204 protein-coding genes, 3 tRNA genes, 1 other RNA gene and 2 riboswitches (2 of these 210 only partly in view) are annotated in these 230,686 nt (G+C 65.8%); of the genes, 123 read left to right on the top strand and 85 right to left on the bottom strand.

All coding sequences use genetic code 11. From position 1 onward, the window contains the following. From NVV90_RS14585 to NVV90_RS14565, 5 genes are all read left to right on the top strand, one after another. On the top strand, positions 1–311 hold the 3' portion of the coding sequence (locus NVV90_RS14585; RefSeq protein WP_258437990.1) for an ABC transporter permease. Its footprint begins 400 nt before the window's first position; 311 of the gene's 711 nt are visible here — the last part of the coding sequence; the start codon falls outside the window, past its left edge; the stop codon is at positions 309–311. Continuing rightward, entirely contained in the window at positions 311–1,057 is a 747-nt protein-coding gene (locus NVV90_RS14580) for an ABC transporter permease (RefSeq protein ID WP_258437989.1), read from the top strand. Before NVV90_RS14585 ends, NVV90_RS14580 begins: the two co-directional genes overlap by 1 nt. Beyond that, a complete protein-coding gene (locus NVV90_RS14575) occupies positions 1,054–2,004 on the top strand; it encodes an ABC transporter substrate-binding protein (RefSeq protein ID WP_258437988.1) in 951 nt (316 codons plus the stop codon). The genes NVV90_RS14580 and NVV90_RS14575 overlap by 4 nt, the downstream gene beginning before the upstream one ends. A 137-nt stretch (positions 2,005–2,141) precedes the next feature. Then, positions 2,142–3,362 (top strand): pyridoxal phosphate-dependent aminotransferase, encoded by a 1,221-nt coding sequence (locus NVV90_RS14570; protein ID WP_258437987.1) that lies wholly within the window; start codon positions 2,142–2,144, stop codon positions 3,360–3,362. Between the two features lie 53 nt (positions 3,363–3,415). Next, a complete protein-coding gene (locus NVV90_RS14565) occupies positions 3,416–4,270 on the top strand; it encodes a PPK2 family polyphosphate kinase (protein ID WP_258437986.1) in 855 nt (284 codons plus the stop codon). Between the two features lies 1 nt (position 4,271). Here NVV90_RS14565 and NVV90_RS14560 read toward each other — a convergent pair whose 3' ends face one another. Together NVV90_RS14560 and xseA are read right to left on the bottom strand one after the other, a co-directional pair. Next, a complete protein-coding gene (locus tag NVV90_RS14560; protein WP_258437985.1) occupies positions 4,272–4,562 on the bottom strand; it encodes an exodeoxyribonuclease VII small subunit in 291 nt (96 codons plus the stop codon). 18 nt (positions 4,563–4,580) lie between these two features. Continuing rightward, entirely contained in the window at positions 4,581–5,849 is a 1,269-nt protein-coding gene (gene xseA / locus NVV90_RS14555) for an exodeoxyribonuclease VII large subunit (protein WP_258437984.1), read from the bottom strand. A 220-nt stretch (positions 5,850–6,069) separates the two neighbouring features. Between xseA and NVV90_RS14550 the strand changes: the two genes are divergently transcribed. The 3 genes from NVV90_RS14550 (at position 6,070) to ychF (ending at position 9,200) form a co-directional block, all read left to right on the top strand. Next, a complete protein-coding gene (locus tag NVV90_RS14550) occupies positions 6,070–6,921 on the top strand; it encodes a hypothetical protein (protein ID WP_258437983.1) in 852 nt (283 codons plus the stop codon). A 74-nt stretch (positions 6,922–6,995) separates the two neighbouring features. Then, a complete protein-coding gene (locus NVV90_RS14545; RefSeq protein ID WP_258437982.1) occupies positions 6,996–8,081 on the top strand; it encodes a 4-hydroxy-3-methylbut-2-enyl diphosphate reductase in 1,086 nt (361 codons plus the stop codon). A 33-nt stretch (positions 8,082–8,114) separates the two neighbouring features. Further along, the gene (gene ychF / locus NVV90_RS14540) at positions 8,115–9,200 is read left to right on the top strand and encodes a redox-regulated ATPase YchF (RefSeq protein ID WP_258437981.1); all 1,086 of its coding nucleotides are present in this window, start codon (positions 8,115–8,117) and stop codon (positions 9,198–9,200) included. Between the two features lie 45 nt (positions 9,201–9,245). Here the strand turns inward: ychF and NVV90_RS14535 are convergent, their stop codons facing one another. Further along, positions 9,246–10,025, bottom strand: coding sequence for an alpha/beta fold hydrolase (locus NVV90_RS14535; protein ID WP_258437980.1), 780 nt, complete (start codon positions 10,023–10,025; stop codon positions 9,246–9,248). 84 nt (positions 10,026–10,109) lie between these two features. Between NVV90_RS14535 and NVV90_RS14530 the strand changes: the two genes are divergently transcribed. After that, positions 10,110–11,876, top strand: coding sequence for a GNAT family N-acetyltransferase (locus NVV90_RS14530; RefSeq protein WP_258437979.1), 1,767 nt, complete (start codon positions 10,110–10,112; stop codon positions 11,874–11,876). A gap of 301 nt (positions 11,877–12,177) precedes the next feature. Further along, complete coding sequence (locus NVV90_RS14525; RefSeq protein ID WP_258437978.1) at positions 12,178–12,528, top strand: YfbM family protein; 351 nt, start codon at positions 12,178–12,180, stop codon at positions 12,526–12,528. Positions 12,529–12,661: 133 nt separating this feature from the next. Here NVV90_RS14525 and NVV90_RS14520 read toward each other — a convergent pair whose 3' ends face one another. Continuing rightward, positions 12,662–13,702, bottom strand: a complete 1,041-nt coding sequence (locus NVV90_RS14520; protein ID WP_258437977.1) for an LLM class flavin-dependent oxidoreductase — start codon at positions 13,700–13,702, stop codon at positions 12,662–12,664. Between the two features lie 383 nt (positions 13,703–14,085). Here NVV90_RS14520 and NVV90_RS14515 point away from each other — a divergent pair, with 383 nt between their 5' ends. From NVV90_RS14515 to NVV90_RS14500, 4 genes are all read left to right on the top strand, one after another. Then, the gene (locus tag NVV90_RS14515) at positions 14,086–15,768 is read left to right on the top strand and encodes an ABC transporter substrate-binding protein (RefSeq protein WP_258437976.1); all 1,683 of its coding nucleotides are present in this window, start codon (positions 14,086–14,088) and stop codon (positions 15,766–15,768) included. A gap of 135 nt (positions 15,769–15,903) precedes the next feature. Further along, the gene (locus NVV90_RS14510) at positions 15,904–16,833 is read left to right on the top strand and encodes an ABC transporter permease (RefSeq protein ID WP_258437975.1); all 930 of its coding nucleotides are present in this window, start codon (positions 15,904–15,906) and stop codon (positions 16,831–16,833) included. After that, positions 16,823–17,773 carry an ABC transporter permease gene (locus NVV90_RS14505; RefSeq protein ID WP_258437974.1) on the top strand — a complete coding sequence of 317 codons (951 nt, stop codon included), beginning with the start codon at positions 16,823–16,825 and terminating at the stop codon, positions 17,771–17,773. Before NVV90_RS14510 ends, NVV90_RS14505 begins: the two co-directional genes overlap by 11 nt. Positions 17,774–17,784: 11 nt before the next feature. Beyond that, entirely contained in the window at positions 17,785–19,500 is a 1,716-nt protein-coding gene (locus NVV90_RS14500; RefSeq protein ID WP_258437973.1) for an ABC transporter ATP-binding protein, read from the top strand. An 84-nt stretch (positions 19,501–19,584) separates the two neighbouring features. Here the strand turns inward: NVV90_RS14500 and NVV90_RS14495 are convergent, their stop codons facing one another. Next, the gene (locus NVV90_RS14495) at positions 19,585–20,436 is read right to left on the bottom strand and encodes an SGNH/GDSL hydrolase family protein (RefSeq protein ID WP_258437972.1); all 852 of its coding nucleotides are present in this window, start codon (positions 20,434–20,436) and stop codon (positions 19,585–19,587) included. Positions 20,437–20,708: 272 nt separating this feature from the next. On the opposite strand from NVV90_RS14495, the gene typA reads away from it, so the two are divergent. Genes typA through NVV90_RS14480 form a run of 3 tightly spaced genes read left to right on the top strand, consistent with a single transcriptional unit; the run spans position 20,709 to position 24,391 of the window. Then, positions 20,709–22,637, top strand: coding sequence for a translational GTPase TypA (gene typA / locus NVV90_RS14490; protein WP_258437971.1), 1,929 nt, complete (start codon positions 20,709–20,711; stop codon positions 22,635–22,637). 17 nt (positions 22,638–22,654) lie between these two features. Next, entirely contained in the window at positions 22,655–23,044 is a 390-nt protein-coding gene (locus tag NVV90_RS14485; RefSeq protein WP_258437970.1) for a hypothetical protein, read from the top strand. A gap of 39 nt (positions 23,045–23,083) precedes the next feature. Further along, on the top strand, positions 23,084–24,391 hold the full coding sequence (locus NVV90_RS14480) for an MFS transporter (RefSeq protein ID WP_258437969.1): 1,308 nt from the start codon (positions 23,084–23,086) through the stop codon (positions 24,389–24,391). An 18-nt stretch (positions 24,392–24,409) separates the two neighbouring features. On the opposite strand, the gene NVV90_RS14475 is transcribed toward NVV90_RS14480, so the two are convergent. Beyond that, complete coding sequence (locus NVV90_RS14475; RefSeq protein WP_258437968.1) at positions 24,410–24,652, bottom strand: hypothetical protein; 243 nt, start codon at positions 24,650–24,652, stop codon at positions 24,410–24,412. 133 nt (positions 24,653–24,785) lie between these two features. Here NVV90_RS14475 and fdxA point away from each other — a divergent pair, with 133 nt between their 5' ends. From fdxA to NVV90_RS14460, 3 genes are all read left to right on the top strand, one after another. Beyond that, entirely contained in the window at positions 24,786–25,112 is a 327-nt protein-coding gene (fdxA, locus tag NVV90_RS14470; protein WP_018776555.1) for a ferredoxin, read from the top strand. A gap of 15 nt (positions 25,113–25,127) precedes the next feature. Continuing rightward, the gene (gene dapC / locus NVV90_RS14465; RefSeq protein ID WP_309304062.1) at positions 25,128–26,276 is read left to right on the top strand and encodes a succinyldiaminopimelate transaminase; all 1,149 of its coding nucleotides are present in this window, start codon (positions 25,128–25,130) and stop codon (positions 26,274–26,276) included. A 233-nt stretch (positions 26,277–26,509) separates the two neighbouring features. After that, the gene (locus NVV90_RS14460; RefSeq protein WP_258437967.1) at positions 26,510–27,793 is read left to right on the top strand and encodes a citrate synthase; all 1,284 of its coding nucleotides are present in this window, start codon (positions 26,510–26,512) and stop codon (positions 27,791–27,793) included. Between the two features lie 192 nt (positions 27,794–27,985). On the opposite strand, the gene galE is transcribed toward NVV90_RS14460, so the two are convergent. Further along, a complete protein-coding gene (gene galE / locus NVV90_RS14455; protein WP_258437966.1) occupies positions 27,986–29,002 on the bottom strand; it encodes a UDP-glucose 4-epimerase GalE in 1,017 nt (338 codons plus the stop codon). 71 nt (positions 29,003–29,073) lie between these two features. On the opposite strand from galE, the gene NVV90_RS14450 reads away from it, so the two are divergent. Beyond that, positions 29,074–29,700 carry a TetR/AcrR family transcriptional regulator gene (locus NVV90_RS14450; RefSeq protein ID WP_258437965.1) on the top strand — a complete coding sequence of 209 codons (627 nt, stop codon included), beginning with the start codon at positions 29,074–29,076 and terminating at the stop codon, positions 29,698–29,700. A gap of 60 nt (positions 29,701–29,760) precedes the next feature. Further along, entirely contained in the window at positions 29,761–30,372 is a 612-nt protein-coding gene (locus NVV90_RS14445; RefSeq protein WP_258437964.1) for a hypothetical protein, read from the top strand. 93 nt (positions 30,373–30,465) lie between these two features. Here NVV90_RS14445 and NVV90_RS14440 read toward each other — a convergent pair whose 3' ends face one another. Then, the gene (locus tag NVV90_RS14440; RefSeq protein ID WP_258437963.1) at positions 30,466–31,308 is read right to left on the bottom strand and encodes a hypothetical protein; all 843 of its coding nucleotides are present in this window, start codon (positions 31,306–31,308) and stop codon (positions 30,466–30,468) included. Between the two features lie 13 nt (positions 31,309–31,321). Next, positions 31,322–32,335: a 2,3,4,5-tetrahydropyridine-2,6-dicarboxylate N-succinyltransferase gene (gene dapD / locus NVV90_RS14435; protein WP_258437962.1), complete on the bottom strand. Its 1,014-nt coding sequence runs from the start codon at positions 32,333–32,335 to the stop codon at positions 31,322–31,324. Between the two features lie 84 nt (positions 32,336–32,419). On the opposite strand from dapD, the gene dapE reads away from it, so the two are divergent. Then, a complete protein-coding gene (dapE, locus tag NVV90_RS14430; RefSeq protein ID WP_258437961.1) occupies positions 32,420–33,544 on the top strand; it encodes a succinyl-diaminopimelate desuccinylase in 1,125 nt (374 codons plus the stop codon). Positions 33,545–33,631: 87 nt separating this feature from the next. On the opposite strand, the gene NVV90_RS14425 is transcribed toward dapE, so the two are convergent. From NVV90_RS14425 to NVV90_RS14410, 4 genes are all read right to left on the bottom strand, one after another. Then, the gene (locus NVV90_RS14425) at positions 33,632–34,489 is read right to left on the bottom strand and encodes an amino acid ABC transporter permease (RefSeq protein WP_258437960.1); all 858 of its coding nucleotides are present in this window, start codon (positions 34,487–34,489) and stop codon (positions 33,632–33,634) included. After that, positions 34,486–35,136: an amino acid ABC transporter permease gene (locus NVV90_RS14420; protein WP_258437958.1), complete on the bottom strand. Its 651-nt coding sequence runs from the start codon at positions 35,134–35,136 to the stop codon at positions 34,486–34,488. Before NVV90_RS14420 ends, NVV90_RS14425 begins: the two co-directional genes overlap by 4 nt. A 94-nt stretch (positions 35,137–35,230) precedes the next feature. Next, positions 35,231–36,106, bottom strand: coding sequence for a glutamate ABC transporter substrate-binding protein (locus tag NVV90_RS14415; RefSeq protein ID WP_258437957.1), 876 nt, complete (start codon positions 36,104–36,106; stop codon positions 35,231–35,233). Positions 36,107–36,162: 56 nt separating this feature from the next. Next, on the bottom strand, positions 36,163–36,918 hold the full coding sequence (locus tag NVV90_RS14410) for an amino acid ABC transporter ATP-binding protein (RefSeq protein ID WP_258437956.1): 756 nt from the start codon (positions 36,916–36,918) through the stop codon (positions 36,163–36,165). 164 nt (positions 36,919–37,082) lie between these two features. On the opposite strand from NVV90_RS14410, the gene NVV90_RS14405 reads away from it, so the two are divergent. From NVV90_RS14405 to NVV90_RS14390, 4 genes are all read left to right on the top strand, one after another. After that, a complete protein-coding gene (locus NVV90_RS14405) occupies positions 37,083–37,916 on the top strand; it encodes a TIGR00730 family Rossman fold protein (RefSeq protein ID WP_258437955.1) in 834 nt (277 codons plus the stop codon). Positions 37,917–37,946: 30 nt separating this feature from the next. Further along, positions 37,947–38,321, top strand: coding sequence for a DivIVA domain-containing protein (locus tag NVV90_RS14400; RefSeq protein WP_396125315.1), 375 nt, complete (start codon positions 37,947–37,949; stop codon positions 38,319–38,321). 80 nt (positions 38,322–38,401) lie between these two features. Continuing rightward, a complete protein-coding gene (locus tag NVV90_RS14395) occupies positions 38,402–39,577 on the top strand; it encodes a hypothetical protein (RefSeq protein ID WP_258441189.1) in 1,176 nt (391 codons plus the stop codon). A gap of 230 nt (positions 39,578–39,807) precedes the next feature. Beyond that, entirely contained in the window at positions 39,808–39,975 is a 168-nt protein-coding gene (locus NVV90_RS14390; RefSeq protein ID WP_009357720.1) for a DUF3117 domain-containing protein, read from the top strand. A gap of 63 nt (positions 39,976–40,038) precedes the next feature. Here NVV90_RS14390 and NVV90_RS14385 read toward each other — a convergent pair whose 3' ends face one another. Beyond that, positions 40,039–40,671 carry an O-methyltransferase gene (locus NVV90_RS14385; protein ID WP_207614579.1) on the bottom strand — a complete coding sequence of 211 codons (633 nt, stop codon included), beginning with the start codon at positions 40,669–40,671 and terminating at the stop codon, positions 40,039–40,041. A 234-nt stretch (positions 40,672–40,905) separates the two neighbouring features. Between NVV90_RS14385 and sigE the strand changes: the two genes are divergently transcribed. The 3 genes from sigE to NVV90_RS14370 are packed head-to-tail and all read left to right on the top strand — an operon-like array spanning position 40,906 to position 42,874. Next, complete coding sequence (gene sigE, locus NVV90_RS14380; protein WP_258437954.1) at positions 40,906–41,532, top strand: RNA polymerase sigma factor SigE; 627 nt, start codon at positions 40,906–40,908, stop codon at positions 41,530–41,532. 6 nt (positions 41,533–41,538) lie between these two features. Continuing rightward, positions 41,539–42,438: a hypothetical protein gene (locus tag NVV90_RS14375; RefSeq protein WP_258437953.1), complete on the top strand. Its 900-nt coding sequence runs from the start codon at positions 41,539–41,541 to the stop codon at positions 42,436–42,438. A 31-nt stretch (positions 42,439–42,469) separates the two neighbouring features. Further along, a complete protein-coding gene (locus NVV90_RS14370; protein ID WP_258437952.1) occupies positions 42,470–42,874 on the top strand; it encodes a Sec-independent protein translocase TatB in 405 nt (134 codons plus the stop codon). 17 nt (positions 42,875–42,891) lie between these two features. Here NVV90_RS14370 and NVV90_RS14365 read toward each other — a convergent pair whose 3' ends face one another. From NVV90_RS14365 to NVV90_RS14355, 3 genes are read right to left on the bottom strand one after another with little or no spacing between them, the layout of a single operon-like run. Next, on the bottom strand, positions 42,892–44,019 hold the full coding sequence (locus tag NVV90_RS14365) for an Mrp/NBP35 family ATP-binding protein (RefSeq protein WP_258437951.1): 1,128 nt from the start codon (positions 44,017–44,019) through the stop codon (positions 42,892–42,894). A 4-nt stretch (positions 44,020–44,023) separates the two neighbouring features. Next, positions 44,024–44,749 (bottom strand): DUF1003 domain-containing protein, encoded by a 726-nt coding sequence (locus NVV90_RS14360; RefSeq protein ID WP_396125314.1) that lies wholly within the window; start codon positions 44,747–44,749, stop codon positions 44,024–44,026. Next, on the bottom strand, positions 44,730–46,013 hold the full coding sequence (locus NVV90_RS14355) for a magnesium transporter MgtE N-terminal domain-containing protein (protein ID WP_258437950.1): 1,284 nt from the start codon (positions 46,011–46,013) through the stop codon (positions 44,730–44,732). Before NVV90_RS14355 ends, NVV90_RS14360 begins: the two co-directional genes overlap by 20 nt. Positions 46,014–46,089: 76 nt before the next feature. Here NVV90_RS14355 and NVV90_RS14350 point away from each other — a divergent pair, with 76 nt between their 5' ends. Beyond that, a complete protein-coding gene (locus tag NVV90_RS14350; RefSeq protein ID WP_258437949.1) occupies positions 46,090–46,968 on the top strand; it encodes a general stress protein in 879 nt (292 codons plus the stop codon). 99 nt (positions 46,969–47,067) lie between these two features. On the opposite strand, the gene NVV90_RS14345 is transcribed toward NVV90_RS14350, so the two are convergent. Then, complete coding sequence (locus NVV90_RS14345; protein WP_258437948.1) at positions 47,068–48,642, bottom strand: aminopeptidase P family protein; 1,575 nt, start codon at positions 48,640–48,642, stop codon at positions 47,068–47,070. A 139-nt stretch (positions 48,643–48,781) separates the two neighbouring features. Between NVV90_RS14345 and NVV90_RS14340 the strand changes: the two genes are divergently transcribed. The 3 genes from NVV90_RS14340 to NVV90_RS14330 all read left to right on the top strand — a co-directional run bounded on the left by NVV90_RS14340 (position 48,782) and on the right by NVV90_RS14330 (position 50,818). After that, complete coding sequence (locus NVV90_RS14340) at positions 48,782–49,630, top strand: PHP domain-containing protein (protein WP_258437947.1); 849 nt, start codon at positions 48,782–48,784, stop codon at positions 49,628–49,630. Positions 49,631–49,768: 138 nt separating this feature from the next. Then, positions 49,769–50,146, top strand: coding sequence for a hypothetical protein (locus NVV90_RS14335; RefSeq protein WP_258437946.1), 378 nt, complete (start codon positions 49,769–49,771; stop codon positions 50,144–50,146). A 63-nt stretch (positions 50,147–50,209) separates the two neighbouring features. Next, positions 50,210–50,818, top strand: a complete 609-nt coding sequence (locus NVV90_RS14330) for a MarC family protein (protein WP_258441187.1) — start codon at positions 50,210–50,212, stop codon at positions 50,816–50,818. A 146-nt stretch (positions 50,819–50,964) separates the two neighbouring features. On the opposite strand, the gene NVV90_RS14325 is transcribed toward NVV90_RS14330, so the two are convergent. From NVV90_RS14325 to NVV90_RS14310, 4 genes are all read right to left on the bottom strand, one after another. Further along, positions 50,965–52,233, bottom strand: coding sequence for an IS110 family transposase (locus tag NVV90_RS14325; protein WP_258437945.1), 1,269 nt, complete (start codon positions 52,231–52,233; stop codon positions 50,965–50,967). 242 nt (positions 52,234–52,475) lie between these two features. Next, positions 52,476–53,366 carry a site-specific DNA-methyltransferase gene (locus NVV90_RS14320; RefSeq protein ID WP_258437944.1) on the bottom strand — a complete coding sequence of 297 codons (891 nt, stop codon included), beginning with the start codon at positions 53,364–53,366 and terminating at the stop codon, positions 52,476–52,478. 8 nt (positions 53,367–53,374) lie between these two features. Continuing rightward, entirely contained in the window at positions 53,375–55,078 is a 1,704-nt protein-coding gene (locus tag NVV90_RS14315) for a DEAD/DEAH box helicase (protein ID WP_258437943.1), read from the bottom strand. 281 nt (positions 55,079–55,359) lie between these two features. Continuing rightward, positions 55,360–56,817, bottom strand: a complete 1,458-nt coding sequence (locus NVV90_RS14310) for an RNB domain-containing ribonuclease (protein ID WP_258437942.1) — start codon at positions 56,815–56,817, stop codon at positions 55,360–55,362. Between the two features lie 41 nt (positions 56,818–56,858). On the opposite strand from NVV90_RS14310, the gene NVV90_RS14305 reads away from it, so the two are divergent. Next, entirely contained in the window at positions 56,859–57,527 is a 669-nt protein-coding gene (locus NVV90_RS14305; RefSeq protein ID WP_258437941.1) for a ferritin-like domain-containing protein, read from the top strand. 43 nt (positions 57,528–57,570) lie between these two features. Here the strand turns inward: NVV90_RS14305 and thiE are convergent, their stop codons facing one another. Then, the gene (thiE, locus tag NVV90_RS14300) at positions 57,571–58,254 is read right to left on the bottom strand and encodes a thiamine phosphate synthase (protein WP_258437940.1); all 684 of its coding nucleotides are present in this window, start codon (positions 58,252–58,254) and stop codon (positions 57,571–57,573) included. A gap of 26 nt (positions 58,255–58,280) precedes the next feature. Beyond that, positions 58,281–58,400, top strand: a riboswitch (TPP riboswitch). Here thiE and NVV90_RS14295 point away from each other — a divergent pair. The 4 genes from NVV90_RS14295 to NVV90_RS14280 all read left to right on the top strand — a co-directional run bounded on the left by NVV90_RS14295 (position 58,393) and on the right by NVV90_RS14280 (position 61,485). Continuing rightward, entirely contained in the window at positions 58,393–59,739 is a 1,347-nt protein-coding gene (locus NVV90_RS14295; RefSeq protein ID WP_258437939.1) for an FAD-dependent oxidoreductase, read from the top strand. (Overlaps the previous riboswitch by 8 nt.) Beyond that, positions 59,736–59,972, top strand: a complete 237-nt coding sequence (gene thiS / locus NVV90_RS14290; RefSeq protein ID WP_258437937.1) for a sulfur carrier protein ThiS — start codon at positions 59,736–59,738, stop codon at positions 59,970–59,972. The genes NVV90_RS14295 and thiS overlap by 4 nt, the downstream gene beginning before the upstream one ends. A 3-nt stretch (positions 59,973–59,975) precedes the next feature. After that, on the top strand, positions 59,976–60,773 hold the full coding sequence (locus tag NVV90_RS14285; protein WP_258437936.1) for a thiazole synthase: 798 nt from the start codon (positions 59,976–59,978) through the stop codon (positions 60,771–60,773). Positions 60,774–60,813: 40 nt separating this feature from the next. Further along, positions 60,814–61,485, top strand: coding sequence for a 4a-hydroxytetrahydrobiopterin dehydratase (locus tag NVV90_RS14280; RefSeq protein ID WP_258437935.1), 672 nt, complete (start codon positions 60,814–60,816; stop codon positions 61,483–61,485). Positions 61,486–61,487: 2 nt separating this feature from the next. Here the strand turns inward: NVV90_RS14280 and NVV90_RS14275 are convergent, their stop codons facing one another. The 3 genes from NVV90_RS14275 to NVV90_RS14265 are packed head-to-tail and all read right to left on the bottom strand — an operon-like array spanning position 61,488 to position 62,748. Beyond that, entirely contained in the window at positions 61,488–61,790 is a 303-nt protein-coding gene (locus NVV90_RS14275; protein WP_258437933.1) for a hypothetical protein, read from the bottom strand. Between the two features lie 26 nt (positions 61,791–61,816). Further along, the gene (locus NVV90_RS14270; RefSeq protein WP_258437932.1) at positions 61,817–62,041 is read right to left on the bottom strand and encodes a DUF3107 domain-containing protein; all 225 of its coding nucleotides are present in this window, start codon (positions 62,039–62,041) and stop codon (positions 61,817–61,819) included. Between the two features lie 50 nt (positions 62,042–62,091). Further along, the gene (locus tag NVV90_RS14265; RefSeq protein WP_396125313.1) at positions 62,092–62,748 is read right to left on the bottom strand and encodes a TetR/AcrR family transcriptional regulator; all 657 of its coding nucleotides are present in this window, start codon (positions 62,746–62,748) and stop codon (positions 62,092–62,094) included. Between the two features lie 86 nt (positions 62,749–62,834). Between NVV90_RS14265 and moeB the strand changes: the two genes are divergently transcribed. Together moeB and NVV90_RS14255 are read left to right on the top strand one after the other, a co-directional pair. Next, complete coding sequence (moeB, locus tag NVV90_RS14260; protein WP_258437931.1) at positions 62,835–64,034, top strand: molybdopterin-synthase adenylyltransferase MoeB; 1,200 nt, start codon at positions 62,835–62,837, stop codon at positions 64,032–64,034. Between the two features lie 54 nt (positions 64,035–64,088). Further along, positions 64,089–65,108: an SDR family NAD(P)-dependent oxidoreductase gene (locus tag NVV90_RS14255; RefSeq protein ID WP_258437930.1), complete on the top strand. Its 1,020-nt coding sequence runs from the start codon at positions 64,089–64,091 to the stop codon at positions 65,106–65,108. A 30-nt stretch (positions 65,109–65,138) separates the two neighbouring features. Here the strand turns inward: NVV90_RS14255 and NVV90_RS14250 are convergent, their stop codons facing one another. Further along, a complete protein-coding gene (locus NVV90_RS14250; RefSeq protein ID WP_258437929.1) occupies positions 65,139–66,461 on the bottom strand; it encodes a glutamyl-tRNA reductase in 1,323 nt (440 codons plus the stop codon). Positions 66,462–66,620: 159 nt separating this feature from the next. On the opposite strand from NVV90_RS14250, the gene hemE reads away from it, so the two are divergent. From hemE to hemL, 9 genes are all read left to right on the top strand, one after another. After that, positions 66,621–67,736 carry a uroporphyrinogen decarboxylase gene (gene hemE / locus NVV90_RS14245; RefSeq protein ID WP_258437928.1) on the top strand — a complete coding sequence of 372 codons (1,116 nt, stop codon included), beginning with the start codon at positions 66,621–66,623 and terminating at the stop codon, positions 67,734–67,736. 5 nt (positions 67,737–67,741) lie between these two features. Then, positions 67,742–69,268, top strand: coding sequence for a protoporphyrinogen oxidase (gene hemG / locus NVV90_RS14240; RefSeq protein ID WP_396125312.1), 1,527 nt, complete (start codon positions 67,742–67,744; stop codon positions 69,266–69,268). A gap of 698 nt (positions 69,269–69,966) precedes the next feature. Further along, positions 69,967–70,668, top strand: a complete 702-nt coding sequence (gene hemQ / locus NVV90_RS14235; RefSeq protein WP_258437927.1) for a hydrogen peroxide-dependent heme synthase — start codon at positions 69,967–69,969, stop codon at positions 70,666–70,668. Then, a complete protein-coding gene (locus NVV90_RS14230) occupies positions 70,665–71,882 on the top strand; it encodes a ferrochelatase (protein WP_258437926.1) in 1,218 nt (405 codons plus the stop codon). Before hemQ ends, NVV90_RS14230 begins: the two co-directional genes overlap by 4 nt. Beyond that, positions 71,879–72,862 (top strand): hydroxymethylbilane synthase, encoded by a 984-nt coding sequence (hemC, locus tag NVV90_RS14225; RefSeq protein ID WP_258437925.1) that lies wholly within the window; start codon positions 71,879–71,881, stop codon positions 72,860–72,862. Before NVV90_RS14230 ends, hemC begins: the two co-directional genes overlap by 4 nt. Then, positions 72,849–73,724 (top strand): uroporphyrinogen-III synthase, encoded by an 876-nt coding sequence (locus NVV90_RS14220; RefSeq protein WP_258437924.1) that lies wholly within the window; start codon positions 72,849–72,851, stop codon positions 73,722–73,724. Before hemC ends, NVV90_RS14220 begins: the two co-directional genes overlap by 14 nt. Next, positions 73,721–74,701: a porphobilinogen synthase gene (hemB, locus tag NVV90_RS14215; RefSeq protein ID WP_258437923.1), complete on the top strand. Its 981-nt coding sequence runs from the start codon at positions 73,721–73,723 to the stop codon at positions 74,699–74,701. Before NVV90_RS14220 ends, hemB begins: the two co-directional genes overlap by 4 nt. A gap of 43 nt (positions 74,702–74,744) precedes the next feature. Then, a complete protein-coding gene (locus NVV90_RS14210) occupies positions 74,745–75,851 on the top strand; it encodes an LLM class flavin-dependent oxidoreductase (protein ID WP_396125311.1) in 1,107 nt (368 codons plus the stop codon). 83 nt (positions 75,852–75,934) lie between these two features. Next, positions 75,935–77,242, top strand: a complete 1,308-nt coding sequence (gene hemL, locus NVV90_RS14205) for a glutamate-1-semialdehyde 2,1-aminomutase (protein WP_258437921.1) — start codon at positions 75,935–75,937, stop codon at positions 77,240–77,242. An 88-nt stretch (positions 77,243–77,330) separates the two neighbouring features. Here hemL and NVV90_RS14200 read toward each other — a convergent pair whose 3' ends face one another. The 4 genes from NVV90_RS14200 to NVV90_RS14185 form a co-directional block, all read right to left on the bottom strand. Beyond that, positions 77,331–78,068 carry an amino acid ABC transporter ATP-binding protein gene (locus NVV90_RS14200; protein WP_258437920.1) on the bottom strand — a complete coding sequence of 246 codons (738 nt, stop codon included), beginning with the start codon at positions 78,066–78,068 and terminating at the stop codon, positions 77,331–77,333. After that, the gene (locus NVV90_RS14195; RefSeq protein WP_258437919.1) at positions 78,065–78,829 is read right to left on the bottom strand and encodes an amino acid ABC transporter permease; all 765 of its coding nucleotides are present in this window, start codon (positions 78,827–78,829) and stop codon (positions 78,065–78,067) included. The genes NVV90_RS14200 and NVV90_RS14195 overlap by 4 nt, the downstream gene beginning before the upstream one ends. Before the next feature lie 18 nt (positions 78,830–78,847). Beyond that, positions 78,848–79,798, bottom strand: coding sequence for an ABC transporter substrate-binding protein (locus NVV90_RS14190; RefSeq protein WP_258441184.1), 951 nt, complete (start codon positions 79,796–79,798; stop codon positions 78,848–78,850). 311 nt (positions 79,799–80,109) lie between these two features. Next, positions 80,110–80,820: a 3'-5' exonuclease gene (locus tag NVV90_RS14185; RefSeq protein ID WP_258437918.1), complete on the bottom strand. Its 711-nt coding sequence runs from the start codon at positions 80,818–80,820 to the stop codon at positions 80,110–80,112. A gap of 116 nt (positions 80,821–80,936) precedes the next feature. On the opposite strand from NVV90_RS14185, the gene NVV90_RS14180 reads away from it, so the two are divergent. Genes NVV90_RS14180 through NVV90_RS14170 form a run of 3 tightly spaced genes read left to right on the top strand, consistent with a single transcriptional unit; the run spans position 80,937 to position 88,347 of the window. Further along, positions 80,937–81,353, top strand: a complete 417-nt coding sequence (locus tag NVV90_RS14180; protein WP_258437917.1) for an MGMT family protein — start codon at positions 80,937–80,939, stop codon at positions 81,351–81,353. Further along, complete coding sequence (locus tag NVV90_RS14175) at positions 81,350–84,766, top strand: ATP-dependent DNA helicase (RefSeq protein WP_258437916.1); 3,417 nt, start codon at positions 81,350–81,352, stop codon at positions 84,764–84,766. The genes NVV90_RS14180 and NVV90_RS14175 overlap by 4 nt, the downstream gene beginning before the upstream one ends. Further along, positions 84,763–88,347: an ATP-dependent DNA helicase gene (locus tag NVV90_RS14170; protein ID WP_258437915.1), complete on the top strand. Its 3,585-nt coding sequence runs from the start codon at positions 84,763–84,765 to the stop codon at positions 88,345–88,347. The genes NVV90_RS14175 and NVV90_RS14170 overlap by 4 nt, the downstream gene beginning before the upstream one ends. Here the strand turns inward: NVV90_RS14170 and NVV90_RS14165 are convergent. Then, positions 88,344–89,675 (bottom strand): macrolide 2'-phosphotransferase, encoded by a 1,332-nt coding sequence (locus NVV90_RS14165; RefSeq protein ID WP_258437914.1) that lies wholly within the window; start codon positions 89,673–89,675, stop codon positions 88,344–88,346. The genes NVV90_RS14170 and NVV90_RS14165 overlap by 4 nt on opposite strands. Positions 89,676–89,851: 176 nt before the next feature. Here NVV90_RS14165 and nudC point away from each other — a divergent pair, with 176 nt between their 5' ends. From nudC to NVV90_RS14150, 3 genes are read left to right on the top strand one after another with little or no spacing between them, the layout of a single operon-like run. Next, positions 89,852–90,841 (top strand): NAD(+) diphosphatase, encoded by a 990-nt coding sequence (gene nudC / locus NVV90_RS14160; RefSeq protein ID WP_258437913.1) that lies wholly within the window; start codon positions 89,852–89,854, stop codon positions 90,839–90,841. Then, positions 90,838–92,970, top strand: a complete 2,133-nt coding sequence (locus NVV90_RS14155; protein ID WP_258437912.1) for an ATP-dependent DNA helicase UvrD2 — start codon at positions 90,838–90,840, stop codon at positions 92,968–92,970. Before nudC ends, NVV90_RS14155 begins: the two co-directional genes overlap by 4 nt. After that, complete coding sequence (locus NVV90_RS14150; protein WP_258437911.1) at positions 92,970–93,563, top strand: M48 family metallopeptidase; 594 nt, start codon at positions 92,970–92,972, stop codon at positions 93,561–93,563. The genes NVV90_RS14155 and NVV90_RS14150 overlap by 1 nt, the downstream gene beginning before the upstream one ends. On the opposite strand, the gene NVV90_RS14145 is transcribed toward NVV90_RS14150, so the two are convergent. Next, positions 93,560–94,990: a zinc-dependent metalloprotease gene (locus NVV90_RS14145; protein WP_258437910.1), complete on the bottom strand. Its 1,431-nt coding sequence runs from the start codon at positions 94,988–94,990 to the stop codon at positions 93,560–93,562. The two genes, NVV90_RS14150 and NVV90_RS14145, sit on opposite strands and share 4 nt — an antisense overlap. A 214-nt stretch (positions 94,991–95,204) precedes the next feature. Here NVV90_RS14145 and NVV90_RS14140 point away from each other — a divergent pair, with 214 nt between their 5' ends. The 9 genes from NVV90_RS14140 (at position 95,205) to NVV90_RS14100 (ending at position 104,119) form a co-directional block, all read left to right on the top strand. After that, positions 95,205–96,341, top strand: coding sequence for a PDZ domain-containing protein (locus tag NVV90_RS14140; RefSeq protein WP_396125310.1), 1,137 nt, complete (start codon positions 95,205–95,207; stop codon positions 96,339–96,341). A 133-nt stretch (positions 96,342–96,474) separates the two neighbouring features. Next, positions 96,475–99,471: a UPF0182 family protein gene (locus NVV90_RS14135; protein ID WP_258437909.1), complete on the top strand. Its 2,997-nt coding sequence runs from the start codon at positions 96,475–96,477 to the stop codon at positions 99,469–99,471. 215 nt (positions 99,472–99,686) lie between these two features. Next, positions 99,687–99,760 (top strand) — tRNA-Met (locus NVV90_RS14130). A 137-nt stretch (positions 99,761–99,897) separates the two neighbouring features. Then, positions 99,898–99,974: transfer RNA gene (locus NVV90_RS14125), tRNA-Met, on the top strand. Positions 99,975–100,201: 227 nt separating this feature from the next. Continuing rightward, on the top strand, positions 100,202–100,978 hold the full coding sequence (locus tag NVV90_RS14120; RefSeq protein ID WP_258437908.1) for an electron transfer flavoprotein subunit beta/FixA family protein: 777 nt from the start codon (positions 100,202–100,204) through the stop codon (positions 100,976–100,978). 11 nt (positions 100,979–100,989) lie between these two features. Then, positions 100,990–101,985: an electron transfer flavoprotein subunit alpha/FixB family protein gene (locus tag NVV90_RS14115; RefSeq protein WP_258437907.1), complete on the top strand. Its 996-nt coding sequence runs from the start codon at positions 100,990–100,992 to the stop codon at positions 101,983–101,985. Continuing rightward, a complete protein-coding gene (locus tag NVV90_RS14110; RefSeq protein WP_258437906.1) occupies positions 101,978–103,114 on the top strand; it encodes an acyl-CoA dehydrogenase family protein in 1,137 nt (378 codons plus the stop codon). The genes NVV90_RS14115 and NVV90_RS14110 overlap by 8 nt, the downstream gene beginning before the upstream one ends. 59 nt (positions 103,115–103,173) lie before the next feature. Then, positions 103,174–103,247: transfer RNA gene (locus NVV90_RS14105), tRNA-Met, on the top strand. Positions 103,248–103,339: 92 nt separating this feature from the next. Next, on the top strand, positions 103,340–104,119 hold the full coding sequence (locus NVV90_RS14100) for a GntR family transcriptional regulator (protein ID WP_258437905.1): 780 nt from the start codon (positions 103,340–103,342) through the stop codon (positions 104,117–104,119). 126 nt (positions 104,120–104,245) lie between these two features. Here NVV90_RS14100 and NVV90_RS14095 read toward each other — a convergent pair whose 3' ends face one another. Both NVV90_RS14095 and NVV90_RS14090 read right to left on the bottom strand, forming a co-directional pair. Beyond that, positions 104,246–105,034 carry a PspA/IM30 family protein gene (locus tag NVV90_RS14095; RefSeq protein ID WP_258437904.1) on the bottom strand — a complete coding sequence of 263 codons (789 nt, stop codon included), beginning with the start codon at positions 105,032–105,034 and terminating at the stop codon, positions 104,246–104,248. A gap of 101 nt (positions 105,035–105,135) precedes the next feature. Then, positions 105,136–107,190 carry a TPM domain-containing protein gene (locus NVV90_RS14090; RefSeq protein ID WP_258437902.1) on the bottom strand — a complete coding sequence of 685 codons (2,055 nt, stop codon included), beginning with the start codon at positions 107,188–107,190 and terminating at the stop codon, positions 105,136–105,138. Between the two features lie 346 nt (positions 107,191–107,536). On the opposite strand from NVV90_RS14090, the gene NVV90_RS14085 reads away from it, so the two are divergent. From NVV90_RS14085 to NVV90_RS14060, 6 genes are all read left to right on the top strand, one after another. Next, positions 107,537–109,168, top strand: coding sequence for a S1C family serine protease (locus NVV90_RS14085; protein WP_258437901.1), 1,632 nt, complete (start codon positions 107,537–107,539; stop codon positions 109,166–109,168). A gap of 233 nt (positions 109,169–109,401) precedes the next feature. After that, entirely contained in the window at positions 109,402–110,202 is an 801-nt protein-coding gene (locus NVV90_RS14080; RefSeq protein WP_258437900.1) for an electron transfer flavoprotein subunit beta/FixA family protein, read from the top strand. Positions 110,203–110,215: 13 nt separating this feature from the next. After that, positions 110,216–111,169, top strand: a complete 954-nt coding sequence (locus tag NVV90_RS14075) for an electron transfer flavoprotein subunit alpha/FixB family protein (RefSeq protein WP_258437898.1) — start codon at positions 110,216–110,218, stop codon at positions 111,167–111,169. 5 nt (positions 111,170–111,174) lie between these two features. Then, complete coding sequence (locus NVV90_RS14070; protein ID WP_258437897.1) at positions 111,175–111,954, top strand: PIG-L deacetylase family protein; 780 nt, start codon at positions 111,175–111,177, stop codon at positions 111,952–111,954. A 74-nt stretch (positions 111,955–112,028) separates the two neighbouring features. After that, the gene (locus NVV90_RS14065) at positions 112,029–112,571 is read left to right on the top strand and encodes a gluconokinase (RefSeq protein ID WP_258437896.1); all 543 of its coding nucleotides are present in this window, start codon (positions 112,029–112,031) and stop codon (positions 112,569–112,571) included. Next, entirely contained in the window at positions 112,571–113,986 is a 1,416-nt protein-coding gene (locus tag NVV90_RS14060; protein WP_258437895.1) for a GntP family permease, read from the top strand. Before NVV90_RS14065 ends, NVV90_RS14060 begins: the two co-directional genes overlap by 1 nt. 98 nt (positions 113,987–114,084) lie before the next feature. Here NVV90_RS14060 and NVV90_RS14055 read toward each other — a convergent pair whose 3' ends face one another. The 5 genes from NVV90_RS14055 to NVV90_RS14035 all read right to left on the bottom strand — a co-directional run bounded on the left by NVV90_RS14055 (position 114,085) and on the right by NVV90_RS14035 (position 118,176). Further along, positions 114,085–114,846, bottom strand: a complete 762-nt coding sequence (locus NVV90_RS14055; RefSeq protein ID WP_258437894.1) for a MerR family transcriptional regulator — start codon at positions 114,844–114,846, stop codon at positions 114,085–114,087. Positions 114,847–114,923: 77 nt separating this feature from the next. Further along, positions 114,924–115,799 (bottom strand): anti-sigma factor, encoded by an 876-nt coding sequence (locus tag NVV90_RS14050; protein ID WP_258437892.1) that lies wholly within the window; start codon positions 115,797–115,799, stop codon positions 114,924–114,926. After that, positions 115,800–116,405 (bottom strand): ECF RNA polymerase sigma factor SigK, encoded by a 606-nt coding sequence (gene sigK, locus NVV90_RS14045; protein ID WP_258437891.1) that lies wholly within the window; start codon positions 116,403–116,405, stop codon positions 115,800–115,802. A gap of 259 nt (positions 116,406–116,664) precedes the next feature. Then, entirely contained in the window at positions 116,665–117,132 is a 468-nt protein-coding gene (locus NVV90_RS14040) for a tRNA (cytidine(34)-2'-O)-methyltransferase (protein ID WP_258437890.1), read from the bottom strand. Between the two features lie 99 nt (positions 117,133–117,231). Continuing rightward, entirely contained in the window at positions 117,232–118,176 is a 945-nt protein-coding gene (locus tag NVV90_RS14035; protein ID WP_258437889.1) for a J domain-containing protein, read from the bottom strand. A gap of 245 nt (positions 118,177–118,421) precedes the next feature. Between NVV90_RS14035 and NVV90_RS14030 the strand changes: the two genes are divergently transcribed. After that, complete coding sequence (locus tag NVV90_RS14030) at positions 118,422–119,129, top strand: hypothetical protein (protein ID WP_258437887.1); 708 nt, start codon at positions 118,422–118,424, stop codon at positions 119,127–119,129. A gap of 80 nt (positions 119,130–119,209) precedes the next feature. Here NVV90_RS14030 and NVV90_RS14025 read toward each other — a convergent pair whose 3' ends face one another. Next, entirely contained in the window at positions 119,210–119,629 is a 420-nt protein-coding gene (locus NVV90_RS14025) for a hypothetical protein (RefSeq protein WP_258437886.1), read from the bottom strand. A gap of 90 nt (positions 119,630–119,719) precedes the next feature. Here NVV90_RS14025 and NVV90_RS14020 point away from each other — a divergent pair, with 90 nt between their 5' ends. Further along, on the top strand, positions 119,720–120,382 hold the full coding sequence (locus tag NVV90_RS14020; protein ID WP_258437885.1) for a metalloregulator ArsR/SmtB family transcription factor: 663 nt from the start codon (positions 119,720–119,722) through the stop codon (positions 120,380–120,382). Between the two features lie 30 nt (positions 120,383–120,412). Continuing rightward, positions 120,413–121,645: a cysteine desulfurase family protein gene (locus NVV90_RS14015; RefSeq protein WP_258437884.1), complete on the top strand. Its 1,233-nt coding sequence runs from the start codon at positions 120,413–120,415 to the stop codon at positions 121,643–121,645. Between the two features lie 37 nt (positions 121,646–121,682). Here NVV90_RS14015 and NVV90_RS14010 read toward each other — a convergent pair whose 3' ends face one another. Further along, positions 121,683–122,921 (bottom strand): NAD(P)/FAD-dependent oxidoreductase, encoded by a 1,239-nt coding sequence (locus NVV90_RS14010; RefSeq protein ID WP_258437882.1) that lies wholly within the window; start codon positions 122,919–122,921, stop codon positions 121,683–121,685. A gap of 212 nt (positions 122,922–123,133) precedes the next feature. Between NVV90_RS14010 and mnmA the strand changes: the two genes are divergently transcribed. Further along, entirely contained in the window at positions 123,134–124,255 is a 1,122-nt protein-coding gene (gene mnmA / locus NVV90_RS14005) for a tRNA 2-thiouridine(34) synthase MnmA (RefSeq protein ID WP_258441182.1), read from the top strand. 137 nt (positions 124,256–124,392) lie between these two features. Continuing rightward, complete coding sequence (locus tag NVV90_RS14000; protein ID WP_258437880.1) at positions 124,393–126,021, top strand: hypothetical protein; 1,629 nt, start codon at positions 124,393–124,395, stop codon at positions 126,019–126,021. 55 nt (positions 126,022–126,076) lie between these two features. On the opposite strand, the gene NVV90_RS13995 is transcribed toward NVV90_RS14000, so the two are convergent. Beyond that, complete coding sequence (locus NVV90_RS13995) at positions 126,077–126,904, bottom strand: caspase family protein (protein ID WP_258437878.1); 828 nt, start codon at positions 126,902–126,904, stop codon at positions 126,077–126,079. A 380-nt stretch (positions 126,905–127,284) separates the two neighbouring features. Here NVV90_RS13995 and NVV90_RS13990 point away from each other — a divergent pair, with 380 nt between their 5' ends. From NVV90_RS13990 to NVV90_RS13975, 4 genes are all read left to right on the top strand, one after another. After that, positions 127,285–128,907: an ABC transporter substrate-binding protein gene (locus NVV90_RS13990; RefSeq protein WP_258437877.1), complete on the top strand. Its 1,623-nt coding sequence runs from the start codon at positions 127,285–127,287 to the stop codon at positions 128,905–128,907. Positions 128,908–129,023: 116 nt separating this feature from the next. Then, entirely contained in the window at positions 129,024–130,115 is a 1,092-nt protein-coding gene (locus NVV90_RS13985) for an ABC transporter permease (RefSeq protein ID WP_258437876.1), read from the top strand. A 2-nt stretch (positions 130,116–130,117) separates the two neighbouring features. Next, complete coding sequence (locus NVV90_RS13980) at positions 130,118–131,110, top strand: ABC transporter permease (RefSeq protein WP_258437875.1); 993 nt, start codon at positions 130,118–130,120, stop codon at positions 131,108–131,110. Further along, positions 131,107–132,813, top strand: a complete 1,707-nt coding sequence (locus tag NVV90_RS13975; protein WP_258437874.1) for an ABC transporter ATP-binding protein — start codon at positions 131,107–131,109, stop codon at positions 132,811–132,813. The genes NVV90_RS13980 and NVV90_RS13975 overlap by 4 nt, the downstream gene beginning before the upstream one ends. Before the next feature lie 92 nt (positions 132,814–132,905). On the opposite strand, the gene NVV90_RS13970 is transcribed toward NVV90_RS13975, so the two are convergent. Beyond that, a complete protein-coding gene (locus tag NVV90_RS13970) occupies positions 132,906–133,562 on the bottom strand; it encodes an NADPH-dependent F420 reductase (RefSeq protein ID WP_258437873.1) in 657 nt (218 codons plus the stop codon). Positions 133,563–133,782: 220 nt separating this feature from the next. On the opposite strand from NVV90_RS13970, the gene NVV90_RS13965 reads away from it, so the two are divergent. After that, entirely contained in the window at positions 133,783–134,172 is a 390-nt protein-coding gene (locus tag NVV90_RS13965) for a chorismate mutase (protein ID WP_258437872.1), read from the top strand. A 3-nt stretch (positions 134,173–134,175) separates the two neighbouring features. Next, positions 134,176–135,210 (top strand): hypothetical protein, encoded by a 1,035-nt coding sequence (locus NVV90_RS13960; protein WP_258437871.1) that lies wholly within the window; start codon positions 134,176–134,178, stop codon positions 135,208–135,210. 37 nt (positions 135,211–135,247) lie between these two features. Here NVV90_RS13960 and NVV90_RS13955 read toward each other — a convergent pair whose 3' ends face one another. The 6 genes from NVV90_RS13955 to NVV90_RS13930 are packed head-to-tail and all read right to left on the bottom strand — an operon-like array spanning position 135,248 to position 141,520. Next, complete coding sequence (locus NVV90_RS13955; protein WP_258437870.1) at positions 135,248–136,006, bottom strand: DUF4166 domain-containing protein; 759 nt, start codon at positions 136,004–136,006, stop codon at positions 135,248–135,250. 22 nt (positions 136,007–136,028) lie between these two features. Then, complete coding sequence (locus NVV90_RS13950; RefSeq protein ID WP_258437869.1) at positions 136,029–137,321, bottom strand: DUF58 domain-containing protein; 1,293 nt, start codon at positions 137,319–137,321, stop codon at positions 136,029–136,031. 41 nt (positions 137,322–137,362) lie between these two features. Further along, on the bottom strand, positions 137,363–138,427 hold the full coding sequence (locus NVV90_RS13945) for a MoxR family ATPase (protein ID WP_258437868.1): 1,065 nt from the start codon (positions 138,425–138,427) through the stop codon (positions 137,363–137,365). Next, entirely contained in the window at positions 138,424–139,617 is a 1,194-nt protein-coding gene (locus tag NVV90_RS13940; RefSeq protein WP_258437867.1) for a DUF4350 domain-containing protein, read from the bottom strand. Before NVV90_RS13940 ends, NVV90_RS13945 begins: the two co-directional genes overlap by 4 nt. Next, entirely contained in the window at positions 139,614–140,285 is a 672-nt protein-coding gene (locus NVV90_RS13935) for a DUF4129 domain-containing protein (RefSeq protein ID WP_258437866.1), read from the bottom strand. Before NVV90_RS13935 ends, NVV90_RS13940 begins: the two co-directional genes overlap by 4 nt. Then, a complete protein-coding gene (locus NVV90_RS13930; protein ID WP_258437865.1) occupies positions 140,282–141,520 on the bottom strand; it encodes a glycerophosphoryl diester phosphodiesterase membrane domain-containing protein in 1,239 nt (412 codons plus the stop codon). Before NVV90_RS13930 ends, NVV90_RS13935 begins: the two co-directional genes overlap by 4 nt. Positions 141,521–141,756: 236 nt before the next feature. Between NVV90_RS13930 and mtrA the strand changes: the two genes are divergently transcribed. The 7 genes from mtrA (at position 141,757) to secA (ending at position 152,258) form a co-directional block, all read left to right on the top strand. Then, complete coding sequence (gene mtrA / locus NVV90_RS13925; protein WP_090818324.1) at positions 141,757–142,431, top strand: MtrAB system response regulator MtrA; 675 nt, start codon at positions 141,757–141,759, stop codon at positions 142,429–142,431. Continuing rightward, positions 142,406–144,352, top strand: coding sequence for an MtrAB system histidine kinase MtrB (mtrB, locus tag NVV90_RS13920; RefSeq protein ID WP_396125309.1), 1,947 nt, complete (start codon positions 142,406–142,408; stop codon positions 144,350–144,352). Before mtrA ends, mtrB begins: the two co-directional genes overlap by 26 nt. Then, complete coding sequence (locus NVV90_RS13915; protein ID WP_258437863.1) at positions 144,349–146,082, top strand: LpqB family beta-propeller domain-containing protein; 1,734 nt, start codon at positions 144,349–144,351, stop codon at positions 146,080–146,082. The genes mtrB and NVV90_RS13915 overlap by 4 nt, the downstream gene beginning before the upstream one ends. A 73-nt stretch (positions 146,083–146,155) precedes the next feature. Further along, complete coding sequence (locus NVV90_RS13910; protein WP_258437862.1) at positions 146,156–147,235, top strand: ComF family protein; 1,080 nt, start codon at positions 146,156–146,158, stop codon at positions 147,233–147,235. Positions 147,236–147,398: 163 nt separating this feature from the next. Beyond that, positions 147,399–148,124, top strand: a complete 726-nt coding sequence (gene hpf, locus NVV90_RS13905) for a ribosome hibernation-promoting factor, HPF/YfiA family (protein WP_207614654.1) — start codon at positions 147,399–147,401, stop codon at positions 148,122–148,124. A 32-nt stretch (positions 148,125–148,156) separates the two neighbouring features. After that, positions 148,157–149,383, top strand: a complete 1,227-nt coding sequence (locus NVV90_RS13900; RefSeq protein WP_258437861.1) for a winged helix-turn-helix domain-containing protein — start codon at positions 148,157–148,159, stop codon at positions 149,381–149,383. A 133-nt stretch (positions 149,384–149,516) separates the two neighbouring features. Then, the gene (gene secA, locus NVV90_RS13895; RefSeq protein WP_258437860.1) at positions 149,517–152,258 is read left to right on the top strand and encodes a preprotein translocase subunit SecA; all 2,742 of its coding nucleotides are present in this window, start codon (positions 149,517–149,519) and stop codon (positions 152,256–152,258) included. A gap of 137 nt (positions 152,259–152,395) precedes the next feature. Here secA and NVV90_RS13890 read toward each other — a convergent pair whose 3' ends face one another. Together NVV90_RS13890 and NVV90_RS13885 are read right to left on the bottom strand one after the other, a co-directional pair. Next, a complete protein-coding gene (locus tag NVV90_RS13890) occupies positions 152,396–152,797 on the bottom strand; it encodes an Rv3235 family protein (protein ID WP_258437859.1) in 402 nt (133 codons plus the stop codon). 31 nt (positions 152,798–152,828) lie between these two features. Continuing rightward, the gene (locus NVV90_RS13885) at positions 152,829–153,593 is read right to left on the bottom strand and encodes a LysM peptidoglycan-binding domain-containing protein (protein ID WP_258437858.1); all 765 of its coding nucleotides are present in this window, start codon (positions 153,591–153,593) and stop codon (positions 152,829–152,831) included. 149 nt (positions 153,594–153,742) lie between these two features. On the opposite strand from NVV90_RS13885, the gene NVV90_RS13880 reads away from it, so the two are divergent. Next, a complete protein-coding gene (locus NVV90_RS13880) occupies positions 153,743–154,315 on the top strand; it encodes a hypothetical protein (protein ID WP_258437857.1) in 573 nt (190 codons plus the stop codon). Between the two features lie 33 nt (positions 154,316–154,348). Here the strand turns inward: NVV90_RS13880 and NVV90_RS13875 are convergent, their stop codons facing one another. Then, positions 154,349–154,564: a helix-turn-helix domain-containing protein gene (locus tag NVV90_RS13875; protein ID WP_207614659.1), complete on the bottom strand. Its 216-nt coding sequence runs from the start codon at positions 154,562–154,564 to the stop codon at positions 154,349–154,351. 155 nt (positions 154,565–154,719) lie between these two features. Here NVV90_RS13875 and NVV90_RS13870 point away from each other — a divergent pair, with 155 nt between their 5' ends. The 4 genes from NVV90_RS13870 to NVV90_RS13855 are packed head-to-tail and all read left to right on the top strand — an operon-like array spanning position 154,720 to position 163,081. Further along, positions 154,720–155,358: an SAF domain-containing protein gene (locus NVV90_RS13870; RefSeq protein ID WP_258437856.1), complete on the top strand. Its 639-nt coding sequence runs from the start codon at positions 154,720–154,722 to the stop codon at positions 155,356–155,358. Continuing rightward, positions 155,355–156,668: a P-loop NTPase gene (locus NVV90_RS13865; protein WP_258437855.1), complete on the top strand. Its 1,314-nt coding sequence runs from the start codon at positions 155,355–155,357 to the stop codon at positions 156,666–156,668. The genes NVV90_RS13870 and NVV90_RS13865 overlap by 4 nt, the downstream gene beginning before the upstream one ends. A gap of 56 nt (positions 156,669–156,724) precedes the next feature. Continuing rightward, on the top strand, positions 156,725–161,578 hold the full coding sequence (locus NVV90_RS13860) for an NAD-glutamate dehydrogenase (protein WP_258437854.1): 4,854 nt from the start codon (positions 156,725–156,727) through the stop codon (positions 161,576–161,578). Positions 161,579–161,611: 33 nt separating this feature from the next. Further along, on the top strand, positions 161,612–163,081 hold the full coding sequence (locus NVV90_RS13855; protein WP_258437853.1) for a sensor histidine kinase: 1,470 nt from the start codon (positions 161,612–161,614) through the stop codon (positions 163,079–163,081). A gap of 148 nt (positions 163,082–163,229) precedes the next feature. On the opposite strand, the gene NVV90_RS13850 is transcribed toward NVV90_RS13855, so the two are convergent. Next, on the bottom strand, positions 163,230–163,478 hold the full coding sequence (locus tag NVV90_RS13850; protein ID WP_003804966.1) for a WhiB family transcriptional regulator: 249 nt from the start codon (positions 163,476–163,478) through the stop codon (positions 163,230–163,232). A gap of 238 nt (positions 163,479–163,716) precedes the next feature. On the opposite strand from NVV90_RS13850, the gene NVV90_RS13845 reads away from it, so the two are divergent. Further along, complete coding sequence (locus NVV90_RS13845) at positions 163,717–164,235, top strand: hypothetical protein (protein ID WP_309304061.1); 519 nt, start codon at positions 163,717–163,719, stop codon at positions 164,233–164,235. On the opposite strand, the gene NVV90_RS13840 is transcribed toward NVV90_RS13845, so the two are convergent. After that, complete coding sequence (locus NVV90_RS13840; RefSeq protein WP_258437852.1) at positions 164,189–168,385, bottom strand: FtsK/SpoIIIE domain-containing protein; 4,197 nt, start codon at positions 168,383–168,385, stop codon at positions 164,189–164,191. The two genes, NVV90_RS13845 and NVV90_RS13840, sit on opposite strands and share 47 nt — an antisense overlap. A 208-nt stretch (positions 168,386–168,593) precedes the next feature. Here NVV90_RS13840 and glf point away from each other — a divergent pair, with 208 nt between their 5' ends. Genes glf through NVV90_RS13820 form a run of 4 tightly spaced genes read left to right on the top strand, consistent with a single transcriptional unit; the run spans position 168,594 to position 173,399 of the window. Further along, complete coding sequence (gene glf / locus NVV90_RS13835; protein WP_258437851.1) at positions 168,594–169,781, top strand: UDP-galactopyranose mutase; 1,188 nt, start codon at positions 168,594–168,596, stop codon at positions 169,779–169,781. A 23-nt stretch (positions 169,782–169,804) separates the two neighbouring features. Then, entirely contained in the window at positions 169,805–171,766 is a 1,962-nt protein-coding gene (locus NVV90_RS13830; RefSeq protein WP_258441179.1) for a glycosyltransferase, read from the top strand. Next, the gene (locus NVV90_RS13825) at positions 171,767–172,636 is read left to right on the top strand and encodes an ABC transporter permease (RefSeq protein WP_258437850.1); all 870 of its coding nucleotides are present in this window, start codon (positions 171,767–171,769) and stop codon (positions 172,634–172,636) included. It begins immediately after the preceding gene. Position 172,637: 1 nt separating this feature from the next. Then, a complete protein-coding gene (locus tag NVV90_RS13820) occupies positions 172,638–173,399 on the top strand; it encodes an ABC transporter ATP-binding protein (RefSeq protein ID WP_258437849.1) in 762 nt (253 codons plus the stop codon). A gap of 18 nt (positions 173,400–173,417) precedes the next feature. Here the strand turns inward: NVV90_RS13820 and NVV90_RS13815 are convergent, their stop codons facing one another. Together NVV90_RS13815 and rfbA are read right to left on the bottom strand one after the other, a co-directional pair. Beyond that, entirely contained in the window at positions 173,418–175,382 is a 1,965-nt protein-coding gene (locus tag NVV90_RS13815; RefSeq protein ID WP_309304060.1) for a DUF6541 family protein, read from the bottom strand. Position 175,383: 1 nt separating this feature from the next. Next, the gene (gene rfbA / locus NVV90_RS13810) at positions 175,384–176,253 is read right to left on the bottom strand and encodes a glucose-1-phosphate thymidylyltransferase RfbA (RefSeq protein ID WP_258437846.1); all 870 of its coding nucleotides are present in this window, start codon (positions 176,251–176,253) and stop codon (positions 175,384–175,386) included. 144 nt (positions 176,254–176,397) lie between these two features. On the opposite strand from rfbA, the gene NVV90_RS13805 reads away from it, so the two are divergent. Further along, on the top strand, positions 176,398–177,480 hold the full coding sequence (locus NVV90_RS13805) for an acyltransferase (protein ID WP_258437845.1): 1,083 nt from the start codon (positions 176,398–176,400) through the stop codon (positions 177,478–177,480). A gap of 289 nt (positions 177,481–177,769) precedes the next feature. Here NVV90_RS13805 and NVV90_RS21105 read toward each other — a convergent pair whose 3' ends face one another. The 9 genes from NVV90_RS21105 to NVV90_RS13765 all read right to left on the bottom strand — a co-directional run bounded on the left by NVV90_RS21105 (position 177,770) and on the right by NVV90_RS13765 (position 187,087). After that, positions 177,770–178,078: a transposase gene (locus NVV90_RS21105; protein ID WP_396125308.1), complete on the bottom strand. Its 309-nt coding sequence runs from the start codon at positions 178,076–178,078 to the stop codon at positions 177,770–177,772. Positions 178,079–178,583: 505 nt separating this feature from the next. Beyond that, on the bottom strand, positions 178,584–180,701 hold the full coding sequence (locus NVV90_RS13800) for a hypothetical protein (RefSeq protein WP_258437844.1): 2,118 nt from the start codon (positions 180,699–180,701) through the stop codon (positions 178,584–178,586). A gap of 68 nt (positions 180,702–180,769) precedes the next feature. Further along, complete coding sequence (locus tag NVV90_RS13795) at positions 180,770–181,612, bottom strand: glycosyltransferase (protein ID WP_258437843.1); 843 nt, start codon at positions 181,610–181,612, stop codon at positions 180,770–180,772. Positions 181,613–181,679: 67 nt separating this feature from the next. Then, on the bottom strand, positions 181,680–182,774 hold the full coding sequence (locus tag NVV90_RS13790; protein ID WP_258437842.1) for an NAD(P)-dependent oxidoreductase: 1,095 nt from the start codon (positions 182,772–182,774) through the stop codon (positions 181,680–181,682). 25 nt (positions 182,775–182,799) lie between these two features. Then, complete coding sequence (locus tag NVV90_RS13785) at positions 182,800–183,687, bottom strand: glycosyltransferase (protein WP_258437841.1); 888 nt, start codon at positions 183,685–183,687, stop codon at positions 182,800–182,802. Beyond that, positions 183,688–184,122, bottom strand: coding sequence for a DUF2304 domain-containing protein (locus tag NVV90_RS13780; protein WP_258437840.1), 435 nt, complete (start codon positions 184,120–184,122; stop codon positions 183,688–183,690). A 2-nt stretch (positions 184,123–184,124) separates the two neighbouring features. After that, positions 184,125–184,874, bottom strand: a complete 750-nt coding sequence (locus tag NVV90_RS13775; protein WP_258437839.1) for a glycosyltransferase family 2 protein — start codon at positions 184,872–184,874, stop codon at positions 184,125–184,127. 76 nt (positions 184,875–184,950) lie between these two features. Beyond that, complete coding sequence (locus NVV90_RS13770; protein ID WP_258437838.1) at positions 184,951–185,877, bottom strand: glycosyltransferase; 927 nt, start codon at positions 185,875–185,877, stop codon at positions 184,951–184,953. Continuing rightward, the gene (locus NVV90_RS13765) at positions 185,864–187,087 is read right to left on the bottom strand and encodes a polysaccharide biosynthesis protein (RefSeq protein WP_258437837.1); all 1,224 of its coding nucleotides are present in this window, start codon (positions 187,085–187,087) and stop codon (positions 185,864–185,866) included. Before NVV90_RS13765 ends, NVV90_RS13770 begins: the two co-directional genes overlap by 14 nt. Before the next feature lie 189 nt (positions 187,088–187,276). Between NVV90_RS13765 and NVV90_RS13760 the strand changes: the two genes are divergently transcribed. The 3 genes from NVV90_RS13760 to NVV90_RS13750 are packed head-to-tail and all read left to right on the top strand — an operon-like array spanning position 187,277 to position 190,483. Further along, entirely contained in the window at positions 187,277–188,038 is a 762-nt protein-coding gene (locus NVV90_RS13760) for a glycosyltransferase (protein ID WP_258437836.1), read from the top strand. Positions 188,039–188,065: 27 nt separating this feature from the next. Then, the gene (rfbB, locus tag NVV90_RS13755; protein ID WP_258437835.1) at positions 188,066–189,064 is read left to right on the top strand and encodes a dTDP-glucose 4,6-dehydratase; all 999 of its coding nucleotides are present in this window, start codon (positions 188,066–188,068) and stop codon (positions 189,062–189,064) included. A gap of 3 nt (positions 189,065–189,067) precedes the next feature. Beyond that, the gene (locus NVV90_RS13750) at positions 189,068–190,483 is read left to right on the top strand and encodes a bifunctional dTDP-4-dehydrorhamnose 3,5-epimerase family protein/NAD(P)-dependent oxidoreductase (protein ID WP_258437834.1); all 1,416 of its coding nucleotides are present in this window, start codon (positions 189,068–189,070) and stop codon (positions 190,481–190,483) included. A gap of 149 nt (positions 190,484–190,632) precedes the next feature. Here NVV90_RS13750 and NVV90_RS13745 read toward each other — a convergent pair whose 3' ends face one another. Beyond that, positions 190,633–192,075, bottom strand: coding sequence for a DUF2142 domain-containing protein (locus NVV90_RS13745; protein WP_258441178.1), 1,443 nt, complete (start codon positions 192,073–192,075; stop codon positions 190,633–190,635). Between the two features lie 237 nt (positions 192,076–192,312). On the opposite strand from NVV90_RS13745, the gene NVV90_RS13740 reads away from it, so the two are divergent. Further along, positions 192,313–192,855 (top strand): GtrA family protein, encoded by a 543-nt coding sequence (locus NVV90_RS13740; protein ID WP_258437833.1) that lies wholly within the window; start codon positions 192,313–192,315, stop codon positions 192,853–192,855. A 120-nt stretch (positions 192,856–192,975) separates the two neighbouring features. Here NVV90_RS13740 and NVV90_RS13735 read toward each other — a convergent pair whose 3' ends face one another. The 4 genes from NVV90_RS13735 to NVV90_RS13720 all read right to left on the bottom strand — a co-directional run bounded on the left by NVV90_RS13735 (position 192,976) and on the right by NVV90_RS13720 (position 199,997). Then, on the bottom strand, positions 192,976–194,496 hold the full coding sequence (locus NVV90_RS13735; RefSeq protein WP_258437832.1) for a DUF2142 domain-containing protein: 1,521 nt from the start codon (positions 194,494–194,496) through the stop codon (positions 192,976–192,978). 160 nt (positions 194,497–194,656) lie between these two features. Beyond that, positions 194,657–195,739 carry a substrate-binding domain-containing protein gene (locus NVV90_RS13730; RefSeq protein WP_258437831.1) on the bottom strand — a complete coding sequence of 361 codons (1,083 nt, stop codon included), beginning with the start codon at positions 195,737–195,739 and terminating at the stop codon, positions 194,657–194,659. 229 nt (positions 195,740–195,968) lie between these two features. After that, positions 195,969–197,435: a transposase gene (locus NVV90_RS13725; RefSeq protein WP_258437830.1), complete on the bottom strand. Its 1,467-nt coding sequence runs from the start codon at positions 197,433–197,435 to the stop codon at positions 195,969–195,971. Between the two features lie 261 nt (positions 197,436–197,696). Then, positions 197,697–199,997 carry a GH25 family lysozyme gene (locus NVV90_RS13720; RefSeq protein WP_258437829.1) on the bottom strand — a complete coding sequence of 767 codons (2,301 nt, stop codon included), beginning with the start codon at positions 199,995–199,997 and terminating at the stop codon, positions 197,697–197,699. A 761-nt stretch (positions 199,998–200,758) separates the two neighbouring features. Between NVV90_RS13720 and NVV90_RS13715 the strand changes: the two genes are divergently transcribed. The 14 genes from NVV90_RS13715 (at position 200,759) to NVV90_RS13650 (ending at position 212,099) form a co-directional block, all read left to right on the top strand. Then, the gene (locus tag NVV90_RS13715; protein WP_258437828.1) at positions 200,759–201,982 is read left to right on the top strand and encodes a CpaF family protein; all 1,224 of its coding nucleotides are present in this window, start codon (positions 200,759–200,761) and stop codon (positions 201,980–201,982) included. Beyond that, positions 201,982–202,836 carry a type II secretion system F family protein gene (locus tag NVV90_RS13710; protein ID WP_258437826.1) on the top strand — a complete coding sequence of 285 codons (855 nt, stop codon included), beginning with the start codon at positions 201,982–201,984 and terminating at the stop codon, positions 202,834–202,836. The genes NVV90_RS13715 and NVV90_RS13710 overlap by 1 nt, the downstream gene beginning before the upstream one ends. Further along, positions 202,833–203,774, top strand: coding sequence for a type II secretion system F family protein (locus NVV90_RS13705; protein WP_258437825.1), 942 nt, complete (start codon positions 202,833–202,835; stop codon positions 203,772–203,774). Before NVV90_RS13710 ends, NVV90_RS13705 begins: the two co-directional genes overlap by 4 nt. Before the next feature lie 33 nt (positions 203,775–203,807). Beyond that, positions 203,808–204,053 (top strand): hypothetical protein, encoded by a 246-nt coding sequence (locus tag NVV90_RS13700; protein WP_258437824.1) that lies wholly within the window; start codon positions 203,808–203,810, stop codon positions 204,051–204,053. Positions 204,054–204,152: 99 nt separating this feature from the next. After that, entirely contained in the window at positions 204,153–204,485 is a 333-nt protein-coding gene (locus tag NVV90_RS13695) for a TadE family protein (RefSeq protein WP_258441177.1), read from the top strand. 97 nt (positions 204,486–204,582) lie between these two features. Next, positions 204,583–204,972, top strand: a complete 390-nt coding sequence (locus NVV90_RS13690) for a hypothetical protein (protein WP_309304059.1) — start codon at positions 204,583–204,585, stop codon at positions 204,970–204,972. Between the two features lie 71 nt (positions 204,973–205,043). Then, complete coding sequence (locus NVV90_RS13685; protein ID WP_258437822.1) at positions 205,044–205,457, top strand: pilus assembly protein TadG-related protein; 414 nt, start codon at positions 205,044–205,046, stop codon at positions 205,455–205,457. Between the two features lie 70 nt (positions 205,458–205,527). Then, positions 205,528–206,643, top strand: a complete 1,116-nt coding sequence (gene prfB, locus NVV90_RS13680; protein WP_258437821.1) for a peptide chain release factor 2 — start codon at positions 205,528–205,530, stop codon at positions 206,641–206,643. Positions 206,644–206,797: 154 nt separating this feature from the next. Continuing rightward, positions 206,798–207,562 carry a cell division ATP-binding protein FtsE gene (gene ftsE, locus NVV90_RS13675; RefSeq protein WP_258437820.1) on the top strand — a complete coding sequence of 255 codons (765 nt, stop codon included), beginning with the start codon at positions 206,798–206,800 and terminating at the stop codon, positions 207,560–207,562. Next, the gene (gene ftsX, locus NVV90_RS13670) at positions 207,559–208,473 is read left to right on the top strand and encodes a permease-like cell division protein FtsX (protein WP_258437819.1); all 915 of its coding nucleotides are present in this window, start codon (positions 207,559–207,561) and stop codon (positions 208,471–208,473) included. The genes ftsE and ftsX overlap by 4 nt, the downstream gene beginning before the upstream one ends. A 37-nt stretch (positions 208,474–208,510) precedes the next feature. Beyond that, the gene (locus NVV90_RS13665) at positions 208,511–209,917 is read left to right on the top strand and encodes a peptidoglycan DD-metalloendopeptidase family protein (RefSeq protein WP_258437818.1); all 1,407 of its coding nucleotides are present in this window, start codon (positions 208,511–208,513) and stop codon (positions 209,915–209,917) included. A 67-nt stretch (positions 209,918–209,984) separates the two neighbouring features. Then, complete coding sequence (gene smpB, locus NVV90_RS13660; RefSeq protein WP_108600694.1) at positions 209,985–210,455, top strand: SsrA-binding protein SmpB; 471 nt, start codon at positions 209,985–209,987, stop codon at positions 210,453–210,455. A 141-nt stretch (positions 210,456–210,596) separates the two neighbouring features. Next, positions 210,597–210,965: a transfer-messenger RNA gene (gene ssrA / locus NVV90_RS13655) on the top strand. A 153-nt stretch (positions 210,966–211,118) separates the two neighbouring features. Next, positions 211,119–212,099, top strand: coding sequence for a S1C family serine protease (locus NVV90_RS13650; RefSeq protein ID WP_258437816.1), 981 nt, complete (start codon positions 211,119–211,121; stop codon positions 212,097–212,099). A gap of 76 nt (positions 212,100–212,175) precedes the next feature. On the opposite strand, the gene NVV90_RS13645 is transcribed toward NVV90_RS13650, so the two are convergent. The 5 genes from NVV90_RS13645 to NVV90_RS13625 all read right to left on the bottom strand — a co-directional run bounded on the left by NVV90_RS13645 (position 212,176) and on the right by NVV90_RS13625 (position 215,897). Then, positions 212,176–212,310 carry a hypothetical protein gene (locus NVV90_RS13645; RefSeq protein ID WP_258437815.1) on the bottom strand — a complete coding sequence of 45 codons (135 nt, stop codon included), beginning with the start codon at positions 212,308–212,310 and terminating at the stop codon, positions 212,176–212,178. Positions 212,311–212,357: 47 nt separating this feature from the next. Then, a complete protein-coding gene (locus NVV90_RS13640) occupies positions 212,358–212,732 on the bottom strand; it encodes a hypothetical protein (protein WP_258437814.1) in 375 nt (124 codons plus the stop codon). Between the two features lie 106 nt (positions 212,733–212,838). Next, positions 212,839–213,552 carry a metal-dependent transcriptional regulator gene (locus NVV90_RS13635; protein WP_258437813.1) on the bottom strand — a complete coding sequence of 238 codons (714 nt, stop codon included), beginning with the start codon at positions 213,550–213,552 and terminating at the stop codon, positions 212,839–212,841. A 30-nt stretch (positions 213,553–213,582) separates the two neighbouring features. Then, positions 213,583–214,368, bottom strand: a complete 786-nt coding sequence (locus NVV90_RS13630; protein WP_396125403.1) for a class I SAM-dependent methyltransferase — start codon at positions 214,366–214,368, stop codon at positions 213,583–213,585. Positions 214,369–214,490: 122 nt separating this feature from the next. Continuing rightward, positions 214,491–215,897 (bottom strand): aminotransferase class V-fold PLP-dependent enzyme, encoded by a 1,407-nt coding sequence (locus NVV90_RS13625; RefSeq protein ID WP_258437811.1) that lies wholly within the window; start codon positions 215,895–215,897, stop codon positions 214,491–214,493. Between the two features lie 34 nt (positions 215,898–215,931). Beyond that, positions 215,932–216,046, bottom strand: a riboswitch (SAM riboswitch). 344 nt (positions 216,047–216,390) lie between these two features. On the opposite strand from NVV90_RS13625, the gene NVV90_RS13620 reads away from it, so the two are divergent. Continuing rightward, complete coding sequence (locus tag NVV90_RS13620) at positions 216,391–216,717, top strand: helix-turn-helix domain-containing protein (RefSeq protein WP_258437810.1); 327 nt, start codon at positions 216,391–216,393, stop codon at positions 216,715–216,717. A gap of 37 nt (positions 216,718–216,754) precedes the next feature. Continuing rightward, positions 216,755–217,567, top strand: a complete 813-nt coding sequence (locus NVV90_RS13615) for an IS3 family transposase (RefSeq protein ID WP_309304117.1) — start codon at positions 216,755–216,757, stop codon at positions 217,565–217,567. 101 nt (positions 217,568–217,668) lie between these two features. Here NVV90_RS13615 and hisN read toward each other — a convergent pair whose 3' ends face one another. From hisN to NVV90_RS13595, 4 genes are read right to left on the bottom strand one after another with little or no spacing between them, the layout of a single operon-like run. Further along, positions 217,669–218,481 carry a histidinol-phosphatase gene (gene hisN, locus NVV90_RS13610; protein ID WP_258437809.1) on the bottom strand — a complete coding sequence of 271 codons (813 nt, stop codon included), beginning with the start codon at positions 218,479–218,481 and terminating at the stop codon, positions 217,669–217,671. A gap of 55 nt (positions 218,482–218,536) precedes the next feature. Further along, positions 218,537–219,652, bottom strand: coding sequence for a ribosome small subunit-dependent GTPase A (locus NVV90_RS13605; RefSeq protein WP_258437807.1), 1,116 nt, complete (start codon positions 219,650–219,652; stop codon positions 218,537–218,539). Between the two features lie 2 nt (positions 219,653–219,654). Continuing rightward, positions 219,655–221,034 (bottom strand): 3-phosphoshikimate 1-carboxyvinyltransferase, encoded by a 1,380-nt coding sequence (gene aroA / locus NVV90_RS13600; RefSeq protein WP_258437806.1) that lies wholly within the window; start codon positions 221,032–221,034, stop codon positions 219,655–219,657. Between the two features lie 6 nt (positions 221,035–221,040). Next, a complete protein-coding gene (locus tag NVV90_RS13595; RefSeq protein WP_258437805.1) occupies positions 221,041–221,556 on the bottom strand; it encodes a DoxX family protein in 516 nt (171 codons plus the stop codon). Positions 221,557–221,720: 164 nt separating this feature from the next. Here NVV90_RS13595 and NVV90_RS13590 point away from each other — a divergent pair, with 164 nt between their 5' ends. Together NVV90_RS13590 and rsrA are read left to right on the top strand one after the other, a co-directional pair. Further along, a complete protein-coding gene (locus tag NVV90_RS13590; RefSeq protein ID WP_396125307.1) occupies positions 221,721–222,551 on the top strand; it encodes a sigma-70 family RNA polymerase sigma factor in 831 nt (276 codons plus the stop codon). After that, a complete protein-coding gene (gene rsrA, locus NVV90_RS13585; protein ID WP_207614707.1) occupies positions 222,548–222,808 on the top strand; it encodes a mycothiol system anti-sigma-R factor in 261 nt (86 codons plus the stop codon). Before NVV90_RS13590 ends, rsrA begins: the two co-directional genes overlap by 4 nt. Before the next feature lie 128 nt (positions 222,809–222,936). Here the strand turns inward: rsrA and NVV90_RS21100 are convergent, their stop codons facing one another. The 5 genes from NVV90_RS21100 to NVV90_RS13565 form a co-directional block, all read right to left on the bottom strand. Further along, entirely contained in the window at positions 222,937–223,011 is a 75-nt protein-coding gene (locus NVV90_RS21100; RefSeq protein WP_369299106.1) for a 50S ribosomal protein bL37, read from the bottom strand. A 115-nt stretch (positions 223,012–223,126) separates the two neighbouring features. Continuing rightward, positions 223,127–223,744 carry a PadR family transcriptional regulator gene (locus NVV90_RS13580; RefSeq protein WP_258437803.1) on the bottom strand — a complete coding sequence of 206 codons (618 nt, stop codon included), beginning with the start codon at positions 223,742–223,744 and terminating at the stop codon, positions 223,127–223,129. Next, positions 223,744–224,589 carry a DUF4097 domain-containing protein gene (locus NVV90_RS13575; RefSeq protein WP_258437802.1) on the bottom strand — a complete coding sequence of 282 codons (846 nt, stop codon included), beginning with the start codon at positions 224,587–224,589 and terminating at the stop codon, positions 223,744–223,746. Before NVV90_RS13575 ends, NVV90_RS13580 begins: the two co-directional genes overlap by 1 nt. A 112-nt stretch (positions 224,590–224,701) precedes the next feature. Beyond that, positions 224,702–225,301, bottom strand: coding sequence for a GDSL-type esterase/lipase family protein (locus NVV90_RS13570; protein WP_258437801.1), 600 nt, complete (start codon positions 225,299–225,301; stop codon positions 224,702–224,704). A 159-nt stretch (positions 225,302–225,460) separates the two neighbouring features. After that, complete coding sequence (locus tag NVV90_RS13565; RefSeq protein ID WP_258437799.1) at positions 225,461–229,261, bottom strand: multifunctional oxoglutarate decarboxylase/oxoglutarate dehydrogenase thiamine pyrophosphate-binding subunit/dihydrolipoyllysine-residue succinyltransferase subunit; 3,801 nt, start codon at positions 229,259–229,261, stop codon at positions 225,461–225,463. Positions 229,262–229,767: 506 nt separating this feature from the next. Here NVV90_RS13565 and NVV90_RS13560 point away from each other — a divergent pair. After that, positions 229,768–230,686, top strand: the 5' portion of a protein-coding gene (locus NVV90_RS13560) for a hemolysin family protein (protein WP_258437798.1). 434 nt of this gene lie beyond the right edge of the window; 919 of the gene's 1,353 nt are visible here — the first part of the coding sequence; the start codon lies at positions 229,768–229,770; its stop codon lies beyond the right edge, outside the window.

Raw genomic sequence — 230,686 nt, 5'->3', positions numbered from 1 at the left:
TTCCGGTCCTCTTCGCGGGGCTGCGCGTGGTGTCGGTCAGCAACATCTCGCTCGTCAGCGTGGCGGCCCTCCTTGGCGTCGGAAACCTCGGGGTCCTCTTCACCGACGGGCTGCAGAGGACCTTCATTACGGAAGTGGTGGTGGGCATCGTCGCCATCCTGCTGCTGGCCCTGGTCATGGATGCTGTCCTGGTCCTGCTGGAAAAGCTCCTGACACCGTGGACCAGAGCCGCGGGCGGCCCGGCCAAGGCCGGCAAGGGGTCCGGGGCAGGGTTCACGGCCGACTACCAGGTCCATGCCGGGGCCGGCTGATGAGCAACGTTTTCACCGACACGCTCGCCTGGCTGGCCGACCCCGCGCACTGGGCCGGCAGCTCAGGCATCCCCACCCGGCTGGCCGAGCACCTGCTGTACAGCGGACTCGTGCTGCTCATCGCGGCCGCCATCGCCGTTCCGGTGGGGCTCCTCATCGGCCACACCGGCCGCGGCCGCGTGGTGGCCGTCGCCGTCGCCGGGGCACTGCGCGCCCTGCCCACCCTGGGACTGCTGGTCTTGTTCGCCCTGCTTGCCGGCAGCGGACTCATGCCGCCGGTCTGGGCCCTGGTCATCCTGACGGTTCCGCCACTGCTGGCCGGGACCTACGCCGGCATTTCCAGCGTGGACCGTGCCGTGGTGGACGGGGCGCGGGCCATGGGCATGACCGAGCTGCAGATCCTGTTCCGGGTGGAGCTGCCCAACGGGCTCCAGGTCATGTTCGGCGGCATCCGGACTGCCGTGCTGCAGGTGATTGCCACGGTCTCGGTGATGGCGTACCTGCCGCTGGGCGGCCTGGGCCGCTACCTGTTCGACGGATTCGTGCTCCGGGACTTTCCGCGCATGCTGGGCGGGTCACTGCTCATCGCGGCGCTGGCTATTGCCGTCGATCTTCTCCTGGCCGGTGCACAGCGCTTGCTCCTTCCGGCGGGACTTTCCCCCGATTCCAGCGGCGGCCAGCAGGCTGCCGGACGTTCCACAGCCGACGCACCTGCCGGGGCTGTTCTTCAAGGAGGTACAGCATGAAAACCCTTGTCCCCTCGACTGTCACCCGCCGGGGCCTTGGCGGCCTGGCAGCGGGCGTTGGCATCGCGCTCGCCCTGAGCGCCTGCGGCGGGAGCCCGCTCGCCACCCCGTCCAGCAGCGCCGCCACCGGCGGCGGAGGCCCCCTGGTGGTTGGTTCGGCCGACTTCCCGGAGAGCCAGGTCATCGCGGAAATCTATGCCGGAGCACTCAACGCCGCCGGAAGCACCGCCACTACCAAGCCCAACATCGGCTCGCGCGAAATCTATGTCAAGGCCGTGCAGGACGGTTCCATTGACCTGGTCCCGGACTACTCCGGCAACCTGCTCTCCTACGTGGACACGGCGGCCACCGAGGTTTCCGCCGAGGACGTCTACAAGGCACTCCCGGGTAAGCTGCCCGCGGATCTGGCCGTCCTTGAGCCGGCCAAGGCTGAATCCAAGGACGCCATGGTGGTCACCAAGGCCACGGCCGAGAAACACCAGCTGAAGTCCATCGAAGACCTCGCCAAGGTCTGCAAGGACTTCACCATGGCGGCCCCGGCCACCTTCGAAACGCGCGCCTATGGCTTCCCCGGGCTCAAGGCCAACTACAACTGCGTGCTCAAGGGCCTGAAGCCGTTCAACGACGGCGGCGGCAATCTGACCCTGCAGGCGCTGCTCTCCGATGAGGTGCAGGTGGCCGATATCTACACCACCACGCCCTCCATCGCCGATAACGACCTGGTGGTCCTGGCGGACCCCAAGAACAACTTCAAGGCCCAGCAGGTCCTCCCGCTGTACAAGAAGGCCAAGATGACGGACAAGGCCCGCGACGCGCTCAACAACGTGTCCAGGATCCTCACCACCGAGGACCTCATCAACCTCAACCGTGCTGTCAGCGGCGACCAGAAGCAGAACCCCAAGGACGCAGCAGCCGCCTGGCTGAAGGACAAGGGGATCGTGAAGTAGATCCCCGCCGCCTCCCTGGCGGAGGCCCCTGCCAAAGACGACGGCGGTGACCGTCCTTGCGGGTCTCTCGCCGCCGTCGTCGGGCCTGTGAGTGATGTCTCAGCTGAAGTGCATCCGCTATATGGCATATTTGATGGATGGCGAATTTCAAGCAGTCCACCAAGCTTCATAATGTCCTTTACGACATCCGTGGACCGATCCTTCAGGCCGCCCAGCAGATGGAGGCGGAGGGTCACCGGATCCTCAAACTGAACATCGGCAACCCTGCCCCCTTCGGCTTTGAAGCGCCGGACGCCATCCTGGTGGACATGATCCGCCACCTGCCCAACGCTCAGGGCTACAGCGACTCGCGCGGCATCTTCTCGGCCCGCACCGCGGTCTCGCAGTACTACCAGACCCGCGGCATCCAGAACATCCATGTGGACGACATCTACCTCGGCAACGGCGTCAGCGAGCTCATCACGATGTCGCTCATGGCGCTGCTCGATGACGGGGACGAGGTCCTCATTCCCACCCCGGACTACCCCCTGTGGACAGCCTCCGTGGCGCTGGCCGGCGGCAGGCCGGTGCACTACCTGTGCGACGAGGAGTCCGGCTGGCAGCCTGACCTTGAGGACATGGAAGCCAAGATCACGCCCCGGACCAAGGGCATCGTGGTCATTAACCCGAACAACCCCACGGGCGCCGTCTACCCGGAGGAGACGCTCAAGAAGGTCGTGGCCCTCGCCGAGAAACACGGCCTGGTGCTCTTCGCCGACGAGATCTACGAGAAGATCCTGTACGAAGACGCCGTCCACGTGAACCTCGCCAGCCTCACGGGCGACGACGTGCTGTGCCTGACGTTCAGCGGCCTGTCCAAGGCATACCGCGTGTGCGGCTACCGCGCCGGCTGGATGGCCATCTCCGGGCCGAAGAAGGACGCCGCAGACTATCTCGAGGGCATCAACCTGCTGGCCAACATGCGCCTGTGTGCCAACGTGCCCGCGCAGCACGCCATCCAGACGGCGCTCGGCGGCTACCAGAGCATCAACGACTTCATCCTGCCCGGCGGCAGGCTCCTGGAGCAGCGCAACAAGGCGTATGACCTCCTCAACGCCATTCCCGGTGTCAGCACGCAGCAGGCCAGGGGCGCCCTGTATCTGTTCCCCAAGCTGGACCCCGAGGTTTACCACATCCGCGACGACGAGAAGTTTGTCCTGGACCTGCTCAAGGAACAGAAGATCCTGGTTTCCCACGGCCGGGCCTTCAACTGGGTGCGCCCGGACCATTTCCGCATGGTCACGCTTCCCAACGTCAAGGACATCGAAGAAGCCATCGGCCGCATGGCGGACTTCCTGTCGCGGTACCCCGGCAACTAACCTGAGTGCAATGCCGCCCCGCCCAGGGCCGCGGCAACGTGCGGAAGGCAGCCATGGCCGGAGTAGTGGAGTTCAAGCAGCATCCCTCGGAGACGCTCAAGATCGGCGCCGGCTTTGAGCTGTCCGGCATCGACCCCGATTCGACGCCGGGCTACACCGGCAATAAGGCCGATGGCCAGGCCCTGCTCGATGCCCAGGACACACGGCTGGCAGAGCTGCAGGAGAAGCTTTTCGCCGACGGGAAATTCGGCGGAACCAAGCGGATCCTGCTCATCCTGCAGGCCATGGACACCGCCGGAAAGGGCGGGATCGTCAGCCACGTGGTGGGCGCGATGGACCCGCAGGGCGTGCAGCTGACAGCCTTCAAAGCCCCCACTGAGGAGGAGAAGGCGCACGACTTCCTGTGGCGCATCGAGAAGGAAGTGCCCCGGGCGGGCATGGTGGGGGTCTTCGACCGCTCGCACTACGAGGATGTGCTGATCCACAGGGTCCATGCGTGGGCCGACGCTGCTGAACTGGAACGGCGCTGCGCCGCCATCAACGACTTCGAAGCCAGGCTGGCCGAAGAAGGCACCGTGGTGGTCAAGGTCATGCTGCACATCAGCAAGGAGGAGCAGAAGGCCCGGCTCCTGGACCGCCTCGATGATCCCGGCAAGCACTGGAAGTACAGCACCGGCGACCTGGCAGAGCGCGCCCACTGGGACGCCTACCAGGAGGCCTACACCGTGGCGTTCGACAAAACGTCAACGGCCTTGGCGCCCTGGCACGTGGTGCCTGCGAACAAGAAATGGTACGCCCGCATCGCGGTCCAGCAGCTGCTGCTGGCGGCACTGGACGGACTGGACCTCGCCTGGCCGAAGGCGGAGTTCGATGTCTCGGCCGAGCGGGCCCTGGTCCTGAAGAGCTGAGTTACCCGGCTGCGGAGCCGGTTTCCGTGTCGCTTCCGGTGCTGGCTGTGTTGGCGCCGGCGCCTGATCCCGAACCGGCCGTGTCCCGGGCCGAGGCAAGCCTGCGCCGGGCGCCCTCGAGCCACTCTTCACAGCGCTGAGCCAGGGCCTCGCCGCGCTCCCACAGAGCCAGGGATTCCTCCAGGCTGGCCCCGCCGGCTTCCAGGCGGCCCACCACGGCCACCAGCTGCTCGCGGGCTTCTTCGTAGCTCAGCCCGTCCAGTGCTTCGTGGGTTTCGTTGCTTGCGGTCATGGAGAGTTCCTCTTCGTTCTACTTCGATGCTGGCTGGGACGAGACCGCGGTGAACCTGCCCTCGGCCACGCGGATGGCCAGTGCCGTGCCGGCGGGCGCCTGCTCCGGGCTGGTGACCACGGTGTGGCCTCCGCCGTCTGCGCCCACCAGCTGGACCACCGAGTAGCCGCGGTCCAGCGTGTTCTGCGGAGACAGCGCGCGGACCTGTGCACGGAGGTGCTGCACCTGGTCCAGTGCACGGACCACGGCGGTGCTAACCGAGGCATGGGCGCGTTGACGCAGCCGGTGGACGTCCTCGGCTCGCGCCGCGACCATGCTCTCCGGTGCGGCCAGGGCCGGGCGGGAGCGCAGCGAATGCAGCCGCTCCGCCTCGCGTTCCACCAGCCGGCCGACGCTGCGCCGCAGGTACTCCCGGGCCTGGCCCACCATGGCGAGTTCCTCGGCGACGTCCGGGACGATCCGTTTGGCGGCGTCGGTCGGAGTGGAAGCGCGAAGGTCCGCGACGTCGTCGAGGATGGGCCGGTCTGCCTCGTGGCCGATGGCGCTGACCACCGGGGTGGAGGCGGCGGACACGGCGCGGACCAGCTCTTCGTTGCTGAAGGGCAGCAGGTCTTCCAGGGCACCGCCGCCGCGGGCCATGACAATGACGTCAATGTGCGGATCGGCATCGAGATCCCGCAGGGCACCGATGATCTGGGCAACTGCCGTGTTGCCCTGGACCGCCACCTCGCGGACATCGAACTCGACGGCGGGCCAGCGGAGCGCGGCGTTGCGCAGGACGTCCTTCTTGGCATCGGAATCGCGGCCGGTGATGAGGCCGATCCGGTGGGGGAGCAGGGGGAGGCGCTTCTTCCGGGAGTCGGCGAACAGTCCCTCCGCCGCAAGTGCCTGGCGGAGCCGTTCGATGCGGGCCAGCAGGTCACCGAGGCCCACCGGTCGGATGTCCTTGACGGACATGTTGAGGCGCCCGGTCTTGAGCCAGAATTCGGGTTTCACCAGGGCAACAACCCGGGAACCGCGTTCCAACGGCGTCGACTGGCGGTCCAGGACGTTGGACCAGACGGAGGCGGGCAGGGAGATCTCGGCGTCCACATCGCGCAGGGTCAGGAACGCGTTGCTGCCGCGCCTGTTCAACTCAATGACCTGGCCTTCGATCCAGGCCGCGGGGGCACGTTCCACGTGGGCCTTGAGCTTGCTGGAGAGCAGCTGAAGTGGCCAGGGGTTCTCCGGGCTGGTTTCCGCGGCTGTGCCAGGCAGCGTTGATTCGGGCAGGGCGTCAGCGCTCATCGCGGCCGGTCCCGTCTGCCTGTTGCTGCTGCATTTCTCTTGTCCTCGCTGCCACGGCACCGGAACCCGGCACCCAGCCTGCACTGTCTGCCCCGATGGGGGAGGATCCGGCCGGCCTTCCAACTCTATCCATAGCTTTAGCACCCAGCTCCGACATTTTTCCCATCCCCGCAGCCCGCCATAGGATGGCAGATACGCCCTCCCGATCCTGAGGACCCCCTTGCGCACGTTTGTATCTGCCGCGGCAGTGATCCTGTCCCTGTTGCTCACCGCCGTGGCTGTGCCCACGGCCTGGGTTGACTCCAACATCGTCCGCGAGGACGGGTTCGTCCGCCTGACCGCGGCGCTGGGCAAGGACCAGGCCTTCCAGCACAGCCTGGCCACGGCCGCTGTCGGAAGCCTTGAGTCCTCCATCGAGCTCCCCGCGGCCGCAGAACAGCTGGCCGCAGGCATTCTCGAGGACGCGGCCGCCAGCATGCAGTCCTGGCCGGAGTTCCCGGGCGCCTGGGATGACACCATCCGGAAAAGCCACCAGCTGAACTTCACGGATCCTTCCAGCGTCACGGAAGAAACTCCGGCACCCACGTCCCTGATCCTCGACGTCGGCCCCTTGGTCGGACTCATGGCGGCGCGTCTGACCGCGGCCATCGGACTGCCCCTGGACGTGGCGGATGCTGCCTTGATCAACATCGGCGCACCCTCGCAGCGCCAGTTGGTGGAACGGGCGGCCGCTTTCGCGCCGCTCTGGTGGGTGCCGGCCCTGGGCGCGCTCGTCTCGCTGTGCCTCGCCTTCGTTGCTGCCCGACGCCGGTCCCGCTTGGCCGTCTTCGCTGGTTTCGGCTTCGCTGTGGTTGCCGCCGTCTGGACGGTTTCCGCGGGGATTGCCACCGCAGTGGTGGGCGGCATGTCCAGCGGAAACCCTGTTGCCGAGGTGTTCAAGCGTGAGTTCATGGCCGCGTGCCAGGCCGGTTTTGGGCAGTGGGTTGTCCTGGCCCTCGCGGGGGCCGCCGGAATCGCTGCCCTGGGCGCCGTGGCGTGGGCTGTATCGTTCGGCCGCCGCAGGGCTGTGTGACCCCAGGACCTTGCGACTGCCGCACAGCCTGAGCCGGTGTCCGGGGCGTGAAACGCTGACGGTAGCATTGAGGGATGAGCAGCTCAGCAGTTTCCATCCCGATGCCCACCGTCCCCCGCAGACGGCGATCACCGGAAGAGGTGTTGGCTGCGGCCCCGGTCAGCGGCCCCAAGAAGGTCCTGCTGGCGGCCCCGCGCGGCTACTGCGCCGGCGTGGACAGGGCGGTCATCGCCGTCGAGAAGGCCCTGGAACACTACGGTCCGCCTGTCTATGTCCGCAAGCAGATCGTGCACAACGTGCACGTCGTCAGCTCCCTTGAGGAGCAGGGCGCCATCTTCGTGGATGAGACCGACGAGGTGCCCGAGGGTGCCCTGGTGATCTTCTCCGCACATGGCGTGTCACCCGCCGTCGTCCAGTCTGCCGAGGACCGCGGGCTGCGCACCATCGACGCCACGTGCCCGCTGGTCACCAAGGTCCACCGGGAAGCAGTCCGCTTCGCCAAGGAAGACTATGACATCCTGCTGATCGGCCACGAAGGGCACGAGGAAGTCGAAGGAACCGCCGGCGAGGCCCCGGACCACATCCAGATCATCAACGGACCGCACGAGGTGGACAAGGTCACCGTGCGGAACCCGGAGAAGACCATCTGGCTGTCGCAGACAACCCTGAGCGTGGACGAGACCATGGAGACGGTCCGCCTGCTCAAGGACCGCTTCCCCACGCTGCAGGATCCGCCCAGCGATGACATCTGCTATGCCACCACCAACCGGCAGGTGGCCATCAAGAAGATCGCCCCGCAGGCCGATCTGGTGATCGTGGTCGGTTCGGCCAATTCCTCCAACTCCGTCCGTCTGGTGGAAGTTGCCCTGGAGTACGGTGCCAGGGCCTCCTACCGTGTCGACTTCGCCAACGAAGTGGACGAACGGTGGTTCGAAGGCGTGGCCAGCGTGGGGGTCACCTCTGGCGCCTCCGTTCCAGAGGTCCTCGTCCAGGATGTGCTGCGCCTGCTGGCCGACTACGGCTACGGCTCGGTGGAGGAAGTCGTCACAGCGGAGGAAGACCTGCTCTTCTCCCTTCCCAAGGAACTCCGCGCCACGCTTAAGGCAGCTGGCGACGTCACACGTGCCCTCGGCGGGCGCGGGGGCCGCGAAAACTGCTAGGGCGGCCAGCTCCAGCGGGTAGAATCAATCCTCGTGGCTCTTACTATTGGCATCGTCGGACTGCCCAACGTCGGCAAATCAACTCTTTTCAACGCACTGACCCGCAACCAGGTGCTCGCTGCGAACTACCCGTTCGCAACGATCGAACCCAATGTCGGCGTCGTGAACCTGCCGGACCCGCGGCTCCAGAAGCTTGCGGACATCTTCGGCTCCCAGCGCCTGCTGCCGGCCCCGGTGTCCTTCGTGGACATCGCCGGGATCGTCAAGGGCGCATCGGAGGGTGAAGGCCTGGGCAACAAGTTCCTCGCCAACATCCGTGAGGCCGAGGCCATCGCCCAGGTGGTCCGCGTGTTCGATGACCCCGACGTCATCCACGTGGACGGCAAGGTGGATCCCCGTTCGGACATGGAAACCATCAACACCGAGCTGATCCTGGCTGATCTGCAGACCATCGAAAATGCGATTCCGCGGATCGAAAAAGAAGTCAAGATCAAGAAGCGGGAAGCCGCCGAACTCGCTGCCATCAAGGCCGCCCAGGCCGTGCTGGAACGCGGCGACACCATTTTCGCCTCGATCAAGAGCGACAAGCTTGAGATGGGGCACCTCAAGGAGCTCAGCCTCCTGACGGCCAAGCCCTTCATCTACGTCTTCAACGCGGACGAAGGCATCCTGGGCAGCCAGGAGAAGCAGGACGAGCTGCGGGCCCTGGTTGCCCCGGCAGACGCCATCTTCCTTGACGCCAAGCTTGAGTCCGACCTCGTTGAACTGGACGAGGAAGAGGCTCGCGAAATGCTCGAGATGAACGGCCAGAGCGAATCGGGCCTGGACCAACTGGCCCGCGTCGGCTTCCACACCCTTGGCCTGCAGACCTACCTCACCGCCGGCCCCAAGGAAGCACGCGCCTGGACCATCCGCCAAGGCGACACCGCCCCGCAGGCCGCCGGCGTCATCCACAGCGACTTCCAGCGCGGCTTCATCAAGGCCGAGGTGGTCTCCTTCGAGGACCTCATCGAGGCCGGATCCATGGCCGAGGCGAAGTCCCGCGGCAAGGTCCGCATCGAAGGCAAGGAATACGTGATGGTCGACGGCGACGTGGTGGAGTTCCGCTTCAACGTGTAATCGGGTTCCGCTTGAATGTGAGCAAGTAGCCGAGCGAATCGTCGCTTAGCCTCGACGGGCGACATCCTGGCTCAGAATTTTCGGCCAGGTTTCGACATCTCCTGGGGTGCGGGCGACCGTCAGCGTTGCTTGAGGGAGCAATGCGGCAAGGGATTCCGCGGTTGACAGCGGGTGGCCCGGATCACCGACCCACGCCAGGATTGTCGTCGGTACGTCGATTCGTGCGACGGCCTCAGGAGCAGGCAGATCGCTCAGTGCCGCGCCTCGAAACAGCGACGGCAAGAGGGCATCGGCGACGTCGGGCACCGTCTCCGGCGCACCAATTGTGGCCGGCGGCGGTGTTGCTCCGCGCGTGGTGGCGAGGAATGCCTCGACACCGTCAGCTTCGATAAGCGCCGCGGCAACCCGGTAGTTTGCAGCCTGTGCAGATCGGGTTTCCCACGCGGTGGGTGGCACCATAAGGGTGAGCCCGGTAAAGCGGTCTGGTTCGCGGGAAGCGGCGTGCAGGAGCGTGCCGGTACCCATGGAAGGACCAACTCCGTGGACACGCTCGCCTGGGAACCAGTGATCGAGCAGTCGGAGGAGATCGTCGGCGAGGCTTTGCCATTGATAGTCCTCGGGGACCTTCCGCCCCGTCGACCGGCCATGGCCGCGTGCGTCGTACCGCAGAAGCCGGGTTCCACTAAGCCCTCGACCGAGGTCGAGGTTGAGCACCCGATCGCGCGCGCGGCTTGAGGTAAGGCCATGCAGCTGGACAATGGGGTGTCCACCTTCGTCGCTCAAAACAACCGCAAGCTCGGCTCCGGGAACCTCGAAAGTGGGCATCAGGCTCCTCGTTTCGTGACTGACCGCGTCACCTTAAGCGGCCGCGTTGAGCATTCAGGTTATCTGGGGCGATAGGATGCTGCCATGCGGCTGACCAACGTCTCGCACCTGCGCCTACCGTTCGGACGACTTTGGGGCTACGACGTCAGTGCGTCTGCGCTCAGCCGGCGCCTTCCAGTGTCTTTTGACCAGCGGCTCCATGTGGGGGCAGGCGAGCGCCCCGGCTCTTGGATGGCATTGTCTTTTCGGCTGCCTGCTCCAACTCGTCGTGAGTCACTGGCCGATGCCTGGCTGGCTGTCATCGCCCGTCATGGCACACTGCGAACGGCATTCGTGCCCGGTGCGGATGGTGATCCGGAGCTTCACGAAATGGATATTGCTCCGGGAACCTGGGTCGAGCATCAGATATCTCCGGGTCAGGCTGTCAATGACGCGGTGCGGGACATTCTCGATGCCGCATGTTCGCCATACGCACGGCCCTCACACCGGCTGTGCGTATTGGAGACTGCTGCTGGATTCACCGTCGTGATTGCCGCCGACCACGCCCACGTCGATATGTGGTCGATGCTGGTGATCGCGCGCGACCTGCTGTCGGCGCTCGACGCTGGGACGCCGGGCCGTGAACCATGGCCCGGGCCAGCGCCGGCATTTGTTGAACACACGCAAGCACTGCTGGATCGGAATGCGGCGCCGGACCACGTTCGTCGCCGATGGGAAGACATCATCGGGGACAGCGGCGGCGTAATGCCGCAATTCCCCCTGCCCCTGGGTGCGCCCGATCCGCAGCGCGAGCGTGTAGAAGTGCGCGATGTATTCGATCTCGACGACGGTGCCGCCTTTGCTGCGCAGGCCCGCAATGACGGTGTCTCGACGCTAGCACTCGCTGTGGTTGCGATGACTGCGGTGACCCGCGAGTTGGCGGGAACCCCGCTGCGAGCCGTTTTTCCGGTGCATAGCCGCTTCGACGACAAATGGCATGACTCGGTCGGCTGGTTCATTACTAATTCGGTACTTGAGTCGGCGGTCGCCGAGCCGCGCGCTGCGGCGGCAGCGGTAAAAGAGGCTGTGCAGCTCGGCTCGTGGCCGCTCGCGGACGTGCTGGCTCCATGGGGCGGCATGCCTGTGGCTCCTGGTATGTTCGCGATCTCCTGGCTGGACCTGCGCAGACTGCCGGTGCGTATCGACTCCGTCGGACTCGACGCCCATTATGTGAGCGCGACAATCGACACCGACAGCGTCATGCTTTGGTTCATCCTGGACGAGTCCGGTTTGCATTTGAGATGCCGTTATCCCGACACCGTTGAGGCTCGAGCCAACGTCGGCGGATGGCTTGATCTGCTGGTCGCTCGTTTGCAGGCAGATGCTCGATCCTCGGTTCGAGGACTGCTGCGGGTGGGGGGCCGGACCTTCAGGCTGGAACGGGCGGGGCGCGATGATGTTGAGGCCATCGCCGCGCTGCTGTCTGATGATCAGTTCGGTCCCGATCGTGAGTGCGTCGGGCTCGAACGATACGAGGCGGCCTACAACGTGGTTGTTCGCGACAGTTCCAACTATCTTGGGGTTGTCCGCAATGGTGCCGATCGCATCGTTGCCACGATGCAATTGACGGTCATTCCGGGTCTTTCCCGGGGTGGTTCTTCCCGACTACAGATCGAGGGACTGCGAGTTGCGGCCGCGGAACGTTCACATGGCTTGGGCACCGCGATGCTTGAGTGGGCACACAATTTTGGGCGTGCGCGTGGGGCGCAACTGGCACAAGTAACCACAGACGAAGCACGGGAACGGGCTCGAGCCTTCTACACCCGACTCGGATATCGGACTGCCCACGTCGGGCTGAAACGGAGCATTTAGGTGCTCGGGCAGTAAGGGACGGAGTCCCTGGCACTGGGAGGAGCTGGCCCTCGCTGCCAAGGAACCACAAGGGTTTATCCACATACCCGAAGGCGGCGGTTACGTGCAGCCCGCAGTCCGGCGATGCTTGGCGAATGGGAATCAGATACTACGCGTACGCATTCGACGGCAACCTGACCGATCAAGCCCTTGCCATCCTCTCAGCTTTCTCTCCGATGATCCGCTCGCCGATGCATGGGGATTCGAACACGGTGCCACGATCAGCACCCCGACGTTTGAGCAAGCGGTGCCTTATCGGAACATGCTGTACCTCGACAAAGCATGGCGGCATTTGCAGTGCCCCACTGCACCAGCGGAACCAGACCCGATCGCCCGTCCTGCCTATCGGATGTTCGAGGGCGCAGTGGTCATGAACGACATGGGTTGGGAGCCTTGGGTGCGGACATTGACCCCACCGGAGGTTTTGGGTGTCGCGAGGGACCTGGAAGATGTCTCTGACGAGGACGTGGAGTCGCGGCTGCGGGAATCGCATTGCTTCAGTCGGGACTTTGATGGTGAGGTCGACTATGTCGTGAGCTACCTTCGGCAGGCGCGGACCTTTACGGCGAACCTCGCTGCTGAGGGACGCGGCATGGTCTACATGGTCGGATGATGCCCGCCATGACCACGCCAGGTCCGCAAGACAAGCAGACAGCCCCGGCAATGATCCGTTGGTCCCCGGTGGATTCTCGGTCTCAGCGTGCGCTTCAAGGGGCTTGCAGTGGCCGCGGGCAGTCGGGCAACGCCTACCCGGCCGGGGACCAACCCAGGGCGGGGCCCAAGGTGGTGGCGATGTCGGTGAGGATCTGGACGTAGTCCTCATGGTCGAAGCTGAAGGGCAGCGCGAACGCCACTTCGTCGACCTCCTGGAATCCCGCGTGTGCGTAGAGCTGTTCCGCGATCTGTTCGCTGGTGCCGATGAGGTCGGGGGCGAACAGCATCCCTCGTGGCCCCTGCGGCGCCCGGGTCCGGGGCGTGCGTTCATCGACGTATCGCTGGTACTTTTCGCGCTGGTTCGCTGACGCCGAATCGGTCGGGATCACCACCAGGCCTTGCGATACGCGGGCGGCTCCGTGCGGTTGGGCTGCTGCCGCGGCAGCTTCACGGTAGGCGCGGATCTGTGATTGCTGGATCTGGGCAAACACCGGTTCCTGGTTCGTTTCGGGGAAGATCACGCTGCTGGAGAGCAGGTTGAATCCGTTTGCCCCGGCCCAGATGGCCGATTTGTTGCTTGCCGCCCCATACCAAAGTCGGTCACGCAGCCCTGAGGAGTGCGGCTCGACGCGGTTGGAGAACTCCTCGACGACGCCCTGCTTGCCGGAAAATTCCCGGACCGGTTCCCCGGCAATCAAACGCGCAAGCCGCTCCACCCGGGCGTAGCTGAAGTCCTCCAGGCCGGCGGAATCCGGGTGCAACTCCTGCTTCACCGTGTCGTAGTGCATTGGTTCGCCGACGCTCAGGCCCGGATTGATTCGCCCCCCGGCGAGCAGATCTACGGTGGCCAGGTCCTCGGCCAGGCGCAACGGGTTTTCCCAGCCCATCGGGGTCACAGCGGTTCCAAGTTCGATCCGGGAGGTGCGTTGGCTGGCCGCGGCCATGACCGCAATGGGGGAGGAGATTCCGAATTGAAGATGGCGGTGGCGCAGCCAGGCGCTGTCGAACCCAAGCCGCTCGCCCAGTTCGATGACCTGCAACGTCGATTCGTGGCCCGCGGCCGGATCCACCGGATCGAACAGGCCGATAGTGAGGAATCCAAGCTTGCGCAACGGTCGGGAGGAGTTGGGCATGGGCTTCCTTTAGTGATCGGTGTACGGCTGATCTTCATGGTGGGCGGGGGCCAAAAGGCGCGCCTGGGAAACGGTGCGAGGTTACCCTTCGAGTCATCTGTTCCCCTGGAACCGGGGTTTTTGCTTGCCGGATATCATGCCTGTCCTGCTGTCAGACAGGCGAATACTACCATCGGGTAACTTGTGACTTGAAATTTCGGAGACTTTACGCAAACTGTCAGGTTGCGGAACGGTTACAGTTTGGCAATTGTGTTCCACATTCCGGACTCAATGTGGTTAGGCTTACACATACATGTAGGCAACGTCACAGTAGGAATCTGTGCTTGCCTCGGGGGGAAATCACGAATTTTCCTTGACCAACTCCACGACTAATAGGAGGCGGAATGCGTTTCTCGCGCACTTCCAAAGCTCTCGGCATTGCGGCAATCGCCGCTCTGGCCATCACCGGATGCGGCGGTGGCTCCGGCACCACCGGCTCCACCCAGGCAGCAGGCGACCCGAACAAGATCATCACCGCCTACAGCAACGAACCGCAGCACCCGCTGCTGCCGGCCAACACCAACGAGGTGTACGGCGGGCGCGTGGTTGAGCTCCTGTTCGAAGGCCTGACCAGCTACGACCCCAGTGGCAAGTCAGTCAACGCTATTGCTGAGTCCATCGAGTCTCCTGATGGACAGAACTACACCATCAAGGTCAAGAAGGGCACCAAGTTCACCAACGGCGAGGAAGTCACCGCCAAGAGCTTTGTGGACGCCTGGAACTATGCAGCTCTGAGCACCAACGTCCAGGCCAACAGCAGCTTCTTCGAATCAGTCGAGGGCTACGCTGACGTGAGCGCCACCAAGAAGGAAACCGGGGCCGACGGCAAGGAAGTCGAAACGCCTGCCCCCACCGCGCAGACCATGTCCGGCCTGGTGCTCAAGGATGATTCCACCATCACGGTGAAGCTGTCCCAGCCGGAAGCCGACTGGCCGCTCCGCCTCGGCTACAGTGCCTTCATGCCGCTGCCCTCCGCCGCACTCAAGGATCCGAAGGCCTTCGGCGAGAACCCGATCGGCAACGGCCCGTACAAGATGGCCGCCACCGGCGCCTGGCAGCATGACAGCCAGATCGCCCTCGTCAAGAACGCCGACTACAGCGGCCCCCGTGCTGCCAAGAACGGCGGCGTGACCTTCAAGTTCTACACTGACCCGGCTCCCGCCTACACGGACATCCAGGCCAACAACCTTGACGTCACCGACGTCCTGCCGACGAACGCCCTCAAGACGTTCACCACGGACTTCCCGGACCACAACCTCAACAAGGCCTATGCAGGCAACTCCACCCTGAACATCCCCGGCTACCTGCCGGAGTTCCAGGGCGAAGCCGGCAAGCTGCGCCGCCAGGCCATCTCCATGGCCATCAACCGCGAGGAAATCACCAAGGTTGTCTTCAGCGGCACCCGTATCCCGGCCAAGGACTTCACCTCTCCGTCGGTTGACGGCTACAACGACAACGTTGCCGGTTCCGATGTCCTGAAGTACGACGCCGCCAAGGCGAAGGAACTGTGGACCAAGGCTGAAGCCATCAACAAGTGGCCTGCAGACAAGACCCTGCAGCTCGCCTACAACACCGATGGCGGCAACAAGGAATGGATCGACGCCGTTGCCAACAACCTGAAGAACAACCTCGGGATCAAGGCCGAGGGCCAGCCCTTCGCCAAGTTCGCTGAAATCCTGAACCTGCGCAAGGCCAAGACCCTTCCCGGTTTCACCCGCGCAGGCTGGCAGGCCGACTACCCCTCGCTGTACAACTTCCTGGGCCCGCTCCTGAAGACCGGTGCAAGTGCCAACTACGAGGGCTACAGCAGCGCTGAATTCGACAAGCTCCTCAATGAGGGCCTGGGCGCCAAGTCCACTGCGGATGCCAACGCGAAGTTCACGAAGGCCCAGGAAGTCCTGTTCAAGGACCTCCCCAACCTGCCGCTCTGGTACTCGGCCCGCCAGGCCGTGTGGAGCCAGAACGTTACCAACGTTGACTCCGGCTGGAACGGTGTTCTGCAGTACTACAACATCACCGCCAAGTAGTCCTTCAGGAACCAGTCCAAACTCAATAAACCATTGGGGGTCCGGCCACGGCCGGGCCCCCATGGCCTTGAATCCGGCAGGAAAGCTGTCCCATATGAATCCCCTTAGTTCCACCAGTGCCTCGGAGGTGCAGCTGTGATCCAGTACATCCTCCGGCGCTTGCTCCAGGTCATCCCGGTCTTCCTGGGAACCACCCTGCTCGTTTATTTCATGGTGTTTGCCCTCCCGGGTGACCCAATCGCCGCGTTGTTCGGCGACCGGCCCCCGAGTGAGGCCGTCATTGCGGCTTTGCGCCAGCAGTACAACCTTGACCAGCCCTTCTGGGTCCAGTACGGGCTGTTCCTCAAGAACCTCTTCACCCTCAACCTCGGCGTCGACTTCACGGGCCAGCCCATCGCGGCCACCCTGGGCCGGATCTTCCCGGTCACCGCGATGCTTGCCGTTGAAGCACTGATCATCCAGGCCGTCTTTGGTGTGGCCTTCGGCCTGGTGGCCGGTCTGCGCCGCGGCAAGATCTTCGACTCCACCGTCCTGGTGGCCTCGCTCGTCGTCATCGCCGTGCCCACGTTCGTCCTGGGCTTCGTCCTGCAGTTCGTCGTGGGCGTGCAGCTGGGCTGGGCCAAGCCCACGGTCGGTTCCAACGCTGACTGGGGCAGCCTGCTCCTTCCCGCCACGGTGCTCGGTCTGGTGTCCTTTGCCTACGTGCTGCGCCTCACCCGCGCTTCGGTCATTGAAAACATGAACGCGGACTACGTGCGCACAGCTACCGCCAAGGGCTTGTCGCGGCCGCGCGTGGTCCTCGCCCACATCCTGCGCAATTCCATGATTCCCGTGGTCACCTATCTCGGCGCCAACCTGGGCGGACTCATGGGCGGCGCCATCGTCACGGAGGGCATCTTCAACGTCCCGGGCGTCGGACAGAAGCTGTACCAAGCCGTTCTCCGCAGCGAAGGCCCCACTGTGGTCGCCATCGTCAGCATCCTGGTGCTGGTCTTCGTGTTTGCCAACCTGTTGGTCGACCTTCTGTACGCCTGGCTTGACCCGAGGATCCGCTATGAAAAGTAACCGCCAAATCGAGCACTACGTTGCTCCGATCGACGAAACCCCGCTGCTGGCCACCGACACCCTGAAAGTGGACGCCGCCCCGCTGAGCCTGTGGGCAGATGCCTGGAAGAAACTCCGCCGCCGGCCCCTCTTCATCATTTCGGCGCTGATGATCGCGCTGCTGGTAGTTGTGGCCCTGTTCCCCGGGTTGTTCACGCAGACGCCGCCGAACAACAATTGCCAGCTCGCCGACTCTCTGGCAGGGCCCACTGGAGGCCACCCCTTGGGCTTCACCTTCCAGGGCTGTGACATCTACTCGCGCATCATCCACGGAACGCAGGCTTCCCTGACCGTCGGCGTGTTCTCTGTTATCTGCGTTCTCATCATCGGCGTTACCTTCGGTGCGCTGGCCGGCTTCTACGGCGGCTGGATCGACGCCGTGATCGCGCGTCTTGGCGACATCTTCTTCGCCTTGCCGCTGGTCCTCGGCGCCCTGGTCATCACCCAGCTGCCGTTTTTCCGCGAAAACAAGAGCGTATGGACCGTTGTCATGGTGATCGTGATGCTCGGCTGGCCCCAGATGGCCCGTATTACCCGAGGCGCCGTCATCGAGGTCCGCAATGCCGACTTCGTCACTGCAGCGCGCTCCCTTGGTGTTTCGCGTATCGGCTCCCTGATCCGCCACGTGCTGCCCAATGCCCTGGCGCCCATCATCGTGCTGGCCACCATGGAGCTTGGCGTGTTCATCGTGACCGAAGCAACGCTGTCCTTCCTGGGCATCGGCATGCCCGGGCACGTCATGTCCTGGGGCAATGACATCTCGGCTGCACAGTCAACCCTGCGGACCAACCCCGAGGTCCTGCTCTACCCCTCCCTGGCCCTGTCCGTCACGGTTCTGAGCTTCATCATGCTGGGCGATGCCCTGCGTGACGCCCTGGACCCCAAGAGCCGCCAGCGATGAAGGATTCACACATGACGACGTCCAACGTCACCATCAACGAGGCCGGCACTCCCGATGAGCGGCCGCTGCTCGAAATCAAGGACCTGGAAATCACCTTCCAGACTGCCAACGGTGATTTCCAGGCGGTCAAGAACGCCCACCTGACCATCATGCCCGGCGAGACCGTCGCCATTGTGGGGGAGTCGGGCTCGGGGAAGTCGACCACGGCCCTTGCCGCCATCGGCCTCCTGCCGGCCAATGGCCGGGTGTCCGGCGGCCAGATCCTGCTCGACGGCGAGGACATCGCCCATGTCTCGGAAAGCCGCATGATTGAACTCCGCGGCAACACCATCGGCATGGTGCCCCAGGACCCGATGTCCAACCTGAACCCGGTTTGGAAGATCGGTGCCCAGGTTCGCGAAACCCTGCGCGCCAACGGCAAGGAGAGCAATCCTGCCGACGTCGCCAAGGTCCTTGCGGAGGCGGGACTGCCGGACTCGGCCCGCCGGGCAAAGCAGTACCCGCACGAGTTTTCGGGCGGCATGCGCCAACGTGCCCTGATCGCGATCGGCCTGTCATGCCAGCCCCGGCTGCTGATTGCCGATGAACCGACGTCGGCCTTGGACGTGACCGTACAACGGCAGATCCTGGACCACCTCGAGACCATGACAACGGACCTTGGGACCGCTGTCCTGCTCATCACCCACGATCTTGGCCTCGCTGCCGAGCGTGCCGACAAGGTGGTGGTCATGTACCGCGGCCAGGTGGTCGAGGCAGGTCCTTCGCTGGAACTGCTCCGCAACCCGCAGCACCCCTACACGCAGCGCCTGGTCGCTTCGGCGCCGTCGCTGGCTTCCCGCCGCATCCAGGCGGCCAAGGAGCAGGGCATTGAGTCGCAGGAACTGCTGGCCCCCTCGGAAGCATTCGTTGAGAAGGCGCTCCCCGAGGACGTGCTGACGGTTGAGAACCTGAGCAAGGTCTTCAAGCTGCGCTCCGGATTCGCGAAGTCTACGGACTTCACCGCGGTGGACAACGTTTCCTTCAGCGTCAAGCGCGGAACAACGACGGCGATCGTGGGGGAGTCGGGTTCCGGCAAGTCCACGGTGGCCCAGATGGTGCTGAGCCTCCTGCAGCCGACGTCCGGAAAGATCATCTTCGACGGCGTGGATACCTCCACGCTGAACAGCCGTGAGGTCTTCAAGTTCAGGCGCCGGGTCCAGCCGATCTTCCAGGACCCGTACGGCTCCTTGGATCCGATGTACAACATCTTCAGGACCATCGAGGAGCCGCTGCGGACCCACAAGATCGGAGACAAGGCGAGCCGCGAGAAGAAGGTCCGGGAACTGCTGGACCAGGTGGCGCTGCCACAGTCCAGCATGCAGCGGTACCCGAACGAGCTCTCCGGCGGCCAGCGCCAGCGCGTGGCAATCGCCCGGGCCCTGGCACTGGATCCTGAAGTGATCATCTGCGACGAAGCGGTTTCGGCCCTGGACGTCCTTGTCCAGGCCCAGGTCCTGAACCTGCTCGCCGAACTGCAGTCCAACCTTGGCCTGACGTACCTCTTCATCACCCACGACCTCGCCGTGGTCCGGCAGATCGCCGACCATGTCTGTGTGATGCAGAAGGGCAAGCTCGTCGAGACGGGCACCACGGACCATGTGTTCGATGCCCCGCAGCAGGAGTACACCAAGGCACTCCTCAACGCGATTCCCGGCGCCAGCCTCATGCTGCCGCCAGAGGTGGCCTGAGCGGTCCCTGACGCCAGCAGCATGAAAGAGCCGGTGGTTCCTCCCAGGGAGGAGCCACCGGCTCTTTGCGCTTGCTGACAGGAGCTATTGCACGGGCAAGGGCTTGACGCCGCCGGGCGGCAGGCCGATGCCGAGGCCGAAAGCGGCAAGCCTGCGGGCAAGGATGGGGCCAAGCTTCGCGTGGCCGGAGGCCTTCAGGTGGACGCCGTCCAAAAGGTCACCGGCGGCGTCGTACCGGGTCAGCCAATCGCCGACGCTGACGAAGGCGACGCCTTCCTTGGCCGCAACCCGTCCGAGGAGGGCATCCACTTGTGTGCGCCGTCCGCCGCCGTTGGCGGCGCCCCTGGCCAGGGTCCCGACGAGGACCAGCCGGGCCTCCGGGTAGCGCTTCCTGAGAGCCGCGATGAGTTTGACGGCGTTGGCCTGGATCTGGGCGTCGGGAATCCCTCGTGACGCGTCGTTTCCGCCGCCTTGGATGACCACCAAGGGGGGATCGCCGTAAGGAAGCGCCCAGTCGCCCTCTTGCAGGGCATCGACGTAGTTGCCGATGGCCGCAGTACCGGCCACGAAACCGGTCCCGCCGCCGCCCACGAGGTGCACCTTGTAGCCGAGTGCGGCGATGGCACGCTGTGGCCATGAGTTGTCCGGCTCGGACTGGGAGTCCCCGATCAGCACGGCGGTGTGTTCAACATCGGCCACGATCCGCTCGTTGCGCTGGCTGGCGGGATTCTTGTAGAGGGAACCGACGGGCAGTTGGGGGACGGCCCCTTGTTCGCGTGCCGTCTGCGGGGCTGAGGCTTGGCCTGCGGCAGCAGAAGGGGTGGATGCCGCACCGGAGGGCATCGGATCCGCCGTGGGTGCCCCACAGGCTGCCAGGAGCATGGCGGCGACAATCAACGGCGCGGCTCTGCGCATCAAGGCCGTGGTGGTTCGCATCGATGTTCTCCGGGATGGGTCCTGCTGTCCTTGCAATACTCGGCCATCCGGGACCGAATGACCAGCCGGAAAGAGGAGCCTTGCCCACGGCAGTTAATGTGTGATGAAGGCCACAAATTTGTGGTGCCCAGGGTCATTTTTAGGCCAATAAATACCATATCGTCTAGACTCTTGGAAGGTGCCCTGTGTTAACGGGTCTAATCCGTCGTGCGTTCCAGTTGGAAATGTCGCGATACAACAGCTGACTTCACCACTGAATCGAGCCATTACGCATGTCTGAAACCACCACCAACACCGCCGCAAACACTGCATCGCGCAGTGACCTGCGCAACGTCGCGATTGTGGCCCACGTTGACCACGGAAAGACCACCTTGGTCGACGCCATGCTCAAGCAGACCAACTCCTTTGCCGAGCACAACCACCTCGAAGACCGTGTGATGGACTCCGGTGACCTGGAGCGCGAAAAGGGCATCACCATCCTCGCCAAGAACACGACGGTTGCCTACAACGGCCCGTCGTCCAACGGCGAGACCATCACCATCAACGTGATCGACACCCCCGGCCACGCCGACTTCGGTGGCGAGGTGGAGCGCGGCCTGTCCATGGTCGACGGCGTGGTCCTGCTCGTCGACTCCTCCGAGGGCCCGCTGCCGCAGACCCGCTTTGTGCTGCGCAAGGCCCTGGCTGCGCACCTGCCGGTCATCCTCCTGGTCAACAAGACTGACCGTCCCGACGCCCGCATCGATGAAGTTGTCCACGAGTCCATGGACCTGCTGCTGGGCCTGGCTTCGGACCTCGCCGACGAAGTTCCGGACCTGGACCTGGACAAGGTCCTCGAAGTCCCCGTCGTTTACGCCGCCGCCAAGGTTGGCCGCGCATCCCTCGACCAGCCGGCAAACGGTTCCGCACCGGACAACGAAGACCTTGAGCCGCTGTTCAAGACGATCATCGAGCACATCCCGGCCCCGACGTACAACCCGGACGGCGTGCTGCAGGCACACGTGACCAACCTGGACGCCTCGCCGTTCCTGGGCCGTCTCGCCCTGCTCCGCATCTACAACGGCACCCTGCGCAAGGGCCAGCAGGTTGCCTGGGCACGTGCCAACGGCGAGCTCAAGACCGTCAAGATCACCGAACTGCTGGCCACCAAGGCACTGGACCGCGTCCCGGCCGAGTCCGCTGGCCCGGGCGAGATCGTCGCCGTCGCCGGCATCGAGGAGATCACCATCGGTGAAACCCTCACCGACGTCGAGAACCCGCAGCCGCTGCCCCTGATCACCGTGGACGATCCCGCGATCTCCATGACCATCGGTATCAACACCTCGCCGCTGGCCGGCAAGGTCAAGGGCGCCAAGGTCACTGCCCGCCAGGTGAAGGACCGCCTGGACAAGGAACTGATCGGTAACGTCTCCATCAAGGTTCTCCCGACCGAGCGTCCCGACGCCTGGGAAGTCCAGGGCCGTGGCGAGCTCGCGCTGGCCATCCTCGTTGAGCAGATGCGCCGCGAAGGCTTCGAGCTGACCGTGGGCAAGCCGCAGGTTGTCACCAAGACCATCGACGGCAAGATCCACGAGCCGATGGAACACATGACCATCGACGTACCGGAAGAGTACCTCGGCGCCGTGACGCAGCTCATGGCTGCCCGCAAGGGCCGCATGACCAACATGGCCAACCACGGCACCGGCTGGTGCCGCATGGAATTCATCGTTCCGGCCCGTGGCCTGATCGGCTTCCGCACCAAGTTCCTGACCGACACGCGCGGCGCCGGCATCGCGGCCTCCATCTCCGAGGGCTACGAGCCGTGGGCCGGCCCGATCGAATACCGTACCAACGGTTCGATGGTCGCCGACCGCGCCGGTGTGGTCACGCCGTTCGCCATGATCAACCTCCAGGAGCGCGGTTCCTTCTTCGTGAAGCCCACCTCCGAGGTTTACGAGGGCATGATCGTCGGCGAGAACTCCCGTGCAGACGACATGGACGTCAACATCACCAAGGAAAAGAAGCTCACCAACATGCGTGCTGCTTCTTCCGACACCTTCGAGAACCTGACGCCGCCGCGCGATCTGACCCTTGAGGAGTCCCTTGAGTTCGCCCGCGAGGACGAGTGCGTCGAGGTTACGCCTGAGTCCATCCGCATCCGCAAGGTCATCCTGGACTCCAACGAGCGCGCCAAGGCCACCCGCGCCCGCGCCAAGGCATAGTCCGGCCGGTTAGGGTAGTGAACAAGAGAGTCGCCGGTGCGGCGCGCGGTTTTGCCGCGGCCGTGCCGGCGGCTCTTTTTGCTGCCCTGGCAGGCACGGCGCTGCACCGACAGTCTGCGGTGATTGCCGGCGTCGACGTTTCCTGGGGAGCGGCCGCCGCGCTTGTCCTGCTGGCTGCAGTCCAGTTGTGGCTGGCTGCCTGGTCGCGGTCACTGCTCCCGACGGCGGTTGCCGGGATCGTCTGCTACGCAGCCGTGGGCGCGCTGGCGGCAGCCGGGCCAGGCAAGCAGCTCATCCTCGCCGATCCGGCCGGGAACACCTGGGTCTACGGGATCGCGGGCGTCACCATAGTGATGTTGGTCGTCGCCGCGCGGTTGAGGCGGCAAAGCCGGCGACACCTTGGCTAGGTGTTTGACCCGGGCCGCCAGCTGAACCAGACTGTGCCAGTGGGCAAAGACGTCTCGCCGGTTTCCGGCACGCCGATCCGGCTATCCGGACTCGAGCGCGCCACCTCGCTGTGGCGGGACAGCAACTTTCTCCGGTTCTGGAGCGGACAGGCGGCCAGCCAGTTCGGAACCCAGCTGGGGCAGTTGGTGTTCGCGGTCCTGGCCGTGGATCTGCTCAGCGCCACGGAGTTTGAAGTCGGGGCCCTCGGCGCCTCGGCACTTGCCGCCTTCCTGGTCATCGGCCTGCCCGCCGGGGCCTGGGTGGACCGCTGGCTCAAGCGCCGCACCATGATCGCGGCGGACCTCATCAGGATGGCGGCCATCGCGTCCCTGCCGTTGCTGTGGTGGTCCGGGACCCTGCAGATCTGGCACTTGTTCGTGGTTTCCGCCGTCCTGGGCGCGGCAACGGTGTTCTTTGACGTCGCTTACCAAAGCTACATCCCCGTGCTGGTTCCGGCGGCGAACGTGCCGCAGGCCAACTCGAAGCTTGAGGCCACCGCACAGATTGCCCGGATCGGCGGCCCGGCAGCAGGTGGTGGGCTGCTGCTGTTGGTCTCCGCGCCGCTGATCCTGGCCGGCGAAGCCCTGGGCTATCTCTTCTCTGCACTGTTCCTCCTCGCCACCAAGGACGGCGAGCGCCGGGCCCCGGTGCAGGAACGCCGCCCCCTCGCGCACGAGGTCCGCGAGGGACTCTCCTTCGTTTTCCGCCATCCCCTGATCAGCCGGATCGTGGTCTGCACGGCGGGCGTCAATTTCTTCACCACCCTTGCCCTGACGCTCTTCCCTGTCCTGGTCCTGCGCACGCTCGACTTGGGGGCCCACAACATGGGCGTCATCATGGCGGTCGGGGCGGCCGGGGGACTTGTGGGTGCCGTTTCCGCACCGAAGGTCGCCGCCTGGCTGGGGGAAGGTACGGTGATCCCGCTCGGTTCGCTGCTGAGCGCCGTCTTCCTGGCCTTGGTGCCGTTGTCGGTCTTCGCACCGAGCCAGCTGGCCGCCGCCGTGATGCTGGTCATCGCGGAGTTCGGCTTCGGATTCGGCGTGCTGATCTACAACATCATGCAGCTCTCCATGCGGCAGCGCGTCTGCCCGCCACGGCTGCTGGGGCGGATGAACGCCTCGATCCGCTTTGTTGTCTGGGGAGTCATGCCGCTGGCGGCACTGGCGTCCGGGGTGTTGGGCAGCTGGCTGGGCGTCACCACCACGATGTGGATCGGAGTCGCAGGAAGCCTGGCGTGCTGCGCGCCGGTGTGGTTCTCGCCGCTGCGGCGGATGAAGAAGCTTCCCGACGCCCCGGAGGCAGACTGACCGGACCCGGCGTGTGATTCAGTCCCGTGCGGCCTGTCGCCGGGCCGGCGCGGGCGGGACTTCCTTCGCGGCGACCACCCGGTCCAGCGGAATCTCGACGTCGGAGGTACGGGTGCGGACGGTGCAGGAGTCCCTGCCGACGGCCAGAAGCTGGCCCAGTGCATCGGTCAGGCCGCCGTCGATCCGGTACCGGACCACCACACGGATGCCGGCGGCGGCACGCAGCAGAAACTCCTGCGGGTACTGGAATGGCTGATTCACCGTTTCATACTAAGACGCCCGGGTAGGTTCGAGTTATCGCACTGGTGGATAATAGGGTCAGAATTCTAATGTCCGGCCCAAGTGCCGGGAGTCTCACCCGGAGCAGTCCGGGACAACGTGGAGAGGTCGGGACGTGACGTACGTAATCGCGCAGCCGTGTGTGGATGTCAAGGACAAGGCATGTATCGAGGAATGCCCTGTTGACTGCATTTACGAAGGTGAGCGTTCCCTCTACATCCACCCCGACGAATGCGTCGACTGTGGAGCCTGCGAGCCCGTGTGCCCCGTGGAGGCCATCTACTACGAGGATGACACCCCCGAGGAATGGGCCGACTACTACAAGGCCAATGTCGAGTTCTTTGACGACCTCGGTTCCCCGGGTGGCGCTGCCAAGATCGGCAACACTGGCAAGGACCACCCCTTCATCGCAGCCCTTCCGCCGCAGAACCAAGACCACTAAGGGCGGCTGCTTCCTGTGATTTCCGCGGCACCCGCATTCGGCCTGAACCTGCCTGACTACCCGTGGGAGGCCATGGCGCCCTATGTCGCCACGGCCGGCAAGCATCCCGGGGGAGCCGTCAACCTCTCCATCGGGACGCCCGTGGACCCCACGCCGGGGCTGGTCCGTGAGGCGCTGGCCGCCGCATCGGACGCCCACGGCTACCCCACCGTCCACGGCACCGAAGCCTTGCGGCAGGCAGTGGTGGACTGGTTCGCCGCACGGCGCGGCGTGCCGGGCCTGGATCCCCAGGACGTCATGCCCACGGTCGGCTCCAAGGAACTGGTGGCCTGGCTGCCGTTCCTGCTGGGACTGGGCTCAGGCGATGTGGTGGTACGGCCCACCGTGGCCTACCCCACCTACGACATCGGGGCCATGCTGGCCGGTGCCACGGCCGTGGCCGCGGACGATCTGGACGAACTGGACGCGGCAACGCGGGCCAGGGTCCGGCTCATCTGGATCAACTCCCCGGGCAATCCCACCGGCAGCGTCCGGGACATCGAATCGCTGCACCGGATCGTCGCCCAGGCCCGCGAAATCGGTGCCGTTGTGGCCTCCGACGAATGCTACGCGGAGCTTGGCTGGGACGCATGGGATGCCCAGCGCGGCGGGGAAGCGGTTCCGAGCATCCTGGATCCCCGGGTAACCGGCGGATCCACGGACGGGCTGCTGTGCGTCTACTCCCTGAGCAAGCAGTCCAACCTGGCAGGCTACCGGGCGGCCTTTGTCGCCGGCGATTCGGCGATCATGGCGAACCTGGTCAACAGCCGCAAGCACGCCGGCATGATCGTTCCCTTCCCCGTCCAGGAAGCCATGCGGGTCGCCCTGGGCGACTCCAGCCACGTGCTGGCGCAGAAGGACCTCTACCGCGGCCGCCGTGAACGCATCGTGCCGGCCCTTGAGGCATTCGGCCTGACAATCCATGAGTCCAATGCCGGCCTCTACCTGTGGTCCACGGCCGGCGAGGCCACCTGGGACACGGTGGCCCGCTTTGCGGAACTCGGGATCGTGGTCGGCCCCGGCGTCTTCTACGGCGACGCCGGGAACGGATTCATCCGCGTCGCCCTCACGGGCAGCGACGAACGGATCGACGCCGCCGTCGAGCGGCTGAACACGGGCCGGTAACAATGCTGTGACTTGTGACACAAGGCGCGGAAATCCGCCAGTAACCGTCCGGAGCGGATTAGTTCCGGGGGGTTACTGGCGGTAGCTTTTTAACTGACTATCAATGGTGGCTTTCAACAAGAAAGCCGATTGGCCGTTGGAACCCTGCGCCAGCAGGGCCGCAGGCGGCGAGACCAGATGTTGGTTGGATCAAGCTTTCTACAGAGGCCCAGAGGCCTCATGAAGGGGACTCCATGACTGAGACCACCAGCGCGACACTGCGCCATGCCGGCGGCGAACTTGAGCTGCCGCGCATCAAGGTTGTAGAAGGAAACGAAGGATACGACGTTTCCAAGCTGCTGAAGCAGACGGGCGCCGTGGCCTATGACCCCGGCTTCATGAACACCGCAGCAACCACGTCGGCCATCACCTACATTGACGGTGACGCCGGCATCCTGCGCTACCGCGGATACCCCATTGAGCAGCTCGCCCAGCACTCGAGCTTCCTGGAAGTTTCCTACCTCCTGATCTACGGCAACCTGCCGAGCCCCACGGAACTGGAAGCGTTCGACCAGAAGATCCGCCGCCACACCCTGCTGCACGAGGAGCTCAAGGGCTTCTTCGGCGGCTTCCCGCGCGATGCCCACCCGATGCCCGTGCTCTCCTCGGCCGTCTCGGCGCTGTCCACCTTCTACCAGGACTCCCTGGACCCGTTCAACCCGGAGCACGTGGAAGTTTCCACCATCCGCCTCATGGCGAAGCTCCCGGTCATCGCGGCCTACGCGCACAAGAAGTCCATCGGCCAGCCCATGCTGTACCCGGACAACTCCATGAACCTTGTGGAGAACTTCATGCGCCTGAGCTTCGGCCTGCCGGCCGAGCAGTACGAGATGGATCCGGTGGTCACCAAGGCCCTGGACCTCCTCCTCATCCTGCACGCGGACCACGAGCAGAACTGCTCCACGTCCACCGTCCGCCTGGTCGGCTCCTCAAACGCGAACCTGTTCGCCTCCGTCTCCGCCGGCATCAACGCCCTCTTCGGCCCTGCCCACGGCGGCGCCAACGAGGCCGTGCTGAAGATGCTGCGCCAGATCCAGGCCGATGGCATCAAGCCGGAGGACTACATGGAGAAGGTCAAGAACAAGGAAGACGGCGTCCGCCTCATGGGCTTCGGACACCGCGTCTACAAGAACTACGATCCCCGCGCCAAGATCATCAAGGCAACGGCACACGAGATCCTGGGCAAGCTCGGCGGCAACGACGAACTCCTGGACATCGCCATGCGCCTCGAAGAGAAGGCCCTGGCTGACGACTACTTCATCCAGCGCAAGCTCTACCCGAACGTGGACTTCTACACCGGCCTGATTTACAAGGCCATGGGCTTCCCGGAGAAGATGTTCACCGTGCTGTTCGCGATCGGCCGCCTGCCGGGCTGGATTGCCCAGTGGCGCGAAATGATCAACGATCCCCAGACCAAGATCGGCCGCCCGCGGCAGCTCTACACAGGGGAACCCGAGCGGAACTACCCGGCCAACTGACGCAAGGACGCCTCACTCCCGAAGGACTGAACGTCTGAAGGACTGAACGTCTGAAGGACTGAACGACGGCGGCCGCCCACCTCTTGAGGTGGGCGGCCGCTTTGTCGTTCCACGCTCCTGCAAGACGCAACGCGGGGTCACGTACGGCCCATGCCAGGGGGCATGACGGGCCGTAAGTGACCCCGCGTTGGGTCAGGAGGCGTTGTAGCCGAAGGGGTTGTTCTTCTGCCAGCGCCAGTGGTCCTCGCACATCTGGTCCACGGTCTTGGTGGTGGACCAGCCCAGGTCCGCCAGGGCGGAGGAGGCATCGGCCCAGAAGGCGGGCAGGTCCCCGGCGCGGCGGCCGGTGATCTCGTAGGGCAGCGCGTGTCCGACGGCCTTCTCGAAGGAGCGCAGGACCTCCAGCACGGAGGAGCCCTTGCCGGAGCCGAGGTTCCAGCGGCGGACGCCCGGACGGTCAGCGATGTGGTTGAGGGCTGCCACGTGGCCATCGGCGAGGTCGACGACGTGGATGTAGTCGCGCTGGCAGGTGCCGTCCGGGGTGTCGTAGTCGCCGCCGAACACCATGAGCTTCTCGCGGCGGCCCACGGCCACCTGGGCGATGAACGGGACGAGGTTGTTCGGGATGCCCTGCGGGTCCTCGCCGATGCGGCCGGACGGGTGGGCGCCCACCGGGTTGAAGTAGCGCAGCAGGGCGATGTGCCAGCGCTCGTCAGCGTTGCCGAGGTCGGTCAGGATGTCCTCGATCTGTTCCTTGGTGCGGCCGTAGGGGTTGTTGGCTCCGATTTCCATCTTCTCGATGTAGGGCGTGGGGTTGTGCTCGCCGTACACCGTTGCGGAGGAGCTGAAGACGATGGAGCGCACGCCGTACTTGTCCATGGCTCGGAGCAGGTTCAGGGTGCCCACGATGTTGTTGTAGTAGTACGCCAGGGGTTCCTGCACGGATTCACCCACGGCCTTGAGCCCGGCGAAGTGGATCACGGCGTCGATGGCGTGCTGCTCAAAGACCTGCTCGACGGCGGGCTCGTCCACGAGATCCACGTGGTGGAAGGCCGCCGTCTTGCCGGTCAGTTCGGCAACCCGGCGCAGGGACTCCTCGCTGGAGTTCACGAGGTTGTCGATGACAACCACGTCGTGGCCGGCTTCCTGGAGGGACAGAACGGTGTGCGAACCGATATAGCCGGTGCCACCCGTGACAAGAATTCTCATGGTGACTACGCTAGCCGAAAACGGCGGCGTGCCGCTCCTGCATTAAGGCACGAGCGTGCTAAAAACTAGTGGTGCCCAAGATTGTTGATGCCGAAGCCCGGCGCCAGGAAGTTGTCGAAGCGGTCTTCCGGATCATCGCCGTCGATGGCCTCGAACGCGCGTCATTGCGCGAGGTTGCCGAGGAGGCCGGACTGGTGGTTGGCTCCGTCCGGCACTACTTCGCCAGCAGCGACGAGCTCCTCGTATACTCGTTCGCCACGGTGGTCGACCGGATTCTCGACCGGCTGGAGGCGTGCCTGGATGACGTCACGGGACAGGAGCCCGGGACCGCCGCCCACCATGAGGCCGTGTTAACCCTGCTGGGCCAGTTCCTGCCCCTTGACGAGGAACTGGCCGTGGACGCCTGCGTCTGGATGGCGTTCCGGAACGCCGCCAGGGTCAAGCGTGCGCTGGTGGACGAAGCGGCCCGCAGCCACCGCGCAGTGGCGGCCGTCGTCGGGCGTCTCATCATGCACCTGATGCCGTCCGGCGGTGCCGGCCAGCGGGACCTGGTCACAGAGGCGGAGAGGTTGCTGGCAACCTTGGACGGGCTCTGCATGCACGCCCTGCTCCAGCCCGAATGGATGACCGCCGAGGTCTGCCGTGACGTTCTCGCCTCCCATCTGAGCGCCTTCCAGGCCGTGCCGCCTTCCAGTTAACCTCCGGGTCCAACGGGAATAGACTGGAAACCGTCGGACACATGCCAAGGAGGCGTTCGGATGCACGATACAGGCGGCCAGGGCTGGCGGATCACCATGGATACTTCCAGGCCAATGCTCATCGCTTTCTACCTGAAGGAAGTGGCTGGCCTGGACGGTGCCGGAACACCGTCCCTGTCACACGCCGCCCCCAAGGTCCGGCAGGCCGACCATACGCACCTCACTGCCGAGGTGGGCGGGGTGCATGCCCTCAAGACCGAGTGGGAAGCCTGGTGGGAGCAGCTGATCAGGGCGCACCCGAAGCAGGCACCTGAACTGGTTCCGCCGGACTTCAAAGCCTTTGGCAATTCTCCGGCGCTGCAGCGTGTCCTGCAGGCACACTTCGGCGCTGCCCTGGGATGGGCCAGAGACCGCCTTGACGAGTACAGCGAGCTTGAGGCGGTGCGGGAGGCCAGCGGCGCCGCCTCGGTGCTGGGGGACATGGTGGAGGACCGGCTGCTGGAGGTTGGACGGAGTTCGCGGGACTTCAGCCTGACCATCATTGAACTTCCGCTCAAGGAGCCGCGGGCCTGGTACCTGGAACCCGACAAGATGATCATGAGCCACAAGCTGCTCTCGCAGCCCGAGGTGTTCCGCAGCTACGTCCAGCCGGTGGTGGACATCCTCGCCTGAGAGGTGCCGGGACGAACGCGCCGGGACGCACGCGCCCGGGACGCACGCGCCCGGACGCACGCGCCCGGGACGCACGCGCCCGGACAGCACGCTCTAGGTGGTCGGCGCGGAGACGGTGATCGTCACGGTCCCGGCTGCCGCTGCGGAGGCTTGCCAGCCTTTGCGGTCCTGCCGGTTCCAAGTGTGGCCCTCCACGTCCACCTGGGTCACTGCCAACGACTTGGCGTTCGCCACGGCCCACTGGGCAATGGCCCAGGCCTGGGGGCCCGTGGCACTGACCTGGACGGTGCGGCCCTGGGCGTCGGCCGCCACGGCACCGAACACCGTCGACATGCTGCTCTCAACATCGCTGGGGTCGCCGGCGGTCTCAGGCATCCGCAGGGTGCAGTCCAGCGATCCATCGGAGTGGCCGGTCAGGGCCGAGGCGTAGGCCCGGCCCATCCCTTCATGCTGCGCATAGGCGTGCGGGAACGCAGAGCGCTGCACCAGCTGGGCGGCGTCGGTCACTTCCATGGCCTCGTAGCCGGGAACCTTGACCAGGCCGTCGTAGAAGGCGTTCGTTGCGTACACCGGGTCCATGACCTGGGCCTCGGTGCCCCAGCCCTGGGACGGCCGCTGCTGGAACAGCCCGCGGGAGTCGGGCCCGGCCTGGTCGCCGTGGTTGATGTTGCGCAGCTTGGACTCCTGCATGGCCGTGGCCAGTGCGATGCTTGCGGCGCGCGGCGGCAGCCCGCGCTGCACGGAAATCGCCGAGATCAGCGAGGCGTTGGCCGCCTGGTCCGTGGCCAGTTCGAAGGACTCCGAACCGACGACGGCGACGCAGCGCTCCGAGACGAGGGTCTCGGAGCGCTGCAGTACAGCTACCACGGTGTAGATCGCGCCGGCCACGAGGGCCAGCGCCAGCACCAGGATGATTGTGCGGCGGAGCCGGCGCATCACGGATTTCTTGCTAGTTGGCGTGCAGTGCTTCGTTCAGCTCCACCGTCTGGCCTTTGCGCGGCAGGACTTCCACGCCGCCCGTGGTGGAGTTGCGGCGGAACAGCAGGTTGGGAACGCCGGAGAGTTCCACGGCCTTGACGATCTTGCTGGTGTCCTCGCCGTCGGCATCCTTCGGGCCGGGAACGCGAACCCGGGTGCCGGCGGTGACGTAGAGGCCGGCTTCCACCACCGAGTCGTCGCCGATGCTGATGCCCACGCCGGAGTTGGCGCCGAGGAGCACGCGTTCGCCCAGGGAGATCCGTTCCTTGCCGCCGCCGGACAGGGTGCCCATGATCGAGGCGCCGCCGCCGACGTCGGTGCCGTCACCGGCCACCACGCCCGCGGAGATGCGGCCTTCCACCATGGAGGTACCCAGCGTTCCTGCGTTGAAGTTCACGAAGCCTTCGTGCATGACGGTGGTGCCTTCGGCAAGGTGGGCGCCGAGGCGGACGCGGTCGGCGTCGGCGATCCGGACGCCGGTGGGGACAACGTAGTCAACCATGCGCGGGAACTTGTCCACGCCGTAGACCACCACGGCACCGCGCTTGCGCAGGCGGGCGCGGGTCAGTTCGAAGCCCTCGACGGCGGCGGGGCCGAAGTTGGTCCACACCACGTTGGGGAGCTTGCCGAAGATGCCGTCCAGGTTGATGCTGTTGGGCTGGACCAGGCGGTGCGAGAGCAGGTGCAGGCGCAGGTAGGCGTCGGCGGTGTCGGCCGGGGCGGCGTCGAGGTCGATCTGGGCGAAGACAACCTTCTGCTCGGTGCCGCGATCGGCGTCGATGCCGTCGGCGGCCAGCGTGGCCAGGCTTTCGTCGGCGTTCTCGACATCGCGCAGGGCCTCTGCGGCGGTGCCCAGGGCCGGTGCCGGGAACCAGACGTCCAGCACGGTTGCTTCCCCGGTGGCCGAGGTGGCGATGGTGGCCAGGCCGAAGCCGTAGGCGGAACGGTCGTTTGCGGGCACAGCGGAAGAAGCGGTTTCAGTCATGGCCCCAGTGTATCGAGCGCCCGCGGCTGGGTTGAAACGCGGGCTACCGGAGCCGGTCGCAATAACGCGGGATAAAGTGGACGGGTGACTGCTCAATCCGCTCCCGCCCTCCTCGACCTGCGCCAGGACGTCGCCCTGCTGACCGCCGCGCTGATCGACATCAACAGCGTTTCCGGCAACGAGACCGTGCTAGCCGACGCCATCGAGTCCGCACTGCGCGCGATCCCGGTCTACGAAGTGGTCCGTGACGGAGACTCCATCATCGCCCGCACCAATCTGGGGCACGCCGAACGGGTCATCCTGGCCGGGCACCTGGACACCGTCCCGCTGCCCACCGTTGACGGTTCGCGCGGCACGGTTCCGGCCGAGTGGGAGTCCGGCGTCCCCGGCTCCGGCATCCTCTATGGCCGCGGCACCACCGACATGAAGGGCGGCGTGGCGGTGCAGCTTTCGCTTGCCGCCACACTCTTCGACGCCGGCGCGCAGCCCGGCAAAGACGTCACCTTCGTCTTCTACGACCACGAGGAAGTGGAAGCCGTGAAGAGCGGCCTGGGCCGGCTCGTCCGCAACCACGGCCACCTGCTGGGCGGCGACTTCGCCATCCTCCTGGAGCCCACCCATGGCACCGTTGAGGGAGGGTGCAACGGCACCAGCCGCTTCGAAGTCACTACCCTTGGCGAGGCAGCGCACTCGGCCCGGGCGTGGATGGGCAGCAACGCCATCCATGCCGCCGCCCCCATCCTGGCCCGGCTGGATGCCTACGAGCCGCGCACCATCAACGTTGACGGCCTGGACTACCGCGAAAGCCTGAACGCCGTGAGGATCAACGGCGGCACGGCCGGCAACGTCATCCCTGACCGCTGCGTGGTGGAGATCAACTACCGCTTCGCCCCGGACAAGACCCCGGACCAGGCCGAGGCCCACGTCCGTGAGCTCCTGGACGGCTTCGATGTGGTCCGCACCGACGCCGCGGCCGGCGCCCGCCCGGGACTCAACCACCCCGCCGCCGCGTCCTTCGTGGCCGCCGTGGGCGCCGAGCCCAAGCCCAAGTATGGCTGGACCGACGTCGCGCGCTTCAGTGAGCTGGGCATCCCGGCGGTGAACTTCGGGCCCGGCGACCCGCTGCTGGCACACAAGGACAATGAACACGTCGACGCCGACGCCATCCGCGAGTGCCTGCGCGCACTGCGGACGTGGCTGGGCCAGTAGCCCGCGACGAACCCTATGGCAAAGAAGGTCCGCAGCCTGGTGGCTGCGGACCTTCTTTGCCAAGGCCTGCTGTGGACGGAAGGTTCTTTACTTCGGTCCGGGCTGGTCGAGCTGCAGGTCAACCGTCTTGATGGCGGATGCGACTCCGCCTGCGGCCTTATTGGAGCCGCGGCGTTCGATCCAGATCGCCAGCCGGGAAACCGACAGGTTGATCAGGATGTAGATGGCCGCGCCCACGAAGAACGCGGAGAACAACAGGCTGGGCTCAAGGTCCGAGATCAGCTTGACCTTCCTCAGCAGTTCCTCGTAGGCCACGATGTAGCCGAGCGAGGTGTCCTTGAGCAGTACCACCAGCTGCGCAATGAGCGAGGGGAGCATCCGCCGGATGGCCTGCGGGAACTCGATGCTCATCCGCGACTGGAAGCTGCGCAGCCCGATGGCCAGGCCGGCCTCGCGCTGCCCCTTGGGGAGGGACTGGATGCCCGCCCGCAGGATCTCCGCGAAGATTGCGGCGTTGTAGAGGACCAGGCCGCTGACGACTGCCACGAACGGGCTGGTCGCGAAGACCAGCAGCACGAAGAGGATCATCAGGACCACGGGCATGCCCCGTAGGAATTCCAGCACCACTTGGGTAGGGACCCGGATCCACGAGATCAGGGAGATGCGCAGCAGGCACAGGGCCACGCCCAGCGGGAAGGCGATGACTGCGGCCACGCCTGCCGCCTGCAAGGTGGCGAGGACACCCAGGCCGAGCTGGGTCCACACATCCTTGGCAGATTCGTTGACGAAGACTTCCCAACGCGCAGCGTTGAAGATGCCCTGCGAAGACAAGATGACGATGGCTCCCACCACGCCGCCGGCAATGATGATCGAACCGAGCACGGAGCCAATAAGCGAAATGCGGCGGGCCTTGGGGCCCGGTACGTCGTAGAGAACCGAAGTCATCGGGCAATCGCCACCTTTCGCTCGACAAAGTGAGCCAGGAGGCCCAGGGGCACCGTGATCAGCAGGTAGAAGAACGCCACACCGATCAGGATCCACATGACGGCATCGCCACGGCTGTTGGACAGCTGGAGGCCATAACCGAAGAGTTCGAGGACGAAGAAGGCACCCGCAACGGATGAGTTCTTGACCAAGGCGATCATGATGTTGATGAGTGGCGGGACCACGGTGCGCAGGGCCTGCGGCAGGACGATGAATCCCAAGACCTGGGTGAAGGTCATGCCCACACTGCGTGCGGCCTCGGCCTGGCCCACCGGAACGCTGTTGACGCCGGACCGAACGGCTTCGGCCACGAACGCGGCGGTGTAGCTGCTGAGGGCAATGATGGCGGCGACTTCGAACTGCTCGAACTTGACGCCAAGCCGGGGGAGGACGATGGCGGAGAAAAAGAAAATGATGGTGAGGGGGGTGTTTCTGGCGACTTCAACGTAGAACGTGCTGAAGCCCCGCAAGGCAGCGACTGGGGAGACGCGCATTGCGGCCAGGAGGGTGCCGAGAAGGAGTGCGATGACACCCGATACGACGGCGAGAAACAAGGTTCTGAGAAATCCGTCCCAGTATTGCGGGAGGCTTTCGAAGATGGCGTCCATGGCTTCCTTCGGCTGCGGCGGAACAGGGATTGGATCCTGGGTCGGAAGCTGCCGCCGTCACGGTCATTCAACGGCGGCAGCTGCCGGGTTCCGGCTAGTAGCGGACGATCGTGGGGAGCGCGGGGACGGTCTTGATGACCTTGCCTGCCGTTGCTTCCCAGGCCTTCTTGTAGGTGTCGTCCTTCGCGAAGGCCTCAAGCTGGTCGTTGATCCAGTTGCGGAAGACGGTGTCTTCCTTCTTCAGGCCGATGCCGTAGGGCTCCTTGGTGAAGGTCTGGTCGGAAGCCAGCTTGAAGGCGTCCGGCTCCTTGTCCACATAGCCGGCCAGGATCACGTTGTCCGTGGTCACGGCAACAACCTGCTTGTTGCGCAGCGGCTCAAGGCAGGCGGTGTAGTTCGCGGCAGGTACCAGTTCGGCTTGGTACTTCTCGACGATCGTCTTGGCCGGCGTCGAACCGGTCACGGAGCAGACCTTCTTGCCCTTGACGTCTTCCGGCTTGGTGATGGAGGAATCGTCCTTGTTCACCAGCAGGGCCTGGCCGGCCTCGTAGTACGGGCCTGCGAAGGAGACCTTCTGCTTGCGGGCGTCGTTGATCGTGTAGGTGGCCACCACAATGTCCACGCGGCCCTGCTCAATGAAGGGCTCGCGGTTCGCCGACACGGTTTCGACCCATTCGATCTTGTCAGCCGAGAGGCCGAGCTTGGCCGCGATGGCCTTGCCGATTTCGACGTCGAAGCCGACGGGCTTGCCGTCGAGGCCCTTCTGGCCGAAGAGCGGCTGGTCGAACTTGGTGCCGATGGTGATCTTCCCGGCCTTGCTCAGCTTCTCCATGGTGGTGCCGGACGCAAAGGTGGGTGTGTTCACCGGGGGCGTGGTGGTGGTGCCGCCCCCACAGGCGCTCAGCGACAGCGCAAGCGCCGCGCCGGCCGCCACCAGGAGCGACTTCCTCCGGGTAATAAAAGCCTTCATGACATTCCTTTCATAGGTGGCCGCCCTTACGGCCTGGGTGCGATCTTGGGAACGTGCTAGTGGGACAGGAGCTTGGAGAGGAAATCCTTGGCACGGTTGCTCTGCGGATTGGTGAAGAAGTCCTCGGGCTTGGCGTCCTCCACGATCTGGCCGTCGGCCATGAACACCACGCGATCGGCGGCCTTGCGGGCAAAGCCCATCTCGTGGGTCACCACGATCATGGTCATGCCCTCCTTTGCGAGCTGGACCATGACGTCCAGGACCTCGTTGATCATCTCGGGGTCAAGCGCCGAGGTGGGCTCGTCGAACAGCATCACCTTGGGCTTCATGGCCAGCGCACGGGCAATTGCCACGCGCTGCTGCTGGCCGCCGGACAGCTGGGCCGGCAGCTTGGGAGCCTGGTGCCCGACGCCGACGCGCTCCAGGAGTGCCATGGCCTCCTTCTCCGCGGTTCCCTTGTCCGTGCCCTTGACCTTCATGGGCCCCAGGGTGACGTTCTGCAGGATCGTCTTGTGAGCAAAGAGGTTGAAGGACTGGAAGACCATCCCCACGTCGGCCCGAAGGTGGGCGAGGTCCTTGCCTTCTTCCGGAAGTCTCTTGCCGTCGATCGAGATCTCGCCGACGTCGATGGTTTCCAGCCGGTTGATGGCACGGCACAGCGTGGACTTGCCCGAACCGGAAGGGCCGATGACCACTACCACTTCGCCCTTGTTCACCTGCAGGTTGATGTCTTTGAGTACGTGGAGCTGACCGTAGTGCTTGTTGACGCCATTCAGGGAGACGAGTGCTTCGCCGGACACTTGTGTAGTCATAGGAAGAATCTAGCGAAGAATCCGGCGATTATGACCCCGGTCACGCCACAATCCTCCAGATCGTGACTGAACAGAAACCTCCCGCGCAGCCGTATATCAGCTTGCAATGCAGATTGGCGCCGTGCCGGAACCAAGCATGCTTTCATACGCGCTAGCCTTGGGCGATGAGCATCAGCCAGCACCCAGTTCCTTCTCCAGATGCCAATGGCCGCGCGGCCGCCACCCCGGTTCCCGCCGCAGAGGCCCCGGCCCGGCACAAGGGACCCTTGGAACTGCGGCGCAAACAGGCGACGGGCGGAATGTCCGATCAGCATTTGTTGGACTCGCGGGGTCCTGGACAGTTCGTCCACTCCGACCCGTGGCGGGTGCTGCGCATCCAGAGCGAATTCGTGGAGGGCTTCGGCGCCCTGGCCGACCTCGGCGCGGCAGTCAGCGTCTTCGGCTCGGCCCGGACCAAGCCCGGCACCGAGTACTACGAGATGGGCGTGGACGTCGGACGCAAGCTGGCCGAAGCCGGAGTCGCGGTGATCACCGGTGGTGGCCCTGGTTCCATGGAAGCCGCGAACAAGGGCGCCGTGGAAGGCGGTGGAGTTTCCGTGGGGCTCGGCATCGAACTGCCCTTCGAGCAGGGCCTGAACCGCTGGGTGGACCTCGGAATCAACTTCCGCTACTTCTTTGCCCGCAAGACCATGTTCGTCAAGTACGCGCAGGGTTTCGTGGTGTTGCCCGGCGGCCTGGGGACCCTGGATGAGCTGTTCGAGGCCATGGTCCTCGTCCAGACCCGCAAGGTGACGTCGTTCCCCATCGTGCTGCTCGGCGTCAAGTTCTGGGGACCCATGATCGATTGGATCCGCGAAACCCTGGTGGGCGAGGGCATGGTGTCCGAGAAGGACCTCGACCTCATTCAGTTGGTGGACGATCCCGCAGAGGCCGTGCACCGCGTCCTGCACGGCGTTCCGCGGCCGGCCGGAACCAACGGAGACCAGCGCCCGGAATAGCAGGCCGTGGTTTCTGGCACGATGGGTGCTGTGAGCTTCTTCCTGGTTTTCCTTGCGATCGTCCTCCTCGGCGCCGCCCTGGCCTTCGGTGTCGGGATCGCCCGGACCGGCCGGTCCTTCGGCGCGGGGCTTGACGAGCCGGTACCGAACTTGCCGCCGGTCCTGCTGCCTGCCCAGGCGACAGCGCCCGACGTCGACCGCGTGCGTTTCGCCCTCGGCCTGCGGGGGTACCGGATGGACCAGGTGGACCAGGTCCTCGATGACCTGCGTGAGCAGCTTGCCGCGAAGGACCGGGAAATCGAGCGGCTGGGCCTTCTCCGGGAAAGCGGGCTTCGGGAAAGCGGGCCCCGGGGGCTGCGCGATCTTCCGGAGGGGGAAGCGGAGACGGGCGGGAGCACCCAGTGAGCCCTTCCGCGCCCCTGCAGCACGTGCCTGTGGGTCCCACCGAGGGTTTGTGGCGGAGCATTTCGGGTGCGGCGGCCCGCATGGCCCACTGGCCCTGGTGGCTCCAGACCACGCTTGTGTACGTGGCCGCAAGGCTGCTGAGCGCCTGCATCTTCATGGCCGCGGCCATCCACCAGGGCGTCAACCCGTGGTTTCCTGCGGCGCCGGACTATTGGAGTTTCATCACCATCTGGGACGGCCGCTGGTACGCCGAAGCCGCGGACAACGGCTATCCGCCCACGCTCCCCGTCAACGGGCAGGGTGACGTCCAGGAAAACGCCTGGGCCTTCTACGCGCTGTTCCCGTTCCTGGCCAGGGGGCTGGGCACTGTCACGGGGCTGGGCACGCTGCAGTCGCTGACCGCCGTCGCGATGGTCTCGGGGCTCGGTGCGGCACTTGTGGTGTTCCGGCTCTTCCGCGAATTCGCGGGACGGCGCACGGCGCTGTGGGGCGTGGCCTTCTTCGCCACGTTTCCCGTCTCCGCGATCCTCCAGGTGCCGTACGCGGAACCGCTCAACATCCTTCTTCTTGCCGCTGCGCTGCTGCTGGTGGTGCGCCGCCGGTACCTGGCGGCCATGCCCGTGGTGCTGCTGATGTGCCTCTCCAGGCCCACCGGCGTGCCCTTTGCGGCCATGATGGGCTTCCTGCTGCTGCACCGGCTCTGGCTGAGGTTCGGCCCCCGCCGGCCGGAGGACGCACCCCCGGCGCGGGAACTGGCCTCGCTCGCGGCCCTGGTGCTGGTGAGCGGGCTGGGGGCCCTGGCCTGGCCGGCCATCGCCTGGGCCACGACGGGGGATCCCGCCGCCTATACGCGTACCGAAACCGTGTGGCGCGGACACGACCTGGTGCCCTTCAAGCCCTGGTTCGACACGGGCCGGATGCTATTCGGGCCGGTCCTGGGAATCATGGCCCCGTTTGTCTTCGCCGGGCTCTTCGCCCTGCTGATGGTTTCCCGCCCCGTCCGGGCGCTGGGCTTGGAACTGCGGCTGTGGTGCACCTGCTACATGGGCTACTTGCTGGTGTTCCTGCACCCGCAGACCAGCACCTTCCGCATGTTGCTGCCGCTGTTTCCCCTGGCGCTCGGCGCGGCGCTTCTCTCGCGCTCAAAGGCGTACCGGGGAACCGTCGTCGTGATGTTTTCGCTGCTCCAGATCGTCTGGATTGTCTGGCTGTGGGCCTGGGCGCAGCTCCCCGGAGGCGGCGACTATCCGCCTTGATGCGGCCCTCATAGCAGTGATCCAAGCCACGAACAAAGCCCGGACAAAAAGTCCAGCGATTAGCTACGGACGGGTAAGTACGGGATAATGGAGTGTAAGCGGGGACAAAGGCACCTACAGGTGCTCAGTCACGGCGGCTGCCAAGACAGCGCCATCGGGGCTGCAGTTGTGACGCGGACCCAGCCCGGCCGGGCTGGAGTGATCTGGGACAAATGGAGGGGATTTTCCTAATGGCGGCTATGAAACCACGTACTGGCGACGGCCCTATGGAAGTAACCAAAGAGGGCCGCAGCCTGATCATGCGTGTGCCGCTCGAGGGCGGAGGACGGCTCGTGGTCGAACTCAACGCAGCAGAAGCGGCGAACCTCAAGGAATGCCTCGTAGGCGTTACCGAATAGATTCACTGAGGCAGGGCCCGGCCAACGCCGGCGCCCTGCCTTCATGTTTAACGGCCGGACCGGCTATTTCTTGACGGCCACCAGCAGGCCGTTGCCGGTGGGGAGCATGGCGGACGCGAGGCGGTCGTCGTCGCGGATGGCCCTGCCCACCTGGCGCAGCACCACGGTGGTGGAATCCCGGGCGGCAGGGTTGGATACGCGGTCCTTGTCCAGGGCGTCGTTGATGACCAGGGTGCCGCCGGACTTGAGCAGCCGGATGGCCTGCTCAACGTAGCCGGGGAAGTTGGGCTTGTCCGCATCGATGAACACGAGGTCATACGCCGCGTCTGTCAGCCTGGGCAGCACGTCCGCGGCACGGCCGGAAATCGTCCGGGTGCGGTTCGCCGGGCTGCCGGACTCCAGGAAGGCTTCGCGTGCCGCCTTGAGGTGTTCTACGTCGACGTCGATGGTGGTCAGTACGGCCTGCGGGCTGAGGCCGCGCAGCAGGCAGACACCGGACACGCCCGCGCCCGAGCCGACCTCCACCACGGTCTGGGCCTTGGAGGCGGCGGCCAGCACGGTCAGCACCGCTCCGACCCCTGCGCTGATGGGGGTCACGCCGAGCTCGAAGGAGCGTTCCCGGGCACGCAGCAACACGTCATCCTCGGCAGGCAGATCTTCCGCATAGGACCAGCTGGTTGACTTGTCGGCGCTCATGTAGGGGTTCGCTCTCCGCGGCTCGGGGGTGTTTCTAACAGACTACTGTGTCCGGCCCGGCCGCCCGGCGTTCCGGGGCCCCGGACCGGATGTGTTGCGTGCCCGTTCGCCCTGCGGGGAATGGAGCCCTCGGTCAGGAAATTCCCAGACAAACTTGGGATGATGTATGTCCGGCCATTCAGGTGGTGGGCGGCACCGAACCACTGGTGACACACAGTTTGAGGGGAGCGGACGATGCCGGCATCACATGCTGCGCCAGTCCAGACAACAGAAGCCGCCGACGCGGCCGCCAGCGAATGGGTCATGCCCAGCTGGGAAGACGTGGTTGCCAACCACTCCGCCAAGGTCTACCGCCTGGCCTACCGCCTGACCGGCAACAAGTTCGACGCCGAAGACCTTACCCAGGAAGTGTTCGTGCGCGTGTTCCGCTCGCTGGAAAACTTCAAGCCCGGCACGCTGGACGGCTGGCTGCACCGCATCACCACCAACCTCTTCCTGGACCAGGCCCGGCGCAAGAGCCGGATCCGCTTTGACGCCCTGGCCGAGGACGCCGAGTCGCGGCTGCCCGGCCGGGAGCCGGGCCCGGAACAGAGCTTCGAGCACAACAACCTGGACCTCGACGTGCAGCGCGCCCTGGAGGAACTGCCGCCGGACTTCCGTGCCGCAGTCGTGCTCTGCGACCTTGAGGGACTCTCCTACGACGAGGTCGCCGAGGCGCTGGGCGTGAAGCTGGGGACCGTCAGGTCCCGGATCCACCGCGGCCGCACCATGCTGCGCGACAAACTCGCGCACCGTGATCCCCGCCCGCTGGCGGCCCGGAAGCCACGCCTGAAGATGCCGCGCATCGCCGGCATCCTGTAAGCCCCGATGGGTCAGCGCAAACGACTTGCCGGTGGCTGGACCCGGAAACTGACTGCCCTGCGGCACAGCCGGAAACCCGGGCACCTGCAGGGCTGCGCCCAGTGCATGTCCGCCGTGCGCCGGGAACGCCAGTACCTGGAACGCCTGCGCGGCGCCGCCGTGCCCTTGGCCAGCCAGGACCTGGCAGCCCGCCTGATCCAGCACACCCAACGACTTGCCCAGGAACCGGTCCAGCCGCCGCGCCGCGGTGCCTGGCACGCTATCCGCGTCGCGGCCGTGGCCGCAGGAGGCCTCGCCGCCAGTGCGGGCGTCCTGGCCCTGGCTGCCTACGCCGTGGCGGGAGATCCCTCGCCGGAGGTGGCGCTGGCAGGACAGCGCGAAGCCCGGAGCATGGTGGGTGCCACGGTGGATGGCGGCACCGCCCGGCAGGCCGCCGCGGCGATCCTGCCGACGTTCAGCCCCGGGACAACCGTGAACCTGGGTCCGGAACAGCTGGAGAGCCTGCGCGGGGAGGGTTGGGTCTGCCCGGAGCTTGCCGGACTGGGCTTCCAGCTGGTCTCCGCGCACGCCTCCCTGCACGAAGGACACCCGTACGTCGAGCTGCGGCTCCGGAGCGGCCAGTACCACGCCACCGTGATCGAGGAGCACCTCGGGGATCCGGCGGGCAGCGGCAACGCTGAACTGTCCGTCACCCAGGGAACGCCGTGGGGAGCCGTCTACAAGACCTCCGCTGCCGTGCTCAGCTACACGTCCGATTTGCCCGCGGAGCATGCCGATGACGCCGTCCCGGAGCTGGTCCGGGCAGGCGACTCACTGCACTCGGAGGTCCGGGTGTCCGATCCCGAGAGCTGGCTGGAACGCCTGGTCCGGGGGCTCCGGACACTTGCCCGGCCCACCGGTTTATGAGCCGCACCATAGACAAGGTAATCTTCGTAGCGTGTTTGGAATCAACGGCCCGGAGTTCATCCTCCTCCTGATCATCGGCGTACTCGTGATCGGCCCCAGCCGCTTGCCCGAATACACCCAGAAGCTGGCGAATCTGGTGAAGGAAGTCCGGCGCATGGCGTCGGGTGCCCGGGAGCAGATCAAGGAAGAAGTCGGCATCGACATCGATGAAGTCGACTGGAAGAAATACGATCCGCGCCAGTACGATCCGCGCCGGATCATCAAGGACGCGCTCCTCGATGACGACTCAAAGCCGCTCAGTGCCGGTGCCCCCGTTGCAGCGGCAGCCGCCGCCGTTTCCTCCGGCGAGACGGTGAGCGAAGCCAAGACTCCTGCCCGGACCATTGAGCGCCTGCCCGACGGCGAAAGCGCACCGTTCGACTCAGAAGCCACCTAAGGCTCCGGCAAGCGGGGCTATCGCGGCTGGATCCCCAGCGGCATGCCCGACAATCCGCGGGGCCTTGTGGCCAGCTGCCCAGCGATGCCCGCGAGAGCCCGCGCTGCGGCCGTCCCAGAGGCGTCCAGGACCACCGGCCGGCCGGCGTCGCCGCCTTCACGCAGCCGGATGTCCAGGGGGATCTGGCCCAGCAGCGGAACGTCGCTGCCCACGGCGGCGCTCAGCCGTTCGGCGAGGACGGCGCCGCCGCCGCTTCCGAACAGTTCCATCCTGCCGCCGTCGGGCATTTCCAGGAACGACATGTTCTCGATGACTCCCGCCACTTTCTGGCCGGTCTGCGTGGCGATGGTGCCCGCCCGCTCGGCCACATCCGCGGCCGCGGCCTGCGGCGTGGTGACCACCAGGATCTCGGCGTTGGGCAGCAATTGCGCCACCGAGATGGCGATGTCGCCCGTGCCCGGCGGCAGGTCAAGGAACAGGGCGTCCAGGTCGCCGAAGTAGACGTCCGTGAGGAACTGCTCCAGGGCACGGTGCAGCATGGGGCCGCGCCAGGCAACCGGCTGGTTGCCGGTGACGAACATACCGATCGAAATGACCTTCACGCCATAGGCAACCGGCGGCAGGATCATGTCGTCCACCTGCGTGGGCGCCTGGGTGATGCCCATCAGTGCCGGCACGGAGAAGCCGTGGACGTCGGCGTCCACGATGCCCACGCGCAGCCCCTGTGCGGCCAGCGCGCACGCCAGGTTGACGGTCACGGAGGACTTGCCCACCCCGCCCTTGCCGCTCGCGACGGCGTACACCTTGGTCAGTGAACCGGGCTGGGCGAAGGGGACGCCCCGCTGGCCGCCCGGGCCGCGCAGCCGCTCCTTGAGCGCGTTGCGCTGCTCCGGGCTCATGACCTTCAGTTCGACCTCGACGCCGGACACTCCCGGAACCTTGGACAGCGCCGCAGTGGCGTCTGCCGTGATGGTGTCGCGCAACGGGCAGCCCGCAATGGTCAGCAGTACAGCCAGGCGGACCATGCCGTCCGCGGAGGCGGCCACGGAATCCACCATGCCCAGTTCGGTGATGGGGCGGCGGAGTTCCGGGTCGATGACGGTTTCCAGGGCAGCATTCAGTGCCTCGGAGGAGGGGGTGCTCATGCGGTCAGGACCGGCTTTCTGGCTGTTCTGCGGGTGCAGCCGGTGCGGCGTGCTGCGGGTGGACCTTGGGGATCTGCTGGGTGCGCGGGCCGCGCTGTTTGTCCCGCTTTTCCTTGAGCTTGTCCTTGACCTTCTCGCGCGGGCTCTCGCCGGCCTTGGCGTCGCCGGTTCCATGGGCGCGCAACTCCTCCTGGGCCTCCAGCATGTCCTCCAGGAGCGTGCGGAGCTCGGCACGGACGTAGTCACGGGTGGCCACTTCGCGCAGGGCGATGCGCAGCGAGGCCAGTTCGCGGGTGAGGTACTCGGTGTCCGCGAGGTTCCGGGCGGCCTGCTGGCGGTCCTGCTGAAGGGAGACGCGGTCGCGATCGTCCTGGCGGTTCTGGGCCAGCAGCAGCAGGGGAGCGGCGTACGAGGCCTGCAGGGACAGCATCAGCGTCAGCAGGGTGTAGCCCAGGGCCTGTGAGTCGAACTGCCACTCTTTGGGCGCAAAGGTGTTCCAGACGATCCAGAAGACGCAGAAGATCGTCATGTACACCAAGAAGGTGGGCGTGCCCATGAAGCGGGCGAAGCCTTCCGTCGCGTGGCCGAAGGCGTCCGGGTTGGGCGAGAACTTCGGCAGGATGCGCTGGCGTCCGCTCAGCGGCGTATCAAGGCTTCCTTTGCCGGCGGCCTTGCCGGCACCGCGGACGGAGCTCTTTGCCGTGGTGATATCAGCCAATGCGGCCTCCAAGCTTCTTTACAGGGGCGGCATCCTCGTGGGCGCGCCAGTCATCCGGCAACAGGTGATCCAGCACGTCATCAACAGTCACCGCCCCCACAAGGCGTCCGTCGTCGTTGACGACGGGGAGGCAATTCAGGTTGTACGTGGCCAGGGTACGGGCCACCTCGCTGATGTGGGCCTGGTCCGAGACCGGCTCCAGGTTCTTGTCCACCAGGTTACCCAGGGGTTCCGGCGGCGGGTAGCGGAGCAGCTGCTGGATATGCACCACTCCGAGGAACCTTCCGGTGGGGGTCTCCAGCGGTGGCCGCGCGATGAAGATCGAGGACGCCAGCGCGGGGGACAGTTCCTCGCGCCGGACGTGCGCCAGGGCCTCGGCCACGGTGGCCTCCGGGGGCAGGATGACCGGGACGGGCGTCATGAGGCCGCCGGCCGTGTCCTCGTCGTATTCGAGCAGGCGGCGGACGTCCTCGGCCTCCTCCGGCTCCATGAGGCGGAGCAGTTCCTCAGCCTGTGCGGTGGGGAGTTCGGCAAGGAGATCGGCGGCGTCGTCGGGGTCCATCTCCTCCAGGACATCCGCGGCACGTTCCACGTCCAGGGCGGAGAGGATCTCCACCTGGTCGTCCTCGGGCATTTCCTGGAGCACGTCGGCCAGGCGTTCGTCCTGGAGCTCGCTGGCAACCTCGAAGCGGCGCTTGTCGCTCATCTCCTGCAACGCTTCGGCGAAGTCGGCCGGCTTGAGGTCCTCGTGGGTGGCCACGAACTGGGTGGCGGCCTGCGGCTCCGTCTTGGCGCCCTGGTGGGCGTCGGCCCAGTCGATGATCAGGGTCTCGTTGCGGCGCAGCCTGCTAAGCGGGGAAAGCGAGTGGCCGCGGCGCACGAACAGCTTGCTGACGAACCAGTCGCGGGAGCGCTGCTGGTCCATGGCAATGTCTTCTATGGTGGCGTCGCCGCTGCCGTCAGCCAGCGTTACCCGGCGGTCAAACATCTCGGCCACCACCAGGGTTTCGGCGCCGCGCTGTTCGAAGCGGCGCAGGTTCACCAGCCCTGTGCAGATGATCTGGGTCTGGTCGATGGACGTAATCCGCGTCATGGGAACGAACACGCGCTTCTTGCCCGGAACCTCGACGACGATGCCCACCACGTGCGGAGCGCCGCGGGTCCCGCGGGAGAGCACCACGACGTCGCGCAAGCGGCCAAGACGGTCGCCCAAAGGGTCGAAGACGTCCAGTCCGAGAAGGCGCGCGACAAAGACGCGTGAGGGATGTGAACTCATTCTTACAGGCTACCGAGTCTGCTCTCTTTTAGCTGAATTTCAGCCCACGCACATGTCCATGGGACAGAATGGGGATATGTCGAACATATTTGGTGCACCCAAGGCCACGGAGGAATCCCGCAGTGTCCCGCAAGGAGACACCGTGGGCTCCTACACTTCCTATTTGGACGCCCAGAAGGCGGTGGACTACCTCGCGGACCAGCAGTTCCCGGTCCAGCTCGTCTCGATCGTGGGCAATGACCTGAAGATGGTGGAGCGCGTCACGGGCCGCCTGAGCTACCCCCGGGTGGCGTTGTCCGGTGCCCTCAGCGGCATGTGGTTCGGCCTGTTCGTCGGTGTCATGCTGTCCTTCTTTGCTCCCGCCGGCGGCGCGTTCTCGATCGTGACCTCCGTCCTTATGGGTGCCGCCTTCTTCATGCTGTTCGGCATCGTCACCTACGCCATGCAGCGCGGCAAGCGCGACTTCACCTCCACCAGCCAGGTGGTGGCCACCAACTATGACGTCATTGTGGCCTTCGAAGCATCGCAGGAGGCCCGCCGGCTCCTCCACCAGCTGCCCATGAGCCCGTCCGAGGCCGCCGCAGGGCATGCTCAAAACTACAACCCGCAGAACTACAACCCGCAGAACCAGCCGTTCCAGCAGCCCGGCCAGGCCCCGGAGCGTCCGGCCGGCTGGAGCGATCCCTACGGCCAGCGCGGCTCCCAGCAAGGCGCGGAAGCAGGCGCCGCACAGGCAGCCGGAGCGGCCGCAACTGAAACCGGTGCCCAGCCGGCACCGGAACGGGCACCCGCCCCCGCTGCCGTACGCTATCCGGACCTGCCAGACGGCCGGCCGCAGTACGGCGTGCGTGTTGACCCCCACGGCCAGCAGCCCGGCGAGCAGCACGATCAGGCCGAAACCGCCCCAGACGCGGGCGCCGGCGTGAGCCCGGAAAACGGGCAGGGCAAGCACTAGCACCACAGCAGTCGAAAACCAAAGGGAAGGCCGCCGGAGAATTCCGGCGGCCTTCCTTTTGCTGTCTGCGGGTAGTGCGCGGTTTGCTGGGCGCCGAGCCTAGCCCTGCGCGTCCTGGTAGATGCCCGCCATCCAGGCCTCGACGTCGTCCGCCTTGCGGGGCAGTGCGGCGCTGAGGTTGACCGGGCCGTCCGCAGTCATCAGGATGTCGTCCTCGATGCGGACGCCGATGCCGCGGTACTCGGCCGGAATGGCGAGGTCCTCGTTCTTGAAGTACAGGCCGGGCTCGATGGTGAAGACCATGCCCTCGGTGAGGACGCCGTCCAGGTACAGTTCACGCTTGGCCTGGGCACAGTCGTGCACGTCCAGGCCGAGGTGGTGGCTGGTGCCGTGCGGCATCCAGCGGCGGTGCTGCTGGCCCTCGGGGCTGATGGCCTCCTCGACCGACACGGGCAGGAAGCCCCATTCGGCCAGGCGCTCGGCCAGCACGGTGGTTGCCGCGGTGTGGATGTCGCGGAACTTGACGCCCGGGCGGGCGGCCGCAAAACCGGCGTCGGCGGCGTCCAGCACGGCCTCGTAGACCTTGCGCTGGATGTCCGAGAACGTGCCGTTGGCCGGCAGGGTGCGGGTGACGTCGGCGGTGTAGAGCGAATCGGCCTCCACACCGGCGTCGAGCAGCAGCAGTTCCCCGGCGTTGACTGTACCGGTGTTGCGGTTCCAGTGCAGCACGGTGGCGTTGTTGCCGGCCGCGGCGATGGTGTCGTAGCCGAGCTCGTTGCCTTCTTCGCGGGCCCGGGCGAAGAACGCGCCTTCCACCACGCGTTCGCCGCGCTTGTGGGTCAGAGCGCGGGGGAGGGCGCGGACGACGTCGGCGAAGCCTTCCACCGTGGCAGCCACGGCGATCTTCATCTGCTCGATTTCCCAGGCGTCCTTGATCAGGCGCAGCTCGGACAGGGCCTCGCTGAGCTTCTCGTCCAGGGCATCGAGCTCGCCCATGTCCAGGTTTTCCGGGTCCTTGGCGGTGTTGTACCGTGCGGTGTCCACCAGGGCGTCGATGTTCTCGTCGACCTTGCGGACCAGGCGGATGGAGATGCCGCCGATTTCCGGGGCGCCCACGTTCTTGGTGATGGCCACTTCGAGTTCGGAGATGTGCGCGGTGGGCAGGCCCAGGCGCGCCTCGAACTCGGCGAGGGTGGGGCGGGCGCCGATCCAGAATTCGCCGGCGCGGGAGTCGGCGTAGAACTGCTCGGTATCGCGGCCGGCCAGCGGGCGGAAGTAGAGCGTGGCGCGGTGGTTGCCGCCGTCGTCGCCCTTTCCTTCGGCGACTGGCTCCAGGATCAGCACGGCGTCGGGCTCGTGGTCCAGGCCCAGTCCGGTCAGGTGCGCGAAGCCGGAGTGCGGGCGGAAGCGGTAGTCGCAGTCGTTGGAGCGGACCTTCAGCGGTCCGGCCGGGATAACGAGCCGTTCGCCCTTGAACTGTTCGGAAATCGCACGGCGCCGGGTGGCGGCGTGGTCTGCAACGGCGTCGCGCGCAGGGGTTTCCTGCGGGGCCGGGGCCCAGTTGCTCGCCATGAATGCCTTGAAGGCATCGGATGTGGGCCGCTGGGAGCGGTTGTTCACGCGCTCTTGCAGGGGCTGGGAAGCGGAGGATTGGGTGTTTTCAGCATCGTTCACCGTTACATCGTCGCATCAGTTGAGTGAGGAGGCCAACGGTGGAACGGTCCAAGCCGGTCCGCATCCAATAGCGCCCAACTTGCTCCCCAACCTCGCAAGTCCCCGCCGGCTGGGTCCCCTCGCAAGTTAAGCTTAGAACGTGAGGATAGACCTGCATGCGCACTCGAATGTTTCCGACGGAACAGAGACCCCTGCCGGGGTGATGGTTTCGGCCGCCGCAGCGGGTCTCGATGCCCTCGCACTGACCGACCATGACTCCACCGACGGCTGGGAGGCGGCCGCGGCGGCCGCCCTGGAACACGGCGTGGCGTTCGTCCCGGGCATGGAGATTTCCTGCCGCACACACGAGGGCATCAGCGTCCACCTGCTCAGCTACCTCCACGACCCCCAACATCCGGGCCTGCTCGAGGAGATCACCAAGGCCAAGGACGCCCGGCTGAGCCGGGCTGAACGCATGGTCACGCTGCTCGCCGAGGACTATCCGCTGAGCTGGGACGACGTCATCCACCACGTGGCGCCCGGGGCCACCCTCGGACGGCCGCACATCGCCGATGCCCTCGTGGCTGCGGGGGTGGTGGCCGACCGCAGCGAGGCCTTCACCTCGATCCTGACGTCCCACTCGCGCTACTTCGTGCAGCACTACGCACCGGACCCGGCGCTCGCCGTCGAACTCGTCCGCGCCGCGGGCGGCGTGCCCGTCTTCGCCCATCCCGTGGCGTCCGCGCGGGGCCGCGTGGTGGGGGAACGCACCTACCGGGAAATGATCGACGCCGGGCTGCTCGGCCTGGAGGTGGAGCACCGCGACAACCCCGAAGAGGGGCGCGAATTCCTGCGCGGCCTCGCCGCCAAGCACGGGCTGCTCATGACGGGCTCCTCCGACTACCACGGCGCGGGCAAACCCAATCTGCTCGGGGAGAACCTGACCACCCCTGAGGTGCTGGCACGGATCGAGGAGCTGGGCACCGGAACTCCGGTGGTGCGCGGCTGACGCGTCGACCCGGGTTACGCCAGTGTATTGACTTGCCCGCAGCGGGGAGTAGTCTTTCGTCTGCTGGGAAGCGGCGGTCTGCCGCTCCAACCAAGGTCTCGTCGCCGTGCTCTACCACTTCTGTCGACGGAGAAAGCAATGTTCAGAAAGACGCTTGCTGCGGCTGGCCTTGCCGCAGCCTTCATGTTTGTTCCCGTAGCCGCCAATGCGCTCGACTGCGCCAATGTCAGCAGGCCGCCGGCCGCATGCGGCGCCAACTGTACCGAGGGTCCTGTTATCAGCGGAAACTGGGTGTGGCTCCCGAGTGTCTTCCCCGGCGCTGCTGAAGTCTGGGCATTTGTCCCCCCGGGAACGCTCAAGGAGTTTGCCCCCGACTTCCCCATCGGCCAGAAGGGCAACTACCAGAGCGGCGAAGGCTTCGCCCTGTTGTTCAACGCCATCTGCGATTCCCAGGGTTCCGTGTTGGTGAATCGGCAAACCGAGCACGGCATTCAGTTGGGCGAGGGCTGCCCCTGATCCCCACGCGCCATGCCAAGCCTACCCGGTGCCCGCACCGGGTAGGCTTGCGCCGTGGATTGGATTGACCTGCAGCTGTTTGCCTCGGTGATTGTCACGCTCTTCGTGATCATGGATCCGCCCGGGACCGTGCCCATCTTCATGTCCCTCACGGCGCAGATGGACGCCCGGGACCGCAATCGATCGGCCCTGCAGGCATTGTTGGTGGCCACCGGCGTGATCGTGGTGTTCGCGATCTTCGGCCAGTCGATCCTGAACTACATGCACATCTCGCTGGCGGCGCTCCAGGGTGCGGGCGGCCTGCTGCTTGTACTGATCGCCCTGCAGCTGCTGACGGGTTCCACCAGCGGCGAAGACAAGGCCGATAAGTACAAGAACGTGGCGTTTGTACCGCTCGGCACGCCGCTCATGGCCGGTCCGGGCGCGATTGTGGCCGTCATGGTGTTCGTCCAGCAATCCGATTCGGCGGCCCAATACCTGGCCGTGGGGCTCGGCATCGCAGTCACGCTGGCATCGCTGTACCTGGCCATGCGCTTTGCCGGCGTGGTGCAGCGTGTGCTGGGCGAAAATGGGGTGGAGCTGGTCACGAGGATTGCCGGGCTGCTGCTCTCGGCGATCGCGGTGCAGATGATCGCCGACTCGGTCCGGGCGTTCGCCGGGACCTGGGGCTAAGCAACTGGGTAGCAGCAAGTGTCGTTTTGAGCCTCCAAAACGACACCTACTGCTAGTCCGAAAATGAGGTGATGTGCGTTCGTTGGCGCGCGTGTTTGGGCATCCGGGGGCGAAAGGCAGCCCTCGGTGGACGGGGAATGTTGGAGTCAGGCGGCAGGGGTCAGGGTGACGGTGTAGCCGAGGGCCTCGAGTTGCCGGATGTGGCTGTGCTTCCTGGTTTCGGGGTTGGTGTGGCGGGTGAAGTGGTCGGCGCCGAGATCCTGGAACCGTGTGTCCGGGCCCTGCAGGAGGTGCCAGACGATGACGAGGATGGAACGTCCGATGGCGACAATGGCGCGTTTCTTGCCCCGCCGCCGGACGAGCCTTCGGTAGCGTTCGCCCAGGAAGGTATTGGTCTTGCCGGCTCCGAAGGCGGCCTCGCCAAGGGCCCGGGCGAGATAGCGGTTGCCGTGCCCGGTCGAGCCGTTTCCTTTGGTCTTGCCTGCGGAGGAGTTGATGCCCGGGGAGAACTTTGCCCAGGAACACAGGTGCCCCGCGGTCGGGAACCGGGACATGTCGACCCCGATTTCGGCCAGAACTACGGCGGCGGCGATGGGGCCGATGCCCGGGATCTCATCCAGGCGTTTGGCCGCCGCGGCGAAAGGGGCCAGCTGGACCTCGATCTGTTCATCGAGCGCGGCGATATCGGTGTCGATGCCGTCAATCCTTGCCAGCATCCGGGCGAGCAGGAAGCCGTGGTGGTCATCGAAGCGGCCGGTGAACGCCTCCTCCAGTTCGCTGATCTTCCTGCGCATGCTGGAGCGTGCCAGCTGCGCGAGCACGCCCGGGTTGCGTTCTCCGGCGATGAGCGCTGCCATCATTTCCCGGCCGGACACCCCGAAGGTGTCCGAGGCCACCGAGGAGAGTTTGATGCAGGCGTCCTCGAGGAGTTTCTCGACCCGGTTCTTCTCCGCGGTCCGGGTCCCGACCAGGTCAATCCGGTACCGGGTCAGGTCCCGGAGCCTGCGGATCGGGGCGGGCGGGACGAAGCTGGGCCGGAGCATCTGCCGTTCGGCGACCTTGCACAGCCACACCGCATCCAGCACATCGGTTTTGGGACGTCCCGGCAGATGCTTCACGTCGCGGGCGTTGACCAGCCACGGTTCGAGCCCGTGCGCCTCGAGGAGGTAGAACACCGGCTTCCAGTAGTCGCTGGTCGCCTCCATCACCACCCGCTCGATGCGCAGGTCCACGAGATGGTTGGCCAGGTCCGCCAACGAACGGGTCATGGTCGAATGCGTGGACACCTCCTGCAACCGTTTCTTTCGGTTCCCCTCCGCGGGGACCCGCACGCAACACACGAGTTCGGCCTTGCCAATGTCGATCCCGGCGACCCTGGCAATGATCTGTTCCTCATCCTGGGTTTCAGCCAGCATGATCCTGCTCATCTCCTCACGGCGCGGCCCTTCTGAATATCGAAGTGGCCGCCCGTGGGGATCACCAGGGACAACGGGAATCTAGTCCTCGTTCTCGATGAAAGGAACAATGAAGGGCCCACAACGTGACCCCCAACGCCCGGCTACTTAGCGGCCTCAACGAACCATGGAAGCACGGCGTTGGCAGGCGGCCACAAGCACATTTTCAGCCCGGAACGGGCGTCCCGCAAGGGACACAAAGGCTACTTAGTTGGGTGGGGGAGCGGGGGAGGGCCGGCCACGAACTCCGCCTTGCCGTCCAGCCGCTTGCGCATGACCTCGATGGCCGGGGCGTTCTGGTCCACGCACACGAACCTGCGGCCCAGCTTGGCCGCGACCGAGCCGAGCGTGCCGGAGCCGGCAAAGAAATCCAGGCACCAGTCGTCCTTGCGGCTCGACGCCGAGACGATCCGGCGGACGAGTCCTTCGGGTTTCTGGGTGGGGTAGCCGGTCTTTTCGCGTCCGGTGGGCGAGACGATGGTGTGCCACCACACGTCCGTGGGCAGCTTGCCCTTTTCGCGTTTGGCGGGTGTGACCAGGCCCGGGGCCATGTACGGCTCACGGTCCACTTCGGCGTTGTCGAAGTGGTACTTGGCCGGGTCTTTCACGTACACGAGGATGTTGTCGTGCTTGGTGGGCCAGCGGTTCTTGGCGCGTGCACCGTAGTCATAGGCCCAGATGATCTCATTCAGGAACGATTCCCTGCCGAAGATGGCATCCAGCATGACCTTGGCGTAGTGCACCTCGCGGTAGTCGAGGTGCAAGTACAGGGTGCCGTCATCGGCCAGCAACCGCCACGCCTCCACGAGCCGGGGCTCCAGGAAGGACCAGTAGTCGCTGAAGGCGTCGTCGTAGCTGTGCAGGGCGCCCTTGATGGTGTCGTAGGAGCGGCCCTTGAAACCCACGCGGTCGCCGTCGCCGTCGGCGTTGCGGACCATGCGTGTTTCCTGGCGGCGCTGGACCCGGCCGGTGTTGAACGGCGGGTCCACGTAGATGAGTGTGAAGGCGCCGTCCGGCAGCGTGGGGAGGAAGTCCGCGTTGTCCGCGTGCACCACCAGGTTGCTGCCGTCCGGCGCCCAAACAGTTTCATTCATTGAGGGTTTTAGGCCTCGGCGCTGCCGGATGCCGCGGCGGCGTCGCCGGCGGGCACCACCTCGCCGTTGCGGCGGCGCGTGCGGGTGCGCCGCGTGCGGGCAGGCTTGTCGCCGGCTTCCGCGTTGTTCGGCTGGGTGGTGCCCGACTGGGTGCCGTTCGAGGCTGCACCTTCCGCCGGAGCTGCTTCGCCCGTGGAAGTACGACGGCGGCGGGTGCGGTCGCCGCCGCCCTTGCCTTCGCTTTCCTTTGCGTCGCCGGACCTGGCGTCGCGGCCGGAGCGGCCACGGCCGCCGTCGCGTCCGCCATCACGGCCGCCGCGGGAGTTCTTCTTGCCGGTCTCGCCCAGGTCCTCCAGGACCTCGGCGTCGACGCCGGCGAGCGTGCGCTTGTTGCGGGGCAGCCGGCCCTTGGTGCCTTCCGGGATGTCCAGCTCTTCGTAGAGGTGCGGCGAGGAGGAGTAGGTCTCCACGGGCTCCGGCACACTCAGGCCGAGGGCCTTGTTGACCAGGCCCCAGCGCGGCATGTCGTCCCAGTCGACGAACGTGACGGCGGTGCCCTTGTTGCCGGCGCGGCCGGTGCGGCCCACGCGGTGCAGGTAGATCTTCTCGTCTTCAACGCACTGGTAGTTGATGACGTGCGTGACGTCGTCCACGTCGATGCCGCGGGCGGCGACGTCGGTGGCGACCAGGACGTCAACCTTGTTGTTGCGGAAGGCGCGCAGTGCCTGCTCGCGGGCGCCCTGGCCGAGGTCGCCGTGGATGGCGGCGGCAGCGAAGCCGCGGTCCACGAGTTCCTCGGAGACCTTGGCTGCGGTGCGCTTGGTCTTGGTGAAGATGATGGTGCGGCCGCGGCCGCGGGCCTGCAGGATGCGGGCCACCACCTCGATCTTGTCCATGCTGTGGGCACGGTAGATCAGCTGGCGGATGTCGCGCTTGGTGAGGCCTTCGTCATTGGGGTCTGCGGCGCGGATGTGGGTGGGCTGGGTCATGTAGCGGCGGGCCATGGCGATGACCGGGCCGGGCATGGTGGCCGAGAACAGCAGGGTCTGCCGGACCGCCGGGGTGCCTGCGATGAGGGTCTCCACGTCCGGCAGGAAGCCGAGGTCCAGCATTTCGTCGGCCTCGTCAAGGATGACCATCTTGACGTTCTTGAGGTTCAGGTGCTTCTGCTTGTAGAGGTCGATCAGGCGGCCCGGCGTACCGACAACCACCTCGACGCCCTTCTGCAGTGCCTCGATCTGGGGCTCGTAGGCCCGGCCGCCATAGATCGTGGCGATGCGGGCGTTGCGCTTGCGGGACGCGGTCTGCAGGTCGTTGGCGACCTGGACGGCGAGTTCGCGGGTGGGGACGATGACCAGGGCCTGGGGTGCGCCCGGGACGGCCAGTTTGTCGTAGCCGGCGTCGTCCTGTCCCACCACGCGCTGCAGTGCGGGGATGCCGAATCCGAGGGTCTTGCCGGTACCGGTCTTCGCCTGGCCGATGATGTCGTGGCCGCCGAGGGCCACGGGAAGGGTCATCGCCTGGATGGGGAAGGGGTGCGTGATGCCGGCATCGGCCAGGGATTCAACGATGTCTGCGCGGACGTTGAAATCGGCGAAGGACTTTTCCTCGATCTCGTGGGGCGTCTCGTCCGAGGTGATGGTCTCCTCGGGCTCGATCGATTCCGTGCCGCTGGGGTCAGTCAGGACTTCATGGGTGTGCAATTCACTCACAGGGAGTTTCCTTATTCATTTGGGCATTGGCGCTGCGTGCTCAACGGCGGCGGCTGAGCCGATCCGGAGCACGAACGGGCGCGCAAGCAAATCCAGTGGAAGCCGATCGCGGGCTATCTAAGTACTGGCACTGGTGACCAGCGGGCAATTCTCAAGATCGCGTAGGGGCGGGCTTGTTGACTTCAAAAATTAACTGAATCAACGACCGGGCATCCATTACTACACAGCCAGTCTAGCCTCTGGGCGGCCCAAAGCTTGGATCGGTGCCAGCGCCATGCCGGTCACAGGAGCGCGAAGCGGATCTCCCGTGCGGCGATGTCAGCCTTGAGAAGCTTCACCCGGACCTTGGTGCCGGACTCCATTTCGCCGTCGCAGCGGGCCGTGACGGCAGGCTCCGCGATCTGCACGACGCCGAACGGGCCGTTGCCGTTGCCGTTTCCGTTCGGCGGCTTGGAACCGGAGATCACGACGGCGTCGAACTCCTCGCCAATGTGGTTGACCACCAGGGCCGCCTCCACGGTGTCCAGGGCCATGCGCTCCATCTTCCCGGCGAGCTGGTCCGAGGCGGCCATGATCGCGGGCAAGGACGGGAGGGCGTCGCGGACCCATGACGGGATGGAGCCGCCGTTGCTCAGGGCCTCGCAGATCACCAGGACAAAGCGGTCGATCAGCCGGCGCAGAGGAGCCGTGGTGTGGGCATAGGGGGCGCCGATGGCAGACTGCACCACATTGTCGGGCACCGTTCCGTCGAACGGCGTGTAGCCTGCGCCGCGGAACAGCATCCCGGCGGCGTGCAGGATGGCCAATTGCTTGGGGTCCGTGGCATCCAGGGTGCGCAGGTATTCGCCGTAGCTCATCTCGCCGTCCCAGGGCCTGCCGAGGGCCGCCGTCTGGCGTTTGAAGTGCCGCAGGGATCGTTCGTCCGGTTCCGGCATGGTGCGCAGGATCCCCACCTTGCCGTCCAGCATCAGTTGGGCCGCGGCCATCCCCGTCATCAGGGATATCTGGGCGTTCCAGTCCTCCACCGGCAGGCTGGGCGCTGCCACAATCCGGAACCCCCCGCCGTCGGGCACGGGGACGATTTCCTGCTCCGGCATGTTCAGGCTGGCACCGCCGCGGCGGCGCTCCAGCTCCACACGCTTGAGGCCCACTTCCTTGAGGAGCTGCAGCACGGGCGAGGCCGTGCCGGCGTCGATCTCGGCCTGCACGCCCTTGTAGCTCAGCTTGGCGCGGCTCCGGACCGTGGCCCGGCGGACGGACACGGCCGTGACCTCCGCGGCCGCATCAAGGTCGAAGTCCCACACGAACGCCGCACAGTCCTGCTCGGCCAGCAGGCTGCCAGCGTTCTCGCTGATGACCTCGGGGTGGAGCGGGATCCTGCCGTCCGGGGCGTAGAACGTCTGCCCACGGTGGCGCGTCTCGGAGTCGAGTGCCCCGCCCGGGGCCACGAAGGAGGGCACATCGGAGATGGCATACAGCACCTTGTAGCCCTCGCCTGCGCGCTCGATGAACAGGGCTTGGTCGAGGTCCGTGGAGGTGGCCGGGTCGATGGTGATGAACGGGACATCCCGGAGGTCGCGATCCGGAAGGGCGTGGGCGGAAACCGCAGCTTCGGCCTCCTTCAGGGCTTCCTGCGGGTAGGCGCCGGGCAGCTCCAGCTCGGTCCGCAAGGCCGCAAATGCCTCCGCGAGCTGGTACGACTGTTCGCTGACGTTCGGCGCTATCCCATGATGTGGCACGAAAGTCAGGTTAGCCCGAAATCGGCGGTTAGTCTTGGAGCATGGGCACATCTTCGGCCGGCAATGCTCCGTACCAGCGCCTCGTGACGGACCTCCTGGGCGTCATGGCCTATGGCGAACTGTCAGCCTTCGGGCGTCTCTCCTCCGATGCGCGCTACGCGCCTACCCTGCACGACCGTGCCTTGCTGGGCCGGATCGCGGTGATCGAATTCCAGCACTTCGAACTGGTCAGCGCCCGGCTCGAAGAGCTGGGCGTAGATGCCGAGGAAACCATGCTGCCGTTCCAGCGTTCCGTGGACCACTTCCACGAGCGCACCAAGCCGGGCGACTGGTACGAGTCCCTGATGAAGGCCTACGTCATTGACACCGTGTCCTCGGACTTCTACAAGTCAGTGTCCGAGTTCCTCGACGCGGACACCCGTGAGGTGGTTGAGCGGATCCTGGTCTCGGAGGAGTCCACGGCCGTGCTGCGTGATCTGCTGCAGCGCGCCCTGGCAGAGGACCCGCGCCTTGCCTCCCGGCTGGCACTGTGGGGCCGCCGTCTGGTGGGCGAGGCCCTCACCCAGGCCCAGCGCGTCAGCATGGAACACGCCCTGCTGGGGCCGCTGCTCAGCAGTACCGGCGACGCCCGGGAAACCCTCGGGAAGCTGACGGCGGACCTCGCCGAGCGGCACGCCCGCCGGATGACCGGGCTCGGCCTGACGGCCTGAGCGGCCTCGCGCCCAAGCGCATGAGCGGTGAGGGACTGACTGGCTACCCGGCGTCGAGCGCGGCGAGCAGTTCCCGGGCGGCCGCCGTCGGGTCCGCCGCTTCGGTGATGGCACGCACCACCACGATCCTGTCGGCACCCGCTGCCACGACCTGCCCAACGTTTGTGAGGTCGATGCCGCCGATCGCGAACCAGGGCAGCAGCACGCCGCCCACGGTCTCCTCATCGGCCCTGCGCACGGCTTCTTTTGCATATGTGACCAGCTCCAGGCCGACGGCGTCCCGACCCGGCTTGGTGGGCGTTGCCCAGACCGGGCCCACGCAGAAATAGTCCAGGCCGCTGCGGCCCGGGGCGGCTGCGATCGCGGCATCGATCTGCTCCGTGGTGTGCGTGGACAGGCCGATCACCGTGGGGTCGTGGAGGATGTGCCGGGCCGAGCGCAACGGCAGGTCCTTCTGGCCGATATGGAACACCGGAGCCCCGGAAAGCAGGGCAATATCGGCCCTGTCGTTGACGGCCCACAAGCGTCCGTGACGGTGGGCCACCTTGTGCAGGACCTCGAGAAGTTCGAGTTCCTCGGCCGCTTCCAGGGACTTGTCGCGGAGCTGGATGATGTCCACGCCGCCTTCGAAAGCGGCATCGACGAAGTCTTCGAAATCGCCCTGCGTCTTGCGGGCATCGGTGCAGAGATAGAGGCGGGCCGTGGTGTGGACATCGTGCTGGGTCATGGAGACAGCGTAGTTCCTTTACACTGGGCTGGTACTGCGGGAGCCGCAGTGGCGGTCACAAACGCCACGCGGCTGAGAGGGCTTCAGCGCCGACCGCTTGACCTGATCCGGCTAGTACCGGCGTAGGGAAGGAGCCCCATGGCTGACACAATGCAGAACCGTCCCGGCACCCTGCACGCGGACGTCGCCGTGATCGGCGGAGGCATCATCGGGCTGGGCATCGCCCTGGAGGCCCGCAAAGCAGGACGCTCCGTAGTCCTCATCGATCCCGCACCGGCCACGGGCGCCACGTACGCCGCGGCCGGCATGCTGGCCCCCGTCAGCGAACTGCACTACCAGGAGGAAGACCTCCTGGACCTCATGCTGGAGTCCTCGGCGCTCTGGCCGGAGTTCGAACGGACGCTGCCGGCGGCGTCGGATCCCGGGGACGCGGCCCTTGGGACCGGATACCGCACGACGGCGACCCTCGCCGTGGGTGCCGACGCCGCGGACCGGCGGGCGCTCGCCGACCTCCGGGACGTCCAGCTGGCACACGGACTGGCGGTGGAACCGCTGGCGCTCCGCGAAGCCCGGAGCCGCGAACCCTTGCTGAGCCCACAGATCTCCTGCGCCTTCGTCATCCCCGCCGACCACCAGGTGGACCCCCGCAAGCTCGCCCGCCGGATCCTGGCGTCCCTCGCCAACCACGGCCTGGGAGATCCCAGCTGGGTGGCCGGGGCAGAGGATGGCTTTGCGCTCCGCGCCCGGGCCGCGTCACTCCTGTGGGAGGACGGCCGCGTGGCCGGGGCAGTACTGGAGACCGAGACGGGTCTTGGGGGCGGAACCGTGACCCAGCACGGAACCGTGGTGCGGGCTGCGGAAACTGTGGTGGCCAACGGCCTCGGCGCCGCCGCCCTGGCCGGACTCCCGGAGGGCCTCGCGCTGCCCTTGCGTCCCGTCTACGGGGACATCCTGCGGCTGCGCGTTCCCGAACACCTCCGCCCGCTGCTGACCTGCACGGTCCGTGGCATGGTGCGCGGCGTGCCTGTCTACATCGTTCCCCGGGACGACGGAACCGTGGTGATCGGGGCGACGCAGCGTGAAGACGGGCTGTCCGCCTCCTCCAATGCCGTCTCCGCCGGCGGCGTTTACCAGCTGCTCCGCGACGCCCAGGTCCTGGTCCCCGCGGTGGCCGAACTAGAACTGCTCGAAGCCACGGCGCGGGCACGGCCGGGCACCCCGGACAACGCGCCCCTGCTCGGCCGCGTCCAGGGCGGCCGCGGCGACATCGAAGGCCTGGTGGTAGCCACCGGCTTCTTCCGCCACGGCGTCCTGCTCACCCCCGTGGCCGCACGGATCGTCGGCCAGCTCCTCTCCGGAGTGGAGGACCCCCGGTGGTCCAGGTTCCGCCCGGACCGCTTCTCCGGAAGCCACGGCTCATCCGTCCCAACATCAGCAGTCCACACTGCAGCAACCCCTTCCGCAGCAAGCAAGGATCCGGCATGAACATCACCCTCAACGGCTCAGCCCACGAGCTCTCCGACGGCGCTTCCGTCACCACCCTCGTCAGCCAAGTGACCGGCCGCGTGCTGGACCACCGCGGCCAGGCGTCCGACGGCGGCAAGCTGGGCGTCGCCGTCGCACGCAATTCCGAAGTGGTGCCGCGCAGCCAGTGGGCTGCCACGGCGCTCGCAGAAGGCGACGAACTCGAACTCGTAACCGCAGTACAGGGAGGCTGAACCATGACCGCAGCAGGCACCGAGGTGCGCACTGATTCACTGGTGATCGACGGCGTGGAGTTCGGCTCCCGCCTCATCATGGGCACCGGCGGGGCGCCCAGCCTGGACGGCCTGGGGGCCGCACTGCTGGCCTCCGGCACGGAACTGACCACCGTGGCCATGCGCCGTTACTCGCCGGCCGAAACCGGGTCCCTGTTCCAGCTCCTGCTGGACCACAACATCCGGGTCCTGCCCAACACGGCGGGTTGTTTCACTGCCAAGGACGCCGTGATGACGGCCGAACTGGCCCGCGAAGCCCTGGAAACCGACTGGGTCAAGCTCGAAGTCATTGCCGACGAGCACACCCTGCTTCCGGACGCCGTGGAACTGGTGGACGCCACGGAACAGCTGGTGAACCGCGGCTTCAAAGTGTTCGCCTACACGAACGACGATCCCGTCCTGGCCCTGCGCCTGGAAAACCTCGGCGCCGCCGCCGTCATGCCCCTGGGCGCGCCCATCGGCACCGGGCTTGGCATCCTGAACCCGCACAACATCGAACTGATCGTGTCCCGGGCCTCGGTTCCCGTGGTGCTCGACGCCGGAATCGGCACGGCCTCCGACGCCGCACTGGCCATGGAACTGGGCTGCGACGCCGTCCTGCTGGCCACCGCAGTGACGCGCGCCCAGAACCCCGTCCTGATGGGTGAGGCCTTCAAACACGCCGTCATCGCCGGTAGGCTGGCGAAGCAGGCGGGCCGGATTCCGCGCCGGGAGCACGCATTGGCGTCCTCGGCCATGGAAGGCCGGGCCGAGTTCCTGTAAGCGCGTCCCCCAGCGGGGAGTCCCAAGCCGAGGAGCAGCCATGGCAGGCAAGGAAAATGTCCTCACCAGGCCGGCGATCGACGCCGCCTTGGCGGAACTGCCGGACTGGCGGTACCGGCTCGGCGGGCTCGTCACCGTGTACAAAACGCCGACGGCAGCCGGCGCGCTGGCGCTGATTGCCGCCGTCGGGCAGATCGCGGAAGAACAGAACCACCACCCCGATCTGGACTGGCGCTACAACCGGGTCTTCCTCCGGTACACCTCGCACGACGCCGGCTCCGAGGTGAGCAGCCGGGACGTCGCCGCCGCCACCGCGGCCAGCGCTGCCGCCTCGGACGCCGGAGCCGTGGCCGAGCCCGGGCTGTACAGGACCATGGAACTGGCGATCGACACCGACAATCCGGAAGCGATCTCCGAGGTCTGGCGGGTGGCCCTGGGCTACCGCAAGGGACGATACGGGGACCTCGTGGACCCCCATGGCAGGGGACCGGCCCTGTGGTTCCAGGAATCGCCGACGCCCAACGCCAACCGCATCCACGTGGACGTGCACCGGAGCCTGGCCGAATCGGGCCCGGCCATCGAGAAAACGGCGGCGACCGGGGCCTTAATGAACCATGACCACGCACCCGGGTGGGTGGTGGTCACGGATTCACAAGGCAACCGGCTCTGCCTGTGCACCGAAGCGGGGCACGAGCCGGATCTCGAGGACTGAAACTACAGCTTGAGCGCGGCGGTCAGCGCCTGGATGTCGTGCTTGGCGCGCGCCCGGCCCAGGAACGCCACTGCTGCGACGGACGCCGCTGCACCCAGGGCGATCGGCAGGACCCACGGCATCCAGGTCAGGCCGGGCCGGTAGCCCAGGCCGATCTGGAGGCAGACGATCCAGCTCAGCATGCCCACAGCCACTGCCACCCCGGCGGGCAGGATGATGCCGTACGTTGCGTGGTGCTTGTCATTTGCCCAGACAATGAAGCCCGCGGCGGCGGTGGCAAGGACCACGATGACGAGTGAAAGCATGGGGGCTCCTGGTTTCCGGGGAGTGCCTAGAGGACGCCGAAACCGACGCGGCGGGCTTCCTCGGCGCCGATCTCCACGTAGCCAAGGACGTTGCCGGGGACGATGATCTGGCGGCCCTTTTCGTCGGTCAGGCGCAGCTCGGTGCCCTTGGACACGGCCTCGGCGACGATCTTGGCGACGGCCTCCGCATCCATGGCGGTTTCCAGCACGATTTCGCGGCCCACGTTCTGAATGCCGATCTTTACTTCCACAGCAAGGCCTCCAAGCCAATCAAGAATTAAGTCAGTCCTCTATTTGTAGCCTAGGACTCTTTGGGGAATCGACTGATTCCGCGCCAAGCTAAACGATAGATGAGATCGCTGGCCACATCGAGGTCCAGGTTTCCGTCCGTTTCGAGCCAATACCGGGCACTGACCTGCGCCATCCCGGCCAGTCCGCGGCCCAGGAGCTGCGCCTCGAGCGGGGGCAGCTTGGTGTCCTCCGCGATGACGTGCGCGACGGCGTCGGCGAAGGTCTTGTTGAATGTCTCCAGCCGCGAACTGACATCGGGATCGTTGATGAGGTCCGATTCGAAGACCAGCCGGTGGGCCTGGTCGTCGCTCGCGATGAAACGGTAGTACGCGCGCATGACGGCCTGGACGCGTTCCTTGTTGTCGGACGTGGAGTTCAGCGCCGAGAGCATTTGCTCCGTCAGCGTGGCCAGGTGGCTGTCCAGCAGCGCCATGTAGAGCTCGCGCTTGGACGGGAAGTGCTGGTACAGGACCGGCTTGCTCACGTGCGCGGTCTCGGCGATCTCGTCCATCGCGGCGCCGTGGAAGCCGTTGGCAACAAACACTTCCAATGCGGCATTGAGCAGCTGGGCGCGGCGTTCATCGCGCGGCAACCTCGCTGAGCGCGGCGATCCGGTTCGTTCCTGCTTCTCCGGTGTCTCCTGTTTTGCCCGTGCGCCCTCGGCCACAGTTCTGCCCGCCTTTCCTTTGCAGTTATGACCACTCTACTTCCCAGTAATATGACCGGGCGGCATCGGCAGGCATACATTGAAGTATGGCCACCACTTTTGCTGCCCAAACCACGCCCGTTTCGCTGCCGCCGCTGGTAGAACCAGCCGCGGAACTGAGCCCGGCAGAGGTGGAACGGTACTCCCGCCACCTGATCATCCCCGAGATCGGCGCGGCCGGGCAACGCCGGCTCAAGAACGCCAAGGTCCTGGTGATCGGGGCCGGTGGACTTGGCTCGCCCGCTCTGCTCTACCTGGCCGCCGCGGGTGTGGGCACGCTCGGCATCGTGGACGACGATGACGTGGACCTCAGCAACCTCCAGCGCCAGGTCATCCACGGGGTCAAGGACGTCGGCCGGCCCAAGATCGAGTCCGCGCGCGATGCCATCGCCGAGCTGAACCCGCTCGTCACGGTCAATCTCCACAATGTCCGTCTGGATTCCTCCAACGCCTTGGACATCTTCGCCGGCTACGACCTGATCCTGGACGGCGCGGACAACTTCGCCACGCGCTATCTCGTCAACGACGCCGCCGCGATCCTCGGCAAGCCCTATGTGTGGGGGTCGATCTTCCGCTTCGACGGCCAGGTCAGCGTCTTCTGGGAAAAGCACGGCCCCAGCTACCGCGACCTCTACCCCGAAGCCCCGCCCGCAGGCTCCGTGCCGTCCTGCGGGGAAGGCGGCGTGTTCGGCATGCTGTGCGCCGCCGTCGGCTCCCTCATGGTGACGGAGGCAGTCAAGCTCATCACCGGCGTCGGGCGCTCACTGCTGGGACGCGTGGCACTGTTCGACGCCCTGGGCGGCAGCTGGCGCGAGATCAAGGTCTCCAAGGACCCTGAAGCGGAACCCATCACTGAGCTCACCGACTACGAGGCGTTCTGCGGCGTCACGCCGCCGCCGGCCACTGATGCCGGGCATACTGTCACGGCTACGCAACTGGCCGTAATGCTTGCCGAACGGGCTGCGGGGGAGCGCGACTTCGAACTGGTGGACGTCCGCGAAAGCGGCGAGCACAGCATTGTAAGCATCGACGGCTCGGTGCTCATCCCGCAGGGCCGCATCCTGGCCGGGGAGGCCTGGGTCGAGCTGCCGCAGGACAAGGACATCGTGTTCCACTGCAAGGTGGGCGGGCGCTCGGCCGCGGTCCTTGCAGCGGCACAACGGGCCGGCTACACCCGCGTCAGCCACCTCGACGGCGGGATCCTGGCCTGGGTGCGCGACGTCGAGCCGGAGAAGCCCGTCTACTGACGCCCTGCAGGGCAACAGCGGTTCCTACACGAAAGCAGCCAGAAAGGTCCGGTCATGAGCGAGGAATCCATGGTTACGCCGCAGCATCCCCTTGCTTCGGGATTCGGGCACTACTCCACCGCCGCCGAGGTCATCGCCGGCCTCGATCTCGCCGGGAAGACCGCGATCGTCACGGGAGGCTATTCCGGGCTGGGGCTGGAGACGGTCAAGGCGCTGGCCTCGGCCGGCGTCCACGTGACGGTTCCGGCCCGCCGGCCCGGACACGCGCGTACGGTGCTGGCCGACGCCGGGCTGGCGGATACCGGAGGTGCGGAAGGCGGCCTGCAGGGTTCGGTGGACGTACAGGAGCTGGATCTCGCGGACCAGGCCAGCGTCAAGGATTTTGCCGCGCGCTTCCTGGCCGCCCACGACAAGCTGGACATCCTGATCAACAACGCCGCCATCATGGCGTGCCCGGAGCAGCGCGTGGGGCCGGGCTGGGAGTCGCAGTTCGCCACCAACCACCTTGGCCACTACACGCTGGTGAACGAGCTGTGGCCGGCCCTCGTGGCGGCGGGCTCCGCCCGCGTGATCTCCCTTTCCTCCACTGGCCACAAGATCTCGCCGATCCGCTTCGATGACATCAACTTCGACGCAGGCTATGAAAAGTGGCACGCCTACGGACAGGCGAAGACAGCCAATGCGCTCCTGGCGGTGGAGCTGGACCGCCTGGGCCGGCCGTTCGGCGTGAGGGCCTTTGCCGTCCACCCGGGCGGGATCATGACGGAACTGCAGCGCCACCTGCCCAGGGAAGAAATGGTGGCTGCCGGTTGGATGGACGCCGAAGGAAACCTCAGGGAAGGCTTCAAGACGCCGGCCCAGGGCGCCGCCACCTCGGTTTGGGCCGCCACGTCACCGGCGCTCGCAGGGATGGGCGGGGTGTACTGCGAAGACTGCGATATCGCCAAGCCCACGGACCACGGTTCGCCGCTGGCCCGCTACGTGGGAGTGGACGCCCACGCGATTGATCCGGAGGCGGCCGCGCGATTGTGGAGCCTGTCCGCGGAACTGACCGGGGTCAACGCTTTCGCCTGACGGTTCAGGCCGGCGTGTCCGCCTGAGCGCTCAGGCGGTTTCGGAACGCAGGTCCTGGTGGTCCACGGGGCACTCGGCGGCCGGAGCCGGAGCGGCGGGCTGTTCCACCTGGATGCCGTACAGGGCCTCGAGGGCTGCGACGTAGTCGTCCTGCTGGCCCTTCGAAGCCAGCTCACGGGCGCGCACGGTCGGCACATGCAGGAGCTGCTTGACCATGCGGCGGAGCGCGAATTCCACTTCCTCGGCGGCAGCCGTGCAGCCGTGGCGGGCCCGGACCTTCTCCATCTCGGCGTCCAGCACGTTCATGGTGTGGCGGCGCAGGGCCACGATGGCTGAATCCACGGAGCGGATTTCGCGTTCCTGCTCGAAGGCCTTGGCCGCGCCGCTGACGATGCTGCTCGCCTGGGTGAGGGATTCCGCCTGCTCCTGCGGTGCCGCGAGGCGCACGGACTCAAGCGTGAGCAGCTCGACGCCGTCGAGCTCGCCGACTGCGGGATCGAAGTCGTGCGTGAGGGCGAGGTCGATGGCGATCAGCGTCTGCGGGGAAGCTGCGCGGACCTTGGCGAGGTCCTCGGCCTCCACCCGCGTGTCCGAACCGCTGCAGCCGATCATGACGTCGGCCGCGGCGACGGCGGCGGGGAGGGTGTCGGCGTCGAGCGCTGTGCCGCCGCGCGTGGCGACGAAACCTTCGGCGCGGCCGGAGGACGAGTAGACAGAGATGTCCGTGCAGCCGCGCTCACGCAGGAGCGACATGGTGGCGCCGGCGTAGGCGCCGGTGCCGAAGACGACCACCTTTTTGCTGGACCAGTCGGCGCTGTCCGAGAGATCGGTGGCGAGGTCCAGGGCGACGGAAACGATCGAGAGGCCGCGCGAGCCGAGGGCGGTCTGCGCGCCGACGTCCTTTGCCGTCTTGGAGGCAGCCTGGAAGAGCCTCACCAGGCCGGAGCTGGCGGTGCCCTCGTGCTGGGCAGTGATGAGGGCCCGGCGGACCTGGCCGGCGATCTCGCGTTCACCCACGACGGCGGAATCCAGGCCTGCGCTGACGGCAAACAGGTGCTGGGAGACCTCGGGGCCGGTCCGGGTACTGAAGGCCTGGGAGACGAGCCGCTCGTTGACGCCGCTCAGTTCGCTGATCTGCGAAACCAGGGCGGCGCGGGCGGCCTCAAGGTCGCCGGTGCTGGAGGTTTCGCCGTAGACCTCGTAGCGGTTGCAGGTGGCCAGGACCACGGTGCCCGTGACGAGCGGCGACCCTGCCAGGGCGGCGGAGGCAAGCTCAGAAGAACCGTTGCTCAGCTGAGCAACGGTTTCGAGATCGATGTCGGCGTGTGTAGCCACCAATGAGAAAAGAACCACAGCACCCCAATCATAGCTTTTTCGTGGCCCCGTAGAACAATGCCCGGCCGTGGCAATTCACACCCCGCCCGGTGATCCCGGTCACCCCGGCCGCGCGTGCCACCCGCTGTGACAGGCTGTCGTTATCTTTTGCGCGCGATTTTCGGCACAATCGAAGGCATGACTTCCAGCTCTGCAGCATCCAACAGCACGGCCACCACCGTCCCCGCCGGGACCCTTGACGCAAGCCACCCGCTGACGGATGGCCGCACCTCGGACTCGGCCCTGATCACGGCCTACCGCGGGGGCAAGCCGTCCCGCCGTCCCGTCTGGTTCATGCGCCAGGCAGGCCGTTCGCTGCCCGAATACCTGAAGGTGCGCGAAGGCGTGGCCATGCTGGATTCCTGCCTCCGCCCGGAGCTGGCATCCGAGATCACCCTGCAGCCGGTCCGCCGCCACGATGTTGATGCCGCGATCTTCTTCTCCGATATCGTCATCCCGCTCAAGCTTGCCGGCGTCGGCGTGGACATCGTCCCCGGCGTCGGACCTGTGCTGGACAAGCCGGTCCGCACCGCCGCGGACGTCGCCGCACTGCCGCAGCTGACGTGGGAGGCCCTCGAACCGATCCGCGAGGCCGTCCGCCTCACCGTCGCGGAACTCGGCAAGACCCCGCTCATCGGCTTCGCCGGCGCCCCGTTCACCCTGGCCGCCTACATGGTTGAAGGCAAGCCCTCCCGCGACCACCTCGGCCCGCGCACCATGATGCACGCCGACCCCGAAACGTGGACCGCCCTGGCCAACTGGGCCGCCGACGCCTCCGGCATGTTCCTGCGCGCCCAGCTCGAAGCCGGCGCCTCCGCAGGCCAGCTCTTCGACTCCTGGGCCGGTTCCCTGGGCCTGGCCGACTACAGCAAGTACGTCGCCCCGGCCTCCGCCCGCGCCCTGGACCACGTCCGCCACCTGGGCGCCCCGCTGGTCCACTTCGGCACGGGAACCTCCGAGCTGCTCGTGGCCATGCGCGACGTCGGCGTGGACGTGATGGGTGTCGATTACCGCCTGCCCCTGGATGAGGCCAACCGCCGCCTGGGCGGCACCGTTCCGCTGCAGGGCAACATCGACCCCGCGCTGCTCTCCGCGCCCTGGGAAGTCCTGGAAGCACACGTCCGCGGTGTCATCGCCGCCGGCGCCGGCGCCCCGGGCCATGTCCTCAACCTTGGCCACGGCGTGCCCCCGGAAACGGACCCCACCGTGCTGACCCGCATCGTGGAACTCATCCACTCGATCCCCGCGGAGTAGGCGCCATGCGCGGCGGACACGCACGGCCGGAACACCCAACGCCGGCGAATTCAGCGCCGGAGCACGCAGCGGCGGGGCACGCCGCCGGCGGGCCGTCCGCCGTCGTAGTGGGCGGAGGCATCTCCGGCCTGGTGGCGGCGCGCGAACTGGCCATGGCCGGATCCTCTGTTACCGTGCTCGAAGCCAGCGATGCCTGGGGAGGCTGTGTGGGCAGCCACACCGTCGCCGGACTGACGCTGGACAGCGGAGCCGAATCATTCGCCACGCGCTCCACCGCGGTGGCCGAGCTGGCCCGCGAACTGGGGCTGGGGGAGCGCATCGTTGCCCCGCACGCGGGAGGCGCCTGGGTGCAGCTGCCCGACGGCCCGCAGGAACTGCCCAAGACGGGTGTCCTGGGCATCCCGGCCAACCCCTGGGATCCTGAAGTCCGGCGTTCCCTCGGCCTTGCCGGAGCCCTGCGCGCCTCCTTGGACCGCTGGCTCCCCGCAGCCCTGGGCACCTCGGCCGATGTGACCAGCGTTGCGGCGCTGGTCCGTGCCCGCATGGGCAAGCGTGTCCTGGAGCGGCTGGTGGCGCCCGTGGTGGGCGGCGTGCATTCGGCCGACCCCGCACTGCTCGACGTCGACATGGTGGCCCCAGGCCTCCGCGCCGGCCTCCGTGAGCATGGCTCGCTTGCCGCCGCTGTCGCGGCACAGCGCAAGGCCGTCCGTAGTTCTGCTGCCCCGCAATCCACGGCGGGCCAGGCCGAGGTGCGCCAGCCGGCCAAGGCAGGATCCGCGGTCGGCGGACTCCACGGCGGAATGCACACCCTGGTGGCCGCCCTTGTGGCCGATCTGCGCTCCCGCGGCGCCGTGCTGCTGAGCGGGACGCGGGCCGAGTCCATCGCCCGGTCCGGGCAGGGCTGGCACGTGACTGCCGGCGAAAAAACGCACGACGCCAAACGCCTGGTGGTCGCGCTCGACGGCCCGTCCGCCGTCGGGCTCCTTGAAAGCTCCCTGCCGGAACTGTCCGCGCTCCGCCCCTCAGCGGGGCCGCTCGTCAGCCTGGTGACCGTGGTTGTGGACCTGCCCGAGCTGGACGGGCGCCCGCGCGGCACCGGCATCCTCGTGGCCCCGCAGACCCCCGGGATCACGGCCAAGGCGCTTACGCACGCCACGGCCAAATGGGACTGGCTGGCCGAGGAAGCCGGGCCGGGAACGCATGTGCTGCGCCTGTCCTATGGCCGCCGCGAGGACGGCCCCGCGAAGATCCTGGATGTCCTGGACGACGAGGCACTGTTCGAGGCCGCGCTCCACGATGCCTCGACCCTGCTGACGGTGCCCGTCACGCGGGACGACGTGGTGGATTGGGATGTGGTCCGCTGGGCCGGAGCCCTGCCGTTTGCCGCCGTCGGGCACAAACAGCGCGTGGCCGAGGTCCGCCGGATCTGCGCCGGCACCGACGGCCTTGCCGTGGTGGGCGGCTGGCTGGCCGGCAACGGGCTCGCAGCCGTGGTGGCGGACACCCGCGCCCAGCTCGCCGCGAAGGGCTAAACGGGCACCGGATCCCGACGCAACCGCGGTCCGGCTTTGTGCATGTGCCCGCCAGTGGCTAGTGTCGATGACTATGGTCAATCAGAAGCCAGGCGGATATCTCCGGCAGGCTGGTTCCCATGGGGGTCTTCAACGGGCGGCGGCTTCCGCTGTCCTTGGAGCGGTGCTGGTCTTGTCTGCGGGAATCCCTGCCTCCCTTGCTGCCTCACAGGCAATGGTCCTGCCCTCCGATCCTGCGGACAGGGGTGAAGGAGCCGAGAACTCCCGCAAACCCAAGCCCAAATCGTCCGACCCTGCCGAGCCCGGCGCTTCTGCCGTGTCGCCGGCCAGTCCGCCCGAGACGGCCGTGCCGGTCCCTTCTGCCGGCGGCACTGCTGGAACCGGCCCTGCTGGGGCCGAAGCCACGAATGGTGCGTCGTCTTCCGCACCACAAGGCATCCGCACCGGGCCGGCGGTCCCTCCGGCCGCGGCTCCCGCTCCAATGCTCCGACAACCCGTGCCGGCCGCGCAGTGGATGGACCTGCCGAATTTCATGCAGCTCTGGGGCGGGATGGGCCTGACCGTCCTTGGTGCCGCAGGAATCTGGCAATTTCTCCGGATGCGGCGCAACAGCAGCTGAGCCGTGAATTGCGTCACTTCTACACGTTGTAGAACTTGTTCGTTTCGACTTAGCGCCGCGCACGGGGCAAACTTGAACCATGAGCCACACTTCTGCCGAATCTGTCACTAAAACTGCTGAAACCGAAGAGCAGTTCTTTACGCTGTGGACCGTTTTCAAGCGCTCCTCCGATGTCCTGCGCAGCGGCGATGCTGTCGTGGAATTCGAGGCGCTGGCCAGCAAGCTCGCCGAAGGCGGCGTAGTCCTGCGCGGCTCCTACGACGTTTCGGCAATGCGCTCGGACGCCGACATCATGGTGTGGCTCCACGGCGCCAAGCCCGAGGCACTCCAGTCCGCCGTCCGCGACATCCGCCGCAGCAGCCTCTTCGCCGGCACCGAGATCGTCTGGTCCGCCATGGGCGTCCACCGCGAAGCCGAGTTTGCCAAAAGCCACGTTCCGGCCTACGCCCGCGGCGTGGAGCCCAGCACCTGGCTGTGCGTCTACCCCTTCGTCCGCTCCTACGAGTGGTACCTCCTGCCCGCCGAGGAGCGCGGCAAGATGCTGCGCGACCACGGCATGCTGGGCCGCGAATTCCCGCAGGTCATCTCCAACACGGTGTCCTCCTTCGCCCTGGGCGACTGGGAATGGATCCTTGGCCTGGAAGCCCCCGAGCTGGTTGACCTCGTGGACCTCATGCGCCACCTGCGCGCCACCGATGCCCGCAACCACGTCCGCGAGGAGATCCCGTTCTACACCGGCCGCCGCATCACGGCCGCCGAAATCGCCGAGGTCCTTGCATGAGCGGGCTCTCCGTCTCCACTGAACTGAACGCCGTCACCGAACGCTTCCGCCAGGCTCCCAAGCAGTACGACGCCGTGCTGCTCGCCTCCTTCGGCGGCCCCGAAGGCCAGGACGACGTCATTCCGTTCCTGCGCAATGTGACGCGCGGCCGGGGCATCCCGGATGAGCGCCTGGAAGAGGTCTCGCACCACTACCGCGCCTTCGGCGGCATCAGCCCCATCAACCAGCAGAACCGCGATCTCAAGGCCGCCCTTGAAGCTGAGCTCGCGGCCCGCGGCATCGAGCTCCCCGTGCTGTGGGGCAACCGCAACTGGGACCCGTACATGGCCCCGGTGCTGCAGGACGCCTACGACGCCGGCCATCGCAGCCTGCTGATGCTCACCACCTCCGCCTACACCTGCTACTCCAGCTGCCGCCAGTACCGCGAGGACATCGGCATCGCCCTGACGGAGAGCGGCCTGGACGGGAAGCTCGAGGTGGACAAGGTCCGCGCCTACTTCGACCACCCCGGCTTCATTGAGCCCTTCGTGGAAGGAACCGCGGCCGGGCTGGCCAAGGTCCGTGCCGAGCTGGCCGCCGCGGGCACCCCGGACGCGCCCGTGCGCGTGCTCTTCGCCACGCACTCCATCCCGACCCGCGACGCCGAAGCTGCCGGAGCCTCGGTTGACGAGCCGCGTGAATTCGAGGGCAACTCCGCCTACGTTGCCCAGCACTTGGCCAACGCCCGGGCCATCATGGCCGCAGTCGCCCCCGACGTCGAATGGGACCTCGTGTACCAGTCGCGCTCCGGAGCCCCGCACATCCCCTGGCTGGAACCGGACATCAACGACCACCTCGAGGTCCTTGCCGGGCAGGGCCTCAAGGGTGCCGTCATTGTGCCGCTCGGCTTCGTGAGCGACCACATGGAAGTCGCCTGGGACCTGGACACCGAAGCCTTGGAAACGTGCAGGAACCTGGGCATTGCCGCCACCCGCGTGCCGACGCCGGGAACCCACGCCACCTTTGTTTCCGGGCTCGTGGACCTGATCTGCGAACGCACCGTGGAGCAGCACGTTGCTGACCGCCCGCATGCCACCGAACTGGGCCCCTGGTACGACGTCCTCCCGGCAGGCTGCTCCGAGAACTTCCGGGGCGCCAAGCCCGTCATCGCCGAGAACGGCTCCACCATTGGAACCGGGCACGCGGCCTACCCCGTTGCGGAGGACGCGAAATGACCGTCCGCATCGGCACGCGCGCCAGCAAGCTCGCGCTGACCCAGACCCAGCAGACCGCGGACCAGCTCTCCGCGATCGGCGGCTTCCCCGTGGAACTGGTGCGCATCACCACCGAGGGCGACGTCAAGACCGGTTCGCTGTCCCAGATGGGCGGCACCGGAGTGTTCGTTGCCGCCCTGCGCGATGCCCTGCTGCAGGAGAGCTGCGACGTCGCCGTGCACTCGCTCAAGGACCTGCCCACGGGCGCGGCGGTCGGCCTCACCATCGCGGCGACGCCCAAGCGCGTTGATGTCCGCGATGTACTGTGTGCCCGTGACGGGCTGAAGCTGGCGGATCTGCCGCAGGGCGCCAAGGTGGGCACCGGCTCGCCGCGGCGCGCCGCGCAGCTGCGTGCCGCCCGCCCGGACCTGGACGTGCAGGACATCCGCGGCAACGTGGACACCCGGCTGGGCCGCGTGCCCGGCCTGCCCGGCAACGCGGAAGACGCCCCCGGCGACCTCGACGCCGTCGTGCTGGCCGCTGCCGGCCTGGAACGCATGGGCCGCCTGGACACCGTCAGCGAATTCTTCGAGACGGACGTCATGCTGCCCGCCCCCGGGCAGGGTGCGCTGGCCATCGAATGCCGCACGGCCGACGCCCCGCGGCAGTCCGGTTCCACCGAGGGCTCGCACGGCGTGCTGGCGCAGGCCCTGGCCGCCCTCAACGACCAGGACACCCGCCTGGCCGTGACCGCCGAGCGTGCCGTGCTGGCGCGCCTGGAGGCCGGCTGTGCCGCCCCCGTGGGGGCCTTCGCCTACCGCAAGGGCAGCATGCTGTACCTTGAGGCCGCAGTCTGCGCCGTGGACGGCACCAGGACGGTGCGCGAGAAGAAGGCCACCGACGGTCTCACGGAGGTCGGGGCCACGCTGCTCGGCATCGAGGTGGCCGAGCTCCTGCTCGCTGCCGGTGCCGCGGAGATCGCGGACCTTGCAGCATCCTGACGCACCGGACGGCGTTCTGGGTGGCAGGCGCGTCCTGATCACCCGGAGCGGCGACCGCGCCCGGCCGCTGGCATCACTGCTCAGCAGCCTCGGGGCCGAACCGCTGCTCCTGCCGCTCATCGACTTCGAGCGTGCCGCGGACCAGCCGGCCCTGGACGCGGCCCTGGACGGGCTGGCGGCCGGAAGCTTCGACTGGCTCGTGGTCAGCAGCATCACCACGGTGCGCATGCTCGTGGAGAAGGCCGCCGAACGCGGGACCACACCGGCCCGGCTGGTTCCGGCCGGAACGCGTGTGGCCACCATCGGGCCGTCGTCGCGGCGGATCCTCGAGTCCGTGGGCATCCCCGTGGCCCTGGCCCCGGTGGACATCCAGTCCGCCGAAGGACTCGTGGAGCTTTGGACTGCCGCCCCGGAGCGGGTGCTCCTGCCGCAGGCCGACATCGCAGCCCCGTCCCTCCGCGACGGCCTGGCCGCCAAGGGCGCCGCCGTCACGGCCATCGTGGCCTACCACACCGTCGATTTCCCGGCCCGGGACGGACTCCGCCTGGACGCGGAACTCCCGTCCGCCGTCGGGATCTCCGATCAGGCCGCCCCGCGCCAGCTGAGTCCCTCGCAGACGCGCGGCGAGCTCGACGCCGGGACGATCGACGCCGTCGTGGCCGCCTCGCCAAGCGCTGCACGGCGCATCGCCGCGACGCTCCTGCCGCTGGGAACGTGCCGCTTCATCGCCATCGGGCGCCCGACGGCGGCAGAAGCTGCCGCACTCGGCATCCCGGTGGCCGCCACCGCCCAAGTCCCCACGCCGGACGGCATCGTTGCCGCCCTGGGCACCGTATTCGCCAACGAAGGGAACACCCGATGAGCTTTCCGAACCACCGCCCGCGCCGCCTCCGCACCACGCCCGCCATGCGCCGGCTCACCGCGGAATACCGCCTGGCGCCTGCGGACCTGATCCTGCCCGCGTTCATCCGCGAAGGACTCAGCGAGCCCTCGCCCATCACCTCCATGCCCGGCGTCGTCCAGCACACCACCGATTCGCTCAAGCGCGCCGCAGCGGAAGCCGTGGAACTCGGCGTGGGCGGCATCATGCTCTTTGGCGTCCCGGCGGTCCGGGATGCCCGCGGCACCGCCTCCTTGGACCCGGACGGCGTCCTCAACAAGGCCATCCGCGACGTCCGCGCCGAGGTGGGTGACGAGCTGGTCATCATGGGCGACGTCTGCCTGGACGAGTTCACCGACCATGGCCACTGCGGCGTCCTGGACGCCGATGGTTACGTGGACAACGACGCCACGCTGGAAATTTACGGCCAGATGGCAGTGGCCCAGGCCGACGCCGGCGCCCACGTGCTGGGGCCCTCCGGCATGATGGACGGCCAGATCGCCGTGATCCGCCAGGCCCTCGAGGAATCCGGCCACAAGAACACCGCCATCCTGGCCTACGCGGCCAAATACGCCTCCGCCTTCTACGGCCCCTTCCGCGAAGCCGTGGATTCCCAGCTCAAGGGAGACCGCCGCACCTACCAGATGGACGCCGCGAACCGCCGCGAAGCCATCCTCGAGGTGGAACTGGACCTCGAGGAAGGCGCGGACATGGTCATGGTCAAGCCGGCCATGAGCTACCTGGACATCCTGGCCGACGTCGCCGCCATGAGCCCCGTGCCGGTGTCGGCGTACCAGATCTCCGGCGAATACGCGATGATCGAAGCGGCCGCGGCCAACGGCTGGATCGACCGCAAGGGTGCCATCATGGAGTCGGTCCTGGGCATCAAGCGGGCCGGCGCCAACAGCGTGCTGACGTACTGGGCCTCGGAGCTGGCGGGCTGGCTGAAGGAGTCGTAAGCCGGCCGGGAATGTTTCCGGACACCCCGTGGTTTGTATGCGTATGCATGAAAACAGCGATCCTACCGTGACCAGTCCCTCTACCGCGGGCAGCCCCACAGCCCCCGTCCCCGCGGACACCATCCGCCTTGGCGTCAGCACCTTCGGCGACGTCGACCTGGCTGCCGACGGCACCCCCAAGCATCACGCCCAGGTGCTGCGCGAGGTGGTGGAACAGGCCAAGGTGGCCGACGCCGTCGGGCTCCACTCCTTCGGTGTGGGGGAGCACCACCGCAAGGACTTCGCCGTCAGTGCACCGGAAGTGGTGCTGGCGGCCATCGCCTCGGCCACCGAGGACATCCGGCTCGGCAGCGCCGTCACGGTCCTGAGCTCGGACGACCCCGTCCGCGTCTTCCAGCGCTTTGCCACGCTCGACGCCGTCTCCAACGGCCGCGCCGAAGTGATCCTGGGCCGGGGCTCCTTCACCGAGTCCTTCCCGCTCTTCGGCTACGACCTGGGCGACTACGATGTCCTGTTCGAGGAGAAGCTGGACATCTACGACCGCGTGCGCTCCCAGAACCCGGTGAACTGGGACGGCCGCACGCGCGCGTCGCTTCGGGGCCAGATGGTGTACCCGCACGTGGAAGGCCGCCTGCTTCCGACCTGGATCGGCGTGGGCGGTTCGCCCCAGTCAGTGGTCCGCACCGCTTCGTATGGTTACCCGATGGTGCTGGCGATCATCGGCGGCGAACCCGAGCGCTTCCGCCCCTACGCCGATCTGTACCGGCGCACCCTGGCCGAGAAGGGGCACCAGCCCCAGGCGCTGTCCGTGCACTCTCCCGGCTACGTGGCCGAAACCGATGAGCAGGCCCTGGAGGAGTACTACCCGCACTGGCTCGCCACCCGCAACAGGATCGGCGCGGAACGCGGCTGGGGCCCGGCCGGTCGCGGCGAGTTCGAGGCCGCCGCGGACGAGGACGGCGCCCTGTTCGTAGGCTCGCCGGAAACCGTGGCGGCGAAGATCGTCCGGCTCAAGGGCACGCTCGGTGCGGACCGCTTCGAAATGAAGTACAGCAGCGGCACCTTGCCGCACGAAAAGATGCTGCGCTCCATCGAGCTGTTCGGCGCCAAAGTGGCACCGCGCGTCGGCGAGCTGCTGGCCGAGAACTGACTTCTGCGTTTCGAACGAATCGGCGCCCGTGCTGCCTGGCGCGGGCGCCGATTTGCATGCTGGCGGGATGGGAGAATAGGGGCATGACTCGTTCCGATGCCCTCTTCGCCCATGCCCAGACCCTGATGCCCGGTGGCGTCAACTCGCCCGTCCGTGCCTTCGGTTCCGTTGGCGGGACGCCGAGATTCATGGTCTCCGCCAAGGGCCCGTACCTGACGGACGCCGATGGCCAGGAATACGTCGACCTGGTCTGCTCCTGGGGCCCCGCGCTCCTGGGCCACGCCCACCCGGCAGTGCTCGAGGCCGTGCATGCCGCCGTGGACCGCGGCCTGTCCTTCGGTGCCTCGACGCCGGATGAGGCGAATCTTGCCGCCCTGGTTCTGGAACGCGTCTCCGCCGTCGAGCGCCTGCGCATGGTGTCCACGGGCACCGAGGCCACCATGACCGCCGTGCGCCTCGCCCGCGGCTTCACCGGCCGCAACCTGATCGTCAAGTTCGCCGGCTGCTACCACGGCCACCTGGACGGCCTGCTCGCAGCCGCCGGCTCCGGGCTCGCGACCCTCGCCCTGCCGGGTTCCGCGGGCGTCACCGAGGCGACCGCCGCGGAAACCCTCGTGCTTCCCTACAACGATCTCGCCGCCGTCGAGGCCGCCTTCGCCGCGCACGGCAGCAAGATCGCCGCCGTCATCACCGAAGCCGCCCCCGCCAACATGGGCGTGGTCACTCCGGGCGAAGGCTTCAACGCCGGTCTGTCCCGCATCACCAAGGAACACGGCGCGCTGCTCATCCTGGACGAGGTCCTTACCGGCTTCCGCACCGGCTACGCCGGCTACTGGGGGCTCACCGGCCGGCAGGAAGGCTGGGCACCGGACCTGCTCACCTTCGGCAAGGTCATCGGCGGCGGAATGCCGACGGCGGCCCTCGGCGGCCGTGCGGACGTCATGGACTACCTCGCCCCGCTCGGCCCGGTCTACCAGGCCGGCACCCTGTCCGGGAACCCGGTAGCCATGGCCGCCGGCGTCGCAACCCTGACGCACGCGACGCCCGAGGTCTACTCCTTCGTGGACGCCCGCTCCCTGGAACTGTCCGCAGCCCTTTCCTCGGCCCTGGACGCCGCGGGCGTGGACCACTCCATCCAGCGCGCCGGCAACCTGTTCTCCGTGGCGTTCGGCACCTCGGCCAACGGGGTGCACAACTACGACGACGCCCAAGCCCAAGAATCCTTCCGCTACGCGCCGTTCTTCCACTCCATGCTGGACTCCGGCGTCTACCTGCCCCCATCGGTCTTCGAAGCCTGGTTCCTGTCCGCCGCGCACGACGACGCCGCCATGAACCGGATCTTCGAGGCCCTGCCGGCAGCCGCCCAGGCAGCGGCCGCAGCAAAGGCGTAGTCCCGCCGTCGGGCGCTATCCCGACACAAACGAAAATCCCCGTCTCCCTGACAAGTGTCTGGGAGACGGGGATTTTTTGTCGCTCTGCCTAGAGGACGTCCGAAAGGAAGCCCTTCAGGCGGTCGGTCCGGGGATCCGTGAACAGCTGTTCCGGAGCGCCTGTCTCGACCACCACACCGGCATCCATGAAGGTGACGGTGTCCGAGACGTTCCGGGAGAAGCCCATCTCATGGGTCACCACCACCATGGTCATGCCGCCCTTGGCCAGATCGGCCATGAGCGCCAGGACGCCCTTCACGAGCTCGGGGTCGAGCGCGGAGGTGGCCTCGTCGAAGAACATGACCTCCGGCTTCATGGCCAGTGCGCGGGCGATCGCCACACGCTGCTGCTGTCCGCCGGAGAGGTTGCTGGGCCTGGCATCCGCCTTGTGCTTGAGGCCGACGAGGTCCAGCTGTGCCAGGGCCTCGGTGTAGGCCTGTTCCCTCGACAGGCCGCGCAGTTTGCGCAGCGCCAGGGAGACATTCTCGGCCACCGTCTTGTGCGGGAACAAGTTGAACTGCTGGAACACCATGCCGATCCGCCGGCGCAACTCGTCCGGGTTGTCCTTGAGAACCGAGCGGCCGTCCAGGAGGATGTCCCCCTGCTGGGGTTCGATCAGGCGGTTCATCACGCGCAGGAGTGTCGACTTGCCCGAACCGGACGGACCGATCACGGATGCCGTGGTGCCCTTCTCAACGTGCAGGTCGATGCCGCGCAGGACATGGTTGTGCCCAAACGAGAGGTGGATGTTCTTGGCTGTCAGCGTCCCTGAAGCAAACTCACTCATGCCTGGGCTCCCTTTCCGACGACGGCGGCAGCCTCGTCCGGTTCCTTCTTTTCAGGGCGGCCGCTGCGCAGGCGGGCATCAATCCAGTTCACGAAGTGGGTGAGCGGTACCGTCAGCACGAGGTAGAAGATCGCTGCGGCTACGTATGCCGACAGGTTGCCGCTGTTTGCGGCGGCATCCTTGCCGATCTGGAAGATTTCGCGCTCCACGGCGGTCAGGCCCAGGACGAACACCAACGACGATTCCTTGATGAGCGCAATGAACTGGTTCACCAGGGCAGGCAGTACACGGCGGATACCCTGTGGGACCACAACAAGCCGCATGGACGGACCGTAGCCGAAGCCCAGGGCCCGTGAGGCCTCAAGCTGCCCCTTGTCCACGCTCTGGATGCCGGCGCGGAAGATTTCTCCAATGTAAGCGCCTGCCATGAGGGACAGCGCGGCAATGCCCATGGGGTACGGGCTCGTGCTGCCCGTCAGCTCCCGGATGATCGGGCCGAAGCCCAGACCGATGACGAGGATGGTCAGGACCGCCGGGAGTCCACGGAAGATATCCGTGTACACCCGGGCAGCCCAGCGCGCCACAGGATTTCGCGAAATGCCCATCAGGGCCAGCACGATCCCAAGGAATGAACCGATCACGCCGGATGCGACCGCAAGCACCAGGGTGTTGCGCAGGCCGACCGAGAACATGGCCGGCAGTACCGCGACGATCGACTTCCAGTCGAGGAATGTGTCGCTGAGTTGTGTCAGGAGATCCATATGGCGTCCGTCAGCAGCTTACTGCGCGACCTTGACGGCCTTGCTGCCCGGCTTCCAGCCACCGGGAAGCTGCAGGTCCGCCGTCGGGCGGTCAAGCCACTTGACGGTGAGCTTGGTCCAGGTACCGTCAGCGATCACGGCGTCGAGACCGGCGTTGAGGGCATCAACAAGCGGCTGGTTGCTCTTGTTCACGGCCCAGGCAGCGAAGTTCTGCGAGGCAACGATCTTGTCGGTGATGGCGGTGCCGTCGCCCTCCTTGACCTGGCCTGTGGCCTGCTGGGTCGGAGCAACCCAGGCGTCGATCTGGCCATTCTTCACGTTCGCGTAGACGGTGTTGTAATCCGGGAACCGCACGGGCTCGAGCTTGAGGGTGTTGGTGACGTAGTCGTCCTGGACGGTGCCCTGGACTACGCCGATCCGCACGCCCTCCTTGAGGTCGGCGAAGGTCTTGGCCTTGCCATCGGTCTTGGCCACGACGGCAAGGTAGCCGAAGTCGTAGCCGTTGGTGAAGGCTACGTTCTCCCGCCGCGCGTCGGTCGTGGAGATGTTGGAGGATCCGACGTCGAACTGCTTGGTCTTGACCTGGGCGAGCAGTGCGGAGAACTCGGTGGAAACGAACTCGACCTTGAGGCCCAGCTTTGCAGCGACTGCCTTCAGGAGCTCGTTGTCGTAACCGGTAAATTCACCGGTGGCGCTGTCAAGGTAGATGTTGGGCTTGGCGTCCGAGAGGGTGCCGACCCGGATGGTTCCGTCGGTGATCAGGCCAAGCTTGGACTTGTCGATCTTGTCCAGTGCAGTGACATCCGCGGTGGTGTACTTGTCCAGCGTCTGCTGGTCGCTGCCCTCAAGCGCGTTCGTCGGCGAGGAACTGCCGGTGCTGGCGGCGCCGCCGCCGCAGGCGGCCAGGGAAACAACCAGGGCCGCGGCCACGGGAACGGCAGAGAGCCACTTCAGGGCTTTGATTTTCATCAAGCAATCACTTTCATAGAGGGTCACGAAGACGTATCGCAGTGGCGGGGAACATTGGCAGTGAGTCGTGCTGGCTGCCCTATCAGACTTCAACCCGCGAACTTAATTATGTCACCAGGCCGGAATTGCCCGGTGAGTCGAAGGAATGAGTGGCATTCCTCGGACCGACCGAACAATGCGCGCAAAATTCGTGGTAACCGGGCTGTGAGTGTCGGCGGGCGGTACGTGGCCGAAATCCTCGCCTGAGCGGCGCGTCACCTGCGCTTTTCACGCGGGGTGTGAGATACGTCGCAGAAAAGGCGTGTTCTGGACTAGAAGTCGTTGCGTCCCGCATCTTCCGGCGGAAGAACCGGCCATTCGCCCTCGACGATGGCCGCCGGCTTGCTCCGGCGCAAGTACTGCTGGAAGTCGGCAGCCTGCGAAGCCGCCCAGTCAACCTGCAGCTGGTGGAGTTTGGCCGCCGGCATCTGCAGCTTGGGGAACTTGCCTGCCATGGCGTCCAGGACGCGCAGTGTGGCCAGGGCATCGGCGCCGGAGGTGTGGGCGTTGTCCAGGTCCACGCCGTATTCCTCGCACAGCGCGGTCAGTGTGCGCTTTCCCTTGCGGTAGCGGTCCACCTGCTTGTTCATGATGTAGGGATCCAGCACGGGGAAGCGGCTCAGCTGCGGCACTCCGTAACGGGCGGATTCTGCCGCCAGGACGGTGAAGTCGTAGCTGGCGTTGAAGGCGATCACCGGGACCTGGGTGTCGAACAGCCTCTGCAGGACAGCCGCGAGCTCTCGCGTGACCTCGGCCGCGGGACGGCCCTCGGCACGTGCCTTCTCGGTGGTCACGCCGTGGACATCGCTGGCGTCCACGGGGATCTCGACGCCGGGATCGGCCAGCCATTCGTGGGCTTCGATGACATCGCCGTGGGCGTCCACCACCGTGACGGAGGCGGTGACGATCCGTGCCGAGCGGGAGTTGCGTCCGGTGGTTTCGAGGTCGAACGCTGCGCGGGGGAGGGTGTTCCAGGAACTCATGCCACAACGCTACCGGCTGCCTCCGACAGTATTGGCCGCCACGCCATCGGCTGTGACGCACGCGGCACCGGGACGTCCGGCGGCGGGGCTGCGGTGCCAGCCGATACGCTGGTTCCATGCGGATGGAGTATGTGACGGCGGTGCTTGCGCTGGTGGACCTCATCCCGCCAGGCGCTGCGGTGTCCTACGGGGACGTCGCCGAATTGCTCGGTGCCGGAGGACCCCGCCAGGTGGGCTCGGTCATGAGCCACTACGGAAGTTCCGTGCCCTGGTGGCGCGTCCTGCGGGCCAGCGGTGAGGCGCCTCCCGGGCACGAGGCGGAGGCACTGCGGCACTACCTCGCGGAATCCACGCCCCTGCATGGCGCCTACGAGGCGTTTTCGCGCACGGGCGAGGGCCGCTGGCGCGTTGACCTGACGCTGGCCCGCTGGGCCCCTGAAGACGCCGATTTCGACAGTATTGATGTGATCTCGGACCAGTTGGACCGTCAGCTTCATAAATTGTCGGTGCCCGATGATGAAATGACTGTGTGACCGCTCCAGCCTCGAAAACACGCCAAGCCCCGGGTGGGCTTCGTCTGCTCCCTCCGCGTGGAAACCACCATGCGGCGCCGGTCCTTTCGCCTGACCAGCTCGCCGTCGTCGAACTCCGGCAGGGATCGGGTCCTGTGCTGGTGCCTGGCGCGCCGGGTACCGGCAAGTCCACGGTGCTCGTGGAAGCCGCGGTCCGGCGCGTTCAGCAGGACTCCGTGGATCCCGAACGGATCCTGATCCTGGCCCCGGGCCGGCACGCCGCGGACGCCCTGCGGGACGCGTTCACGGGCCGGCTGGACCGGAGCCTGAGCACCACACCGGCACGGACGTGGGCCTCGTATGCCTTCGATCTGATCCGGCGGGCCAAGGCGGAGGGCGTCTTGCCGCTGCAGCGCCAGCCCAAGCTGCTGTCCGGCCCGGAACAGGACCTCATCATCAAGGAGCTGCTGGACGGGCATTCCGTCCCCGGCTCTAAACTTCCCTGGCCGGAGGAACTCTCGGCAGCACTCCCTACGCGCGGCTTCAGGGATGAGGTCCGCCAGCTCTTTGACCGCATCATCGAATCCGGACGCACCTCCGATGACCTCGTAGGCCTGGCCTATGAATGCGGCCGCCCCGACTGGATGGCCGCGGCCGAGCTCTACGCCGAGTACCGCGATGTCCTGGACTTACGCATGCCGGAAGCCTTCGACCCCGCCGGCATCATCACGGCGGCACGCCAGATCTTCCAGGACTCCCCGGGCTTCCTGGCTGCGGAACGGGAACGACTGCAGCTGATCCTGGTGGATGACATCCAGGAGGCCAACCCGGCCGTCTTCGAGCTCCTTGCGGACATCGCCGAGGGCAAGGACGTCCTGGTGGCATCCTCGCCGGACACCGTGGTGCAGGGCTTCCGCGGTGCCCGCCCCGATCTGGTCGCCGAACTCCCGGGCCTGCTCCGCGCTGGCGGGCCCGCGGTACGCGAACTGCCGCTCTGGCAGACACACCGGCACCGGCCCTTGGTGGCCGAAGCCTGGACGCGCGTGGCCGCCCGTATCTCCCAACGCTCCGGCGGCCAGCTGGCCCGCCGCCTGGAACAGCCGGAGGAAGGCACACAGGCTCCTCGCGCGGGAGCGCCGCAGCCGGACAACGGTCCGTCCACGCCGGAAGGGCGCGTGGAAGGCCACGTCCTGCCCTCCCCGGTCCATGAACTCCGCTACGTCGCCCAGCGCATCCTCGAAGCCCAGCTCCACGAGGACCGGGAATTCGGCGACATCGCCGTGATCGTGCGCAACGGCGGCCAGATCGCCCAGCTGCAGAGGTACCTCGTGGGCCAGGGCATCCCGGTCCGCGTTCCCGTGGCCGACACCGCCGTCCGCGACGAAGTCGCCGTGCGCCCCCTCCTGGAGATCTTCGGCGTCGTGCTGGACCAGGAGCTGCTCACGCCTGAAGCTGCGGTGTCGCTGCTGACGTCCCGCATCGGCGGGGCCACCGCCATCGAGCTGCGCAGGCTGCGGCAATCCCTGCGCCGCGAGGAGCTCCTCGGCGGCGGCGGACGCTCAAGCGACGCCCTCCTGGTCGAGGCACTGCTTGAACCCGGGGCGCTCGCCACGCTGGGCGTGGAGGGCAGCTCGGCGCGCAGGCTCGCCCGCATGATCCAGGCCGGCCAGGCCGCGGCCGCCGCGGCCGGAGCCAATGCCGAAACCGTGCTCTGGGCCCTGTGGCAGGCCACCGGCCTGTCCTCCCGTTGGGCAGAAGCAGCCCTCGACGGCGGGGCTGCCGGCTCCCGTGCGGACCGTGACCTGGACGCCATGATGGCCTTGTTCTACACGGCAGAGCGCTTCGTGGACCAGCTCCCCGGCGCCGGTCCCGAGCAGTTCCTCGAGTATCTGCTGAGCCAGGAACTGCCCATGGACACGCTTGCTGCCCGGGCCCAGCTGGAAGAGTCCGTGGAACTCATGACCCCGGCCAGCGCGGCCGGGCGTGAATGGCCCATGGTGGTTGTCGCCGGACTTCAGGAAGGCGTATGGCCCAACACCCGGCTCCGTGGCGAGCTGCTGGGCAGCACACTGTTCGCCGACGCCGTTGAACATGGCGTGGAGCATGCCCTGCAACGTGGCCCCCAGAGCCGGCTCCGGGACATCCGCTACGACGAGCTCCGGAGTTTCTCCACGGCCGTCTCGCGGGCACGCGACGTGCTGATCTGCACCGCTGTTTCCTCCGAGGACGAGCAGCCCTCAGCCTTCCTCGACTACGCGGCACCCCTGCCCCCGGACACGTACCTGCGTGACTTCACCCCGGTGGACCGCCCCCTGACGCTGCGCGCACTTGTGGCCGAGCTCCGGCAAAGCGTCCAGCTGGGTATCTCCGGCGCATCCGCCGGGGACGCTGATGGTGCAGGGAGCGCCGGGGCGTCACCGGAAGCCAAGGAAGCCGCCCGGGTGCTGGCCCGGTTGGCCACCGAAGCCCACCCGGTGCCGGGCGCCCACCCTGACTCCTGGTGGGGACTGGCTCCGCTCAGCAGCAGCGAACCCGTTGTGCCTGCCGGTGGGACGGTCTTCGTTTCACCGTCGAAGGTGGAGTCTGTGCACAAGTCTCCGCTGGACTGGTTCGTGCAGGCCGCCGGCGGCGAAGCCGCCACGGATTTTGCCCGGAGCCTGGGCACGCTGGTGCACGGGATCGCCCAGGAGCTGCCCGATGCTTCCGGTTCCGAGTACGTGGCCGAGCTGGTGCGCCGCTGGCCCTCATTGGGCATGAAGGACAACTGGGAAGGCAAACTGGACTTCCGTCGGGCCGAACTGATGGTCCGCAAACTGGCCCAGTACGTCCTGCTGATGCGCAGCGAGGGCAGGAGCCTGCTCGGCGTTGAACACGACTTCGAGGTAGCACTGCCGGATGTCCGGCTGGGCGGGCCGCTGGACGGACAGGAACGCGGCCCGGAAGACTCTGCTGAGGTGGACGCCACGCGCCATGCCGTGCTCCGCGGCCAGGTGGACCGCCTGGAGATCGACGCCGCGGGCAGGCTGGTGATCGTGGACCTCAAGACAGGCAAGCACCAGCCCGGCAAAGCCGAAGTGGCCCGCCACCCACAGTTGGGCGCTTACCAGGCTGCGGTGCTCCAGGGCGCCTTCAAGGACGCCGACGCAGGCGAAAACGGCCCCGAGCACTCCCCGGCACCGGAGGACCACCGCCCGGGAGGCGCTGTGCTTGCGCAGCTTGGCACTTCGACCAAGAGCCCCGCAATACAACAGCAGGAAGCGCTGGATCCCCAGGACAACTGGGCGCAGGACCTTGTCAACGAGGCCGCCGTGCTGATGGCGGCCGGAACCTTCGAAGCCCGCCATGACCCGGCCAAGGGCAGCCATGGCGGCCACGGCTGCAGGCTCCCGGACGTCTGCCCGCTGTGCGCCAGGGGAAAGCAGGTCACCGAATGACCACCGAAATTCTGGCAGGCATCGCTAGCGGTGCCATCGGCGGGCCCGCTCCGCTTCCGGAGCCACGGTTCTCGCCGACCGAGCTTGCCGCCATCCTGGGCGAATCGAACCGGCCCACCGAGGAACAAGCCGCCATCATCGCATCGCCCCTGACACCGCGGCTCGTGATCGCCGGTGCGGGCTCCGGGAAGACGGCCACCATGGCGGACCGCGTTGTGTGGCTCGTCGCCAACGGCTGGGTGCGTCCCGAGGAAGTCCTGGGAGTCACCTTCACCCGCAAAGCCGCTGGCGAACTCGCAAGCCGCATCCGGGCCAAGCTCGCCACTCTGCAGCGCGTCGCGGCCGCCGACGACGGAGGGCTCGGCTTTCCCGAGGGACTGCTGAACGCCGACGACCTTGAACCCAAGGTCTCCACCTACCACTCCTATGCGAGCGGCATCGTTTCCGACTACGGCCTGCGGCTGGGCATCGAGCGCGACGTTGTGCTGCTCGGCGGAGCGCAAGCGTGGCAGTTGGCCAGCGAGGTCGTGGAGTCCTACGACGGCGAGTACGAGCACTTCACCGCCGCGAAATCCACGCTGGTGAATGCCGTCATGCAGCTGGCCGGCGAATGCGCCGAACACCTGCAGGATCCGGCCGATGTCCGCGAATGGGTGCTGGAAAGGGTCCAGACCTTTGAAGAGCTGCCTTATGTCGCCGGCGCCAAGAAGAATCCCACGCAGGCTGCCCTCACGATGTCGGCGATGCTGCGGACCCGGGCCAGCGTGGCCGACATGGTGACGCGGTACCAGGACGCCAAACGGACCCGCGGCGTGCTCGATTTCGGCGACCTGGTGGCTCTGGCCGCGCGCATCGCCAGTGACATCCCCTTGGCAGCGGAAAACGAACGCGCCAGGTACAAGGTGGTGCTCCTGGACGAGTTCCAGGACACCTCGCACGCCCAGCTGGTGCTCTTTTCCCGGCTCTTCGGCGGCGGGCATGCCGTCACTGCCGTGGGCGACCCCAACCAGTCGATCTACGGCTTCCGTGGCGCCTCCGCCGGACAGCTGTTCCATTTTGTGCAGGAATTCCCCGTCCTCGATGAATCGGCGGGCCGCGGGGCGGAGTCCTATTCCGTGGCGCCGACGTCTTATCTGACCACCGCCTGGCGCAACGGCCGCAACATCCTGGCCGCCGCCAACCTCATCTCGGCCCCGCTCAACATGGCAGCCGCCGGGCAGGGCCCGGCAGGGGAGAGGGGCAAGGCCAAGAACGTGTCCGTGCCTGCCTTGCAGCCGAGTCCCGCCGCACTGGATGGCGGCGTCGTCCTGGGGCGATTCGGCACTGACGTGGATGAGGCCGCGGCGCTGGCAAGGGACGTCCGCCGATACCGGCGCACGGTTTTCGAAACGGACAAGGACGGCACAGCAGTACGGCCCACCATGGCCGTCTTGTGCCGCCGGCGCGCCCAGATGGACTGCCTCCGGCGCGAGTTCGAGGTCCAGGGAATTCCCTATGAGATCGTCGGGCTCGGTGGACTGCTGGACACCCCCGAGATCGTTGACCTCGTGGCCACCCTGCGCGTCCTCGCCGACCCCGGCCGCTCGGACGCCCTGATGAGGCTCCTTGCCGGGGCCAGATGGCGCCTCGGTCCCGCAGACCTGATGGCCTTCAGCGACTGGTCCAGGTTCCTGGCCCGCCGCCGCGCCAGGCCCGAGGCCGGCCAGGCCGGGATCGACGCCGACGAATCCCTCACCGAGACCGTCGTCCAGAGCGACATCACGGACGCAGCAAGCCTCGTTGAGGCGCTGGACTTCCTGCCGCGGCCGGGCTGGGTATCGGGCCATGGCCGCTCGCTGAGCGAGCCGGCGCTCGAACGCCTTGCCCTGCTGTCGGAGGAGCTGCGGGCGCTGCGCAGTTTCATCGGTGACGACCTCACCACACTCCTGGGAGAAGTGGAGCGCGCCATGCTCCTGGACATCGAGGTCGCCGCGAAGCCCGGCACCAGCATCCACCAGGCACGCCGCAACCTCGACGCCTTCCACGATGCAGCGGCCGGATTCCTGCAGACCTCGCAGCGGATCGACCTGCTGGCGTTCCTCGGCTGGCTGGAAGCTGCCGCAGTCGAAGAACGCGGCCTCGACGTGGCCGCCGCGGAAGCAAACCGGGAAGCGGTCCAGCTGCTGACAGTCCACGCCTCCAAGGGTCTGGAATGGGACGTTGTCTTTGTGCCCGGGCTCAATGCCGGCTCCTTCCCCAGCAGCCGGGATTCCCGGTGGAGCAGCGGCGCGGCAGCCCTGCCATGGCCGTTGCGCGGGGACAAGGCCGATCTCCCGCAGTGGGACCTGGACCAGGTGGACCAGAAGGGCTGGCTCGACGCCGAGAAGGACTTCAAGGCCGACGTCCAGCACCACGGCGAAGCGGAAGAACGCCGGCTGGCCTACGTGGCCTACACCCGCGCGAAGTTCGTGCTGTGGACGTCCAGCGCGGCATGGAATGGTTCGCGCGCAGGCATCTCGGAGATGTCGCCCTTCCTGGCAGAGTTGGCGCCGCTGGCCGGAATCGACCACCGCGGACCCGAAGGAGCGCAAGGGCCGGCCGCCCCGCAGCCTTCGGCAGCACACGCCGCCGTGGTCCATGGGGACTCAGTGGCCGAGGAGTCCCTTCCGGAGGAGAGCCCCCTGACCAGCACCCTGGAAGTGGCGCTGTTCCCCTATGACCCGCTCGAGGGCCCCAGCGATCCACGGACCGGCGAAAGGCTCCGTCTGGTGCCGGGGCGGCGCGCCGCCATGGACGCCTCCGCAGCCCTCGTGCGCGCTGCCATTCATGACCGCGCAGCCATCCAGGACCCTGAAGCCGAGGCACCGGAGCACCCGGACGCCGAGTCCCTGCAGGGCGCAGCCGCAGGATGGGCCGCAGAGGCAGAGCTCCTCCTGGAGCGCCGCCGGCGCCGATCAACCACCCAGGACGTGCACCTTCCCGGCCACATCTCGGCGTCGATGTTTGTGGACCTCGGCGACGACCCCGCCGCAGTGCTTTCCCAGCTCCGCCGCCCCGTACCGCGGGAGCCGGGCATTTCGGCCCGCAAAGGCACGGCCTTCCATGCCTGGGTGGAGGAGTACTTCGGAACCACCGGCATGCTGGACCTGGGCGAAGCCCCAGGCTCGGATTCCCACATCGACGAGGCCTATGGCCTCGATGACATGGTCGCCACGTTCAAGGAATCCGAGTGGGCCCACCGTGCCCCCGCGTTCGTCGAGGTGGCGGTGGAAACAAGGATCGGCGACGTGGTTGTCCGCGGGCGCATCGATGCCGTTTTCCGCAGCGCCGACGGGCGGTGGGAGCTTGTTGACTGGAAGACGGGGCGGCGTCCCTCGGGGAAGCAGCTCGGCATCCGTGCCGTGCAGCTGGCCGTCTACCGGCTGGCCTGGGCCCGCCTCAAGGGAGTTCCCCTGGAGGACGTCAGCGCCGCGTTCTACTACGTCGCTGACGATGCCGTGGTCCGCCCCCATGACCTCGGCACGGCAGAGGAACTGGAGAACATCATCAGCCGGGCCCTGGAGGGCCAGGGCCTCCCGGAGAAAGTTCGGGCCGGCGCTTAGGGGCGGTTCGTTCCCTGGGAAGCAGGAGGGTCCACCACGGTGATGGCCGCCGTCGCGGTGTCCTCCACGGGAGTCCCGGAAGCGGAGCTCCCGGAAGACCCGCCGTCGGGCGTTTCCGTTTCGGCGTCCTGCGCCGGCTGCGCCGGCTGTGCCGGCGCGTCAACGGTGGGCTCTGGTGCCGATGCTTCGGATGCAGGCGTGGCCTCGAAGCTTGCGGCCTTCTCCGCGGCAGCAGCTCCTCCCGCGCCTTCGGCTGCGCGATCCGTGTCCTCTTCAGGCACGGACGTGACAGTCACGGCGCCGTGCTCCTGGGCGGCAGCGACCGTTACGGGTGCCGGGCTGTCTTTCGGAATGTCCGTCACGGTGACGTTTGCGCCGGTCTCCGGGGCCTCCTCCTCGGTAAGCGGCATTCCACCGTGTTCCACGATGTCCTCGGCGAGCGAGCGAAGCATGCCTTCGGCTTCGGCCGTCATGTCCTGGTGGCCGGCGGCGATCGCCTTGACCAGGTACTGGGCCAGGGCGAACTCGGCCAGGAGCGCGGCACGCCTGAGGAGGTGGGTGTCCGGGGTGTCCCGGCGGGCCTGCGTGTAATGGTGCAGAACGGCCTGGACGAAGGTGTTCTCGTTGGATGCCACCAGCCAGGCAAAGTCGTCCGCTGGGTCGCCGATCCGCAGCTCCGTCCACCCCGTGAGGGCGCTGACCTTCCCGTCGTGAACCATGAGGTTGTCCTCGTGCAGGTCGCCGTGGACCACGCAGGGGTTGAAACGCCAGAGCGCCACTTCCTCGAGGGCGTGCTCCCAGCGGCGCAGCAGGGCGGGCGGGATCTTCCCGGTGGTGGCGGCCTGGTCCAGTTCATTGAGCTTGCGCTGCCGGAATTCATTGGCCGAGTAGCTCGGAAGGTCGGCGTTGTTCACGAGGGACAACGGCAGGTCATGCACGGCCGCGAGAGCACCGCCGATTTCCCCGGCCAGGGAGTCGCCGCCTGCCGAGAGATCCTCGATGCTTTGCACGCTGCCGTCAAGGTGCGCGTATACGAAGGTGGTCAGCGGGCCCAGCCGGACCGTACCGGCGATGGTGGGCATGAGGAAGGGAAGTTCTGCCCGGACGGCAGGGGCGAAAGCGCGAAGGACCATGAACTCGGTCTCAAGGCGGGTACTGGCCTCCGGATGGCGCGGCGAACGGACCCGCCAACGTTTTCCCTCCGAATCGAGCAACAGCGCCGAATCGAAATCGGCGTCGTCATCGGGGGAAAAAGCGGTGGCCGTCAGGGTCAGGCCGGGCACCGCCGCAGTTGCAACAGCGGCCAGTTCGAGCGGGGTTCTTCTCACATCCTCCACGGTAGATTGACTGGCGCCTATGGCCATGATGCAGTGCGGCGAGTCTTGAGATCCGCACAAAATAGGGCCCCAGGGCGTCCCATCGGCGGAAAGCGCAGGCGTTTTGGGCCGTTCCGGAGGCTCCCCTCCAAATGTCAATTGTCAGTGCGAGTCAGTACGGTAGGTACATGAGCTACACCGAGTCGCCGGCGCCGGCAAACCACCTGACTGACACTGTTCTTCCCGTGCCGCCGGCAAGGGTTGACCGTGGCTCGGGGGAGCGCATGAAGCCGGGCATGGTGGAGGAGCTCATCGCTTCGGGCTCCGCGAAGGCCATGGTGCTCTCGCAGAAGAACGCCCTCGTGACGCGGGACGGGCTTTGGTTCGGGGACGCCGCACCGTTGCTGGAGGAGCTCCAGGCCACCGGTGCCGGAAACGTGACTGCCATCTATCTTGGGCGCACGCTCGGGCCGTCATCCCTGGCCGAGGGCACCCAGGTGCTGCTCTACGTCGCGGACCAGCTTCCGGCGGCTGGAGCGGCCGGCATTCCGTCCGGCGTCCACGCTGCGGGCTTCCGCGACGTCGCCGCGCAGCTGGCTGCCACGGACACGGCCCTCTTCGTCGAGGCCAGCGCCATCGCCAACTGGCACGCCACGCACACCCACTGCCCCAAGTGCGGCACGCCCACCATGATCGAAGCCGGCGGCTGGGTGCGGCGCTGCCCGCAGGACAACTCGGAGCACTACCCGCGGACCGACCCCGCCATCATCGTCACTGTCGTCGGCCCGGACGGACGACTCCTGCTCGGCGGCGGAGGTCCGGTGGACGCCAAGAACTACTCCACCTTGGCCGGCTTCGTGGAGCCGGGGGAGTCCCTGGAACAGGCCGTCGCCCGCGAAATCGCAGAGGAAGTCGGCGTCCGCGTCACTGCGTGCCAGTACCTCGGCTCGCAGTCCTGGCCGTTCCCTGCCTCCCTCATGCTCGGGTTCACCGCCACCACGGACGACGCCGTTGCCCGGCCCGACGGCGTCGAGGTCACCCGTGCGCGCTGGTTCAGCCGTGAGGAACTCCAGGCAGCCGTGCTCAGCGGCGAGATCACCATCTCCACGCGCCTCTCGATCGCCCGTTCGCTCATCGAGCACTGGTACGGCGGCGTCATCGAGGACCTCCAGCCGTGACAGAAGGCATTTTCGACGCCGGTACTTCCCTGGAGGAGCGCATCCTGGGCGGCCTTGATTCCGAGCAGCGCGAAGTCGCCACAACGCTCACGGGCCCCCTGTGCGTCCTCGCGGGTGCCGGCACCGGCAAGACCCGGGCCATCACGCACCGCATCGCCTACGGCGTGCATTCCGGGGTCTACAGTCCGCAGCGGCTCCTCGCTGTCACGTTCACCGCCCGCGCCGCGGCGGAAATGCGCAGCCGCCTCCGCGATCTGGGCGTCGGCAATGTACAAGCCCGGACCTTCCACGCCGCGGCGCTGAGGCAGCTGCAGTTCTTCTGGCCCCAGGCCATCGGCGGCACGCTGCCCAACCTCCTGGACCACAAGGCCAACATGATTGCCGAGGCCGCACGGCGTCTGCGTCTCAGCACGGACCGGGCCTCCATCCGCGACCTCGCAGCGGAGATTGAATGGGCCAAGGTGTCCATGTTGACTCCGGCGAACTACCTGGAGAACGCCCAGGGCCGCGGCACTCCCGGCGGTTTCGACCTCACGGCGGTCTCCCGGGTGTTCCAGTCCTACGAAGACATCAAGACGGACCGCAACGTGATCGACTTCGAGGACGTGCTCCTGATCACGGTCGGCATCCTCCAGGAAGATCCCAAGGTGGCGGCCACGGTCCGGGAGCAGTACCGGCACTTCGTGGTGGACGAATACCAGGACGTTTCCCCGCTGCAGCAGCGGCTCCTCGAACTGTGGCTGGGCGGCCGGGATGAACTCTGCGTGGTGGGCGATTCCAGCCAGACCATCTACTCCTTCACGGGAGCATCGCCCAAGCATCTGCTCGGCTTCAAGGCGCAGTACCCGGGCGCCAATGTGGTCAAGCTGGTCCGCGACTACCGTTCCACCCCGCAGGTGGTGAAGCTCGCGAACGATCTCCTGGGCTCGCGCCGCAGCGGCGGCCCCATGGCCGACGCCGCGTGGGCAGCCCCGCTCAAGCTCGTTGCCCAGCGGCCGGCCGGCCCCGAGCCGCGCTTCATGGAATGCCCGGACGACGAGGCAGAGGCCGCCGTCGTGGCCGGCAGGATCCGTGAACTGCTCGACGCCGGCGTGAAGGCCAGCGAGGTGGCCATCCTGTTCCGCACCAACGGGCAGTCGGAAGCCTATGAACAGGCACTGGCCTCGGCCGGCATCGGCTACCAGCTCCGCGGCGGCGAAAGGTTCTTCGCCCGCAAGGAGGTCCGCGACGCCATCCTGCAGCTGCGTGCGGCCACGCGGGCCGTGGCAGAAGGCCCCCGGGAGCCGCTCGGCCAGGTCGTCCGGGACATTGTCGCCTCATTGGGCTACACCGATGCCGCCCCGCACAACGGCGGTGCATTGCGCGAACGCTGGGAATCGCTGGCCGCCCTCGTGGCCCTGGCCGATGAGCTGGCCGTCAGCAGGGGCGGGGAGTTCACCCTGGCGGAGTTCGTCAATGAGCTCCAGGAACGCTCCGTGGCCCAGCACGCACCCACCGTCCAGGGCGTCACGCTGGCCTCGCTGCACGCCGCCAAGGGCCTGGAATGGGACGCCGTGTTCCTGGTGGGCCTCAGCGAGGGGCTCATGCCCATTTCCTTCGCCGACACCCCGGAAAGCGTGGACGAGGAACGGCGCCTGCTCTATGTGGGCATCACCCGTGCGCGCGAGCACCTCACGCTGTCGTGGTCCACGGCCCGCACTCCCGGCGGCCGCGCCAACCGCAAGCCCTCCCGTTTCCTTGATGGGCTGCGTCCGGATTCCGTGGTCGGTGCCAGCGCCCGCAGCCGTAGCGGGCCGAGCAAGCGCAAGGCCGCGGCGCCGGCGTCGTGCAGGGTCTGCGGCAGCATGCTGGCCACCGGTGCCGAGCGCAAGGTGGGGCGCTGCAGCCAGTGCCCGCCCACGTACGAGGAACAGACCTTCGAGGCCTTGCGGCAGTGGCGCAAGGACGAGGCCCAGTCCAACGAGGTGCCCGCTTACGTGGTCTTCACGGACGCCACGCTCACGGCCATTGCCGAGGCCAAGCCCGCCAGCCTTGAAGAGCTGTCCACGCTGGCCGGCGTCGGACCGTCCAAGCTTGAGAAGTACGGCGAAGCGGTGCTCGCTGTCCTGGCTGAGAACACGGGCGAGTAATGCCGCCCATTGCCGGCGACTTGACCACCGGCGACTTGACCACCGATGACGGCGCCCCCGTGATCGTCCGACGTTCGGTCAGGCGCAGCCGCACCGTGGCGGCGTTCTGGGAGGACGGCAAAGCCGTGGTTGCCATTCCCGCCCACTTCACGAAGGCGCAGGAGAGCGAGTGGGTCCGGCGGATGCTGGACAAGCTGCGCAAGCAGGGGGAGCGCCGCACCCGGGGCGGCGGGAGGCGCCGCCCCGCCAGCGATGCCGCACTCGCCGAACATGCCGCCGTGCTCTCCCGGACGTACCTGGGCGGCCGGGCGGTCCCGACGTCGGTCCGCTGGGTGGGCAACCAGAACTCACGTTGGGGATCGGCCACGCCGGCGGACGGGAGCATCAGGCTCTCTGACAAGCTGCGGCCCATGCCGCAGTGGGTGATCGACTACGTGCTGCTGCACGAGCTCGCGCACCTGCTCATCGCCGGGCACAACGCCGCCTTCTGGCGGCTGCTGGAGGCCTACCCGGAGACCGAACGTGCCAAGGCCTTCCTGGAAGGCGTCACCTTCGCCACTTCGCGCGGGCTGGGCCAGGACGAAGGCGCTTAGGCCTTGGCTTCGCCGGAATCCGTTCCGTCCGGAGCATCGCCGTCTTCCGGCCCTGCAGCATCGGAAGGGCCTTCGGCCGGGGTGTCGTAGCCGCCGCTGAGCAGCTTCTGCAGGGCGTCGTCCACCTCGCTGTCGCTGGCTTCGGCCAGGCGCCGCCGCTCGGAGAAGCCCAGGGGATCGTCCAGGTCTTCGCCGGTCGGCAGGAGATCGGGGTGGTGCCAGATGGCGTCGCGGCCTGCGATGCCCCGTTCCTTGGTGAGTGTCGCCCACAGCGTGGCCGCCTCCCGAAGCCGGCGCGGGCGCAGTTCAAGGCCCACGAGGGAGGAGAAGGCGTGTTCGGCGGGGCCGCCCGTGGCGCGGCGGCGGCGGACCGTTTCGCGCAGGGCCGTGGCCGAAGGCAGGAGCTTTTCCGTGGCGGCGGCCGTGAGTTCGTCCACCCAGCCCTCCACCAGCGCCAGCGCGGTTTCCAGCTTCTCCAGGGCCGCCGTCTGCTCCGGGGTGCGTTCCGGGGTGAAGACACCCTGCGACAGGGCTTCCTGGATGCCTTCCGGGTTGCTGGGATCCAGATCGCGGGCGAGGTCCTCGATGCGGGACATGTCGATGTGGATGCCGCGGGCGTAGGCCTCGATCGCTCCGAGAAGGTGGCCACGGAGCCACGGAACCTGTACGAACAGGCGCGCATGCGCGGCCTCGCGGACGGCCAGGAACAGGCGGACGTCGTTCTCCGGCAGGCTGAGCCCTTCACCGAACTTCGCCACGTTGGCGGGCAGCAGGGCCATTTCCAGGTCCGCGAGCGGCACGCCGATATCAGTGGAGCTGACGACCTCTGCTGAAAGGGCGCCGATGGCCTGGCCCAGCTGCATGCCGAAGATGGCGCCGCCCATGTTCTGCAGCACGTTGGACGCGCCGCCCATCATGGACTTCATCTCTTCGGGCATCTGCTGGGACAAAGCGTCCGAAAGCGCGTTGGCGATGCTGTTGGCCACCGGTTCGGTGAGGCGCTTCCAGGTGCCCAGGGTTGCTTCGACCCACTCGGCACGGGACCAGGCCCTTCCGATGAGGCCCGTGGCGGAAAGGTCGGTGACGGGGTCCAGCCACAGCTCGGCCAGGCGCAGGGCCTCGTCGATCTCGCGGGCCTGCGCGGAATTCACGGATGGGTCGCTGCCGGCGGCCGCAACACGGCGCGCGTTCTCATGCGCCAGCTGCCAGTTGACGGGCCCCTCGGAGGTGGAGCTCATCATGGCCTGCACCTGGGCGAACATCTGCTGGAGGAGCTGGGGATCGTTGGGCAGGCCGGCTGCCTTGGCCAGTTCAGCGGGATCGATGTTCCCCAGTCCCTGCCCGCCCATCAGGTTCTGCAGCATCTCTGCCAGCGGATCCTTGGGCGTGTCGTCGTCGTTGGACGGGTTGTTGGGGTTGGAGGTCATGGTGCCGCCGATCGTCGAACTGGCTGGTGATCTCTTTCACCGTACCGCGCAGCCCCGGGGCTGTCTGCCTGAATCTGGCACCGTTCGCTGTAGGCAAAGCACTCCCGGGGCGCCCGACAGCGTAGGGTGGATATTTGGTACGTGCCCGTCGCCGCAATTGGGTGGCCGGAGCCATAGCGTCGCGCAGAAGCATGCAGACGCGGAGAGGCCCTCATTGACTACTTTGCCGCCCCCCGCTGAACCAGCGGATCCGGCGTCCACGTTCGACGCCGGCTGGCAGCCCGTGCCGCCGGAACCGCCGCGGGATAAGCGCTACAGGATCATGATGGTCTCCGGCCTTCTGGCGCTGGGCCTGGGCATCGGCGCAGCCGCCCTTCCCGTGCCGTACGTCATCGAGTCGCCCGGTCCCGTCTTCAACACCCTGGGCACCAGCGGCGACCATCCCGTCATCTCCGTCCGCGGACATGAGAGCTATCCGGCCAAGGGCCGCCTGGATCTCACGACCGTCTACATCAGCGGCGGCCCGAAGGGCCCGGTGACCATTTTCGACGCCTTCAGGGCATGGGTGGACAGCACGCAGGCGGTCTATCCGGAGGAACTGGTGTTCCCCAAGGGTGTCACCGAAGAGCAGTCGGCGCAGGAAAGCACCGTGGCGATGGCCACCTCCCAGGAGAACGCTGTGGCGGCTGCGCTCCGGGAACTGAAGATCCCCTTCGGGCAGAAGCTGCAGATCGCGGGGCTCAGCGATTCCTCGGCCTCGGCCGGGAAACTGCAGGAAGGCGACGTTTTCACTTCCATCAACGGCAAGCCCGCAAGCACCCTCAGCACCATCCAGGCCGAGCTGGCCGCCGGCGCCGGGGCACCCGCCGTCGTGGTGGTTGACCGCAACGGCACCCCGATAACGGAAACCATCACGCCCGGCAAGGGCACTTCCGGCCGCTACGTGCTCGGGGTGCTGCTCGGGTACGACTTCACGTTCCCGTTCGATGTCAGCATTTCCCTCGACAACGTCGGCGGCCCCAGCGCCGGAATGATGTTCGCCCTGGGGATCATGGACACCGTGACGCCGGGCGATCTGACGGGCGGAAAGCACATCGCCGGAACCGGTACCATTTCGCCGGAAGGCGAGGTAGGGCCCATTGGCGGGATCGCCCAGAAGATGCACAGTGCCCGGGAGGGCGGCGCCACCATGTTCCTGGCTCCCGCGGAGAACTGTGACGACGTGGTGGGCCACGTTCCGGAGGGGCTCCAGGTGGTCAAGGTGGCCACACTGTCGGAGGCGACAGCCGCCGTGGAGCGGCTCGCCGCCGGACAGGACACGGCGCGCCTTCCCGCATGCTCCAACAACTAGACTGACCGTGGAACTTAGCTCTACCGCCACTCGTGGCACATATGACGGCCCTTTCGCCATCAGCTTCCGGTTAGGGGCCGTCAGACACACGCACACCGACTGTTAACTGACGACCAGCTATGAGGTACCGAGTTTGTCCCGTCCCGCCAGCTCCAACCCGCCCGGAAGACCGCCGCTGAGACGGGGTGCCCTGACGCCGACTTTGATCGTCGTCGCGGTGGCCGTCGTGGGCTTCATCTTCTTCGCCAACGTCTGGACTGATGTCCTCTGGTACCAGCAGCTGGGCTTCTTCGAAGTCTACGTCCGGGAAAACCTGGCCCGGATCATCACCTTCCTGGTCGGCTTCATCCTGATGTTCGCGGCCGTGTTCTACGCCATCCGCATCGCCTACCACGCCCGGCCCGTGTATGCCCCGGACGCCGAATCCCGCGACAACCTCAACCGCTACCAGGCGCAGCTTGAACCTGTGCGCCGCGTGGTCATGGTGGGCCTGCCGGTGCTGTTCGGTCTCTTTGCCGGCAGCGCGGCCGCCAGCCAGTGGCAGAAGGTGCTGCTGTTCTTCAACCAGGAGCAGTTCGGCCAGACGGACCCGCAGTTCGGCCTGGACATCAGTTTCTACCTGATGACACTGCCGTTCCTGGGCTTCCTCACCGGCTTCCTCATCAGCATCGCGGTGGTGGCGGGCATCGCCGGCATCCTGACCCACTACCTCTACGGCAGCATCCGGCTCATGGAACGCGGCATTTTCACCAGCCGCGCAGCCCAGATCCACCTCGCTGTCACCGGTGCGTTCTTCCTCCTGCTGCTGGGCGCCAACTTCTGGCTGGACAGCTACGCCACACTGCAGAGCTCCAACCCGGGGCGCTGGGCCGGTGCGCTGTACACGGACGTGAACGCGGTCATCCCCACGAAGGCGATCCTCGCCGTCGCCGCGGGATTGGTAGCCATCCTGTTCATCGTGGCCGCCGTGATCGGCCGCTGGCGCCTCCCGGTGATCGGCACTGCAATGCTGATCATCACGGCCATCCTGGCCGGCGGCGTCTACCCGTGGGTCATCCAGCAGTTCCAGGTCCGCCCTTCCGAGCAGACCCTGGAAAACAAGTTCATTGAGCGCAATATCTCCATGACGCGCTCCGCTTACGGCCTGGACAAGGTCCAGGCATCCGCGTATGAGGCCACCACCACTGCCACCACGGGCGCCCTGGCCAAGGACGCATCGACGGCGGCCAACATCCGCCTCCTGGACCCGAACCTGGTGTCCTCCGCCTTCGGCCAGCTGGAACAGTACCGCCCGTACTACCAGTTCCCTAAGAGCCTGAATGTGGACCGGTACACCGTGGACGGCAAGGTCCAGGACACCGTCATCGCGGTCCGTGAACTGAATGTGGACAATGTCAGCCAAGGCCAGCAGACATGGGTCAACCGGCACACGGTCTACACCCACGGCTACGGCGTGGTAGCGGCGAAGGGCAACAAGTTCACCGCCGACGGCAAGCCCGAGTTCCTGCTCTCCGGCATCCCCTCCACCGGCGTGCTCGGCAACGACACCAACTACCAGCCGCGCATCTACTTCGGTGAAAACACCCTGGACTACTCCATTGTGGGGGCCCCGGAAGGTGCCGCCCACCGTGAACAGGACCGTCCCGCCGGTAAGGACGCCACCGCCGACACCCAGTACACCTTCACGGGCAACGGCGGCCCGAACGTCGGCAACTGGCTGAACAAGATCCTGTACTCCATCAAGTTCCAGTCCTCGGACCTGTTGCTCTCCGATGGCGTCAACGAGAAGTCCCAGATCCTCTACGACCGCACGCCCCGCGAGCGCGTCGAAAAGGTGGCCCCCTATCTGACGGTGGACGGCAACGCCTACCCGGCCGTGGTGGACGGCCGCGTGAAGTGGATCGTGGACGGCTACACCACCAGCCAGTACTTCCCGTACTCCCAGCAGCAGCAGCTGCAGAGCGCCACCTCCGATTCGCAGACCACCGCAGGGCGCACCGCCGTCCTCCCGAACACCGCCGTGAACTACATCCGGAACTCGGTCAAGGCCACCGTGGACGCCTATGACGGCTCGGTGACCCTGTACGCCTGGGACGACCAGGACCCCATCCTGAAATCGTGGCAGAAGATCTTCCCGAGCACCATCAAGCCGTTCACGGAGATGTCCGGCCAGCTCATGAGCCACGTCCGTTACCCGGAGGACCTGTTCAAGGTCCAGCGTGAACTGCTGGGACGCTACCACGTCACCGACGCGGACCGGTTCTACAACAACGTTGACGCCTGGAGCGTTCCGAACGACCCCACGGTCACGGATCCTGTCAAGCAGCCGCCGTTCTACATGTCGCTGCAGATGCCGGACCAGGACAAGCCGGCCTTCCAGCTGACCTCGTCCTTCATCCCGCAGGTGGTCAACGGCAACGCCCGCAACATCCTCTACGGCTTCCTGGCCGCGGACTCCGATGCGGGCAGCGTCCAGGGCGTCAAGTCCGAGAACTACGGGCAGTTGCGCCTCCTGCAGCTGCCTACGGACACGCAGGTGCCCGGACCCGGCCAGGCCCAGAACAAGTTCAACTCCGATCCGGAAGTATCGCGGGAGCTGAACCTGCTGCGCCAGGGCGCCTCCGATGTGCTGAACGGCAACTTGTTGACCCTTCCCGTGGGTGGCGGTCTGCTGTACGTGCAGCCGGTCTACCTGAAGTCCACCGGTGAGACGTCCTACCCCACGCTGCAGCGCGTCCTGGTGGCTTTCGGCGACAAGGTGGGCTTCGCGCCCACCCTCGACGAAGCCTTGGATGAGCTCTTCGGCGGCGATTCCGGCGCCACGGCAGGCGACTCGGCGAACAACGGGCAGACGCCCGGCACGCCGGGGACCACTCCGACCACACCCGGCACCGCCGATGCCAAGGCAGACCTGAAGGCGGCCCTGGACGAGGCCAACAAGGCCATCGCGGACGGCCAGGCCGCCCTCGCCAAGGGCGACTTCGCCGGCTACGGCGCCCAGCAGACCAAGCTGTCGGAGGCCCTGAAGAAGGCCATCGACGCCGAGACCCGCCTGGGTGTGGTCCCGGAACCGGTCACGACGCCGAGCCCGTCACCGAGCGCCAGCCCGTCGCCGTCGGCCAGCAAATAAAGGTGACTGTCCAGCGGGCCGCCCGGCACACAGCCTGACGGAACGGCAGCGATGAAGCCGGCGCCAGCCCTGAACGGGGCGGGCGCCGGTTTTTTCGTGCCCCGGGTTTCGGGCCCTTGGCCGGGGCAGGGCGGCGTCTTCGGGGCCGGGGAGATGCACATCACGCCGCCAGGATTTGGTCTGCCATTCACCGGACGGTAATGTTGTTCTTGCGACGCGGGGTGGAGCAGTTCGGTAGCTCGCTGGGCTCATAACCCAGAGGTCACAGGTTCAAATCCTGTCCCCGCAACTGGAGAAAAGGTCCGGATCAGTGGAAAGACTGATCCGGACCTTTTTGTTGTGCCTGGGGTGCTGGGCCTCCGTGCCGCATCCCACAGGGCCCGTGGTCGGCGGTGCCCGCCGGGCGGGGTAGAGTTGGTATTACGCCGCGGGGTGGAGCAGTTCGGTAGCTCGCTGGGCTCATAACCCAGAGGTCACAGGTTCAAATCCTGTCCCCGCAACCACGTCGAGAAGGTCCCGATCAGCCATGCTGATTGGGACCTTCTGCATTTCCCCCGGTCCCGGTCTTCCCCTCGGCCGGTTCCCCCGCCGCAACCGGATTTCCCGCACCGCAGCTGGCCGCCTGCCGCGCCGCCGTGGAAAGAAAGTCGCCGGACCTATGGAAACTACTTGGACTTCCTAGTATTCTCGATCCAGAGCGTCACCAAGTTCACACCGAGGGAGTTGTTGAATGAAGATCGTCGTGCTGATCAAGCAGGTGCCGGACACGGCCGAGGAACGGACACTGGACCTGGCCACCAGGCAAGTGGACCGCGGCTCGGCCGAGCGCGTGATGGATGAGATCAACGAGCGCGCCCTCGAGGTGGCCCTGCAGCTCAAGGATGCCGACAAGCGCACCGAGGTGGTGGCCCTGACCATGGGCCCGGATGAGGCCACCCAGGCACTTCGCAAGGCGCTGTCCATGGGGGCCGACGCGGGCGTGCACGTCCTTGACGGCTCCCTGGCCGGCGCCGACGCCGCCCGCACGGCGGTGACCCTGGCGGCGGCGCTGAAGACCACCGGCTTCGACCTGGTTCTGGCAGGCAACGAGTCAACCGACGGCCGCGGCGGCGTGGTCCCCGCCATGGTGGCCGAGCACCTGGGCCTGCCGCTGCTGGGCTCGCTGGCCTCGGCCGACATCTCCGAGGGCATGGTCCGCGGCGTCCGCCAGGGTGAGAACGGCACGCTCAACGTCCACGCGGTCCTGCCTGCAGTGGTCAGCGTGACCGAGCGCAGCGCCGAGGCCCGGTTCCCCAACTTCAAGGGCATCCTTACGGCCAAGCGCAAACCTGTAACCACCCTGTCCGCCGCCGGACTTGGCTTGCCAGCGGCAGCTGAGGGCATTGCCCGGACCGTGGTGGTATCCACGGCCGAACGCCCTGCCCGTGCGGTCGGCAAGAAGATCACCGATGAAGGAAACGCCGCTGCCGAGCTGGCCGGGTTCCTTGTCACGAACCGTTTGGTCTGAGGAGGAAAGCTATGTCGAACATCCTGGCGCTTGTTGAAATTTCCCACCGCGGCGAGATCGCCGCTTCTGCCCGGGGGCTGCTGGCCGCCGCCGCAAGGCTCGGCACTCCGGTTGCAGTGGTTGCCTCGGCCCGTCCCTTGACGGACGACGACGTCGCGCGGCTTGGCCAGCTGGGTGCGGTCCGGATCCATTCCGCCGTGACTGCTGCCGCGGACACGGTCCTGGTAACGCCCGCACTGGAGGCGCTGAGCGGCGCCGTCGAGCTCTTCCAGCCCGCCGCCGTCGTTGTCCCGAATTCCGTGGACGGGCGCGAAGTCGCCGCCCGGCTGGCGGTCCGGACCGGGGGAGGCCTCCTGCTCGATGCCGTGGAGCTGCGCGGCGGGCAAGGCACGGTGGCTGTCCAGCACTCGGTGTTTGGCGGCGCGTACAGGGTCGAATCCATGGTGGAGGGCGGTCTGCCGATCATCACCGTCCGGCAGGGGGCCATCGAGGACCAAGCGCCCCCCGCGGTTCCGGAGCTCACGGTGATCTCCTTGGACGGGACCGCCTGGGATGCCTCCTCCGCGAAGGCGGCCGTGATCGACGCCTTCAACGACGACGCCACCGGCTCTGCCCGCCCTGAACTGCGCAGCGCAGCCACCGTGGTTTCAGGCGGCCGCGGCCTGGGGTCCGCCGAGAACTTCGTCCTCGTGGAGCAGCTGGCCGATGCGCTGGGCGCTGCGGTCGGGGCCTCACGCGCCGCCGTCGACGCCGGCTATGTTGGCCACGCCGCCCAGGTGGGCCAGACCGGCGTCAGTGTTTCCCCGCAGCTGTACATCGCCCTGGGCATCTCCGGGGCCATCCAGCACCGGGCAGGGATGCAGACGGCCAAAACCATTGTGGCCATCAACAAGGACGGTGACGCGCCCATCTTCGATGTGGCCGACTTCGGCATCGTGGGCGACGTCTTCACCGTTGTTCCCGAACTCATCGAGGCCCTCAACGCGAACAGGAATGTCCATGTTTGAACTGACCGAAGACCAGCAGGCCGTGGTGGAGACCGTGCGCGATTTCGCCACAACAGCCATCGCGCCGCACGCGGCCAAATGGGACGAGACCAAGCATTTCCCGGTGGACGTGCTCCTCGAAGCCGGCACTCTGGGCATGGGCGGCATTTACGTTTCGGAGGACTTCGGCGGCTCCGGGATGAGCCGCACCGATGCGGTGCTGATCTTCGAGGAACTGTCCAAGGCCTGCCCCACCATCGCGGCGTACATTTCCATCCACAACATGGTGGCCTGGATGATCGACGCCTTCGGCAACCCGGAGCAGCGCGCCGCATGGGTGCCGCAGCTGGCATCCATGGAGTGCCTGGGCAGTTATTGCCTGACGGAACCGGGCGCAGGGTCCGACGCGGCGGCACTGACCACCAGGGCAGTGCGCGACGGCGATGATTACGTCCTCAACGGAACCAAACAGTTCATCTCGGGGGCCGGATCCGCAGGCCTGTACGTGGTCATGGCGCGCACCGCTGACACCGGCAGCCGCGGCATCACGGCGATCGTGGTGCCGGCCGGGGCCCAGGGGATGTCCTTTGGCCCCAATGAGAAGAAGATGGGCTGGAATGCCCAGCCCACCCGGCAAGTCATCTTCGAGGACGTCCGGGTTCCCGTTGCCAACCGGCTGGGGGAGGAGGGCAGCGGATTCGGCATCGCCATGAAGGGGCTCAACGGCGGCCGCGTCAACATGGGGGCGTGCTCCCTGGGTGGGGGACAGGCTGCGCTGGAGAAGTCCATCGCCTACCTGAAGTCCCGTACGGCATTCGGCGGGCCGCTCATCAACCAGCAGGCCCTGCTGTTCGAGATCGCGGACATGGACACGGAACTGGAGACCGCCCGCACGCTGCTGCTGCGCGCCGCCGATGCCCTGGAGAGGGGCGCCCCGGATACTGTGCGGCTCTGCGCCATGGCCAAGCGCGTGGCCACCGACGCCGGCTTCAGCGTGGCCAACAAGGCCCTCCAGCTCCACGGCGGCTACGGCTATTTGGCCGAATACGGTATCGAGAAGATTGTCCGGGACCTGCGCGTGCACCAGATCCTGGAGGGCAGCAACGAGATCATGCGCCTGATCATCGGCCGCCTGGCTGTGGAGGACTAGGGTCCGTCCAGCCGCCGAGTTGGTTCCAGCCGCGTTCACCTGTACAGTTGGTCGAGCGACGCGGGGTGGAGCAGTTCGGTAGCTCGCTGGGCTCATAACCCAGAGGTCACAGGTTCAAATCCTGTCCCCGCAACTGGAGAAAAGGTCCGGATCAGTGGAAACACGGATCCGGACCTTTTTGTTTGCGGTCAAGTCTGTTTCAAGGTCCGGCAGGGAGGGACGCGGATGACGAGCCACGCCGGTGCGGGCGCGAGCCATGCAAGCACCACCTTGCAGCGGGACAGCCCCATTTCTGTCTACCAGCAGCTTGCAGATGCCCTGACGGAGCGGATCGGCGAGCTGGGCCCGGGGGCCAGGCTGCCCACAGAGGAAGAGCTGATGGAGAAGTATGCCATCAGCCGCACCACGGTGCGCAAGGCCATCCAGACCCTCGTGGACAAGGGCCTGCTGGTCCGGCGGCAGGGCAAGGGCACCTTCGTCATGTCGCAGCGGACCGTTCCGACACTCAACCGGCTGGCACCTTTCATGGAGTCGTTCACGGCCGCCGGCATCAAGACCGTCAAATCGCTGCTTGAATACAAGTGGATGGAGAAGGACTCGACGGTGCCGCCGAAACTCCGTTCGGACGACAACCAGGTCCTGATGGTCCGCCGTGCCTACCTGAGTGAAGGGTGGCCGTACGCGCTGGCGGAGATCTTCATCCCGTCCCAGATCGGCAGGCACATCAGCCTGGCCGACGTGGAGCGAAATTCCATCTACCAGGTCATCCAGGACCGTGCACACATTCCTGTGGTTCGCGCCGAGATCACCGTGACCATGCAGCGGCCGCCGGACCACGTGGCAGGCATTCTCGATGTCCACGAATTTCCGGTGGTCCCGCGGCTCGAACGGACCACCCTTGGGGCAAACGGTGAAGTTCTTGAGTGCACAGTGACCTATTTCCATCCGAAGGGCTTCGAGATCCGCGCTGATGTGGCCACGGATGCGTCGTCAAGCCACGCGTAACCCCGCCCAATCCGGATCCGAACGACAAAAGCAGCTGGCCGGGCCCCGTACGGGACCCGGCCAGCTGCTTTGGCAGGCATTGAGGCGGGCAGGCATTGAGGCGGGCAGGCTGCCCGGCCGCTGGCTCTAGAGCTTGTCGAAGTCTGCTTCGTCAACCGTGCTGCCGGCCGCAGCCGTGCTTCCGGCGCCGATGGCCGGCTTGGCGCCGCCGGACTTCAGGGCCGCCAGGCGTGCGTCGATCTCGGTCTGCTCGCCCAGGTCCTCGAGCTGGTTGAACTGCGCGTCCAGGCTGGAGGCTGCGAGTTCCTGCTGGCCGAGGACCTTGGCCTCCTCGCGGCGGATCTTCTCTTCGAAGCGGCCCACCTCGCTGGTGGGGTCCATGATGTCGATGCTCTTGAGGGCATCGTGCACCTGGGACTGTGCCGCCGCGGTCTTGGAACGGGCCACCAGTTCGTTCCGCTTGCTGGTGAGCTGGTTGAGCTTGTTCTTCATCTGGTCAAGCCCGCTCTTGAGCTTGTCCACCACCTCGGTCTGCGAGGCGATGTTCGGCTCCGCAGCCTTGGCCTCGGCTTCCGCCGACATCTGGCGCTGGATGGCCACCTTGGCGAGGTTGTCGAACTTTACGGCATCCACGGTGTCGCCGGCCGTGCGGTACTCGTCGGCCTTCCTGGACGCTGCGAGTGCCTTGTTGCCCCAGTCCTGGGCGTTCTTGACGTCCTCGTTGTAGTCCGCCTGGAGCATCCGAAGGTTTCCGATGGTCTGGGCCACCGCGGACTCTGCCTCGGCGATATTGTTCGTGTAGTCGCGGACCATCTGGTCCAGCATCTTCTGCGGGTCCTCAGCCTGGTCCAGCAAAGCGTTGATGTTTGCCTTGGCGAGCTGCGCGATCCGACCGAAAATGGACTGCTTAACCATGGTGTTTGCCTTTCGTCCTGCTCAGTGGTGGCCACCGAAATCAGTGATCAGTTGTTGTACCGCTTCTACGTGAGGCATGGACCCCACCTAGTCTGTGTGGGTTAGAAGTCGCCGCCTCCGCCGGAGTCGCCGCCCCAGCCGCCTCCGCCGCCTCCGCCGGAGTCACCGCCGCCGCCGAAGAATCCGCCGGAGTCGCCGCCGCCGTCGCTGTGGCCGCCGCCCCAGCCACCTCCGCCACCGTTCAGGATGGAGTTGATGAGGATGCCGCCCAGGATGGCGCCGCCGAGGCCGCCACCGCCTCCTCCGCCGCCGAACATGCCGCCCCGGCCGTAGCCTTGCTGGGCATAGCCGCCGAACTGGTCCACGTCGGCCTGGGCCAGCTGGGCAGCCTGCGCGGCCAGCGAGTGGGCCTGCTGGGCGTAGGTGAGCGCAGTGACAGGATCGTTGCGGGAGATGGAGAGGGCGTAGTCGAGGTTCCGCTGGGCCTCGGCCAAGCGCGTGCGGGCCTCGGTGCCGACGCCGCCGCGGCGCGCGGTGATGTAGTCCGAGGTGGCACTGATCTGCGACTGTGCCGCCATGATGGTTTGCTGCAGGGATGCCTGCGCACGGCGGGCCTGCTCCTGCTGGTCGCGGATGCCCGTCAGGGACTGGTCCAGGGCCTGGTGTGCCGCCTCGACACGGTCGAGCGTGGCAATCGGGTCAATCTTGCCGCCCTGGATTTCCACCTTCACCTGGGCCAGCGCGGATTCCACGCCCGCCACCGGTCCGGCGAGTTCGGGGTGTTCGCCGGACTGGATCATGGCCCTGGCCTGGGCCAGGTCCTGGCTGGTGTCCACTACGGCGTTCTCCAGCGACTTCCGGGCCTCGTCCAGGCTGCCTGCCACCTTCGAGATGGCGTCGATGAGGACGTTGGTCTGGTGGAGGCTTTCCTCGGCCGCGCGCACGGCGACTGCCGCAAGGCTGTTCTCGCCGGCTGCGAGCTTTTCTTGTGCCGTGGAGGTGGCGTTCTGCACGAAGGCCAGCCGTTCCTTAGCCTGGGTGATGTTGTCCGCTACTTGCGTCAGGGCGCTGTCCGCGTACTTGGCGCGCAGCTCACCGAGAGACTGTTCGGCCCGGACGATCTTCGCGTCCGCTTCCTTGGCTCCCGCGCCAACGGCAGCCAGCGCCTGCGGAGCGTTCTTTTCCAGCTCGCGCAGGGAATCGAAATCGGCTTTCTGTTCCTGCAGGGAGGCCAACGCGGCCTCGGAGCGGCGGATGATCTCGCCCAGCCAGCTGCGCTGCTGCTCCTCGGTGTCCGGAATGTGGTCGTCGAGCTGCTGCTGCAGCTTGAAGGACTCGGTCATGTGCCCCTTGGCTTCCTGCAAAGCCTTGGTGAAGTTCCCGACGGCGGAATCGCCGTATTGCGCCTGGGCGAAGCCGAGTTCCTGCTCGCTGGACTTGATGGCGTCGTCCGCCTCGATGAGGAGGGATCCGCTCTTGTGCCGGAGTTCCGTGACGCTCAGGGATGCAAGGGGATCAAGCTGCTGGCCCTGCGGGCCGTAGCTGGCGCTTGAGGCCTGGCTCCTTTTGCGGCGGTTGCGCAGGTACAGGTAGGTGCCCACGCCGCCGGCCGCGACAACGCCCGCACCGATCAGGACGCCGGCGCCTGAATCGCCACTCGGGACCGTACCGCTTCCGCCGCCTGCGGCGTCGCCGATGGCGGCCGCGGCGTTGATTGCCGCCTGGGCATAGTTATCGTTCGCAAGTTGAGGGCCTATGGCGCTGCTCTTGATCTTTTCGATTTGGGCGGCCGTGATCTTGCTGCCGCTCGGCTTGTTCAGGATGTACTGCCTGGTGTCCGTGGCTACAGCGAAAATGAGGGCATTGGGTCCAAGGCTGGCCTTCTTAGCCACCTCGTCGGTCCACGCTTCCCGATCAGTCGGGTTTTCGAACTTCTTGACGGTGACGACATGCAGCACAGTCGAATGCTCGGTCCCGAGCTTCTTGATGGCTTCCTGGACTTCGGCCTTCTTGCCCCCAAGAACCCCAGCCGAATCCACGATCTTCGTGACCGGGTCCAGGGTCACCGGACTCTCGGCCCAGGCTGCGGTGGCCGGAAGGGCCAACACTCCAGCCACGCCGATCACGGCGAGTACTCGTTTCAACATTGACCGCATGTGCAACCCTTCAGCACGTCTGCGACTGGAACAAGGCGAACCAATCGTCACAGAATGCAGCAGCGCCCCCACGCATGGTTTGTAAAGCCGCAGGTCGCTGTGGCAATTCCACTTGATTCTATGGTGCACCTTCCAGCGCGTCCACGGCGGTAAATAAGCCGCCAGCGAAACGGGGAGAAGGCAGCATTCCTCCTGCGTTGAGCCTCAGAATCCGCAGCCGCCGGACGTGGATCCAGTACCCGAAACCTCGCAGTCCGGAGGCGTTCAGCAAGCTCCCAGCGAACGTCCGACTTTGTTCCAGCAAGACGGGCCATAGTTGTATCAGACGAGGATGAAAGGAAGACCCATGACGGAGAACCCAGCGCAGGGCGCCGCACCTGAGAACCGCGGCCAGTCCGGACCCGCCCCGGAGACGGCAGGCGTGTCGCCCGAACAGGCCAGCCTCCCTGAGGACGCACGCCTCGAGGATGCGCCCACGCAGCAGACTGCCGTGCAGCCCGCCGTTGGTGAAGCTGCAGGCACCAAGGCTGCTTCTCCATTTCAGCCGGTCCAGCACGCTGACGTCCAGCACGCTGACGTCCACCACCCTGACACCCAGTACCAGGGCCCCCGGTTCTCCGGCCCGGACTACGGCGCATCGCAGCGGCCGAACTACCCGCACCACCAGCCCTTCTACGGAGGGCCGCAGGGCACTCCCCAGACTCAGGGCGGCCAGACGCCGGGCATGCCCCAGCAACAGTTCCCGCACGCCCCGCACCACGCTGCCGCGGTGACCACCAAGCGCAAGCCGGTGTTCGGCGTCGGGACCCTCGTGGCGAGCATCCTGGCGGCCGGGCTGATCGGCGGCGGCGTGGCTGCCACCAGCGGCCTGCTTCTGGGCGACCGGACCCCGGCGGCGGTCAACGGCAGCCAACCCGGCACGGTCATCGTCAACAACAAGGACGACGTCAACGTCATCACGGCCGCGGCTGCCAAGGCTTCGCCCAGCGTGGTGACCATCAAGGCCACCAGCGGCAACGAGGGCGGCACGGGCTCGGGCATCATCATCGATGACAAGGGCCATATCCTCACCAACACGCACGTGGTCACGTTGGACGGCAAGACCGCCAATGCCTCCATCGAGGTCCGCACCAACGATGGCCGTATCCTGAAGGCCACCGTGGTGGGCACCGATCCGCTCTCCGACCTTGCCGTCATCAAGGTGGACAACGCCTCCGGACTCGTCCCGGCAACGCTGGGCGATTCGGACAAGATCAACGTGGGGGACACCGCCGTCGCCATCGGTTCGCCGCTTGGGCTGACCGGAACAGTGACGGACGGGATCGTGTCCACGCTTAACCGCACCATCAGCGTGGCTTCCTCGGCGGCGCCCAAGGACGGAACCGACAACAGCCAGGGCGGTGACCAGGGCTTCCAGTTCGCCCCTCCCGGCGGCGGACAGAGCCAGGCCACCGCCAACGAGGGGTCGATCTCCATCAACGTGATCCAGACCGACGCGGCCATCAACCCCGGCAACTCCGGCGGCGCCCTCGTCAACAGCAAGGGCGAGATCATCGGTGTCAATGTCGCCATCGCCTCCGCGGGCAGCGGCAGCTCCGATTCCTCCAGCGGCAACATCGGCGTGGGCTTCAGCATCCCCATCAACCACGCCAAGCGCGTGGCCCAGGAGATCATCGATTCCGGCAAGGCCAGCCACGGCCAGTTCGGCGTGAGCGTGCGCTCCAAGTCCGCCACCGGCAGCACCTCGGGCTTCTCCATCGGCGCCGAGGTGGCCTCGGTGACCAGCGGTTCGGCCGCGGCCAAGGCAGGCATCAAGGTGGGCGACGTGGTCACGAAGTTCGGCGACCACGCCATCAGCGATCCCAACCAGCTCACCGCTGCCGTGCGCGAGGAGCGGGCCGGCGCCACCGTCAAGGTGACGATCGTCCGCAACGGCCAGTCCCAGGAGATCGACGTGACTCTGGACGCCGCCCAGTAGCGGCTTGCGCTGACAGCAGCAATGCCCGACGGCGGGCGGCACCCAAGCGGTGCCGCCCGCCGTCGGGCATTCCTGCAAGGCAGGACGAAACAGGAGTTAACGCCCACGAGGGTTTTGGCGGGCAATATGCTTAGCTAGGACGAGCCCACGAACCGGGCCGATCCATGGCTAGACGAACAGCCGTCAGCCACCCACAACCATGGAAGGCTGCTTCGAAGACAGTGGAAGAGACATTGAAGATTGTCGTTCTGGTCAAGCACGTCCCTGACGCGCAGTTCGACCGGCACATCACCGGCGCAAACAACACCACGGACCGCGACGAAAGCATCCTGTCCGAACTCGACGAATATGCCCTGGAAGCAGCACTGCAGCTGATCGAGGCCCGCGGCGGCAGCAAGGCCGGCAACCAGGTCATCGCCCTCAGCATGGGCCCTTCCGGCGCCGTCAACGCCGTGAAGAAGTCGCTGCAGATCGGCGCCACCGAGGGCGTGCACCTGAGCGATGACGCTCTGGCCGGCTCGGACGCAGCAGCAACGTCGCTGGCCCTCGCAGCCGTCATCCGCCACCTCGGCACGGACGCTCCGGTGGACCTGGTCCTGACCGGCATGGCCTCCACCGACGGCGAAACCTCCCTGGTGCCGGCGCAGCTTGCCGAGCGTCTGTCCTTGCCGCAGCTGACCTTTTCCTCCAGCCTGGACGTCACCGGCGGCAAGGTCGTGGCCCGCCGCGACGGCGACACCCACTCGGACACCGTAGAAGCATCCCTGCCGGCCCTCGTCTCCGTCACGGACCAGATCAACGAGCCCCGCTACCCGAATTTCAAGGGCATCCTGGGCGCCAAGAAGAAGAAGATCACCACGCTGTCGCTGGCCGACATCGGTGTTGGAGCCTCCGAGGTCGGAGCCGCCGGCTCGCTGACCGTGGTGGAGTCCGCGCAGGCCCGCCCGCCGCGCACCGCAGGCACCATCATCACCGACGAAGGCGACGCCGGCATCAAGCTGGTCGAGTTCCTGGCCGCCCAGAAGCTGCTCTGAGAGGAATCCACCCATGACACAAGCACTGGTTTTCATTGACAACCCGGGCCCTGCCCTCAAGAAGAGCAGCCTGGAGCTCCTGACGATCGCCCGCTCGCTGGGGGACACCGCCGTCGCGTTCAACGGCGAACTGCACGACGACGTCGCTGCCGCCCTGGGCGCCTACGGTGCCACCACCATCTACCGCCCCTCGGCCGCGGACCTGGACGACTACCTCGTGGCCCCGAAAGCGGCCTACCTGGCCGCGGCCGTCGTGGCCTCCGGAGCCGGAACGGTCCTGCTGGAGAACTCCGCGGACGGCAAGGAAATCGCCGCCCGCCTGGGCATCAAGCTCAACGCCGGAGTCATCACGGACGTGGTGGGCGTCGATGCCGACGGCACCGCGCACAAGTCTGTTCTGGCCGGTTCGTACAACACCACGGCCAAGGCGAAGTCGGCCGTGGCCGTGCTTTCGGTCAAGCCGAACAGCATCGACCCCGAGGCCGCCCCGGCTGCCGTCACCCCGGAAACCGTCACTGTGGAGGTCCCGGCCGGCGCCACGGCCAACGCTGCCCGTATCACTGCCCGGAGCGCCAAGCCCGCCAGCGGCCGCCCGGATCTGGGCGAGGCACGCGTGGTGGTGTCCGGCGGACGTGGCGTGGACGGTAACTTCGGTCCCATCGAGGAGCTGGCGGATGCCCTCGGCGGCGCTGTCGGCGCCTCCCGTGCAGCCACCGACGCGGGCTGGATCAGCCATGACTTCCAGGTGGGGCAGACCGGCAAGACCGTTTCGCCGCAGCTGTACGTGTCCGTGGGAATCTCCGGTGCCATCCAGCAGAAGGCCGGCATGCAGACCTCAAAGGTGATCGTCGCGATCAACAAGGACGCGGAATCGCCGATCTTCGAGATCGCCGATTTCGGCATCATCGGGGACCTCTTCAAAGTGGTCCCGCAGGCAACGGAAGAGATCAAGAAGCGGAAAGGCTGATCCCTTTGACTACTGGCGTTTCGTCAGCAAAGAGCCCGTTCAACGCCTCCACGGAACGCGTTGAGCGGGTGCTTTGTTTTACTGCCCACCCGGATGACATCGACTTCGGTGCCGCCGGAACCATTGCGGCCTGGACCGCCGCCGGCGTACAGGTCAGCTACTGCATCATGACCGACGGCGACGCCGGCGGCTTCGATCCCGCGCACCGTGATCAGATCATCGAGATGCGCGCGGAGGAGCAGCGCCGGGCCGCGGCACTGGTCGGGGTGACCGACATCCACTACCTGCACGAACGCGACGGGTACCTGGAGCCGACACACGAGGTCATCAAGCAGGTGGTGAAGCTCATCCGGGAGATCCGCCCCGATGTCGTGCTGGCCATGCACCCGGAACGGAACTGGGACCGTATCCAGAAGAGCCATCCGGACCACCTCGCGGTGGGGGAGACCGTCACCAGGGCCGTGTACCCGGCGGTGGAAAACCCGTTTGCCTATCCGGAGCTGGCCGAGGCCGGCCTGGAGGCCTACAAGCTGCCCTGGCTGTGGCTTTTCGCTGGCCCGGAGTCCTGTGAGAACCACTTCGTGGATGTCACCGCCCACGTGGATGCGAAGCTCGCGGCCATCCGCATCCACGCCAGCCAGCACCCGGACATCGAGGGCATGGAGCGAACCGTCCGCGCCATGCTGGAGCGGAACGGAGAGCGGGGCGGCCTCCCGGCCGGCACCAGTGCCGAGTGCTTCCACGTGGTTCCAGTCAACGGCTCCACCACCATCGCCGGTTTCTGACATTGCCGTTGTGTAACGCGTGTCATATGCTTGACCTCGGTTAAATCATATTTATTCGAGGAAGGCAGACTTTGATGGCGAAGACTGCGCAACAGCCCGTACTGGTGATCATGGGTGTCTCCGGTTCCGGAAAATCGACAGTGGCCGGCGTCCTGGCGGGGCGTCTCGGCTGGGACCTGGCCGAAGGCGACGACCTCCATCCCGAGGCCAACGTGGCCAAGATGCAGGCCGGGCAGCCCCTCAGCGATGAGGACCGCTGGCCGTGGCTGGAGACCATTGCGGCGTGGATCCGCTCGCACACGGACTCCGGTACCCCCGCAATCATCACGTGCTCGGCCCTGAAGAAGCGGTACAGGGACGTCCTGCGGGGCGAGGGTGTGGTGTTCGTGTTCCTGCAGGGCAGCAAGGACAAGATCTCGGACCGGCTGGCATCGCGGCACGGGCACTTCATGCCGCCGTCCCTGCTTGAATCCCAGTTCGATGCCCTGGAAGAACCCACGGAAGACGAGAGCTACATCTCCCTCTGTGTCTCGGCATCCCCTGCCGAGGAAGCCCAGGAAGTCATTGAACGGCTCGGCCTCATTGCCGCCGACGCTGCCGAGAGGAACGCGCTGTAATGGCTTTCGCAACCGTGACGACTGCCGTGGGACAAGCCGTCCAGGAATGGACCGCCCACGATTCCCAGCTCCTGATCTTCGCAGCCTTGGGCATTGCGCTGATCGTGGTGCTGATCGCGAGATTCAAGCTCCACCCTTTCCTTGCGCTGGTGCTGGGTTCGGCCTTCGTCGGCCTGACATCCGGCGTCGAACTGGCCAAGGTCATCAGCAACTTCGAAGACGGAGTGGGTGGTGTCCTCAAGGAGGTCGGCCTGCTGATCGCGCTCGGTGCCATGCTCGGCAAGCTCCTGGCCGATTCAGGCGGTGCCAACCGGGTAGTGGACACGCTGCTGGCCAAGGCCAGCGGCAACAAGGTGGTGTGGATGATCACCCTGGTGGCGGTGATCATCGGCCTGCCGATGTTCTTCGAGATCGGCCTCGTGCTGCTCCTGCCGGTCATCGTCCTGGTCACGCAGCGTTCCCAGATGAAGCTCATGCGCATCGCCATTCCGGCACTCGCGGGCCTGTCCGTGCTGCACGGGCTGGTGCCACCGCACCCCGGGCCGCTGATTGCGATCAGTGCGGTGAAAGCGGAGCTGGGAACCACCCTGGCACTGGGCCTGCTGGTGGCCGTGCCCACCGTGATCATCTGTGGTCCGTTGTTCTCCCGCCTCGCGGCCCGCTGGGTGCCGGTGGATGCGCCTGCTGTGGCCGGTGGAATCGACACCAAGCATGCCGTGGACTTGAGTGGTGTCAAACGCCAGCCGAGCTTCCTCGTTACCTTGCTGACCATCATCTTCCCGGTGGTGCTCATGCTCCTGAAGGCCGTCGGGGCCATCATCTGGCCGGACGCCAAGACCGCACCGATGATCCGGATCTTCTTCGACTTCGTGGGCCAGCCGCTGGTGGCCATGACCCTGGCCGTGCTCGCCGCCATGGTGACGTTCGGCTATGCCGTGGGCTTCACCGGCAGCAAGATCACCGCCAAGCTGGGCGACAGCCTGGGCCCCATCGCGGCGATCCTGCTCATCGTGGGCGCCGGCGGCGGTTTCAAGCAGACCCTGATCGGTGCCGGCGTTGGCGATGCCGTGAAGAAGTGGGCCGAAGGTGCCAACATGTCCGTCCTGGTGCTGGGCTTCATTGTGGCGGTGGCGCTGCGCCTGGCCACCGGTTCGGCAACAGTGGCCACGGTGACGGCGGCCGGGATCGTCGCGCCGCTGGCCACCTCGCTTAGCCCGACGCACGCCGCCCTCCTGGCCCTCGCGATCGGCGCAGGTTCGCTCTTCCTGTCCCACGTCAACGACGCCGGATTCTGGCTCGTCAAGGAACTGTTCGGACTCACCGTGGGCCAGACCTTCAAGACCTGGTCCGTCATGGAAACGCTGATTTCCGTGGTCGGATTCGGCTTCGTCATGCTGCTCTCGCTCGTCATATAGGCGAACTGCACGTATCGGCGCCTGCCCAAGCAGCACAGCCCGACGGCGGCCCGGCTCCCCAAGGGAATCGGGCCGCCGTCGGACGTTAAGCGAGAGAGTCAGGCGAGGTTGCGTTCGGCGTAGACCGCCATGGCGTCCCGCAGGTAGGCGGCCAGCCGCTCGTCGTACTTGTCGTAGAACGCCTTGAACCGGGGGTCGTCCACGTACATGCGGCCGAGTCCCGTGTACGAGGCTTTGTCCGGCGTCCAGCTGTAGAGGATCCACTGGTGGTGGAGCCCGACGGCGGCCTGCGTCCTGGCGTCGTCGGCCGGAAGTCCGGCGTTGAGGCACTCGAGCATGGCCGTGGTTGCGGCCTCGGCCTCGTCCATGAAGGCCTGCTTCTGCGTGGGGGACATGGCGGCGTGGCGGTTCTTGGACTCGTCCACCACCGTGTCGCCCCAGAGTTCCCGGGCCTCGGCTTCGTAGGGGTTGTTGTCGAAATCCTTGAAGATGTTCTCCGCGGACATGGTGTCTCCTTGACGTAGTGCTGACATGGTGGCGTCGACCGTGCGGGACATCCGGTCCAGGCGGTCGCGCTCGGCCAGCAGCCACTTCCGGTGCACGGCAAGTGCCTCCAGGGTGTCGGTCTGGCCATCCAGAACTTCGCCGATGGTCTCGAGCCCAAGGCCAAGTTCACGGAGCAGGAGGATCCGCTGGAGCCTCAGGAGCTCGGGCTGCCCGTAGTACCGGTAGCCGTTGTGCCCCGTCCAGGCCGGTTCCAGCAGGCCTCGTTGCTGGTAGTGCCGCAGCGTCCGTGAGGATACGTTGCTGGCCTTGGCCACCTCCGCGATGGTCCACTGTGTGGATTCGTCCTGCTTCACGTATCCAGCGTAGAAGTTGACGCTACGTCAAGGTCAAGCCCTGATGGAAACCGTCAGGAACCTCTTAGGGATGCCGTTCAGGAGGACAGTGTTGCGGCCGCGACCGTGGGCAGGCTGGGCGACGGGGAGCCTCCGGCGGGTTCAACGGTGATGCCCAGGGCGGCGGCGCCGGAGATGCCCTTGACCACTGCCGGATGGGTCAGGGCCTGGGCGTCCATGAGCCCCTGCGATACAGGGGCGGAGCCGTCCTTGGGGATGAGCCACATCTGGTAGACCTTGCCAGCGGGGGGAGCCGGCACGCCATTCATCCGGACCACCACGGCATCCTTCGCCGAGGAGATGGACACGGTGGCCGTGCCGCCCCCGGTGACGTCGACAGTGGACTGCCGGACGTCCTGGGCCTGCAGGACCTGGTTCACGGGATCGTTCTGGGCGGCCACATAGGCACCCACGCCGACCCCGCCCAGGGCGATCACTGCAGCAGCGGCCACACCGACCAGCCAGCTGCGCAGGCTGCCACGCCGTCGTTCGTCCCGCCGGTTCCGTGCCGCGGCAAAGTCCGCGACGCGGCTGTCCTGCGCCGCGTCGACAACTGCCGCGTTGTCCGGTGCCGGGCCCAGCCGCGCCGTCTCGGCGCGCGGCCCGGGCGCGGCCTGTGCTGCGGAGTTGTCCGGGAGCCGGTCCAGGATGTTCTGCAGCAGCCCTGCCGGAGGTTCCTCCTCGGCCGTGTAGCTCACGGCCAAGGTCTCGCGGGTGTCCCGCACACGGGCCAAGAAGGCCGGACCGTCCGGGGAATTCCGGACGAAGTCGTCAATCGCGGTGCGTTCTGCATTGCTCAGTGCGTCCAGGGCGTAGATCTCGGCGAGCTCCAGGAGCCGGCCTTCGGCGAGGTCTGTGGGGATGTCCATCGCGAACATCCTGCGCACGAATCCGCCTGCGTTGTCTTCGGACATCTAGCCCACCCCCAGGCATGACTTGAGGCGCAGGAGGCCGTCGCGGATGCGGGACTTGATGGTCGGAACTGCGGCACCCAAATGCTCGGCAACCTCCCTGTAGCTCAGCCCGCCGTAGTAGGCCAGCCGGACGGATTCCCGCTGCGTGTCTGTCAGCGTGCCGAGGCAGCGCACCACGGCCTCGGCTTCGAGGCGGCTGCCGGCTTCTTCCGCCACGGAGTCGTGTTCGGTTCCGTGGTTCGCGGCGCCGAACTTTGCCTCGCGGTCCGTGGCCGACTGGGCGGAGCGGACTCGGTCGATCGCGCGCCGGTGGGCGATGGTCATGAGCCAGGCCATGGGGCTGCCGGCGTCCGGGTTGAACTTTGCGGCGCCCTGCCAGACCTGCAGGAACACTTCCTGTGTGGTGTCTTCGCTCAGCCCGGGGTCTATCAGGACGCGGCGGGCCATGCCGAACACCCGGCGCGATGTCAGCCGGTAGAAGTCTGCGAACGCGGCCTGGTCGCCCTGCGCCATGAGTTTCAGCAGCCGGGCGAGCCGGGCATTGACATCGGCAACGGAGCTGGATGCCTCGGTGACCCTTGAGCCAGGATTGTTGGGAATGTCCATCGCTCCCAAGCATAGGACGTCGCTTTTCGAAGCCGCCACAGCGAGGAGCTGTGATGATTCGTGCCGTGCCGGGGAATCGGGCACTGCCGCTGGCCGGCGTTGCAATGTGTGCACGTGCCCTCCCTCAGGGGTTCTCCCGCAGGCAACTGCCTTGCACCAGTTATTCGGCGCAGGAAGGGTCCCGGATGGGCCCGGACGGGGCGGGCAGCCTCGAAGGCTGCCCTGCCAGCGCGTTCGGACGGTTATGCCGTGCCGGTCCTTAGACCTGCGCGCCGGCGAAGCCGTTCTGGCGCCAGGCTTCGAACACGGCGATGGAGGCAGCGTTGGCCAGGTTCAGGGATCGCAGCGAGGGGCGCATCGGCAGCCGCACGCGGGCCGTGACGTGAGGGTCCTGCTTGAGCCATTCCGGCAGTCCCACGGACTCCGGCCCGAACAGCAGCACGTCTCCTTCCCGGTATGCGATATCCGTGTAGGAGGTTTCGCCGTCAGAGGTGAAAGCGAAGACGCGCTCCGGCTGCAGGGCCGCCCACGCGGCGTCGATGTCCTTGTGGACCGTGACCACGGCGAGGTCGTGGTAGTCGAGCCCCGCGCGGCGCAGCTTGGCGTCAGAAAAGTCGAAACCGAGCGGCTCCACCAAGTGGAGCTGGGCGCCCGTGATGGCAGCGAGGCGGATGGCGTTGCCCGTATTGCCCGGGATTTCAGGAGTGTGGAAGAGGATGCGGAACACATCCCAATCCTAGCCAGCCCGCGGCCGGATTCAGGACGGGCCTGCTGTGGGACAGGGCGGAGGGGGCGGGGCCCAGGACCCGGGGGCCTGCCGGGGGCACTAGTGCATGCCGCGCAGCAGCCGCGCCAGGACGGGCACCACTACGGTGTTCGGGGCCGGGCCCGAGCTGAGGAACTGCTTCAGGCCCCTGGCCAGGCCCGCTCCGTTGACAACCTGCACGGCCTCAATTGGGGACTGGCCGCGGCCGTACTGGTCGATCACGGGCTCGTGCAGGTTGCCGTCCGGGCTGTGCAGCACCACCCAGCCGGTCACGTTGAGCTCGGGGAAAATGTCCTGCATGTGCCGCACGATGAGGCCCAGCTGCGGCGGGGCCACGGAGCGTCCTCCGTGCCTCAGCGAGGTGCCGTCCCAGGCGTAGGCGCCTTTGGGCAGGAGCATGGAACCGACCAGGGCCAGGCGGTAGCCGGACAGCACGGCGTGGTCGATGTGGCTGTTGTCCGAAGGGGAACGGAGGCCGTTGATGAGACGCGCCGCGGGGATGGCCGGCAGGATCTGGCGGCTGATGAGCTGGACCGTGCGCATTTCCCGCTGGATCCGGGCATCGGCGCCGAAGATGCCGCGTTTGCGGGGCATGCCGTGGACCTGCATCCTGGCCTCGTCCTTGGACAGCAGCGGCACCTCGTGCGGGTCGTCGAAGGACGGGACGTAGACGGGCGGATCACCGGCGGTGTTCCGCGGCGCGTTGGGCCGCTTCACCCCCGTTGCGGTTCCGGCACCGGGAGCGGGCGGGCCGCCATAGTCGCCAGGACGGGACGGACCTCGGCCCGAGGCGCCGCTGGCATAACTTCGGTCGTAGTCGGCGCGCCTCTTGGGGTCGATGAGCGTTTCGTAGGCCAGGGTCACCAAGCGGAACATTGCCGGGTCGCCGCCATGGTCCGGATGCGCCTTCCGCGCAGCCTTCCGGTAGGCCACCTTGATCTCCTTCTCCGTCGCCGTGACGGGGATGCGGAGGACCTGGTAGTGCGAGCTGCTGCCCTCGGCCAAGCACGGACCCTTCTCTATGTTGCGGTCCACTCCGATGGGAGCGCCGGTACAGGCCAGTTTAGCCAGCCACTGTGTGAACGAGCGCGGCGGGCCCGCAGGTTCCCCGGCAGGCATGATTCCCGTGGTGATTCTTCCGGCCGGCTGCAACCGCCGCGAATGCTGTGGTTCCCGACGGCGGTCTCCCGACGACGGCGGGCGGCCAGTCTGGGGCGGAGGCTAGACTCTATCGCGGACAGCGTACGAGCATGTGGGGGTCAACCGTGGAACAGGCCAGGGCACGAAGGAGGGCGGCACCGTTTGCCGGTGTCACGTTCGCCGGTACTGCTCTGGCGGTGCTGCTGGCTTCCTGCAGTGTCAACGTTCCGGATCCGCAGGCGCCCACTCCCGTGCAGGAAGTCTCCACCCTGGCGACGCCCAGCATCACGCCCGGCCATGATGCTGCTGCCGTGGCGGCCAAGGACCTGCCGTTCGGTGCAGGGGGCAGCCTGGCTGACGGGGTGCCTGTTGGCATCTCGGGCGGGCTGGAGAAAATCCCAGGCTGGAGCCTCACCATGGAGGATGCCCAGGGGGAAAGCCGCTACACGAAGACCGACGGCTGCGCAGTCGCCGCCAGGCTCAGCATCAACCAGGGCCCACTCTCCGTGCCCGGGGACGACAAGGCCTCCACCGAGGCCCTGTTCCGGTACCTGGATCCGGCGGTGGTTCCGGAGAGACTCACGGTGCAGACCCTCCGCTGGGGCGGCGACGCAGACAAGCCAGCACCCCGCGTGGAGGTGCTGGCTCTCGAACCCCGGGCAAAGGCCCCGGCGAGGTCCACCGCCGTGCTGGCCAGGCTGTTCAGCCGGGCCGGCTCCTCGGCCTACATCTCAATTTCCTGCCCCGACGCCGGAACCCTGGCCAAGGCCAAGGCCGACGTCGGCGCGCGGCTGGCAATCGTCCCGCCGTCGAACTGAGCGCCGTCGAACTGAGCGCCGTCGAACTGAGCGCCGTCGGACCGAGTTGCGTCCAACTGCCGCAGTCCAACCGAGCGTCCCTACTTCCGGAACCCTGTGGCGAGCCGGTTCAGCGCCAGAGCCGCGACCAGGAGCCCGAAGTCCCGCAGTGCGACGTCGAAGAAGTCGCCCAGGACCAGCAGGTTCACAATGATGCCCAGCAGCCAGACCGCCACGAGCAAGGACCCGAAGCGGGGCCGGAAGGCGACGGCCAGGCCGGCCACGATTTCGATGACGCCCACTGCGTACATGAAGGTCTGTGCGGAAACGGGAACAACGGAGGTGGCCACGGGCGCCAGGTAGATGGTCCAGTCCGTAAGGATGTTGGTGAACTTGTCGAGGCCGAAAATGATCGGCGCCACAGTGAACACGGTGCGCAGCAGCATGAAGGCCTGCCGCGGGGGATCCATTGCCAACAGCGATCCGGTCTTGGCATGTGTGGTGGATGATGCGGTGCCCATGATGGTCTCCTTCTAAAAGTGAATAATTTGATTTTAGAAGGAGACGAAGGATTAAGCAATCAATCTTGTTTTTAGAGATATCCTTGGGACATGACAGCTCTTCCGTGGCTTCGCCGGATCTCCGCAGTGGCTTCCCTCGATGACGGGAACCGGCGCGGGCTGTATGAATACGTGTGCAATGCCCGGGATGCGGTGGGCCGCGACGAGGCAGCTCAGTTCATCGGGGCGCCGCGCAGCACGGCGTCCTTCCACCTGGACCGCCTGGTCCGTGACGGCCTGCTGGAAGTCGAGTTCCGCAAGTCGCCGGACAAGTCAGGACCCGGTTCCGGGCGCCCGGCCAAGTTCTACCGTCCGGCCGTGGCTGAAGTGGGGGCCTCCGTTCCCGAACGCCAGTACGACCTTGCCGGCGAGCTCATGGCCGCCGCGATCGCCCGGTCCATCAGCGAAGGCGGGCCCGTCCGCGAGGCGCTCGTGGAGACGGCCTACGAACGAGGGAAGGCCAGCGGCGGCGGTGACTTCCTGGCCGTCCTGGCGGACCACGGCTATGTACCGACCCCCGACGGCGATGGCGGGTACCGCCTGCTCAACTGCCCCTTCCACCGCCTCGCCAAGGGTCACTCCGAGGTGGTCTGCGCGATGAACGGCGCTTTCCTGAGCGGAACAGCGGCAGCCTGTGGGCTGCCGGAGGAAAGTGTCGAAGCCGATTCCGGCCCCGGTCACTGCTGCGCCCGGATCACCTCACTGGACAGCTGAACCCGGCCGGGTGGCCGGTAGAATTGCAAGGTGCCTGTTTACCTCGACCATGCCGCCACCACACCAATTTCCGCCGAAGCGCTGGCTGCGCTGACCCGCGAACTGGCGCGCACGGGCAACCCTTCCTCGCTGCACGGCTCCGGCCGCCGGGCCCGCCGCGCCGTGGAGGACGCCCGCGAGACGCTCGCTGCGGCCGCAGGCGCACACCCCTCCGAAGTCATTTTCACGTCCGGCGGCACCGAGGCGGACAACCTGGCCGTCAAAGGGCTCTATTGGGCCCGCCACGACGAAAACCCCGGGCGAACGCGCATCCTCTGCTCCGCCGTCGAGCATCACGCGGTGCAGGACACCGTGGAATGGCTTGAGCGGCACGAGGGTGCCGAAGCCGTGTGGCTCCCGGTCGATTCCGACGGCGTGGTCCGCCTGGATGCCGTCAAGGAGGCGATTGAGCGCGACCCCGGGTCGGTGGCATTCGTGACCGTCATGTGGGCCAACAACGAGGTCGGCACCATCCAGCCGATTGCCGCGATCGTGGACCTGGCCCGCGCCCACGGCATCCCCGTGCATTCCGACGCCGTCCAGGCCTTCGGCTCGGTCCCCGTGGACTTCCGGGCTTCGGGCCTGGCCGCGATGTCCGTCTCGGGGCACAAGATCGGCGGCCCGGTGGGCGTCGGCGCTTTGTTCCTGGGCCGCGCCGTCAGGCTCACGCCTGTCCAGCACGGCGGCGGGCAGGAGCGCGACGTCCGCTCCGGGACCCTGGACACCGCGTCGATCGCCGCCTTTGCTGCCGCAGCAGGGGCCGCGGCCGAACACCTGGCGGGGGAGCGGGCCCGGATCAGTGCCCTGCGGGACAGGCTCATCGACGGCGTCCGCGAGTCCATTCCCGAGGCCGTGCTGCGCGGCGCCCCCGGCGACGGCCGGCTGCCCGGCAACGCCCACTTCACCTTCCCGGGCTGCGAAGGCGACTCCCTGCTTTTCCTGCTGGACCTGGCCGGCGTCGAGTCCTCCACAGGCTCTGCGTGCACCGCCGGCGTGCCCCGGCCCTCGCACGTGCTTCTGGCCATGGGCCTGGGTGAGGATACGGCCCGCGGCGCCCAGCGTTTCAGCCTGGGGCACACCTCCACGGACGCCGACGTGGACGCCCTGCTCAAGGCCCTGCCCGAAGCCTACGCGCGGGCCCGGCAGGCCGGCATGGCCGGGCATGAATCAAGCATCCAGACCGCAGCTACGGTAGCCCGGCAGGGCGGATCTGCCCCCGCCTAGCCGACCTCATCCAGGCTGCGCACTTCCGAGGCCGTGGTCACACCGCCGGAAGCAACTCCTCCAGCGGCACGCCTGGATCGCTGAGCTTCCCGGCATCCACCGGGATCCTGCCGGAAATGAGTGCCTTGATGTGCTTCTGGACGCGCTTCTGGTTCACGCTCATGCCCGCTACCACGGCGCCATCCTTGAGCCAGTAGGCGATGAAGCTGCCCTCCTCAAGCGAGCCGCGCAGCACGGGCGTGATTCCGGTGGCCAGGGTGGGGAATCCTGAGTACTCCATGCTGGCGGTGAACTGGTCCGTATAGAAGTAGGGGACCACATCCAGCGCGGCGGGCTGGCCCAGCATGGCCTTCGCGGCCACCTTGCCCCCGTTGAGGGCATTGGACCAGTGCTCGCTGCGGTGGTGCTCGCCCGTGAATGGATGCAGGGCATTGGCGACATCACCGGCCGCGAAGACATCGGCCGCGCTGGTCCGCAGCGAGGCGTCCACCAGGACCCCGTTCCTGAGTTCGAGGCCGGCCGCCTCGGCGAGCGTCGTATCGGGAACCACGCCCACGGCCACCACCACCACATCGGCGGGCAGCGACTCGCCCGTGTTGGTGACCACCGCCGTCGCGCGCCCGTCCTTGCCGGTGATTCCGGCGGCGCTGGCCGGCAGCCGGAACCGGACGCCGTGTGCCTCATGCAATGTGCGGAAGAAGCTGCCCAGCTCAGGGCCGATGGCGGCACTGAGCGGGATGTCCTCCAGGCCCAGCAGGGTCACGTCGTTCCCGTAACTGCGTGCGGCCGCGGCGAGTTCCATGCCGATCCACCCTGAGCCGACCATGACCACCCGCATGCCCCCGCCGTCCAGAAGTCCGCGCAGCCGCTTGCTGTCGGCGAGCGTACGGAAGGTCATGACGCCGTCGAGCTCCGCTCCGGGCAGCGGGATCCGGCGCGGTTGGGCTCCGGTGGCAAGCAGAAGCTTGCTGTACTCCAGGCCCCTTCCGCCGGCCAGCGTCACCAGATGGCGGGCCGTGTCGATGCTTGCTGCCGGCTCGCCCAGCAGGAGCCCGACGCCGTTCTCCTGGTACCAGCCCCGCGGGAGCACCGGGACGGTTTCCTCGCCGGCCTTGCCCAGCAGGTACTCTTTGGACAGCGGCGGGCGCAGGTAGGGTGGTTGCTCCTCCGCGCACAGCACCGTGACGGATCCTTCGAAGCCTTCGGCGCGGAGGGTCTTGGCGGCTGTGGCTCCGGCGAGGCCCCCGCCCGCAATGACGATGTGTTCGGTGGTCATGTCTGCTCGATTCTCACGTGCGGGCCGCCGAGTCCGCTGGCGGGCGGCGCCGCACTCTAAAACCATTAACTTTGACGTTAGAAGACCGTGTGAGTTCCGTCAAGGTTTTTCCGGCTCGATTCGGCCGGGCGCTAGAATAAATGCGCGTGCAGACTGCCTTCAGCCTCACGCCTCCCTCACTACAGAAAGCCAGCATGCGAGTTCTTGCCGCAATGAGCGGCGGAGTCGACTCCGCCGTAGCCGCCGCCCGCGCCGTCGAAGCGGGACACGACGTGGTCGGTGTCCACTTGGCGCTCTCCCGCATGCCGGGCACGCTGCGCACCGGAAGCCGGGGCTGCTGCACCATCGAAGACTCCCGTGACGCCTGGCGTGCCTGCGATGTCCTGGGCATCCCGTACTACGTGTGGGACTTCTCCGAGCGCTTCAAGGAAGACGTCGTCCAGGACTTCATCGACGAGTACGCTGCCGGCCGCACGCCGAACCCGTGCATGCGCTGCAACGAGCGGATCAAGTTCGCCGCCCTGCTGGAGAAGGCCATTGCCTTGGGCTTCGACGCTGTCTGCACCGGCCACTACGCCAAGGTCATCACCGACGCCGACGGCAACCCGGAACTGCACCGCGCCGCGGACTGGGCCAAGGACCAGAGCTACGTGCTGGGCGTCCTGACGCACGAACAGCTCAAGCACTCCATGTTCCCCCTGGCCGAGACCCCGTCCAAGGCCGAGGTCCGGGCCGAGGCCGAACGCCGCGGCCTGTCCGTGGCCAACAAGCCGGACAGCCATGACATCTGCTTCATCCCCGACGGCGACACGGCCGGATGGCTGGCCGAGAAGATCGACATGACCACCGGCGACATCGTGGACGAGACCGGGGCCAAAGTGGGCGAGCACCCCGGCGCCAACGCCTTCACCGTGGGGCAGCGCCGCGGCCTGAAGCTCGGAACACCGGCCGCCGATGGCAAGCCGCGCTTCGTCCTGGAAATCCGGCCCAAGGAAAACAAGGTCGTGGTGGGGCCCCAGGCACTGCTGGCCATCGACGAAATCCGCGGCATCAAGGTCTCCTGGGCCGGGCTGCCCATCGCGGAGGTCGCGAGCGGCGAGGAGTTCGACTGCCACGCCCAGGTCCGCGCGCACGGCGACCCCGTGCCTGCCCGTGCACGGGTGGAGCTTGTCGCCGACGATTCCGGCGTGGAGCGCGAGGGGCTTCTGGTGACCTTGGTTGACCCGCTCCGCGGCGTCGCCCCGGGCCAGACGATCGTCCTGTACCAGGGCAGCCGCGTCCTGGGGCAGGCAACCATCGACGCCGCCCGTTCCCTCCAGCGCGCCGAACTCTAAGCCGCGACGCCGGTCGCCCGGATCGCCCCGGCGGTTCGCCCGCCGGGGTCCATTGCCTTGGCCTGCGCCCGGATCCATACTTGGCTACAGCAGCGCTTCCGCTGCGGGGTAGTTGGGGTTCCGCATTCGGGACGGCGATGACTGTGGCATTTCAGAAGAAAAGCCCGGGAGCCATCAGGGCCGGGCAGATGGTGCCGGTGACTGTGCTGGCGGAGGGACCGATTGGCAACGGGGGCGCTCCGTTGACGGTCCAGCTGCGCATACCTGTTGAGCGGCTCAGGCGCGGCCCCACCGGGCACCGCTACGCAATCCACATCCGGAAGTGGAGGGGCACCAACGTGGCCCCTGTGACGCTCACGGAAGCAGGTGACCCGTGGCACCTCATCTCGGAGCCGCCGCCGTCCGATCTCCGGGAACTGCTGGACGACACGCGCTTCCTGGCCCAGCACGTGTACGCGGTGGCCATGAACACGCTGGACCTCTTCGAAACCACGTTGGGCCGGCGGATGCCGTGGAACCCCCAAGGCCGCGTGATTCTCAAGGCACGCGACCTGGTGACAGCCACCGACACCGGCTACGAACGCGGTACCAACACCATCCGCTTCGGATCGATCGACCGCATGGGCTACAAAGTCCCCACCGCGCTGTTCCGTGACATCGTGGCCCACGAGGTCACGCACGCCATCCTTGACGGGTTCCGGCCGGCATGGGCGGATGAGCTGGCCACCATGGAGCAGCTCGCCATGCACGAGGCATTGGCCGACCTCGTGGCCATCCTTTCCGTGTTTTCCTCCCGGGAGGTGGTCTACCGCCAGCTTGAAGCGGCGGCCGGCGGCTTCGAAGCCGGACAGGAAGTCGACGACGCCGTGACCATGCGGACCATCTTCGACTTTGCCCGGGACCTGTATGCGCGAGGCCCCCTCCGGGAACCGTTCGTCGGCGCCGTTCCGGAGAACTGGCAGGACTTACCGGAACCGCACGCCCGGGGTGCGGTGGTGGTCGGCGCGGTGCTGCGCGCGGTGCAGAAGCTGTGGTCGGAGCGGAACGCTCGTTTCGGCGATCATCAGAGCCTGCAGCAGAAGGCCGAATCGGGCTCCATCGTGGGCAGCCGGATCCTGCGCATGGTGATCCGCGGCCTGTCCTACATGCCGCCCGTCGATGTCACCTGGCGGGATCTCCTGCGCGGCATCATCGCCGCGGACATCGACATGGTCCCCGAGGACACCAACCGCTACCGGGACACGCTCCAGGCCGAGTTTTCGGCGATCGGCATCCGGAGGGTCTCGCTGTCCAACATCACAGGCGTGGACAACTACCAGGGCCTGCGTTACCCGGTGAGGCTCTCCGCCTTGGGCTCGGACCCGCAGGAGGTGCAGCGCTTCGTGTGGGAAAACCCGCGGCTCCTGGACGCCGCCCGCCTGGAACGCCGCACGCCCCTGAGTTCAACCCGTGTGCGCACTTCGGAACGGGTGTCGCCGGACGGGTTCATCATTTCCGAGATCGGGGCGTCATTCATCCAGACCGTGCGCCTGAGCCGGCGGGAGGCGCAGGTCCGGCTCGGACTGAAGACGGAGCGGGAGTATGTGGACATTCGCGGCGGCGGACTTTTGCGGTTCGACGCCGGGGGGCGCCTCGTGTATGCGGCGCTCAAACCCGTCATGGACCGGGAGAGGCAGGCCGCCATGTTCGGCTCCGATGACCAGCACGACGCCGAGCAGGCGGCTTCGACGGGCGTCCGCAACAAGTTCCACAGCACCGGCGAGTAGCCGGCCGTGCCGGCCACCCGCCGTCGTGCCTTCCCGCTCGCTGGTTCCGCCGGCCTTAGCTGCCCCAGGCAGCCTTGCGTGCCGCGGTGGTGCCCTCCAGCTGGGCCACCTGGTCGAAGCCGCCGGCCTTGAGGCCCTTGCTGACGAGCTTCAGGACGTCGGCGCGGCCCACGGTGCCGTCGCTCTGCAGCGACTTCACGAAGTGGTAGGTGAAGGCGCCGTTGTAGCGCCCCTCGATGAGCGCATCCGCCGCTGTCTGGTCGGAGCGGCACGCCGCCATGAGCACGGGCTTGGCCGTCTTGCCGGACTTGACCAGGTCGCGCAGGACCCGTGTGTCGTTGTTCTCGCTCGCAATCACGGCCCTGGCCGTGGGGGCCGGCAGGAATCTTGGGCGCCGGCCCGGCAGGAGATCCAGCGACTTCAGGCCGGTTCCGCTGTGGCAGGTGTCCAGGACCACGTCCATGAGCACGCCGTCGGGCAGCCGCGAGAAGAGGGTGAACAGCTCGTCGTCCGAAATCACGGTGGCCGGATCCCAGGCATCGCCGGTGTTGTTGATGTCGTAGCAGGCGAAGGCTTCGTCCAGCCGGTCTGCCTCATCCCCGCTGGTGTCCGGGACCTGGGTGCCGTGGCTCGAGAACGTGAAAACGACGTGCTCGGTTTTGCCTGCGACGGCCAGGTCCATGATTTTGTTGAGTTCGGCCATGACGGCCTTCTTGGTGGCCTTCGCGTCACGCAGGACGGTGATGTCCCCGCCCGCGAAGCCATACTTTGCTTCCAGGAGGGCGGCAAGGTCTTCGGCGTCATTCACGCACCCCTGCAGCCAACTCGATTGTGGCAAGAACTTGAATTTGTTGATCCCTACACAGAGGGCTGCCTTGCTCATGTGCGCGTCCTTTGCACTGATGTGGCCCGGTATTTCAGCTTGGCGGCCCCAACTTTCACCGCCCGGATGTCTGCCACGGCATCGGATTCCGGCCGCCCCCATGGCCCAACGATTGTCAACAGTGTTCCGGCACCACGGCCAGGAATCCGTCTTCCGGCCCCCGCTCCAGAACGCAACTCAACTGTATTCCCGGCGGCAATGAGGGGCAATGCCAATACGGGCCGGGAGCCGGTGTCCTCGAAGATAAAGTTTGTGTCTCAAATCACAGGATTAATCGTTATACCTGTCGGCACTCTGGTTGAATCTAGGCATCAAGAGTGCGTGCTGCCGGAAAATAACTGACGGCGGCGCGCCGAATCCATCGAACAGAAGGTTCACAGATGGCACTGAACAAGAAAGCCCTGCACGGCGTTATCGCGCTGGCGGGCGTTTCCGCACTCGCCCTCACCGCCTGCACAGGTCCGACCGGCGGCACGTCAACGGCACCCGCCGGCGGTCCCATCGCCTACGGCACTACGGACAAGGTCACCGCGCTGGACCCGGCAGGTTCGTATGACAACGGCTCATTCATGGTGATGAACCAGATCTATTCCTTCCTCCTGAACTCCAAGCCCGGCGGCGCAGATCCCGTGCCGGACCTCGCGGAGTCGTCGTCGTTCACTTCGCCCACCGAATACACGGTCAAGCTCAAGTCCGGCCTCAAGTGGTCCAACGGCCACACCCTGGACTCAAAGGACGTCAAGTTCTCCTTTGACCGCCAGGTCAAGATCAACGACCCCGCCGGCCCGGCCTCGCTGCTGACCAACGTGGAAAGTGTCTCCACCCCGGATGCCAACACAGTGGTCTTCAAGCTGAAGCTGGCCAACGACCAGACCTTTGCCCAGATCCTCAGCAGCCCCGCCGCGCCGATCGTCGATGATGAAGTCTTCCCGGCCGATAAACTGCTCGCGGATGACGACATCATCAAGGCCAGTGCCTTCTACGGCCAGTACACCATCGACAGCTACAAGAAGAACGAGCTGGTCAGCTTCAAGGCCAACGCGGACTACAAGGGTGTCCTGGGAAAGCCGGCCAACGATGCCGCCACCATCAAGTACTACGCCAGCCCCACCAACCTGAAGCTGGACATCCAGCAGGGAAACATTGACGTGGCCTTCCGCAGCCTCAGCGCAACGGACGTGGATGACCTCAAGAAGGACTCCAAGGTCAAGGTCCACGTTGGACCCGGCGGTGAAATCCGCTACATCACCTTCAACTTCGATACCATGCCGTTCGGCACCAAGACCGCCGGCGCAGATCCGGCCAAGGCGCTCGCCGTTCGGCAGGCCATCGCGAACCTGGTTGACCGGCAGACCATCGCGGACCAGGTCTACAAGGGCACCTACCTGCCCCTGTTCTCCAACGTCCCCAGTGGCTTCCTCGGTGCCAACGAGTCGTTCAAGGATGCTTACGGTGACGCCGGCAAGCCGAGCCTGGACAAGGCCAAGAAGGTCCTGGCCGACGCGGGCGTGACCGGAGCCGTCACCCTGAACCTCCAGTACAACCCGGACCACTACGGCGGATCCTCGGGCGACGAGTACGCCCTGGTCAAGGAACAGCTCGAGAAGTCCGGCCTGTTCAAAGTCAACCTGCAGTCCACAGAGTGGGTGACCTACAGCAAGGCCAGCCGCGCCGACGAGTACCCGCTGTTCCAGTTCGGCTGGTTCCCGGACTTCAGTGACGCCGACAACTACCTGACGCCGTTCTTCCCGGATGGCGGCTTCCTGAAGAACCACTACAACAACCCGGCCGTGACCGCGCTGATCAACAAGCAGCTCACCACGGCGGACAAGTCAGCACGCGAAGCCGGAATCAAGGACGCACAGAACGCGCTCGCGAAGGACATTTCCACCCTGCCGCTGCTTCAGGGCGCACAGGTTGCCATTGCGGGCAGCAGCGTCAAGGGCGTCGAGAACACCCTGGATGCATCCTTCAAGTTCCGTCTCGGAACCATCTCCAAGTAGCCGGATCCACGGGAGGCGGGGCGCTGATCCGGTGCCCCGCCTCCTGTGCTGACCACCATCCCCATCAGCACACAGCAACGGCCCGCGCAATCCACGGGCATGAATCCTAGGTAACAATGACAACGCTTATTGAGGTGCCCGACGTAGAGCCGGGAACCGCTGCTCCGAAGAGCAAATCAGCACCGGGCGGAGGGCTGGGGAAGTACATCGTCATCAGGTTCTTCCTGATCATCCCCACGATCTTCATCCTGGTGACGCTGGTCTTCTTCCTGATGCGGGTCATCGGCGACCCCATCACCGCTTCCCAGGGCGGCCGGCTTCCCCCGGATGTCCTCGCACAGCGCATCCACGACGCCGGCTACGACCGCCCGATCCTGGTCCAGTACTTCGAATACCTGGGCCAGCTGATCACGGGCAACTTCGGCACCACCATCACCGACCGCCGGCCGGTCGTCGAAATGCTGACAACCTTCGGCGCGGCGACCCTCGAACTGAGCATCAACGCGTTGCTGGTGGCTCTACTGGTCGGCATTCCGCTCGGCCTGATCGCCGCACAGCGCCGCGACAAGACCACGGACGCCTTCCTGCGCTGCTTCGCGATCCTTTGCTACGCCACTCCCGTGTTCTTCTCCGGGCTGCTGCTGAAGCTGACCTTCTCCGTCTGGCTCGGCTGGTTGCCGGTGGCCGGGCGTGTTTCCACACGCACCGAACTTGCCATGGGGGGCCTTGCCAATCCGAGCGGCATCTATTGGCTCGACGCCCTGCGCAGCGGCAACTTCGCCGCCCTCGGCGATGTGATGTCCCATGCCGTTCTGCCCGCCGTTGCCCTCGGCCTGCTCACCGCCGGGGTCTTCCTGCGGCTGGTCCGCACCAACGTGATCGGCACGCTCGGAAAGGACTATGTGGAGGCCGGCCGCTCCCGCGGCGTCAGTGAGTACCGCTTGCTGACCAAGCACGCCTACAAGCCGGCGCTGATCCCTATCATCACTGTCATGGGCCTGCAGATCGCGCTCATGCTCGGCGGCGCTGTGCTGACCGAAACGACGTTTGAGTGGAAGGGCCTTGGCTACCAGCTCGTCCAGTACCTGAACGCCCGCGACTTCGTGGCTGTCCAGGGCATCGTTGTGCTGCTGGCCGTCATTGTCGCCGTCACCAACTTCGTGGTGGACATCGTGGCTGCCTTGATCGACCCCCGAGTGAGGTACTGACCATGAGTTCCACCGCATTCACCGGGCCCAAGGAGTCCTTGTTCCTGCGGCTGCCTGTCGTCTCCCATTTGCGGAAGAGCGTGGGCCTGCAGCGCGGCATGCTGATCGCCGGCGTTGCCTTGAGCGCAACCTTCCTGCTGGCCACCGTGCTGGCGCCGATACTGGCACCGTATGGCTATTCCCAGCTCAGCGACGCCTCCGGAGCGTTCCCCACACAGCAGGCGCCCAGTGCCAAGCACCTCTTCGGAACCACTGTGGGCGGTTACGACGTCCTCTCCCGGGTGCTGTGGGGATCCCAGACTGCTGTAACGGTGATTATCGTTTCCGTGGCCATGTCCCTCTTCCTGGGCGTGGCGCTCGGCCTGCTCAGCGGCTACTTCGGCGGCTGGCTGGACCGGATCCTGGTGGTCATCGCCGATGCTATCTACGCTTTCCCCACCCTGCTGTTGGCCATTGTCATCTCGATTGCCATCAGCCGCGGCCAGTCGAGCTTCTGGGGCGGCATCCTCTCGTGTGCTTTTTCCATCACCGTGGTGTTCGTGCCCCAGTACTTCCGCGTCATCCGGGCCGAAACCATCAGGCTGAAAGCCGAGCCGTTCGTTGAATCGGCGATGGTCCTGGGCGCATCGAGCCTGCGCATCATCGGACGCCACATCTTCAAGAATGCCACCCGCACGTTGCCGCTCATGTTCACCCTCAACGCCTCCGAAGCAATCCTTACTCTGGCAGGCCTTGGCTTCCTGGGCTTCGGCATTGAGCCAACATCGGCTGCGGAATGGGGCTTTGACCTCAACAAGGCCCTCTCCGATGCTTCCTCCGGCATCTGGTGGACAGGCGTGTTCCCCGGCATGGCGATCGTCCTCACCGTCCTCGGCCTGACCTTGGTGGGCGAGAGCATCAACGACCTCAACGACCCCCGGATCCGTGGGCGCAAGCGCGCCGGTGGGGCACCGGCGGCCGCACCTTCCGCACCTTCAGAGGCAGGCACGGTATGACCATCAACCTCGGAAACGTATCGGACCGGCCCGCTGCCGGCGGCCCGGTCCTGACCATCGAACGGCTCAAAGTCACCTTCGCCACCGACGGCGGAGACGTCCAAGCCGTGAAGGACGTCAGCCTGGACGTCAAGGCCGGCGAGGTGGTGGCGATTGTGGGGGAGTCCGGATCCGGCAAGACCGTGACGGCCAAGACCATCCTGGGGCTGCTCCCCGAAACGGCCATCAGTTCCGGTGCCGTGGTGATCAAGGGCAACAACGTCATCAGCGTCAGCAAGTCGAAGCTGCGCAGGATCCGCGGCCGCGATGTTGCCATGGTCTTCCAGGAACCATCCACCGCGCTGAACCCCGTGTTCACCGTGGGGTGGCAGATCGCCGAGGGCATCCGTGCCCACGCGAAGGACGGCCACCGCGTTTCGGCCAAGGAAGCCAAGGACCGCGCCACCGAGGCGTTGCGCAAGGTGGGAATCCCGGACCCGGAGACCCGGGTCAACTACTACCCGCACCAGTTCTCCGGCGGCCAGAAACAGCGCGTGGTCATCGCCGCCGCCCTGGCCCTGAACCCAGGGCTGATCGTGGCCGACGAACCCACCACGGCGCTGGACGTCACGGTGCAGGCCGAAATCCTGCAGCTGCTCAGGGAGCTGCGCGACAATTACGGCACCTCGATCGTGCTCATCACCCACAACATGGGTGTGGTGGCCGACCTGGCCGACCGCGTGGTGGTCATGTTCGAGGGCGACGTGGTGGAGGAAGCACCGGTCAAAACCCTGTTCGCCGAACCCCGGCAGGACTACACCAAGAAGCTGCTGGCTGCGGTGCCGCACCTGGGCCGGAACTCCGCCTCCGAAGGCGCCCACGAACGGCTCCACCAGGGCGGCAAGGTGCTGGTGGAGGCGAAAAACCTCACCATCGAGTACCCCGGACGGCTAGGACGGCACGGCTTCAAAGCCGTGGACAACGTCAGCTTCACCCTGTCGGAGAACGAGGTCTTCGGTCTGGTGGGAGAATCCGGTTCCGGCAAGTCCACCATCGGGCGCTGCATCGCCGGACTGAACCGGGCCACCGGCGGCAGCCTTAAGGTGCTCGGCTACGAAATGCTGGATTTCAAGGAACGCACCTTCCGGCCGCTCCGCAAGGAAATCGGCTTCGTGTTCCAGGACCCGGCGGCTTCTTTCAACCCGCACCTGACCATCGGCGAGTGCGTTGCCGAACCGCTGGTGATCCACCTCAAGCCGACACCGGCGCAGGCACGCCGGAAGGTTGCCGAGTTGCTCGAGTCAGTGCAGCTGCCGGCGTCGTATGCTGCGCGCTTCCCGCACGAACTCTCCGGCGGGCAACGCCAGCGGGCGTCCCTGGCACGGTCCCTCGCGCTGAACCCGCGGCTCCTGATCGCCGACGAACCCACCTCGGCGCTGGACGTCTCCGTCCAGGCGAAGGTCCTGGACTTGTTCAAGGAGATCCAGGAGCAGTTCGGCTTCGCGGCACTGTTCATCAGCCACGACCTTGCCGTGGTGGACATGCTGGCCCATTGGGTGGGCGTGCTCTACAGGGGACAGCTCGTGGAGCAGGGGATCGGCAGCCAGATCATGGGTGCCCCGCAGCACGACTACACCAAGCGGCTGATTGCCTCGCTCCCGGTTCCGGACCCTGATGAACAGGCCCGACGTCGGGTGGCGCACCGCGCGCTGCTGGGCGGCTGAGCGGCCGCACGCCGTCGTCCGCTACTAGCAGGCCTGCCCGTCCGACCTTCAGCGGGGCGGGCAGGCCTGTCCTTGGGTCTTTTCGCGGCCCGCTACTCGGAGACGATGCCGATGTTGAACATTTTGCCTTCGGGCTGGCGAATGTAAATCTGCAGCCACAGCGGCAGCCACATCTCCAGGCCACGCGCGGCGTCGAGCCCGCCCAGGTCACGGATGTGCCCTGGCGGCCAGCCGAACTCCTGCAGGATGCCCTTGACCGTTGCCTTCGCGTCCTCATGGTTGCCCGCTATGAAGACGTCGTGCGCTCCGGGGAGCCGGCCGGGGTCCACCATGACCGGGGCGCTCAGGGTGTTGAGCGTTTTGACCACCCGGGACTTGGGGTAGGCACGCTGGATGGTTTCGGCCATGCTGTCCGTGTTGCAGACCGTCAGCGACGGCGGGAATCCCGCCGAATAGTCGAGCGGGTTGGACACATCAATGAGGACCTTGCCCGAGAGATTCCCGGCACCGGCCTCCGCCAGGGCAGCGAGCGAGACCGTTCCCGGGGTGGCGTTCACCACGATCTCGGCAGCGGCGGCCGCCTGGGCAAAGGAACCGGCAGAAGCACCCGGGCCGGCCTGCGCCGCCCACGCCGTTCCCTTGGGATTCCCGGCCTCGCGGGAGCCCATGGTGACCTCATGCCCCAGGGACACGAGCCTTCCCGCCAGGGCGTGCCCTACCGGTCCGCTGCCAAGCACTGCAATTTTCATAGGATCCCCTTTTGGGTCATTGATCCGAGGCTGATGTTGCTTCCGGGATGAGGGCTGCCCGGAATGCTCCAGGCGCCGTCATGCCCATTCTGCTCCGCATCGGGCGCCCAAGACACTGCCGTCCCGCACCATTTTCCCCGCCGCTTCCCTGCCCACCGGAACGCAGTGCCGTCCGGAGTAACACCGGCAGGGAGCGCGCCCCACACCATAGACTGGGGGCATGACCGAGCAGAACCACGCCCTTCCAGACTCAGCCGATCCCTTCAACCCGGCAGCGAGCTCGCTGTCCGGCCACGTGGACGGGTCCGTCATGGACGAGCTGCTTTCCATCCGGTCCAGCATCGACAACATCGATGCCACACTGGTGTTCCTTCTGGCCGAGCGGTTCAAGGCCACGCAAAAGGTTGGCGTCCTGAAGGCCACGTACAAGCTCCCCGCCGGCGACCCGGGCCGCGAGGCAGCCCAGATCGCGCGCCTGCGCAGGCTGGCAGAGGATGCCCATCTGGACCCCGCCTTCGCCGAGAAGTTCCTGAATTTCATCATCAGCGAAGTGATCCGCCACCACGAAGCCATCGCCGAGGATCACCAGGCTTCTGCCAAGCAGGCCTGAGGCATGCCTTCCGACGCACCGCAGCAGATCAGTGCCACGGCGCTGGGACCGTGGCCGGGCACCGACGCCGTTGAAGCCGCACGCATCATCAGGGGGGAACTGGGCAGCCCGCACCTGCCGTTCATCGCCGAACTGCCGGAGCGCGGGGTAGGCTCCGACGCCCTCGGCCGCACCGCGTCGCTCCTCGTGGAGATGGCCATCGATGTCCAGCCGCACGGCTGGCGGCTGGTGGACCGTCCGGGCAAGGATCTGCGGCGGGCAACCTCTGCGCTCGCCACGGACATCAACATCCTTGCCGACGTGGCCGGTGCCGAGGACGTTTCCGCGCCTTTGCTGAAGATCCAGCTCCTCGGGCCCCTGAGCCTTGCGGCCGGGCTGCACCTGCACAACGGTGAACGCGCCCTGCTTGACTACGGCGCCCGGCGGGACATCGCCGAATCCCTTGCGGCCGGCGTCGGCGAACACCTCGCGCGGCTCTCCGCGGCCGTTCCCGGGGCCGGAATCGTCGTCCAGATCGACGAGCCGGACATCGCCTCAGTCCTCGCAGGGACGATCCCGACGGCGAGCGGTTACCGCACGCTGCGTTCGATCCCTGGCGAGGAGGTCACCAATGCCTGGCGTTTGGTCATCGATGCCTTGAAGGCCGCTGGGGCGGTGGAGACCGTGGTATCCGTGCCGGAGATCGAGGCACCCATCCAGCGGATCCTGGCTGCTGGGGCGGACGGCGTGGCCGTTCCGCTTAAAGCACTCACCACCCGCCAGTGGGAACAACTGGCCGTGGCCATTGAAGCCGGAAAGCGGATCTGGGCCGGCGCGCTGCCCACGGACAACCCGGGCTCGACGCTGCCCCGGACCGCCGACGTCGTGGAGGCCGTCTGGCGCCCATGGCGGCAGCTCGGACTGCCCGCATCTGCCCTCGGCACGCTGCGTGTGACCCCGTCCACCGGACTGGAGCAGTTCACGCCGTCGGCCGCCAAGGAAGTGCTGACACGGCTCACGCAGGTGGCCGACGGGCTCGACCAGCTCGCCCAGGGCTGACGGCGTTCCTCTCGGGGGTCCATGCCGGATCAGGAGATCAGAGACGGCGTTCCCAGCGTTCCGGCTCCGCATATCGTGGCAGCGGAGCCAGGGAAACGGCCGGACCGGCAGGCACATACGGCGCCAAACGGTAGCTGAAGCGCCCCGCGTAGACCAGCACCAGGCCGATTTGCGGCTGGATGACCTTGACCTGGATCCGGTGCTCGCCGGCATGCGCATCCCACCACTGTTCGGCGTAGGCGCGGGCATCCAGGATGGCCGGGAGCGGCAGCCGCAGCGGCCCCAGGAACAGCCGGCTTGCCCGCGAGACACCGCGCAGCCTGCCTTCCGGCGTGACGCTGAGATCCAGGTCTGTGGACAGGCGGCGGTAGCGTCCCACATAGTCCACCAACCGGGTGGCGGGAACGCCGTTTGCCGTGTCGCCTGATGGACCGGACCTTGGTGCAGAAGTTCTGGATGGAACTGCGCTCGTCGTGTCGTGGAAGAGCCGCGTGCTCGAGGGGAAGAAGATCTCCCGGCGGGCCGTCAGGCTGGAGCGGCCGAACGGATCCAGGTGGGCGTGGTTCTCGATCCGGAACGGAACATCCTCGCCGTACTCCGGAAAGAAGGCCTGCTCGCCGGACGTCAGCGCCAACAGCGGCCGCAGCCAGCGCTGCCGGCAGCCCACCACCTCGAACACGCCTTCGCCGATGCCGAACACCCCGGAACCTGGGACCAGGGAGAAGTAGTCCTGCAGCTCGGGCTGGAGACGCCGGAAATCGCTGCCCATGGCCAGCTCGTAGATGGGGGTGCTCATATCTGGTCCCTCTCAGTCGGTACTACAGGCGGCCGGCGGCCTTGAGCCGGATGTAGGTGTCGGCGAGCCGCGGCGGGAGTTCGAGTGGCTCGGCGTCCACCACCTCGGCGCCGAGCTGGCGCAGTTGTGCGCTGACGGCTTCGCGGTCCAGCAGGGCCCGTTCGGCGGCGGCCGCGCGGAAGACCTGGCTCGCCGTCGTGCGTTCTTCCTTCATCTCGGCCAGCATCGGGTCCCGGACGGATGCCACCACCACCACATGCAGCCGCGACAGCTGCGCGACCATCGGGATGAGGCCCTCTTCCGGGGCGCCGCCGTCGAGCGTGGTCAACAGCACCACCAGGGAACGGTGGGCCGAGACGGCCCGGACCTGCCCCGGAATCTGCTGCCAGTCCAGCTCGATCAGCTCCGCCTCCAGCGGTGCCATGGCCTGGACCAGCTGGCCCAGCAAATTGCCCTTGGACGCCGATTCCACCCTGGCCCGGACCCGGCGGTCGAAGGCCAGGAAATCCACCCGGTCCCCGCCCCGCTCGGCCAGCACGGCCAGCAGCAGCGCGGCCTCGATCCCGGTGTCCAGGCGAGGCTCGTCGTCGATCCTGGCCGCGGCGGTCCTGGAAGTGTCCAGCACGATCACCACGCGCCGGTCGCGTTCCGGCCGCCAGGTGCGGACCACGACGGCGGTGCGCCGCGCCGTGGCGCGCCAGTCGATGGACCGCACGTCATCGCCGCGAACGTAGTCCCGGAGGGAATCGAACTCCGTGCCGGCACCGCGGATCTGGACCGCTGCCTTGCCGTCCAGTTCACGCAGCTTCCGCAGCTTGGAGGGAAGATGGCGCTTGGAATGGAACGGCGGCAGGACCCTCAGCGTGCCGGGAAGCGGCACCGTCCGCTGCCGGGCCGCGAGCCGGAGGGGGCCAAAGGACCGGACTGTCACATGCGGGGCGGAGAGGTCGCCGCGGCGCCGGGGCGTCAGGGACACCGCCATGCGCCGCCGTTCACCTGCCGGGACGTCGAGCAATTGCACGTTGTTCGCGGCCCCTGCCGACGGCTGCCAGGCATCCCGGATGAGGGCATGCAGCGGGCGGCGGCCGGTGTTGCTGACGGTCAGCACCGATTCGGCGGTGCCCGTGAGGGCGATGTTTCCGGGCTGCCTGCGCTCCAGCCCGAGGTGCCGCGGCGACGCCGCCAGAAGCAGATCGGCAACGAGGACCACCAACAGGAAGCCGCAGAGCAGCAGCAGCGCCTGCCACCCCGGAAACAGCAGCAACGGCACAAGACCGGCGAAGGCCAGCAGCACAAAGCGGCCCGTGATCGTCATTCAGGCCCACGCGCTGTCGTTCGGGATCGGCGGCCGGGCCATCAGCGTGGAACCGGAACCGAGGCCAGGATGCTGCCAAGGACGTCATCCACGTGCACCCCGTCCATCTGGGCTTCCGGGCGCAGCCCCACGCGGTGCCGCAGGCACGGCAGCGAGAGTGCCTTGACGTCATCCGGGGTGACGAAACCCCTGCCGGACAGCCACGCCCAGGCCCGTGAGGTGTTGAGCAGGGCAGTGGCGCCGCGCGGCGAAACACCCAGCTGGAACGACGGCGCCGCACGGGTCGCGCGGACCACGTCCACAATGTAGGCGAGGATTTCCGGGGCCACCGCAACGCGCGAGACGGCGTGACGGGCCTGTGCGAGTTCCTCGGACCCGGCGACTGCGCTCACGCCCGCTGCGGCGAGATTGCGCGGATCGAAGCCGCCGGCATGCCGGCGGATGACCTCGATCTCCTCGGCCCGGGCCGGCAACGGCATGGTCAGTTTCAGCAGGAACCGGTCAAGCTGCGCTTCCGGCAGCGGGTACGTCCCCTCGTATTCCACGGGGTTCTGGGTTGCCGCCACAATGAACGGGGCCGGCAGCGGACGGGATACGCCATCCACGGAGACCTGGTGTTCCTCCATGGCTTCCAGCAGCGATGCCTGGGTCTTCGGCGGTGTCCGGTTGATTTCGTCGGCCAGCAGGATGTTGGTGAAGACGGGGCCTTCCCGGAAGCTGAATTCCGAGGTGTGCGAATCGTAGACCAGCGAACCTGTGACGTCGCCCGGCATGAGGTCGGGGGTGAACTGAACGCGTTTGGTGTCCAGGCTCAGGGCCGTGGACAACGCCCTGACCAGCAGGGTCTTGGCCACGCCGGGAACGCCTTCGAGCAGCACGTGCCCCCCGCACAGCAGGGCGATCAGCATGCCGGTCACCGTGGACTCCTGCCCGACGACGGCCTTGCCGACTTCGTGCCGGACGTTCAGCAGTGCTTGGCGTGCTGGATCCGCCGGGGCCGCCTGGGCGGCCTGCGTCGCCTGGGCGGGCGCCTGTCCCGCGTAGGGGCCCGCCCCGCCTGAATATCCCTGGCTGGTGTCCGCATAGCCGTTCGGCTGGTTGCTCATCGGGCTGTTGCCTCCTCTTCGAGTCTTTCGATCTGTTGTGCCAAGTGCACGAGCTGTCCTTCGTTTTGCGGCCGGTGCTCCACCAGCGCCGTCCTGATCTCCTGCGGCGAGCGGCCGAGACGCCGGGACACCGCGTCCACCACGGCGTTCGCATCGGCTTCCGCTCCCAGGTTGAAGTGCCTGGCGATCCGGGTCATGGCTCCGGCACGGAGATTGTCCGCTGCCCTGTTCACAGCCCTCGAGTCCTGGTAGAGCCGGGCCCGGCCCTCCGCCGTCTCGGCGGCCTTCACTACAACCGGAAGTGGCTCAAACACCAAGGGTCCCAGCCGGCGGCCGCGCCACAGCATGGAGAGCAACGCGACCACGGCCAGCCACGGTCCCAGGAAGGCCAGCCACGGCGGCGCCAGTTCATCGAGGGTGCGGGGACCGCTGCCGGCGGGGACATCGCCCAGGCCCGGCGTATACCAGACCAGCTCCGGGCCCGTGCCCAGGGCCCGGAGAGCCAACGCGGCGTTGCCTTCCTCGTCCAGCAGGCCGTTGCCCAGAAGGTCGGTGCTGCCGATGACCAGCAGCTGTCCGTCCCTGCTGCCGGCCAGCATGCCCGGCCCTTCGGGGCGCGTCCGGTAGCACACTTCGGGTCCTTGGTACGTGAAGCCGCCGGCGGTGACGCGGCCCGCGGCTTGTGCGTCGCCACGTCCGCAGCCAGGTTCCAGGGTGCCGGTTTCCTGGGGGACAACGCCGCCCGGCCGTATGTCCTGGGTAAGGGCGCCCAGGGTCCGCAGCCGCGGGGCCACGAGGACAATGCGTGCTGCAGTGCTTGCGAGTCCGTCTAGCTGCTCCCCTTCGAGGAAGCCATGGGCGTCGTACAACAGGAGAGTCGCGTGATCGCTGCGGGCCAGCGCCGCCTGCGTTGCTTCGAGTGAGTCCGTGGCGGTGACCCGGACCCCCTGGCGACGCAGGATCTCGGCGAGGGCCATGCCGCCCTCGGGGGCCGGGTTCCGCGTCGACAAGACGCCGGTGTCGGCAGGTGCCTGCAGTTTGCTGACCGTGACGTAGGCGAGCATTCCGGCAAAGAGCGCGCCAATGACGATCCACACCACATGCTTGCGGGCCCACGCTGCAAAAAGGGCCGAAGCGGGAGCCACCGGGGCGGCCGTCGTTTCCAGGTTCGCCGATGTCTTAGGGCTCACCGGGGCACCGCAAATCCAACGCCGGGGTGCCCGTCGAATCCGGGCTTCATCGCGGCCAGGTCCGCGTCCAGCTTCCGGACCGCCTCGTAGTCCGCGGGGGAGGCCTCCGCCTTTCCGTAGCGCACCGCATCGAACACGGTAGCCGCGGAATCGAGCCTTTGCCGGGCGGGGCCGAAGGCCTGCCCCAGCTCGTCCGCAGCCTCGTCCGCTGTCCGGCCGGCCCGGGCTTCGATGACGGCACGGTCTTCCGCGGAACGCACCAGTGCGCGGAACTGCTCGACGACCGCCGTCTGCCAGTCGCTCCGCCCGGCGGCTGCCGAGGCACGGCTGCGGTAGACATCGGCGTCGAGGGCGGGCTCGTCGTCGAACACTTCCTTGGCCGTCCGCCGCCGGGCATTCAGGCGGGGGCGGACCACCAGGACGGCCACAATGACCAGGACCACGGCGAGGGCTCCGATGAGCGGCACGGCAAAGTCGCCGCCCGGGCCTGTGCCACCGCCGTCGAGGGATGCCAGCCAGTCCAGGAAGTCACTCCAGAGCTGGTCGAGCCAGCTTGGCTGGGCCGCGGCGTACTGGGGCTTGGCCAGTTCCTCGATGGCCCACCGCCCTGCTTCTTCACGGTCCGGGCTGACGGGCGTTGCGGTGGCGGCAAGCAACGGGCGGATCATGCCGTGGGTTCGCCTGGTGCGGGCGGCGTGCCTGGCCAGGAGCCATTGCCGGCCGGCCAGGAAGCGCCCCGGCTGGACCGGGGCGCGGGCCTGCCCGGTATGCCATCAGCATCGGCACCGCTTTCCAGCAGCCGCAGAAGCTCCACGTCCAGGCCGTCGTGGCGCATCCGCAGATCGAAGTAGATAAGGGCGTTCGCCGAGGACTGGTAGGCGAAGCCCACCGCACCGATCAGTGCTGTGACGAGCAGCGAAACAACCGTCAGGATGATCGACGTGGAGGTGAACGCCTCCTCGCCGCCGTGGGGTGCGACCACGGATCCGATGCCGCCTGCAGCGACGCTGAGCGGGATCTGGACAATGTACGAGATCACCCCGATCATCAGGCTGATGACCAAAACGATGCCGAAGATCCGCCACCAGTTGTTCTTGGTCAGCCGCCAGGAGCGCAGGAGACTCTCGTAGACGCCGGCCTCCTCGACCACAACTACCGCCGGTGCCACCAAGAGCCGCATGCCGATCCACACGAAGGCCACCAGGACGCCAAGGCCCAGGAGAAAGACCAAGACCAGGCCGGCAGGGCCAACGGCCGTCACGAGGAGCACCGACAGGACAACAAACGCGGCGGCGGCGAGCAGGCTGCCGAGCGTCAGCAATGCGGCCACGCCAAGCAACGGCCAGATCCGGGAACCGGTAAGCATCCACATCTGCTTGAACCCCGTGCGCCGGTTGAGGACGGAGCGGGAGACCGGAACCACCATCACACCCTGCAGCACCGATCCCAGGAAGGCCGACAACACCGTTGCTCCCAGTGCGGCCATGACGATTCCGAGCAGGGGTCCAAGAAGCTGATCCATGGATTGTGGATCCATGTACGGGACCCTGCCCGCAAGTCCGAGTGTCATCATGCTGATGACCCCCACCAGCCCGGTGCTGATGACCTGGAAGATCAGCGCCGAGCCGAACATTGCCGCGGCATTGCGCCGGATGGTCTGGAACGAGCCGTCCAGGATCTCCCCGAAAAGGAGCGGGCGAAGGGGGATGATGCCAGGTTTCGGGGGTGCAATGTACGCCGGGTGGGGGTAGGGGCCGCCGCCTGATGGCCAGCGTGGGTCCGGAGCCCCGCCCCAGGGCTGCTGGGGCGGCCATCCAGCTTGCTGTCCGCCCCATTGCGGCTGTTGGCCCCACTGCGGCTGCTGCCAAGGCTCCGGCGGCTTGCCAGGCTCTGGATATGACACGCTTTCCTCCCCACGAGGTCCGGTCCGCCGGCAATCGACGTCCCCAAGAAAATCGACCTTCGCCCCCCAGCCTATAGTTCCGCCGTCGTGCCTCATAGCCCCGGCGCTGTCCGCGGTGTGCCCCGGACGGGACCCTGCCCGTGCCGGAGCGGGGCTTGGCCGGCAGGCGGCGGGCGACGCCATGCCGGGCACCTTATCAACGGGACAAAGCCCTGTTGATAAGGGAATATGTAACTATGAAGGCACGCATTCTGGTAGTAGACGACGACGAAGCACTGGCCGAGATGATCGGCATCGTCCTGCGCAATGATGGCTTTGAGCCCGTGTTCTGCGCGGACGGCGGCCAGGCGCTGGAGATCTTCCGTTCGTCCAAGCCGGACCTCGTGCTGCTCGATCTCATGCTGCCCGGTTCCGACGGGATCGAGGTGTGCCGGCAGATCCGTGGGGAATCGGATGTCCCCATCGTCATGCTCACGGCCAAGTCGGACACCTCCGACGTCGTCAGGGGCCTGGAATCCGGTGCTGACGACTATGTCCCCAAGCCTTTCAAACCCGCTGAACTCGTCGCGCGCGTCCGCGCCCGGCTGCGTCCCGGGGATCAGAAGGCCCCCGAAACACTGCGCATCGCGGACGTGACCATCGACGTCGCCGGCCACTTGGTGACCCGCGGCGGCGAACGTATTTCGCTGACCCCGCTGGAATTCGACCTGCTGGTGGCCCTGGCCCGGAAACCCTGGCAGGTCTTCACCCGTGAGTTGTTGCTCGAACAGGTCTGGGGGTACCGCCACGCTGCCGATACCCGCTTGGTCAACGTCCATGTCCAGCGTCTGCGCTCCAAGATTGAACGCGATCCGGAAGCGCCCGAAGTCGTCCTGACGGTGCGCGGTGTCGGCTATAAAGCAGGTTCCTGAGCCCACTGCCGGCAAGCCCGGCGGTCCGGACCGTTCCAACGTCGGACTCGCGACGTCCGAACACACGGCACCCCAGGCGGGGGAGCCGGACCATGTCGCGCCGGAACACACTGACGCGCATGCGCTGAACCTGCCTTGGCTGATGTCCAGGGCCAGGATCTGGACCCGCCGCGGGCTCATACTGCTGCTGCGTGTTTCCCGGCTCGTGGTGACCGGTGTCCGCCAGATCGGTCCGGGGCTCCGATTCCTGCGCCATTCCTTGCTGCGGCGCTGGCGCCGCTCGCTGGAGTTCCGGACAGTCCTCATGACACTGGTGCTCGCCATCACCTCGTTCGCGGTGGTCGGGGCGTACCTGTCCAACCAGATCGCGAACAACCTGTTCCAAGAGCGCCTGGCCCAGGCCGAGTCCGAATCCCGCTACAACGTCAAGCAGGTGCAGGACACCTTCAACGGCGCCCAGGTCACCGACCAGTCCAGCGTCATCACCCTGGTCTACGACACGCTGAACGCCGTGGAGGGCCGCGGCGACGTCATCCAGCGCCGCTATGTCTTCGAAGCCATGCCGGAGCAGACCAAGCCCCGCAACCGCTGGGTGGAGTCCCGCGCCTCCGATCAGCTGACCGTCAGGGTGATCCCACCGGAACTGCGCAAGGCCGTGCAGGAATCGGGAACGGACCAGTACTGGGCCTCCACCGAATTCCCTGTGGGCAATGAGGACCGGCCGGGCATCGCCGTCGGGAACAAGGTCGACTTCAACGGAACCGTCTACGAGCTGTACCTTATCTATGATCTCAACTCGGCCCAGCAGACGCTCGACGAAATCCAGAATGTGCTGTGGACCGGCGGAGTGGCCCTGGTCCTTATGATCGGAGCCATCGCCTGGTACGTGACCAGGAATGTGGTCAGTCCCGTGAGCCATGCCGCCGTCGTGTCCGAAAAGCTCGCCGCCGGGCAGCTCCAGGAACGCATGGTGGTCAAGGGCGAGGACGAGGTGGCCAGGCTGGGAGCGTCCTTCAACCACATGGCCGCCAGCCTGCAGGAGCAGATCACGCAGCTTGCCACACTCTCGCAAATGCAGCAGCGCTTTGTCTCCGATGTCTCCCACGAGCTGCGGACGCCGCTCACCACCGTGCGGATGGCCGCGGAAGTCCTCTACGACGCCCGCGGTGACTTCGACCCCATGAACAAGCGCTCGGCGGAACTTCTCTACAACCAGGTGGAGCGTTTCCAGTCCTTGCTTTCGGACCTTCTGGAGATTTCCCGGTTCGACGCCGGCGCGGCGGTGCTTGATGCCGAACCGCAGGACATCTTCCAGGTGGTCGGCCACGTCATCGACGGAGCGTCGCCGGTTGCCGCCGAATACGGCTCGGAGGTCAGGCTGAACACCCGGCAGAAGAGCATCATCGTTGAAATGGATTCGCGCCGGATCGACCGTATCCTGCGGAACCTGCTGCTCAATGCCGTGGAACACGGTGAAGGAAAACCGGTCCACGTCTCCGTCGCAGCCAACCACGATGCCGTTGCCATCTCCGTACGGGACCATGGCATCGGCATGAGCCAGGCAGAAGCCGCCCGCGTCTTCGACCGTTTCTGGCGGGCCGATCCTGCCCGTGCCCGGACCACGGGCGGCAGCGGACTGGGGCTGTCCATCGCGGCGGAGGACACCAAACTCCATGGCGGCTGGCTGCAGGCCTGGGGCCGCAAAGGCTCCGGATCCAATTTCCGGCTGACCCTGCCGCTGAAACAGGGAGGGACCATCCTGAAATCGCCGCTGCAGCTGGAACCCGCCGACATTGACCTGCCTGGAGGCGCCCCCGAGCGGCAGGTGCTGGTCCTGGGGGCCGAACCGGCCGCGAACAGCACCGAGCCGGGCAGAGCTGCGTCAAATACCGCCGAGCGCAGCACCGGAAGCCCCTCATGAGCACGGCACGCTCCTCCCGCATCCGGCCCCGCCTCCGGGCCGTGGTCGCGTTTCTGGCCATCCTGATGCTGGCATTGACGTCCTGCGCCCAGATTCCACGGTCCGGCCCGGTGGGGAAGAGCAAGGACGGGAGCGGCGGCAACCCGAACAGTGCGCCGGTCTTCTTCCCCGCTCCACCCCGCAGCGGTGCCAGCCCGGAGAGCGTCATCGAGGACTTCTACAGCGCAGGAAGCGGCTACGAGGACGACTACGCCGTGGCCCGCCAGTACCTCACACAGGCACAGTCCGTGACCTGGAAGCCGGACAACCGGGCGCTGGTCTTCCGTTCCGCACAGGTCGTCAAGACCGGCGTCGAGAACGAGTACAGCTTTGAACTCGACCTCGCCTATGCGGTGGATGCCGACGGCGTTGCCACGCAGTTTCCGGCCGGCACCAAGGAAGTCATTCCTGTGACGGTGAATGAGGTCGAGGGGGAGTGGCGGATCGCCAAGATCCCGGACGGCACCGCCATCCCCGAGGAGACGTTCAAGGTCATCTACGGTGCCCATCCCATCTACTTCTACGACCCAAGCTTCAGCTATGCAGTGCCGGATGTCCGCTGGTTCATCAGGAAGAAGACCGTCAAATCAATGACCAGCGCGCTGCTGGCCGGCCCGGCCCCCTACCTGCGGGGCGCCGTCGTCAGCGCGTTCCCTTCCGGCATGAAGCTGGCCCGGGAATCCGTGCCCGTCGTCTCGGGCTCGGCCCAGGTGGACCTCTCCGCCAAGGAACTCCTGGAGGCCTCGGCGGAGGACCGCCAGCGCATGCAGAACCAGCTGGCGCTGACCTTCCGCGGCCAGCCGGACGTCATCAACGTGCAGCTGCGTGCGGACCAGGATCTTGTCAGGGTGGAGGACAACGGCTCCGTGCTGCCCCCCGTCCTGGACAAGAGCGTGCCGGCACGCCAGATCGCCGTGAGCAACAACGAACTTGTGCGCTACGAGAACAACCGTCTCTCGCCTGTTCCGGACATGCAGCCCGTTGCGGGCCTTGGCCCGCGGATGCCGGCCGAATCGCCGGTGTCGCAGGCGGTCGCCTTCCTCAACGGCGACCGCACCAGCCTGTATTCGATCCTGCCCGGCCAAGCGGCCCGCCAGCTCACCGCCCGAACTGTCCTGACCCGCCCGTCCTTCAGCATGCAGGACTGGGTGTGGACGGCGGGGCCAGGCGCAAACGGCGCTGCGGAGGTCGTGGCGTTCCGTCCATCGGGCATAGCCCAAGGGATGGCCGTGCCGACGGCGTCCATTGCCCCGCCGTGGCTCACCGGGCGGACAGTGAAGGACTTCCGGGTGTCCCGGGACGGTGCCCGGGCGCTGGTCATTTCCGAGCTCAACGGCAAAACATCCGTGCAGATCACGGGAATCGTCAGGAACGCCGACGGCGCCCCCAAGGATCTCACCGCGCCCGTGACCTTGCTGAGCAGCACCTCACCGGACCAGGGAGTCTGGGTCAACGGAATCACGGTGGCGGTCATGCGCGCCTCCGCCACTGGCATGGTAGTGCCGGAACTGTTGTCCCTGGCTTCCGGCGAGCCGCAGGAACTGGCAGCCTGGGAGGGACTGACCTCGCTCAGTGCCGGCAACGGGGCAGAGGAAATCTTTGGACAGTCCGCCGAGGGCGTCTTCCAACGCGTCGGCAACGGCTGGGAGCTGCAGCTCAAGGGGCCCATGGAACCGGCCTTCCCCGGCTAGCCCGCCCGGCTGCTTTTCCACATAGTCGCGATCCTCGGTTCTGAACGCGGTGGCGGCAATGGATGCTGGAAGCATGAACGACTACGGCGGCTCCGGCAGGCGCCTCGGCGCGCCGCCTGCGCCCCGGGACAGGGGTCAAGACCGGGACAGAGTTCAAGACCGGGACGGGGTTCAAGACCGGGACGGGGTTCACCGCCGGGGCAGGGTCCGCAACCGGGCGCGGGATCCGGATTTGCTGGCCCGGGACCCCGCCGCGGCCGGGCACCGGGGAATCCACGCGGCCCGGACGCTTCGCCTTGCACAGGCAACCGGCGGTGCAGTGACGGACCTTGCCGCCCTTCTGGTGCCGGTGGACTGCGTGTGCTGCGGCGTGGAGGATGCCGCCCTGTGTTCCTCCTGCGCCCGGCGGCTCCGTGCCTTGTGCCGGCAACCCTTCCGTGCCGAGGCCCAGGCACCCTCTCTGGTCAGCCTCGACGGTTCCGTGATCCTGCCGGTCGTTGCTGCCGGCCCGTACCGGGACGAACTCGCACAGGCCGTGCTGTCGTTCAAGCACCATGGCCAGGGCCATCTGGCCGGTGCCTTGGGCGCCTGCCTGGCGAATGCCGTGTCTGCTGCCACCGGGGCGCAAGAGGGATTCTGCCTCGTGCCCGTGCCGACGAGCGGTGCGGCGTTCCGCCGTCGCGGGTTTAGCCCCGTGCACCTGCTGCTGGCCTCCCTGCACCGCCGCCGTGCGCTCCCCGGTACCGAGATCCTCAATGCCTTGTCCAAGGTGACCCCGGCCTTTGCAGGCGGATCCTTCGACTTCCTGCGCGAACTGCCCGCCCGATGGGCGGAATCCGTGCTCGGACAGTCCGGGCAGGGCTCCGCGGGAGGGCAGAAGGGACTGGGCCGCGGCGAGAGGGCCCGCCGCGTGCGGGGGTCAATGCGCGTGCGGCAGGGACGCATGTCCCGCCGGCTTCAGGGGCGGAAGTGCCTCATCATCGACGACGTCCTCACCACCGGAGCCACGCTCGCCGAGGCGGCCCGCGCCGTGGAGGCTGCCGGCGGCACCGTTTGCGGGGCGGTGGTCCTCGCAGCTGCCCGGCCTCCGGCCCATGGGGATGTCTCCGCTGCTGGGAGCCGCCACAGCCCGGACGACTCAAACAAAATTTAAGTGACGAAAGGGTGAATTACCCGTGGTGATGAACTAACGTCGGTTATGGGTACCAAGAACAGATGTACCTGTCGATAGCGGCTCGGAAAGGGGCTCGACTGTCAGTCAGATGAGCCCCAATTAAGCGTCGTTGTCGTGTCACCTGAGTTGTTTGGAGGGCACCATGGAGTTCATGATCAGCGGACGAAATCTGACCGTTTCTGACCGCTTTCGCGAATACGCCGGCGAGAAAATCTCGAAGATTGAATCGCTCGGGGACAAGGTCCAGCGCGTCGACGCAAAGGTCTCCAAGGAGACCAATCCACGTCAGACTCCGGGCCAGCTCACCGTTGAAGTGACAGTCCTGGGCCGCGGCCCCGTAATCCGTGCAGAGGCCAGTGCCGCTGACAAATTTGCCGCCTTCGATCTGGCGTACAACAAGCTGCTCGAGAGACTCCGCCGGGCAAAGGACAGGAAGAAGGTGCACCACGGGCGACACACGCCCAAGGCCGTCCGTGAGGCAACGGCCACGCTCGAGCCCGCAAGCACGAGCGAACCCATCTACGTAGCGGCTGGCAACCACCAGGAGCCAACGACGCCACCGGCGGAAGCTTCGCCCTACGATATCGAGAACGACATCCCGGCAGGCGATTCCCCCGTCCTGATCCGGCGCAAGGTCTTCCCTGCTGCGTCCCTCACCCTTGATGACGCAGTGGACAACATGGAGCTGGTGGGACACAACTTTTACCTGTTCATGGACAAGGCAACAAACACGCCGTCGGTGGTCTACCGCCGCCGTGGATGGACTTACGGTGTGATCACCCTTGACGCCACCTGCGAACCAGGGGAGGACGCCGTGGAGGAGAAAATCCACGCATACCGTTCGGATGATGAGGCAGCCACCGCATAGGCTGTCCATGAATCTCCGATGAAAGGACTGGCATGACAGCTTCGCTGAGTCTGTCTCAGGCACGGCGGATCGCATTGGCAGCCCAAGGACTGGAAAAGGAACGGCCCGCCGGCCCCGTGACCCCACGGGCGGTGGGCCGTACCTTTGACAGGATGCAGCTGGTCCAGATCGACTCCGTCAACGTCCTGTCCCGGAGCCACTACCTGCCCTTCTTTTCCCGGCTCGGCAACTACGACCGTTCCATCCTTCACACCATGGCCGGCCGCAGCCCCCGCCGGATGATGGAGTACTGGGCCCACGAAGCCAGCTTTATCCGCCCCCAGCATTTCCAGGACTTGGTCCTGTGGCAGAACCGCACGTGGGTGGGCGCCCACAACATGGATCCGGACTTCCGGGAGGCCATGGCGCGCCGGATTCTGGCTACCTTGGCCGCGGCGCGGCCCATGACCGCCTCTGAGCTCACCGCCCATCTGGGCCACGAGGAAGACACGCAGCCCGATAACTGGGGCTGGAACTGGAACGTCGTCAAGCGGGTCCTGGAGCACCTCTTTGAGGAAGGGCTGGTGACGTCGGCATCGCGGACCGAACAGTTCGAACGACGCTACGCGCTGACCTCGCGCATCCTCCCGCAGCTGTCCGCCGTCGACAACCGGCTGGAACCCGACCCCGAAGCTGCGTCGGCATCCATGGACCGGCTCATTGACGCCGCAGCCGAGGCCCACGGCATCGGCACCGACCGCTGCTTCGCGGACTATTTCCGGACGCCCGTGAAAGCGGCAGCCCCCTCCGTCCAACGGCTCATCGACGCCGGGCGCCTGGAACGGGTGACGGTACGGGGCTGGGACCGGCCGCTGTACCGGCACGCCAGCGCCAGGCTTCCCCGGGCAGCCACGGGCAGGGCCCTGCTCAGTCCCTTCGACCCGCTGGTCTTTGAGCGGCGGCGCTTGGAGGAACTGTTCGGTTTCCACTACAGAATCGAGATCTACACGCCGGCGGCCAAACGGCGCTTCGGGTACTACGTGCTGCCATTCCTCCTTCGCGAAGGCATCGTGGCGCGGGTTGACCTGAAGTCCGACCGCGCGGCCGGGCAGCTGCTGGTGCGTTCGGCGCACGGTGAGCCGGACGCTCCGGCGGACACCGCCGTCGAGCTTGCCGCCGAACTGAGGCTCATGGCTGATTGGCTGGGCCTCGGAGACATTGTGGTCTCCCCGGGAGGCGATCTGGCGGCGGCGCTCGTAGAGGAAACCGCCCGGCTTTGAGCCCGCGACGGTCGGTGCGGCCCGCCATGAAATCGCCAGTCCGCTCTCAGGGGAACCGCGCCGCGTGGTCTTCGTCTCTCCCGTAGACTGAAACCGCCAGAATTCGGCAGCTTGAGACTGGGAGCAATTTCACGTGGCATCACTTATCGAAAAACTTCTCCGCACTGGCGACAAGAAAACCTTGAAGCAACTGCGGAACTATGCCGATTCCATCAATGCCCTGGAAGACTCCTTCAAGACGTTCTCCGACGCCGAACTGCGCGAGGAAACGGACAGGCTCCGCGCCCGTCACCAGGACGGCGAAACGCTCGAGGATCTGCTGCCCGAAGCCTTCGCGGCGGTCCGCGAAGCGTCCTCACGCACCTTGGGCATGCGCCACTTCGACGTCCAACTCATGGGCGGTGCGGCCCTGCACCTGGGCAATATCGCCGAAATGAAGACCGGTGAAGGAAAGACCCTCGTCGCCACGGCGCCGGCCTACCTGAATGCGCTGGCCGGCAAGGGCGTGCACGTGGTCACGGTCAACGACTACCTCGCCGAATACCAGTCCGAGCTCATGGGCCGGGTCTACCGCTTCCTGGGCCTGAGCAGCGGCTGCATCCTGTCGAATCAGGATCCCTCGGTGCGCCGCCAGCAGTACGCCGCGGATATCACCTACGGCACCAACAACGAGTTCGGTTTCGATTACCTCCGCGACAACATGGCCTGGGACAAGAACGAGCTTGTCCAGCGCGGCCACAACTTTGCGATCGTCGATGAAGTCGACTCCATCCTTATCGATGAGGCCCGCACCCCGCTGATCATTTCCGGGCCCGCCCAGGGCGACACCAACCGCTGGTACAGCGAGTTCGCCAAGGTGGTGCTGCGCCTGCAGCCGGACAGAGACTATGAAGTCGACGAAAAGAAGCGCACGGTGGGTGTGCTGGAGGCGGGCATTGAGAAGGTCGAGGACTACCTCGGCATCCAGAACCTCTACGAATCCGCCAACACCCCGCTGATCGGCTTCCTCAACAACGCCATCAAGGCCAAGGAACTGTTCAAGCGCGACAAGGACTACGTCATCCTTGACGGCGAAGTGCTGATCGTCGACGAACACACCGGCCGCATCCTGGCAGGCCGCCGCTACAACGAAGGCATGCACCAGGCCATCGAGGCCAAAGAAAACGTCGAGATCAAGGCCGAGAACCAGACCCTCGCTACCGTGACGCTGCAGAACTACTTCCGCATGTACGGCAAGCTTGCCGGCATGACAGGCACGGCCGAGACCGAGGCCGCCGAGTTCATGAGCACCTACAAACTGGGCGTCGTGCCGATCCCCACCAACCGGGACATGCAGCGGATTGACCAGTCGGACCTCGTCTATAAGAACGAAATCGTCAAGTTCGAGGCCGTGGTCAAGGACATCGCGGAACGCCACGAGGCCGGGCAACCTGTCCTCGTCGGCACCACCAGCGTGGAAAAGAGCGAATACCTCTCCGGGCTGCTCGCCAAGGAGGGCATCCGCCACGAAGTCCTCAATGCCAAGAACCACGCGCGGGAAGCTGCCATCGTGGCCCAGGCCGGCCGCAAGGGCGCCGTCACCGTTGCCACCAACATGGCCGGCCGCGGCACCGACATCATGCTGGGTGGCAACGCCGAATTTACGGCAATCGCCGAACTGGCCAAGCGCGGCCTGGATCCGGAAGAAAACTCCGATGAGTACGAAGCTGCCTGGCCGGCAGCCCTGGAAGCCGCCAAGCAGGCAGTCAAGGACGAACACGAGGAAGTTCTTGATCTTGGCGGACTCTACGTGCTGGGCACCGAGCGGCACGAGTCGCGCCGCATCGACAACCAGCTCCGGGGACGTTCCGGGCGCCAGGGCGACCCCGGCGAGTCACGTTTCTACCTGTCGCTCACGGATGACCTGATGCGCCTGTTCAACTCGGGTGCGGCGGAGCGTCTCATGAACAGCTCCGTCCCTGACGACGTGGCGCTGGAGTCCAAGCTCGTGTCGCGTGCCATCGCCTCTGCCCAGGGCCAGGTGGAAGGCCGCAACGCAGAACAGCGCAAGAACGTCTTGAAGTACGACGACGTCCTGAACCGCCAGCGTGAAGCCATTTATGGCGACCGCAGGCGCATTCTCGAAGGTGACGACCTCCACGAGAAGGTCCAGTTCTTCCTTGAGGACACCATCAACTCGCTCATTGACTCGGCGACGTCCGAGGGCACCGGCGATGACTGGGACTTCAACCAGCTTTGGTCCAACCTGAAGACCCTGTACCCGGTCACGGTGACGGCCCAGGAAATCATCAACGAAGCCGGCGGCAAGTCACGCCTCACTGTCGACTTCCTCAGGACCGAACTGCTGTCCGACGCCCGCGTGGTGTACCAGGGCCGCGAGGAGGCCATTGGTTCGGAGAGCATGCGTGAGCTCGAGCGCCGGGTGGTTCTCTCGGTCCTCGGACGCAAATGGCAGGAACACCTCTACGAGATGGACTATCTCAAGGAGGGCATCGGCCTGCGCGCCATGGCCCAGCGCGACCCGCTGGTGGAGTACCAGCGTGAGGGCTTCACGATGTTCCAGAGCATGATGGAAGCCATCCGTGAAGAAAGCATCGGCTTCCTCTACAACCTTGAGGTGGAAGTCACTCCGGCCGAAGACGTCGTGGTTGCGGACGATACTGCTGAGGGAACGCACACCGAACACCACGAGCCGCAGATCCGGGCTGCTGGGCTGCAGGCCCCGGAAAAGCCTGCCCAGTTGCAGTACACGGCGCCCGGTGAAGACGGCGCAAGCCAGACTCGCGTTGAAGGCCGCTCGTCGGGCCGTTCGGGCAACCCGGCAAAGGCTGCCGCGCAGGACCAGCGCAAAGCCGCGAGGAAGAAGCGCCGCTGACCGCACCGGGCCGGGAACGGCCGCCGCGAGCGGATTGAAACGGCATCATGCAAAGGAGAGGACCAGTTCACCTTGAACTGGTCCTCTCCTTTGCATTGTCCGGCGTGCTGCATTGCCTGAGGGTGTGGGTTCCCTCTTCAACCGATCTCCAACGCGGTAACCTTCCAGGCTTCATCGCAGCGTTCCAGCCGCATGGCGACGGCACGGGACCTGTTCTCCTCGGCCACAACGAGTGTTGTTTCGTAGATGCCTTCCGAGATAGCACATGCATGCACTGAGCGGACAACGGGGCTGCGGTGCAACCGCTGCCCGGTGCGGGAGCGGGCGGCATGCGCCCGGGTGAGCGCCGCACGGTGCTGCAGCGAGCTAAGGCAGCGCGGGTCCATCGAACGGGACAGTTGCTGCGCGGGACGGGTGCCGGCAAGAACCTCGATCGCCGCCTGCGCCAGGCTTCGGGCAATGGCAAGGATGTCGGTAGCCTGCGGGGCCGCTGGACGCACGATACCGTTCGCCGCTCGGATTGCTGATACTGCGTTCATGGCTATTCCTTGGGTGCTTGTGGATGGATGGTCAGTTCGTGGCGGGTGCTTGGAGGATCTGCCCAGGCAGAAGTGCGCCTGGGTTTTCGCCGATAAGGGCGCGGTTGGCGGCGTACCATTTGGGCCAGTGCAGGGCAATGTCCACGTCGCTGGCCATTGGGCCCAGTTGCCGGGCCGCAATGGTCCACAGGGAGTCGCCGGCAGCCACCACTACCTCGCCCCGGCTGTGGGTGTCTCCTTGGCCGTCGCGCAGTGCACGGACACTGAGCGGGGCCGGATCGCGGACTGGTTCACGGGGCTGCCATTGTGGCTGGACGGTGCCCGGGCTGGTGTCCGAAGCCGTTTCCATGCTGCCGCTTGCCCACTGCGCGGCCACCGGTGCTGAAGCCGACTGGGCGGGCGTCGCGTTCCAGGCCGCCTCAAGCGGCCCGCTTGAGGCATTTGCCAACGGGATTCCCAACAGGTTGATTCCCAGCATGGCCACCGCCAGCCGGCGCATGAAGGCAGGACTGAACTTGGCAATGGCTGAAGCCGGGCGGATCTTCCCGGCCTTTTGCAGTGCGGCGGAAATGAGCGCGAACAAGAGCGAGAGGACCCACCAGGCCACCACCCCGAGCCCCGCGGCCGTAACAACGATTCCCAGCAGGTCTTCAAACATGAACACCTGGCGGTGGGCAGTAGCCGAAGCCCACCGCGCCGCCAGGATCTGTCCTATCCCCAGGAGTGCGCTACCTAGGGCCAGGATGGCGGCCGCAAGGATCGCGTCGTGCCGCACGGTTCTCGAGGTTTCTTCCACTTCAGCATCCTTCCTAAGGGTTTGATGCAGTTTGATGTTGTTTGATAAACGATGGTTCATTTTGAACATAGCTGCTGTGATTTGTCCAGACCTTGGGCAATCCCACCCATCGAATTGACCGCCAGGAGGTCCGCGCCTACGCTGGCGCCATGCGGTGGGATGCTTTGTTTGACGATCTGGAGGCACAATTTGCCTCCGAGAACCGGTTGGGCCACGAGACGGAGATTTCCGAGCGGGCGAGGATTGAGACCGCCGGCGTTGAATTGCGCGACCGGCTCCGCGGATCGGCAGGCAGCCAGATCGGGGCCCTATTGACCTCGGGAACCCTGGTCCGTGGCGGACTGGCCCATGTGGGCAGTGAATGGCTGATCCTCAACGAGGGCATGCATCAGTGGCTGGTTCCCTTTGCTGCGGTGGTGTCCTACCAGGGCCTGGGCAGGCTGGCGCAGGGCGGGCGCGCCAAGACTGAGGTGAAGCTGGGTTTGGCCAGTGCATTGCGGGGCCTGGCCCGGGACCGGGCCGAACTTGCCGTGCACCTGATCTCAGGGCAGGGCCGGGAGCAGCAGCTGGGCGGAGTCATCGACAGGGTCGGCCGCGACCACTTTGATCTCGCCGTGGTCGCGCAGGGCGAGGTCCGGCGGGCAGGAAATGTGGCATCGGTGATGACAGTGCCGTTTGACTCACTCGCGGCATTGCGCTCCCTGCGGGGCGAGGGGATCTAACCCTGGCGGTTCAGGCCAACGAACCGCGGGAACCTATGAGGTCTTGGATTTCGCCTCTTCGATCATCCGGCTGGCCTCGGCGTACCGTTCCTCGATGTACTGCTCCAGCATCTTTTCTTCAACGCGCCACTGACCCCGGCCGCCGATCTGGATGGCCTTGAGTTCTCCGCTGCGGACAAGGGCGTATGCCTGCGGCGAGTTGATCTGCAGTTGTTCGGCGACATCCGCCAGAGTCAGGAATCGGGGCATATCCCCATTTTGCCACTGTTGTGGTCACTTGCTGCGGTTATCCACAGTTTGACTTCATTTGCAGCTCTTGACTTTCGTGCGGGGCGGCTTTGACGTAAGAATGAGGGGTCCTGCCGGTCAGAGATCGGAGCCAAGCAAATGGGGGAGCAGCAAGCATGAGTCTGAGCACAACGGCGGCGCGACTCAAGAAGCCATCATGGAAGGACCCTCGGCTCCTGGTCGGGATCCTGCTCGTGCTGGCATCCGTGGCTGGAGTGACCGCGATTGTCGGCACGGCGGACCGGACCATCCAGGTCTACGCCGCGCGCCAAGCGATTGCCGTGGGCCAAAAGGTGACGGGGGCGGACCTCGCAGTAGTCAAGGTCCGGCTGGACGACGTCGAGTCCGGCTATGTGACCGTTGAGTCCGGCCTGGCTGAGGGCCAGGTCGCCGTACAACGGATCGCCAAGAACCAGCTGGTGCCCCGGGACAGCCTCGGCTCCGCCGACGCCCTCGACCGCAAGCCGGTTGCCATTTCCCTGGACGAATCACTGCCCGCCCAGGCCGTCGCGGGATCCCGTGTGGACGTCTGGGTGGCCCTGCCGGATTCACGGAACGCCTTCGCGGAACCCCGTCTGCTCCTGCCAGGGGCTGAGATCGCCCAGATCACTGAGGGTTCGACGACGCTCGGCGCCTCGAAGACGACCGTAGTGCTGGTCCTGGTCACGGACGAACAGATGCCGAAACTCCTCGGTGCCCTGGCGAACAAGGCCAAGGTCTCCGTTGTGTGGAACCCCTCAGGGATCGGCAAATGAGCATCCCCGTCGTCACTGTCGGCCAATCGCAGGAAGACCTCGTCGGCGGTCTGGAGCGGCTCCACGGCCCCGTCACTGTGGTTCGGCGTTGTGGTGAATTGACTGAGCTGCTGGCCGCCTGCCAGAGCGGTCTGGCCAGGGCCGCAGTCATCGCCGAGGGAAGCGAAGAACTCACCGCTTCCCTCGTGGACCGGCTCGGTGCCGTGGGTGTGTCGATGGTGGCCTTGACCGATGACCCTGAGGAAGCGTCGCGGCTCCGCGGGATCGGCGTGGTGCCGGCGCTTCGCGGCATCGACCCCTCTGCGCTGGCGTCGAGGATTTCCGATGCCGTGAGCCAGCTCTCCGGACGGAGTGGTGGGCACGCCCACCACCGGAACGCCGGTTTCGCTGACACTGCCGCCGAAATCCACCAGGTACCCGCCGAGGAGGAATCCGGGCAGGAGTCTGCGGGCCAAGGCCAGATCATCGCCGTCTGGGGTCCCACCGGAGCCCCTGGCCGGACCCTTGTTGCCACGAACATGGCCGCTGAACTCGCGGCTGCCGGGAAGTCCGTACTGCTGGTGGATGCGGACAGCTACGGGGCAAGCATCGCGGCCGTCCTGGGCCTCCTCGACGAATCCGCGGGGCTGGCGCAGGCCTGCCGGCTCGCCGACCAGGGACTGCTGGACACTGCGGCATTGAAGAAGATTGCTTCGCTGGTGTTCACCAAGGCCGGCGAGTTCCGGGTCCTGACCGGCATATCGCGTGCCGACCGCTGGACGGAGCTCCGGGCTGCCGCGCTCTCATCGGTGCTGGAACGGGCCCGCGAGATTGCCGACGTCGTGGTCGTGGATACGGGCTTCTGCCTCGAAGCGGACGAGGAACTCAGCTTCGACACCATGGCTCCGCGGCGCAACGCGGCCACCCTTCGAAGCCTGGAAGTTGCGGATACGGTCTACGCCGTGGGCTCCTCGGACGCGATCGGTGTTCCCCGCCTCGTCCGGGCGCTTGCCGAACTTGAGATAGCTGTTCCCCAGACGGCGCCACGCGTGGTCCTGAACAAGGTCCGGGCTGCCTCCGCCGGGAGGTCGCCGGAACGGCAGTTGGCGGATGCCTGGGAGCGCTACGGACCGGGAATCCCGGTGGAGGCCTACCTTCCAGCTGACTTTGAAGCCTGCGACGCGGCGCTGCTGTCCGGCTCCGTTTTGTTCGAGGCAGCGCCCGCTTCTGCCCTTCGTCGTGCCATCGCAGATCTCGTCTGTGCACCTGTCCAGCAAAATCGCAAATCCTCTGTACTTTCTTCCAGAGCGATGCGTCTCCTTAAGCGTTAGGCTCGCCATGTGGGCTGCAAAGTCGCAGCAATCAACCTGTATGGAGGCGTTTGTCGATGTCGTCAGGATCCAGCGTGGAGGATCAGTCCAAGTCAGCAGTTGTCCGTGAAGGATTCTTCGGGGACTACTACGAACATCTGGCGGAGGAGGACTCCCGGGGGTACTCACCTGAAGTTCTGACCTCACGGGCCGTCCAACACCGGGAGATCGCCACGTCCCGCAGGCCAGGGCACGCCACCATCGAAATAGTCCACGAAAAGGACCGCAGCGTCCTGTACATCGTCACCGATGACATGCCGTTCCTTGTGGATTCCGTGAATGCCGAACTGGTGCGGCAGAACTGCGCCATCCGCCTCGTCATGCACCCCCTTTTCATCGTCACCCGCGACCGCACCAGGGGCGATGTCACCGGAATCGCCCGGGTCCCCTCCAACATCGGACTTTCCAGCGGTGACACCGCGGCGCTGCCGATCGTCTCCCACCTTGTGGGGCACGGCGACAACGTCTCACACATGGAGTCATGGATCGCCGTCGAAATCGACCGCGTCAGTGACGAAGTGCGTGACCAACTCATCACCGGACTCCGTCGTGTCCTGGGCGACGTCGCCGTCGCCGTCGAGGACTGGCCCAAGATGCGGAGCAAGGCCCTTGAACTTGCTGCGTCGTTGGCGACGGTCACCCACCCCGAACAGATCGCCGAGCTGCGGCAGGCCCAGGACCTCCTGCGCTGGCTCGACAACGGCAACTTCACCTTCCTCGGCTACCGCGAATACGACCTCGTCAACGAGGACGGCGAAGACGTCCTCGAACTGCGCGAGGACAGCGGCCTGGGCCTGCTGCGTGCCGGCGATGACACCCGCCAGGTCCAGCACCTGACCGAGGCCGGCCGGAAGCGTGCCCGCGAGAAGCGTGCCCTGGTCATCACCAAGGCCAACTCCCGCTCCACCGTGCACCGCCCGGCATACCTTGACTACATCGGAGTGAAGAGCTTTGATGCCGCCGGCAACGTCAACGGTGAGCGCCGCTTCATCGGCCTCTTCGCCACCAGTGCCTACACCGGATCGGTGCGCAGCATCCCGATCGTCCGCGACAAGGTCGACGCCGTCCTGCGCAATGCGGGATTCCCGCTTGACTCGCACTCCGGCAAGGACCTTCTCGGCATCCTGGAGACGTACCCCCGCGACGAACTGTTCCAGATCGAAGTGCCGGATCTCGCGGACACCGCCACCGGCATCCAGCGGCTGCAGGAACGCCGCCGGACCAAGCTTTTCCTTCGTCCGGACATCTACGGCCGCTTCATGTCCGCCGTCGTCTACCTGCCGCGTGACCGCTACACCACCAGCGTCAGGCTGCGCATCGAGCAGGAACTACGCGAGACCTTCCACGCCGAAAGCATCGACTACGAGGCCCGGATCACCGAATCTGCACTCGCCCGGGTGTTCTTCCGCATCCGCCTTCCCCGGACGGCCGAACTGGCCGAGGTCAACGTCGAGGACCTGGAACTCCGGCTCATGAGGGCCTCGCGTTCCTGGGGCGAAGGCATCGCCGAAGTGCTCCGCGGCAACCGCGCCGCCGACGATGCGGAGGCGCTGTCGGCACTGTGGGCCGAAGCATTCCCCGCGGGCTACCGCGTGGACTACGAGGTGGAGGACGCCCTTGAGGACATCGAACGGTTCGAAAAATACGGCGCCACCGCTGAGCGGACGACAGGTGCCGTCCAGGTCCGCCCGGGTGTGCACGTGTACCTCCCGGCCGGCGCCGGCGAATCGCTGGAGGAAGACGCGCGCGTCAAGCTCTACCTGATGGAGCCCAAGAGCCTCAGCCAGATTCTGCCGTACTTCCACAACCTCGGCCTGGAAGTCCTGGATGAGCGACCCTTCGAGATCGAAACCGGCGACCAGCGCGACTTCTTCCTCTATGACCTCGGCCTGAAATACCCGGCTGGCATCGACGCCGTTGCCACCGGAGAACTGCTGGCGGATTCCTTCGGTGCAGCCATTACGGGGGCAGTGGAATCCGACAGTTTCGACCGGTTGGTCCTGCGCGAGGGCATGCACTGGCGCCAGGTGGTGGTCCTGAGGGCCTACGCAAAGTACATGCGCCAGATGGGCAACACGAACTCCTTCGAGTTCATGGCGGACACGCTGTTGGCGAACCCCGATGTCACCCGCGGCCTCAATGCCTTCTTCGCAGCCCGCTTCGATCCTGCCGTGGACGAAGCGCAGCGCCCTGTCCGCCAGGCCGAAGCCCGCGCGGCGCTGGCTGAAGCCATCGAACAGGTCGCGACGCTCGACGCCGACCGTGTCCTGCGGACCTTCATCAACCTGATCGAAGCCACCCTGCGCACCAACTACTTTCAGGGCAAGTCCTACGTCAGCTTCAAGCTCAGCCCCACCATGATTGAAGGTTTGCCGTTCCCGCGGCCGATGTTCGAGATCTGGGTCTACTCGCCGCGCGTTGAAGGCGTCCACCTGCGCTTTGGCAAAGTGGCCCGCGGCGGCCTCCGCTGGTCCGACCGGCGTGAAGACTTCCGCACCGAAATACTAGGCCTGGTCAAGGCCCAGACAGTGAAGAACGCGGTGATCGTCCCCACAGGGGCCAAGGGCGGCTTCTTTGCGAAGCGACTGCCCAACCCGGCGGTCGACCGTGCGGCATGGATGGCCGAGGGGATCGAAAGCTACAAGACGTTCATCCGCGGCCTGCTTGATGTCACGGACAACCTCGTGACCACGGCCGACGGCGAACGGCTCGTCCCGCCGTCGGACGTGGTCCGCCACGACGGGGACGACTCCTACCTCGTGGTCGCTGCCGACAAGGGCACGGCGACATTCTCGGATACCGCCAACGGTCTTGCCGCGGAATACGGCTTCTGGCTGGGCGACGCGTTCGCCTCCGGCGGCTCGGTAGGCTACGACCACAAGGCCATGGGCATCACGGCCCGCGGCGCCTGGGAATCGGTCAAGCGCCACTTCAGCGAGCTGGACCTGGATACGCAGTCCGAAGAATTCACCGTAGTGGGCGTCGGAGACATGTCCGGCGACGTTTTCGGCAACGGCATGCTGCTCTCGCGGCACATCCGCCTGGTGGCGGCCTTTGACCACCGCCACATCTTCCTGGACCCGACTCCGGACGCTGCGGCCTCATACACCGAACGGCAGCGGCTGTTCGAACTCCCGCGCTCGTCGTGGGAAGACTACGACAAGGCGCTCATCAGCGCCGGCGGCGGCGTCTACCCGCGCCAGGCCAAGGCGATCCCGGTCTCGGCCCAGGTCCGCGCCGCATTGGGCCTGCCGGACGGCATCACCCAGCTCAGCCCGCCCGAGCTGCTCCGCGCCATCCTGCTGGCGCCGGCCGACTTGCTCTACAACGGCGGCATCGGCACCTACATCAAGGCAAGCACCGAAACGCATGGCCAGGTAGGCGACAAGGCCAACGACGCCATCCGCGTCGACGGCCGTGAACTGCGCGTCAAGGTGGTCGGCGAGGGTGGCAACCTGGGCCTGACGCAGCGGGGCCGCATCGAAGCCGCTCTCCAAGGCGTCATCCTGAACACGGATGCCATCGATAACTCCGCCGGCGTGGACTGCTCAGACCATGAAGTCAACATCAAGATCTTCGTGGACCGCATGGTGGCGGCCGGCAAGCTTGAGGCCGCCGACCGTGCCGCGTTCCTCGCCGACATGACGGACGAGGTGGGCCGTCTGGTGCTCGAGGACAATATCGACCAGAACATCCTCCTGCTCAACGACCGCACCCGTGTGGCCGAGTGGAGCCCGAGCTACGAGCGGCTCATGGACTGGCTTGAGCGCTCAGCCGATCTCAAGCGCGAGCTGGAAGCACTGCCCACCACGGACACGCTGCGCGAACGGCTGGAGCAGGGCCAGGGGCTGACGTCCCCGGAACTGGCGGTCCTGGCGGCCTACGCCAAGATCGAGCTCAGTTCCGCGCTGCGCGACAGCGAGCTCGCCGACGACCCCTGGTTCCGCCAGACGATCCGCTCCTACTTCCCGAAGCAGCTTCGCGAGAAGTTCGACGCCGAACTGGACACGCACCCGCTGCGCCGGGAGATCATCGCCACGGTGGTGGCAAACGACATGATCAACATGGGCGGCATCACCTTCGCCTTCCGTGCCATGGAAGAGACCTCCGCCAGCGAGCTTGCGGTTGCCAAGACCTTCGTGGCGTTGCGCGAAATCTACGATCTCGATCCCATGATCGCGGACCTCAACGCCCTCCCGGCGTCGTTCCCCACCGAACACTGGAGCGAAGTCCACCTGGACATCCGCCGCCTGCTGGACCGTGCCGTGCGCTGGCTGCTCGGACAGGGCACGGCCTCCCAGCCGATTGCCGACGTCGTGCAGCAGTTCAAGCCGCTCATGGAACCCATGCGGGCCCGCCTGCTGGACTACCTGCGCGGCGACGACAAGGTCCGGATTTCCGGCCTGCTCGAAAAGGCGCGCAGCTGGGACCTGCCGGAGACACTGGCGCACCGCTGGGCCGAGCTCTTCGAGAGCTTTGTTCTCCTGGACATCGCGAGGATCACTGAGTCCGGCAGCAACCGGGGAGAAGACGTCGCACACGTCTACTACACGGTCTTCAACCGCTTCCACGTGGATTCCCTCCTGGAGCGGATCAGTGCCCTGCCCCGGGCGGACCGCTGGCAGGCCCTGGCCCGCGCGGCGCTCCGTGATGACCTCTACTCAACCGTTGCGGACATCACGACGTCGGTTCTGGAGTCGACGGAATCCGGCACCTCTGCCGAGGAGCGCCTGGGTTCCTGGGAAGCCCAGAATGCGGAGCAGTTGGGACGCGCGAAGAGCATGTTCGACGAGGTCAATTCCCTCGAAGCGGACGACATGGCCTCCCTGTCGGTAGCATTGAGGCTCTTGAGGTCAATCGTTCGACGCTAGGGGACAAGCCCCCGCGTCGCAAATGGAGGTGCAGTGGCAATCTTTACAGACCCCATCAGGGAACATGCTGATTTCGGGCCTGGGGATGCCGAATGGCTGCACCTCCTGGTCGGCGACTGGCAGATGGTCGCCGACCTGGCGTTCGCGGACCTGGCGTTGTGGTTCCCGCATCCGGAGCTGGGCTACATCGCCCTCGCCCACGTGCGGCCGTCCACGTCCCACACGGTGTTCCATGCCGACTTTGTCGGCGAGGGAATCCGCTCGGACCTGCGGCCGCTCGTGGACAAGGCGTGGTCCAGCCGCTCGATCGAGCGCTCCAGCGAAACCAGCTGGAGCAGCGAGATGGCGCTGCGGGTCGAAGCCGTGCCCATGGTCCGGAACGGGCGCACTCTCGCGGTGGTGACCTCGCACATGGACCTGTCCAGCTCCCGGATGCCGTCCCGGCTGGAACTGACGTACCGCCAGTGCGCGTACGACCTGCTGCGCATGGGCACGTTGGGGCTCTGGCCCGATTTTGCCTCGCCCACGGGTTCGCGCCGTGGTGCACCGCGCGTCGGTGACGGGCTGATCAGGCTCGACGCCGACGGCGTGGTGCAGTATGCGAGCCCCAACGGGGTGTCAGCGTTCCGCCGCCTGGGCGAGGTCGAGTCACTGGAAGGCCGCTCCCTGGCCGAGGTCACTGCCGGTCTGCTGAAGGACCGGCGGATGGTCGACGAGACCCTGCCCCTCGTGGTGACCGGCCGGATGCCGTGGCGCAGCGAAATCGAATCGCGCGGCGTCAGCCTGTCGCTGCGTGCCATTCCCCTGCGTGACGAAAACCAGCGCTTCGGCGCGCTGGTCCTGTGCCGCGATGTGTCCGAGCTCCGGCGCCGCGAGATGGAGCTCGTCACCAAGGACGCCACCATCCGCGAGATCCACCACCGTGTGAAGAACAACCTGCAGACGGTGGCAGCCCTGCTGCGCATGCAGTCGCGGCGCATGGTCAGCGACGAGGCCAAACAGGGGCTGGAACAGGCCATGAGGCGTGTCGCCACGATCGCGCTGGTCCACGAGACCCTGTCCCAGGGGCTGACGCAGAGCGTCGACTTCGACGAGCTGATCGGCCGCCAGTTCAGGCTGTCTGCAGAGGTGGCATCGCCGTCCCAGCACGTCCGTACCGAACGCTCGGGCCTCTTCGGCGAACTGCCGAGCGACTTCGCGACGCCGCTGGCCCTTGTCATCAACGAACTTGTCACCAACGCCGTGGAGCACGGCCTTGAGGGCCGGACCGGAACGGTGTGGCTGCTTGCCGATCGCGCCAAGGGCGACGGCGCCGATGAATTCCTCACCGTGACGATTGCCGACGACGGCGTGGGACTTCCGGACGGACAGTACACGGAAGGCCTCGGGCTGCAGATCGTGCGGACGCTGGTGACCAGCGAACTGGGCGGCAGTATCCAGTGGATTCCCCGAGACGGTGGCGGAACAGCCGTCGAGATCGTCCTGAACCTGGCCCGGGCGTAAGACTCCCGAACCGGTAAGGCGCCGGCTCCGGGGCCGGCCCCTATTGACGGCGCCTGAGGACCTGGCGCCGAAAGACGGCGCCCGAAGACAAGGAAGGCCGCAGACCATATGGTCTGCGGCTTTCCTTTGTATGGATCCTTGGAACTGCCTAGGAGGCGCGGCGGGCGCGGGCGGCGCGGCGCTTCAGCGCACGGCGCTCGTCTTCGCTCATGCCGCCCCAGACGCCGGCGTCCTGGCCGGATTCGAGGGCCCACTGGAGGCAGGTATCAACGACAGGACAGCGGCGGCACACGCTCTTCGCTTCCTCGATCTGCAGAAGTGCTGGTCCCGTGTTGCCCACTGGGAAGAAAAGCTCCGGGTCCTTGTCGAGGCAGGCTGCGCGATTACGCCAATCCATGCTGATCAGTCACTCCATTCGTGAGAACTAGTTGAGCCTTTTGTGAAAACATTCACGAGAAGCTCCAAAGGAAAGGGGCCCCTGTGGGCCCCCTTTGTCGTCTGAGTCAAGCGTTTCATGTTAACGCCTTGTAAACAAGGGGTATGTGCCGTTGAAATGCCCCGAAACCGTGAGCGATGCATCACATCAGCCGCCAGTGTCCTCACTGGTATCCGACTATGTCCGGTAGTGTGCCAGTGTGTCAAGACCTCCTGTGAACCCTGCCCAGCCCGCCTTTGGACCGGAGGAAAACGGTGAACCCGGGGCCGGGGCCGGTGCGGCGCGTGCCGCGGGTGCGGCCGGCGCTGCTCACTCTGCTGGAGCACGACCGCCGGGAATCAAGATCGTCTCTCTGGTTGTCGTTGCCGAAGCACTGACGCTGCTCGGTGCGGCTGCCGTCTACGGATACCAACTGGCCATCGGCGCGCCCGTGGCGTCCTTCGCCGGTGCCGTGTTCACCTTGGTCCTGCTCCTGGGGTTCTCTGCCTGGCTCTTCGCCACGGGCCTGTTCCTGTTCCGGGGATACCGCTGGACGCGCGCCGCGGCGCTGGTGGCACAATTGTTCGTCCTGACCATTGGAGTCCCGACGCTGACCGGAGGACTTGTCCTGCCCGGACTGGCCATGGTGCTTCCGGCCCTGGCGGGCATCGTGTTCCTGTTCGACAAGAAAGTCATCGCATTTGCCTCGCGGACCGGCGGGTCTGCTCCGGTTCTCTGACCCGGTTCTCTGGCCCGTGAGTCTGTGTTCGGGGCTGCTCTGCACTCAGGACACCTGTTCTCGGCACCTCCGTTCCGGGCCCATCTGTTCCGGGCGCCGCGATCTGGATGGAATGCATGCTGCCGTCCTGGATGAGCACGGCCCGCCCCGGCGCCCGGGACGGTTCCGAATCGATCCGAAGCCCGAAGAAGTCACCGTCGGTCGGATTCCGGGGCCCAATGAGCAAGCCGTGGCCGTGGTTCCGGGCGCTGAGGCACAGAGGACTCCTGTGCAGCAGCGGTGTATTCATCGAAGCCGTGGCCACCATTGTGAAACCCATCTCATTCAACGCTGACAGCTGTGCTGCCGCCGAGGCCGTCAACTGCTCGGCATCGTCAACAAGCAGGATGCTGCCTCTATGGGGGCCGCGCCCCTGTATCCAGCCATCGGACCCCCCACCGTCCAACTCGTAGCTCGCTGTTTCGCGGACGGCCGAGGACGCCCTCTGCCGGAAGGACGTCCAGAACCGTTCAGGAGTGTCCTTTGGTCCTGGGGCTATCCAGCGGTGGCCCGGATTGAGCGCGGGCAGTACACGCATCAGGCCGGATTTGCCGGAACCGGGACTGCCGAGTGCCAGGAACACGCTTCCCGCAGCCAATCGGACAGACGCGACCTCAAGTTCGTCCCCGCCGATACCAAGGAGAACTGCGTACCTGCCTGCTGCCGCTGCATCAATGTCCGGAGACACCGCCCTCCCTGAGGCAGCGTGGGGCGCACGGGCCAGAACGTCTCCGACCGAGGTGAAGTCGGGGAGCGGTTCCACGCGGAACGGTCTGGATGCAGGTGCCGCCTCTGAATAGGGCCATGGGATGTCCGGCGGAGGCGCGGCAAATTGGGCCACTGCCGTGTTCCCGTCCAGGAAGTTTCCCGCGGCGAGAGCCCTGCCGGCGACGTTGTCCATTGCGCCGAATCGTGGCCAAGCCAGGCGGCTCTCTTCGGTGCTCCCCGTGGGGAAGAACGCGCGGTTTGGCAATGCTGCGAACAGGCGGGACGCCACCAGTTCACGGTCGCCGGAGATGACGACGGTGATGCCCGCGCGGCTGCCGTCCCGGACAATGCCCATCAGGAGATCCTCGGCCTCCGTCGCAGGACCGGAACGGAAAGCGGATATCCACGCCCCCCAATTGCAGACCACAAGTACCAAGGGCACGCGTGCCTCCCGTTCGGGGCGGGCTTGCCGCGAAGCCATCTCGTCGGTCAGACGCTCCAGAATCCGGGCGGCACGGCGGGCCTCGTGAACCCCCGCCGCGGCGCCAACACGGTTCACGGCGAAAGCCCCGGAAAACGAAGAATCGCCGTCCAGGATGTACAGGTGCGCATCCACAGGAGCGGTGGCCAGTACTGACGCGGTGGCCAGGACCGCCTCGGAAACGCCGCTTGCGCCCGGCCCTATCAGTCCAAGATGTCCGTCGGTCGATGGCCGCCACAACAACCTCACCACCTGCTGATCGGCCGGGACGTCAACCAGCCCAAGGCACACTGTGGTCGCCGCTACGGCCTTGCCCTCCGCAGCACGCCGGCCGGGCGGAGGGATCTGCAGGTCCTTGCTGCCCATTGTCAGTGTCGCGGGCAAGGGCGCAGCCACGGGCCGACGCGGTGCTTCTCCGCCTAGCTCCGTCCAAAGCCTTCGGGTCGCCTCGACGATCGGGGTGGCCGCCTGGGCCGGAGTCGACATCGGGCGCGAAATGGCCGTCCTCTGCCCGGCCCTTCCCGCCCGGACTACTCCGATGGCGGTCCGGGCAATTACGGCGGCATGGCTGCTGCCGTCCAAGGGCGAGGTGAGCGATGCAGTCTGAAACAGCTCCGGAGGTGCGGATCCCCGGGCCATGAAGGCGCGGCCCGGGAGCGAAACGGGGATTGCCGCGGCATCCCGCGAGTTGATGACATCCAGAGACTCCATGTCCGATTGCACGCGCAACGCGATGCTTGTGGTGACATTGGCGCGGATATCGGCATTCAAGGCCCCTTGGGGCCGCTGGGTTGCCATGACCAGATGGATGCCCAGCGACCGCCCGATGGCTGCAACTCGCATGAGTTCCGCCAGCGCAGCGGGGGCCTCCTCCACCAGCATCCTGAATTCGTCGACCACCACCAGAAGATGCGGCAATGTTGGCAGGGATGGCGAGGCCAGCTGGCGGTAGGCGGTTAGATCCTGTGTCTTGGCCCGGGCGAGCAATTCCTCCCGGCGCCTGACTTCTGCCCTCAAGGACATGAGCGTCCGATCCAACGCATGCTGGTTCAGGTCGGTCAGCAGGCCAACACAGTGTGGAAGCCCTATGAACGGTCCCAGGCCGGAACCGCCCTTGAAATCAACGAACAGGAAATTAACCCGGTCAGGGGCATGGCTGAGGGACAACGACGTAACCAGTGTCCGGAGGAACTCAGACTTGCCGGATCCGGTGGTTCCTGCAACCAGGAGATGCGGGCCGTCGGTCTGTAAATCCAGGATCGTGGGCCCCGAGGCGCCACGGCCAACGACCGCAAAAAGACCCGACGCGGATTGCCCGTCAGCCCAACGGGCGGCGATGCTCACGGGGTCGTGCGGCAGCAACTCGCCAAGTCCGCATCCATCGGGAATTCCCGATGTTGCTGACGGTGCTTTCGAAGCGGCGGCGACACTTCTGCAGAACCTGTCGAAGACGTCGGCGGGGACGAGGTCCGCGTCAAACTCTGTGGTGCTGCCGCCTGTATGCAGGGCAGCTTGTCTTCCGCCAAGGTCCACTACCGTGTCCGAGGCGTTCGTGTTGGGCGGCTGGGCGAGTACCACGTGCCAGCCTGATTCCTCGGCCACGCGACGCGGATCATCCGCTCCGGTGCCGGCAGCAGCATCGCCCACGAGGAACAGCCACCCCGGAGTTTCCGAACTGGCTGCCAAAGCATGGATAGCCTCGGCCGGATCCGAGCAAAGGAGCGCCCCGGGCAGGAACCTAGCGGCCAAGGGCAGCAGCTCTGCCGGGCCAAGGAGCAGCACAGGCAAACCGGCGCAGATTGGGAATGAAGCCAACTGCATGAGGAACGAGCGAAGCATGCCCTGGACTTTCCGATCGGAACCACTGAGGGTAATGACTCTGTTCGTTGGGTCAAGAGCCAACGGCATGACCCGTTCAGGGGGGCCGAAATCCGGATCAGCCGGCTGGACGCTGATGTTGGATTTCTGCAGGCAGGTGCCTACCCGCAGCCACGCGCCAGTGGTTTCGGTCGCCGCGGGCCTCTTCGCCGGCTGTCTGCTTGCCTCGACAGCCAGCACAGCGGCGCTCGGCGAGCATCGCCGTCGTCGGTCTTCATCCCTGTCGGCTGCCGTGCGAACGGCCTTCCGAAAGGCCCGGCGGTGCCCTCGGCCGGACATCGCCGGCGCCAGCACGGCAACGGCTGAGGCCGCCGTGAACGCAAGGAACATCCAGATGCCGGTAATGAGGGCCATTCCCACACCCAGAACCAGCGGCAGTCCGGCCGTCAGCAATAATTGGCTGCGGTTGCTCCCGTCATGGCTCCGGGGAACGATCAATGGTTCTGCCACACTCCGGCCTGCCTCTGTGAGGTCAGACGTCCCGCCCGGATCGTCGGCGAGCTGGATGGCCATGCGGGAACTCCCGCAGCGGATTTCGGACGCGGTGGAAACCCTGCAACTCCGGATCTTCTGTCCATCCACGCTTGTTCCGTTGGCGCTCTTGTTGTCGGTGACGGTGATGGCGGTATCCGTCACATGAAGCTCGGCATGGTTCCGCGAAATGCCCGGGTCCGGGATGGAAACCGCCGCGTCGCGCCTCCCGATTCTGTATGTCCCACGTTCCAGGGGGACCACAGTGCCGGCTCCTGGTCCGGTGTGGACCACCAGCCGTAGAGGCGGCCGCCGGATCGCCGCGGTCGCCGGAACAGCAGGGGACGGGCCGCCGTCGAGCAGCACAGCGCCGTTGACCAATGGTGCCCTTCCCACTTCCAACACGCTCAGCGGCGTCCCGGCCACGGACAGTTCGCCCGTTGAGAACGTCTGCATGACGGCTGACTCCACCTGGCTTCCCGGCGCGCCGTCGGCAACCTCGATGGACAGCTCTTCGGGTTCTGCGCGGAGGGCGGCAAAGGGGCCGCGGACGAGGGAGCAGTGGAGGGTCATGGTTGGGGTTCTCCCTTCTCCGGGCCGAAGTGCCTTGCCTCTCTGAACCACGGTAGGCGCGGCCCGCCGGAGCTGTCCGCGGTCACCTTCGCTATGTGGACAACTTCATGGGAATCCGGCGCCGGAGTTGAGAGTGGTCGTCTCAGGTAGGCTAGTCGTGCAGTCAATGCGAACCATTGGGCTGCCCCCATTCGAACCAGGAGATTTTGTGACCGCTGACCTTGTCATCGTCGGGTCGGGCTTTTTCGGCCTGACAATCGCCGAACAGGCCGCACGTGAGCTGGACTTGAAGGTGGTCGTCATCGACCGCCGGCACCACATCGGCGGCAACGCCTACAGCGAAACCGATGAGCGGACGGGCATCGAAGTCCACCGCTACGGCGCCCACCTGTTCCACACCTCAAACGAGCGTGTGTGGGAGTACGTCAACCGGTTCACGACGTTCACGAACTACGTCCACAAGGTCTACGGTGTGCACAAGGGCGAGGTCTATTCGCTTCCCATCAACCTGGCCACCATCAACCAGTTCTTCCGGGCCAACCTGACTCCAGGCGAGGCCCAGGCGTTGATCCAGGAACAGGCCGGCGAACTGGCCGGCACGGATCCGCAGAACCTCAACGACAAGGGCATCCAGCTCATCGGCCGCCCCCTGTATGAGGCCTTCATCAAGCACTACACCGGCAAGCAGTGGCAGACCGATCCCAAGGACCTGCCCGCCGGCATCATTTCGAGGCTCCCGGTCCGCTACAACTACGACAACCGGTACTTCAACGACAAGTACGAAGGCTTGCCCACGAACGGCTACACGGCTTGGATCGAAAAGATGGCGGAGCACCCGAACATCGAGGTCCGCCTGAACACCGATTTCTTTGACGAGTCCCACGAGTACTCCAAGAACAAGGTTGTCGGGAAGATCCCGGTCGTGTACACGGGGCCGGTGGACCGCTACTTCGATTCCGTCGCCGGTGACCTTTCCTGGCGCACGATTGATTTCCAGGAAGAGATCCTCGACGTCGGAGACTTCCAGGGAACGTCGGTGGTCAACTACAACGACGACGACGTGCCCTACACCCGCATCATCGAACCCCGCCACTTCCACCCGGAGCGTGCATACCAGACGGAAAAGACGCTCATCATGCGCGAATTCTCGCGCTTCGCTGAAGAGGGCGATGAGCCGTACTACCCCGTCAACACTTCCGATGACCGCGAGAAGCTCCTCCAGTACCGGGACCTCGCTGCCGCTGAACCTGGCGTTTTGTTCGGCGGACGGCTTGGCACCTACAAGTACCTCGACATGCACATGGCCATCGGATCTGCGCTTTCGATGTTCGACAACAAGATCCGTCCGCATTTCGAAAGCGGCGTCGAAATCGAAAGCGGGGGAGTGGACGCGTGACGCATTCCGAAGACCAGCAGTGGATGACCCTGCAGCGTGTGATCCTGCCGCCGGAATCCCAGATGGACACTCTCTCGCTGTACGTCGATGCGGGGCCGGCCAACGGGATCCAGCTCAGGGAGAACGATGAATTCGCCCGGAATCCCAAGTCGCTTGAAGAGAAACTCCATCTGGTGAGCTCGGGCGGGCACGACGTCCACTTTGAAGACGTGCTGTCGCGCCACTCGCTGCTTTTGCGTGCCGGAGAGCAACTCTCCTTCGGCACGTACTTCAACGCCTTCCCGGCGAGCTACTGGCGGCGCTGGACAACGCTCCGCACGGTTCGCCTCACCGTTCGGACGAGCGGCCACGGCACCATCACCGTGAACAAGTCCAACGCGAGGGGCACGCTCCAGCGCGTGGACGGTGCACGCGTTGAGGGTGCCACCGTCACGGTCTTTGACCTCCCTGTGAAGCCATTCGGCGACGGCGGCTGGTACTGGTTCGATCTTGCCTCCAGCCGCGAAGACCTGATCCTGGAATCAGCCGAATGGCAGGGTGCGGACCACGGCAAGGCGCCGGGAGCGGTGACGCTTGAGATCACCACCATGAACAAGCCGGAATTCTGCCTGAACAACGCCCGGATCCTGTCCGAGAACCCTGAAGCGCTGGAGCATGTGCGGGAGGTCCTCATTGTGGACCAGGGCACCGACAAGGTTGCCGACTACCCGGGCTTCGCCGAAATCGCCGCTGCCCTCGGGGGCAAGCTCCGCATCATCGACCAGGAAAACCTGGGCGGCTCTGGCGGTTTTGCCCGTGGGATGTACGAAGCCGTTGAGAACGGCAGTGACTATGCGCTGCTGCTGGACGACGACGTGGTCCTTGAACCGGAGAGCATTAACAGGCTCCTCACCTTCGCGGATTACTGCAAGAAGCCGACCATTGTCGGCGGACACATGTTTGATCTGCACAGCCGCAGCGTCCTGCACACTTTTGGCGAGGTCGTCGACCCCTATCGGATTGTGCCTGCCGAACCGCATGCCGACATGGAAATGCGGCACGACTTCAGCGTGGCCAACCTCCGGCAGACCCCTTGGCTGCACCGACGCGCCGACGTCGACTTCAACGGTTGGTGGATGTGCATGATCCCGACGGCGGTCATCCGTGAGATTGGCCTGCCGCTTCCGCTGTTCATTAAGTGGGACGACATCGAATACGGTCTGCGGGCTCACGAGGCCGGCTTCCAGACGGTCTCCCTGCCGGGCTCCGCGGTCTGGCACGTCTCATGGGTGGACAAGGACGACCTTGTCGGTTGGCAGGCGTACTATCACGGACGCAACCGGCTGATCATTGCGATGATCTACAGCCCGCATGCCAAGGGTGGCCGGACCATCCGGGAATCCTTCCAAGCCGACGTGAAACACCTCGTGTCGATGCAGTACTTCACGGAGCACGGACGCCTCGATGCCCTGGAAGACCTGTTCCGTGGGCCGGACCATCTGCACGCGAACATCGGCTCGAAGCTGCCGGAGATCAACGGACGCAAGGGCTCCTACTCAGACGCCCAGATGCACGAAGACGTTGACGAGTTCCCGGCTCCCGCATTGGGCCGCGGGCCCTCGGGCATCAAGCCGATCGGCATGCCGAACAAAAAGGACCTGGTCAAGTGGGGCGTCACCACGGTGGCCCGCCAACTCATCAAGAGCCCGGCTCCAGAGTCGGCTGAACGCCCTCAGGGCTTCCTGGCACACCGAGATAACAAGTGGTTCCGGCTTGCGCACTACGACAGCGTGGTGGTCTCAAATGCAGACGGTACGGCGTCTTCCTGGTACAAGCGTGATCCGAAGAAGCTGAAGCGTATGCTGGTCCAGGCGGGCCAGCACCATGCGCGCCTTTACCGTCAGTGGGACCAGTTGGCTGCGGATTATCGGGAAGCGGTGCCGCGGATCACGTCATTCGAGGCCTGGCGGAAGACCTTCGGACTGGACGAACGGCAGGGGCGCTAGGTGCCGTCCGCTGCCGGTGAGCTGACCCAGCCTGGCCGGGGTCGGGGCATCATCGATGTCTACAAGCACAAGTTCCTGCTGCAGCTGCTGGTCCGTAAGGAGATCAAGATCCGCTATCGCGGCTCTGTACTTGGACTTCTGTGGTCCTATGTCAAGCCGCTGATGCAGTTCTCCATCTACTTCGTGGCCCTTGGCGTCTTCCTTGATATGCAGCGCGGCACTCCGAACTACGCGATTTACCTGTTTGCAGGAATTGTCTTGGTCAACTTCTTCACGGAGTCCCTGGGCAACGCCACCCGGTCCATCGTGGACAACAGGGACCTGATCCGGAAGATCTACCTGCCCAGGGAACTTTTTCCGGTTTCCACCGTGTGGGTCTCCGCAGCACACCTGGTGCCCCAACTGGTGGTTCTGGGTGGCGCCTGTCTTCTGGCCGGGTGGAGGCCCTCCTTCTGGCAGCTGTTGGCCGTTGTGGGCGCTCTCGCCCTCATCGCGATCCTGGCCACCGGCCTGGGACTGCTTTTTGGCGCAGCCAATGTCTATTTCCGTGACTCCGAGAACATCGTGGACATGATTCTCATGGTTGTCACCTGGGCATCGCCGGTGCTCTATGTCTGGCCAATGGTAGAACGCGTCATGGGTCCTTGGTTCTTCCTCTACCAGCTGAACCCGGTGACGGTTGCGGTCGAGATCTTCCACTGGGCGTTCTGGTCTCCGACGCTGAACGCCGAGCAGGCAGTTGCCATCGCGTTGCCGCCGGATCTGCTGTCCGTCTGGTTCCCTGTGGCCTTCGGCATCGCGGCCCTGGTACTCCTGGTCGGCCAGGTCGTCTTCATGAAGCTTTCTATCCATTTCGCGCAGGAGCTCTGACATGACTGCACCCGTTGGTGTTTCCGAGACCGTTGCGATCACCTGCCGGAATGTGCGCAAGAAGTTCGTGCTGCGGCACACGCGTAGCATGAAGGAGGCCATTGTCTGGCTTCTTACGGGCCGCAAGGGCGATCTCTCCAAGAGGTTTGACGCACTGAAGGATGTTTCGCTCGATGTGGAGCAGGGCGAGACTGTGGCGTTGCTGGGGCTTAACGGCTCGGGCAAGTCCACGCTGCTGAAGCTGATTTCGGGCGTCCTGCAGCCGGACGAGGGCACGGTGCACACGCGTGGCCGCGTGGCGGGCCTGATTGAAGTCGGGGCCGGCTTTCACCATGATCTGAGCGGCCGTGACAACGTCTATCTCAATGGAGCCATCCTTGGCATGAGCCAGAAACAGATCGACGAAATGTTTGACTCGATCGTAGAGTTCGCGGAAATCGGTGAGTTCATCGACACCGAGGTGAAGTTCTACTCCTCGGGGATGTATTTGAAACTGGCGTTCTCGATCGCTGTGCACACGGACCCCGAGGTTTTCCTCATCGACGAGATCCTTGCCGTCGGTGACGAGCCGTTCCAGCGCAAATGCATCATCAAGATCAACGAGCTGGCGGCTGCCGGGAAAACGCTGTTCGTGGTCAGTCACGACCTGGATCTGGTGGCTTCCGTGTGCAAGCGCGGTGTCTTGCTCGAACATGGCGAAGTCATCATGGACGGCGAAGTCCATGAGGTCGTGGCAGAACTCCGACGGCGGTCAGCCGCGTAGGCGGTGATCAACCACTGATCAGCCGGCCGGGCAGGCCGTCAGTTCGTAGAGGCGGGCCTGGCCTTCCTGCAGCACCAGTCTGAAGGACGGCGATGCGGCAAGATTTTCCAGCCCGGGGAACGAATGCCTGTTGCCGTGGACTTCTTTGTCGCCGAAGTCCAGTACGAACCGGACGTTTTCGGCGGAGGCCGCCGCGCAGACGTCGGGATAGCCCGGTGCATCGCGCAGATGCTGGTTGAGGAGGTTCTCGTTGCCGGTTGTAGCCGTCAGGATATGTTTCGCCGTTGTCTCGCGCTGGGCCAGTGCGTAGGCCAGGGCGCCACCGGTCCACGGATTGACCGCGATGACTGCATCGGCCGGAACCACAGCGTCCAGCTGCGAAATGAGACGGTGCTCGTCCGTTGACAGCAGCGGGGAAGCCGCGTTTTCATCGTAATTGGCGCGTGCGGACGCTACCGCCCCGGTCACAGGAGGGATAAGGCCAGCCACGCCGGCGATGCCCAGCAGGGCGAGAAGGCTCCCCCGCACGAGTTTCCGCCAACTTGAGTGGGTTAAGGCGGCAGGGAAGCGGCGCTTGAGCAGCGCCATCAAGGCAGCAAAGCCGACCGCGGCAAACGGGACAGCAACCAGCGGCAGCAACGCGGCAATGCGGTAGCTGTCGTTGTACCAGACACCTGTCAGTAGACTGCGGAGCCGGCTAAAGGGCGCTGCTGAGACAACCATGAACAGGAACGCAACGATCACGAACCCGCCGATGAGCCACGTGCGGCTCAGACGCCGCATCGAGACCGCCAGGCCAATGAGCATGAGCACACTGACCGTCAGCGCCAGAGGCTTGCCCATGGCCGAGTTGCTCAGTATCTGCAACGCAGCCCGCGCTGGGGACTGGATGGGCGGCCAGAATGCGGCATCTTCGGGAGGCCGGATGACTTTCCAAAGTACGGCGACAGTGGCCAATGCGAGGAGCAGCCCGAGGCTAGCCACGATCCACCCACGTCGACGGAAGAGGTTCTTCGACGGCCAGTAGCGTACGAGGTAGCTTTGCAGTACCAAGGGGATCGTCACAGCGAGCAAGGACATGAGGCCGTTGGGATGCGCCAGGGCCAGGCCCGGCAGCATCAGACACGGGATAAGGAACCGCGAAGTGACATGCACCTCGTACTCCTCGGCGCGCCGGAACAGCCATGCCATGGCGCCAAGAGCGGCAGGAAGAAGACTGATTGCCAGAAAATTCGGGTAGAGAACGCCGAAGTCCAACAGAAGCAACGGGAATCCGGAAAAGAAGGCGGACAGGACCCCGGCAGCGGCGACGGCCAAGGGTTGGGCTCCTGCAAAGACCCTCGTCAACAGCATGCACCCCAATGGCCAGATAAGGGCCGCTACAGCGATATTGAGCATGTTGACCGCGAGGACCAGCGGTGCACCCGTGACCGTGACCAGGAGAGCGGCCAGATCGTGCCAGGCTGCGGGATAGAAGTACGGAGGATTGTCCCCGCTTGTCATCGCCGACATCGTCAAGGACGAGGCGTTGCCGGTGTCGAGGATGTAGCGGACGCTGTTCAGATGGAAGACGTTGTCGAACGTCTGGGAGATGTTCGCCGGATGTCCAAAGGCCAAGGCCAACTGGACGACGACCACCGCGGCGCCAAGCAGGTACGCCGGAACGGTCAGACGCCAGCTGGGGCGTGGGCGCCACCTGGCGGTTGCCTCCCGTACTGCGGACTTGCCCTGTGTCAGGACGCGGATGCCCAGCACAAGAGCTGCGGCAAGCAATGAGCAGACAAGCACGGCCGCAAGTGACCAAGGCAGGTGCAGCCAGGGGGCCACTACGGCGGTTGCTGCGACTATCGTGACCGTGATCGCAGGCGCCGTGGCTGCTGCCGCCAGGCCTCGAAGACCAGCAGCTGCCGATACCAGTGCGCCCGGGAAGAGAAGCAGGGCAACCGCTGCGAGGAGGAGCGGTGCTGCATCGAGCCACGCCACGCTAGATGGTCTGGTCCAGAAGCCCCAGCAAGTAGGAACCGTAGCCGCTCTTGACCAAGGGTTCGGCCCGCTGGCGCAGTTCGTCGTCGGTCAGGAAGCCGTTGCGCCATGCGATTTCTTCAGGTGCGCCGATCTTCAGGCCTTGGCGGTTTTCGACCGTCCTGATGAAGTTGGAGGCGTCGCTCAGATCGTTGAATGTGCCGGTGTCCAGCCAGGCGGTGCCGCGCGGCAGGATCTCGACCTGCAGCTTGCCCCGCTCTAGGTATGTCCGGTTGACGTCGGTGATTTCCAGCTCGCCGCGCGCGGACGGCTTCAGGTTCTTGGCGATTTCGATGACGTCGTTGTCATAGAAGTACAGCCCTGGCACTGCGTAGTGGCTGCGTGGCTTCTCGGGCTTCTCTTCGAGCGAGAGGGCCTTGCCGTCCTCGTCGAATTCCACGACGCCGTAGGCCTTCGGGTCCTTGACCCAGTATCCGAACACGGCGCCGCCGTCGATGTCGGCGTGCCGGCGCAGTTGGGTGCCCATGCCTTGGCCGTAGAAGATGTTGTCCCCCAGGACCAAGGCAACGGTCTCGTCGCCGATGTGCTCGGCGCCGAGGACAAAGGCCTGCGCCAGACCGTCCGGGGAGGGCTGCTCGACGTACGTCAGGTTGACGCCGAACTGGGAGCCGTCGCCCAGGAGTCGCTGGAACTGCTCGGCGTCGTGCGGGGTAGTGATGATGAGAATGTCCCTGATTCCGGCCAGAATCAGCGTGGAGAGAGGGTAGTAGATCATGGGCTTGTCGTACACAGGAACCAGCTGCTTGCTGATTCCCAGGGTGATCGGGTGAAGCCGGGATCCAGTTCCGCCGGCAAGGATGATTCCACGCATGCGCTCAATCCTTCCGTACAGGGCGCCCTACGGCAAACCAGCGACCCGCCCAGGTTGCATGCCAGGACGGTAACGTCGACCGGGTAGCGGCCAGGCGCAAGGTAGAATTGGCGGTCTGGACAACGTCACGAAGGAAGCCCGGGATTGAGCACAGCAGTACTGAAGCCGAATGCAATTCCAGCCCCAGTGATAGGGAGCCGGCTTGATCCGCGTGGAAACAGCCTCAACCTGATCCGGCTTGTTCTGGCATTTATGGTGCTCCTGGCCCACAGCTGGCACATCGTGGGGGACGGCAATGGATGGGGATTCCGCGGAGAAAACCTTGGCGGCTGGGCCGTCGCAGGTTTCTTTGGTATCAGCGGCTATTTGATTACGGCCAGCAGGTTCAGCAACAGGATCGGACCCTACCTCGTCCACCGGGTGGCCCGGATCTTTCCGGCGTTCATTGTGTGCTTGGTGGTAATGGCCTTCGGATTCGCACCGATCGCCTATGTGATCCAACATGGGTCCCTGCAGGGTTTCCTACATGCTCCCACGACGCCGCTGAACTCGATCTTCGCAAACATGACACTTCATATCGTCAGTTATGACATCGCCGGGACCCCCGCCGGCGTGCCCTATGCGAAGGCCTGGAACGGTTCCTTGTGGACGCTCTATTTCGAGTTCCTGTGCTATCTGCTGGTGGCGCTCATTGGGTTCCTTCCGCTCTTCAAGAAAACGCCGTGGCCAATCATTGGTGCCTTTGCGATGAGCGTGGTGATCTGGGCCAACATTGACTCCCTGAAGCCTTACCTGCAGTCGAACTTGGATTTTGAGCTCGCAGCCCGTTTGGTCCCGTACTTCCTCGGCGGCGCGGTTGTACAGGTGTTGAGCTCCCGGGTAGGAATCCACAAGGTCGCTGGACCGGTGGCCATTGTGCTGGCCGGTTTGTCCATCTTCCTGGTGGACGGATTCGGCGGCCAGCTCGCGGCGCCATTCATTGCCTATGGCCTGCTCTGGATCTCCACTTGGCTGCCTCAACCGGCCTTAGTGGCACGGCACGACATCTCCTATGGTGCCTACATCTATGCTTTCCCTGTCCAGCAACTGTTGGCCGTGTTCGGTGGCTACCATTGGGGCGTCTGGTGGTTTACGCTCGCCGCCACGGTATGCACCATTCCGCTGGCTGCGGCCAGCTGGTTCTTCGTGGAGCGCCCGGTCATGCGCCGTGCAAAGAAGAGCGCCTAGCTCGGGTGACCGAACGGGGCCGTCTTCAGACCGGAGGAATTAACGGTGAGGCCGGGGTTTCTCAGAGCCTGTTCCTAAACCTTGGTGGCAGGCGTTGCTAGTGATTCTGGTCATGGTCCAGCGGACCATGGCTTGGTGTTGGGCGGGTAGCCGTTCGTGGTCGCGTACGCAGTGGCGGTGCCGTGCGATCCGGGCCAAGGTCCGTTCAACAACCCAGCGGCGGGGCGGGGCGGTGAAGCCTTTCGTGGCATCGGTGCGTTTGACGATGGCCAGTGCGAGGTTCAGGGGGTCATTGGCCCAGAGCGCGAGTTTGCCGGCATGGCCGCAGTCCGCCCACACGGGCCAGGCACGGCGGCAGGAAGCGGCGAGTTGTTCGAGTAGCGGCTTTGGCCCCGTCGCGGTCCTGGACCGAGGCTCCGGTGATGATGACGCACAGCAGCAGGCCCATGGTGTCGGCCGCGATGTGGCGTTTGTGGCCGTTGACCCTCTTGCCCGAGTCATAGCCGCGGGTACCGGCCCGACGGCCTCGGCACCGCGGACCGATGCCGAATCGATGATGGCCGCGGTCGGGGCGGCCTCCCGGTCCTCGGACGGCCACACCCGGATCCGCATCGTGTCCAGGACTGCGTCGGGGCCCCTGCCGCCTCCCAGAGGGTGAAGTACTTGAACACGGTCGAATAGGACGGGAAGTCCGCCGGCAGTGCCCGCCATTGATCTCGTAGTCGACACGTAGAAGATCGCATCGACAATGGACCGGCGGCAATGGGACTCAGGCCGTCCGCCGGCGCCGCTGAGGAAGGCCGGATTCGGTAGCAGCGGATCGATCACGGCCCACTGCCAGTCCGTGGTATCGGACGGATGCCGGTGCGGCATGCCGGCGTGGAAGGGAACGAACCTGCAGCACCGCGACGTCCTGAGGTGGGGGTTTTGGCACGGGTGTAGCAACTAGCACGAAGGAACTCCTGCGAACGGGACGATCCAGACAATCACCGGGCTAACAGGAGTTCCTCCCGATTAACAGCCGCCACGCCGCGCAACAGGTCAACGACTCTATGGCCAGGGTTTAGGAACAGGCTCTAAGGAACGCCGGCCTCATCGGTCGATCAACCGAGCCGAATCAGCCGATCAGCAACGCCGAGGCCCAACAAGTACTGGTAAACGGGTTCAAACAGTTCGGGATCCACGATTGCGTACAATGTGGAGTTTCGGGTCAGGATTCGGCCGATGACCTCAGGAGCCTGGTTGTAGTCCTTGGCGAGGTCCACGAGGTCAAAGCTAAGATCGGTCGTCGCCGATGAGGACATGCCACGCATGCCCCATTGCCAGCGGGCGGCCAGAATAGGATCGACCGTTCCAGGTCCAGGGATGTAAACCGTTGACGCTGGTTGGGGCAGCCGGGCGCTCTGCAGGAGCCGGGGCACGAAAGCAGGGGTGCTGTGCACGCGAGTCTGCTGATCGGACATGTCCGTCAGCGGACGGGCCGTCGCCGGAAGGCCCACGGCCTGCAGTCCTGGAACCGAAAAGCCGAAAACCTGAGTTGCCGTGACCGCCAGGACGCACAGCGCTAGTGTCAGGCCGCGCCGGCGGACGTGGCCGTCTGCCGGCACAGGCGGCGGGATCAAAGTGGCTGCCGCTGCGACGATCAGCGGCCAGGCCACCAGCAGCAGCGCAATCAGGTATTTGTAGAAGTAGTACGAAATGGCACCGTTTTGGACACTTTGCGAGACGGCCAGCCAGATGCCGAGGGCAATCGGTATGAAAAGCCCCGCTGAAGCCCTGGAAACATCCAATCGTTCCTCCCGGAGCCGTAAGGAATCCGTACGGACGGCAAGGGAGCGGTTGGCGAAGCCCAACACCAAAGCCAGGATGATCGCCACCAAGGCGAGCCCAAAGTCCGGATACGCGATGCCACCTTGAGCCTCCAGGATGTGCTGGCTTTGTTCGATAAGGGGCGAAATCTGAATGATCGGAAGCGCTATGCCCAGCATGCTGACGCTGATGCACGCCGAGGAAAGTATCCACCACCGCCGGCTATAGCTGCCGCGTTGGCGAACGACCGTCCATAGCCTGATCCCGAGCACGACGGCCAGAAGGGACACAAGCAAGAGCCAGTTGTTGCAGATACTGACAAGACCTGCGCCCACTGCGGCAACGCCAATGACGGGGACGCGGCGCTGGAACGTCAGAACGGCAAGCACCGTTGCGGTCGCCATGCCGCAGGCGAGGTAGAAGTTGGCGAAGCCTTCATATGCAGGTATGGAGCCAGGGCCATAGATCCAGGCGGCCATGGCGATGGCGATTCCGCTTGCCATCACGGCTGCCCTTCGCCGCACGGCAGGCAGCGCGCAAAGCCCGGCCGCGACAATCAGTACCGTCAGGACACTGCAGACGGCCTGGAGGTTCATGAAACCGACTAGCTCGCTGTCCACGCTGGTATATGACGGACGAAGAAGATCGGACATTGTGGCAAGCAGAGCATGAAATCCTTGCGGGTACTCGGCGAACCCCCAAGCGTCTCCTGCTGTACCTTGCGGAATAGTCGGGATGACCTCGCCATGGCGGCGGATCATGTAGTAGATGCTGAAATGGGACTGGTAGTCCCACCTGCTCGTAAGGACCGACAAGGCGTCAATCGGAGACCGGATCGTCACCATGGTGCCCAGCGAAAATGCCGATAGTAGGGCGGAGAGGAACGGTATTGTGTCAATCCAGCGGGCACGAGGGACCAGATTGCGGATACGCTGGGCGGGAAACTTCGCCAATCCGATCCACCAAGCGATGATCCCGGCGAGGGCCGCTAGTAGCAGTGTTCCGTGGTCGGTGCCCATCACGCGTTCAGGCAGCCACCAGGTCAGGGGCACCAGGCCGGCCAAGATCAGCCCGTTGAAGAGGACGCGTTGGGACATCACACGCGCAGTGGGCAACAGCAGCACAAGGGCGGCAGCAAGGATGAGTGCCGGTGTTCCCTGCAGGAGGCCGGTTGTCCTGAGTGCAACGACGGTACCAACGACGATTGCGAGGGCCAGTATTCCGCGTGAGTGCCGACGAAGCTGCGGCCCCGGTGCTGTTGCGTTGCGGGGCGTTCTCGCACCGGCACGTCGCCGGAGACACTGCTGGTCGTTGGTGTCGGTGCTCACGTGCGGTTTTCCCCAATTGGTAAAAGTGAAGCCCTGGTAGCGATATGGATGATGCATTGCGGTGGTCTGGCTCAATCGGCCCACGTGGTTCCCCTTGCATGTGGGCCGAGCGGAAACCGGGCGGGACCCGGAGAGGTGTTGCTTGGCGCAGCCTAGCTGGGGCGCCGGCCGGACAGGCCGCGCATTCCATCTCGGATCCCGTTGAGGGCGTTGGCCAGCCGGACCTGCCGGCGCGGGGCAAGCAATGTGACGATGGCCAGATGACGGTAGTCCGCCAAGAAGCCTTTCAAGGTCCACAGCGTGAACCGGCGGCCGTACTGGCGCGCCAGCAGGATCCGGTTCCGGAAGAGGTAGTAGTAGCGCCAGTCAGCGGCCGTGCGTACTTTGAGTGGTTTGCCGCCGAAGGAAAGGTCCCGGCCGAAGAGTCGGGCCGTGGCTGGCGTTCCCAGAGCATGGTCCAAGGCGGCGTCCGGAGCGATGACGGCACGTAGTCCGTCAGCGGTGCACCGCAGATAGAACTCGCTGTCCACTCCGTCGATGAAGAGGCTGGACTGAAACAGGCCCAGCTGCTCCAGCACAGGGATCGGAATGAGGAGCCCTGACTGGATAGGTTCGCCGCCGAGCTGAACGCCGTTCATGACCGGGCCGCGTCGGACTGGGAGCCCCCTGACAGAGCCGGGGGCCACCATTCCCACCGGAACTTCGGCAGCCAGAGCCGCCGCAGCAGCTGTCTGCAGAGCGGCGACGTAACCGTCGTCGAGCAGTGAGTCCTGATCCATGGTGAGGATGTAGTCGGGCTTCGTGGCCCACGACAGCACCGTGGAAATGCCAGCATTCAGCGCGGCAGCAATACCGGAGTTTTCAGCAAGTCGCTCCACATGGCAGCCCAAGCCGGCCAGTTCGTCAAGGATCCGTGTGGGATCCTGGGGGCTTCCGTCGTCCACGACGACCACGGCGTCCACTTGTTTAAGAAGCGCCGCGGCGTTTGCCAGCACGCCGTTAGACGGGTCAAACAGGGAAACGATAGCGACAGTCGCGGGCAACGTCCTTTCTCCGTCCGGGTCAGGCGGGCTGAACGTCGGGCTGGGCGTCAATCCAGTTGGCGAGACGCTCGATGCCTTGGGCCAGGTTGTACTGAGGCGTCCAACCCAACACCTCTTCAGCAGCGGAGACATCGGCCCAGGCGTGGCGGACATCGCCTTGGCGGTACTGTCCCGTAACGTGCGGTTCCGGCGCGTTGTAGTGCGCTGCGATGAGCTTGGCCGCGGTTCCAATGGTCTGGAATTCCCCGGACCCGATGTCCATGGGCTCGCCTTGGACGGTTGGCGACACAGCACCGGCAACGATCGCGGAAGCGACGTCGTCGATCAGGATGAAATCACGGCGGACGTCACCGTCCTCGTACAGGGGAATGGATTTCCCACCCATGGCGATGCGGCAGAACAGACTCATGATCCCGGTGTACGGGTTGATGAGCGACTGGCCCGGGCCATAAACGTTCTGCAGCCGAAGGACAACGGTTTCCACTCCGAAGGACTTGGCCCAGGTCTGGAGAACGTGTTCCTGAGCGAGCTTGGTCGCGCCGTAGACGCTGACGGGCGCCGGGAACGTTTCCGAGGCCTTCATCGCCACGGGCGTAGCCTTTGGGAAGTCCCACTGCGATCGGTCCAGGGTCTCGCTCGTCCGCTGGCCCGGGTAGAAGCGGGTTCCGTCCGCTTTCTGCCAGGCTCCTTCGCCGTACACGGCGCGGCTTGAAGAGAGCACAATACGGCGCGGCAGGCGTCCGTGGCGGTTCAGCCCGTCAAGCATCTGCGAGGTTCCCACCACGTTGACATGCGTGTGGCGCGTGGACTCCTGGAGCGACTGGCCGGTGCCGGTTTCGGCGGCCAAATGGATGACGACGTCGGGGGTCACTTCAGCAAGGACCGCGTCCCACGTTGCAGCCTCGGCTACGTCGCCGATGATGAGTTCGGCTCCGGCATTGAGTTCCGTGGGCCGGCTACCGCTTGCGTGGATCTGCGGGTGCAGGTTGTCGACGACAACGACGCGGTCGAAGGCCTCAACTAGGGAAGCAGAAATGGCGCAGCCGATGAAGCCGGCACCGCCGGTGACGAGTACAGTACCGCCGGGCCGTGAGACGTTTGAGGGAGCAGTCACTGATGGACCTTTCGTTCCTTTCGGCTTATTTGCCGAAGACGTGGCGGGCGAGTGCTTTGACTGCCTGCGGATTACGGTTCACTGCGGCACTGGGCAGCAGGTAGAGTGCGTGGGCGCGGGACGTGAGCCTCAATTTCGCCGAACGGGATGCTTTAAGCCAGCCAAGGTCTTCTGCCTGGCTTGCTGCGACTGCAAAGTACTCTCGCTCCCCGGCAAACCTCGAGCCATCTACCAGCTTGGTGGACGAGGCGCTGTTTGAATGTCTCCGGTACTGGAAACACACGGTCGGTTCGATCAGGAGTTGATCACCTTTGAAGATCATGTCCATGATCAGGGCAAGATCCTGGATGATGGGGAATCCTTCCCGGAATTCCACGTCGCGGATCTTGTCCGTCCTGAACGCCAGCGATGGCCAATACAGCCAGTCGCCGTGCATCAGGTTGCGGGCGATGGTCTCGCCTGCCACGATCCTGCTGGAGCTGCCCCGGGGCTTTATCAGACGTTGCTTCACGGCGTCGACGAGCGTCTTGACCCGCTGTCCATCCTCATCGATGACTTCGACGCCGGGCTGGATGACTGCGGCATTGGGAAAGCGCTTGTGTGCCTCGAGGATCACGTCCACGTAGTTGGGAAGAAGAACATCATCACAGCCGAGAATCACCATGACTTCCTGTGTTGCCATGGCAACACAGGTTCGGTAGTTCTCGGTGATCCCGGCATTCTGATCCTTGCGGATGTACTTGATCCGGGGATCCGCGATGCCCTCCACGAAGTCCTTGATTTCCAAAGTGGGATAAGCGTCGTCGACAACAGTCAGCAGCCAATCCGGGCTGTCCTGGGACAAGACGCTGTTGACCGTTTCCCGCATGTAGCCGGGGTCGCCCCAGTAAGGGATGAAGATATCGAGTGGCATTTAGTTGTCGGGACCTTCGTTTGAGGCGTCGGCAGCGCCGATGATGGGGCGGGTGCGGAAATCCGTTCCGATGGTGTTGCCGCGTGGCGGCAACGTTGACGCAGGCAGGGCCTCGATCTGTGAGCGCAGGATGGCCACTTCTTCGGCGAGAGTCCGGGTTTCGTCCTCCACGACGGAGATCTCCCAGGACAAATGCAGGCAGACGCCCATCAGCATGAGAATGCTCATTATGAAGAGCAGGTTGGAGGGTAGCTGCACGCCGACGAATTCAGCCACGATGTTCAGCAGACGCGGGAAAGCTGCAAGAACCAAGGTGGCGATGCCGACCACCAGCCACAACGCGGCGTACTTTTCACGCAGTTTCTTGCGGCGGAGCATTTCGATGACCATCGCCACGATGACGAGGGCCAGTAGGAAGGCAGCAATGTTGCCCATGGCTATGCTCCTGTCAGGTCGTGTGCGGTGGACGCAATGTGGGATCGCTTGCGCGTCAGGGCAAAGAAGAGGGCGAAGACTGACCGGCCGAGGTAAATCGCAGCCTTGACGGGGTTGTGGCTGGGCTTCCCGCCCCTTCGGGCACGCATCTCAACGGGGACCTGGGTGACCTTGCAGCCGGAACGGACGGCAACCACGAGAGAGTCAATGGTGTCGCCCAAGTATTCGGCGGGGTAGTGATCCAGGTATTGGTCTATTGCGCGCTCGTTGCCGGCCCGGAAACCGCTGGTGACATCGGTCAACCTGGTCCTTGCCAAGGAGGAAATCACACGTGCAAGGAACACCATTGCCCATCTGCGTGGTCCTGAGACCGTGTAGTTTCCACGGTCCGCGAAACGCGCACCGATGGAGATGTCTGCATGGTCCAAGCCGGCCAGGACATCGTCAATGTTCCGGGGGTCGTGCTGCCCGTCTGCATCAACCTGGATGACCCTCTGGTAACCCAAACGGCGGGCATATTTGAATCCTGCCCGCATCGCGCCGCCCACGCCGAGATTGAAGGGCAGGTGCAGGACTGTTGCGCCCGCAGCTGCCGCTATCTGCGCCGTGTTGTCTGTGGAACCGTCATTTACGACCACGACATCGTAACGGTCGCTTGTCTCCAGTACCTCTCGAACGGTTTCGCCGATTGCCTCGGCTTCGTTCCACGCGGGCATGATGACGAGAACTCGTGGGGGGACAGTGGGTTCCATGGTGTCCAAACTATATCAACTTCGGGAGCCTCCTAAAGCCGGAGGCAGGGCGGGGCGGGATGGCTAGGTTGGCCTTTCAGCGGATCGAATGCTCAAGCTTTTCCGGAATCCTCCCGGTCCTGCCACGGAAACCGTCGGCAAATCCGGCGGCGGCGGCGTGAAGGAGCTTGCCGCGGCCAGGACTGAATGCGAAGCGGAGCAGATGCGCCTTCGACTCTTCCAGCAGCCTCAAAGCGACCCACCGCGGGTAGCGTCGCCAGTACCGGCGGCTGAGGACCGTGCCGTTGCGGCAGATGTAGTAGACCCTGCTGGGGGAGTGGTAGTTGTACGAAATCTCGCGGCCGAGTGCTTTGACCGGAATGCCGAAGAGTGTCCCGGGGCGGCGTTGTCCAAGGTCGTGTTCGATATCACAGTCTTGGCCCACCAGGACAGACATCCCGGCGGCGCGGATCCGCATTGTGAATTCCGAATCCACGCCGTCGATGAAGAGGTTCTCGTCGAACGGTCCGACGCGCTCGATAGTTGACCTGGGGATGAGGAAGCCCGACTGCATCGGATCGAATGCCTCGATGTAGTCGCCCTTCACGGCCAGGACGGGAACAGGGTGTCCGCTGTAGGACGCCGCACAGATGAACCCTGTATCGAAGCCGCTTCTTGTGGCGGCATCAAGTGTGGCCAGCGCCCGGTCAACGTAATGGTTGCCGATCCGGGAGTCCTGATCCAAGGTGAGATAGAAACCCGGGGCCCCGAGATCGTTGGCAGCGCGCAGGCCCGCATTGAGCGCTGCTGCTATGCCCGAGTTGCTGCCTTGCCGGACGATCGTGGCGCCTTCTGCCGACAGCCGGTCAAGAACCGACATGGCGTCCGGACGGGATCCGTCGTCGACCACGACAACCTGCTGGACCTGCTGCCGTAGCAGAGCCACGGTTTCCACCAGGGACTCCGGGGGGTTGTACGCGGCAACAATGGCCGTTACTGAGATGGCCTGTTCAGTCGGCGGCATGGTCCAGGATTCTTTCTTGTTTGAGGTGCTTGAGGCCGGGAATGAGCAGTGCAACAAACAGCACGGCTTCACTCAGGGCCATGCCCAGGGCAATTCCGGTGGCGCTTCCCGCCATGCCGGCGGCAACCATCGCTGCAACGCCGAGCACTGCAGAGACCAGCGTCCAACGAAGAACAAGGGATTGCAGCCCGGCCGGGATCAGGATGTTGCGTATGAACGGTGTGCTTGCACTGAGGAATGCAAACGAGAGTCCATAGTAGGCGCACAGCTCCGTGCTGGCTTGGGCCTTGCCAGCAAAGAGGACGCCACTCACGAAGGGGCCGGCAACGGTGAGAATGGCGGCTCCCAGCACGCCGAGGCCAGCGTGGGCCAGTATTGCCGTGATGTGGCGGACGCGTTGGTTTGTGGCGCCATGTTCGATGGTCCAGCCTTGGAAGGTGTTGCCAAGCGCGACGACGGTGAACAATCCGAAACGGTAGAGCGTATCCGCAGACGCGAGGCTGCCGGAAGCCACAGGGGCGGTCGTGGCAGTGGCGATGGGCGCTGGCGTTGAAGCATATGCGTTGCCGGCAAGGCTGATGCCGGCGGTTTTGGCTTGTGACCCCAGTTCATCCAACGTCGCGCGGAGATTGATGGGCAGCCACTGTCCTCCGGAGGAGTATTTGCGGTGAAAAACCACCAGGGACAAGACCATCATGGCGGCCGTCAGCATGGTGTAGACCCAAAACTGGTGCGTCAGCAGCAACAGTGGGGCGGCCAAAAGGGTTGCAATGAAGCGTGGAAGGGTATCGAAGACGGCAAGCAACTTGGGCTGGCCGGCGCCTATGCAGAACCACGCTGGCGAAAGTCCGGCCAAAGCAACGGCCAAGCACATGGCTGCGGCCTCCGTGGCGAACTCAGGCACGGCAACCACGGTCGCTGTGAGTGCTGCTGCGGGCAGCACGATGATCATCAGCAGCAGCCGTGTGCGCACGCTGCTCAGGTAGATTTCGCCTCGTTCGCGGGCATTGGCTGCCCTGGCAATGGCAACGGGTCCGTCGACGTTCCATCCCCACAGCAACACGGTGGCAGCAAAGGTTCCGATCGCCTGTCCCGAAATCACGCTCGAAATACCGTAGCCGCCAACAAGACTGGAGGCCACCGGCAGCAACAGAAGCGGAGTGATCAATGACAGGAGGGGAAGAGCCGTAAATCCGGTCAGGCGGAGCAATACGGTTTTCATTCCTGGTTCTGTCCTTGCTGATCTGGAGGCGTTCCTCGATCTTACGTGATGCCCGGCCGCCGCTGGCCGGACATCACGGCCGCGGCCCCCGGCCCCGCTGCTCCCGGGTGGGTCGCATAGGATGAAGCCGGGCTCCGCCGAGTCCATTTGAATGCCACCACAAGGAACAGCGAGTCCATGAGCTCTTCACAGCCAATCGGCCCGGCCGGACCACGCCGTGCCAGCGTGTGCATGGCCAGTTACAACGGCTCGGCCTACATTGAAGAACAGATTGCCTCGATCCTCGAGCAACTGGACGCATCCGATGAACTGGTGATCGTCGATGATGCCTCCAGCGACGGCACGCCGGGAATGATCCGGAGTCTTTCCGACCCACGCATCCGACTGATCGAAGCAACTGCCAACCAGGGGTATGTAAGGTCCTTTGAACAGGCGGTCCTGGCGAGCCGTGGAGAGTACATTCTGCTTGCGGACCAAGACGATGTCTGGATTCCGGGGCGTCTCGCGCGGATGCTGGACGCACTAAAGTATTTCCAGGTTGTTGCCAGTAACTTTGACGTGCTGGGCGGCGGCCCCAGGCCTTCGATTCCCCGTCTGCGCAGCGAGGACTCCTCGCACCGGGCCGCGAATCTGCTGGGCATCATGGTTGGTTACCGGGCCTACTACGGCTGCGGAATGGGCTTCCGCCGCGAACTGCTGGACGTCTTCACACCTGTGCCGGCATACCTTCGGGAATCCCACGATCTGTGGTTGGCGATTTGCGGGAACGCTGCAGGCTCCATTGCCCATCTGGATGAATCCACGTTGCTGCGGCGAATCCACGGAGAGAATGCCACGCCACAAGGTTGGCGGGCACCCGCCACGATCTTGCGGGCACGCGTTGTGCTGGTTCGCCTGTTGTTCGAAGGGTTTCGGCGCGCGACGACGCGACGCAAGTGACGCTGTAGGGGCCGGTAAGCTGTTGGGATGCAGAAACTTCTGGTCACCGGCGGTGCCGGCTTTATCGGTTCGAACTTTGTCCACTACGTCCTTGAGAACACCGCGGACAGCGTCACTGTGTTGGACAAGCTGACGTATGCCGGAAACCTGGAGTCCCTGGGCGGTCTGCCTTCGGACCGTTTCCGTTTTGTCCAGGGCGACATTGCGGATGCGGCTCTGGTGGACCAGCTGGTCGCCGGCTGCGACGTCGTCGTGCACTACGCGGCGGAGTCCCACAACGACAACTCCCTGCATGATCCGCGCCCGTTCCTGGACACCAACATCATCGGCACGTACACCCTGATCGAGGCGGCCCGCAAGCACGACAAGCGTTTCCACCACATCTCCACGGACGAGGTCTACGGCGACCTGGAACTGGACGACCCGGAGCGCTTCACCGAAAACACCCCGTACAACCCCTCGAGCCCGTACTCCTCCACCAAGGCTGGCTCCGACCTCCTGGTCCGCGCCTGGGTCCGCTCCTTCGGGCTGCAGGCCACCATCAGCAACTGCTCAAACAACTACGGCCCGTACCAGCACGTCGAGAAGTTCATCCCGCGACAGATCACCAACGTGATCGACAGGATCCGACCCAAGCTCTACGGCAAGGGCGAGAACGTCCGCGACTGGATCCACGCCAACGACCACTCTTCCGCCGTCCTGGCCATCATCGATAAGGGCATCATCGGCGAGACCTACCTCATCGGTGCCGACGGCGAAAAGAACAACAAGGAAGTCGTCGAGCTCATCCTCGAGCACATGGGCGAGCCCCGCGACGCCTACGACCACGTCGTCGACCGCCCCGGCCACGACCTCCGCTACGCCATCGACTCCGCCAAGCTCCGCAACGAGCTGGGCTGGAAGCCCGAGTTCTCCAACTTCGACGCCGGCATCGAGGACACCATCGCCTGGTACCGGGACAACGAGGACTGGTGGCGGCCGCAGAAGGCCCAGACCGAAGCCAAATACAAGGAACAGGGCCAGTAGAGCATGTCGATTGAGTTCTCGAAAAAGCTGGCCGCGCACGAAACGCCCATTCCCGGCGTCGTCCTCTACGACCTTCCGGTCCACGGCGACAACCGCGGCTGGTTCAAGGAAAACTGGCAGCGCGAGAAAATGCTGGCCCTGGGCCTGCCGGACTTCCGCCCCGTCCAGAACAACATCTCCTTCAACGAGACGGCCGGGACCACCCGCGGCATCCACGCCGAGCCCTGGGACAAGTTCATCTCCGTGGCCACCGGCAGGATTTTCGGCGCCTGGGTGGACTTGCGCGAAGGCCCGTCCTTCGGCGCCGTCTTCACCGCCGAACTGGACCCCAGCCAGGCGATCTTCATCCCCCGGGGAGTGGGCAACGCGTTCCAGACCCTTGAGGACAACACGGCCTACACGTACCTGGTCAACGACCACTGGTCCGCCGACGCGCAGGGGCAGTACACCTTCCTGAACCTCGCCGACGAGACCGCCGCGATCCGGTGGCCGGTTTCCCTGGAGGAGGCCGAGCTCTCGGACAAGGACAGGGCCCACCCGCGCCTGGCCGAGGTGGTACCGATGCCTCCGAAGAAGACCCTCGTGGTGGGTGCGGACGGGCAGCTGGGCAAGGCCTTGCGGGAACTGTACGGCGGCGATGCGTCCGTGGAGTTCGCCGGACGGGCGGAGTTTGACCTTTCAAGTGAAGCCTCCTTCACGGAGAGGAACTGGAAGAGCTACTCCACGATCATCAACGCCGCCGCCTACACCGCCGTCGACGCCGCGGAAACCGCCGAGGGACGGGCCGCTGCCTGGGCCATCAACGTCACCGCCGTGGCGCGCCTGGCCCGGACTGCCGTCGAACAGGACCTCACGCTGGTGCACGTCTCTTCTGACTACGTCTTCGACGGCACCACGGAAAGCCACGACGAGACCGAAGCGCCCACGCCCCTGGGCGTCTACGGACAGACCAAGGCGGCCGGTGACGCCGTCGTCAGCGTCGTTCCCCGCCACTACATCGTGCGGACCAGCTGGGTCATCGGCGAAGGCAACAACTTCGTGCGCACCATGGCGTCCCTGGCCGGCCGCGGCGTTGAACCCTCAGTGGTCGACGACCAGATCGGCCGGCTCAGCTTCACCCAGGACATCGCGGCAGGCATCCGGCACCTGCTGGACTCCGGGGCCCCATACGGCGTCTACAACCTCAGCAACGGGGGAGAAGCACAGTCCTGGGCGGATATCGCCGGAGATGTATATGAACTGACGGCCGATTCCCGCGCCGCAGTGACGGGAGTCAGTACGGAAGAGTACTTCCGCGGCAAGACAGTGTCACCCCGCCCGGCCAACAGCGTTCTGGACCTTTCGAAGATCAAGAACACCGGATTTGAGCCCCCCAGTGCCAAGGATCGTCTGCAGGAGTACTTGGGGCACCGGCACTGACATAGCTCTGAAAGTAGTCGTGGAGCGCTTCCGGGCAGGCTACGTGCTGCCTGCCGGGAACGTGTACACCAATCGCTGAGGCGGCGTCCAGGGGAGGTCCTCGACGCCGCCTCAGCGTGGGGGCCTAGCCATCTGCACAGCCTGGATGGCTAGACCGTCTCATCGGCAACTGAATGACGGCCGGCGTCGTCCGGTGTATTCTCCGGATCAGCCCTGGTGACGGTCTTGTGGAGCAGGACGGCCGCTGTCACGAGGACGAGCAGATACGCGATGCTCAGCGTGATCCATCCAAATGGCGGCTGCCATTGCGGCGCGGTGACCATGTCGCTCCAATTGGATATGTCCAACAGCCCGATAACATATCGGCGCATGCCGTAGACATAGCTGTACAAGTGCCCGAACACAAGGAGACCCAGCAACACAAGGCTGGCGCGTCGTCCTGCTTCTCGGAAGTCGACATTGTAGCTTCGCAGGGCTACGCCACAAGCCGCAATCAAGATTGCCACAAGGGCCAGGATGTATCGGCCCTGCCAAATGAGTCCGACGTCCTTGGCCAGGGGAATCTGCAACACCGGAGGCAGGACCAGCAGGACCGCGGCAAGGAAAAGAACTGTCAGCCGTGCTGAACGACTCGGCACTGTCAGCGCAGCGGCGAGAGCGCCAATGATCAGCGCCGCCCAAACCGCGAGAACCCCGTTGGGGCCCAAGGTATCCAGCCAGCCCAGGTATGAGACGTAGCCGGCAGCGAAGTCAAATGTTCGGTCAAGCATGATCGACACGATTTGGATCGGCGGGGCGTCGATGCCCTCTCCAAGCAGGTTCTGGAGGCTGTCGGCACTCTTCAACCACAGGAGTGCAAGGGCGCAGCCTACGGCGACAATTCCTGCCATGGCGAGGACAAACTTCTGGCGTACGACGGAGAGGAACGGGCGCAGCCCGAACATCATGAATGATGCGATCACGGCCAGTGCCAGCCAGATCATTGATGCGGCCCGTGTATTGGCCAACACAGCGGCAGAAACGGCTGCTATGGCCAAAGGGAGCCTCCACCGGCCGTTGGCGGGTATGCGCTCCCAAGCTAGGCAAAGGGCCCCGAAAATCGCCATTGACGCTGCGATCTCAAGTGAGTTCGGATTGATGGCACCAGAGAGGAAGAGCACCATGGGCGTCAAGGCGAAGGAGCCCACGAAAAGCGGCAGCCGCCATCTCCGCAGGCTCGCCAGGCACGTCAATGACATAGCGATGAAGACGGCCGAGAACAACCCGCTCACAATACGCATTGAGTAGATCGCCTTGCTCCCTGAGAGGAACAGGCTGGGCAGACCGGCCACGGCGTAGTACATGGGATTGTAGTTTCCTGCGCTGGTGTAGGCCGTGACCATCGTTGTGTCGGCAGAAGGTCTGGGGCTGCATCCAGCCGAGGTCGTTGGCTTCCAGACAAAGCAGGCCGCCAGCGAGTGCGCTTCTGCTGCGAAAGCCGGGACCGAGACTCGGGTCGGTTCGCCTTGGGCTGTGCCTGGCGTCCCCTGGAGTTCTCCTCGCACTACAGAGGCTGCCTTTATGGTGTGGGCAGGCTCATCGGGCACTGACATAAGGGGGCTGGCCATGGCCCAGAGCGTGCTGAGCAGTCCTACGACGGCAAAGATTGTCAGGAACTGGCGGAGTCGAGGACGAAACGGGGAAAATTTCAAGTAAACGAGTCAGTTTCTGTGCGAGGGCCAACGATTCCAGTCCACTCTACTGTGTGGCCGAGGAGGCCGAAGGACGGTGAGTCCGGAGTCCGGCCGCGAGGAAATGAACATCGTGAATTGCTGAACTAGACTGGCTTGGTGCCAAGAACAGCATCGGTTCGGGCGCTTTATCAACCACAGGTGGTATTTCGAATCATGCGGGACAAGGCAACGGGTTTGGTTCGTCGACTCTGGAATTTTGGGCGAAACAGCCATCTCGTCAAGTTTCTCATCGTGGGCGTTGCGTCTTTTGCCATCGATCTCGGGATTCTGGCACTCCTCCATGACGGCGCCCACGTCGACCTGTGGATTGCGACCCCGGTCGCGTTTGCTGCGAGCTTGGTCTTCAACTTCTACGTGCAAAAGAAGTTCACCTTCGAGTCCGGGGCGAAGGCGCATGTGAGCTTCCTGAAGTACGGCAGCCTCGTCGTCTTCAACTTGATTGCCACGGATGTCATTGTCAACGTCATTGCAGGCGCAGGTCACGCTTACGCCATCGGTAAGATCGTCTCCACCCTGGCCACGACCGGCTGGAATTTCCTGCTGTACAAGTACTGGATCTTCAAGGACGAAAAGCCCGCGACGAGTCACGACGCCGAGATGACAGCGGATGGAACACCGGCTTCATCCCGCGGTGACTAAGGGCAGGCGAACACGTTGAAAGGCCGGGCAGCGAGCTCATCCACCTCCTGATCCTCCCCGTCGTGTGGATCAGTGGGAGACACTGGGCCGTCATTCGCGATTTCCGGACCTGACTCCCAGCTATGACACTGGCGATTTCGATGTGCTGTCGACCACGACGCCAGCACTCGGTGCCTCAAGCCGGGCATCTCGCCGCCGTAGTAGTAGCCGACCCGGCCATTCCAGCAGGACACTGCCGGGGAATAAATAGCTGTAGAGTGCGAAAGCAGCGACGGAGACCAGTGCAGTATAGATAAGCGCCAGGATCGGCCATCCAAGTGGAGGCTGCCAGTCAGGGTTCGTGATCATGATCTGCCAGTTGCCCTTCTCGTTGAGCCCAACGACGTATCGTCGCAGCGCATTCATGAACGCGTAGATATGGGCCACCGAACCGGCCAAAATGAGGACCCGGACCATCCTATGGGATGCGTTATCTGCCGCGAACGGACGGAAGCGGACCGCTATTCCGGCCGCGATGACGGTGATCATGAACAGGGGCAGGTTGTACCTGCCCTGCCAAATGTAGCCGACCGAACTGATGAGTGCGGCCTGGATCAGGGCCGGAACGATGGCAAGACTGAGCAAGGCCACCCAGAACCCGACAGCCAGCCGACGTGGGCGCGTCAGGAACGGCAGCAGTACAGCAGCCGTCAATAGGAGGCTCCAATATTGCATCACGGCTTGCGGGGCCGGTACTTCCAGCCAGCCCATGACTCCGATGTATTGGGCGACAAAGTCGAATGACCGATCCATCATGGTGACGAACGCCTGGTCAGGCCGGACGCCGTCAACAATGTTGATGATCCCTTCTGGAGCCGCCGCTGTGGACCCTGGGGCAAACAGCATGAGGATAATCCAGGCAAGCCCCAAAGCCAATCCGAGCATGGTGAAGGCAAAGGTCACCAGCACCAGACGATTCCGGAACAGTTGCCCTACGCGGTGCAATCCGAAGAACATGACTGCGACCACAAATGCCACCAACAGCCAGACGAGTGAGACGTTGCGTGTGTTCGCGAGGACGACTGCGGAGATGCCCACTGTAAAGATGGCTGGTTTGACGTCGTTGAGCCGGCGTACATTCTCCAAGCACACCAGAAGACCACAGAACGCCGCCATAGTGGCCGCAATCTCGATTGAGTTCGGATTTATGCCCGAACTCATGTAAAGAACCATGGGAGTCAACGCCACGCAGGCGGCTGTCACTGGCCATTTCGGCTTACGCATCCGTGTTAACGCCGTAACGCCGGCAGCCAGGAAGATCGATGACAGAATCGCGCTGACAACCCTCATGGCCAGTACCGCTGGTTCGCCGGTTAAGAGCAGACTGGGCAAGCCCACGAGCCAGTAATAGCTGGGGTTGTAGAGCCCCGCTGACGTGACGCCTATCGTCATGTAGTTGTCGTCCATGGGAATCGGCGGCGCGCAGGAAGCTGTGACGTCACGTTTGAACGCAGTGCAGGTCTGGGCGGCAAGATTGGAAATATAGGACGGCACCTGGACATGGATGCCATGGCCGTAAGATTGCCCCACTTGGATGGTGAACTGTCCCCGGGCGACCGCTGCCGCCTTGATAGTGTGCGAAGGCTCGTCTGGGAATGCCATTGGGGGAGTAGCCAAAGACCACGCAGACGTAAGCAACGCGATCAACGCGAAAATGCGCAGGAAAAGCCTGAAATCCCTGCGAGCCGAGCCCGGGGACGGTGGGGAGATGGAGGTCACGGTCTCTGTATCCATCCTGCTTGAACGTCTCAGGAATCTTGGCTTACTTGTCATTGTTTTGTGCCTTGATTCTTGCTATGGCGGCCTTGGAAATCGCCAGCGCTTTGCTATTGGGAGAACCGACCTGGGCGAAGAACGTTGAATTGGCCTGGCCGCCCTCGCCAAGCACGTATGTCGCCCACGACTTGACCAAACGTGCAATTGCCGGATTCTTGTATTCGTGGCAGTACGCTTGGTAGCTCACTACCCCCAGCGGGTATCCAGGTCCAGAACCTGTCTGCAGGGTCAGGCTGACGCCTCCCCCAGGGCCTTCGCCAATGTCAGCACCGGCAATAGCCGCGGCAAGGGCATCGTCACTCGCTTTCACGAAGTCATCACTGAACTTGAGCGCTGCAGTCGAGAACCTGGTGCCAATCGCCGCGTGGTCCATGAAAGCGATGGCACCAGCGGTGTCGTCGAGCTTCTTAGCGACATCTGCATACGCTGGCACGGATTCTCCAGGCGTCGATTCCGGCCATCGACCACCTGTGGGGGACTTACCGGCGTTCCCGGCCGAGGTCTGGAGGTACTCACCCACTGCCTGCGTCAGCCCTGACTGGGCCTTTACCCAGATCGGCACGATCTTCGTATCACGCAGGGTGACGCCGGGGTTGATGGCCGCAATTTCCGGGTCGTTCCACTTGGTAATGCCGCCCTGGAAGATCGCCGCGAGCACAGACTGGTCCAACTTGACGTTGCGGAGTCCGGCAACGTTGTAGGCCACGCCGATCGCAGTTACCGACGTCGGGACGGCAAATGCCCCTTCTGGGCCGCAGGCGGCCTTTGACCGTTCCCAGTCCTCGGCTGTGAGTTGTGAATCGAGACTGGCGAAATGCGCCATGCCAAGAGTCAGCGCCTCACGTCCGGTTGCATCGCCATCAGGAGAGTATCGCAGAGAGGTTTGCGGGAAATCCTTGGTCCAGCCCTGCTGCCATGCCGTTATTGACGCTTTCTCAGTGGAACTTCCAATTGCCGTCAGCGATCCGACAGTTCCGTTTCCGTAGTCGGCACCCGAGCACGACGTTAGGCCGATCGTGCAAGCAGCTGCCGTAGCGGCAAGTGCGGTCCATCGGCGGCTGCCTCTCATAGGGGTGTGTCTCCTGTATGTACGGAATCGTGTTCTCGCTTCTGCGGTCAGAATCTAGCCTAGCTGGCTATAGGTCCTGTCAATGGCCGGCGTGGCCGTGCGGGATTGCGTTCCGGGGTGAGCGGCGCGCGTCGAGGGTTTGTGTTGCGGCTGGCGGTTCGGGGGCTGCACCGGCGTGGTTCCGGGGGCGCCCACGCTGACTTATGCGACCTCGAGGCAGATTGCCGGGTCATCTGGCGTCGTTCGGGCTGCGGCCGGGGCGAAGGGCCGGGCGCCAAGCTAGGGGCGGCGTAACGCGGAAGCGTCCGCCATAGCCGAGACGGCGTCTGTTCCGGCCCTTCGTCGGTTCCAGCGTCTCACCGCCGGGCCTTGTTGTGAAGGGGGATAACAGGGCACCTCCTTGAGTTTGGGGCGGATTTCCGGCCGGCCTGATGGTGCGCTGCGGCGTGTTCGCGGTCAAGGTTGTTCGTCCTGGTTGCTCAGGCCCACGGGCGGAATCGTAGGCTGCCTGGTCACGCACGAGGGCGTAGGCTATCCGGTTGGCGCGGTGGGCCATCGCGCAGGCGATGACTCCACCGTCCTTGCCTCGCTCCTTCAATGCGACGGCGTAGGCCCGGCCGGGTTCGTCGCACAGCCGCAGGCCCACGCCCAGATCGATCAGGGCCCTGCGCAGGGTTACGCTGCCTTCGCGGCTGATGGAACCATCACGGCGCTTGCCCGCGGATTCGTACTGCGCCGGCGAGAGTCCGGAAGCCCGGTATATCTGGGACGGCCCCGGCCACCGATGCGGGTCACCCACGGCAGCGCCGTAATTGCCTGCGCGCACCACACCCCAACCCGGTGTGCTGGTCAGGGTCGCGAACAGGCTCAGCGGCAGTAGCCGTGCGAATTCGGCCTCAGCCGCCTCGATCTGCGCGTCCAGATCCGCCAGAAGGACCAGATCTGCGGCCAACACGTCTCTGGCGACGGCCGCATCGGGCATGGGCAGCGCATTCCGTGCCGCGGTGACCAACCGCTCGGCCATCGGCCGGCGCACCTGAAGCCCCCGGACAGCCGCGAAGCGGATGAACCGCCCCGCACCCAGGGCCGCGAGCCGGTGGGGGTCGCCGAAGTGCTCAGCGAGGAACCGTCCGACCAGCGTGCCCAGCACATCGGGCAGGACCAAGCCCAGCCCCGGGAAACACCGGTCCAGCTGGCCAAGCAGCTGATTCTTCGTCGCCGTCTGGCTCTGGACCCTGCGGGTCCGGTGCGCCGACCAGGCAACCAGCTCACCGATCACCAACTCCCGGGCCCGCACCGGGGTCCCGCGGTCGGCGAGCACCAACTCAGTGATTGCTTCCAGATCGATCGCATCGGTCTTGACTCTGCGCCTGCCCTGGACGCGCCGCTGCTCGGCTACGTGCGCCGGGTTAAGCTCCAGTACTTCCCACCCGGAAGGCCACACGGACGGTGCCAACGGAGGGCGGTGGTAATGTCCGGCAGCCTCGATTCCCACCTTCACCAGAGCCCCGGCTCCCGGCAGCATCCGGCGGACACGCGCCAGGACCGATTCCAGTCCAGGTCCGGTCATTTCAAAACCCACCGGTCCAAGCAAACGCTTACGGTCGCCGCCGGTGACCGACAACTCCGCCCTCGATTTGCCAACATCGACAGCAACAACAGCCAAGGTCCCGACCGCGGCATCAACAACTGACATAACCTCCACCTCCGGAAGGCGACGGGAGGACCCCACGGATCAACGCCAGATCCTCTAACGAATCTGATACATCCCGTACTGACAGCTCCGGAGGTGTTTGTGAAGGACTAAATCAACTCATATCAGCCGGTGACCTGGGCATGTCTGCCGATGGTGAGTCTATGCTGCCTCTGCGGGCAGTGACGCACGGCCCAGCAAGGATTGCAAGAGGCAATTCGGGTCAGTACATTCGGACTGGAACATCGCTGACAGTGAGCAGGACTAGACCGTACCGGCGTACTGCCTGCCCAAGTATCCCTGGTTCAGTTGCATGCCGGTTCCTGCGTGAATCCACAGGGAACCATCAGCTCGTCGCGAGACCCTGTCCGTCAGGGCAGTGGAGGCCAGATTCCATCCGGTCACGATGGTGTCATAGCTGGCCGTGTCGGCATCAATCCGTCGCGGCAGCAACAGGCCGCCGGAGCCGTTGCCGGGGTAGAACCACAACGCACCATTTGGTGACTTGGCGAGAAGGTCATTGCGGCCGTCGCCGTCGACGTCACCGCCGGCAATGAGTTGAGTGAATCCCTCCCAGCCAAAGTTGCCGATCTTGACTCCGGGGAGGTAGCCGGCGGAAGTTGCATCGACCTTTCCCGTTCCCCGGTACAGCCACAAGGAACCGTCGCGGCCACGAGCGATCAGATCTGCCTTTGCGTCCCCTGTGAAGTCTCCAACGCCGACGACGGCGTCGAACGCGTCCCAACCGAAGTCACCGATCTTTCTCCCCGGCAGGTATCCGCTGCTAGTGGAATCCACTCTTCCGGTTCCTGCATAGAACCACAGGGTGCCGTCCGGTTTTCGGGCGATGAGATCGTTCTTGCCATCTCCGTTGACATCGCCTGCGGCAACAAGGGCGTCAAACGCTTCCCAACCGAAGTTGCCGATTTTTGTGGGCACACCATAGTTTCCAGAGCTTGCTCCGGGGTAGAACCACAGTGTTCCGTTGGGCATACGTGCCAGCAAATCTGCCGGTGCTTTCCCGTCGAAGTCCTTGGTTCCTAAGAGGATGTCAAACGCGTTCCAGCCGAAGTCGCCGATCTTGCGGGCAGGTTGGTAGCCCAAGTCGTGCATGTTTGTTCCCGCGTAGAAGTAGATCGATCCGTCGGCTTGTATGCCGGAGAAATCGCTCATACGGTCACCGTTGGCGTCCCCCAGGCCGAGGATCTCGCTGTAGATGCCCCATCCCGTTCCGATCTGGCGTGGGCTTACGAGTTTCCCTGTTCCGGTATTGGCATAGAACCAGAGCGTGCCGTCCGGTTTGCGGGCCAAAATGTCGTTGGTTCCGTTTCCGTCCAGGTCCCGGGCGGCAATGAGCTGGTTGAAGACCTCCCAGCCGAAGTCCACTTGCTGGCCGGTTCCTGTTTGACCAGTTCCGTTGCCGCGGTACAGCCACAAGGTGCCGTCAGGTCGGCGGCCAAGCAGGTCGGTTTTGCCGTCCCCGTTGAAATCCCCAATGCCTAGCAGAGCATCGAAGGCGTCCCAGCCGAACTGACCGATTTTGACGCCCGCTGAATAGCCTTGGTTGCTGGCAGTGACGCTCCCTGTACCGGCGTAGAACCACAATGACCCGTCCATCTTCCTGGCAACGATGTCGTTCTTGCCGTCACTGTTGTAGTCGCCCACGCCTGCGATCTGGTCGTAAATTTCCCAGCCCCAGCCGATCTGCTGGCCAGCGCCGAACTTTCCGGCGCCGTCCCCGCGGTAGAACCACAGCGTTCCGTTTGCCTTGCGGCCAAGGAGGTCCGGAGACCCGTCCCCATTGAAGTCGCCGACGGAAATCATCTTCCGCGTGGGATCGCTTGGCGGTGCGCCGGTGGCAAAGCGCTGGAGCGCGGCGTAGTCCCCGTTCCACACGTTCGAGTCGCCGGCAAACGGGCCGGTACTGCTGTACTGCCACATGCTGAACGCGTCCCAGCCAGCTGGTAGCACGCCAGGGGAATCCGAAGGGGAGCTGGGGTAAGCGGCGATCCACAGCGGGTACTCGCCGAAGCCAGCGGCATTGCCCGTGCAGCGGGACCACCAATCAGTGGTGCTGTAGATGACGGGATACCGTCCTGTCAGAGACAGGACGGTATTGCCGAAATCTGAAATCCAGGATGTCATTTGCGCCGCTGACATGTCGTAGCAGACGTTGCCGAAGTAGAAGCCGTTGATGGTCCGGCCTTCATAGGGGTTGTACTCGATATCGAGGACGGGCGGGAGTGTGTAGCCATCCGCACTCCAGCCGCCGCCATTGGCAACAAAGTACCGGGCTTGGTCGGCGCCCGAAGACCAGTTGGGGATCGCGAAGTGGTACGCGCCTCGGATCATGCCGATATTGCGGGAGCCGTTGTACTGCTGCGCGTAGTTCTCGTTCAGGTAGTAGTTGCCTTCGGAGGCCTTGACGTAAGCCCAGCGCGAGCCCTGATTCCATTGTGCCTGCCAGTCGACGTTGCCCTGGTGGGCGCTGACGTCCTGGCCTTGAACGCCGATGGAGGGACGCCAATGGCCGGGATCAGTGGCCATCGGGACTGCGAGGGGCACTGGTCCGCCCAAGGACCGGGATCCCGGGGAGACCGGAGAAGTGCTTGCCTGCTTGTCTGCCAGAACTCTAGGGGAGCGCTGACCCATCTCTGCGCCGCCTGCGGGGATGGACTTGCGCATGGCCGCTTTCATGGCGTCGGCGACAAGTGAATTCTCTCCCGGCGCGGACGGCATCTGAATGGCCGGAGCTGGTGCGGCTGGTGTTGGAGTCGACGATTTTCCGGGCGCGGGGGATAGCGTCGCGGGTTGTCCGTCGCCGGTGACGGGAGCCGGGCTGGGTTGGCCGGGTATCGCAGGCGATTCAGCGGCCGGAGACGTCGATGCCGAGATTGTGGGCGTCGGACCAGGTCCATCAGTTTCTGACCAGGCAGGCCCGCCCACTGCGACGGTGGTCAGCAGCGCCAGTGACAGCGTGAATCCCGTGCGGGCCAAAACGGAATGTCGGGACATTCCAGCTTTTGTTTTTTTCATTTTCCATTCCGGCCCGGCGCCGCGTCGGCAGCGGCGCGTGGTGATAGCTTGCGAACGAAGCTTCGGCGACAACGCCTGCGCATGACACCAGAGGCCAGCTCCTAACGGGCCAACAATAACATTCTGGGTCTGGAGTGACCAGTGATGCAGGTGTTACCAAAAGGGTCTACGAAGGCGTAGTTATCCACAGCTGGCTGAAATTGACTTGGAGTCGGCCTGTATAAGCGCCTACCGTGGATCCCGTTCGACATACCGCCCGCTGGGGGCGGACGTTGCTTTGGGGGTCAGGGATGGATGCAGTAAGCATCGTCGAAGGCGAAGTCCGGGAATTGATTCGTCGTCGCGGGCTGGACCCCTTGAAGCAGTCCGGGGAGGTGCACCGGCTGGTCGAGGCGGCTGTGAGCGACTATGACGAACGCGCCCTGCTCGGACCGCTGCCGCCGCTGGGACACATCGAGAGCGCCCGGAAGCATGTGTTCGACGCCGTGGCCGGCTTCGGTGCGCTCCAGCCGCTTCTGGACGATCCCACCATCGAAGAAGTCTGGCTCAATGCCCCCAACGAGGTCTACGTTGCCCGGAACGGCGAATCGGAGCTGACCTCCATCAGCCTGAGCGAGCAGCAGGTCCGCGACCTGGTGGAGCGCATGCTCAAGAGCTCCGGCCGCCGGCTGGACCTGTCATCTCCGTTTGTGGATGCTGCCCTGCCGGACGGCTCGCGGCTCCATGTGGTCATCCCGGACGTCACCCGGAAACACTGGGCAGTGAACATCCGCAAGTTCGTCGCCAAGGCCAGTCGGCTGGAGCACCTCGTGGAGCTGGGCACGCTGACGCCGCAGTCGGCACGGTTCCTGGGCGCCGCAGTGTCCAGCGGCCTCAATATTCTCGTCTCGGGCGCTACACAGTCCGGCAAGACCACCATGCTCAACTGCCTGGCAGCCAGCATCGGATCCCGCGAACGCGTGATCACCGTAGAGGAAATCTTTGAACTGCAGTTTCCGCTGCGGGACGTCGTCGGACTCCAATGCCGTCAGGCGAACCTTGAAGGCGAGGGCGAGATTCCGCTGCGCAGGCTTGTCAAGGAAGCACTCCGCATGCGGCCTGACCGGCTGGTGGTTGGAGAAGTCCGTGAAGCGGAGAGCCTCGACATGTTGATCGCATTAAACAGTGGCCTTCCCGGCATGTGCACCGTCCATGCCAACTCGGCCCACGACGCCGTTACCAAGATCTGCACGCTTCCCCTCCTGGCAGGCGAAAACATTTCAAGCGCCTTCGTTGTGCCCACCGTGGCGTCATGCATCGACCTCGTGGTCCACTGCAGCCGGCACGCCAACGGCAGGAGGCAGGTCACCGAGATCCTGTCCCTTGGCCGACGCGTGGAAAACGGCATCATCGAGTCCTCCACCGTATTCGGCATGGTGGACGGACAGCTTCAAACCAAACCCAACTCCATGCCCGCTGCGGAGAAATTCGCGCGCGCCGGGTACGACGTCGCGGCGCTGCTGGAGCAGCACTGATGGCACCGCTGCTGGGCGTGATCTGCGGCCTCGGGGTTTTCCTGATCTGGTGGTCGGCATGGGAGCAGCCCGCGGTTTCCGCCCGGGAGGCGAAGCCCAAACGCCTCGAAACCTTGCTCATGACTGCAGGCATTGAGAAAGTCACCGGAGCGGGACTTCTGGCCAGCTGTGCCGGACTCGGTCTCTTCTCCTTGCTTGTCTTCTTCATCGTTACGGGTTCCCCGCCCGTTTCGCTCTGCTTCGGGCTCTTCGGCGCCTGGTTGCCCATCGCCTTGGTCAGGTGGCGCGCGCGCAAGAGAACGGCGATGCTCCGCCAGCTCTGGCCCGACGTCGTCGACCACCTGCGCTCCGCCATCCGTGCCGGACTCTCGCTGCCTGAAGCGATCATTCAGCTCGGTTACAAAGGACCCGAGGAACTGCGCCACCTGTTCCTCGACTTCGGCGCCGACTACCGCTCGGGTGGACACTTCGATGCTGCCCTGGGCAAGCTCAAGGACCGCTTGGCGGACCCTGTGGCCGACCGTATCATCGAGGCACTCAGGATGACCCGCGAGGTGGGTGGGTCCGATCTTGGGCGGCTCCTGGGAACCTTGGCCGAGTTCCTCCGGGAAAGCGCCAGGACGCGCAGCGAGCTTGAGGCCAGGCAGTCTTGGACAGTCAACGCGGCCCGGCTTGCTGTGGCTGCACCGTGGATTGTGTTGGTGGTGCTGGCCAGCCGTCCCGAGGCCATGCACGCCTACAACTCTGCGTTGGGGGCGGGGGTGCTGCTCGGCGGCTTGCTCATCTCGATGGTCTGCTACTCGGTGATGCTGCGCATTGGTGCCCTTCCCGAGGATGAGAGGGTGCTTCGATGACCACCCTGACTGCCATCACGGTGCTTTGCGGATTGCTCCTGGGAGCGGGCCTGTGGCTGGTTGTGGCCCGACTGCCGTTCATGCGGGCAACCACATTCATCGAACGCATCGAGCCCCAGCTGAAATCGCAAAACCTCGAATCGCGATTGCTTCGCTCTTCGAACCACAACATCACCCCGTTCGGACCACTCGAACGGATCCTGCGCCCCGTGGTCCAGGACGGGCTGCATTTCCTGGCCCGGTTCAACTTCGGATCCACCGCGCTCAACAAGCGCCTCGCCCAGGCAGGGTCCGGCAAGGCGGCACTCGACTTCCGGGCCGAGCAGCTCCTGTGGGCAGCCTGCGGCTTTGTCGTTGCCGTGCTGTTCGTTGTCTTCAGCGCCGCCGCCGGCCGCTTCAGCCCGGTGCTGGCAGTGATTTCCGTCGTCGGCACCGCATTTGGTGGTTTCCTCCTGCGGGACTACATCCTGGGCGTCCAGATCAAACGCCGCGAGGCCAGGATGCTGGCAGAATTCCCAAGCCTCGCCGAACTCATGGCCCTGGCCGTCAGCGCAGGCGAAAGCGCCATGGGCGCGCTGGACCGAGTGTGCCGCAGCGCCAGGGGTGAACTGGCCAAGGAATTCTCGCTGGTGCTGGCGGACACAAGAGCCGGCAAGCCCCTTGTGGAGGCGCTGCAGGAGTTCTCGTCCAGAACCGATCTGCCGCCCTTGGTCCGTTTTGTTGACGGCCTGGTGGTCGCCATCGAACGCGGCACACCGCTGGCCGACGTGCTCCGGGCACAGGCCGCGGACGTCCGGGACGCCTCCAAACGCGAACTTATGGAATCCGCCGGCCGCAAGGAAATCGGCATGATGGTGCCCCTTGTCTTCGGGGTGCTGCCGCTGACCGTTGTGTTCGCTGCCTTCCCTGCCATCGCAGCACTGCAAATGAACCTCTGACCGGCATCCGCCACGCAAAGAAAAGGGAACCAGATGAAAAAGATTGGGCTCCACAGCCTGCCGATCGTCCTGACCATGCTGGTTTGGCAACTTACTGCCAGAGTCAACACGGCGTTGGGGAGGGGGGCATCCGCCACGGACCACCGCGAAAGAGGAGACGTGCCCGGCTGGGTCATGATCACACTGATGTCAGCGGTGCTCGTCGCAGGCCTGCTTGCCGTCGCCACGCCCGCCCTCGAAGGTCTTTTCAACCAGGCCATGGACAAGGTCGGCAAGTAGGCGATGCCCGGACGCAGGACGGCGGCCGTAGCAAAGGCTGAAGCCCGCCCGGCTCAAGGCGGCCCGGACGAACGGGGATCCGCCGTGGTCGACTTCGTGATGGTCGGCGCGCTCGTCACTGTGTTCTTCCTGGCGATCATCCAACTGACGCTCGTGCTGCACGTCCGCAACACGCTCATCGATGCCGCCTCCTCCGGGGCGCGCCATGGTGCGCTCGCGGACAGGACCCCCGCCGACGCCCGGGAACGCACAGCTGGACTGATCTCCACTGCGCTCAACGGCGAATTTGCCAACGACATTACGACGTCGGAGGTCACCTTCCAGGGGATTCGAACCCTGGAGGTCACTGTCAGGGCGCCGCTGCCGGTCATTGGACTGATCGGGCCCGGTGCCGTTCTGGAGGTGAAGGGTCATGCCGCTGTCTCAGGCTGACATGTCCGCCGCGGTCGCGGCCCGCTGCCGTGTTGCGCTGTGCCGGCCCGGTCCAGGGGATACAAACGGGCCAGCGCATGAGGAGGGCAGCGCCGTCGTGGAGTTTACGTTTCTCGCCCTGCTGCTCATGGTGCCCGTGGTCTACTTCATCGTCACAGTCGGCCAGCTCCAGGGGGGTTCCTTCGCCGTGGTCGGCGCAGCAGACCAAGCGGCCAAGGTCTTCGTCGCGCAGCCCGACGCCGGCAAGGCCCAGGCAGCTGCCGAGCAGTCCGCCCTGATCGCCCTTGCCGACCACGGCCACGGTGCCGAACGTGCCACCGTCGAGATCAGCTGTGACCGCAGCGATTGCCTGTCCGCAGGCGCCGCAGTCACGGCCACCGTCCGACTGACAGTACCGCTGCCCATGGTGCCGTTTGGCGACACGCTCCACTTGGATGCCGGCCATCTCACGGCCTCTGCCACCCAGATCGTGGGGCGGTTCCGGTGACGGCTCGCAGACCCAAGCCAAAAGGACGCAAGCCCGGCGGACCCAGCCGATCCGGCGACGAAGAGGGCCAGATGATGGTCCTGATTGTCGGCTTCGTGCTGATCGCCCTGCTCCTCGCGACCGTGGTCACCGCGGTGTCTGCCGTCTACATCGAGCACAAGAAGCTGCTGTCCATGGCCGACGGCGCATCCGTGGCTGCCGCCGACAGCTACACCCTGGGGCAGCTCGAAGGCGCCGCCGGGGAACCCAGTGCGCTGCTCAACGGTGAGCGCGTACGCAACGTCACGCAGAGCTACCTCACCTCGAACAGCGCCTACTCGCGCTTCGACCGCTTGGCCATCGCCGCAGGAACCGGGAGCCCGGACAACGCTACGGCCGAGGTTGTGCTCAGTGCCGTGGCGCATCCCCCGGTGGTCAGTTTCCTGTTGCCGGATGGAATCCTCATCGACGCACGCTCCACGGCCAGGTCCCGGCTCACGCGCTGAGCGGGCCGCCGCCGTCACAAGCCCGGCCCAGGGCAGGGGATCGTGGTGGATGGCGTAGGCTTGAAAGACCATGGCTCAGATTGATTTTCCCGCAGAGATCCGCGCGCTTCGCGCCACCTACAGCTCCATCGAGAACGTTTCCGATGTTGAGGCGATCAAGGCAGACATTGCCGAGCTGAGTGAAATGGCCGGCGTCCCGGACCTGTGGGACGATCCCGCCGCGGCGCAGAAGATCACGTCCAGACTCTCGCACCGCCAGTCGGAGCTGGAGCGGCTGACAACGCTCGCTGCCCGCATTGACGACCTCGAGGTCCTGGTGGAGCTCGGCCAGGACGAAGGCGATGAGGACTCGATGGCGGAGGCCGCCAAGGAACTCGAATCTATCCGCAAGTCCCTGACTGACCTGGAAGTCGTCACCCTGCTTTCGGGTGAATACGATGAGCGCGAGGCCGTGGTGACCATCCGCGCCGGCGCCGGCGGCGTGGATGCTGCCGACTTTGCCGAGATGCTGATGCGCATGTACCTGCGCTGGGCCGAGCGCCACGGCTACCCGACCACCGTCATGGACACCTCCTACGCGGAAGAGGCCGGCCTGAAGTCGGCCACTTTCGAAGTCAAGGCCCCCTACGCCTTCGGCACGCTCAGCGTCGAGGCAGGCACCCACCGTTTGGTCCGGATCAGCCCCTTCGACAACCAGGGCCGCCGCCAGACGTCCTTTGCCGCCGTCGAGGTCATCCCGCTGATTGAACAGACCGACTCGATCGAGATTCCGGACAACGAAATCCGCGTTGACGTCTTCCGCTCCTCGGGCCCGGGCGGCCAGTCGGTCAACACTACGGACTCCGCCGTCCGCCTGACGCACATCCCCACGGGGATCGTCGTCTCGATGCAGAACGAGAAATCGCAGCTGCAGAACCGTGCGGCCGCCATGCGCGTTCTCCAGTCCCGCCTTCTACTGGTCAAGAAGGAACAGGAAGACGCCGAAAAGAAGGCCTTCGCCGGCGACGTCAAGGCTTCCTGGGGCGACCAGATGCGCTCCTACGTCCTGAACCCGTACCAGATGGTCAAGGATCTGCGCACCGAGCACGAAGTGGGGAACACCTCCGCAGTGCTCGACGGCGACATCGACGACTTCATCGACGCCGGCATCCGCTGGCGTACGGAGAACCGCAACGCAGCCAGCTAGCAGCGATTGGCGACACGCCCCGGAATCCCCGTGCTTCGCGGATGCGGCCTGCGTATAGTCGAGGGGCCGGTGCTCTCTTTCCCCCACCTAAAGCCCCTGCGCCGGCTGCTGTACTGCGCACACGAGCAACGTCCGGCTGGGGTTCTGAAAAGCCATGATCAGATTTGAGAATGTCACCAAGGTCTACGAGCAGAACGCCAGGCCGGCACTCGACGCCGTCAGCCTCGAGATCAACCGCGGCGAGTTCACCTTCCTTGTGGGTGCCTCGGGTTCCGGCAAGTCGACGTTCCTGCGCCTGATCCTGAAAGAGGACCAGGCCACCTCCGGTTCGGTCTACGTGGCCGGACAGAACGTCGCCAACATTTCCAGCTGGCGCGTGCCCAAACTCCGGCGCGGCATCGGCGTCGTTTTCCAGGACTTCCGCCTCCTCCCGCAGAAGAATGTCTTCGCCAACGTGGCCTTCGCCATGCAGGTCATCGGCAAGAGCCGCTCGGTCATCCGTGAAACGGTTCCGGAAGTACTGAAGACCGTCGGCCTTGAAGGCAAGGAGAAGCGCATGCCGCACGAACTCTCCGGCGGTGAGCAGCAGCGTGTGGCGATCGCCCGCGCCGTCGTCAACCGGCCCGGCATCCTGCTGGCAGACGAGCCCACCGGCAACCTGGACCCCATCACCTCCATGGGCATCATGGGTGTCCTGGACAAGATCAACCAGAACGGCACCACTGTTGTGATGGCAACGCACGACGACGACATCGTCAATGAAATGCGCCGACGCGTGGTGGAGCTCAAGAACGGCACCGTGATCCGCGATGAAGCCAAGGCCCTCTACACCTCCATGATCCCGGTGGTGGGGGAGTCCCGCCGGCTCCGCGATGCCAGCGGCGAAGAGCTGGACCGTGCCCAGGGAGGCCAGCAATGAGGCTCGCCTTCATCCTCGGCGAAATCGGAAGCGGCCTGCGCCGGAACCTCTCCATGGTGGTCTCCGTTGTCCTGGTGACTTTCGTGTCCCTGACGTTCGTGGGCGCCGCCGGCATGCTGCAGATGCAGATCAACCAGATGAAGGGCTTCTGGTACGACAAGGTCCAGGTTGCCGTCTTCCTCTGCAATGACGGCTCGACGGCGGTCGGCTGCGCCTCAGGACCGGCCACCAAGGAGCAGCAGGCCAACCTCGAGGCAATGCTCGAGTCCCCTGCGGTCAAGCAGTACATCAACGACTTCCAGTTTGAATCCCAGGCCGAGGCGTACAAGCACTTCAAGGAGCAGTTCTCCAACTCCCCGATTGTTGATTCCGTCAGCGAGGACCAGCTTCCCGCGTCCTTCCGCATCAACATGAAGAATCCGGAGAAGTACCAGATCATCAGCGAGACCTTTTCCTCGCAGCCCGGCGTCGAGACAGTGAGCGACCAGAGGCAGGTCCTTGAACGGATCTTCGCTTGGATGAACGGCGCCTCGGTGGCCGCCGTGGGTGTCGCCGCGATCATGATCTTCTGCGCGGTCCTGCTGATCACGACGACCATCCGCCTGTCCGCTTTCAGCCGGCGCCGGGAAACCGGCATCATGAGGCTGGTGGGAGCATCCAAGACCGTCATCCAGCTGCCGTTCATCCTCGAGGGAGTCATCTCGGCAGTGGTGGGTGCGCTGCTTGCCTCGGTGACCCTGTGGCTCATGGCTCACTTCTGGTTGAACGGGGACCTGTCCAAGCAGTTCCTGAACACACCCTTCATTTCGTCCGCCCAGGTTCTGGTGATCGCGCCCGTGCTGATAGCGCTCGGCGGCGGCTTGGCCGGAATATCGTCCCTGCTGACCCTTCGCCGGTACGTGAAGGTCTAGCATGAAGACCTGTGACGACAACCGCAAAGGAATCCTCATGACCGCGCCCAAGCTGAAGTCTCTGAACGCGGGCCGCTTGGCCGGCCGGGCTCGGATTCTTGGCGCCACCCTGGTGGTGGGCCTCGCCGTGAGCATGGGGGCCGCGGCCCCGGTGGCGCGCGCCGACAATCTCGAAGACCAGCAGGCTGCGCTGCAGGCAGAAGCCGCCAGGGTTGAGCAGTCCCTGGAGTTCGTGGACTCCAAGATTGCCAAGGCCGCCGGGGACCTCGTGATCTACCAGGGACAGCTTCCCGGGGCGCAGCAGGCACTCCTGGAAGCCCAGGGCCGGGTTGCCGGTGCCGTCAAGGAGGTCGAGGCCCTTGCGGCCCGGGTGGACCTGGCGCAGCAGAACAAGGCCAAGATCACCGAACAACTCGAGAACGACAAGCAGAAGATCAGCGACACCAAGAAGCTGATCGGACAAATCGCGTCGCAGGCCTACAAGTCCGGCGGCGTGCCCACCAACATCGCCCTGCTGTTCGGCTCCAACGATTCCGGCAACCTGACCGAATCCATGGACCTCGCCGACCAGGCGATGCGCAGCCAGAACGCGGCGATGAACAAGCTCACGCAGCAGAACGCCACCAACGTGAACTCCCAGGCGAGGCTTGCCGCCGTCGAGGAAGAGATCAAGGACCTGAAGTCCAAGGCCGACGCCGCGCTGGAACGTGAAAAGGCCGCCCGCGATGAGGCCGCCGCCAAGAAAGCGGAAGTCGACCGCCTCATCGACGAAACCACACGCCTGAACGCCCAGCTGCAGGCAGCCAAGCCGGGCATCGAGAACGACCTCCGGCGGGTCAAGGCTGCCCAGGACGCAGTGGCGGCCGAGATCGTGGAGCGCGACCGCAAGCTCCGCGAAGCCTGGGAAGCAGAACAGCGCCGGATCGCCGAGGCGGCAGCCGCCGCAGCTGCTGCAGCAGCCGCAGCGCAGGGCCAGGCGCCGCCGCCCGTGACGGACTGGGTTCCGCCGATCGGCTCGCCGTCGGCCTTTGGTCTACGCCACCCCTTCGCCGGCATCCCCATCACGTCCGGCTTCGGCTGGCGCGCTACCCCGCCGGGTACCATCGATTTCTACGGCACCGGTGGCTACATGCACACGGGCATCGACTTCGGTGCGCCGTGCGGCACCCCCGTCTATGCTGCTGCCGCCGGTACTGTTTTCTCCTCCGGCTGGGGCAACGACGGCGGCGGCTACCGGGTGAAGATCTCGCACGGTGTGATGGCCGGCAACTCGCTGACGACGATCTATTACCACAACACAAGCGTGACGGTCTCGAACGGCCAGTACGTGAGCCAGGGCCAGCTGATCGCCTACTCTGGAACCACCGGCAACTCCACCGGCTGCCACTCGCACTTCGAGACGGTCCTGAATGGGCAGTGGGTAGATCCCATGACGCTCCTCTAGCCCATTCCTGGCTGCTCCGGTGCTGGCGTAAACTAGTGGGAATCTGCAATTGACAAGGAGTTCTACCGTGCCCAAGGAAAGTGGCCGTAAGGTAGTGGCCACCAATCGGAAGGCCCGGCATGACTACCATGTCCTCGACACCTATGAGGCCGGCATCGCCCTCATGGGAACCGAGGTGAAGTCCCTCCGCGAAGGCCACGCATCGATGGTGGATGGCTTCTGCACCTTCTACAACGATGAGCTGTGGATGGAGGGCATCCACATCCCCGAGTACAACCAGGGGAGCTGGACCAACCACTCCGCCCGCCGCCGTCGGAAGCTGTTGCTGCACCGTGAGGAGCTCAACAAGATCTCGGTGAAGATCCGCGAGTCCGGGTTCACTGTGGTTCCGCTCCAGCTGTATTTCCTCGACGGCCGGGCCAAGGTGGAAATCGCGATTGCCCGCGGCAAGAAGGACTACGACAAGCGCCAGACGCTGCGTGAGCAGCAGGACAAGCGCGAGTCGCTGCGCGAACTGCGGGAGCGAAACCGACGCTGACCGGCGCGGTGCTTCTGCGGGCGGGCGTGGCTCGGGCATGACCGTGTCCCGGGAATGAGCGGGGCCGTGGATGCGTTATGATGAATAGCCCGGCAGGGTTTCCGAGCAATCGGAGGGTCCGCCGGATTGATAACAAAATACGGGGATGATCGGTTTCGACGATGTTAGTCGCGACAGGTGAAGCGGGCCGAGGATGCAGAATTATCTCGTAAACGCTGTCTGCAAACCAATAAGTGCCGAAAACAAGCGCACTGACTTCGCTCTTGCTGCCTAAGCAGTAAGACAGTCCGTCAGCCCGAGGTTGCTATTGCCCCGGATCCTGGCGTCATTTAGATAGCCACTGCTGTTTGCCTCCGTCATCGAGGTAAGCGGGACTCTTAGATGACTGGGCCCGGATCAGCCACCTGTTTGCAGGAGGGCTGGGGCCGAGAAAATCCGACGCAAACTGCGCCCGGAGAAGCCCTGTTAACACGACATCGGACGGGGGTTCAATTCCCCCCATCTCCACCTAAGGCGGCCCCTGGATCCTCGTGATCCAGGGGCTGACTTGTTCCCGGAACAACGTCGTTCACCCACGGCGTAGGCGATCCCGGACTAGGCGGGCGGCCGCCGTCGTTGTACTGGGTAGGCAACACACCCGGCGGCGACCACAGGAGGCGCACGGTGAGCACAGCACCAGGCTTCGATCTTCCGGACGAGAGCGACGACGTTCTCGACGAGTATTCACGGACGGTCATGCGTGTGGCGGAGTCCGTCACGCCCCACGTTGCGGCCATCGAAATGACCAGTGAGCGTCGCAACGGCCGCGTCAGGATGGGCAGCGGCTCAGCCGTCGTGTTCACGGGCGACGGCTACATGCTGACCAACGCGCATGTGGTGGCCGGCCTCCGTTCCGGCCGTGCGGTGTTCGCTGACGGCAAGCACAGCGACGTCGAGTTGGTCGGTGCCGACCGCTTGTCCGATCTGGCCATTGTCCGAGGGCTCCGCAGCACGCCGCCGCCAGCCATCCTCGGCAACGCGGAAACGCTGCGGGTCGGGCAGCTGGTGATCGCGGTCGGCAACCCGCTGGGGCTGACGGGATCGGTGACGGCCGGCGTCGTCAGCGGCCTGGGCCGGTCCATCCCCGTCAGGGCGGGAGCGCACACGCGCGTGATCGAGGACGTCATCCAGACCGACGCGGCCCTGAACCCGGGGAACTCCGGGGGAGCGCTGGCCGACACCCGCGGCCGGATCGTGGGGATCAATACTGCGGTGGCCGGTCTTGGCCTCGGGTTGGCCGTGCCCATCAACACCACCACCCAGAGGATCATTGCCGCCCTGCTCAAGGACGGCCGCGTGCGACGGGCCTATCTGGGGCTGGTCAGCACACCCATTCCGCTCGACGCCAGTGCCGTGGTCCGGACCGGGCAGAAGGAGGCGCTGCGGGTGGTGGAAGTGATCGCGGGATCTCCGGCCGAACGTGCCGGCCTGGAGCCGGGGGACCTCGTTCTCAGCGCGCAGGGGCGGGCCGTGTCAAGCGCCGAAAGCCTGCAGAAACTTCTGTTCGCCGATGCCATCGGAGAGCCGTTCCCGCTCACGGTCCTGCGGGAGGGCAAGAGCCTCCACGTCTTCGCTGTGCCGAGCGAGATGAGCGACGCCGGATAAGGGATCCGCGCGGACAGGAACCAAGCGCACACTTCACCCCACAAACAGAAGCCGGGGCTGCTGGCCCCGGCTTTGCCTACCTCTTTTTGATGTGTGCCACGGGGTCGATTCCGGCCTCGTTGATTCCCTTGGCGCGCTTGTCCGCCCGTTTTTCCTTGATGGACTTGGCTGCTTTTTTGGCTTCGTGCTTGTGCGGTGATTTGTCAGGCATGATCCACTCCCTCACTGCGGGGCCGGCATGACCCCTTAGTTTGTAAGCTACCCCTGTTTCGCGTCCACGTCGACGACGCCGATGAACCGGCTGCCGATGCCGTCGAATTCACTGCGCACCTGGCCCGCGTACAGCTCCGGAAGCTCGCTGTTCCGGTGGTGGCCGCAGAAGACGAAGGAAAAGTCCGGCCACCATTTCTTGGGGCGGATGGCCTCGGAGTAGCCGCACACCGCGCAGCTGAGATGCACCCAGACCGGGCGTTTGCCGGTGCGGTTGGCGCGCGACTGCAGCAGCCACTGCGGGGGGTTGTTCTGCAGCTCTGCCAGCTCTGCCTCGGTGAGCCTGGACGGAATGCCGTGGCGCTGGGCCATTTCCATCGGAATATCAAGGGCCAATGCGGCGTCACGTCTACTAATCACCATTCAACGATACGGGACTTCTGCCCCGGGTGATTCCGCCCGGCCCTTTCCGCCCGACGCCACCCACCGGCAGCCTGCCGGCAGGCGGCCCGGCCGTCGGTGGCGGCGCTCAGCTTTCGCTGAGGACACAGCCTTCGTGGACGGACTCGCTCTGCACCCAGAGAGCCGAGGTGACCTCGTCAGCAAGGTCGAACTCGCGGCGTTGGGCGCCGCTGCCGATCCGCACCACCAGCGCGCCGCCGAAGGGCTTGCGGCCCACGACTTCCACGTCGGCGTCGAGGTTGATGTCCTCGGACGCGAGATAACGCAGCAGATCCGGGTTTTCATCGCTGATGCGGGTGATCCGGCCGGAATGGCCGTCGTCGAGCTCGATCAGGCGGTGCGCATGGGGCAGCCGCACGGAACCGTCCGCGGCCGGGATGGGATCGCCGTGGGGGTCGCGTCCAGGGTTTCCGAGCTTGGCCGACATCCGTTCGATGAACGTTTCGGAGACGGCGTGCTCGAGCATTTCGGCTTCGTCGTGGACTTCGTCCCAGCTGTAGCCCAGTTCCTGGACCAGATAGGTCTCGATCAGCCGGTGCCGCCGGACCATCGCCAGGGCAAGCCGCATCCCTTCGCCGGTCAGCGTGATGGCGCTGTAGGGCTGGTGGTCCACGAGCCCCTGGTCCTTGAGCTTGCGGACCATCTCGGAAACGGATGAATTGGCGACGCCGAGCCGCTGGGCCAGCTGCGAGGACGTAATGGGCTTGTCCTGCCACTCCGTGAAGGAGTAGATGACCTTGACGTAGTCCTCGATCGAGGAGGAGGGCGCACTGGTCTTCACGTTCCCAAGCCTACCGTGGACGTGGCCGCCTCAGATCTTGACGGCACGCCAGGTCTGGGTGAGGTAGGGCAGTTGCAGGATCTCGCCCGGGGCGTGGCCCAGGTGTTCGAACAGGTACCACCCGAGATTCGCCGTGACCTTGGCCCGGGTTGCTTCGTTGGCCCGCAGATAGTAGCTGCGGGATTTTACGAGTTCCATGATCTCCTCCGGGGTCAGCGGATCCTCCCAGCGCGTCAGGTGGCTCTCGAGTCCCGTGAACTCCGGGCCGATGTGCGGGCGGAAGTCCGGCTTGTGCACATCGCCGGCGTGCATGATGCGTGAAAGGCGGTGGACCCACGGCACCGAGGTGTCCAGCTGGTTCCAGATCAGCCCCAGGGTGCCGTGGGGCCGGAGGATGCGTGCGATCTCCGTGCTGGCTTTGAGGGGATCGCACCAGTGCCATGCCTGGGCAACACTGACGACGTCGAATGCTGAGTCCGCCAGTGTTGTTGCCTCGGCTGTGCCCTCCAGTGCATGGACCTCCGGGAAGGCCTTGCGCAGCTGCTCCAGCATGTCAGTGGAAGGGTCCACCGCGGCAACTTCGAGGCCGCGTTCCACGAGGAGTGCTGTGAATTTTCCCGTGCCCGCGCCGAGGTCCGCGGCTGTCCGTGCGCCGGCGGGCAAGAGCCAGTCGGCGGAATCGGCTGGGTAGCCCGGGCGCACCTGCTCGTAGTGCTCGCCGCCGTCCTGGAAGCTTCGCGCGAGTTCGCGGCGGCGCTGCTCATGGAGTTTGGGGCCGCCGAGTTTGGGGCCGCCCCGGCTGCCTTGGGAATGCAGGGCCACGCACAGACTCCTTCACGGCTGGCTACAAGTACCCTACGAATTTACCGCACGCAAAGTTCCTGGCCGCGCCCCGCCGTCGCGGACCGGCCGCTGATTCCGCGAGCGGCCGCGGGCCGTCAGTCGATGGTGCAGGGGGCGGCGCCAGCCGTGCCCGGGGTGTTCGGTGCCCACTCGGGGTAGCTGCGGTGATCGTTGGCCGGCACCCAGCGCCCGGCGTCCACCACGTAGTCCCAGCCGAGGCCGGTGCGCTTGAGCTCTTCGATGCCCGCCAGCAGGCGGACGGCATCTTCCAGCCGGGACCCGACGCCGAAGCTGGCGCGCAGGGAACCCGAGGGCAGGCCGAGGCGCTTGAGCAGCGGATGGGCGCAGAAGCGCCCGTCGCGCAGGCCAATGCCGTGTTCGGCGGCCAGATAGGCGGCGACCAGTCCGGCGTCGAAGCCCTGTACCGAGAAGTTCACGACGCCGATGGTGTCGTTTTCGGTGTCCGTGTCGCTGAAGATCTGGTGGACGGTGACGCCGTCGATCCGGTTGAGTCCTTCCACCAGGTGCGAGCGGATGGCGGCCTCGTGGGCGTGCCAGACATCCTGGTCGAGGGAGGCGAGCACTTGGGTGGCGCGGGCGAGGGTTGCGGCGCCGAGCACGTTGGGCGAACCGCCCTCGTGCCGGGCCGGGCCCGTGGCCCAGCTGACCGAATCCAGGCGTGCCTCGCGCACGGCCCCGCCGCCGGCAAGGTGCGGGGTTCCGGCGTCGAGCCAGTCCGGACGGCCGACCAGTACGCCGGCGCCGAACGGCGCGTAGAGCTTGTGGCCGGAGAAGACGAGGTAGTCGACGTCGGACGCTGCGATGTCGATGCGGCGGTGCGGTGCGAGCTGCGCCGCATCCACCACGATTCTGGCGCCAAACTCATGGGCCAGCGTGGCCAGGGCCGCGATCGGCAGGATTTCACCGGTGACGTTGGAGGCGCCGGTCACGGCGAGCAGGCTGACGCCGCCCTGCTCCAGGGCCACGCGGACGTTCGCGATGGTCTCGGCAAGGGTGTCCGCCGCAACGATGCTCCGGTGCGGGACGCCCTGCCAGGGCAGGAGGTTGGCGTGGTGCTCGATGTCCAAGTAGAGGACCTCGCCGATGTGTTCGCCGTCCCGCACGGGCAGGCAGCCTGCCAGCAGGTTAAGGGAATCTGTGGTGTTCCGGGTGAAGATGACGGAATCGTCCGATCGGCCGCCCACGAATTCGCGGACGATGTTCCGCGAGTTTTCGTAGACCGAGGTGCTGATCTGGGAGGCGTAGCCCGCCCCCCGGTGGACGCTGGCGTAGTAGGGCAGGACCTCATTGAGGTAGGCGGAGACCACAGTCAAGGCCGGTGCCGATGCGCCGTAGTCGAGGTTCGCATAGCGGACGTGTCCGCCCTGGATCAAGGGCGCCTGCAGCTCTGCACCGGTGACGGCGGCCAGGGGCCGGGAGGCGGCGTTCGACTGAGCAGACGACGGCTGGACGGCGGTAGGAGTAAAAGTGGCAGTGCTCATGGGACCTCACTCAAGAAGGACCCCGCATGCAGGGGATCCGCGCTTGCCGCATCCATGTCCGGACCGGCCTGGTCGTCACCCGGGGCACCCCACCGCGAATGGAGGGTTGCCGGCCAGCAAACCGGGGTTTAGCGCTGGCACTCGTGACCTGTAACAAGGCTAGGGCACAGCCATGGCCTCTTCCAACGCGGGATACGTTTGTTAAGCAGTTTGTTACGATGCCCTTGAAATCGGCATTATTTCGAAGAAAAGACGGCGGCCGCCCTCAAATTGAACTGCTCCCCGGAAGTTGGACTGAGAAATTCAGTTCCGACTCCCGGGGAGCAGTTTTATGTATGCGAGCAGTTCGTTATCAGAGGATCAGCGCGAGGCCGCGGTAGCGTGGTTTGAGAAGGGCATCGCGGATAAGGCGACGGCCAGGGCGCTGGCTGTGTCTCGGGCGCCGGTCAAGCGTCTCTATCGGCGGTGGAGGATCCATGGTCGAGGAGCGCTGGTGACCAAGCCGACGAAGCAGAAGTACTCTTTCGAATCTAAGCTCGCGTTGGTCGAACGGTTCATCGCTGGCGAGACTGCCCCGGATCTGGCGGTGGAGGCCGGTTTGTCCTCGCCTCGCCTACTGGAAGCCTGGATCAGGGCGTATCGGCTGGAGGGCGAGGACGGGTTGCGGCCCAAGCCCAAAGGCAGGCCCCGGAAGCCAGATTCCCCGCCGCCTGCGGAGCTGCCCGAGTTGGAGAGGTTGCGGCGGGAGAACGAGCGGTTGCGCTCCGAGGTGGCGTACCTGGGAAAATTGCGGGCCTTGAGGGCGCAAAAACAACGGTGAAGGTCCAGGCCCTCATCGCCCTCAAGGCTGACTTCCCCTGCCCGTTCTGCTGGATGTCTCAGGGCTTGCCCGGTCGACGTTCTTCTATCACCAGGCCCGTCTCCAGGCACCCGATCCGAAGGAAGCACTCAAGGCTGCAGTCACGGAGATCTTCGAGAAGAACCACGGCCGGTACGGGCACCGCCGCATCCACACCGAGCTGGTCAAGCAAGGCTGGACGGTCGCGAAGAAGACCGTGCTGAAGCTGATGCGCTTACTGCAACTGCTCTGCAAGGTCCGGCGGAAGAAGCGCTACAACTCCTACCGAGGCGAACAGGGCGCCATTGCCCCGAACCTGCTGAACCGGGAGTTCGACGCTGATGCCCCGAACCAGAAGTGGGTTACCGACGTGACGGAGTTCCGCGTCGGGGACCGGAAGCTCTATCTCTCACCGGTCATGGACCTCTTCGACCGGCAGATCATCTCCTACACCATCGGTTCGTCCCCGAACCTGGAGCTGACCAACACCTCACTGCGCGAGGCCCTGGCGACGCTCGAGTCCGGCCAGCAGCCGCTCGTGCATTCGGACCAGGGCTTCCAGTACCAGCACGCCTCCTGGCGGAACCTCCTGCAAGGTGCCGGCGCGGCCCAATCGATGTCCCGCAAGGGCAACTGCTACGACAACGCCGTCATGGAGAACTACTTCGGACACCTCAAGGAAGAACTCTTCCACTACGTCCGGTTCCTCAACACCGAAGCACTGGCAACGGCTTTGCACGAGTACATCCGCTGGTACAACACCGAACGGATCTCCACAAAGCTCAAGGGCCTGAGCCCGGTGCAATACCGTGCCCAGACCCTTGCAGCCTAGAATCCCATTTAGCCAGTCCAACATTCGGGGACCAGTTCAAATGGGGGCGTCCGCCGTCGAAAATTTTGCCAAACTCTTCCGGGGCTCGCCCGGGCGTGGATCTAGAGAAGGTCGTCCAGGCCGGGGTTCAGCCGCTTGAGGACCTCCGAATGCAGGATGGAGTTCGTGGCAAGGGCGTTGCCTCCGAACGGACCGTCTTCGCCTTCCAGCGAGGTGAAGCGGCCGCCTGCTTCCGTGACGATCGGCACGAGGGCGGCCATGTCGTAGAGGTTCAGCTCGGGTTCGCAGGCGATGTCCACGGAGCCTTCGGCCACCATGCAGTACGACCAGAAATCGCCGTATGCGCGCGTGCGCCAGACGTCCTCGGTCAGGCCCAGGAATTCGTCCAGGTTGCCGCGTTCCTTCCAGCCGCTCAGGCTCGAGTAAGACAAGGAGGCATCGGCCAGCCGGGAAACGTTGGAGACCTTTAGCCGGGTGGCGGCGGCCAGCGAGCGGCCCATGTAGGCTCCGGAGCCCTTGGCGGCCCACCAGCGCTTGCCCAGTGCCGGGGCACTGACCAGGCCCACCACGGGCTCGCCCTCATCCACGAGCGCAATCAGGGTTGCCCAGACGGGCACGCCGCGCACGAAGTTCTTGGTGCCGTCGATGGGGTCGATGATCCAGCGCCGGGAGCCGTGGCCGCTGCTGCCGAATTCCTCGCCCAGGACGGCATCGCGCGGACGCGAGCGCGACAGTTGGCCGCGGATGGCTTCCTCGGCCGCCTTGTCGGCGTCCGTCACGGGGGTCAGGTCGGGCTTGGTTTCCACCTGCAGGTCCAGGGCCTTGAACCGGTCCATGGTCTGGGCGTCCACTGAATCGGCCAGGACGTGGGCCAGGCGCAGGTCATCGTTGTAGCTTGAAGCGGCTTGGGTCATGGTTCCAAACTACCGTCAATCGCGCTGCCCATCGGGGACGTGGAGCGGCAACGGCCTAGTTGACCGTGCCGAGTTCCTTGGTTTCCTTCGCTTCCTGGCGCGGGTCTGCTCCCAGGAGCCTGCGCAGGGAGCCCAGGCGGGCGACGCCGGAGGGTCCTGCGTGGCCACCCGTCACCCACGGGTCCAGCCCGCAGTTCACCGCGGTGGCGTCGTGCTTGCAGCCGCGGTCGCAGCTTTCCGTGCCGGGTTCGAGGTCCGGGAAGGCGTGCAGGATCCGGTCGGCATCCACGTGGGCCAGTCCGAACGAGCGGATGCCGGGGGTATCGATGATCCAGCTGCCGCCGGGGGCGTTGTTGAGCTTCAGTGCCAGCGCGGATGAGGAAGTGTGGCGGCCGCGGCCGGTGACGGCGTTGACGCCGCCCGTGGCGCGTTCCGCGCCTGTCAGGGCGTTGACCATGGTGGACTTCCCGACGCCGGAATGGCCCAGCATGACTGTGACCTTGCCGTCCAGGTAGGCGCGGAGCTGGGACACGGCGTCGCTGTCCAGGCGTGCGGACAGGCCGTCGTCGGAGCGGGCGTCGATGCCGGAGGCCTCGGCGTCGGCGGTGCGGCTGATGATGACCGGGAAGTCCAGGCTCAGGTAGTTCGCCAGGAGCTCGGCCGGGTCCTTGACGTCGGCCTTGGTGACGAGCAGCAGCGGCTCGATGCCGGCGTCGTAGGCTGCCACGAGGGCACGGTCGATGAAGCCGGTGCGGGGCTCGGGGTTGGCGGCCGCCACCACCACCACCAGCTGGTCCGCGTTGGCGACAACCACGCGCTCGATGGGGTCGGTGTCATCGGCGCTGCGGCGCAGCAGCGTTTTGCGTTCTTCGACCCTGACCAGCCGGGCCAGGGTATCGGGTTCGCCGGACACATCGCCCACCAGGGCCACGAAATCGCCGGGGACCACGGGGTTGCGCCGCAGCTCACGCGCGCGGGCCGCGATGATGATGCGCTCATTGTCGGAGTCTTCGCCCACCACGGCGGTGTAGCGGCCGCGGTCCACAGTGATGATGCGGCCGATCACCGCGTCGTCGTAGCTGGGCCTGTCCTTGGTGCGGGGCCGGGTGCCCTTCTTGTTGGGCCGGATCCGGACGTCGGATTCATCCCAGGAGCGTGCATCGCGTCCCATGCTCAGTTGCCGGCCTCTTCGCTGGCCTGGCCCTGGACAAGCATGGCGGCCCAGATCTGCGGGAATTCCGGCATGGTCTTGGACGTCGTGGCGATGTCCTCCACCTGCACGCCCTCGACGGCGAGGCCGAGGATGGCGCCGGCCGTCGCCATGCGGTGGTCGGCGTAGCTGTGCACGACGCCGGCATGCAGGGTTGCGGGGCGGATGATGAGTCCGTCGCTGGTCTCCTCTGCGTCGCCGCCGAGCCGCTTGATCTCGGCGACGAGCGCTGCGAGCCGGTCAGTTTCATGGCCGCGCAGGTGCGCAATGCCGGTCAGGCGGGACGGTCCGCTGGCCAGGGCGCAGAGCGCGGCGACGGTGGGAGCGAGTTCGCTGGTTTCGTCGAAGTCCGCGCCCTTGATTTCGGGGCCGCCGGTGACGGTGAGCGTGCCGCCCACCAGGGTCACGGTGGCTCCCATGGTGGCCAGGATCCCACGCCAGAGATCCCCCACCTGGGTGGTTTCCGTGGGCCAGTTGGGGATCCGGACCGTGCCCCGGGTGGCGAGTGCGGCAGCCAGGAAGGGCCCCGCGTTGGAGAGATCCTGTTCGATGCGCTGGTCGAAGGCCCGGATGGGGCCCGGAGCCACGCGCCAGTGGTTGGGAACCGAATCGTCCACCAGCACGCCCACGCCGCGCAGGACCGCCACCGTCATGTTGATGTGGTCCAGGCTGGGCACGGGCTTGCCCACATGCTCCAGGTGCAGGCCCTCCGTGAAGCGGGCGCCGACCAGCAGGAGCGCGGAGACAAACTGCGAGGAGGCGCTGGCGTCGATGACCAGATGCCCGCCGCGGACTTCGCCCGTGCCCTTCACCGTGAAGGGAAGGGATGACGCCGGGCCGCCATCAGCGGCGCCGACGGACAGTCCGAGCGCGCCCAGTGCCTCGATGATGGTGCCCATGGGGCGCTTGCGGGCGTGCGGATCGCCGTCGAACACCGTGCTGCCCTTGCGCAGGGCGGCCAGTGGCGGGACGAAGCGCATGACCGTGCCGGCAAGGCCGCAGTCGATGGCGGTGTCGGACCCAGGGGCCGCCGGGTCGATGGGGGTGATTTCAAGGTCCGGTCCGTAGTCGCCGTCGCCGGGGACCTCGGTGATGGTGGCACCGAGGCGGCGCAGCGCCTCGACCATCAGGACGGAATCGCGGGAATGCAGGGGCGCGCGGAGCCTGGACGGGCCGTCGGCGAGCGCTGCCAGCACCAGGTAGCGGTTGGTCAGCGATTTGGACCCCGGGACCGTGACGGTGGCATCCACGGGCCCGTGCGCATACGGAGCCGGCCACAGGGGGAGGGTTGAATCGGGGGTGATGCCTGCGGCATCGGGGTTTGCTGCGGTGGTACCTGTCATGCTTCCTTATGCTCCAACTGCGTTGTCTACGGCCTTGCGGACGGCTTTGTCTGCCCTCTTGAGCTGCTTGCCTGTGGCCTTCCTGGCGTCGATGGCCAGATGTTCTGCCCGCCAGGCCAGGCTGGGGCGGCCTGCCGTGTCGGCGGCCGCGAGCAGCACGCCGCCCGTGAGTGAAATGTTCTTGAGCAGCTGGGCGCGGCGCGCCTGGCGGCCCTCCTTGGTGCTGATGTCTGCCGAGCGCCACTCCACGAAAGTGTTCAATGCCGAGGTCAGGGTCAGCACCGCGGCTGAGAAGCGCGCGAACTTGCCCAGGCCCAGCAGCGCGCCGGCACCAAGCTGAGCGCCGCCGATCATCCGGGCGAGCATCTTTTCATCCGCCGGGAACGGCAGGGATTCCGAAGCCCGGCGCAGGATGGGGGACAGTTGGGCCGCCGTGTCATCCGCGTTCTTGAGCTTGTCCAGGCCTGCGATGACAAAGCTGGACGCCAGCATGGGCCGGGCGAGAAAACGGATAAGGGACATGTCTTGCCTCCTGAGGGCTTGCCACAACGTTCAAGGGGTGCAGTCTGCTCTAGTCTTGCACCTTTGCGGAATATTTACCCAGCGGGCACCGTTGTGAAGAGAAGGTGCGGTGGAGGCCGGACCGCGGAATTGTGATTGCCACATCAGCGAGCGGAGATGGTTTTTTGACGTTGCTTAAGGACCGCGAAGAGCTGCTGGATCCCTTGCTTGCACTGCGGCCGGCATCGCGGAAGGTGACAGTAGACTTGACAACAATGAGCACCATGGATCCGGCCGCAGCGGCCATATACCCGGCAGCCGGGGCGGAAGACGCCGCGTTGGCAGCTGACACCGTCGACGACGTGAGCCACAGTGGCGACGCCGGCGTCGATCTGGAAGCGGAGACTCCGGAACAGCGGAGGCTGCGCTTCGAGCGCGACGCCATGCAGTACGTCGACCAGCTGTATTCGGCAGCGATGCGGATGGCCCGGAACCCTTCCGATGCCGAGGACCTCGTCCAGGAGGCCTACACGAAGGCGTTCTCGGCGTTTCACCAGTACAAGCCCGGAACGAACCTCAAGGCCTGGCTGTACCGCATCCTGACGAACACGTACATCAACCTCTACCGGAAACGGCAGCGCGAACCGCTGCAGTCGAATTCGGACACGATCGAGGACTGGCAGCTCGCCAGGGCGGAATCGCACACGTCGTCGGGGCTCCGTTCCGCCGAAGCGGAAGCCCTCGATCACCTGCCGGACTCCGACGTCAAGAAGGCCCTGCAGGCGATCCCGGAGGAATTCCGCCTCGCGGTGTACTTCGCCGACGTCGAGGGCTATGCATACAAGGAAATATCGGAAATCATGAACACCCCGATCGGGACCGTGATGTCCAGGCTGCACCGCGGCCGGAGGATGCTGCGGGACATGCTGGCGGATTACGCCGCAGAGCGGGGATTCAAGGCCCGCACGGAAGACCAGGCTCCGGCCGGGAGCAACACACAGGAGAAACAGAAATGAGCGACTGCCAAGGATTGGGCGATTGCGACGACACCCGGATGCAGCGCATCTACGAATACCTTGACGGTGCGCTGACGCGTGAGGACCTCAAGGAAATCAAGCACCACCTGGACGGCTGCCCCGAGTGCGCCGAGCAGTACGACCTGGAGTGCGTCATCCGCACCTTGGTCAAGCGCTCGTGCACGGAAGCGGCGCCGGAAAACCTGAAGAACTCGATCCTTGAGCGGATCCACTCGATCAAGCCGGTGGACGTCTAGCCACGCCGCGTAACGCCGCCAGGGCGCGCCGCGTCCCCACGCCGTGCCACCGAGCCGAACGCCGAGGGCCCCGGAAACCAATGGTTTCCGGGGCCCTCGCATTTAAGCCTTTATGCTAAGCCGGTGGCTTAGGTGTTGGGACGCTTACCGTGGTTTGCGCCGCCGCGCTTACGGTCACGACGCTTACGTGCACGCTTGCTCATAGCTGGCCTCCTTAATTTTTTGATACTCAATAAAGCTGCCCTCCAGTTTCGCACATCCGGACGCCGCGCAGCGAACCGGCACGACGACGGCGCCGGGTGGGCGGCCGGGTCTGCCTCAGTCCCGAAGGGAATTCCGGATCGAAATCCTGGCCTGGTCCAGGACGGTGCGCACGGTTTCCAGTGCCACGGGCGTCAGGGGCTTGCTTCCCGCGTGCAGGCGAAGCTCCACCCGGAGGTCGTCCCTGAAGGACTGGACCAGGAGCTCGGCCTCCTTGAGGATGCGGTGGCCCTCCGGCGAATACCGCGCCGCCGTCCGGGCCTGGAAGTCCATGGATTTCGCGGTGGACCTGGCGGCCTCGGCCGTGGCCGCCAGATCGGCACGCAGCCCGCGCATGTTGCTCCGGATGTCCTCCCGCAGCGTGTCGGCGAGCCGCCGCACGGAAGCGGAGATGGTCTCTTCGACGTCGGCCAGTTCCCCGCGCCTGGTGTCCAGCTCCGCAAGGCCGGCCGCCGTGATGGAGTATTTGGTGCGCCGGCCCTCGGCCTCGGTGGCCACGAGCCCCTCCTCCTCAAGCTTGCCGAGCCGGGGGTAGATGGTGCCGGCGCTGGGGGAGTAGGTGCCGCCGAAGCGGTCGCCGAGTGCCTTGATGAGCTCATAACCGTGTTTGGGGCCGGACTCCAGCAGCGCCAGGAGGTAGAGGCGCAGGGCCCCGTGGGCGAAGACGGGAGGCATCAGAGGCCTGCCTCGCCGGGGACGGCCTGCCCACTGCCGCTGACGGCCTCACTGTGGATGATGTAGGTCTTCCCGGACACGGAGTTGGTCCGCACCAGCATGAGCCGCTCATCCGGGCCCACGATCGTCTGGACCTTGCTGGCGGCCTGGGCATACATCTGGTCATCGATCACCAGGGTCCCGCTGGCGGACTTGGCCACAATGTCCACCCCGACGTCGTGCGGAAGCCTGATGGTGAGGTCTCCGGAGACCGAGTTGGCCCCGAAGTCGTGCGTGTAGCTGTGCAGATCGAAGCTGAGCTCCCCGCTGACCGTGGTGGCGCGGATGCTGCTGAACCTGCCCGACGCCGTCACCTCGCCGGAAACGCTCTTGGCGGTCAGGACGCCGTCGTGGTTCCGGGCGATCACATCGCCGCTGACGGTGTTGACGTGGAGCTCGCCGCGAGTGCCGTCGGCCAGGACCGAGCCGGACACCGTGTTGAGCCGGCAGCGGCCGCTGACGCCGGAAACCATGCCGTCCCCGCTAACGGTTCCGGACTCGACGTCGACGCCGGCGGGCAGGGCGATGCTGATGACCACCGTGTTTGCGCTGGTGTTGTTCACCGTGTCCATGAGGTTGCGGAACCAGCCCTGCGGGCCCTGCAGTTGGTGGCGCACTTCCAGGCGCCCGTTGACGAGCGAGACCGAGAGCGGGTCGCCGTCGATTTCCGAGACTTCGATCCGGGCGAACGGTTCCTCGTGCGTCATGATGTCGAAGCGGCCCTTGACGATGCCGAGCTTCAGCGAGCGGACGTCGTCGACGTCGATGGTTTTCGGACCGGTGACGGTCCAGTTGTTGTCCGGCATGACCCCTCCAAAAAAGGCGATATATCGCGTTGATGAATTCACGATATATCGCGAGTCGCGGAATGGCAATGGCCCGCGAAAGGAAGGAGCTGTTTTTCTTACCCGGGTATGTTTACTCGGGCTGCGCGATCCGGAGCCACTGGAACCAGCCGCGGTGCAGCACCAGCCACGCCATCAGCCCGTAACCGGCCTGGCCGGGCGTGCCGCCATTGGAGGCGAGGTCCGTCCGCCACTGCTCGTGGTTGAGCAGCGGGGAAAAGGTGTCCACATAGTGGTGGTTGCGGCGCGTGGTGACATCCGCGAAGGCCGTGTTCAGATCGGCGAGCCGGCGGTTGCGGGCCGGATCAAGCGTGGGCGGGGGGCCGACCACGAAAACCGAGATGCCGCTGTGCGAGGCGCCATCGAGGATGTTGGCGAGGTTCAGGCGGCTGCGCGCCGTGGACAGGCCGAACTCGAGGTCCCGTCCGGAGAGCCCGATGACCAGCCGGTTCTCGTGGGCGTCGCTGAAGCGCCGCCCCGCCTCGTCCTGCCAGCGGGCCGCGAGACCCTCCGTGCCTTCCATCGGACAGGGGAGTGCGAAACTCTCCACCGAAACTGAGTCCTGGGGCGTGCGGGCCAGCACACGGCCCAGCCAGCCCAGGGCCCGGGGGTCACCCAGTCCGGCGAGCAGTTCATCTCCAACAGCTGCAATGCGCAGCTTCCTGTCTTCCACGGCTACCTCTTCACACTATGTTGCGGTCCTTGCATGGTATCCGGCCCGGCGGCCGGCGGGCCGATCCTCCGCGCCCGATCCATCAGACGATCGTCGTCGTTAAACAAGACTGCCCGGTTGGAAGCGGCATGCGCCACCTCCAACCGGGCAGTCATGGGTTTACTTGCGTGCGAAGGCCTGCTTGAGCAGCATGTCCTGCTCGGCGGCGTGGCGCTTCATGGAACCGGCAGCCGTGGATGCCGATGCCGGACGCGACACCAGCTGGACCTTGCGGTCCAGCGCCTGCGGCAGGTTCAGGCCGATGAACGGCCACGGGCCCTGGTTGGCGGGCTCGTCCTGGGCCCAGACGATGTCGGCGTTGGGGTACTTGGCAAGTTCCGCCTCGATCTCGGCCTGCGGCAGCGGGTACAGCTGCTCCACGCGTACGATCGCCGTCGAGGTGTCGCCGGACTTCTGGCGGTTCGACAGCAGATCGTAGTACAGGCGGCCGGACACCAGGATGACCCGGTCGACGTTCTGCAGCGGCTCGTGCTCGGCGATGACCGGCTTGAAGCCACCCGTGGTGAAGTCCGCAACGGAGGACGCCGCAGCCTTGAGGCGCAGCAGCTGCTTCGGGGTGAAGATGATCAGCGGCTTGCGCGGACGGCTGTACGCCTGGCGGCGCAGCAGGTGGAAGTGCGAGGCAGCCGTGGTGGGGTTCGCCACGATCATGTTGTCCTCGGCACAGAGCTGCAGGAAGCGCTCGATGCGGGCGGACGAGTGGTCCGGGCCCTGGCCCTCGTAGCCGTGCGGCAGCATGAGCACGAGCGAGGAACGCTGGCCCCACTTCTGTTCGGCGGAGGAAATGAACTCATCGATGATGGTCTGCGCACCATTGACGAAGTCACCGAACTGGGCTTCCCACAGCACCAGTGCGTCCGGGCGCTCCACGGAGTAGCCGTATTCGAAGCCCATGGCCGCGTATTCGGACAGCAGCGAGTCGTAGATCCACAGCTTGGCCTGGTTGTCCGAGAGGTTGCCCAAGGGCAGCCACTCGTTGCCGTTGGCGCGGTCGTGGAAGACCGCGTGGCGCTGCACGAACGTGCCGCGGCGGGAGTCCTGGCCGGCGAGGCGGACCGGGACGCCCTCCATGATGAGAGAGCCAAAGGCCGCGATCTCGCCGAAGCCCCAGTCGATGCCGCCTTCGCGGGACATCTGCTCACGCTTCTCGAGGAGCTGCTTGAGCTTGGAGTGGACGGTGAAGCCTTCCGGAATCTCCAGGTGGGCCTGGCCGATGCGGGTGAGGGTATCCACGGAGATCGCGGTGGACGCCGGCGAGTTGGTGCCGAAGTCCGCCTGCTGCGCAGTGGGACGCTCGATGTCCGATACCGCGGCGGAGTCCGCCGTGATGATCGGGATGGGCGAGGTCTGGGCTGCGTGGGTCTCTGCGAAGACGCGCTCGAGGCGTTCCTGGTAGTCGCGGAGCAGCTGCTCTGCCTCTTCCTCGGTGATGTCGCCACGGCCGATCAGCGACTCGGTGTAGAGCTTGCGCACCGAACGCTTGGCTTCGATCAGGTTGTACATCAGCGGCTGGGTCATCGAGGGGTCGTCGCCCTCGTTGTGGCCGCGGCGGCGGTAGCACACCATGTCGATGACAACGTCCTTGTGGAAGCGCTGGCGGAACTCGTAGGCGAGCTGCGCGATGCGCACCACGGCCTCGGGGTCGTCACCGTTCACGTGGAATACCGGGGCCTGGATCATCTTGGCGACGTCCGTGGAGTACGTGGACGAACGCGAGGATGAAGGTGCCGTGGTGAAGCCGACCTGGTTGTTCACGATCACGTGGATGGTGCCACCCGTGCGGTAACCGCGCAGCTGGGACAGGTTGAGGGTCTCAGCCACGACGCCCTGGCCGGCGAAGGCCGCGTCACCGTGGACCATGATCGGCAGGACCGGGAAGGCCTCGCCCTGGTCCAGGCGGTCCTGCTTGGCGCGGACGATGCCTTCGAGGACGGAGTCAACGGCTTCAAGGTGGGACGGGTTGGCGGCCAGGTAGACCTTGGTCTGCTTGCCGTTGTCCGAGGTGAACATGCCTTCGGTACCAAGGTGGTACTTGACGTCACCCGAACCCTGGACGGAGCGGGGATCCTGGGTGCCCTCGAATTCACGGAACACCTGGGCGTAGGTCTTGCCTGCGATGTTGGTGAGCACGTTGAGGCGGCCACGGTGGGCCATGCCGATGGCAACTTCGTCGAGGCCGTCATCGGCGGCATCGGAGATGATGGCATCGAGCAGCGGAATCAGGGACTCGCCGCCCTCAAGGGAGAAGCGCTTCTGACCGACGAACTTGGTCTGCAGGAAGGTCTCGAAGGCCTCGGCAGCGTTGAGCCTGGACACGATGCGCAGCTGCTCTTCGCGGCTCGGCTTCGAGTACGCGTGCTCCAGCTGGTCTTGGAACCACTTGCGCTCGGCAGGCTCCTGGATGTGCATGTACTCGATGCCGGTGGTGCGGCAGTACGCATCGCGCAGGACGCCGAGGATGTCGCGGAACTTGAGCATCGGCTTGCCGCCGAAGCCACCCGTGGGCCATTCGCGGTCCAGGTCCCACAGCGTCAGGCCGTAGGTCAGGACATCGAGGTCCGGGTGCTTGCGCTGCACGTATTCCAGCGGGTCGGTATCGGCCATGAGGTGGCCGCGCACACGGTAGGAGTGGATGAGCTGCTGGATGCGGGCAACCTTGTTGATCTCGTCAGCAGGGTCGACCTGGAGGTCGGGGCTCCAGCGGACGGGCTCGTAGGGAATGCGCAGCGCCTCGAAGATCTCGTCGTAGAAGTTCTGTGCGCCCAGCAGGAGCTGGTGCACCAGCTTCAGGAACTCGCCACTGCCGGCACCCTGGATGACGCGGTGGTCATAGGTGGAGGTCAGCGTCAGGATCTTGCTGATGGCGTTCTGGGCGATGATCTTCTCGCTGGCGCCCTGCCACTCGGCCGGGTAGTCGAGAGCGCCGACGCCGATGATGGCGGCCTGGCCCTTGGACAGGCGCGGCACGGAGTGGACCGTGCCGATGCCGCCGGGGTTGGTCAGCGAGACGGTGGTGCCTGCGTGGTCATCCGCGGTGAGCTTGCCGTTGCGGGCGCGCTTGATGAGGTCCTCGTAGGTGTGCCAGAACTCCGCGAAGTCCATGGTCTCGGCCTTCTTGATGTTCGGAACCATCAGGAGGCGCGTGCCATCGGGCTTGGGCATGTCGATGGCGATGCCGAAGTTGACGTGGGCCGGCTGCACGGACACCGGCTTGCCGTCCACCTCGTCGTAGTAGACGTTCATCGACGGGAACTGGGCCAGGGCGCGGACCACGGCGTAGCCGATGAGGTGGGTGAAGGACACCTTGCCGCCGCGGGCACGGGCAAGGTTGGAGTTGATGACAACACGGTTGTCGATCAGCAGTTTGGCCGGTACGGCGCGGACGCTCGTCGCGGTGGGGACTTCCAGGCTCGTCACCATGTTGGTGGCGATGGCCTTGGCCGGGCCGCGGAGGACGGAGACGACGTCTTCCTCGGGGGCCGTGGGAGCCTTGGTGCTCTTGGGCAGCTGAGCCGGGATCGGCTGGGCGGCGTTGCCTCCGGCCGGCTTCTTGGCACCGTCACGGGCAACCGTGGCGGGGGCTTTCCTTGCCGGCGCAGGTGCAGCGGGTGCAGGAGCGGCGGCAGTCGGGGCAGCCGCGGGAGCGGCCGGCGACGGTGCCGGAGCCGCTGCAGCCGGGGCTACGACGGGAAGTTCACGTGTGGGGGGATTGGCAGCAATGGCTGCTGCGGAGGATCCGTTGGAAGAAGTGCCGTCACCGGTCTTGAAGGATTCGAAAAGCGGCCACCACTTGGTGTCGACCGAGTTCTTGTCCTGCTGGTACCGCTCGTACAGTTCGTCAACGAGCCACTCGTTTCCGCCAAATTCCTCGGGTAGACGGTGGCTGGGCTGCTCTGGCACTTGAAATACGCCTCTTCCATGAGTGTTGATTTCCAGCTGGCTGAAGGTTGCGTTTTTGCAACGATGAACCAGGGTCCGGGTCCCGCGAACTCAGACCCCTGCCAGTCTAGTTACGATCTTTGGTTAACTGCCAATAGTGGTGACCTAAATCATGCCGGTGCGGACGCAAAGCCTCCGAGGCGCCGAACGACCATACATTGACGCCCCGTGAAGCGGGCCGCGGCGGGGCCGTAGCCGGACTGTAGACTGAAATCCTTATGGACAGTAAATCTAGGTGCCGGCCTGGGAGCTGCAGCGGAAGCCGTCTTGGCAAATCCGCACAGCCTGCCCGCCGAGCCGGCAACACCCGTTCACATGCCCATCACGCGCCGGCCTTCAGTGCCGGCGGCGCCGCGGACCATGCGTCCGCCGCGCCCGACCAGCCTCCGCCGGACAGAACCTCCGGTTGGCCGCGGCTCTCCTTTCGGCTTTCACCGCGGGTCCCGCTCAAGGCAGGGGGCCGCTAAATGGAATGGCTCCTGTTTGCCGCCGGCATCCTGCTGATTCTCGGAACAGGCTTCTTCGTAGCAGTTGAATTCTCGCTCGTCGCCCTCGACCAGGCGACGGTCCAGCGTGCGGTCGACGACGGCGACCACGCCGCGGTCCCGCTGCTGAAGTGCCTGAAATCCCTCTCCACCCAGTTGTCGAGCTGCCAGCTCGGCATTACCCTCACCACGCTGCTGACCGGCTTCGTCATGGAACCGTCCGTGGGCCGGCTCCTGGTAGGGCCGCTCGGCCTGCTGGGCGTCCGCCCGGAGGCTGCCCACTCCGTGGCACTGGTGATTGCGATGGCCTTCGCCACGGTCTTGTCGATGCTGATCGGTGAACTGGTGCCCAAGAACATGGCCATTGCCTTGGCCTTCCCGCTGGGCCGCCGGCTGGCCCGGCCGCAGCTGGTCTTCACAGCTGTGTTCAAACCCGCCATCGTTGTCCTCAACGGCTTCTCCAACAAGGTCCTGAACCTGTTCGGACTCGAGGCCAAGGAAGAGATCTCCGGCGCGCGCACGCCTGCGGAGCTGGCCTCCCTGGTCCGGCGTTCGGCAGAGCTGGGAACCCTCGACGCCGGCACGGCCAACTTTGTCGCCCGGACGCTCAGTTTCTCCGAACGCACGGCAGCCGATGTCATGACGCCGCGCATCCGCATGGAAACCATCGACGCTGAGCAGCCCGTAACGGACATCATCGACGCCGCGCGTCGCACCGGATACTCGCGCTTCCCGGTCATCGGCGATTCCGCGGACGACATCCGCGGCGTGGTGCACGTCAAGAAGGCCGTGGCCGTTCCTTCGGACCGTCGCGCCAAGCTGGAGGCGGGGGCCATCATGACCGACGTCCTCCGGGTGCCGGAGACCATCCATCTGGATGCGCTCCTGACGGAACTCCGCG

It is taken from the genome of Arthrobacter sp. CJ23 (assembly GCF_024741795.1).
Taxonomy (GTDB): Bacteria; Actinomycetota; Actinomycetes; order Actinomycetales; family Micrococcaceae; genus Arthrobacter.
This window is presented reverse-complemented; position numbering and strand designations above follow the sequence as displayed.

Excerpts from the sequence above, each read along its gene's own strand:
- NVV90_RS14010 (WP_258437882.1), bottom strand. The coding sequence starts at position 122,921 with ATGACCACCGAACACATCGTCATTGCGGGCGGGGGCCTCGCCGGAGCC.
- NVV90_RS14020 (WP_258437885.1), top strand. The coding sequence starts at position 119,720 with ATGACAGCTCTTCCGTGGCTTCGCCGGATCTCCGCAGTGGCTTCCCTC.
- NVV90_RS13980 (WP_258437875.1), top strand. The coding sequence starts at position 130,118 with ATGAGTTCCACCGCATTCACCGGGCCCAAGGAGTCCTTGTTCCTGCGG.
- NVV90_RS14190 (WP_258441184.1), bottom strand. The coding sequence starts at position 79,798 with ATGAAAATCAAAGCCCTGAAGTGGCTCTCTGCCGTTCCCGTGGCCGCG.
- NVV90_RS14525 (WP_258437978.1), top strand. The coding sequence starts at position 12,178 with ATGCTGTACCTCGACAAAGCATGGCGGCATTTGCAGTGCCCCACTGCA.
- NVV90_RS14095 (WP_258437904.1), bottom strand. The coding sequence starts at position 105,034 with ATGGTTAAGCAGTCCATTTTCGGTCGGATCGCGCAGCTCGCCAAGGCA.
- NVV90_RS14335 (WP_258437946.1), top strand. The coding sequence starts at position 49,769 with ATGTTCAGAAAGACGCTTGCTGCGGCTGGCCTTGCCGCAGCCTTCATG.
- NVV90_RS14385 (WP_207614579.1), bottom strand. The coding sequence starts at position 40,671 with ATGAGCGCCGACAAGTCAACCAGCTGGTCCTATGCGGAAGATCTGCCT.
- nudC (WP_258437913.1), top strand. The coding sequence starts at position 89,852 with ATGAGCTACACCGAGTCGCCGGCGCCGGCAAACCACCTGACTGACACT.
- NVV90_RS14320 (WP_258437944.1), bottom strand. The coding sequence starts at position 53,366 with ATGAATGAAACTGTTTGGGCGCCGGACGGCAGCAACCTGGTGGTGCAC.
- NVV90_RS14350 (WP_258437949.1), top strand. The coding sequence starts at position 46,090 with ATGTCGAACATATTTGGTGCACCCAAGGCCACGGAGGAATCCCGCAGT.
- NVV90_RS14210 (WP_396125311.1), top strand. The coding sequence starts at position 74,745 with ATGCATGAAAACAGCGATCCTACCGTGACCAGTCCCTCTACCGCGGGC.
- NVV90_RS13990 (WP_258437877.1), top strand. The coding sequence starts at position 127,285 with ATGGCACTGAACAAGAAAGCCCTGCACGGCGTTATCGCGCTGGCGGGC.
- NVV90_RS13850 (WP_003804966.1), bottom strand. The coding sequence starts at position 163,478 with ATGGATTGGCGTAATCGCGCAGCCTGCCTCGACAAGGACCCGGAGCTT.
- NVV90_RS13775 (WP_258437839.1), bottom strand. The coding sequence starts at position 184,874 with ATGGAACCCACTGTCCCCCCACGAGTTCTCGTCATCATGCCCGCGTGG.
- NVV90_RS14460 (WP_258437967.1), top strand. The coding sequence starts at position 26,510 with ATGACTGAGACCACCAGCGCGACACTGCGCCATGCCGGCGGCGAACTT.
- NVV90_RS14420 (WP_258437958.1), bottom strand. The coding sequence starts at position 35,136 with ATGGACGCCATCTTCGAAAGCCTCCCGCAATACTGGGACGGATTTCTC.
- thiS (WP_258437937.1), top strand. The coding sequence starts at position 59,736 with ATGAACATCACCCTCAACGGCTCAGCCCACGAGCTCTCCGACGGCGCT.
- NVV90_RS14200 (WP_258437920.1), bottom strand. The coding sequence starts at position 78,068 with ATGAGTGAGTTTGCTTCAGGGACGCTGACAGCCAAGAACATCCACCTC.
- NVV90_RS13950 (WP_258437869.1), bottom strand. The coding sequence starts at position 137,321 with ATGACGATCACGGGCCGCTTTGTGCTGCTGGCCTTCGCCGGTCTTGTG.
- NVV90_RS14110 (WP_258437906.1), top strand. The coding sequence starts at position 101,978 with ATGTTTGAACTGACCGAAGACCAGCAGGCCGTGGTGGAGACCGTGCGC.
- NVV90_RS14500 (WP_258437973.1), top strand. The coding sequence starts at position 17,785 with ATGACGACGTCCAACGTCACCATCAACGAGGCCGGCACTCCCGATGAG.
- mtrA (WP_090818324.1), top strand. The coding sequence starts at position 141,757 with ATGAAGGCACGCATTCTGGTAGTAGACGACGACGAAGCACTGGCCGAG.
- NVV90_RS14180 (WP_258437917.1), top strand. The coding sequence starts at position 80,937 with ATGCGGATGGAGTATGTGACGGCGGTGCTTGCGCTGGTGGACCTCATC.
- NVV90_RS14530 (WP_258437979.1), top strand. The coding sequence starts at position 10,110 with ATGCGGCTGACCAACGTCTCGCACCTGCGCCTACCGTTCGGACGACTT.
- NVV90_RS14440 (WP_258437963.1), bottom strand. The coding sequence starts at position 31,308 with ATGCGCCGGCTCCGCCGCACAATCATCCTGGTGCTGGCGCTGGCCCTC.
- moeB (WP_258437931.1), top strand. The coding sequence starts at position 62,835 with ATGGCCACCACTTTTGCTGCCCAAACCACGCCCGTTTCGCTGCCGCCG.
- NVV90_RS14415 (WP_258437957.1), bottom strand. The coding sequence starts at position 36,106 with ATGAAGGCTTTTATTACCCGGAGGAAGTCGCTCCTGGTGGCGGCCGGC.
- prfB (WP_258437821.1), top strand. The coding sequence starts at position 205,528 with ATGGCTCAGATTGATTTTCCCGCAGAGATCCGCGCGCTTCGCGCCACC.
- NVV90_RS13715 (WP_258437828.1), top strand. The coding sequence starts at position 200,759 with ATGGATGCAGTAAGCATCGTCGAAGGCGAAGTCCGGGAATTGATTCGT.
- NVV90_RS13975 (WP_258437874.1), top strand. The coding sequence starts at position 131,107 with ATGACCATCAACCTCGGAAACGTATCGGACCGGCCCGCTGCCGGCGGC.
- galE (WP_258437966.1), bottom strand. The coding sequence starts at position 29,002 with ATGAGAATTCTTGTCACGGGTGGCACCGGCTATATCGGTTCGCACACC.
- NVV90_RS13735 (WP_258437832.1), bottom strand. The coding sequence starts at position 194,496 with ATGGCATTCCCAGACGAGCCTTCGCACACTATCAAGGCGGCAGCGGTC.
- NVV90_RS14170 (WP_258437915.1), top strand. The coding sequence starts at position 84,763 with ATGACCACCGAAATTCTGGCAGGCATCGCTAGCGGTGCCATCGGCGGG.
- NVV90_RS13860 (WP_258437854.1), top strand. The coding sequence starts at position 156,725 with ATGTCGTCAGGATCCAGCGTGGAGGATCAGTCCAAGTCAGCAGTTGTC.
- NVV90_RS13700 (WP_258437824.1), top strand. The coding sequence starts at position 203,808 with ATGAAAAAGATTGGGCTCCACAGCCTGCCGATCGTCCTGACCATGCTG.
- NVV90_RS13605 (WP_258437807.1), bottom strand. The coding sequence starts at position 219,652 with ATGGGACGCGATGCACGCTCCTGGGATGAATCCGACGTCCGGATCCGG.
- NVV90_RS13685 (WP_258437822.1), top strand. The coding sequence starts at position 205,044 with ATGATGGTCCTGATTGTCGGCTTCGTGCTGATCGCCCTGCTCCTCGCG.
- NVV90_RS13955 (WP_258437870.1), bottom strand. The coding sequence starts at position 136,006 with ATGAGCACCCCCATCTACGAGCTGGCCATGGGCAGCGATTTCCGGCGT.
- NVV90_RS14050 (WP_258437892.1), bottom strand. The coding sequence starts at position 115,799 with ATGTCCGAAGACAACGCAGGCGGATTCGTGCGCAGGATGTTCGCGATG.
- NVV90_RS14570 (WP_258437987.1), top strand. The coding sequence starts at position 2,142 with ATGGCGAATTTCAAGCAGTCCACCAAGCTTCATAATGTCCTTTACGAC.
- NVV90_RS14305 (WP_258437941.1), top strand. The coding sequence starts at position 56,859 with ATGGGCACATCTTCGGCCGGCAATGCTCCGTACCAGCGCCTCGTGACG.
- hemQ (WP_258437927.1), top strand. The coding sequence starts at position 69,967 with ATGAGCCACACTTCTGCCGAATCTGTCACTAAAACTGCTGAAACCGAA.
- NVV90_RS14090 (WP_258437902.1), bottom strand. The coding sequence starts at position 107,190 with ATGCGGTCAATGTTGAAACGAGTACTCGCCGTGATCGGCGTGGCTGGA.
- NVV90_RS13985 (WP_258437876.1), top strand. The coding sequence starts at position 129,024 with ATGACAACGCTTATTGAGGTGCCCGACGTAGAGCCGGGAACCGCTGCT.
- NVV90_RS13935 (WP_258437866.1), bottom strand. The coding sequence starts at position 140,285 with ATGATCCGCCCGTTGCTTGCCGCCACCGCAACGCCCGTCAGCCCGGAC.
- ftsE (WP_258437820.1), top strand. The coding sequence starts at position 206,798 with ATGATCAGATTTGAGAATGTCACCAAGGTCTACGAGCAGAACGCCAGG.
- NVV90_RS14100 (WP_258437905.1), top strand. The coding sequence starts at position 103,340 with ATGACGAGCCACGCCGGTGCGGGCGCGAGCCATGCAAGCACCACCTTG.
- NVV90_RS13725 (WP_258437830.1), bottom strand. The coding sequence starts at position 197,435 with ATGTCAGTTGTTGATGCCGCGGTCGGGACCTTGGCTGTTGTTGCTGTC.
- NVV90_RS14560 (WP_258437985.1), bottom strand. The coding sequence starts at position 4,562 with ATGACCGCAAGCAACGAAACCCACGAAGCACTGGACGGGCTGAGCTAC.
- NVV90_RS14375 (WP_258437953.1), top strand. The coding sequence starts at position 41,539 with ATGGGTCAGCGCAAACGACTTGCCGGTGGCTGGACCCGGAAACTGACT.
- NVV90_RS14120 (WP_258437908.1), top strand. The coding sequence starts at position 100,202 with ATGAAGATCGTCGTGCTGATCAAGCAGGTGCCGGACACGGCCGAGGAA.
- xseA (WP_258437984.1), bottom strand. The coding sequence starts at position 5,849 with ATGAGCGCTGACGCCCTGCCCGAATCAACGCTGCCTGGCACAGCCGCG.
- NVV90_RS13580 (WP_258437803.1), bottom strand. The coding sequence starts at position 223,744 with ATGCCTCCCGTCTTCGCCCACGGGGCCCTGCGCCTCTACCTCCTGGCG.
- NVV90_RS14355 (WP_258437950.1), bottom strand. The coding sequence starts at position 46,013 with ATGAGTTCACATCCCTCACGCGTCTTTGTCGCGCGCCTTCTCGGACTG.
- hemG (WP_396125312.1), top strand. The coding sequence starts at position 67,742 with ATGCGCGGCGGACACGCACGGCCGGAACACCCAACGCCGGCGAATTCA.
- NVV90_RS14195 (WP_258437919.1), bottom strand. The coding sequence starts at position 78,829 with ATGGATCTCCTGACACAACTCAGCGACACATTCCTCGACTGGAAGTCG.
- dapD (WP_258437962.1), bottom strand. The coding sequence starts at position 32,335 with ATGACTGAAACCGCTTCTTCCGCTGTGCCCGCAAACGACCGTTCCGCC.
- NVV90_RS14145 (WP_258437910.1), bottom strand. The coding sequence starts at position 94,990 with ATGACCTCCAACCCCAACAACCCGTCCAACGACGACGACACGCCCAAG.
- NVV90_RS14565 (WP_258437986.1), top strand. The coding sequence starts at position 3,416 with ATGGCCGGAGTAGTGGAGTTCAAGCAGCATCCCTCGGAGACGCTCAAG.
- NVV90_RS14425 (WP_258437960.1), bottom strand. The coding sequence starts at position 34,489 with ATGACTTCGGTTCTCTACGACGTACCGGGCCCCAAGGCCCGCCGCATT.
- NVV90_RS13840 (WP_258437852.1), bottom strand. The coding sequence starts at position 168,385 with ATGACCCTCCACTGCTCCCTCGTCCGCGGCCCCTTTGCCGCCCTCCGC.
- NVV90_RS13625 (WP_258437811.1), bottom strand. The coding sequence starts at position 215,897 with ATGAGCACTGCCACTTTTACTCCTACCGCCGTCCAGCCGTCGTCTGCT.
- hemL (WP_258437921.1), top strand. The coding sequence starts at position 75,935 with ATGACTCGTTCCGATGCCCTCTTCGCCCATGCCCAGACCCTGATGCCC.
- NVV90_RS14405 (WP_258437955.1), top strand. The coding sequence starts at position 37,083 with ATGAGCATCAGCCAGCACCCAGTTCCTTCTCCAGATGCCAATGGCCGC.
- sigK (WP_258437891.1), bottom strand. The coding sequence starts at position 116,405 with ATGGACATTCCCAACAATCCTGGCTCAAGGGTCACCGAGGCATCCAGC.
- NVV90_RS13945 (WP_258437868.1), bottom strand. The coding sequence starts at position 138,427 with ATGAGCAACCAGCCGAACGGCTATGCGGACACCAGCCAGGGATATTCA.
- NVV90_RS14030 (WP_258437887.1), top strand. The coding sequence starts at position 118,422 with ATGTGGGGGTCAACCGTGGAACAGGCCAGGGCACGAAGGAGGGCGGCA.
- NVV90_RS14410 (WP_258437956.1), bottom strand. The coding sequence starts at position 36,918 with ATGACTACACAAGTGTCCGGCGAAGCACTCGTCTCCCTGAATGGCGTC.
- NVV90_RS14325 (WP_258437945.1), bottom strand. The coding sequence starts at position 52,233 with ATGCTGGCTGAAACCCAGGATGAGGAACAGATCATTGCCAGGGTCGCC.
- NVV90_RS14295 (WP_258437939.1), top strand. The coding sequence starts at position 58,393 with ATGGCTGACACAATGCAGAACCGTCCCGGCACCCTGCACGCGGACGTC.
- NVV90_RS14580 (WP_258437989.1), top strand. The coding sequence starts at position 311 with ATGAGCAACGTTTTCACCGACACGCTCGCCTGGCTGGCCGACCCCGCG.
- hemC (WP_258437925.1), top strand. The coding sequence starts at position 71,879 with ATGACCGTCCGCATCGGCACGCGCGCCAGCAAGCTCGCGCTGACCCAG.
- NVV90_RS13645 (WP_258437815.1), bottom strand. The coding sequence starts at position 212,310 with ATGCCTGACAAATCACCGCACAAGCACGAAGCCAAAAAAGCAGCCAAG.
- NVV90_RS13890 (WP_258437859.1), bottom strand. The coding sequence starts at position 152,797 with ATGAACGCAGTATCAGCAATCCGAGCGGCGAACGGTATCGTGCGTCCA.
- thiE (WP_258437940.1), bottom strand. The coding sequence starts at position 58,254 with ATGACCCAGCACGATGTCCACACCACGGCCCGCCTCTATCTCTGCACC.
- NVV90_RS13710 (WP_258437826.1), top strand. The coding sequence starts at position 201,982 with ATGGCACCGCTGCTGGGCGTGATCTGCGGCCTCGGGGTTTTCCTGATC.
- hpf (WP_207614654.1), top strand. The coding sequence starts at position 147,399 with ATGGAGTTCATGATCAGCGGACGAAATCTGACCGTTTCTGACCGCTTT.
- NVV90_RS14115 (WP_258437907.1), top strand. The coding sequence starts at position 100,990 with ATGTCGAACATCCTGGCGCTTGTTGAAATTTCCCACCGCGGCGAGATC.
- hemE (WP_258437928.1), top strand. The coding sequence starts at position 66,621 with ATGACTTCCAGCTCTGCAGCATCCAACAGCACGGCCACCACCGTCCCC.
- NVV90_RS13785 (WP_258437841.1), bottom strand. The coding sequence starts at position 183,687 with ATGCCACTCGATATCTTCATCCCTTACTGGGGCGACCCCGGCTACATG.
- NVV90_RS14285 (WP_258437936.1), top strand. The coding sequence starts at position 59,976 with ATGACCGCAGCAGGCACCGAGGTGCGCACTGATTCACTGGTGATCGAC.
- NVV90_RS13695 (WP_258441177.1), top strand. The coding sequence starts at position 204,153 with ATGGTCGGCGCGCTCGTCACTGTGTTCTTCCTGGCGATCATCCAACTG.
- NVV90_RS14505 (WP_258437974.1), top strand. The coding sequence starts at position 16,823 with ATGAAAAGTAACCGCCAAATCGAGCACTACGTTGCTCCGATCGACGAA.
- NVV90_RS13780 (WP_258437840.1), bottom strand. The coding sequence starts at position 184,122 with ATGGGCAACATTGCTGCCTTCCTACTGGCCCTCGTCATCGTGGCGATG.
- NVV90_RS14520 (WP_258437977.1), bottom strand. The coding sequence starts at position 13,702 with ATGCCCAACTCCTCCCGACCGTTGCGCAAGCTTGGATTCCTCACTATC.
- NVV90_RS14085 (WP_258437901.1), top strand. The coding sequence starts at position 107,537 with ATGACGGAGAACCCAGCGCAGGGCGCCGCACCTGAGAACCGCGGCCAG.
- NVV90_RS13640 (WP_258437814.1), bottom strand. The coding sequence starts at position 212,732 with ATGGTGATTAGTAGACGTGACGCCGCATTGGCCCTTGATATTCCGATG.
- NVV90_RS14445 (WP_258437964.1), top strand. The coding sequence starts at position 29,761 with ATGCACGATACAGGCGGCCAGGGCTGGCGGATCACCATGGATACTTCC.
- NVV90_RS13770 (WP_258437838.1), bottom strand. The coding sequence starts at position 185,877 with ATGCCGCCGACTGAACAGGCCATCTCAGTAACGGCCATTGTTGCCGCG.
- NVV90_RS13865 (WP_258437855.1), top strand. The coding sequence starts at position 155,355 with ATGAGCATCCCCGTCGTCACTGTCGGCCAATCGCAGGAAGACCTCGTC.
- NVV90_RS14495 (WP_258437972.1), bottom strand. The coding sequence starts at position 20,436 with ATGCGAACCACCACGGCCTTGATGCGCAGAGCCGCGCCGTTGATTGTC.
- aroA (WP_258437806.1), bottom strand. The coding sequence starts at position 221,034 with ATGACAGGTACCACCGCAGCAAACCCCGATGCCGCAGGCATCACCCCC.
- NVV90_RS14025 (WP_258437886.1), bottom strand. The coding sequence starts at position 119,629 with ATGGGCACCGCATCATCCACCACACATGCCAAGACCGGATCGCTGTTG.
- NVV90_RS14255 (WP_258437930.1), top strand. The coding sequence starts at position 64,089 with ATGAGCGAGGAATCCATGGTTACGCCGCAGCATCCCCTTGCTTCGGGA.
- NVV90_RS13760 (WP_258437836.1), top strand. The coding sequence starts at position 187,277 with ATGAGCTCTTCACAGCCAATCGGCCCGGCCGGACCACGCCGTGCCAGC.
- NVV90_RS13705 (WP_258437825.1), top strand. The coding sequence starts at position 202,833 with ATGACCACCCTGACTGCCATCACGGTGCTTTGCGGATTGCTCCTGGGA.
- mnmA (WP_258441182.1), top strand. The coding sequence starts at position 123,134 with ATGAGCGGCGGAGTCGACTCCGCCGTAGCCGCCGCCCGCGCCGTCGAA.
- NVV90_RS13880 (WP_258437857.1), top strand. The coding sequence starts at position 153,743 with ATGCGGTGGGATGCTTTGTTTGACGATCTGGAGGCACAATTTGCCTCC.
- NVV90_RS14545 (WP_258437982.1), top strand. The coding sequence starts at position 6,996 with ATGAGCAGCTCAGCAGTTTCCATCCCGATGCCCACCGTCCCCCGCAGA.
- NVV90_RS13960 (WP_258437871.1), top strand. The coding sequence starts at position 134,176 with ATGCCTTCCGACGCACCGCAGCAGATCAGTGCCACGGCGCTGGGACCG.
- sigE (WP_258437954.1), top strand. The coding sequence starts at position 40,906 with ATGCCGGCATCACATGCTGCGCCAGTCCAGACAACAGAAGCCGCCGAC.
- NVV90_RS13745 (WP_258441178.1), bottom strand. The coding sequence starts at position 192,075 with ATGTCAGTGCCCGATGAGCCTGCCCACACCATAAAGGCAGCCTCTGTA.
- NVV90_RS14390 (WP_009357720.1), top strand. The coding sequence starts at position 39,808 with ATGGCGGCTATGAAACCACGTACTGGCGACGGCCCTATGGAAGTAACC.
- NVV90_RS13870 (WP_258437856.1), top strand. The coding sequence starts at position 154,720 with ATGAGTCTGAGCACAACGGCGGCGCGACTCAAGAAGCCATCATGGAAG.
- NVV90_RS14535 (WP_258437980.1), bottom strand. The coding sequence starts at position 10,025 with ATGCCCACTTTCGAGGTTCCCGGAGCCGAGCTTGCGGTTGTTTTGAGC.
- NVV90_RS13970 (WP_258437873.1), bottom strand. The coding sequence starts at position 133,562 with ATGAAAATTGCAGTGCTTGGCAGCGGACCGGTAGGGCACGCCCTGGCG.
- NVV90_RS14365 (WP_258437951.1), bottom strand. The coding sequence starts at position 44,019 with ATGAGCACCCCCTCCTCCGAGGCACTGAATGCTGCCCTGGAAACCGTC.
- NVV90_RS13965 (WP_258437872.1), top strand. The coding sequence starts at position 133,783 with ATGACCGAGCAGAACCACGCCCTTCCAGACTCAGCCGATCCCTTCAAC.
- NVV90_RS14150 (WP_258437911.1), top strand. The coding sequence starts at position 92,970 with ATGCCGCCCATTGCCGGCGACTTGACCACCGGCGACTTGACCACCGAT.
- NVV90_RS13730 (WP_258437831.1), bottom strand. The coding sequence starts at position 195,739 with ATGAGAGGCAGCCGCCGATGGACCGCACTTGCCGCTACGGCAGCTGCT.
- NVV90_RS14075 (WP_258437898.1), top strand. The coding sequence starts at position 110,216 with ATGACACAAGCACTGGTTTTCATTGACAACCCGGGCCCTGCCCTCAAG.
- rsrA (WP_207614707.1), top strand. The coding sequence starts at position 222,548 with ATGAGCGACTGCCAAGGATTGGGCGATTGCGACGACACCCGGATGCAG.
- NVV90_RS13995 (WP_258437878.1), bottom strand. The coding sequence starts at position 126,904 with ATGAGCAAGGCAGCCCTCTGTGTAGGGATCAACAAATTCAAGTTCTTG.
- NVV90_RS13915 (WP_258437863.1), top strand. The coding sequence starts at position 144,349 with ATGAGCACGGCACGCTCCTCCCGCATCCGGCCCCGCCTCCGGGCCGTG.
- NVV90_RS14060 (WP_258437895.1), top strand. The coding sequence starts at position 112,571 with ATGGCTTTCGCAACCGTGACGACTGCCGTGGGACAAGCCGTCCAGGAA.
- NVV90_RS13575 (WP_258437802.1), bottom strand. The coding sequence starts at position 224,589 with ATGCCGGACAACAACTGGACCGTCACCGGTCCGAAAACCATCGACGTC.
- hisN (WP_258437809.1), bottom strand. The coding sequence starts at position 218,481 with ATGACCCAAGCCGCTTCAAGCTACAACGATGACCTGCGCCTGGCCCAC.
- typA (WP_258437971.1), top strand. The coding sequence starts at position 20,709 with ATGTCTGAAACCACCACCAACACCGCCGCAAACACTGCATCGCGCAGT.
- NVV90_RS14185 (WP_258437918.1), bottom strand. The coding sequence starts at position 80,820 with ATGAGTTCCTGGAACACCCTCCCCCGCGCAGCGTTCGACCTCGAAACC.
- NVV90_RS13750 (WP_258437834.1), top strand. The coding sequence starts at position 189,068 with ATGTCGATTGAGTTCTCGAAAAAGCTGGCCGCGCACGAAACGCCCATT.
- NVV90_RS13665 (WP_258437818.1), top strand. The coding sequence starts at position 208,511 with ATGACCGCGCCCAAGCTGAAGTCTCTGAACGCGGGCCGCTTGGCCGGC.
- NVV90_RS14000 (WP_258437880.1), top strand. The coding sequence starts at position 124,393 with ATGACTGTGGCATTTCAGAAGAAAAGCCCGGGAGCCATCAGGGCCGGG.
- NVV90_RS14280 (WP_258437935.1), top strand. The coding sequence starts at position 60,814 with ATGGCAGGCAAGGAAAATGTCCTCACCAGGCCGGCGATCGACGCCGCC.
- hemB (WP_258437923.1), top strand. The coding sequence starts at position 73,721 with ATGAGCTTTCCGAACCACCGCCCGCGCCGCCTCCGCACCACGCCCGCC.
- NVV90_RS14230 (WP_258437926.1), top strand. The coding sequence starts at position 70,665 with ATGAGCGGGCTCTCCGTCTCCACTGAACTGAACGCCGTCACCGAACGC.
- NVV90_RS13830 (WP_258441179.1), top strand. The coding sequence starts at position 169,805 with ATGACCCTGCAGCGTGTGATCCTGCCGCCGGAATCCCAGATGGACACT.
- NVV90_RS13900 (WP_258437861.1), top strand. The coding sequence starts at position 148,157 with ATGACAGCTTCGCTGAGTCTGTCTCAGGCACGGCGGATCGCATTGGCA.
- NVV90_RS13820 (WP_258437849.1), top strand. The coding sequence starts at position 172,638 with ATGACTGCACCCGTTGGTGTTTCCGAGACCGTTGCGATCACCTGCCGG.
- NVV90_RS14065 (WP_258437896.1), top strand. The coding sequence starts at position 112,029 with ATGGCGAAGACTGCGCAACAGCCCGTACTGGTGATCATGGGTGTCTCC.
- NVV90_RS14275 (WP_258437933.1), bottom strand. The coding sequence starts at position 61,790 with ATGCTTTCACTCGTCATCGTGGTCCTTGCCACCGCCGCCGCGGGCTTC.
- rfbB (WP_258437835.1), top strand. The coding sequence starts at position 188,066 with ATGCAGAAACTTCTGGTCACCGGCGGTGCCGGCTTTATCGGTTCGAAC.
- NVV90_RS14395 (WP_258441189.1), top strand. The coding sequence starts at position 38,402 with ATGGCCCACTGGCCCTGGTGGCTCCAGACCACGCTTGTGTACGTGGCC.
- NVV90_RS13875 (WP_207614659.1), bottom strand. The coding sequence starts at position 154,564 with ATGCCCCGATTCCTGACTCTGGCGGATGTCGCCGAACAACTGCAGATC.
- ftsX (WP_258437819.1), top strand. The coding sequence starts at position 207,559 with ATGAGGCTCGCCTTCATCCTCGGCGAAATCGGAAGCGGCCTGCGCCGG.
- NVV90_RS14575 (WP_258437988.1), top strand. The coding sequence starts at position 1,054 with ATGAAAACCCTTGTCCCCTCGACTGTCACCCGCCGGGGCCTTGGCGGC.
- NVV90_RS13595 (WP_258437805.1), bottom strand. The coding sequence starts at position 221,556 with ATGTCCCTTATCCGTTTTCTCGCCCGGCCCATGCTGGCGTCCAGCTTT.
- rfbA (WP_258437846.1), bottom strand. The coding sequence starts at position 176,253 with ATGCGTGGAATCATCCTTGCCGGCGGAACTGGATCCCGGCTTCACCCG.
- NVV90_RS13910 (WP_258437862.1), top strand. The coding sequence starts at position 146,156 with ATGAACGACTACGGCGGCTCCGGCAGGCGCCTCGGCGCGCCGCCTGCG.
- NVV90_RS14515 (WP_258437976.1), top strand. The coding sequence starts at position 14,086 with ATGCGTTTCTCGCGCACTTCCAAAGCTCTCGGCATTGCGGCAATCGCC.